This window comes from Paenibacillus sp. 79R4 (genome assembly GCF_013393165.1).
Taxonomy (GTDB): domain Bacteria; phylum Bacillota; class Bacilli; order Paenibacillales; family Paenibacillaceae; genus Fontibacillus.
On the sequence record NZ_QJOT01000003.1, the window covers coordinates 1 to 230,686 of the forward strand.

Annotated in this window: 191 protein-coding genes, 1 tRNA gene, 1 other RNA gene, 3 pseudogenes and 2 other annotated features (1 of these 198 cut by a window edge); of the genes and pseudogenes, 39 read left to right on the forward strand and 157 right to left on the reverse strand. The window is 48.1% G+C overall.

The genetic code is table 11. The features are described 5' to 3' along the window. Window positions 1-104: 104 nt before the first annotated feature. From ileS to DMN77_RS04300, 37 genes are all read right to left on the reverse strand, one after another. Entirely contained in the window at window positions 105-3,197 is a 3,093-nt protein-coding gene (ileS, locus tag DMN77_RS04120) for an isoleucine--tRNA ligase (protein WP_179013690.1), read from the reverse strand. Window positions 3,198-3,247: 50 nt separating this feature from the next. Beyond that, window positions 3,248-3,528, reverse strand: a binding site (T-box leader). 110 nt (window positions 3,529-3,638) lie between these two features. After that, window positions 3,639-4,169, reverse strand: a complete 531-nt coding sequence (locus DMN77_RS04125) for a DivIVA domain-containing protein (protein WP_179013692.1) — start codon at window positions 4,167-4,169, stop codon at window positions 3,639-3,641. Between the two features lie 131 nt (window positions 4,170-4,300). Then, window positions 4,301-5,083, reverse strand: a complete 783-nt coding sequence (locus DMN77_RS04130) for a YlmH family RNA-binding protein (protein WP_179013693.1) — start codon at window positions 5,081-5,083, stop codon at window positions 4,301-4,303. Window positions 5,084-5,091: 8 nt separating this feature from the next. Further along, the gene (locus tag DMN77_RS04135) at window positions 5,092-5,370 is read right to left on the reverse strand and encodes a YggT family protein (RefSeq protein ID WP_082790169.1); all 279 of its coding nucleotides are present in this window, start codon (window positions 5,368-5,370) and stop codon (window positions 5,092-5,094) included. A 7-nt stretch (window positions 5,371-5,377) separates the two neighbouring features. Continuing rightward, window positions 5,378-5,830 (reverse strand): cell division protein SepF, encoded by a 453-nt coding sequence (locus tag DMN77_RS04140; protein WP_068782034.1) that lies wholly within the window; start codon window positions 5,828-5,830, stop codon window positions 5,378-5,380. Next, window positions 5,830-6,522, reverse strand: a complete 693-nt coding sequence (locus DMN77_RS04145; RefSeq protein ID WP_068782035.1) for a YggS family pyridoxal phosphate-dependent enzyme — start codon at window positions 6,520-6,522, stop codon at window positions 5,830-5,832. Before DMN77_RS04145 ends, DMN77_RS04140 begins: the two co-directional genes overlap by 1 nt. A 7-nt stretch (window positions 6,523-6,529) precedes the next feature. Further along, the gene (gene pgeF / locus DMN77_RS04150) at window positions 6,530-7,381 is read right to left on the reverse strand and encodes a peptidoglycan editing factor PgeF (protein WP_068782036.1); all 852 of its coding nucleotides are present in this window, start codon (window positions 7,379-7,381) and stop codon (window positions 6,530-6,532) included. 278 nt (window positions 7,382-7,659) lie between these two features. After that, window positions 7,660-7,995, reverse strand: coding sequence for a YlmC/YmxH family sporulation protein (locus DMN77_RS04155; protein ID WP_068782037.1), 336 nt, complete (start codon window positions 7,993-7,995; stop codon window positions 7,660-7,662). Between the two features lie 137 nt (window positions 7,996-8,132). Continuing rightward, complete coding sequence (gene sigG, locus DMN77_RS04160; protein WP_068782038.1) at window positions 8,133-8,915, reverse strand: RNA polymerase sporulation sigma factor SigG; 783 nt, start codon at window positions 8,913-8,915, stop codon at window positions 8,133-8,135. Between the two features lie 107 nt (window positions 8,916-9,022). After that, complete coding sequence (gene sigE / locus DMN77_RS04165; RefSeq protein WP_068782039.1) at window positions 9,023-9,745, reverse strand: RNA polymerase sporulation sigma factor SigE; 723 nt, start codon at window positions 9,743-9,745, stop codon at window positions 9,023-9,025. 31 nt (window positions 9,746-9,776) lie between these two features. Next, window positions 9,777-10,763: a sigma-E processing peptidase SpoIIGA gene (spoIIGA, locus tag DMN77_RS04170; protein WP_179013957.1), complete on the reverse strand. Its 987-nt coding sequence runs from the start codon at window positions 10,761-10,763 to the stop codon at window positions 9,777-9,779. Window positions 10,764-11,322: 559 nt separating this feature from the next. After that, the gene (gene ftsZ / locus DMN77_RS04175; protein WP_068782041.1) at window positions 11,323-12,432 is read right to left on the reverse strand and encodes a cell division protein FtsZ; all 1,110 of its coding nucleotides are present in this window, start codon (window positions 12,430-12,432) and stop codon (window positions 11,323-11,325) included. Window positions 12,433-12,488: 56 nt separating this feature from the next. Further along, window positions 12,489-13,739 carry a cell division protein FtsA gene (ftsA, locus tag DMN77_RS04180; protein WP_068782042.1) on the reverse strand — a complete coding sequence of 417 codons (1,251 nt, stop codon included), beginning with the start codon at window positions 13,737-13,739 and terminating at the stop codon, window positions 12,489-12,491. Window positions 13,740-13,995: 256 nt separating this feature from the next. Beyond that, complete coding sequence (locus DMN77_RS04185; RefSeq protein ID WP_372775448.1) at window positions 13,996-14,763, reverse strand: cell division protein FtsQ/DivIB; 768 nt, start codon at window positions 14,761-14,763, stop codon at window positions 13,996-13,998. A gap of 173 nt (window positions 14,764-14,936) precedes the next feature. Continuing rightward, window positions 14,937-16,217, reverse strand: coding sequence for a UDP-N-acetylglucosamine 1-carboxyvinyltransferase (gene murA / locus DMN77_RS04190; protein WP_068782045.1), 1,281 nt, complete (start codon window positions 16,215-16,217; stop codon window positions 14,937-14,939). Window positions 16,218-16,233: 16 nt separating this feature from the next. Continuing rightward, on the reverse strand, window positions 16,234-17,139 hold the full coding sequence (gene murB / locus DMN77_RS04195; RefSeq protein ID WP_068782522.1) for a UDP-N-acetylmuramate dehydrogenase: 906 nt from the start codon (window positions 17,137-17,139) through the stop codon (window positions 16,234-16,236). A 339-nt stretch (window positions 17,140-17,478) separates the two neighbouring features. Beyond that, window positions 17,479-18,597, reverse strand: coding sequence for an undecaprenyldiphospho-muramoylpentapeptide beta-N-acetylglucosaminyltransferase (murG, locus tag DMN77_RS04200; protein WP_068782046.1), 1,119 nt, complete (start codon window positions 18,595-18,597; stop codon window positions 17,479-17,481). Between the two features lie 4 nt (window positions 18,598-18,601). Beyond that, window positions 18,602-19,699: a stage V sporulation protein E gene (gene spoVE / locus DMN77_RS04205; RefSeq protein WP_068782047.1), complete on the reverse strand. Its 1,098-nt coding sequence runs from the start codon at window positions 19,697-19,699 to the stop codon at window positions 18,602-18,604. A 49-nt stretch (window positions 19,700-19,748) separates the two neighbouring features. Then, entirely contained in the window at window positions 19,749-21,173 is a 1,425-nt protein-coding gene (gene murD, locus DMN77_RS04210; protein WP_179013695.1) for a UDP-N-acetylmuramoyl-L-alanine--D-glutamate ligase, read from the reverse strand. Between the two features lie 2 nt (window positions 21,174-21,175). Next, window positions 21,176-22,141: a phospho-N-acetylmuramoyl-pentapeptide-transferase gene (gene mraY / locus DMN77_RS04215; protein ID WP_068782049.1), complete on the reverse strand. Its 966-nt coding sequence runs from the start codon at window positions 22,139-22,141 to the stop codon at window positions 21,176-21,178. A 25-nt stretch (window positions 22,142-22,166) separates the two neighbouring features. Next, entirely contained in the window at window positions 22,167-23,561 is a 1,395-nt protein-coding gene (locus tag DMN77_RS04220; RefSeq protein ID WP_372775450.1) for a UDP-N-acetylmuramoyl-tripeptide--D-alanyl-D-alanine ligase, read from the reverse strand. Next, entirely contained in the window at window positions 23,561-25,051 is a 1,491-nt protein-coding gene (locus tag DMN77_RS04225; RefSeq protein ID WP_179013697.1) for a UDP-N-acetylmuramoyl-L-alanyl-D-glutamate--2,6-diaminopimelate ligase, read from the reverse strand. The genes DMN77_RS04220 and DMN77_RS04225 overlap by 1 nt, the downstream gene beginning before the upstream one ends. Window positions 25,052-25,184: 133 nt before the next feature. After that, window positions 25,185-27,146 (reverse strand): stage V sporulation protein D, encoded by a 1,962-nt coding sequence (locus DMN77_RS04230; RefSeq protein ID WP_068782051.1) that lies wholly within the window; start codon window positions 27,144-27,146, stop codon window positions 25,185-25,187. 82 nt (window positions 27,147-27,228) lie between these two features. Then, complete coding sequence (locus DMN77_RS04235; protein WP_068782052.1) at window positions 27,229-29,451, reverse strand: penicillin-binding transpeptidase domain-containing protein; 2,223 nt, start codon at window positions 29,449-29,451, stop codon at window positions 27,229-27,231. 24 nt (window positions 29,452-29,475) lie between these two features. Further along, complete coding sequence (locus DMN77_RS04240) at window positions 29,476-29,892, reverse strand: hypothetical protein (RefSeq protein WP_068782053.1); 417 nt, start codon at window positions 29,890-29,892, stop codon at window positions 29,476-29,478. Window position 29,893: 1 nt separating this feature from the next. Further along, window positions 29,894-30,874 carry a 16S rRNA (cytosine(1402)-N(4))-methyltransferase RsmH gene (gene rsmH / locus DMN77_RS04245; protein ID WP_068782054.1) on the reverse strand — a complete coding sequence of 327 codons (981 nt, stop codon included), beginning with the start codon at window positions 30,872-30,874 and terminating at the stop codon, window positions 29,894-29,896. A gap of 252 nt (window positions 30,875-31,126) precedes the next feature. Then, window positions 31,127-31,564 (reverse strand): division/cell wall cluster transcriptional repressor MraZ, encoded by a 438-nt coding sequence (gene mraZ, locus DMN77_RS04250; RefSeq protein WP_068782055.1) that lies wholly within the window; start codon window positions 31,562-31,564, stop codon window positions 31,127-31,129. 259 nt (window positions 31,565-31,823) lie between these two features. Beyond that, the gene (locus DMN77_RS04255) at window positions 31,824-33,089 is read right to left on the reverse strand and encodes an adenosylhomocysteinase (protein WP_179013699.1); all 1,266 of its coding nucleotides are present in this window, start codon (window positions 33,087-33,089) and stop codon (window positions 31,824-31,826) included. Between the two features lie 61 nt (window positions 33,090-33,150). Then, window positions 33,151-34,788 carry a bacillithiol biosynthesis cysteine-adding enzyme BshC gene (bshC, locus tag DMN77_RS04260; RefSeq protein WP_179013700.1) on the reverse strand — a complete coding sequence of 546 codons (1,638 nt, stop codon included), beginning with the start codon at window positions 34,786-34,788 and terminating at the stop codon, window positions 33,151-33,153. Between the two features lie 142 nt (window positions 34,789-34,930). Beyond that, complete coding sequence (locus DMN77_RS04265; protein ID WP_068782058.1) at window positions 34,931-35,878, reverse strand: ABC transporter ATP-binding protein; 948 nt, start codon at window positions 35,876-35,878, stop codon at window positions 34,931-34,933. Then, window positions 35,871-36,869: an ABC transporter ATP-binding protein gene (locus DMN77_RS04270; RefSeq protein WP_068782059.1), complete on the reverse strand. Its 999-nt coding sequence runs from the start codon at window positions 36,867-36,869 to the stop codon at window positions 35,871-35,873. Before DMN77_RS04270 ends, DMN77_RS04265 begins: the two co-directional genes overlap by 8 nt. Window positions 36,870-36,880: 11 nt before the next feature. Continuing rightward, the gene (locus DMN77_RS04275; protein ID WP_179013960.1) at window positions 36,881-37,807 is read right to left on the reverse strand and encodes an ABC transporter permease; all 927 of its coding nucleotides are present in this window, start codon (window positions 37,805-37,807) and stop codon (window positions 36,881-36,883) included. Between the two features lie 30 nt (window positions 37,808-37,837). Continuing rightward, on the reverse strand, window positions 37,838-38,770 hold the full coding sequence (locus tag DMN77_RS04280) for an ABC transporter permease (protein WP_068782061.1): 933 nt from the start codon (window positions 38,768-38,770) through the stop codon (window positions 37,838-37,840). Window positions 38,771-38,981: 211 nt separating this feature from the next. Continuing rightward, window positions 38,982-40,682, reverse strand: coding sequence for a peptide ABC transporter substrate-binding protein (locus tag DMN77_RS04285; RefSeq protein ID WP_179013702.1), 1,701 nt, complete (start codon window positions 40,680-40,682; stop codon window positions 38,982-38,984). 232 nt (window positions 40,683-40,914) lie between these two features. After that, complete coding sequence (locus tag DMN77_RS04290; protein WP_179013704.1) at window positions 40,915-41,298, reverse strand: DUF3397 domain-containing protein; 384 nt, start codon at window positions 41,296-41,298, stop codon at window positions 40,915-40,917. A gap of 55 nt (window positions 41,299-41,353) precedes the next feature. Further along, a complete protein-coding gene (locus DMN77_RS04295; RefSeq protein WP_068782064.1) occupies window positions 41,354-42,352 on the reverse strand; it encodes a ketopantoate reductase family protein in 999 nt (332 codons plus the stop codon). 136 nt (window positions 42,353-42,488) lie between these two features. Next, window positions 42,489-43,142: an RsfA family transcriptional regulator gene (locus DMN77_RS04300; protein ID WP_068782065.1), complete on the reverse strand. Its 654-nt coding sequence runs from the start codon at window positions 43,140-43,142 to the stop codon at window positions 42,489-42,491. A 344-nt stretch (window positions 43,143-43,486) separates the two neighbouring features. Here DMN77_RS04300 and DMN77_RS04305 point away from each other — a divergent pair, with 344 nt between their 5' ends. Together DMN77_RS04305 and DMN77_RS04310 are read left to right on the forward strand one after the other, a co-directional pair. Beyond that, on the forward strand, window positions 43,487-43,723 hold the full coding sequence (locus tag DMN77_RS04305; RefSeq protein WP_068782066.1) for a DUF2626 family protein: 237 nt from the start codon (window positions 43,487-43,489) through the stop codon (window positions 43,721-43,723). Window positions 43,724-43,950: 227 nt separating this feature from the next. Then, entirely contained in the window at window positions 43,951-45,057 is a 1,107-nt protein-coding gene (locus DMN77_RS04310; RefSeq protein ID WP_256872233.1) for a coiled-coil domain-containing protein, read from the forward strand. Between the two features lie 12 nt (window positions 45,058-45,069). On the opposite strand, the gene DMN77_RS04315 is transcribed toward DMN77_RS04310, so the two are convergent. Together DMN77_RS04315 and DMN77_RS04320 are read right to left on the reverse strand one after the other, a co-directional pair. Next, window positions 45,070-46,335 (reverse strand): extracellular solute-binding protein, encoded by a 1,266-nt coding sequence (locus DMN77_RS04315; RefSeq protein ID WP_179013705.1) that lies wholly within the window; start codon window positions 46,333-46,335, stop codon window positions 45,070-45,072. Window positions 46,336-46,520: 185 nt separating this feature from the next. Then, complete coding sequence (locus tag DMN77_RS04320) at window positions 46,521-47,852, reverse strand: PhoH family protein (RefSeq protein WP_068782525.1); 1,332 nt, start codon at window positions 47,850-47,852, stop codon at window positions 46,521-46,523. Between the two features lie 312 nt (window positions 47,853-48,164). On the opposite strand from DMN77_RS04320, the gene DMN77_RS04325 reads away from it, so the two are divergent. After that, the gene (locus DMN77_RS04325) at window positions 48,165-48,851 is read left to right on the forward strand and encodes a YhcN/YlaJ family sporulation lipoprotein (RefSeq protein ID WP_179013707.1); all 687 of its coding nucleotides are present in this window, start codon (window positions 48,165-48,167) and stop codon (window positions 48,849-48,851) included. A 42-nt stretch (window positions 48,852-48,893) separates the two neighbouring features. Here DMN77_RS04325 and DMN77_RS04330 read toward each other — a convergent pair whose 3' ends face one another. From DMN77_RS04330 to DMN77_RS04355, 6 genes are all read right to left on the reverse strand, one after another. Further along, window positions 48,894-49,346, reverse strand: a complete 453-nt coding sequence (locus tag DMN77_RS04330) for a pyridoxamine 5'-phosphate oxidase family protein (protein WP_179013708.1) — start codon at window positions 49,344-49,346, stop codon at window positions 48,894-48,896. 143 nt (window positions 49,347-49,489) lie between these two features. After that, complete coding sequence (locus DMN77_RS04335) at window positions 49,490-50,563, reverse strand: LCP family protein (protein WP_179013710.1); 1,074 nt, start codon at window positions 50,561-50,563, stop codon at window positions 49,490-49,492. A gap of 98 nt (window positions 50,564-50,661) precedes the next feature. Beyond that, a complete protein-coding gene (locus tag DMN77_RS04340; protein ID WP_068782070.1) occupies window positions 50,662-50,970 on the reverse strand; it encodes a YlaH-like family protein in 309 nt (102 codons plus the stop codon). 44 nt (window positions 50,971-51,014) lie between these two features. Next, window positions 51,015-52,856, reverse strand: a complete 1,842-nt coding sequence (gene typA / locus DMN77_RS04345; protein WP_068782071.1) for a translational GTPase TypA — start codon at window positions 52,854-52,856, stop codon at window positions 51,015-51,017. Window positions 52,857-53,065: 209 nt separating this feature from the next. Beyond that, window positions 53,066-53,560, reverse strand: coding sequence for a hypothetical protein (locus DMN77_RS04350; protein ID WP_068782072.1), 495 nt, complete (start codon window positions 53,558-53,560; stop codon window positions 53,066-53,068). Window positions 53,561-53,698: 138 nt separating this feature from the next. Continuing rightward, complete coding sequence (locus DMN77_RS04355) at window positions 53,699-54,358, reverse strand: TerC family protein (protein ID WP_179013711.1); 660 nt, start codon at window positions 54,356-54,358, stop codon at window positions 53,699-53,701. A 128-nt stretch (window positions 54,359-54,486) separates the two neighbouring features. On the opposite strand from DMN77_RS04355, the gene DMN77_RS04360 reads away from it, so the two are divergent. Continuing rightward, window positions 54,487-55,185 carry a TerC family protein gene (locus tag DMN77_RS04360; protein WP_179013713.1) on the forward strand — a complete coding sequence of 233 codons (699 nt, stop codon included), beginning with the start codon at window positions 54,487-54,489 and terminating at the stop codon, window positions 55,183-55,185. 153 nt (window positions 55,186-55,338) lie between these two features. Here DMN77_RS04360 and thiI read toward each other — a convergent pair whose 3' ends face one another. The 5 genes from thiI to DMN77_RS04385 all read right to left on the reverse strand — a co-directional run bounded on the left by thiI (window position 55,339) and on the right by DMN77_RS04385 (window position 59,586). Next, on the reverse strand, window positions 55,339-56,574 hold the full coding sequence (gene thiI / locus DMN77_RS04365) for a tRNA uracil 4-sulfurtransferase ThiI (protein ID WP_179013963.1): 1,236 nt from the start codon (window positions 56,572-56,574) through the stop codon (window positions 55,339-55,341). 5 nt (window positions 56,575-56,579) lie between these two features. Next, window positions 56,580-57,728: a cysteine desulfurase family protein gene (locus DMN77_RS04370; protein ID WP_179013715.1), complete on the reverse strand. Its 1,149-nt coding sequence runs from the start codon at window positions 57,726-57,728 to the stop codon at window positions 56,580-56,582. Window positions 57,729-57,952: 224 nt separating this feature from the next. Next, window positions 57,953-58,702: a lytic transglycosylase domain-containing protein gene (locus DMN77_RS04375; protein WP_179013717.1), complete on the reverse strand. Its 750-nt coding sequence runs from the start codon at window positions 58,700-58,702 to the stop codon at window positions 57,953-57,955. 164 nt (window positions 58,703-58,866) lie between these two features. Further along, a complete protein-coding gene (locus tag DMN77_RS04380; protein WP_068782077.1) occupies window positions 58,867-59,322 on the reverse strand; it encodes a hypothetical protein in 456 nt (151 codons plus the stop codon). A 36-nt stretch (window positions 59,323-59,358) separates the two neighbouring features. Continuing rightward, window positions 59,359-59,586 (reverse strand): DUF1540 domain-containing protein, encoded by a 228-nt coding sequence (locus tag DMN77_RS04385; RefSeq protein ID WP_082790170.1) that lies wholly within the window; start codon window positions 59,584-59,586, stop codon window positions 59,359-59,361. A 225-nt stretch (window positions 59,587-59,811) separates the two neighbouring features. Here DMN77_RS04385 and DMN77_RS04390 point away from each other — a divergent pair, with 225 nt between their 5' ends. Beyond that, on the forward strand, window positions 59,812-61,686 hold the full coding sequence (locus DMN77_RS04390) for a S8 family peptidase (protein ID WP_179013718.1): 1,875 nt from the start codon (window positions 59,812-59,814) through the stop codon (window positions 61,684-61,686). 190 nt (window positions 61,687-61,876) lie between these two features. Here the strand turns inward: DMN77_RS04390 and rnpB are convergent. The 31 genes from rnpB to DMN77_RS04545 form a co-directional block, all read right to left on the reverse strand. Continuing rightward, an RNA gene (rnpB, locus tag DMN77_RS04395) (RNase P RNA component class A) lies at window positions 61,877-62,279 on the reverse strand. Between the two features lie 160 nt (window positions 62,280-62,439). Beyond that, window positions 62,440-63,555: a Nif3-like dinuclear metal center hexameric protein gene (locus DMN77_RS04400; protein ID WP_179013720.1), complete on the reverse strand. Its 1,116-nt coding sequence runs from the start codon at window positions 63,553-63,555 to the stop codon at window positions 62,440-62,442. Next, window positions 63,531-64,289 carry a tRNA (adenine(22)-N(1))-methyltransferase gene (locus tag DMN77_RS04405; RefSeq protein ID WP_179013721.1) on the reverse strand — a complete coding sequence of 253 codons (759 nt, stop codon included), beginning with the start codon at window positions 64,287-64,289 and terminating at the stop codon, window positions 63,531-63,533. Before DMN77_RS04405 ends, DMN77_RS04400 begins: the two co-directional genes overlap by 25 nt. 281 nt (window positions 64,290-64,570) lie before the next feature. Then, window positions 64,571-65,698: an RNA polymerase sigma factor RpoD gene (rpoD, locus tag DMN77_RS04410; RefSeq protein WP_068782081.1), complete on the reverse strand. Its 1,128-nt coding sequence runs from the start codon at window positions 65,696-65,698 to the stop codon at window positions 64,571-64,573. A 43-nt stretch (window positions 65,699-65,741) separates the two neighbouring features. After that, on the reverse strand, window positions 65,742-67,562 hold the full coding sequence (gene dnaG / locus DMN77_RS04415) for a DNA primase (RefSeq protein WP_179013723.1): 1,821 nt from the start codon (window positions 67,560-67,562) through the stop codon (window positions 65,742-65,744). 343 nt (window positions 67,563-67,905) lie between these two features. After that, the gene (locus DMN77_RS04420; RefSeq protein ID WP_179013724.1) at window positions 67,906-68,358 is read right to left on the reverse strand and encodes a YaiI/YqxD family protein; all 453 of its coding nucleotides are present in this window, start codon (window positions 68,356-68,358) and stop codon (window positions 67,906-67,908) included. Window positions 68,359-68,381: 23 nt separating this feature from the next. Beyond that, on the reverse strand, window positions 68,382-70,460 hold the full coding sequence (gene glyS / locus DMN77_RS04425; protein WP_068782084.1) for a glycine--tRNA ligase subunit beta: 2,079 nt from the start codon (window positions 70,458-70,460) through the stop codon (window positions 68,382-68,384). Next, on the reverse strand, window positions 70,453-71,340 hold the full coding sequence (gene glyQ / locus DMN77_RS04430; RefSeq protein ID WP_068782085.1) for a glycine--tRNA ligase subunit alpha: 888 nt from the start codon (window positions 71,338-71,340) through the stop codon (window positions 70,453-70,455). The genes glyS and glyQ overlap by 8 nt, the downstream gene beginning before the upstream one ends. 235 nt (window positions 71,341-71,575) lie before the next feature. Then, a complete protein-coding gene (locus tag DMN77_RS04435) occupies window positions 71,576-71,719 on the reverse strand; it encodes a hypothetical protein (RefSeq protein WP_157259360.1) in 144 nt (47 codons plus the stop codon). 135 nt (window positions 71,720-71,854) lie between these two features. Continuing rightward, the gene (gene recO, locus DMN77_RS04440; RefSeq protein WP_068782086.1) at window positions 71,855-72,604 is read right to left on the reverse strand and encodes a DNA repair protein RecO; all 750 of its coding nucleotides are present in this window, start codon (window positions 72,602-72,604) and stop codon (window positions 71,855-71,857) included. Window positions 72,605-72,640: 36 nt separating this feature from the next. Then, entirely contained in the window at window positions 72,641-72,787 is a 147-nt protein-coding gene (locus tag DMN77_RS04445; RefSeq protein ID WP_082790171.1) for a YqzL family protein, read from the reverse strand. A 464-nt stretch (window positions 72,788-73,251) separates the two neighbouring features. Beyond that, window positions 73,252-74,154, reverse strand: coding sequence for a GTPase Era (gene era, locus DMN77_RS04450; RefSeq protein WP_068782087.1), 903 nt, complete (start codon window positions 74,152-74,154; stop codon window positions 73,252-73,254). Window positions 74,155-74,283: 129 nt separating this feature from the next. Further along, window positions 74,284-74,658, reverse strand: a complete 375-nt coding sequence (locus tag DMN77_RS04455; protein ID WP_068782088.1) for a diacylglycerol kinase family protein — start codon at window positions 74,656-74,658, stop codon at window positions 74,284-74,286. Next, entirely contained in the window at window positions 74,658-75,161 is a 504-nt protein-coding gene (gene ybeY, locus DMN77_RS04460) for an rRNA maturation RNase YbeY (protein ID WP_179013726.1), read from the reverse strand. Before ybeY ends, DMN77_RS04455 begins: the two co-directional genes overlap by 1 nt. Further along, window positions 75,151-77,427, reverse strand: coding sequence for an HD family phosphohydrolase (locus tag DMN77_RS04465; RefSeq protein WP_068782090.1), 2,277 nt, complete (start codon window positions 77,425-77,427; stop codon window positions 75,151-75,153). Before DMN77_RS04465 ends, ybeY begins: the two co-directional genes overlap by 11 nt. Before the next feature lie 18 nt (window positions 77,428-77,445). Continuing rightward, complete coding sequence (locus tag DMN77_RS04470) at window positions 77,446-78,417, reverse strand: PhoH family protein (RefSeq protein ID WP_068782091.1); 972 nt, start codon at window positions 78,415-78,417, stop codon at window positions 77,446-77,448. A gap of 19 nt (window positions 78,418-78,436) precedes the next feature. Beyond that, window positions 78,437-79,606: a sporulation protein YqfD gene (yqfD, locus tag DMN77_RS04475; protein WP_068782092.1), complete on the reverse strand. Its 1,170-nt coding sequence runs from the start codon at window positions 79,604-79,606 to the stop codon at window positions 78,437-78,439. A 3-nt stretch (window positions 79,607-79,609) separates the two neighbouring features. Beyond that, complete coding sequence (gene yqfC / locus DMN77_RS04480) at window positions 79,610-79,897, reverse strand: sporulation protein YqfC (protein ID WP_068782093.1); 288 nt, start codon at window positions 79,895-79,897, stop codon at window positions 79,610-79,612. A gap of 110 nt (window positions 79,898-80,007) precedes the next feature. Then, window positions 80,008-80,451 carry a GatB/YqeY domain-containing protein gene (locus DMN77_RS04485; protein WP_068782094.1) on the reverse strand — a complete coding sequence of 148 codons (444 nt, stop codon included), beginning with the start codon at window positions 80,449-80,451 and terminating at the stop codon, window positions 80,008-80,010. A gap of 15 nt (window positions 80,452-80,466) precedes the next feature. Next, on the reverse strand, window positions 80,467-80,640 hold the full coding sequence (gene rpsU / locus DMN77_RS04490; protein ID WP_005547957.1) for a 30S ribosomal protein S21: 174 nt from the start codon (window positions 80,638-80,640) through the stop codon (window positions 80,467-80,469). A 221-nt stretch (window positions 80,641-80,861) separates the two neighbouring features. Further along, the gene (locus tag DMN77_RS04495) at window positions 80,862-81,227 is read right to left on the reverse strand and encodes a histidine triad nucleotide-binding protein (RefSeq protein WP_068782095.1); all 366 of its coding nucleotides are present in this window, start codon (window positions 81,225-81,227) and stop codon (window positions 80,862-80,864) included. 559 nt (window positions 81,228-81,786) lie between these two features. Further along, window positions 81,787-82,935 (reverse strand): ABC transporter permease, encoded by a 1,149-nt coding sequence (locus DMN77_RS04500; RefSeq protein ID WP_068782096.1) that lies wholly within the window; start codon window positions 82,933-82,935, stop codon window positions 81,787-81,789. Between the two features lie 2 nt (window positions 82,936-82,937). After that, on the reverse strand, window positions 82,938-84,074 hold the full coding sequence (locus tag DMN77_RS04505; protein WP_068782097.1) for an ABC transporter permease: 1,137 nt from the start codon (window positions 84,072-84,074) through the stop codon (window positions 82,938-82,940). Between the two features lie 41 nt (window positions 84,075-84,115). Beyond that, the gene (locus DMN77_RS04510; RefSeq protein WP_068782098.1) at window positions 84,116-85,051 is read right to left on the reverse strand and encodes an ABC transporter ATP-binding protein; all 936 of its coding nucleotides are present in this window, start codon (window positions 85,049-85,051) and stop codon (window positions 84,116-84,118) included. A 1,673-nt stretch (window positions 85,052-86,724) separates the two neighbouring features. Beyond that, window positions 86,725-87,822 (reverse strand): sensor histidine kinase, encoded by a 1,098-nt coding sequence (locus tag DMN77_RS04515; RefSeq protein WP_179013727.1) that lies wholly within the window; start codon window positions 87,820-87,822, stop codon window positions 86,725-86,727. Between the two features lie 19 nt (window positions 87,823-87,841). Continuing rightward, window positions 87,842-88,486 (reverse strand): response regulator transcription factor, encoded by a 645-nt coding sequence (locus tag DMN77_RS04520; protein WP_179013729.1) that lies wholly within the window; start codon window positions 88,484-88,486, stop codon window positions 87,842-87,844. A gap of 56 nt (window positions 88,487-88,542) precedes the next feature. After that, a complete protein-coding gene (locus DMN77_RS04525; protein WP_179013730.1) occupies window positions 88,543-92,028 on the reverse strand; it encodes an AAA family ATPase in 3,486 nt (1,161 codons plus the stop codon). Then, window positions 92,025-93,209, reverse strand: a complete 1,185-nt coding sequence (locus DMN77_RS04530; RefSeq protein WP_068782103.1) for an exonuclease SbcCD subunit D — start codon at window positions 93,207-93,209, stop codon at window positions 92,025-92,027. Before DMN77_RS04530 ends, DMN77_RS04525 begins: the two co-directional genes overlap by 4 nt. A gap of 712 nt (window positions 93,210-93,921) precedes the next feature. Further along, a complete protein-coding gene (gene addA / locus DMN77_RS04535; protein ID WP_068782104.1) occupies window positions 93,922-98,118 on the reverse strand; it encodes a helicase-exonuclease AddAB subunit AddA in 4,197 nt (1,398 codons plus the stop codon). After that, the gene (gene addB, locus DMN77_RS04540; RefSeq protein ID WP_179013732.1) at window positions 98,115-101,645 is read right to left on the reverse strand and encodes a helicase-exonuclease AddAB subunit AddB; all 3,531 of its coding nucleotides are present in this window, start codon (window positions 101,643-101,645) and stop codon (window positions 98,115-98,117) included. Before addB ends, addA begins: the two co-directional genes overlap by 4 nt. A 445-nt stretch (window positions 101,646-102,090) precedes the next feature. Further along, window positions 102,091-103,140 carry a 2,3-butanediol dehydrogenase gene (locus DMN77_RS04545; RefSeq protein WP_068782106.1) on the reverse strand — a complete coding sequence of 350 codons (1,050 nt, stop codon included), beginning with the start codon at window positions 103,138-103,140 and terminating at the stop codon, window positions 102,091-102,093. A 233-nt stretch (window positions 103,141-103,373) separates the two neighbouring features. Here DMN77_RS04545 and DMN77_RS04550 point away from each other — a divergent pair, with 233 nt between their 5' ends. Continuing rightward, complete coding sequence (locus DMN77_RS04550) at window positions 103,374-104,414, forward strand: LacI family DNA-binding transcriptional regulator (protein WP_179013965.1); 1,041 nt, start codon at window positions 103,374-103,376, stop codon at window positions 104,412-104,414. A 419-nt stretch (window positions 104,415-104,833) separates the two neighbouring features. Here the strand turns inward: DMN77_RS04550 and DMN77_RS04555 are convergent, their stop codons facing one another. Further along, a complete protein-coding gene (locus DMN77_RS04555) occupies window positions 104,834-106,264 on the reverse strand; it encodes an aminotransferase-like domain-containing protein (protein ID WP_068782107.1) in 1,431 nt (476 codons plus the stop codon). Between the two features lie 140 nt (window positions 106,265-106,404). Between DMN77_RS04555 and DMN77_RS04560 the strand changes: the two genes are divergently transcribed. Next, window positions 106,405-107,307, forward strand: coding sequence for a DMT family transporter (locus DMN77_RS04560; protein WP_179013733.1), 903 nt, complete (start codon window positions 106,405-106,407; stop codon window positions 107,305-107,307). Between the two features lie 104 nt (window positions 107,308-107,411). Here the strand turns inward: DMN77_RS04560 and DMN77_RS04565 are convergent, their stop codons facing one another. After that, window positions 107,412-108,782, reverse strand: coding sequence for a class I SAM-dependent rRNA methyltransferase (locus DMN77_RS04565; protein WP_179013735.1), 1,371 nt, complete (start codon window positions 108,780-108,782; stop codon window positions 107,412-107,414). Window positions 108,783-109,206: 424 nt separating this feature from the next. On the opposite strand from DMN77_RS04565, the gene DMN77_RS04570 reads away from it, so the two are divergent. Beyond that, on the forward strand, window positions 109,207-110,184 hold the full coding sequence (locus DMN77_RS04570; RefSeq protein ID WP_068782110.1) for a Na/Pi cotransporter family protein: 978 nt from the start codon (window positions 109,207-109,209) through the stop codon (window positions 110,182-110,184). 10 nt (window positions 110,185-110,194) lie between these two features. Here the strand turns inward: DMN77_RS04570 and DMN77_RS04575 are convergent, their stop codons facing one another. From DMN77_RS04575 to DMN77_RS04605, 7 genes are all read right to left on the reverse strand, one after another. Then, window positions 110,195-110,629 (reverse strand): NUDIX hydrolase, encoded by a 435-nt coding sequence (locus DMN77_RS04575; RefSeq protein ID WP_068782111.1) that lies wholly within the window; start codon window positions 110,627-110,629, stop codon window positions 110,195-110,197. Window positions 110,630-110,768: 139 nt separating this feature from the next. Continuing rightward, window positions 110,769-112,109 (reverse strand): tRNA (N(6)-L-threonylcarbamoyladenosine(37)-C(2))-methylthiotransferase MtaB, encoded by a 1,341-nt coding sequence (gene mtaB / locus DMN77_RS04580; RefSeq protein WP_179013737.1) that lies wholly within the window; start codon window positions 112,107-112,109, stop codon window positions 110,769-110,771. Between the two features lie 2 nt (window positions 112,110-112,111). Next, window positions 112,112-112,876, reverse strand: a complete 765-nt coding sequence (locus DMN77_RS04585; RefSeq protein WP_179013738.1) for an RsmE family RNA methyltransferase — start codon at window positions 112,874-112,876, stop codon at window positions 112,112-112,114. Window positions 112,877-113,063: 187 nt separating this feature from the next. After that, entirely contained in the window at window positions 113,064-113,756 is a 693-nt protein-coding gene (locus DMN77_RS04590) for a site-2 protease family protein (protein WP_179013740.1), read from the reverse strand. Between the two features lie 4 nt (window positions 113,757-113,760). After that, window positions 113,761-114,729: a 50S ribosomal protein L11 methyltransferase gene (gene prmA, locus DMN77_RS04595; RefSeq protein ID WP_179013741.1), complete on the reverse strand. Its 969-nt coding sequence runs from the start codon at window positions 114,727-114,729 to the stop codon at window positions 113,761-113,763. A gap of 109 nt (window positions 114,730-114,838) precedes the next feature. Continuing rightward, entirely contained in the window at window positions 114,839-115,018 is a 180-nt protein-coding gene (locus tag DMN77_RS04600; RefSeq protein WP_256872235.1) for a YfhD family protein, read from the reverse strand. 68 nt (window positions 115,019-115,086) lie between these two features. After that, on the reverse strand, window positions 115,087-115,449 hold the full coding sequence (locus DMN77_RS04605; RefSeq protein WP_068782528.1) for a hypothetical protein: 363 nt from the start codon (window positions 115,447-115,449) through the stop codon (window positions 115,087-115,089). A 189-nt stretch (window positions 115,450-115,638) separates the two neighbouring features. Between DMN77_RS04605 and DMN77_RS04610 the strand changes: the two genes are divergently transcribed. Both DMN77_RS04610 and DMN77_RS04615 read left to right on the forward strand, forming a co-directional pair. Further along, window positions 115,639-116,094, forward strand: coding sequence for a hypothetical protein (locus DMN77_RS04610; protein ID WP_068782117.1), 456 nt, complete (start codon window positions 115,639-115,641; stop codon window positions 116,092-116,094). 4 nt (window positions 116,095-116,098) lie between these two features. Then, window positions 116,099-116,386, forward strand: a complete 288-nt coding sequence (locus DMN77_RS04615; RefSeq protein WP_068782118.1) for a YxcD family protein — start codon at window positions 116,099-116,101, stop codon at window positions 116,384-116,386. 364 nt (window positions 116,387-116,750) lie between these two features. Here the strand turns inward: DMN77_RS04615 and dnaJ are convergent, their stop codons facing one another. From dnaJ to DMN77_RS04655, 8 genes and pseudogenes are all read right to left on the reverse strand, one after another. After that, window positions 116,751-117,869 (reverse strand): molecular chaperone DnaJ, encoded by a 1,119-nt coding sequence (gene dnaJ / locus DMN77_RS04620; protein WP_068782119.1) that lies wholly within the window; start codon window positions 117,867-117,869, stop codon window positions 116,751-116,753. A 159-nt stretch (window positions 117,870-118,028) separates the two neighbouring features. Then, the gene (gene dnaK, locus DMN77_RS04625) at window positions 118,029-119,864 is read right to left on the reverse strand and encodes a molecular chaperone DnaK (protein ID WP_068782120.1); all 1,836 of its coding nucleotides are present in this window, start codon (window positions 119,862-119,864) and stop codon (window positions 118,029-118,031) included. A gap of 92 nt (window positions 119,865-119,956) precedes the next feature. Beyond that, window positions 119,957-120,559, reverse strand: coding sequence for a nucleotide exchange factor GrpE (gene grpE / locus DMN77_RS04630; protein ID WP_179013743.1), 603 nt, complete (start codon window positions 120,557-120,559; stop codon window positions 119,957-119,959). A gap of 33 nt (window positions 120,560-120,592) precedes the next feature. Next, entirely contained in the window at window positions 120,593-121,630 is a 1,038-nt protein-coding gene (hrcA, locus tag DMN77_RS04635) for a heat-inducible transcriptional repressor HrcA (RefSeq protein ID WP_179013744.1), read from the reverse strand. Between the two features lie 106 nt (window positions 121,631-121,736). Next, entirely contained in the window at window positions 121,737-122,204 is a 468-nt protein-coding gene (locus DMN77_RS04640; RefSeq protein ID WP_068782122.1) for an N-acetyltransferase, read from the reverse strand. A gap of 185 nt (window positions 122,205-122,389) precedes the next feature. Then, window positions 122,390-123,580, reverse strand: coding sequence for a radical SAM family heme chaperone HemW (gene hemW / locus DMN77_RS04645; RefSeq protein WP_068782530.1), 1,191 nt, complete (start codon window positions 123,578-123,580; stop codon window positions 122,390-122,392). A 208-nt stretch (window positions 123,581-123,788) separates the two neighbouring features. After that, window positions 123,789-125,606 carry a translation elongation factor 4 gene (gene lepA, locus DMN77_RS04650; protein ID WP_068782123.1) on the reverse strand — a complete coding sequence of 606 codons (1,818 nt, stop codon included), beginning with the start codon at window positions 125,604-125,606 and terminating at the stop codon, window positions 123,789-123,791. A gap of 108 nt (window positions 125,607-125,714) precedes the next feature. After that, window positions 125,715-125,919 (reverse strand): annotated as a pseudogene (locus DMN77_RS04655) (glycoside hydrolase family 130 protein); the annotation flags it as partial. A gap of 620 nt (window positions 125,920-126,539) precedes the next feature. Between DMN77_RS04655 and DMN77_RS04660 the strand changes: the two are divergent. Continuing rightward, window positions 126,540-127,766 (forward strand): AGE family epimerase/isomerase, encoded by a 1,227-nt coding sequence (locus DMN77_RS04660; RefSeq protein ID WP_179013746.1) that lies wholly within the window; start codon window positions 126,540-126,542, stop codon window positions 127,764-127,766. 41 nt (window positions 127,767-127,807) lie between these two features. Beyond that, entirely contained in the window at window positions 127,808-128,992 is a 1,185-nt protein-coding gene (locus DMN77_RS04665; RefSeq protein WP_179013748.1) for a glycoside hydrolase family 130 protein, read from the forward strand. A gap of 264 nt (window positions 128,993-129,256) precedes the next feature. On the opposite strand, the gene DMN77_RS04670 is transcribed toward DMN77_RS04665, so the two are convergent. Then, entirely contained in the window at window positions 129,257-130,006 is a 750-nt protein-coding gene (locus DMN77_RS04670) for an acyl-[acyl-carrier-protein] thioesterase (RefSeq protein WP_179013749.1), read from the reverse strand. A 182-nt stretch (window positions 130,007-130,188) separates the two neighbouring features. On the opposite strand from DMN77_RS04670, the gene DMN77_RS04675 reads away from it, so the two are divergent. Beyond that, window positions 130,189-131,388: an MFS transporter gene (locus tag DMN77_RS04675; protein WP_068782127.1), complete on the forward strand. Its 1,200-nt coding sequence runs from the start codon at window positions 130,189-130,191 to the stop codon at window positions 131,386-131,388. An 8-nt stretch (window positions 131,389-131,396) separates the two neighbouring features. Here the strand turns inward: DMN77_RS04675 and DMN77_RS04680 are convergent, their stop codons facing one another. The 4 genes from DMN77_RS04680 to gpr form a co-directional block, all read right to left on the reverse strand. Further along, complete coding sequence (locus tag DMN77_RS04680) at window positions 131,397-132,455, reverse strand: LacI family DNA-binding transcriptional regulator (protein WP_256872236.1); 1,059 nt, start codon at window positions 132,453-132,455, stop codon at window positions 131,397-131,399. 112 nt (window positions 132,456-132,567) lie between these two features. Then, window positions 132,568-133,038 (reverse strand): hypothetical protein, encoded by a 471-nt coding sequence (locus tag DMN77_RS04685; RefSeq protein ID WP_179013751.1) that lies wholly within the window; start codon window positions 133,036-133,038, stop codon window positions 132,568-132,570. Window positions 133,039-133,109: 71 nt separating this feature from the next. Then, a complete protein-coding gene (locus DMN77_RS04690; RefSeq protein WP_068782532.1) occupies window positions 133,110-134,441 on the reverse strand; it encodes a stage II sporulation protein P in 1,332 nt (443 codons plus the stop codon). 243 nt (window positions 134,442-134,684) lie between these two features. After that, window positions 134,685-135,701: a GPR endopeptidase gene (gene gpr / locus DMN77_RS04695; RefSeq protein WP_068782129.1), complete on the reverse strand. Its 1,017-nt coding sequence runs from the start codon at window positions 135,699-135,701 to the stop codon at window positions 134,685-134,687. 202 nt (window positions 135,702-135,903) lie between these two features. Between gpr and rpsT the strand changes: the two genes are divergently transcribed. Further along, window positions 135,904-136,176, forward strand: a complete 273-nt coding sequence (gene rpsT / locus DMN77_RS04700) for a 30S ribosomal protein S20 (RefSeq protein ID WP_068782130.1) — start codon at window positions 135,904-135,906, stop codon at window positions 136,174-136,176. Window positions 136,177-136,489: 313 nt separating this feature from the next. Here the strand turns inward: rpsT and holA are convergent, their stop codons facing one another. The 8 genes from holA to DMN77_RS04740 form a co-directional block, all read right to left on the reverse strand. Next, the gene (gene holA, locus DMN77_RS04705; protein ID WP_068782533.1) at window positions 136,490-137,509 is read right to left on the reverse strand and encodes a DNA polymerase III subunit delta; all 1,020 of its coding nucleotides are present in this window, start codon (window positions 137,507-137,509) and stop codon (window positions 136,490-136,492) included. 309 nt (window positions 137,510-137,818) lie between these two features. After that, window positions 137,819-139,072, reverse strand: coding sequence for a zf-HC2 domain-containing protein (locus DMN77_RS04710; RefSeq protein WP_179013752.1), 1,254 nt, complete (start codon window positions 139,070-139,072; stop codon window positions 137,819-137,821). Next, window positions 139,069-139,617, reverse strand: coding sequence for an RNA polymerase sigma factor (locus DMN77_RS04715; protein ID WP_068782132.1), 549 nt, complete (start codon window positions 139,615-139,617; stop codon window positions 139,069-139,071). Before DMN77_RS04715 ends, DMN77_RS04710 begins: the two co-directional genes overlap by 4 nt. Window positions 139,618-140,347: 730 nt before the next feature. Further along, complete coding sequence (locus DMN77_RS04720; RefSeq protein ID WP_179013753.1) at window positions 140,348-144,919, reverse strand: RCC1 domain-containing protein; 4,572 nt, start codon at window positions 144,917-144,919, stop codon at window positions 140,348-140,350. 17 nt (window positions 144,920-144,936) lie between these two features. After that, complete coding sequence (locus DMN77_RS04725) at window positions 144,937-145,578, reverse strand: hypothetical protein (RefSeq protein WP_179013754.1); 642 nt, start codon at window positions 145,576-145,578, stop codon at window positions 144,937-144,939. A gap of 364 nt (window positions 145,579-145,942) precedes the next feature. Then, window positions 145,943-146,326 carry a hypothetical protein gene (locus DMN77_RS04730; protein ID WP_179013755.1) on the reverse strand — a complete coding sequence of 128 codons (384 nt, stop codon included), beginning with the start codon at window positions 146,324-146,326 and terminating at the stop codon, window positions 145,943-145,945. Window positions 146,327-146,476: 150 nt separating this feature from the next. Continuing rightward, complete coding sequence (locus DMN77_RS04735) at window positions 146,477-146,995, reverse strand: deoxycytidylate deaminase (protein ID WP_068782133.1); 519 nt, start codon at window positions 146,993-146,995, stop codon at window positions 146,477-146,479. A 14-nt stretch (window positions 146,996-147,009) separates the two neighbouring features. Beyond that, entirely contained in the window at window positions 147,010-147,585 is a 576-nt protein-coding gene (locus tag DMN77_RS04740) for a ComEA family DNA-binding protein (RefSeq protein ID WP_256872237.1), read from the reverse strand. Window positions 147,586-147,693: 108 nt separating this feature from the next. Here DMN77_RS04740 and comER point away from each other — a divergent pair, with 108 nt between their 5' ends. Next, on the forward strand, window positions 147,694-148,530 hold the full coding sequence (gene comER, locus DMN77_RS04745; RefSeq protein ID WP_068782135.1) for a late competence protein ComER: 837 nt from the start codon (window positions 147,694-147,696) through the stop codon (window positions 148,528-148,530). 158 nt (window positions 148,531-148,688) lie between these two features. Here comER and leuS read toward each other — a convergent pair whose 3' ends face one another. Further along, window positions 148,689-151,127 (reverse strand): leucine--tRNA ligase, encoded by a 2,439-nt coding sequence (leuS, locus tag DMN77_RS04750; protein WP_179013756.1) that lies wholly within the window; start codon window positions 151,125-151,127, stop codon window positions 148,689-148,691. Window positions 151,128-151,194: 67 nt separating this feature from the next. Then, window positions 151,195-151,430 (reverse strand) — a binding site (T-box leader). A 208-nt stretch (window positions 151,431-151,638) separates the two neighbouring features. Here leuS and DMN77_RS04755 point away from each other — a divergent pair. Together DMN77_RS04755 and DMN77_RS04760 are read left to right on the forward strand one after the other, a co-directional pair. Beyond that, a tRNA-Pro gene (locus DMN77_RS04755) sits at window positions 151,639-151,712 on the forward strand. A gap of 203 nt (window positions 151,713-151,915) precedes the next feature. Then, entirely contained in the window at window positions 151,916-153,259 is a 1,344-nt protein-coding gene (locus DMN77_RS04760) for a transcriptional regulator (protein WP_179013757.1), read from the forward strand. A gap of 54 nt (window positions 153,260-153,313) precedes the next feature. Here the strand turns inward: DMN77_RS04760 and DMN77_RS04765 are convergent, their stop codons facing one another. After that, a complete protein-coding gene (locus tag DMN77_RS04765; protein WP_068782137.1) occupies window positions 153,314-153,898 on the reverse strand; it encodes a TetR/AcrR family transcriptional regulator in 585 nt (194 codons plus the stop codon). Window positions 153,899-154,155: 257 nt separating this feature from the next. Between DMN77_RS04765 and DMN77_RS04770 the strand changes: the two genes are divergently transcribed. From DMN77_RS04770 to DMN77_RS04780, 3 genes are all read left to right on the forward strand, one after another. Continuing rightward, on the forward strand, window positions 154,156-155,313 hold the full coding sequence (locus tag DMN77_RS04770) for an MFS transporter (protein ID WP_229521146.1): 1,158 nt from the start codon (window positions 154,156-154,158) through the stop codon (window positions 155,311-155,313). A gap of 864 nt (window positions 155,314-156,177) precedes the next feature. Beyond that, window positions 156,178-157,002, forward strand: coding sequence for an AraC family transcriptional regulator (locus DMN77_RS04775; RefSeq protein WP_068782138.1), 825 nt, complete (start codon window positions 156,178-156,180; stop codon window positions 157,000-157,002). Between the two features lie 27 nt (window positions 157,003-157,029). After that, entirely contained in the window at window positions 157,030-157,293 is a 264-nt protein-coding gene (locus tag DMN77_RS04780) for a hypothetical protein (protein ID WP_068782139.1), read from the forward strand. Window positions 157,294-157,374: 81 nt separating this feature from the next. Here DMN77_RS04780 and pgmB read toward each other — a convergent pair whose 3' ends face one another. From pgmB to DMN77_RS23760, 8 genes and pseudogenes are all read right to left on the reverse strand, one after another. Continuing rightward, a complete protein-coding gene (gene pgmB / locus DMN77_RS04785) occupies window positions 157,375-158,052 on the reverse strand; it encodes a beta-phosphoglucomutase (protein ID WP_068782140.1) in 678 nt (225 codons plus the stop codon). A 1-nt stretch (window position 158,053) separates the two neighbouring features. Beyond that, window positions 158,054-160,402, reverse strand: a complete 2,349-nt coding sequence (locus DMN77_RS04790; RefSeq protein ID WP_256872238.1) for a glycoside hydrolase family 65 protein — start codon at window positions 160,400-160,402, stop codon at window positions 158,054-158,056. Between the two features lie 141 nt (window positions 160,403-160,543). Beyond that, window positions 160,544-161,374 (reverse strand): carbohydrate ABC transporter permease, encoded by an 831-nt coding sequence (locus tag DMN77_RS04795; RefSeq protein WP_068782141.1) that lies wholly within the window; start codon window positions 161,372-161,374, stop codon window positions 160,544-160,546. Next, complete coding sequence (locus DMN77_RS04800; RefSeq protein ID WP_068782142.1) at window positions 161,374-162,249, reverse strand: carbohydrate ABC transporter permease; 876 nt, start codon at window positions 162,247-162,249, stop codon at window positions 161,374-161,376. Before DMN77_RS04800 ends, DMN77_RS04795 begins: the two co-directional genes overlap by 1 nt. A 15-nt stretch (window positions 162,250-162,264) precedes the next feature. Continuing rightward, complete coding sequence (locus tag DMN77_RS04805) at window positions 162,265-163,542, reverse strand: ABC transporter substrate-binding protein (RefSeq protein ID WP_068782143.1); 1,278 nt, start codon at window positions 163,540-163,542, stop codon at window positions 162,265-162,267. A gap of 93 nt (window positions 163,543-163,635) precedes the next feature. Next, window positions 163,636-165,186 (reverse strand): response regulator, encoded by a 1,551-nt coding sequence (locus DMN77_RS04810; protein WP_179013758.1) that lies wholly within the window; start codon window positions 165,184-165,186, stop codon window positions 163,636-163,638. Next, on the reverse strand, window positions 165,183-166,943 hold the full coding sequence (locus DMN77_RS04815) for a sensor histidine kinase (RefSeq protein WP_179013760.1): 1,761 nt from the start codon (window positions 166,941-166,943) through the stop codon (window positions 165,183-165,185). Before DMN77_RS04815 ends, DMN77_RS04810 begins: the two co-directional genes overlap by 4 nt. A gap of 255 nt (window positions 166,944-167,198) precedes the next feature. Further along, window positions 167,199-167,300, reverse strand: a pseudogene (locus DMN77_RS23760) (M20/M25/M40 family metallo-hydrolase); the annotation flags it as partial. 299 nt (window positions 167,301-167,599) lie between these two features. Here DMN77_RS23760 and DMN77_RS04820 point away from each other — a divergent pair. From DMN77_RS04820 to DMN77_RS04830, 3 genes are read left to right on the forward strand one after another with little or no spacing between them, the layout of a single operon-like run. Next, window positions 167,600-168,766 carry a Gfo/Idh/MocA family protein gene (locus DMN77_RS04820; protein WP_179013762.1) on the forward strand — a complete coding sequence of 389 codons (1,167 nt, stop codon included), beginning with the start codon at window positions 167,600-167,602 and terminating at the stop codon, window positions 168,764-168,766. A 53-nt stretch (window positions 168,767-168,819) separates the two neighbouring features. Beyond that, window positions 168,820-169,557, forward strand: a complete 738-nt coding sequence (locus DMN77_RS04825) for a ThuA domain-containing protein (protein ID WP_068782147.1) — start codon at window positions 168,820-168,822, stop codon at window positions 169,555-169,557. Window positions 169,558-169,571: 14 nt separating this feature from the next. Then, window positions 169,572-170,675: a Gfo/Idh/MocA family protein gene (locus DMN77_RS04830; RefSeq protein ID WP_179013763.1), complete on the forward strand. Its 1,104-nt coding sequence runs from the start codon at window positions 169,572-169,574 to the stop codon at window positions 170,673-170,675. Between the two features lie 87 nt (window positions 170,676-170,762). Here the strand turns inward: DMN77_RS04830 and DMN77_RS04835 are convergent, their stop codons facing one another. After that, complete coding sequence (locus DMN77_RS04835) at window positions 170,763-171,428, reverse strand: bifunctional 2-keto-4-hydroxyglutarate aldolase/2-keto-3-deoxy-6-phosphogluconate aldolase (protein ID WP_179013768.1); 666 nt, start codon at window positions 171,426-171,428, stop codon at window positions 170,763-170,765. Between the two features lie 405 nt (window positions 171,429-171,833). Between DMN77_RS04835 and DMN77_RS04840 the strand changes: the two genes are divergently transcribed. Beyond that, the gene (locus tag DMN77_RS04840) at window positions 171,834-172,736 is read left to right on the forward strand and encodes an ArsR/SmtB family transcription factor (protein ID WP_179013770.1); all 903 of its coding nucleotides are present in this window, start codon (window positions 171,834-171,836) and stop codon (window positions 172,734-172,736) included. Window positions 172,737-172,790: 54 nt separating this feature from the next. Here the strand turns inward: DMN77_RS04840 and DMN77_RS04845 are convergent, their stop codons facing one another. Further along, entirely contained in the window at window positions 172,791-173,054 is a 264-nt protein-coding gene (locus DMN77_RS04845) for a DUF6171 family protein (protein WP_068782151.1), read from the reverse strand. Between the two features lie 10 nt (window positions 173,055-173,064). Further along, window positions 173,065-174,576, reverse strand: coding sequence for an alpha-N-arabinofuranosidase (locus tag DMN77_RS04850; RefSeq protein ID WP_179013771.1), 1,512 nt, complete (start codon window positions 174,574-174,576; stop codon window positions 173,065-173,067). Between the two features lie 242 nt (window positions 174,577-174,818). Here DMN77_RS04850 and kduI point away from each other — a divergent pair, with 242 nt between their 5' ends. From kduI to kduD, 3 genes are read left to right on the forward strand one after another with little or no spacing between them, the layout of a single operon-like run. Beyond that, window positions 174,819-175,652: a 5-dehydro-4-deoxy-D-glucuronate isomerase gene (kduI, locus tag DMN77_RS04855; RefSeq protein WP_179013773.1), complete on the forward strand. Its 834-nt coding sequence runs from the start codon at window positions 174,819-174,821 to the stop codon at window positions 175,650-175,652. 34 nt (window positions 175,653-175,686) lie between these two features. Further along, complete coding sequence (locus DMN77_RS04860) at window positions 175,687-176,469, forward strand: DeoR/GlpR family DNA-binding transcription regulator (protein ID WP_068782154.1); 783 nt, start codon at window positions 175,687-175,689, stop codon at window positions 176,467-176,469. 15 nt (window positions 176,470-176,484) lie between these two features. After that, entirely contained in the window at window positions 176,485-177,237 is a 753-nt protein-coding gene (gene kduD / locus DMN77_RS04865) for a 2-dehydro-3-deoxy-D-gluconate 5-dehydrogenase KduD (RefSeq protein WP_068782155.1), read from the forward strand. Window positions 177,238-177,300: 63 nt separating this feature from the next. Here the strand turns inward: kduD and DMN77_RS04870 are convergent, their stop codons facing one another. The 11 genes from DMN77_RS04870 to DMN77_RS04920 all read right to left on the reverse strand — a co-directional run bounded on the left by DMN77_RS04870 (window position 177,301) and on the right by DMN77_RS04920 (window position 192,712). Further along, window positions 177,301-178,122, reverse strand: a complete 822-nt coding sequence (locus DMN77_RS04870; protein WP_068782156.1) for an alpha/beta hydrolase — start codon at window positions 178,120-178,122, stop codon at window positions 177,301-177,303. Between the two features lie 158 nt (window positions 178,123-178,280). Further along, window positions 178,281-181,172 carry a glycosyl hydrolase family 18 protein gene (locus DMN77_RS04875; RefSeq protein WP_372775390.1) on the reverse strand — a complete coding sequence of 964 codons (2,892 nt, stop codon included), beginning with the start codon at window positions 181,170-181,172 and terminating at the stop codon, window positions 178,281-178,283. A 587-nt stretch (window positions 181,173-181,759) separates the two neighbouring features. Next, a complete protein-coding gene (gene nadE, locus DMN77_RS04880) occupies window positions 181,760-182,581 on the reverse strand; it encodes an ammonia-dependent NAD(+) synthetase (RefSeq protein WP_068782157.1) in 822 nt (273 codons plus the stop codon). Window positions 182,582-182,599: 18 nt separating this feature from the next. Continuing rightward, window positions 182,600-183,214, reverse strand: a complete 615-nt coding sequence (gene nadD / locus DMN77_RS04885; protein ID WP_068782158.1) for a nicotinate (nicotinamide) nucleotide adenylyltransferase — start codon at window positions 183,212-183,214, stop codon at window positions 182,600-182,602. A 300-nt stretch (window positions 183,215-183,514) separates the two neighbouring features. Further along, window positions 183,515-185,014 (reverse strand): nicotinate phosphoribosyltransferase, encoded by a 1,500-nt coding sequence (locus DMN77_RS04890; RefSeq protein WP_179013775.1) that lies wholly within the window; start codon window positions 185,012-185,014, stop codon window positions 183,515-183,517. 16 nt (window positions 185,015-185,030) lie between these two features. After that, window positions 185,031-185,591 carry a cysteine hydrolase family protein gene (locus DMN77_RS04895; RefSeq protein WP_179013777.1) on the reverse strand — a complete coding sequence of 187 codons (561 nt, stop codon included), beginning with the start codon at window positions 185,589-185,591 and terminating at the stop codon, window positions 185,031-185,033. Window positions 185,592-185,623: 32 nt separating this feature from the next. Continuing rightward, on the reverse strand, window positions 185,624-186,406 hold the full coding sequence (locus DMN77_RS04900) for an NUDIX hydrolase (protein WP_068782538.1): 783 nt from the start codon (window positions 186,404-186,406) through the stop codon (window positions 185,624-185,626). Between the two features lie 296 nt (window positions 186,407-186,702). Further along, on the reverse strand, window positions 186,703-188,943 hold the full coding sequence (locus DMN77_RS04905) for a helix-turn-helix transcriptional regulator (RefSeq protein ID WP_179013778.1): 2,241 nt from the start codon (window positions 188,941-188,943) through the stop codon (window positions 186,703-186,705). Window positions 188,944-189,049: 106 nt separating this feature from the next. Beyond that, a complete protein-coding gene (locus DMN77_RS04910) occupies window positions 189,050-190,684 on the reverse strand; it encodes an extracellular solute-binding protein (RefSeq protein ID WP_179013780.1) in 1,635 nt (544 codons plus the stop codon). A gap of 175 nt (window positions 190,685-190,859) precedes the next feature. Beyond that, window positions 190,860-191,768: a carbohydrate ABC transporter permease gene (locus DMN77_RS04915; protein ID WP_179013781.1), complete on the reverse strand. Its 909-nt coding sequence runs from the start codon at window positions 191,766-191,768 to the stop codon at window positions 190,860-190,862. Between the two features lie 11 nt (window positions 191,769-191,779). Continuing rightward, window positions 191,780-192,712: an ABC transporter permease gene (locus DMN77_RS04920; protein ID WP_179013783.1), complete on the reverse strand. Its 933-nt coding sequence runs from the start codon at window positions 192,710-192,712 to the stop codon at window positions 191,780-191,782. A 299-nt stretch (window positions 192,713-193,011) separates the two neighbouring features. On the opposite strand from DMN77_RS04920, the gene DMN77_RS04925 reads away from it, so the two are divergent. From DMN77_RS04925 to DMN77_RS04950, 6 genes are all read left to right on the forward strand, one after another. Next, window positions 193,012-193,368: a hypothetical protein gene (locus tag DMN77_RS04925; protein WP_068782165.1), complete on the forward strand. Its 357-nt coding sequence runs from the start codon at window positions 193,012-193,014 to the stop codon at window positions 193,366-193,368. Between the two features lie 189 nt (window positions 193,369-193,557). Beyond that, window positions 193,558-194,640, forward strand: a complete 1,083-nt coding sequence (locus DMN77_RS04930; protein ID WP_068782166.1) for an ABC transporter substrate-binding protein — start codon at window positions 193,558-193,560, stop codon at window positions 194,638-194,640. Window positions 194,641-195,175: 535 nt separating this feature from the next. Next, window positions 195,176-195,997, forward strand: a complete 822-nt coding sequence (locus tag DMN77_RS04935) for an ABC transporter permease (protein WP_068782167.1) — start codon at window positions 195,176-195,178, stop codon at window positions 195,995-195,997. A 4-nt stretch (window positions 195,998-196,001) separates the two neighbouring features. Continuing rightward, a complete protein-coding gene (locus DMN77_RS04940; RefSeq protein ID WP_179013785.1) occupies window positions 196,002-196,790 on the forward strand; it encodes an ABC transporter permease in 789 nt (262 codons plus the stop codon). 16 nt (window positions 196,791-196,806) lie between these two features. Next, window positions 196,807-197,862 (forward strand): ABC transporter ATP-binding protein, encoded by a 1,056-nt coding sequence (locus DMN77_RS04945; protein WP_179013786.1) that lies wholly within the window; start codon window positions 196,807-196,809, stop codon window positions 197,860-197,862. A 17-nt stretch (window positions 197,863-197,879) separates the two neighbouring features. Continuing rightward, a complete protein-coding gene (locus DMN77_RS04950; protein ID WP_179013788.1) occupies window positions 197,880-199,610 on the forward strand; it encodes an adenine deaminase C-terminal domain-containing protein in 1,731 nt (576 codons plus the stop codon). A gap of 1,129 nt (window positions 199,611-200,739) precedes the next feature. Here DMN77_RS04950 and DMN77_RS04955 read toward each other — a convergent pair. After that, window positions 200,740-201,702, reverse strand: a complete 963-nt coding sequence (locus tag DMN77_RS04955; RefSeq protein ID WP_179013789.1) for a sugar kinase — start codon at window positions 201,700-201,702, stop codon at window positions 200,740-200,742. Window positions 201,703-202,023: 321 nt separating this feature from the next. Further along, window positions 202,024-203,730 (reverse strand): ribonuclease J, encoded by a 1,707-nt coding sequence (locus tag DMN77_RS04960; protein WP_068782172.1) that lies wholly within the window; start codon window positions 203,728-203,730, stop codon window positions 202,024-202,026. A 487-nt stretch (window positions 203,731-204,217) separates the two neighbouring features. Between DMN77_RS04960 and DMN77_RS04965 the strand changes: the two genes are divergently transcribed. Together DMN77_RS04965 and DMN77_RS04970 are read left to right on the forward strand one after the other, a co-directional pair. Further along, window positions 204,218-204,829, forward strand: coding sequence for a DL-endopeptidase inhibitor IseA family protein (locus tag DMN77_RS04965; protein WP_179013790.1), 612 nt, complete (start codon window positions 204,218-204,220; stop codon window positions 204,827-204,829). A gap of 380 nt (window positions 204,830-205,209) precedes the next feature. Continuing rightward, entirely contained in the window at window positions 205,210-208,008 is a 2,799-nt protein-coding gene (locus tag DMN77_RS04970; RefSeq protein ID WP_179013792.1) for a glycoside hydrolase family 3 C-terminal domain-containing protein, read from the forward strand. Window positions 208,009-208,127: 119 nt separating this feature from the next. Here DMN77_RS04970 and DMN77_RS04975 read toward each other — a convergent pair whose 3' ends face one another. The 15 genes from DMN77_RS04975 to spoVAC form a co-directional block, all read right to left on the reverse strand. Continuing rightward, entirely contained in the window at window positions 208,128-208,901 is a 774-nt protein-coding gene (locus DMN77_RS04975) for a class I SAM-dependent DNA methyltransferase (RefSeq protein ID WP_068782539.1), read from the reverse strand. Between the two features lie 67 nt (window positions 208,902-208,968). Continuing rightward, window positions 208,969-209,871 carry a CvfB family protein gene (locus tag DMN77_RS04980; protein ID WP_179013793.1) on the reverse strand — a complete coding sequence of 301 codons (903 nt, stop codon included), beginning with the start codon at window positions 209,869-209,871 and terminating at the stop codon, window positions 208,969-208,971. Then, a complete protein-coding gene (gene rsfS, locus DMN77_RS04985; protein WP_068782176.1) occupies window positions 209,868-210,215 on the reverse strand; it encodes a ribosome silencing factor in 348 nt (115 codons plus the stop codon). The genes DMN77_RS04980 and rsfS overlap by 4 nt, the downstream gene beginning before the upstream one ends. Window positions 210,216-210,250: 35 nt before the next feature. Next, complete coding sequence (gene yqeK, locus DMN77_RS04990) at window positions 210,251-210,832, reverse strand: bis(5'-nucleosyl)-tetraphosphatase (symmetrical) YqeK (protein ID WP_179013795.1); 582 nt, start codon at window positions 210,830-210,832, stop codon at window positions 210,251-210,253. Beyond that, complete coding sequence (locus DMN77_RS04995; protein WP_068782178.1) at window positions 210,813-211,409, reverse strand: nicotinate-nucleotide adenylyltransferase; 597 nt, start codon at window positions 211,407-211,409, stop codon at window positions 210,813-210,815. The genes yqeK and DMN77_RS04995 overlap by 20 nt, the downstream gene beginning before the upstream one ends. Before the next feature lie 20 nt (window positions 211,410-211,429). Next, window positions 211,430-211,720 carry a ribosome assembly RNA-binding protein YhbY gene (yhbY, locus tag DMN77_RS05000; protein ID WP_068782179.1) on the reverse strand — a complete coding sequence of 97 codons (291 nt, stop codon included), beginning with the start codon at window positions 211,718-211,720 and terminating at the stop codon, window positions 211,430-211,432. A 62-nt stretch (window positions 211,721-211,782) separates the two neighbouring features. After that, window positions 211,783-212,649, reverse strand: a complete 867-nt coding sequence (aroE, locus tag DMN77_RS05005; RefSeq protein ID WP_256872239.1) for a shikimate dehydrogenase — start codon at window positions 212,647-212,649, stop codon at window positions 211,783-211,785. Between the two features lie 69 nt (window positions 212,650-212,718). Further along, a complete protein-coding gene (gene yqeH / locus DMN77_RS05010; protein WP_179013796.1) occupies window positions 212,719-213,846 on the reverse strand; it encodes a ribosome biogenesis GTPase YqeH in 1,128 nt (375 codons plus the stop codon). Beyond that, on the reverse strand, window positions 213,843-214,370 hold the full coding sequence (locus DMN77_RS05015; RefSeq protein ID WP_179013798.1) for a YqeG family HAD IIIA-type phosphatase: 528 nt from the start codon (window positions 214,368-214,370) through the stop codon (window positions 213,843-213,845). The genes yqeH and DMN77_RS05015 overlap by 4 nt, the downstream gene beginning before the upstream one ends. A gap of 129 nt (window positions 214,371-214,499) precedes the next feature. After that, on the reverse strand, window positions 214,500-216,731 hold the full coding sequence (locus DMN77_RS05020; RefSeq protein ID WP_179013799.1) for a DUF4129 domain-containing transglutaminase family protein: 2,232 nt from the start codon (window positions 216,729-216,731) through the stop codon (window positions 214,500-214,502). Continuing rightward, window positions 216,728-217,861, reverse strand: coding sequence for a DUF58 domain-containing protein (locus DMN77_RS05025; RefSeq protein ID WP_256872240.1), 1,134 nt, complete (start codon window positions 217,859-217,861; stop codon window positions 216,728-216,730). The genes DMN77_RS05020 and DMN77_RS05025 overlap by 4 nt, the downstream gene beginning before the upstream one ends. 122 nt (window positions 217,862-217,983) lie before the next feature. Then, window positions 217,984-218,940 carry an AAA family ATPase gene (locus tag DMN77_RS05030; RefSeq protein WP_179013802.1) on the reverse strand — a complete coding sequence of 319 codons (957 nt, stop codon included), beginning with the start codon at window positions 218,938-218,940 and terminating at the stop codon, window positions 217,984-217,986. Window positions 218,941-219,498: 558 nt separating this feature from the next. Next, a complete protein-coding gene (spoVAE, locus tag DMN77_RS05035; RefSeq protein ID WP_068782184.1) occupies window positions 219,499-219,849 on the reverse strand; it encodes a stage V sporulation protein AE in 351 nt (116 codons plus the stop codon). Continuing rightward, the gene (gene spoVAD / locus DMN77_RS05040) at window positions 219,846-220,868 is read right to left on the reverse strand and encodes a stage V sporulation protein AD (protein WP_068782185.1); all 1,023 of its coding nucleotides are present in this window, start codon (window positions 220,866-220,868) and stop codon (window positions 219,846-219,848) included. Before spoVAD ends, spoVAE begins: the two co-directional genes overlap by 4 nt. Before the next feature lies 1 nt (window position 220,869). Then, a complete protein-coding gene (gene spoVAC / locus DMN77_RS05045; RefSeq protein WP_068782186.1) occupies window positions 220,870-221,370 on the reverse strand; it encodes a stage V sporulation protein AC in 501 nt (166 codons plus the stop codon). 491 nt (window positions 221,371-221,861) lie between these two features. On the opposite strand from spoVAC, the gene DMN77_RS05050 reads away from it, so the two are divergent. Both DMN77_RS05050 and chrA read left to right on the forward strand, forming a co-directional pair. Further along, a complete protein-coding gene (locus DMN77_RS05050) occupies window positions 221,862-222,935 on the forward strand; it encodes a M42 family metallopeptidase (protein WP_068782187.1) in 1,074 nt (357 codons plus the stop codon). A gap of 237 nt (window positions 222,936-223,172) precedes the next feature. Next, the gene (gene chrA / locus DMN77_RS05055) at window positions 223,173-224,405 is read left to right on the forward strand and encodes a chromate efflux transporter (RefSeq protein ID WP_179013804.1); all 1,233 of its coding nucleotides are present in this window, start codon (window positions 223,173-223,175) and stop codon (window positions 224,403-224,405) included. A gap of 334 nt (window positions 224,406-224,739) precedes the next feature. On the opposite strand, the gene DMN77_RS05060 is transcribed toward chrA, so the two are convergent. Then, a complete protein-coding gene (locus DMN77_RS05060; RefSeq protein WP_179013806.1) occupies window positions 224,740-225,066 on the reverse strand; it encodes a thioredoxin family protein in 327 nt (108 codons plus the stop codon). A gap of 131 nt (window positions 225,067-225,197) precedes the next feature. Here DMN77_RS05060 and DMN77_RS24195 point away from each other — a divergent pair. Continuing rightward, a pseudogene (locus DMN77_RS24195) lies at window positions 225,198-225,344 on the forward strand (DNA/RNA helicase domain-containing protein); the annotation flags it as partial. A 25-nt stretch (window positions 225,345-225,369) separates the two neighbouring features. Here the strand turns inward: DMN77_RS24195 and DMN77_RS23765 are convergent. Together DMN77_RS23765 and DMN77_RS05070 are read right to left on the reverse strand one after the other, a co-directional pair. Next, window positions 225,370-225,609, reverse strand: coding sequence for a nucleoside triphosphate pyrophosphohydrolase (locus tag DMN77_RS23765; protein ID WP_068782189.1), 240 nt, complete (start codon window positions 225,607-225,609; stop codon window positions 225,370-225,372). A 76-nt stretch (window positions 225,610-225,685) separates the two neighbouring features. Beyond that, window positions 225,686-226,309 (reverse strand): class I SAM-dependent methyltransferase, encoded by a 624-nt coding sequence (locus DMN77_RS05070; RefSeq protein WP_179013809.1) that lies wholly within the window; start codon window positions 226,307-226,309, stop codon window positions 225,686-225,688. 211 nt (window positions 226,310-226,520) lie between these two features. Here DMN77_RS05070 and DMN77_RS05075 point away from each other — a divergent pair, with 211 nt between their 5' ends. Continuing rightward, the gene (locus DMN77_RS05075) at window positions 226,521-227,375 is read left to right on the forward strand and encodes a lipoate--protein ligase family protein (RefSeq protein ID WP_229521083.1); all 855 of its coding nucleotides are present in this window, start codon (window positions 226,521-226,523) and stop codon (window positions 227,373-227,375) included. A gap of 376 nt (window positions 227,376-227,751) precedes the next feature. Here the strand turns inward: DMN77_RS05075 and DMN77_RS05080 are convergent, their stop codons facing one another. Together DMN77_RS05080 and DMN77_RS05085 are read right to left on the reverse strand one after the other, a co-directional pair. After that, window positions 227,752-228,960, reverse strand: a complete 1,209-nt coding sequence (locus DMN77_RS05080; protein WP_179013811.1) for an alpha amylase family protein — start codon at window positions 228,958-228,960, stop codon at window positions 227,752-227,754. Between the two features lie 64 nt (window positions 228,961-229,024). Next, window positions 229,025-230,686 carry the end of an S-layer homology domain-containing protein gene (locus DMN77_RS05085; protein ID WP_179013812.1) on the reverse strand. Its footprint extends 3,000 nt past the window's final position, so 1,662 of the gene's 4,662 nt are visible here — the last part of the coding sequence; its start codon lies off the right edge, out of view; its stop codon occupies window positions 229,025-229,027.

Below are 230,686 nucleotides of genomic sequence, written 5' to 3' on the forward strand. Positions count from 1 at the left end.
CTCCGCTCCTCTACCCCTAGCTTCATCCAACCTTCTCGGTGCTGAAAACCGGAATGTTTGAACCTTTATTGAACTAGGAAGTTCAAAATTCCGCCTTTGGAATTTTAGGATTCGATGTGAACTCCGATGGTCTTCGTACCCAGTTCAATCGTCTCCGACCCCGCCGGCTTGCCGAACGACACATCGGTGATCAATACATTCCCACGAAGCACATGTTCAAAAGCGACGATCGCTGCCTTCAGCTCATCATCCACATCCAGCGTCAAATGAACTCTCTTCTCAATCGGCAGGTCCAGCTTCTTCCGTGTATCCTGAACAGCACGTACAACCTCGCGTACCCATCCCTCTTGCTCAAGTTCTGCAGTAATGTCCGTGTTTAGCGCTACGGTCAACCCATAGCCTGATGCAGAAGCAAAACCTGATTTCGCTTGCTTCTCGACAAGCAATTCCTCGGAAGTAATATGAAGCTCCTCACCTTCAGGAGAAGTAATATTCATATAACCATCCGTAACGATCTGACGCGTCTGATCAGCAGCCAGATTCTTAAGATGATTCTGCAGGAAGCCGATGTTCTTGCCATATTTCTTGCCGGCAACGCGGAGATTCATCTTAAGTGTAAAGTCAACAAATCCGCTGTCGCTATGCTCAACTTCGATCTGCTTCACATTGATCTCATCTTTGATGATCTCTTCGTACTCGGCAAGCGCGAAATCACGATTTATAGAAACAATCAAGCTAGAAAGCGGTTGACGCGTCTTGATCCCCGTCTCATTGCGGACGTTACGTGCCAACTCGACGATCTGCCGCGCGGTCTCCATATCCTGCTCCAGCGCCTCATCGATCATCGCTTCGTCACAAGCTGGATAATCAGCAAGATGCACGCTCTCTCCACCGCCCAGATTTGTGAAGATGTCCTCAGCCAGCATCGGTGTGAATGGAGCCATCAGCTTGGACAAGGTCAACAGCACATGAGTCAAAGTCTGATAAGCCGACAATTTGTCTTCCCCGAGTCCGCTGCCCCAGAAGCGATCGCGCGAGCGGCGGATATACCAGTTGCTAAGCTCATCGATGAAGTTTTCAATCGCTTTTGACGTATTCACAAAATCGTTAACGGCAACCCCTTTGTCCACGAGACGAATCAAGCTGTTCAATCTGGACAGAACCCAGCGATCCAGCTTGTTGCTGGACGGACGGTAAAGATGCTCCTCCGGCTTGTATCCATCAATACCGGCATAAAGAGTCAGGAATGCATGGGTATTAACAAGCGTATCCACCACTTTGGACTTGGCTTCGGCTACAATCCCTTTGGAGAAGCGCTTATTATTCCATGGTGCGCTATCGGACAGCAGCGACCAGCGGAAAGCATCTGTCCCCAGCTCATTAATGATCTCCCAAGGATTAATCACATTCCCCTTCGATTTCGACATCTTCAAGCCATTTTCATCAAGGACAAGCCCTGTAGCGATGACTGATTTATACGGCGCTTTGCCGGTGAACAGGGTCGACACGGCCAACAGGCTGTAGAACCAGCCACGCGTCTGGTCAATGCCTTCACAGATCATATCCGCCGGGAATTGGCTGGCGAAAGTCTCCTCATTTTCAAACGGATAATGATGCTGGGCAAATGGCATGGAGCCGCTGTCGAACCAAACGTCAATAACTTCCGATGTCCGTTCCATAACGCCGCCTTGACAATGCGGGCAGCTTACCTTCACTTCATCCACATATGGCTTATGAAGCTCCAGGTTCTCGCTAACTTGCCCCACGGCATGAGCACGCAGTTCAGCAAGACTATGCGGAGCAAATTGACCGCCACAATCCGGGCAGACCCAAACATTCAGCGGCGTTCCCCAATAACGGTTGCGGCTGATATTCCAATCGACCAATTCCTCGAGGAATTTGCCGAAGCGCCCGTCACGGATATGCTCAGGATACCATTGCACCGTGTTGTTATTAGCGATCAGCTGATCTTTGACCGCGGTCGTCTCAATGAACCAGCTCTCCATCGCATAATAGAGCAATGGGGATTTACAGCGCCAGCAGAACGGGTAGCTGTGCTCATACTTCTCCTTGCTGTAGAGCAGCCCTTTCTCTGACAGGGTTTTGACGATATCCAGATCACAATCCTTAACGAAGCGTCCGGCGAAATCGCTCACGGTATCTGTGTAACGTCCCTGACCGTTCACTACACTAACGAAGCTAATACCGTTCTCACGGCAGGTCCGATAGTCATCCTCACCGTGAGCGGGAGCCATGTGGACGATACCTGTACCGCTAGTATCGGTAACATAAGAAGCACCGACGATGACATTGATTTTGTCAGCCTGAATATAAGAGAATGGCGGTGTATAGGTTTTTCCCACCAAATCGCTTCCCTTAAGGCTTGATACAATACTGTAGTCGCCTTTCATGACTTTCTCTACGAGGTTCTTGGCAACAATATATACTCCATCCTCCTGCTGCACCCGTACATATTCCATCTCGGGATTCACCGCCAGAGCAACATGTGCTGGCAAAGTCCATGGCGTTGTCGTCCAAGCGAGCACATAATCACCACTGTCATCCAGCTTGAATTTGGCTGTGGCGCTCAGATCCTTTACATCCTCATAGCCTTGGGCCACTTCATGGGAGCTCAGTGTCGTCTGACAGCAAGGGCAATAAGGGCTGACGCGATGTCCCCGGTAGAGCAAGCCTTTCTCGTGAATCGTGGCCAGGATATTCCACACGCTCTCGATATAGTTATTTTCCAGCGTAATGTATGGATGATCCAGATCGGTCCAATAAGCGATAGCTTCGGTAAATTCGCGCCATTGCTTCTCATAGCCGAACACGCTATCCTTACATTTCTTCACAAATTCCTCGACACCATAATTTTCGATCTCCTGCTTGCCGGAAATGCCAAGCTCCTTCTCCACGCCAAGCTCGACCGGCAGTCCGTGTGTATCCCAGCCCGCTTTACGAACGACGCGGTATCCCTTCATCGTCTGATATCTGCCGATAAAGTCCTTGATAACCCGTCCGAGCACATGACCAATATGCGGCAGTCCATTTGCGGTGGGAGGCCCCTCGAACAAAACATAGTTTGGGCGGTCAGCACGATTTTCGATACTTCGCTTGAACGTATCCTCCTTCGTCCACTTATTCAAGATGCGCAAATCGCGATTGCGCGCTCCTTCTTTGACATCTACTTTTTGCATCGTAATCTTTCTTCCCTTCTTCATGGAAAATAAAAAAAAGCCCCGCCCCAAAAAGGGACGAGACTCTATCTCGCGTTACCACCCTTGTTCCATAATGCCAACGTTCGCACGAATTCCTTCCTGCGCCCGGGCCTATGACACTCAGCTCCATACATGCATATGGGTTCGGTATAACGGCCGACCGCCGGCAAAGGCTTACTTTCTAAAATTCTACTTCAGCCCTGCTTCTCCGGGAGGATATTCCGCCTGCGTCCTGAACATTGGCTCTCAGCCTACGCCAACTCTCTGCAGATCAAATACGCAACGTACTTGTTCCCATCATCAAATGTCTGATTCAATTGGTGTGCAGCAGCTGCACAATATGATATTATATATAACTTATTGTCATTCGGATGTCAACCTGCCAGGCATACAGAATACGCAGATTCAACTGAACGACTCCTAGTAGATTTCCTTGGCTTCACGTTCACGCTCTCGCTCCCGTTCACCTTCATATGAACGTTCCAGCTCGCGAGTCTCTAACGTATCCCAACCATCCCCGCTTAACAGATCGAGTTGAGCTTCTACCAGAGTGCGGAATCTTGCCCGATAGATGGAGGCCTGCTTCTTCAGCTCTTCTACTTCCATTGCGATCCTGCGAGACTTCGCCAATGCTTCATTCACGATCCGGTCAGCGTTCTTCTCCGCTTCCTTCACGATAAGCTGCGATTCCTTCTTGGCATTATTCTTCACTTCATCGGCCGCTTCCTGAGCGACGATAATCGTCTTGCTCAGCGTCTCCTCGATGTTGGCAAAATGATTAAGCTTATCTTGCATCGAGAGCAGCTGGTTGTGAAGCTCTTTATTCTCTCTAATTACAATTTCATAATCTTTAATGACCTGATCCAGAAATTCATTAACTTCATCCTCATCATAACCGCGAATCCGTCTGGAAAACTCCTTGTTATGTATATCCAGCGGTGTTAATGGCATAACCGCACCTCCTATAGAATTCGATCCCTTCCTCTTCGGAAAGACGCTTGCTTTATATAATATACAATCGGACAAATCATTTTCTGGGTTTAGACAATTTCGACAACAATCCCCGATCTCCTGCTAGCGAGTCACACAAATTTGCCAATTTTCACACGAAGTCTGCCTTTTTTTGTCACTCCGTCTGCCTCCAATACTTTGAAACGGCCAAATCCTTGCAGCGCGACAATATCGCCGGCCTTTAAAGGAGCCGAAGGATCCTCCTCGGTCTTCCAGTTCACCCGGCAGCGGCCAGCCTTGATGGGCACCAGTATTTTACTGCGGCTCAAACGAAATACATCACTGACGATTCCATCGAGACGCAATGAAGCAACGGTCAGATCCATCTCCTGCAGTTCAGCATTCACGGGCTTTAGCGCTGACAGATCCATCACTTCAGTCATAACTCCAATCCGGTGCACCTGGCGCAAATGAAGATCAAGATAGTCGACGATCTCTTCCGTTACGACGACCTGACAGCCGTCTTCATGCACCTGGATATCCCCGATTTTATCCCGTTTAAGTCCCAGACCAAGGATAGCGCCCAGGTAATCACCATGCTGCAGGGTTATAAATTTCTGATCGCCTGAAGTGATGTTAAGCACCTTCATCTTCATTGGCTCATGCTCCAGCTCCCTATAATCCGGAGCTATGAAGGCGCGGCACCTCTCCGCGCCTTCATAGCCGCCATCTATCCGCACAGCGACATCCGGATGGCGATTGGCCAATGACTCCAATATAAAACATTGCCGCGGATCCAAAAAGTCAGTCAGCTTGACTTCATGGTATTCCCCGGCATTAACGACCCATTCGGAGGCGCGATCGACAAATTGGCGCTCCTCTGGCTTGAAATGCTCATAAACTTCGATCTTCATTGGCGCCACTACCCAACGAACACATAGTTGAGTACACTGGTTAGTCCTACGGCCGCCAGACGAAGCACAAACAAGGCAACAATCGGGGAAATATCAATCATCCCCATAATCGGGGGAATAAATCTGCGGAAAGGAGCCAGGAACGGCTCTACTAATTTCCCCAGCAATTCACCGATAAAGCTATCACGAGCATTAGGAAGCCAGGACATCAAAATGTACACAAAAATCATAGTGAAATAAATATTATACGCTATCCATACAACGTTATTGATTGCTACTGAAGACAAGCTGTCATCACCTCGTTATTCTGTTATAGTCTATTTCCTCAGATAGTATCTCAGTAATCGCTCCCTGAATTTCAACAGTATCTGGCGTACACAAGAAAATATTGCCGCCTATCTTTGAAATACTGCCGCTCAAGGCATAGATGGTACCACTGAGAAAATCGATGATCCGCATGGCCTGATCGTTACGGACGCGCTGCAAATTAACAACGACAGAGCGGTGAGACCGCAAATGATCGGCAATTTCCTGCGCTTCGTCATAAGATCTTGGTTCATACAGTACCATTTTCACATTTTTTTGCGAATGGATGCTAACCACGTTATTTCCTCTCTGATTCTTACGGGTTTCAAAGCTGGGGGTTTCATACTCAGGCTCTTCCAACTGAGAAATTCCTTCGCGTTCCACAATTTCTTCTTCTTCCTGGAGTCCTAAGAAATTCATAAATCGATTCATAACTCCCATTATTCTTCCTCCCCTTTCCCCACTAAAATAGTACCGAGGCGTACCCAGGTTGCTCCCTCTTCAATCGCTATTTCAAAATCACCTGACATTCCCATCGATAGTTCAGTCATCGGCTCACGTGTAACCTTCTTAGTATTAAGCTCATCGCGCAATTCACGAAGCCTGCGAAATACGGGCCGGGTCAGTTCCGGATCTTCCTCAACAGGAGCCATCGTCATAAGCCCGATGACCTTAATGTGAGGATATCTTTCCATTTCCTGCAGAAAAGCCTCGACCTCGCCAGGTTCAAGCCCTTGCTTAGTAGATTCTCCTGATACATTCACTTGTACAAAAGCGAGCACTTCTATGCCGCTTGCTGCCGCCCGCTTGTCCACTTCCTCTGCCAGCGAAATCCGGTCCAAAGAATGGATATATTTAAATTTGCCTACGACATCCTTAACCTTTCTGCTTTGCAGGTGGCCGATAAAATGCCATGTTCCCCGGCCTTGCAGGGCTTCCCATTTGGGGATCGCATTCTGCGGACGATTCTCTCCAATATGGAGAATCCCATGGTCAAGCACGGTTTGTGTCATCTCAACTGACACATATTTGGTTACGGCGACGATATTTACGTCGTTGCGGTTGTGTCCACTGCGGTCGCAGGCCGCTTTGATGCGTTCTTCTACATGCTGTATCCGATCTTGAAGTGACAAGAAAGGATCACCTCTCTTTCATGCCAATCCAACTCGCCATTCTCCCCGTTATCCCTTGATCCTTGCGATAAGAAAAGAATTTATCATGATGACAGCTCGTACACCATGATGTACATTCGATATGAGTCGGCAATATTCCTGCTTTTATCATAATGATTCGATTCAATTCTTTCAAGTTCAGCATGAACTTTCCTTCATTTTGTGATGTATGGGCCACATCTGTAATCAATCCGGACGCCCCGATCTCTCCAAGCGTCTCCCTGACCCTGGCCATTACCACGTCATCAACCTCGTAACAGCATTCCCCAATGCTGGGACCAATAGCCGCATGAATATCGTTCACAGCAGAGCCGAACTCACTCTTCATCGTGCCGATCACGGCTTCAGCAATACGCAATACCGTTCCCTTCCAGCCTGCATGGGCAAGCGCCACAGCCCGCTTGACGGGATCGATAAAATATAGCGGAACACAGTCTGCATAAAAAGACGTCAAAAGAATTCCTGGGACATTTGTAACGAGTCCGTCACAATCCTGCAAGGCACCTGCCAGGTCTCGATAGCCCTTCCCACGATCGTCTGCGCGCACCACAGCCACTCGATTCCCATGCACCTGCTGCCCACAGGTCCAAGACTCCGCTTCAAATCCAAGCGATTCGGCAAGTAAGCTCCGGTTCTGCAGGACCGCCTCCGGATCGTCATTAACGTGAAGGGCCAAATTAAGACTATCATAAGGGGCTTTACTTACCCCGCCGTGTCTTCCGCTAAAGCCCGCGCTCAAATCGGGCATCCTGAGCTGCCAGGAATGCAGCTCGTATCTCTCGGGTTGTTGTCCATTATCGTTGCTGATATATGGTTCCATCATTCATCCCCTCACTCATCTCATACCCATATTTAGAGGTTATTCAAAAAACCGCCTTTGATCTCGATGTAATGCCGATAGCTTATTCGACATCGAATCTTGAATTCAGCCGGGCCTTCCGGTACTCTCGTACAAACTACGTACGCTCCGTTCCTCTGCCCCTGGCTTTATCCAACCTTCTCGGTGCTGAAAACCGGCTTTTTGATACACGCACACTATTAGACTATTACAGTGTAACATAATTAGACACTCCCCGGCTCAAAACAAAGCCGCAGCGGTTAGCTGCGGCGCTCGGCTCTTCCGTCCCGTTCGATATAGACGGTTGTCTCATACTGCTGTTGAACTTTAGGCTCTCGCAATTCATCCATTTTCACCAATACGACATCCGCCCCGATCTTGACGATGTTCTTCCATGGAATAACAAGATCGGCGCCTCCTCCGAATATGCCCATGAACTTCGTGTTAACAGGGATTACGATCGCCTCAATGATCCCCTGGCGAAGATCAAGCTCCAGGTCACTAATATGACCCAGTCTCTTCCCGTCAATCACATTGATAACTTCCTTCGTCTGAAAGTCGGAGATCTTCATACTCGCCCTCACTACATTTTCCATACTGCCTGCGCCCCCTCGCCACAGCCTCTCGCTCCTATATCATATGAGCCGGACGTGCAGAAAAGCACTGCCCATAATGATGTACAAGCCGCAAAATAGAAAAGACCCCTTGTACAACAGGGGTCTTATTACATAAGTTAAGACTTTACATGCTTCTGCATTTGTAAGATGGCGGATTTCTCCAGTCTCGATACTTGGGCCTGTGAGATTCCGATCTCATCAGCTACCTCCATCTGTGTCTTGCCTTCAAAGAAGCGCATCGACAGAATCATCTTCTCGCGATTGCCTAGCCGCTGCATCGCTTCGCGCAGGGCGATCTCCTCAATCCATGATACATCCTTGTTCCGATCGTCGCTAATCTGGTCCATCACATAGATCGGGTCGCCCCCATCATGATAGATGGGCTCGAACAATGAGACGGGGTCCTGAATCGCATCAAGTGCAAACACAACATCTTCCTTAGGTAATCCGAGTGCTTCGGATATTTCAAATATCGTCGGTTCACGTGAATTCTGGTTCGTTAGGCTATCCCGCATCTGCAGCGCCTTGTAGGCGATGTCACGCAGGCTGCGCGATACACGGATCGGATTGTTGTCGCGCAGATAGCGGCGAATCTCACCGATAATCATCGGCACAGCATAGGTTGAGAATTTGACGTTCTGCGATAAATCAAAATTATCGATGGCTTTCATAAGTCCGATGCAGCCGACTTGAAACAGATCGTCTACATACTCCCCCCGATTGTTGAAACGCTGGATGACACTCAGCACGAGTCTGAGGTTGCCATTCACTAACTTTTCTCTGGCTGATCTTACGTGATCCTGCTGTAAAGAGTGGAACAATTCACGCATTTCCGCGTTGGTTAGAACGGGCAATTTTGCGGTATCCACACCGCAAATCTCGACTTTGTTACGGGTCATCGTGTCTTACCTCCCAAGGAGAAACATTAATGATAAGTATCTCCTTGGACTGTATTTTTATTCCTCCTCCGGAAGGAGAAGCTTAACCTCGGGATGCCCCCTTTGAGCTATACCATTTTGTTAAATTCCTTACGCAGCCGCTTAATAATGCGCTTCTCCAGCCTCGAAATATAGGACTGGGAGATGCCCAAAAGATCAGCAACATCCTTCTGCGTCTTCTCATCGCCATCTACCAGACCAAATCTCAGCTCCATAATCATCCTCTCCCGGTCGCTCAGTTTATCAAGCGCCTTATGAAGCAGCTTGCGGTCTACCTGCTCTTCGATGTTTCGATAGATCGTATCATTCTCCGTACCGAGCACATCCGACAAGAGCAGCTCGTTGCCGTCCCAGTCGATATTCAGCGGTTCATCGAAAGACACCTCCGTACGGATCTTGCTATTGCGGCGCAAATACATTAATATTTCATTCTCAATACAGCGAGAGGCATAGGTAGCTAGCTTTATCTTCTTCTCTGGATCAAACGTATTGACCGCTTTGATTAATCCAATCGCCCCGATCGAGACAAGATCTTCAATGTTAATACCTGTATTCTCAAACTTTCTGGCAATATAGACAACAAGCCGCAGGTTGCGTTCGATCAGCATCGATCTAATCGCCGAATCCCCTGAAGGGAGACGTTCCAATAAGTACTCCTCTTCCTCACGCGTCAATGGAGGTGGCAGAGCTTCGCTTCCACCGATGTAATAGATTTCTTCACTCTTGAGTCCTAGTATAAATAACATCCGATAGTACTGCAGCTGCAAGATCAACTTCCACTTTACACGCATGTTCCTGATCCTCCCATGTACCGTTCCTGTTTTAGCCGGCAGAATTCGTCCTCCTATCATCCGGCCCTGCCGCCTTAACCGGACTTTCACCGCTTTCCTTGCCTTCCGTTAGTGCCGGATGAATGATCGCCCGGTACACCCCGTCGGAAGATAGAACTCCTCCGTCCAGACCAATAAGAACCCGGGTCGTTATAACCTTGTTCCCCTCTGTAATCACACAGACTTCATCGGGCTTCAATGCGATCATAAACTGTGTCCCTTTGCCAACTGCACGATAAGGGATAAGACGCAATCGATCACGCCATAAGAACGCTTCATCATCACTCCAGGTGAGAATAAGGTTGTCCGCATTCTCCATACTCCATCTGCTGCCCGATGTGTCCGGCAAATATTGCTCCCAGAGCGAGGTCTCCATCACCATAACCGGCAGACGACTAAAGGGGTCATTAAGCTGGTTGCCGGTATCGATCAGCCCTGTGCAACGAATCGTTACATCATCAATTCTTACAGCGACTTCCGCTAGACAGGTATCGATCCGTTCCAATCTGCGGCGAGCGGACATCACTCCTCGGAACCACAGCAACACCGCGATGAAGGCGATAATCATGAATAACGTTCCTACCTTCAGCGAGAAGCTAAGTCCCCCTGAAGCGGAGTACCAAATCCCATTGAACACCTCACCATAGCTTTGCAGCAAATAGTGAATTCCCAATATTCCCCCGGCTGCTGCGAAATTGACCATGTAGAAGGCCCCCAAATTTCGCAAATAGGATTGCAAGCTTACGAAGCCGAAGGCAATCCATAACATAACGACCGAGAATAGAAACTTCACCAGGAAGGTATAGAGAAATGATAGTTCCGGCAAGAACATCATAACGACATAAGCAGCCCCAAATGCAGCCGAAGCCGCGAGCCGCCAGAACACGATTTTTTGTTTTCTCATCCAGGCAGTGACGAGAAGCAGACTCGCATCGATTAGCAGATTGAGCAAAAATATTAAATCGATGTATACAACCAGTCCCCTTCACCTGCCCATTCCCCATCTACTAAAGCAGTTCATCAAGTCAGCTCTTGCAGGCCCAAGCTCAATCCGGCTGAAGCGTTCCGGAAAACGCATAATTGAAAGAATAAGCTTCGATCTGAAGACCGCCCTTTATGAGCTCCCTATTTGAAGAGGTTGTTCATAAAAGTAGCTTTAGACACTATGAGATAAGTCAGAAAGTGCAGTGCAATAACGTACATTCAGAAGCTGTAATGAGCACCTCCAACACGTAGATGGTTAACAGTATATAGGCATCTATCTGTGAAGTCTGTCTAAAATTGAATGAAAGTTCGCACTAATTTTGTCGAGCCCATCGATCCGCTAGATTTTGCCGCGACACAGCAATAAAAGAGGCGGTTTTATATACGTTACCAAGTTTCGATAATTAAAGCTTCTCTTCTTAATTGAATATCGAAGCCTTTTGACTCTTACCTTGATCTTTTTAGTTCGACATCTATAGAATGAAAATAAAAAAAGACCCTATCCACTTTAAAAAGGGATAAGGTCTTTGGGGAAGACTTATTATTCAGGTTAGCTACTCCTTGCGGGAGCGATTGCGAAGGAATGTCGGAATATCCAATTGATCCGAGTTGTTCTGGTGTCCGAATGGACGAAGCGCATTGTTCGAACGGTTCTCCTGCACCTCAGAGACATTGCCGGCCGGATTCACGCGTCCCGGATTCGCAGCAGGTTTGCTCTCGAAGCCTGTTGCGATAACCGTTACTTTAATCTCTTCCTTCAAGCTTTCATCGATAATAGCACCAAAGATCATATTCACTTCTGGATCTGAAGCAGAGATAACGATCTCGGCCGCTTCATTAACCTCATACAGGGACAGGTTGGAACCGCCTGTAATATTCATAATAACGCCACGGGCGCCCTCGATTGAGGTTTCCAGCAGCGGGCTCATAATCGCCTTGCGCGCAGCTTCAGCCGCACGGTTCTCGCCTGTAGCCAGACCGATCCCCATCAGCGCTGATCCACGCTCCGTCATAATCGTCTTCACGTCAGCGAAGTCAAGGTTGATCAAGCCTGGTACAGCGATCAGGTCAGAGATGCCCTGTACCGCTTGACGCAATACATTATCAGCCTCGCGGAACGCTTCCAGCATTGGAGTCTTCTTGTCGACGATCTCGAGAAGGCGGTCGTTTGGAATAACGATCAGCGTGTCTACCTTCTCTTTTAAAGCTTCGATTCCCGTCTCAGCATGCGAGGAACGCTTGCGTCCTTCGAAGGTAAACGGACGAGTCACGACGCCAACGGTCAGTGCGCCGCACTCCTTGGCAATCTCAGCGATCACAGGAGCTGCACCAGTACCGGTACCTCCGCCCATCCCCGCTGTAACGAACACCATATCGGCGCCCTTCAAAGTATTAGCAATCAAATCACGGGATTCTTCCGCAGCCTTTTTGCCTACTTCCGGGTTGGCTCCAGCGCCAAGACCACGCGTCAGCTTATCCCCAATCTGCAATTTATGCTCGGATTTAGCCAAATGCAAGGCTTGGGCGTCCGTATTCACAGTAATGAATTCTACGCCCTGCACTCCATTCTCGATCATTCGGTTCACAGCGTTGCTGCCGCCGCCGCCTACACCGATGACTTTAATTTGAGCCAAGCTCTCCATTTCAAAATCAAATTCTAACATACTCTTCCATCTCCCCCTCATTGTGCATGGATGGCTCGTCCAATCCTCTGAACCAATTATATGAATTCACTAAATAGGTTTTTCAAACGTTCCATAATCCCTGTCTTCCGTGTTGCTTCCTGCGCGGATACAGGTTTAGTGCGGTTTGTAACTTTCTTAGGGCTTGCATTGCTGCGAATGCGAATATTCTTGATGACTTTATAGAGAATTCCGACACCACCCGTAAAGCCTGGATCCCGAACACCGATATAATCGGGTACAGCAATCCGCACAGAGGTCGACAATTCGTCCTGAGCAACCTTTAGCAAGCCTGGCATCGATGACGTGCCACCCGTAAGAATGTATCCTCCGGGCATATCGCTATATCCGAGTCGCCTTACTTCATCACGAATTAATTGAAAAATTTCTTGTACCCTAGGCTCGGCGATCGCGGCAAGATCCTCCTGTGTGAATTCCTTGTCCACATTGCTGCCGATCCTCGTTACTTTAAACGTGATGTCTGGCGCGGCATCTTCAATCGAGGCACAACCGTACTTCAGCTTAACCTTCTCCGCCTGATCCGTCAGTGTGCGGAGTCCGTAAGCAATATCATTTGTTATAAATTCTCCCCCAATCGGAAGCGTGGATGTCGCAACGATCGTGCCGCCTTCAAACACAGCGATCGTTGTGGACCCGGCACCGATGTCTACCAGCACAGAGCCCATCGTTTTCTCGTCTTTGGATAAAGCAAGTTGACCGGCCCCCAGGGACAGCAATACTAGATCGTGAATTTTCAGTCCCGCCTTCTCGACACAGCGAAGCAAATTATGTATCGCTGTCTTGCTACCGGTAATAATCGTAGCTTCTACCTCAAGGCGAACGCCAATCATTCCACGTGGATCTTTAATTTCTTCCAGACCGTCAACTACATATTGTTTGGCGACTACATCGATAATCTCCCGCTCCGGCGGCAGAGCAATCACTTCCGCTGCCTTAAGAACACGCTCAATATCTTCCTCACCGATTTCCCGGTCTTCATTTTGTACGGCTACTACTCCATGGCTCGTTTGGAGTCCGATATGGTTACCCGAAATGCCGACGTATACTTCTGATATTTGAATACCTACCATCCGTTCCGCGTGATCCACAGCACTGCGAATCGATTGTACGGTCTGGTCAATATCTACAATCGCACCTTTGCGAATACCTTCCGAGTCGGCAGATCCAACCCCAATAATATTAAAGGATCCATTATTAATTTCCCCTATAATAGCACGAACTTTGGATGTACCGATGTCCAAACTAACAATGATGTCATTGTTGCTCAAGCCCTTGGCACCTCCTATTTCCAAATAAATATAATAGCATGAAAAATATACTCTCTAAATAATTCAACGTCAGTTAACCTTTCCCTCTTTTTTCTACAAATTTTTTGTTCTCCAAGTTTTACAAGCAGGACGAATGCAAACCCGCCTATACAAATACTATACACGCGGCTTATCGCAATCGCCAATGATGCAAAAACATAAAGAAAAAAGAAGGAGAAAGGAAACTTGTCCATAAAATGTATTTTACCATTGATCGTCACTGATGAGTAGTATCATTTTCACTGCCGTCCTGGCTTGCATCCTGGCTGTAAGGTACATAGGAATCGGCCTCCAGCATTGTTAATGTCCCAGGGTCCTGAACTTCCAGAATCATATTCATATATTCAACCTTGGCCGGCAGCAGCGAGATCGCCGATATCACCTCAAAATGAGATCTGGTATAAATCTTGATCCGGTCAGGATAAGACAGTGTTGGCGAGGGCGTAATCTCGGAAATATCCGAAGTCAGCGAGTCCGGAATTTGCGCCAATGCCGTGCATAGCTTGCCTAGATTAGGATCATCGGACTTCCACCCCGTCAATATGGGCTTCTCCATCGGCATCGTCCCATTCTTCAGCTCGATAACAGTCCCATTCGCCAGGAAGCCCTTGAGCGAGCCATCCGAAATTAACTGATAGGCGGCCAGAGGGTACTCCTTGATCGTGATTGTTATAGTTCCGGGGAACGACTTCTTAACCGTGGCCGTCTCGATTGACGGAAGCTCGGCCAGCCTTGCTTCAATCTTGTCAGAGCTTGTCCCGAAGAAAGGCGCACCGAGCTCAAGGCCGCTGATACTCAGCATCTCTTTCTCAGTCGCAAATATATTGCCTTGAAACTTGATGTCCGAGATTTTACTTAATGAGGAGCGAAAAAAAAGGACGCTTAGGATGGCAATAAACAAAAAAATGAGAATCACCATAATTTTACGGCTGCTTTTCTTTTTCGGTCTCGGCTCTTTAAGAATAGGCACATTTACTTTTAATATCATATTTTCTTTCTCCGTAAAATACTATTCTTAGTATAAACATCATTGCGATACTACCATAAGCTAAGGTTTCCAAATGCAGACAACTTTCAATGACATGTTCAACAAGGCCCGTTTTCAGTACCAAAGCCTTATATCCCCTCCACAGGAGGGGAATCCAGGCACCAAATCTATTAAGCTAGGTCCAATTGTTTCAGCGCGGTATTTTCCCGGCGCATAACGCCCCCCAGCCGCCCAAACATCTGCTCAATGTGTTCGTATCCACGATCGATATGGTGAATCTGTTCCACCACCGTCTTGCCCTGTGCGGCAAGACCGGCAATGACCAATGCGGCACCTGCTCGCAGATCGGTCGCTTCCACTGTCGCTCCGTATAATCTGGGTACACCGCGTATGAATGCCGTATTCAGATCGACCGAAATATCGGCTCCCATCCGCACTAGTTCATCGACATGCCTGAGCCTGCCTTCGAAGACCGTCTCTTTCATCAGGCTAAGTCCATCCGCAAGAGACAGCAGCACCATCACCTGTGACTGAAGATCCGTCGGAAAGGAAGGATAGGGAGAAGTAGTGATCTTCTCAACCGCTTTGGGCCTTCCATTGCTGCTCACGGATATTATATCATTGTCTGCACCTATTTGAACACCAGAGCGGCGCAGCACATGAATTAGTGATGTTAAATGGGCAGGATTGCTGTGTGTCACCGTTATGCTTCCCCGCGTTGCCGCCGCCGCGATTAACGCGGTTCCTGCGACAATCCGGTCAGGGATAATCTCATACTCGCAAGGCTCGAGGGAAGCAACCCCCTGAATCGTTATCGTGTCTGTTCCGGCGCCGATAATGTTAGCCCCCATCATATTCAAGAAGCGCTGCAGATCCTGAATTTCAGGTTCTCGTGCAGCATTGGTAATGACGGATGTTCCTTCCGCAAGCGCTGCGGCCATCATAATATTCTCCGTCGCCCCGACGCTGGGGAAGTCCAGATGAATATCATTGCCAATCAACCTGGCGGCCCTGCACCATATTTGATGATCATTCTCTTCAATTTTTGCTCCGAGCGCCGCAAGCCCCCGTAAATGCAAATCTATCTTTCTTTCCCCAATCGCGCACCCTCCGGGCTGATAGATGCAAACCTCACCGAATCGAGCCAGCAAAGGACCCATGAGGAAAATAGACGATCTCATTTGCTTCATCAAGTCTTCCGGCACATGGCTGGAATTGGCGCCACTGGTGTCAAGGTTAACGGTATCACCTTGCTGAACTGCTACACATCCCAGTCGGCTCAGTATGCCGAGCATCACATCAATATCGAGCAGACGAGGGACATTGCGAAGCTGCACCTGACCCTCACACATCAGGCTGGCAGCCATTATAGGCAGTGCGGCATTTTTCGCTCCATGGATACGTATGGATCCCGACAAGGGCCTCCCGCCTTCGATCACCAATTTGTCCAATGTATCACCTCCGAGTTTACCGTTCGCCCACGAAGAATACCTCAGGCACCAATCGAACCCCATATTTCGAGGCGATGGTGTCTTTAATCTGCTCCATAAGCGAAAGAACGTCCCCTGCTGTTGCTTGCCCGGTATTGATGATGAAATTGGCATGCAGCCTGGATACTTCGGCCCCGCCTACACGCAGTCCCTTTAATCCCGCCGCCTCAATCAGCCTAGCGGAATAATCACCCGGCGGATTGCGGAATACACTGCCCGCGCACGGTTGCTGCAACGGCTGGGTCTTCCGGCGACGGTCTTTATACGCAGCCATCGCGGCCGCAATTTCTAGACGGTCACCTTCCTTAAGCTCAAGGCAGGCACGTATGACAATGCCAGGTTGCTCCTGCAGTTTAGAATGGCGGTAAGAGAACCTCATATCCTCCGCATTGCAGGTCACCAATTCACCTGTCTCCAGAACAATTTCAGCGGATTTGAAAATGCGTGACAAATCAGACCCGTGAGCGCCAGCGTTCATGTAGACAGCTCCTCCCACCGTGCCGGGAATGCCTCCTGCGAATTCCAGACCAGTCAAGCCCTGCTTGCCTGCCATAATGCTCAATCGGACGAAAGAAGCGCCGCCTCCGGCCCAGGCTTCATTGCCATTAAACCGGATCTCTTCGAATTCCTTCCCGAGCTTGATCACCGCGCCGCGGATGCCCTTATCAGAGACAAGCATATTGGAGCCCTTGCCGATCATCATCCAGGGAATCTGCTGCTGGTGCAGTGTGGTCATAAGACAGGCTAATTGTTCTGCATTTTCAGGAATGATCAGGGCATCTGCTGGGCCGCCAATCTTCCATGTCGTATATCTGGACATGGGTTCGTCCGGCAGGATCTCTCCGACATCAAGCTGCGATAATTCCATGAGCCATTGCTGCATCCTATAGTCCCCCTTTGATCCTGCACATGGGCCGACCTTATCGGCAACCCTTTCGTCCCAGGCGTATGAATTGCCATGGACACCAGACACTGCCTGCAGCCAAGCTGAACTTGCCAAGAACGCTCCCTCCTGTACGGTCGCATTAAGCGAGTGTTCAAAAAAGTCCGTTTTTCAGCAGCGAGAAGGCTATAGCAGGTGGACTTTTTGAACTTTCTTCTAACGATTGTCACGATGTATAGGGTATCTTATGCCTTTCTGCTCTAGAGTGTGACAATCGCCCAGTTCGCTGCTGACAGGCTCGTCTCGGATGGCTGTTACATTCCGTGCAAGGGTCCGTTTCTAGGCCTTTGCCCGTTTGCTTGACAACCTCTTCATCTCGGCCACAATCAATTGTGCCGAATCCGGCTTGCCAAGGCCGCGTGATGCGGCAGACATCGCCGTATGCAAGTTGGCATCCTTCATAATCCGCCTGATGCCTTCGAACAATCCTTGGCCGGTCAGCTCCGGCTCCAGGATCACTTCGGCCGCCCCAGCTTTCTCCAGGGATCTGGCGTTCTTCTCCTGATGGTTGTTCGTCACATTCGGCGAAGGAATCAGGATAGAAGGTAAGCCAAGCGAAGTAATCTCCGCCAGGAAGGAAGCTCCGGCCCGGTTAACGATCAGAGAGGTTGCTGCAAGCACCTCCGGCATATTGTGAATATAAGGGAGAATCAATAAATTACCAGGCAGACTGCCCAGCTTGCCCTTAATCGATTTCAGCGTTGGTTCGTAATAGTTGTTGCCTGTTACATAGACGAAGGTAATGTCGGGCAATTTATTCAATTCTGCGGCCATTTGCACCATCGCCTCATTGATGGCTCTCGCTCCTTGACTTCCGCCCACGAGCACCACAATTGGACGGTCCTTGGACACGCCCAATGATTCATACCCCTTATTCTTATTCGCTGATACGACCGTAGTCGCACGCGGATTTCCTGTATAGATGACATGCTTGCTTCCCGGGAACAAGGACACTGATTCCTCGAAGCTTACGGCTACGGTATCTACATACTTGCTCAAAAAGCGATTCGTCAATCCCGGAACTGCATTCTGCTCATGGATCATCGATGGAATGCCTAGCTTCGCGGCCGCATATACGACCGGACCGCATACATATCCACCTGTGCCGATCACAACATCCGGTTTGAACTCACGCAGCATCTGCTTGGATTGTTGAACGCCTTTTAGGAAGCGCATGACGGTTTTCACATTTTCAAAAGATAATTTACGGCGAAAGCCTGTGATCTCAATCGACTTAAAAGCGATATCCGCCTTCGGCACGATCGAACTCTCCAAACCTTTCTGTCCGCCGATGTATAGAAATTCAGAGTTAGGCTCCTCAAGAGCACATTGATTAGCAACGGCAAGTGCCGGGTAGATATGTCCTCCCGTACCACCGCCGGTTAATACGACGCGCATACCTTCACCTCGCAAAACGGGATAAATTAAGTAAAATGCCTAGGGCTGTAAGCATTAAGGTCAACGATGAGCCACCGTAACTTATCAGCGGCAAAGTGATGCCTGTAACCGGCATAAGGCCGATTACTACACCGATATTAATCACAACCTGCACTCCTACCATACCAACGATCCCGACCGCTAGCAAACTGCCAAACGTATCATCAATCGTCATCGCGACTCTCATGCCTCGCCAGATCAGAATCAGGAACAACATCAGAACGAGCAGTCCACCGATGAAGCCAAGTTCCTCCGCCAGGATTGAAAAAATAAAGTCCGTCTGTGGCTCCGGAACATAGCTGTATTTCTGTCTGCTCATCCCCAGCCCCAAGCCGGCCAGGCCGCCGGGACCAATCGCGTACAGGGACTGAATAATCTGATAGCCTGCTCCAAGAGGGTCGGACCATGGATCAAGGAATGCCGTAATTCGCGCCAATCGGTAAGGAGCGGCCAGAATAAGACCTACAAAACCCACAGCGCCTACGGCTGCCAGTCCGACCAGATGTTTGATTCTCGCGCCAGCCGTAAATACGATTAACATCGAGGCTCCCAGCATTACCGTGCCGGTGCCCAGATCCGGCTGCAGCATAATCATGCCAAAGGCCAAACCAATAATGCCGAGCGGAGGCAACAGGCCTCTCGCAAACTGAGTGATTCTATAATCCTCCTTACTGAGCCAATAGGACAGAAAGAGAATCATGCCCAGCTTCATAAACTCAGAGGGCTGAATACCAAACGAGCTGATGCCTAACCAGCTCCTTGCTCCGCCTCTGACTACGCCAATTCCCGGAATCAATACGATGACCAGCAGGGCGAAACAGATGATCAGCCCTATTTTGGCATACCTCTTCAACAAGCGATAATCAAAGTTCATCGTAAAGAACATGGCCACCAGGCCAAGAACAGCAAATAATGCCTGGCGCTTCACAAAATAAAAGGAATCGCCGTAATCATGAAAACCGAGCACAGAGCCCGCGCTATATACCATTACAATTCCGATCGTCAGCAAGGATAAAATACTGGCTAGTAGCCAGAAATCCGGCGCCTTTCGGCTCTTATTCATCGTGGCAGCCACCTTTTTAAGGAAAGTAGGGGCTTTTCCACCCCCCTACTTAAAGGGTATGCACCGCCTCTTTAAAAATGCGTCCACGCTCTTCATAGGAACTGAACATGTCCCAGCTTGCGCAAGCTGGCGATAATAAGACAATATCTCCAGGATCAGCAAGCTCTGCAGCCTCGGATATCGCCTTCCTCAGCGTGGAGGCGGCACTGTCAACATTATCGACAATGACGATATCGGTTAGACCTGCAAGCTGTGCGACCTTGGCGATTTTTTCCTTCGTCTGTCCAAGCGCGACCACCGCTTTTACGTTTTTCTCAAAGGATGACAGCAGTTCCATATAATCAGAACCGCGGTCAAGACCGCCAGCGATCAAGACGATCGGTTTATTCAGGGCGCCAAGCGCCATGATCGTCGCTTTGCCATTCGTCGCTTTAGAGTTATTGTAATAGGTTACGCCATGCTTCACTTCCACAAATTCAAGCCGATGCTCTACGCCTTTGAATGTGCGCAAAGGCTCAGCAAGCCGCTCGGATTCCGCTCCAGCGGCAATGGAAGCGGCGATCGCAGCCAGCGCATCCTCCACGTTGAAGCGGCCGGGCAAGCCGATCTCTTCCACGGTAATGATCGGACTGATATGGCCCTCCTTATCACGGTATACTACAGTCCGCTCCAATTCATCCTCGACTCCGGCAATATAAGACGGCGTAACGAATACCCCCTCCGTTCTTAATTCCTCCGTCATCGAGAACGGAATCAATCTTGCCTTCAAGTGAGGGACCAGCTCGCGGCAGACGGGGTCATCCCAATTTACGACAGCGATGTCATCCGCTGTCTGATTAGCGAACAGCTTCGTCTTGGAAGCGACATAATCCTCCATGGAGCCATGATAATCAAGATGCGTCTCGGCCACATTAAGCAGCACACCTACCTTGGGCTTAAAGTCCTCGGTGCCCTTTAGCTGGAAGCTGCTAAGCTCAGCTACCAGCCAATTCTCCGCCGCAGCCTGCTCGGCAGCTTCACAGAGCGGAGTGCCGATATTTCCCGCTACAATCGGATGCAGCCCAGCGGCATCCAGCATCTTGCCGATCCAGGTTGTCGTCGTCGTCTTCCCATTCGAACCGGTTATGCCGATGATCGGCGCTTGACTAAGATGATAGGCTACCTCTACCTCAGTTACCACATCGATACCAAGCTCCAGCGCCTGAATAACAGGCGGAGCGCTGTATGGAATGCCCGGGTTCTTCACCACAAGCTCCACGGATGGAGAGATCAGTCCTTCCGGATGTCCTCCGCATACAACAGAAATTCCCAAAGCCTCCAGTTCAGAAGCTTCGGGACTTTCTTCTCGCGTCTTCCTATCATTGACTGTAACTATGGCTCCATAATGATGGAGGGTCTTGGCAACCTGCACACCGCTTTTTGCTAAACCGAGGACGACAACTTGTCGTCCCCGATATTGTTCTGGATGTTTCATCTCTACAACCCCTTGTTCAAATAAAGTCCAACGACAGCTAGCACGAGGCCGACCGCCCAAAATGTCGTGACAACACGCCACTCCGACCAGCCTGACAGCTCGAAATGGTGATGGATCGGGCTCATTTTGAAAATTCTTTTACCGCGTGTCTTGAAAGAGATTACCTGCAAGACGACCGACAGCATCTCAATCACGAAGACGCCGCCGATGACTAAAAATAGCAATTCACTCTTCGTCACGATCGCGATTCCGGCAATCGCTCCGCCGATGCCAAGCGAGCCCGTATCGCCCATAAATACCTTGGCCGGGTGCGCGTTGAACACTAGAAATCCAATCACTGCCCCGATCATAGCCGCTGCGCAGACTGCTGCTACCATGGAGGTAGCCTGCATGGCGATAATCGCATATGCACCGAAAGCAATGCCGCTGACGCCGGACAGAAGGCCGTCGAGGCCATCCGTGAAGTTGACCGCGTTGCTGATCGCCAGCATCATCACAATAATAAATGGATAGTAGAACCATGGTCCCAAATCAAAGGCAAAGCCCGTTCCTGGGATGCCAATCGCTGTGCTATGTCCTTCCGATACAAGCAATGCAGTAATAATACCGGCGAATAGCAGTTGACCAAATAGCTTCTGCTTAGGTGTCAGTCCCAGGGATCGTTTGAATACAATTTTAATGTAATCATCCAGAAACCCTACCAGCCCAAAGCCGAGCGTAGCCACCAGCAAGACGTAGAAGTCCGTGTTCACTACAGAGAATTTTAAATAGGCAATCGTAAAAGCTAATATAATGACGACCCCGCCCATTGTAGGCGTGCCCGCTTTCTTCTGATGACTCTGCGGCCCTTCTACACGAATTTGCTGACCGAATTTCATCCGCCGCAATAAAGGTATTAATAGAGGGGCTGATATGACAGCCAAAATGAAAGATACTCCAATCGTTAATAAGATAAGTCCGTAATCCATGGGATCACCCTCCTCTCGCCGGTAATTATTGATGTAATTTGCTATGTTTGACCGCTTCGACGACTTCTTCCAGCTTCATTCCGCGTGAGGCCTTCACCAGTACCACATCTTTCGGATGCAGTACACTGATTAACTTATGAATAAGCTCGCTTTTATCATCGTATGCATAAATATTGTCCAGAGCGAGATGTTTCTTCGCCCCAACAGCAATTTCCTTGCCCAGGCGCCCAAAAGTAAACAACAAATCCGTATTTTCTGTTGTTAAATACTCGCCTACTTCTTGATGGAACTGCACTTCATCTTCTCCGAGCTCAAGCATATCCCCGAGTATGGCGATTTTATTCCGACATCCCTTCATCTTGTGCAGCACATTCACAGCCGCTCTCATAGAAGTAGGGCTCGCGTTATAGGCATCGTTCAGGATCGTTACCCCGTTTGCGCCTTTAACAATTTCAATCCGCATCCCAGTTAGCTCCGCGTGCTTAAGGCCTTCCTTCATATCGGCCTCCGCCACGCCATAATGCCTGGCAACCGCAAGTGCCGCGAGGCAATTTACAACATTATGCTCGCCAAGAAGCGGCAGCTCAAGCGGTGTCTCCCCGACATTTGGGGTGAACAGGGTACCCTGCTCCAGGAACATGATTCCGCTCGGATAAATATCATCATTTCCATTTACACCAAAAGTCAGTGTATGCAGCTGCTCCGGTTTTGGTGTATTCGGATCAGCCAGCACCTCCGTAATTAGCGGTTCATCGCCATTGTATACGAACAAGCCGCCCGTCTTCATTCCCGACAGAATCTCCAACTTGGCACGGGCAATCTCTAGACGGGAACCGAGCTGCTCCAAATGCGATTCACCGATATTGGTGACGATCGCCACCTCCGGTTCCGCGAGCTTTGAAAGAAACTCGATTTCATAACGACCGCTCATGCCCATCTCGAGCACAGCCACCTCGGTATCCTCCGGCATGGCCAGGATAGTAAGCGGCATTCCAATATGATTGTTATAATTGCCGCCCGTCTTATGCACCTTGTAAGTAGTAGCCAGCAGGGCATACAGCAGGTCCTTTGTCGTTGTCTTCCCGTTGCTGCCGGTAATTCCGACTACCTTAGCACCTACGGCTGCTAGATAGCTCTTAGCGAGGAGCTGCATCGCTTCAAGGGCGTCGTCGACCAGAACAGCCGGTCCTGGAGGGTTGCCCTTAGAGCGTTCCCACAGCGCGGCTCCTGCCCCGCTCGCCAGACTGTCTGCAACGAAGGCGTGCCCGTCGAATCTCTCGCCAGACAAGGGTACGAACAGGCATCCCTGCTGAATATGTCTGGAGTCAGTAATTACTCCATGAATGATTAGGTTGTTATCTTCGACATTAGCCACCTGTCCGCCGCACATGGCGGCAATGTCCGCTAATTTTCTTTTTATCACTTTACTAAACCCCTTATCGCTTCTTTGGCTACAAGACGATCATCAAAATCATGTACTTCCTTACCAATGATCTGATAGGTCTCATGTCCTTTCCCCGCAATCAATACTACATCGTCACGGCTTGCCATTTCAATAGCCTTTTGAATCGCGGCATGGCGGTCTACGCTGAGCTCGTAACGTTCTAGCGGAATATTGTCCTCGATAAGCCCTGCCTCAATATCTTTCAAGATCAATGCCGGGTCCTCCGTCCGCGGATTATCCGATGTGATAATAACGTGATCTCCATACTTCGCTGCGATCTTGCCCATGATCGGACGCTTCTTCCGATCGCGATCTCCACCGCAGCCGAACACGCATATCACCCGGCCCTTGGCAAATTCATTGACCGTGCGCAGTACGTTCTCCAGACCGTCCGGAGTATGAGCATAATCCACAATAACCGCAAAAGGCTGGCCCTCGTCTACAGCTTCAACCCGGCCTTCAACCCCCTTGATCGATTCCAGACTCTGTTTGATGCTCTCAAGCGGAATATCTTCCAATAGAGTTGTTGCGATAGCAGCCAGGGCATTATATACATTGAACTTGCCGACCATACGCAATGCGATGTCTGCACTGCCGCGGAAAGTCTCTACATGGAAGCTGGTTCCCCGCGCTGTCACGGAGATATTCGAGGCTCTGACATCTGCTCGATGGTCCACCCCATACGTAATCGTCTCTGCTGAAGTCAGCTTCGCAAAATAATCAGAAGCTGCATCATCCGCATTCAACACCGCATAACTCCGTTCAGCCGGATCTTGCGGATACTCGTTGCCAAGGCGGGAGAAGAACAAGCCCTTTGCTGCTTTGTAGGCCTCCATCGTCTCATGGTAATCAAGATGATCCTGAGTCAGGTTAGTGAACACCGCAGTGCGGAAATGCGTCCCTTTGACCCTGCCCTGTTCAAGCGCATGCGAGGATACCTCCATTACGCAATGAGACGCGCCTCCTTGCACCATTTCGTGCAGGTAGTGCTGCAAGTCCAGCGCTTCCGGAGTCGTCCGCGGCATAGGGACTGCCTTGCCATCAAAGCGGCGCTCGATCGTACCGATTAACCCCGGCTTGTTGCCTTGATCCAGCAAAATCTGCTCAACCAAATAGGTTGTTGTTGTTTTCCCGTTCGTTCCCGTAATACCGATGGCTTTCAAATGATTGCTGGGATAATTGAAAAATACATTGCCGAGTACCGCCATAGCGAGACGGCTGTCCTTCACTTTAAGCTGCGGCAGCGGAACCTCTTCCAGGAAGCGCTGTACGACCAGCGCACTGGCCCCCTGCTCAGCGGCTTGCTTCGCATATTGATGGCCGTCAACGGTATGTCCCGGCAGACAGAGAAACAAATCGCCGGGCTTCACTTGTCTGGAATCAAAGCAGATTCCCTGACAATTGGCGTTCTCATCTCCCGAAATTTCCGAAGCTATTAAATAAGATGCTAAATCTTTAAGCAGCATATAGGACCCCTCCGTCAAAATCTTACCGATATTTATAGTATCGCCAAAACAAATTCAATTCAGGATATTATTTCACTGAAATGATAAGTTGACGGTACATCTTTCTTTCACGTCCATATCTTCTTGCCTTTGGCTACTCATGCTCATGATCGTGCTCAAGCTCTTGTTCGGCCTCAGCCTCGCTTCCCATATAAATGCGGATTGTTGAGCCCTTATCCACTCTTGTACCCGCTTTGGGCGCCTGATTGATAACGATAGAACCCGCTCCTGATTTCACCAAATTGAAATTCATGTTCATATCTTCATAGATATCCTGCGCTGTGTAGCCGATCAGATCAGGAACCGTAACAACCGGCGTCTCGCCGTATTTATACTTCTTCGCAACCTGATCCTTGCGCGGCGGAATCTTCAAATAGTCAAGCGCATCGGCAAGGATATTGCGCACGATAGGCGCTGCTACCACGCCGCCGAACTGAATTCCCTGCGGATTGTCCACCGCTGTATATACGACGATTTGCGGATCATCCGCCGGGGCAAACCCGATAAATGACACGATATGCTCATTCGCGGAATAACGTCCGTTAACTACCTTCTGAGCTGTCCCCGTCTTCCCTCCAACGCGGTATCCATCGATGAATGCATTGCCGCCTGTGCCGTTCGCTACCACACTCTCAAGCGCGGCCCGCACCTTCTGTGAAGTTTCCTCAGAGATCACCTGACGGACAAGCTGCGGCTCTGTAACATCGACGATCTGTCCGGTATCCGGATTCGTCCATGATTTGGCCACGTAAGGCTTGAATAGCTTGCCTCCGTTAATCGCTGCCGACACGGCGGTGATCTGTTGGATCGGCGTCACCGACACCCCTTGGCCAAAGGACGTAGTTGCCAGCTCTACCGGACCGACTTGGGACAGTTTGAACAGAATGCCATTCTCTTCACCACTGAGATCGATTCCAGTCTTGCTGCCAAATCCAAAATCCTTAATATACTTAAATAAAGACTCCTTGCCAAGCCGCTGCCCCAGAGCAACAAACCCAGGGTTGCAGGAATTCTCGACAACCTGCAGGAAGGTCTGGCTCCCGTGTCCACCCTTCTTCCAGCAGCGCAATGTAGCTCCTCCGACCTTGGCAAAGCCAGGATCATAGAAATGATCATGCTGAAGATCCACCTTCTGTTCCTGCAAAGCCGCCGCCAGCGTAATGATCTTAAAGGTAGAACCCGGTTCATAAGTCATCCAGATTGGGAGATTCCGATTGTACACCTGAGGATCAACATCCTGATAGGTGGCCGGATCATATCCGGGTCTCGCTGCCATACCCAAAATCTCGCCTGTTTTCGGATTCATCGCAATCGTCAATGCGGAGTCAGCATTTAGCCTAGCCATCGCTTGATCAAGCTCGCGTTCTATAATACTCTGAATCGACTTATCAATAGTCAGCTGCAGATTCAGTCCATCCTTAGGCTCCACGTAGACCTCTGATGAGCCAGGCATTAACCGTCCACCGGCATCGGACAAATAAGATACACTGCCATTCATCCCGCTAAGTTCACTGTCATATTTACTCTCCAGCCCCGTCAAACCTTGATTGTATCCTCCGGTGAAGCCCAGTATATGCGCGGCAAGTCCTCCATAAGGATAATATCTTTTATTATCTTCGGCAACAACAATACCCGGCAGATCCAAATCACGAATTTCCTGTGCCTTTTCCATCGTAATTTTGCGACCCCCGGGCTGTAGCCTGACTATGGATTCTTTCTTAGTGATTACTTTAAGCACAGCTTCCTCGCTCATCCCGAGCAGCGGCGCCAAACTATGCGCTGTCGTCTCCGGTGATTTCACCTGCACAGGGATGGCCATAACCGTAGGAGTCGTAACATTATAAGCGAGCACATTCCCATTGCGATCACTAATCTCGCCTCGCTTCGCGGAATAAGGAATATTGCGCCGCCAGGAATCCTCTGCCTTCGCCGACAATTCCGCCCCCTTGCCCAATTGTACATAAGCTAGCCGGGCAACAAGAGCCATGAATAGCACACATAGCATAAACAGCAGCACGAACAGTCTTCTTCTTATCGTAAGCCTGGAGATTTTCATAGAAAGCGGCCCCCCTGTTTCATCCTGAGCATTAATTGGTTTCATATCATAAATATTCAGGACAAACAGGGGTTAGAACAAGCTATGGAGAAGAACCCGAGCTCTCATCGGGATTCTCCTCCCGAGCAGCTTCATCGTTCTGCTCATCTTGCCCCGATTCCTCACCTTCCTTGATCGGAGGCTCAAGTACAAGATCGATTCGCCTCTTGCCATTCTCCTTCGTCAGAGTTTGAGAGACAACATAACCTTCACCTTCTATATTCACTTCCACACCTATAGCAGAGAGCAGCTCCATTGCATCCCTCAGAGACTGGCCTTTCAGACTCGGGATGTTTACTTTATCCCCTTCCTCTGACAGTAAATACATATGTTGGCCTGTCTTTAATATGGCACCGGCTTTTGGAAATTGCGAGACAATCTTTGTGCCTTTGCCAAGCGTTGCATAGTTGATGCCCAGACCGGCAAGCTTATTCTTGGCCTCCTGAACGGACAAGCCTTTTAAATCCGGAGCCTTGATTCCGTTATTCGCATTATCCGACGTAGTCTTGGTGTCAAATTTCTTAGGCACGCCTAAATATTGCAATGTCTGATTCATAATCTTCTTAAAGATTGGCGCAGCCGCCGTTCCACCGCCCAGATCAGAATCCTGCGGCTCATCGATAACCACCAGCATCGCTATTTTCGGATCATCCACTGGCGCATATCCGATAAAGGATAAAACCTGCTTCTTGTAATCATATTTCCCGTTAATAACCTTCACTGCAGTGCCGGTCTTGCCTGCAACCCGATACCCGTCGATATAAGCATGACGCCCACTACCGATCTTCAAATCCGAGACGACCTGCTCCAAATATTCACCGGTTTTCTTCGCACTTTCCTGGGAAATAACTTGCTTAACAACCTCTGGCTGCGTGACCGTTGTCTCACCTGTCAGCGGATCCGTAATGGACTTGACGATATGCGGTGTCATCAGCTTTCCTCCGTTAGCAATGGCCGCCACTGCAGCCACCTGCTGTAAAGGAGTAACCAGCAATTTACCGTGACCATAAGTCATCGCCGCGTAGTCTGCCTGCTGCTCCGGTGATACGACGCCCTTCGCCTCTCCCGGAAGCTCGATTCCCGTAGCTTGTCCGAAGCCGAAATTATCAACATACTGCTTCATCAGATCAGGACCCAGCATTTCATAACCCAGCTTGACGAAGGCGACGTTACTGGAACGCTTAACCCCTTCCATGTATGAGATGCTGCCCCAGCCCGAACGTCTGACATCATGAATGGTCTGTCCAGGTACGCGGATGCTGCCTGACATATAATAACCGTTCGGATTGAACAGGCCCTCCTGTACCGTAGCCGCCAAAGTTACAATCTTAAAGGTCGAGCCAGGCTCATAGACCGATTTGATCGCATGATTATAAAAATTTTTCTGGTCTACATCTACCCAGTATTCATTGGGATCATAGCTTGGCAGATTCGCCATTCCCAGAATCTCCATCGTCTTCGGATCAGCGGCAATCACCGTCATACTGATCGGCCTCAGCTGGTTGAATGCCTCTGTCATCGCGTCCTCAATATAATACTGTATTGTATCATCAATTGTTAACCGAATATCTTTGCCATCTTTTGCCGGGGTGTAAACTTCGCTCGCTTTCGGGATCTCAATCCCACGGCCATCGCTCTTATATTCAATGGCTCCATCTTGCCCCGTCAGCTCTTCGTCAAAGGCAGCCTCAATCCCGGATACCGCCTTTTCTTCACGATTCGTATAACCAAGCACATGCGCTGCAAGACTATTTTTAGGATAATAGCGTTTGCTCTCTTTCAGCAGCAAGATACCTGAATCCGGAATTTTATGCTTTTCCTTCAATTCGTCCGAGAACTTCTCAACCTGATCCCGAAGCTCCTGATCAATCTTCCATCCTTCATTTCTTACTTCACGCTGCGAATAGAAGCCGCCATTCTCTCTCTTGGCATTTACAAGTTTTCTTAATTCACCCTCATCCTTGTTAAGCAGTTGATGTAACCCCTGTACGACCTCCTCCTGCAATTCGTATTTATTAATAATTTGCGGATTCACCGCGACAGTATAAGCTGGAGCATCAACAGCCAGCACATCGCCATTCCGGTCGGTAATTGTCCCCCGGGTGGCAGTGAGCACCTTCTTCTTAGACCATTGATTTTCGGCATAACTTTGCCAGAAATTATTTTCTACAACCTGTACCCAGAACACTCTGAGCATCAAGACAGCAAAAAAGAGGGTAATGATTCCCCCTATCAGCAGTGTACGAAGCTTTATTCTTTTGATCATAATAAAAACCTCTTAATACTCAATTTATCGAACAGTTGCAACATCCGTATCCTGATTCTCCGTTGTCGTCGAATTCGGTACTTGAACATGGACGCCTTCATTTACCGGCTCAACATACCCTAGCTTGGCTGCTTCTTCAGGAATTCGTTCCTCCAGCTTCTCCTTCTGGATCGACAGTTCCTTCACCTGAACATTAATATTTTGAATCTCTGTGTTTAGATTAAAAGCTTGCCGTTTAATATCATACAATTGCGAATTTTGCCATAGCAATCCACCCATGATGCCGACGCAGAAAAGAATCGTCACCATATACAGCAGCTTCTCACGAATGGGAAGCGGTGACCTGCGAGTTACTACCTTTGTTGTCTCACGGTAGCGCGGATTCTGTCCACGTGCCGTTGCCTTCTCTTTTACTGCTAGATTTCCACGTGTATACGCCATCTCACTTTCCCCCTGCTGTTTCTATGGATTGCAATTTCTCCGCCACGCGCAGCTTGGCTGAACGTGCTCTGGAATTAAGCGCCAACTCTTCCTCAGAGGGAACGATGGGCTTCCGGTTTATCAATTTCAACTGTCCTTGGCCCCCGCATACACACATTGGGAAATCCGGAGGACAAGTGCATTTCTCTACATAACTGACAAAAATCTGCTTGCAGATCCGGTCCTCCAAGGAGTGGAAGGTAATAACGGAAACCCTGCCTCCTGGAGCCAGGCAACGAACTGCCGCATGCAGCCCTTCTTCAAACGCTCCCAGCTCATCATTTACCGCGATACGCAGCGCCTGAAAGCTTCGCTTGGCCGGGTGGCCTCCGGTTCTTCGCGCTGCTGCCGGAATGCCTGCCTTGATGAGTTCGACCAGTTCACCCGTCGTCTCAATTGGAGAGGTTTTACGTTGGTCTACGATAACCTTGGCAATTCTGCGCGAGAATTTCTCTTCGCCGTATTGGAACAGAATCCGTGCAATCTCCTTCTCAGGCCAATCGTTGATGATATCGCGAGCCGTAAGTGCAGCGGACTGATCCATCCGCATATCCAGCGGCGCGTCAGCATTATAGCTGAACCCACGTTCGCCTTCATCAAACTGCGGGGAAGATACCCCCAGATCGAACAAAATACCGTCTACCTGTGGCAAACCATCCTGCCTTGGAACAAAATCAAGCTCCAGCAGCTTCTCTTGCAAATGACGAAAATTACTCTTCACCAAAGTAAGGCGATCCCGATAGGGAGCAAGCACCTCTTTGGCGTTTTCATGTGCCCAATCATCCTGATCGAAAGCGATCAATCTGCCGCCTTCACTGAGCTGTGACAAAATGACTGAGCTGTGACCTCCGCCACCCAGCGTACAATCTACATATATACCGCCTGGCTTAATGCTCAGCCCTTCTGTCGCTTCTGCCTTTAATACCGTGATGTGATGGAACAAGACTGCAGCCCTCCAGACTGTTTTTGAGGTCATTCAAAAGTCCACTTTTGATCACGAAGCAGCACTGAAAGTCTATTCGACATCGAATCTTGAATTCACCCGGGCTTTCCGATGCTCTCGTACCCAAACGTACGCTCCGCTTCTCAATCCCTAGCTTCATCCAACCTTCTTGGTGCTGAAAACTGGACTTTTCGAACATCTCATTTAGTAGATAAAATACTTTAAATTACTTAAAATACTTTTTGAATTTCCTTACAGGTCGAAATTGAAGTCGACCAGTTTCTCGGCGATTTCATTAAAAGATTCTTCCGACTGCTCAAAGTACTGTTCCCATGTCGAGCGGCTCCAAATCTCAACGCGATTCGACACCCCCAGCACCACGCACTCTTTCTCCAGCTTCGCATATTGCCTCAGGTTGCTTGGTATGTTTACCCTTCCCTGTTTATCCCATTCACATTCGGTAGCTCCAGAGAAGAAGAAGCGAGTAAACGCGCGAGCATCGGATTTCATTAGTGGTAAAGTCTTGAGCTTCTGCTCCAGCAGTTCCCATTCTGTTACGGGATACACAAAGAGACACTGATCAAGACCACGGGTAACAACAAAAGAGGTCCCCAGAAGATCGCGAAACTTAGCCGGAATGATAATACGGCCCTTCTCATCAATGCTATGTTGGAATTCCCCCATAAACATCGGCTTCGCTCACCCCTAACCTCTTTCCCCCACATTACACCACTTTACACCACAATGAAGGTTATATTCAACATATTAAGGAAAATTCCTGCTAAAAGCAAAAAAAATATTTGGAAATTCAATTGATGAAAACAGCCAAAAAAAGAACAAGCTTCAAGGTTATCCAACCTCGAAGCCTGCTTTCTAGGGGAAATTGGTATTATTTTCAGCATATTGCTTGGCAACATCTTATAAGGAGATATCCTTTAGTCGGCTTGGCTTAGTGCTCCTGCCAGCTATCCAGATAAGTACGCTGCTCATCTGTCAGAGTATCGATGTTAACGCCCAGACTCTCTAACTTGAAGCGGGCCACCTGCTCATCCAACTCATACGGCACATTAACGACCGTCTTGCCGATCCGCTCGTACTGCTCATTTACATACTTAAGCGATAGCGCCTGCAGAGCAAAGGTCATATCCATGATTTCCGCCGGATGTCCGTCTCCTGCAGCGAGGTTCACCAACCGCCCCTCCGCAAGGAGATAAAATTTCCGTCCGTCCTTCAAATGATATTCCTCAATGTTGCGACGCACAGTTCTGATCGAGATGGAACGCGCCGCTAGCTCCGGCTTGTTCACTTCCACATCAAAATGTCCCGCATTGGACAGGATTGCTCCATCCTTCATTACATCGTAGTGTTCGCCCCGGATCACGTCCCGGTTCCCCGTGACAGTTACGAAGAAGTCGCCTATCTTGGCCGCTTCTGTCATCGGCATCACCCGGAATCCGTCCATATGGGCTTCCACCGCTCTGATCGCATCTACTTCAGTGACGATCACATTCGCTCCAAGCCCCTTGGCACGCATCGCTACGCCCTTGCCGCACCAGCCATAACCAACGACGACAACCGTCTTGCCGGCTACGACCAGATTGGTCGTCCGGTTGATGCCATCCCATACGGATTGGCCTGTTCCGTAGCGATTATCGAACAAGTATTTGCAATAAGCGTCATTGACGGCGACCATCGGGAATTTTAACTGCCCTTCCTTATCCATCGCTTTCAAACGCAAAATACCTGTCGTTGTCTCCTCCGCACCACCGCGTATGTTCTCAAGCAGATCGGGGCGTTCCGAATGGAGGATGGTCACCAGGTCTCCACCGTCATCGATAATCAAGTCCGGCTTCGTCTCCAGCGCGCGAATCAACAATTGCTTATACTCCGCAGGCTCCGGATTATATTTGGCATACACCGTAATGCCATCCTCCACCAGGGCAGCACACACATCGTCCTGCGTAGAGAGCGGATTGCTGCCGGTAATCGTCACTTCTGCACCACCAGCCTGCACTACTTTAGCCAAATAAGCGGTTTTCGCCTCAAGATGAAGAGATATGGATACCTTCAGTCCCTTGAAAGGCTGCTCTGCTTCAAACTGCTTGCGAATCCGTGAAAGCACAGGCATATGAGCCTCTACCCAATCGATTTTCAAATGGCCTTCAGGAGCAAGCCGCAAATCTGCAATCATGCTATTTTCAACTGCTTTGTTCATCCCATTTCCTCCTTGGCTAGTATAGTCCCTCAAAACAAGCCATGCGGTATCCGGTCCAACACTATAAATAGATGATACGATGCTCCCCGGAAATATCATAAGGAATTTCCAACAGGTGATCGAGCCATTCATTTCCATAACGGTTCAGATAGTAGAAAATATTGTAGACCCGCTCCTGCGGCTTATGTTGTGGAAAGAGCGATAATTCGATTCGATCGAAATGCCGAAGCCCTGCTGAGTTAGCCTTGCCAAGCGCATCTTTGGCCCGGCCGCGCAAATATTCCATCTGCTCGACGATCTTCTCCCGATTGGCAGCCCCCAGCTTAAGCAAGCCTGCTTGAATTCCCCCGAGCTGTTCGATCAAGGGATCGTACAGTTCCGTAAAGGCAGCCTTGATCTGTTCAAAGCGTTCATCCAGATGCAAGGAATCCTGCTCAGCCAACCAATGCTCCTTTTTCTGTGCAAAGACTTTATGATCGCTCACATCAGCCCAGCTCAAATTGTATTTATCCATATGCTTATGAAGCGTTCCTTCTATGACTGTAAAAGACTCCCGGTTAAGCAGCAAAGGCATTTTTAACCCAAACGCCTTAAATGCCGATCCGGTTAAGGCCCAATAGGCGATTTCACCCGTTCCTAGCACCACCCCAAGTACCGGCAGCAGGCTATCCTGCATCAGCGGTCTGGTCAGCACATTGTTGCTGAACCGTTCAGGATGGCGACCAAGCTCTGACTTCAGCTCGTCCGCTGTGAAGTGCACTTTCCCTTTACGATCTCTAAATCTTCCATCATGCTTGAACAGCAAAAGACGTTCTCCTTCATGAATATAGAACAGGTTAGCTCCATCCGCGGCAACATCAGCTTGTGCCTGATAGCCAAGGGATTGACAGAGATCAGCTGCGGCACGATAAGCTGCTCCTAACCGGTCATTCTCGTCGATCATTCTCTCAAAGATCGGCGACTCAAGCTGTCTCAGAGCCGGATCAGCCGAATCAAGCAGCACCAATCCGTATTTGCCAAACCAGGTTCCCAGCAGCTTGGCAAAAGCATCGCTTAATGTAGGTGAGCCCTCCGACACTTGGCTAAGCAGTTCCAACAGCCCGGGTCTGAACTCGGTATCAGGCAGCAGCTGCTCCAACTCTGAGATCGCCTGCTCCCACTCTTCTCTGGCGATGGCATTCATGCTGACAGGCAAACGCTGCTCTGTCTCCCGTGCAACACGGATCCGTGCAACCGATAGATCCGCAGACAAGACATAGGTATGATTCACTTCATCCCAATCATGGTCCTCGCCTGCGATCCAGAACACCGGAACAACCGGATGATTCAATTGCTTCGCAGCATGCTGCGCTGCTTTGATAATCGTCGCTGCTTTATAGATGACAAGCAGCGGACCTGTGAACAGGCCGCTCTGCTGTCCACCAACGATTATGGCAGCATCCGGCTTCTCCAAAGTATCCAGAGAACGAGATACGGCCTCATGCGGATTATGTAGCAGATTATATTCACGCAATCTCTCAACGACTTGCCCGCGCGGAAGGCGCAAATGCTCTGATTCATGAAGCCATTCCAGCCTTTCCTTCCAGCTTGCTTCATTCATGGCATCATATTGATATAATTGCTGTACGCTCGAAAAATGATTCAGATAAGCCTCTGAGAGCGGTTTATTTAACGCCAGTGGCTCTTGCACAATATTCATCAGGTCATATCCCCCGTTCTACTCTTGATCCCTTAAAAATATATCATATGCTATCGATAAAGTGCATCCTTCAACCTAAAATAAAACTCCCACCTACGTCATATCAGGTGAGAGTTTCATTCCATTCATGATTGCTGTTCGATTAACCCTTGTTCGGCATGGAAACAAAATGGCCTTTCGAAACTTCCACAAGCTCGGAGTTCTCCAGATCATACATTCCACCACCGCCGGAGGCCCCATTAGCAGATTGAATCGGGCCATTATCGCCGTCTTCATGGATAATCCGCTTCTTATTCGCTTCAACCTCAGGGTCCGGAATCGGAATAGCCGATAAGAGCATCTTCGTATAAGGATGGATCGGATTGGCATACAATTCTTCACTTTCTGCCAACTCTACAATCCGGCCAAGATACATTACGGCAACCCGATCACTAATATGCTTAACCATAGATAAGTCATGGGCAATGAATAGATAAGTAAGTCCGAGACGATTCTGCAGATCTTCCAGCAGGTTAACGACCTGAGCCTGGATCGATACGTCAAGCGCTGAGATCGGCTCGTCACAAATAATAAACTTCGGATTTACCGCCAGTGCACGGGCGATCCCGATCCGCTGACGTTGACCACCGGAGAACTCATGCGGGTAACGGGTAGCATGGTCCGGGTTAAGCCCAACCATATCAAGCAATTCCTCAACCCGTTTCTTCCGCTCTTGACGCGATCCGGCCATGTTGTGAATATCGAGTGCTTCACCGATAATGTCCGTTACTGTAAAGCGCGGGTTCAACGATGCATACGGATCCTGGAAGATCATCTGCATATCGCGGCGCATCGCCTTCATTTTACCTGGGGAAAGTGTATTGATATCAACACCGTTGAATTTCACACTTCCTCCGGTTGGTTCATACAGACGCAAAATCGTACGTCCTGCTGTCGATTTACCACAGCCTGATTCACCAACGAGCCCGAGGGTTTCCCCCTCAGCAATAGAAAAGCTGATATCGTTAACGGCTTTGAGAACATTTCCTCCGCCGACATGGAAGTACTTCTTAAGCCCTTCTACTTCAATCAGGGTTTTGCCCTTACTCATTCGAATGCACCTCCTTGGCCATTGGATGCAGATCCCAGCACCGTGCATGGTGCGTATCGCTAAATATTGTTGATTCCGGATCGATACGCTCACAAATCTTCATGGCCTTATCGCAGCGCGCCGCGAAAGGACAACCGATCGGAGGCTTAATCAAATCCGGCGGCGTACCGATAATTGGAATCAGCGGCTCGCCTTTCTTCTGATCAAGACGCGGCATCGATCTAAGCAAGCCTTTGGTATAAGGATGCTGCGGGTTTTTGAAAATCTCCCATTTCGTTCCCGTCTCTACTACTTCACCAGCATACATTACAATAACACGATCGCACATTCCGGCAACGACACCAAGATCGTGCGTAATCAGAATGATCGATGTGCCAAGACGCTGCTGCATTTCCTTCATGACGTCCATAATCTGTGCCTGAATAGTAACGTCGAGCGCAGTGGTCGGTTCGTCGGCAATCAACAGGGACGGACGACAAGCCAGAGCGATGGCGATCATCGCACGTTGGCGCATACCGCCGGAAAATTCATGAGGATATTGATTAAAACGGGCTTCGGCATTTTTAATGCCGACCAGCTTAAGCATTTCTACCGCGCGCTTCTTCGCCTCACCCGCTGACATTTTCTGATGTTTAATGAGTACTTCAGTAATTTGCTTACCTATGCGAATCGTAGGATTTAAGGAGGTCATCGGGTCTTGGAATATCATGCCAATATCTTTACCACGAATAGCTTCCATTTGATGATTACTTTTCTTCAATATATCTTGTCCTTGGAACAAGATTTCACCTTGCTTAATAATTGACGGAGGGGACGGAATCAGGCGCATGATCGTTTGGGCCGTTACGCTCTTACCACTTCCGGATTCACCGACAATCGCAACCGTTTCCCCTTTACCCACTTCAAAGTTCATACCGCGAACAGCTTTTACTTCGCCGCCCTTAACCGAGAAGGAGACATGCAAATCTTTGACTTGTAAAATCGGCTCCATCATTCCACCTCCTAGTTTTTCAGATTTGGATCCAGCGCATCGCGAAGTCCATCGCCAAGAATGTTAAACGACAGCATGATCAAGCTGATCAGAACCGCCGGGAACAACATGCGCCAAGGATAATACAACCAACCGGTCAATGCGTCGTTAATCATCGAACCCAGCGATGCAACCGGCGCTTGAACGCCGAGGCCAAGGAAGCTCAAGAATGCTTCCGCAAAGATCGCATTCGGTACAGACAAAGTAACTGTAACGATGATTGGACCGAGTGCATTCGGCAACAAGTGACGGAACAACAAGCGTCCCGATCCCGCACCCATCGAACGCGATGCAAGCACAAATTCACGATTTTTAAGCTGCATAATCTCGCCACGAACAATCCAGGACATATTAATCCAGCCGGTAATCGTCAATGCGATAATAATCGTAACCAAACTTGGCTCCATAACAACCAGCAACAGAATCGTTACGAGCAAGTAGGGAATTGCGTATAAAATTTCAGAGAACTTGTTCATGATTGTGTCGACACGTCCGCCGAAGAAGCCCATAATTCCGCCATAAACAACCCCAATACAAAGGTCAATCAGAGCAGCAACTAAACCTACAGTCAACGAGATACGCGCTCCGTACCATGTACGCACGAACATATCCCGACCGAAGTCGTCCGTACCAAACCAGTGTTCTGCGTTCGGTTTCAAATTCGTATTTAACAGATCATTTGAATAATAGTTAAATTTAGACATCCATGGACCGATAATAGACATAATTGCGACGGCAATCAGAACAAACAATGCCGTCATAGCCAATTTATTTGAAAGCAGTCTGAGCCAAGCGTCCTTCAATGCGGAAATGCTCTCCCGCTGAATGACTTCGGCCTGCTTCTCATCCGTACCAATTCTTGCAAAGTCCTTTGCAGTCAGGTCTGCCGGTGCCGGCATCACTTTGATTTGTTGATTAGCATCCAAGGATTAGCCCTCCTTCCTAGCATTAAGCTTGATTCGCGGATCGATAAGTCCGTAAGCAATATCAGTAATCAACCGAGCAATCATCAATAATGCTCCATAGAAGATCGTGATCCCCATGATCATCGGATAGTCGCGAACTGTAATCGCTTGTACGAATTGTTTACCGATACCACCAATACCGAAGAGCTGCTCGATAACTACCGAACCAGTAACGATATTCGCGGTCATTGGCCCCATGTAGGTAACAACCGGCATAATCCCGTTGCGAACCACATGGCGGAACAAAATAGCAAACCAACTTAAGCCTTTAGCCTTAGCAGTCTTGATGTAGTCCGCATGCAGGACTTCTAGCATACTCGACCTCGTCAGACGGGCTATAAAGGCTATAGGCTGCGCTGAAAGTGCTGCTACAGGTAAGACATAATACATCGGCCCTTTGAATCCCATCGTAGGGAGCCAATGCAACTTGGAAGCAAACACATATTGCAACAATGAAGCAAGCACGAAGCTTGGAACTGCAATTCCGAGAACCGCTAGCACCATCGTCACATTATCTATAATTTTCCGGTGATAGAGGGCTGCCAGTAATCCGAGCAACACCCCGATAATGACGGATACAATGATCGCGACAAGCCCCAGTTTAAGTGAAGCGGAGAAAGTTTGTCCAATGATATCCGATACCTCTTGGTTAATCTTCTTCATTGAAATCCCCAAATCACCTTGAACGATATCTCCAAGATACTTAGTGTACTGCTGGAAAACGGGTTTGTCCAAACCATATTGTTCCATGAGACGCTGTCTGATCTCCTCTGGAACTTTCTTTTCCGACATGAAAGGATCACCCGGTATTGCTTTCATAAGAAAGAAGGTGGCGGAGATTAAGATGAACAGCGAAACCAATGTGTAGAATAGTTTGTTAGCAATGTAGCGCACCATACCCGTTAACACCTCCTCTTATAATTTTCGACAAAAAACGATATAAATCGATTTTAGGGCAAACCTTTTCATTTGTCTATTCGATAAATTTGCATATGACCACATAACTTGGAAGAAAGATGCAAAAAAAAGGGGATATATATGGAATACCACATATATATCCCAAACTTGCTATTTAATTATTCGTCATTTGTGTATTTTTACCGACAAATTATTCTTCAGTCAGGTATGCACGAGTGTAGTCTACCGCACCGCTGTAGTCAACAACTACGCCTTTAAGGTTTGGTTTCTCAAGCGCTACGTTAGTGTAGTAGTAGATCGGCATATAAGCCATGTCATCTTTAATGAAGATTTCTTCCGCTTTTGCGAAGTACTCATCACGCTTCTTCAAGTCAGATTCAGATCTAGCATCTTTCAACAGTTGGTCATACTCAGGATTGGAGTAGCCCAAGTCGTTGTTACCTGCGCCAGTCATCCACAAATCCATAAATGTCATCGGATCGTTAAAGTCAGCAGACCAGCCGCTGCGAGCGATTTGATAGTCAAGGTTTTGACGATTCTTCAGGAATACGCCCCACTCTTGGTTTTGAATCTTAACGTCTACGCCAAGATTTTTCTTCCACATGTCAGCAATTGCAGTAGCGACTTTCTTGTGTCCTTCACCGTTGTTGTGGATTAAAGTGATATCAGGCAGCTTAGTATAGCCTTCTTCCTTCATTCCTTCTTCCAGCAGCTTCTTAGCTTCATCAACGTTTTCTTGGAAGTACTCTTTATCGCTATGTTCAGTACGGAATTCACCTTCAGCGCCCAAAATACCTTCTGGTACAGCGCCATAAGCAGGAATTTGTCCGCCCATTGTAATCTTGTCTACAATCGCTTGGCGATCGATAGCCATCGAGAATGCTTTACGAATCTTAGCGTTCTGGAATGGTTCAGCTTTGGAGTTAAATTGATAGTAGTAGGTACCAGCGATACCTTTTACTTTATATTCATCAGGCAATTCTTTTTGTACGATTGGAATTTGGTCGGATGGGATTTCACCGTTAGGTGCGCCCGCACGATCAAGCTCGCCATTACGGTAGGATTCGAGTTCAGTAGCACCGCTCTCTACCAAAGACATAGAAATTTTGTTCAATTTAATGCTGTCTTTATCCCAATATTGATCGTTCTTTGTCACTTCAAGAGATTGACCGGTTGTCCAATTAGTCAACGTGTAAGGTCCGTTAACGATCATTTTGCTAGGATCAGTTGCCCATTTTGCATCATCCTTAACGGATTGATGAACTGGGTATAACGTATAGAATGAAGTCAAACCGAGGAAATATGGAGTTGGGTTAACCAATTCCACTTCAAGAGTATAGTCATCAGAAGCCTTTACACCAACTTCGTTGAAATCCTTAATAGTACCATTGTTGAACTCTTCAGCATTCTTGATATAGTACAATTGGTAAGCATAAGGTGCAGCTGGTTGTGTGTCAGGGCTTAGCACGCGTTCCCAAGCAAATACGAAATCTTTTGCTGTTACAGGATCGCCATTGCTCCATTTAGCATCTTTGCGAAGATGGAAAGTGTATTTCGTTCCGTCAACATCCCAAGATTCGGCAGCGCCCGGAACTTCTTTACCGTCAGCATCCAGACGTACAAGGCCTTCATACATCATTTTAAGCACTGTGTTCGCTTGACTGTCTTGGGCCTGTGCTGGGTCAAATGTTGGAGGTTCTGCGCTCAAGTTGATTCTCAATGTTTGATCCGCAGCCAACTTTACGTCACCTTCATTAACAGCATTGTTTGCTGCATTGTTGCCGCCGTTTGAAGCACCGTTCTTGCTCTCGTTCGATCCGCAAGCAGATAATAGCGTACCGACCGCAAGAACGAGTGTCAAAAGAAGCAATAAACTTTTACTCTTCTTCATCCTTGCTGTGTCCCCCTTAAGTATGTTTGTGGTATATGTTTTAAGATTATACAACCAGCGGTCAAAAAAATCCAATATAAATTTTCTGAAATAGAACACTAGTTAATAAAAATGAAACATTTAATTAACAAAATAGTCAGATATACAATATTGACATTTTGAGCTCATTACGCTAATTATTTGCGATTTTTTTTCAATATGTATTGCCCGTTCTCTTCTCACTTAGCTTGAACTAAATGGCAGAAATATATGTAAAAAAGCTAATGAGAAACAAAATAATGTAGACGATCCCTGCCCCGGCGAAAGTGAGGCGCCATACGGCGCGCAGCATCCTGCCCACATCGACTTTCCCCTTCAATCTGTTCTGGGCTCCGCCGATCAAACCCACGACAATCAAGAGAATAAGCAGTATTAAATAGAAGCCAAACTGGGAATGAAATACGTTATTAAACAGGATGGAGACAGACAAAATAAGGAAAAACGTTGTCACATCCATGGCCAGCAGCAATGAAGCTCTCTTTTCCTTTTTCAAGAAAATACTAATTAAATAGACCAGAAAAAATGGAATTATTGGCAATACCGTAAATATAAAAACCGGCGTTAATAGTACATCCAAGGCAGACCCTCCTTATAAACTGTAATTTTCAGACCTAAAACTAATTTTTATGTCCTTATTCGTCTGTGGCTTCGAGTCCCCTCACCAAACGCCATACCATTTCTTGTCCTGGAGCGGGTATATTGGCAGCCTGGGCCAACTTCACCAGCCGTCCATTTATAGAGTCAATTTCGGTCGGCGCTCCCTTAAGCACATCGCTTAACATCGATGAGGTATTCCCGGCTGTCGAGCGGCAGACAGATACAATCTGTTCATACATATTAGAAGGAATAGGGATTTGATGCGCTGCATAGATTCGCATTCCTTCCTCACATAACTGCCGAAGCATCACTTGGCGTGATTCCGTATTCAGCAGCTCTCCGTTTGGGATTCGCCAAATCGCAGTTAACGGATTAATCACCGCGTTTATAAGCAGTTTCCTATAAATTTCCCTATCGATGTCTTTCGACAAAAAGGCTTCAAATCCTGCCGATTCAAGCATTTTAAGCAAATCTTCTTCCTTGTTCTGCTCCTTCCTCTCATCTAATGAATCATCGTTATATCGAAGAAATTCGCCGGGTTGCGGGATACCAATCTGCGTAGCACCAGCGCCTGAACGAATAACGGAACGGGCGTCGCTGCGCTTTGCTCCTTCTGTCGTTACAGCTACATAGATATTCCTGTCCTGGAAGGCGCTTCGGAACATCTCGACATGACCAATCCCGTTCTGGAAGCAGACGATCCCCGTCTCCGGGCCGGCAAGCCGTCCAACGGCTTCAAGCAAGCTATGGTCGACACTGCGCTGCTTCGTCGTGATGAATATCCAATCAGGCTTTTCTCCTTCACTGATATCCCCTGAACCTCCGACTATATCATCTACCGGATGAGCCAAAATCATAGATGAAGCAATGCTCACAGGAACGGAATGCGGTTCCTCAACTTGAATTCCTTCTCCTGCCAACAATCGCGCCTGTTCCAACGTTCTCGTCCAGAAGCGAACCCGCACTCCCCGAGCGGCCAGCTTGCCACCAAATAACAGTCCAAGAGCCCCCGCTCCAATGATGTCTACGTTCATCCGAACAACCATCCTTCCTTAACCATCTACTATTTTATACCAGACCTGCCCCTATAAATACAAAGTACAATCCACTTCACCACAAGAAAATCCCGCCGCAATTGCGACGGGACCCTCGTTAATTCTATTGATTCTGCTATTCAATTCGCTCTAAATTGCCGTTAGCATCCATCTTGAATCTTGTCTTGCTCTCGTCTTCCTCTTCATTAAGAAAAGCAAGCCTTCTGGCCCGATCCATAATTTGAATCAAAGCTTTATAGTCATCATTTACGACGCGGTAATCACTCTGAACCTCGTTCACCTGCGAGAACAAGCGTTTATTCTCCTCGCGCAGATTATGCAGCTCCTCATCCTTCATACGCAATTCTTTTTCCAACATCTTCACGTGACGATTGCTGTCTTGAACCGTATTTTTCCACCCGCGCAAAAAGCGGATGACTGCATCAATCGAGATCGTCTCTTCGGTAACGCCGTCATTTTTGTAGATTCCCTCATCCAGCTCAACCGAGGTTAATGAGGCTACAGCCGGGCTTCCTGTCAGTGATCCCTGTTTCTTCATATAGTTTCTTTTTTGCCGTTGTGCTTTTGCAATTCCTATCGCTGCCTCATATCTTTTTCGTACACAACTGTTCCATCGGAAACCGCAAGCAGCCGCGGTTCTGCCGATCTTCTCCCCTACTTCTTCAAAGGCAGTCAGTTGGGTACTGCCCTCACGAATATGGCGCAAAGTCACTTCAGCCAGAATTAAATCATCTTCCGCACTCCACGCATCTTGTCTCACTGCTGTCATGCAATATAAACCTCCTAACGACATCCTAAATATACCGTCTCCAGCCTATACCCCGGCAGGCGAATGGGTGAAATAACTTCTTACTCCATTTCTATGCCTCTCATAGAGTTCATAGAATCTATTTGGTATTAAAATGTATTTCCATTTTCAACCTTGTCCATACATATCTTTGCAAAATACAAGCTATCCCCAGTGCGCTCCATGGTTACAACAATAATAAAAATCACATTTTATTAGGAATCTCATTCTTTTTAGTGACTTTCCGTTTACACTTGATAAGGTTACGGGTATAATAAATTGTAGAATTTGGATGAAGCGTATACATAGGAAAGGGGGATTCACGCTTGGCACGCATGTTCCGCGTCCTCGGCTTTTTCACACTCTCCATCGGACTTATGGCTTTTGCCGGGAACCTCATTGAAATGGCTTTGTTATTTTTTATGCAGACCGCATTCTTCATGCTGTTTGGCTATTTGAAATTCACAGAGAAAACTTATATCTTGTTGTTCTGGGGATATATGATTGTGGCTTTCACAGGATTCAGCTATTGGACGGTTTTCCAAATGGGGCTGCCGTTATAGTCTCCGACTTGCTTCTTCATTACAACAAAGAAGACGATTCGATAAACTCGGATCGTCTTCTTTGTTGTTCATATATTATAATCTATGCCGGTTCATTTCCTGATTTGCTTCATAATCATAAGCCGACTTTTTGAACAACCTCATATATTTGCGGTGCTTGTATCATATACATCCTAGGTATAGGGGTGCTGCCCTCATAACATGATTCAGCGAAGGAGGGGGATGCATTGAAGCTGAAGAATCGCTTGCACAGAGCCATTGCTGCGCTATGTATCTCAATCACTCTTGCAACCATTCCTCTGCTGCAGGGCGCTGCTTATGCCGCTCCCATCTCGGAGGAAGACCAGAAGATTATGGAACAAAGCCTGTCCATCGTGGAGATCGATCGGGATATTAGTAAAGTTACGCTGCAGCAGCAAGACGCCGAACGAGAGGCTGCCGAGTTGACGAAGCAGATCGCCGATAAAAGCAGCCAAATCGAAAGCAGCCGCGAACGTGCCGGTAAAGTAATCGCCGCCTACTATATGGGAGAGCGAGAAACTCTGCTCACCGCGCTGTTATCCGTTAACAGCTTAAGCGATTTTTTTACAATATGGGATTACTACCAGCTCATTTCAGAACGGAACCAGGATATCCTTCATACATATCAGCAAGAATACATCGCTCTTAGAGAAGCAAGGGAAAGTCTGGATCAAACTAGCCGGGAATTGGAGAGTATAAAGCAGCGGTTGCTGCGACAACGGCAACGATTGGTCGCACTTCAGCAAAGTGTGGAAAGTTCCATAAGCTCCAGCGCTGATCCCGAAAAGCTGCGACAAATGATTCAGGAATTAACAAGCTATTGGCAGAATGTCGGACTGCATGAAGTAAGGCGTTATTTCAAGGCCCTGTCACAGGCGATGGCTAATTTTTCAGACTATTTGAAAGATTACGGAGACAGCCTCACTTCAATTAAAGGAGGTTATATACTTGCTATTCGAGAGAAAGAACTCAATCAATTTCTTAGAAATAAAAATAAGCTGCTAGGCGATATGACGTTCCGGTTCACGGAGCAGCGCATGATCGTACAAGGCAGCAAAGAGGGACTTGAATTATCGGTGGAAGGACATTATACGATAGAAAATCATCCGCAAAACGCCCTGGTTTTTCATATTGATAAGCTTGTATTTAATGGGTTTGAGCTGCCGGACACTACAAGAAGCGAGTTGGAAGATGAATTCGATCTTGGCTTTTATCCGCAGCAGCTCGTTCCCTTTATTGAAGCGACAGATGTCTCGATCAGCGAAAACGAACTTATGATTACACTCAAACTATCGTTAAAATCACGCAATTAATGCGGTTCGGTCCTAGGGATTCAGCGCATCCAATTGCTTCACATACTGTTTGGCAGAGATTTCACTATGGAGGAAAGACCATGAGTCCTTCTGCAGTTGCTGCATCAGCTCGGGAAGCTTGGCCGTTGCCGGCTGGGAGATTCCCTGTCCCTTCACGAAGGAAGCCGTTATCCAATCCGGTAATCCAGATCTCACCGCCTGATAGTATAAGGTTTTGAGCGCAGGCAAATGACCTGTTTTCTCATGCCATTGACGCTGCTGGATTTGCGAGGTCATTGCGGAAATCCATAGCCCTGCTGCATCCCGATTCGCAGACCGGGCTGTTACCACGAAACTTCTGCCAGCGATCCACATTTTATTGCCTGATTCCGTAGGCTCTGGAAAAAAGAGCTTTTTCCCTCGATAAGGATACTTCCTCGCTTCCGTAGAAGGAATAAGCATAATCAATGCACCTTGGCGATTACTGCCAATCCATTGATCATTGCTCTCATCATCACTGATATTTATCATATAAGGCTGGAGCTGCTCCAAGAGTGGAACCGCTTCGGTCAAGCCCTTCTTATTAAAAAACGTCTCGGCCGATTCCTGCTTGCCTTGACCTTTGGCGCCCAGTTGCCATAACAATGACATGACCGCATAAGGATCATTATAATCCAGCCCCAGCAAATAAGCCGGAGAATTAAATTCATTCCAGGCTTCAATCAGCGCTTGCCATTCCTCCGCTGTCGAAGGGAAGGGATGGCCGATTTCTTTTAACCGTTCAGCATCATATACCCAGACATAAGGATCGGCATCAAGCGGCACGCCCCAGACGTAGCCGTTCCACTCATCCTGCGCCAAGGAAGCGCTTAACACTTCGCCAGTCAAAGAGCCGGAATAATAGCTTTCCGTCGGGAGCAGAAACCCGCCTGCCGCATATCGGCGAACCCAGACATTGTCCAACAAGACGACGTCGGGAGATACACCAAGCTCGAACTGCTGCTGCAAGGAACCATAATTCTCTTCTACTGGTACATTGACCAGTTCAACTTCAGTGGAATGCTCCTTCTTAAATGCATCGTTCATCGCCTTTAGTTCATTGAATTCTGACTCCGGCAGACGTACTGCCACTTTAATCCGACCGTTGTCTTTAACCTTCTCCTGACTTGGAGGTATTACCGGCTCTGTTGTTCTGTCTTGATCCTTGGGACCTACCATCGTAGACTTCTCGGTCGGTGACAAGTTAATCAAGGCGAGCAGCAGGAGTGCAAAAAGTACCCAATGGTTTCTTCGCTTCATACCCGTTCTTCCCCTCCAACGTTTCAACCATCAAAACATAGGAATCCAATTTAATCAATCAACTAATCTCTATTGTATCAAACTCTCTAGTACCTTGTCCCTAAATTCTCATAATAAAAAACACCGGAGTTATCCGGTGTAAATTAATGGTTATTTAATCTGTTTTCTTTAAGAATAACCGGCTCCTACAATAGATCCGCCGCCAACTGGGCCAGCTTGGAACGCTCCCCTTTCTCCAGCATGATATGCCCGCTTAGAGCTTGCTCTCTAAAATGTTCAACCAGATAGGTGAGACCGTTGCTGGCCGAATCCAGATAAGGATGATCGATCTGTTCCGGATCGCCGACGAGGATAATCTTGCTGCCTTCGCCAACTCTTGAGACGATCGTCTTCACTTCATGCTGCGACAGATTCTGTGCTTCGTCAATAATAATAAACTGCCCGGGAATAGAGCGTCCGCGGATATACGTAAGCGCCTCAACCTGGATACTTCCGAGTCCCATCAGAATCTTATCGATATCTCCGGATTTCTTTGTATTGAACAGATATTCCAAGTTATCATAAATCGGCTGCATCCAGGGCCGGAGCTTCTCTTCCTTCTCCCCAGGCAAATAGCCGATATCTTTTCCCATCGGAACAACGGGACGAGCGATCAGCAGCTTCTTGTACTTGTGCTCATCTTCCACCTTCAATAACCCAGCTGCCAGCGCTAGCAATGTCTTTCCCGTTCCCGCCTTGCCTGTAATGGTGACCAGTGGAATATCATCATTCAGCAGCAATTCGAGAGCCATTCTCTGCTGTGCGTTACGTGCGCTGATTCCCCATACAGGATCATTGCTGAGATACAAAGGCTCAAGTCGGCTGGCATCCTCATTCACTTTGAGAAGCGCTGACTTTCCCCTTCCCATCTCATCCTTCATGATAATAAATTCATGCGGATATAGAGAATAGGATAATCCCAGCGATTTTACAGGCAATGAACGGAAGGTATAAAACTCATCGATGACGGAGGGGTGGACCTGTATGGACAAATAACCCGGGTACATTTCACTTGGATCCACGGTTCGGCCGGTAAGATAGTCCTCTGCAATCAAGCCGAGAACGTCGGCCTTAATTCTCACCAGCACATCCTTACTGACGATAATGACCGGGCTTGGCTCCGGCTTCTCCGCTTCTTCCAGATGATAGTTGAGAGCGACCGCCAAAATGCGGTTATCGTTGCTGATCTCACCAAACATCTCTTGTACTTTGGCAAAGCTGCGGTGATTCATCTCCACTTTAATGACGCCGCCATGTTCTAACACGACCCCATCATGTAAATGTCCCTGCTCCCGCAGGCCATCGAGCAGCCTGGATACTCCGCGTGCATTTCGTCCGATCTCATCCGCATTGCGTTTCTTCGAATCGATTTCCTCCAGCACGACCGCCGGAATCACAACTACATGCTCTTCAAAGGCAAAGATAGCGTTCGGATCATGCAGCAAAACATTCGTATCCAATACAAAGATCTTTTTCACGGATATCCCCTCCACCGCAGTCTTTACAGCTTCAAATTCGTATTGTGGTTCAAAAAGTCCACTTTGATCACGATGTATATCATAAAGCATCTCGGCATCGAATCTTGAATTCACCCGGGTCCTCCGGTGCTCACGTACCAACTACGTACGCTCCGCTCCTCATGCCCTAGCTTCATCCAACCTTCTCGGTGCTGAAAGTGAACTTTTTGAACTCTTATTTGATACATATTTTTTATTGTCCGGGAAATGTTATAGATACCAAGCTGGAATCCTATCTGGCAAGAGATCATTTCCGAAAGGACGGATCAAATCATGCGAATTTGGCTGTGTTTATTATTAACGGCCTCACTGCTAACTAGCTGCCAAACAGCATCTAAAAAGGCATCACCCTCTCAACAGACTCCAGCGGAAAAGACCACCCGGACGCAAAATGTTAAGGGACAGGGTCCCAAGGGTCTAAGCAATAAAACAGGTAATAACACAGGCAATACAACGGGCAAGTCAGCGCAGAAGCAAAACACAAACGCCACAGCAACTGGCAAGAATGATCAAAAAAGTCGACAAGCCCATTTGGAATCGCTAGCCAAAAAGGTTCCCGGTGTCAAAGGCGCCCACTGTGTCATCATGGGTAAGACAGCTGTCGTTGGTATCGATGTTGACGGAAATCTCGAACGCGCCCGCGTCGGCGGAATCAAGTACACGGTTGCCGAAGCTTTGCGTAAAGATCCACAGGGTACCGGAGCCATCGTCACGGCCGATATGGACCTCAGCCATCGCATCTCTGAAATTGGCAAGAAGGTTTCAGCAGGTCATCCCATCTCCGGCTTTGCGACAGAAATGGCCGATATTATCGGACGAATAGTTCCGCAAATGTCAAGCGATACCCATCCGCGTACCAAGAGTGTTCCATCCAAGCAAGGCCATCATCAACCCGCAAAACAAGAAAAAAGCAAGGTAAAGTCGAAAAATCACACTTCCGGTACCTCTGGCAGTAAATAGTAGGTCGTCCCAGATGAAAAAAAGCCCGGCGAATTAAATTCGCTAGGCTTTTTTCATTGCAGCAAATACTTGATTGTCCAATTTCTCCATAGCACGCTGATCGTACACCTTGCTGTAGGTCGGTGTTGACGCAAGCTGAGCGCCATAGAACAAAGCGTTCCGTACCGCGTCGATCTTCATGTCGAAACAGCACATTTTGAAAGGAACCCCCTCAAGAGGGTCCTGCGCTACATCGGCAACACCATTAATCGCATAAATGGTCTCCGTGCCAAACACAGTTACTGTAATCCTTGGGTGAGTCTTCACATTGTTGACAAGCCTTGATCTGTGGTCCACCGCAAAACGGAGGGTGGAGGGATTCAATGCATAAATCCAGGAGATCGCACTTGAAGTCGGCCCTCCCGTCTCCACATCCACTGTACTGAGCAGAACGAACATTTCGGACTGGAATGCATTGAATAATGGCTCGGATAATTGTGTAACGAGTTCGGACATTAACGCCAGCCCCCCCTGATCATACTTAAAGTACGTTTCAACAAGTCCGGTTTTCAGCACCGAGAAGGAAGCCGGGGACTAAGAAGACTAATCCCCACTATCTATTTGTATTATACCATGACACAAAACTTGCCTTCAATCGATCACTTGCCCGACTGATTCTCCTGCCCCTCAGATTGCGGCTTCGTTCCGGCAAGCTCGTCCTTTAAGGCCTGCTTCGCCTTATTCAACTCACTGTCATTAATGTAGACATAAGGGCTCTTCCATTCGCCCGTCACGGGCATAAATGTTACATTCTCCTTGGAAATGCTCCAGTAAGCGGCAATGATGTTTTTAATCTGCTCTGCTTCCAGGTCCGTCGTCATATTATCGCCTATTGATTCAATCGCTTTCCCTGCACCGATGACGCCATTTAAAGACTTGGTTTGATCAATCAGAGCATGAAGCACTTCATTTTGCCGCTGATTGCGCTCAAAATCATTCGAAGGTTTCGTCTTCGGTTTGCAGTTCGATTTCCGATAACGAACGTAATCCAGCGCCTTGTCACCGTTCAGATGCTGGGCCCCCTGCTGCAGATTGATATTGGTGCCATCCGCATTGTCCACATAGCACATATTGGCATCGACATTTACATCAACACCGCCCAAAGCATCAACGACATCACGAAAGCCCTGAAAATTAAGCACAGTTGTATAATCCAACGGAAGATCCATATACTTGCTAAGCATCGTCTTCATTTCTTCCTTGGCCGATATGCCTGACTTCTTCTCCGCAACCAGAAATTTGGGGTAGAACGAATTAAGCTTGTTCGTCCTGTAACCCTTCATTTGGAACCTAGTATCACGAGGTAATGACACAATGGTAGCCGATTTTGTCTTCGGATTCATGGCAATCACCATTATAACATCGCTGAGATGAGTTCCGGTCTCTGGACGATAATCCGTACCCAACAACAGCATGGCAATGGGTTTGACTTTGGCGGAATTCTCCGCAGCCACTTTGCCTGAAGTCCCTGTCTTGTTGATCGTATCATTAAGAGTGAGCATCAAATAACCTGCATACCCACCCGCTCCAAGCACCGCGACAATAAGAATCGTCAATATTACCTTATTAAAGGTTTTGCCACCAGATTTCTTTTTGGGCTTCTTTGATCCTTTGGCGGAAGAACGCTTGGAACGATCATCCCGAGGTGGCAGACCTTTGTTGTAAGAACTCATAGAATCAAAACCTTTTCATCTGGATTATGTTGTCACATAGAGTATACGAATGAGAAGGCAATAAAGTTTCCACGTAAATTTCACACAACTAACGTATACTACTCGCTCTGCTCACCAGCCGCAGGTATCGATTTCTGTTTTTTATTGCGTCTTCCTTCAACAAAATAACGAATTCGCACCATCAGCATCAGTACGACAGCGACGAGCAGACATTGAATAATCGGCAGCTTGTCGATCTGAAAAATGAGCAGGAGGAACGAGCCGATTGCCATTAAAAGATATAAAATGATCTCCTTCAGAAGCGGCAGCTTCTGCTGGCTACGAAACACCTTGTTGTATACAAAGATGATAAGCACATAAATCAAAATATACGAAATGACCGGGTTTTGCGCGAACCAAGCCTGCAAGGCCAGCCCCTCCTTCGCTTCACATCAAAATGAATATATTCCCATTATAGATTAGCTTCGGACATTTTGCGATGTTTTTCAGCTCTTTCACGTTCGCCTTTGTTCAGAATCTTCTTGCGAAGACGAATCGATTTCGGCGTAACTTCACAATATTCATCATCATTCAAATATTCCAGCGCTTGCTCCAGTGAGAATAAACGAGGTGTTTTCATTTTTACAGTCTCGTCCTTCGTCGCCGAGCGGACGTTCGTTAATTGCTTCTCTCTGCAAATGTTGACAACGATATCGTTATCACGGTTATGCTCCCCGACGATCATACCTTCGTAGATTTCAGCTCCCGGCTCAACAAACAGGATGCCACGGTCCTCAATCCCCAGGATACCGTACATTGTCGATACACCATTCTCGCTGGATACAAGCACTCCTTCATGACGTCCGCCAACTTGACCGCCAACGAATGGGCCATAGCTGTCATAGGCATGGTTCATCACGCCATAACCGCGGGTCAAAGTCATGAAATTCGTGGTATACCCAATCAGGCCGCGGGCCGGGATCAAGAATTCCAGACGAACTTGACCGTTGCCGCTATTGATCATGTTCACCATTTCAGCTTTACGGGAGCCCAGGCTTTCCATAACCGCACCCATGCTCTCCTCAGGAACATCAATCATAAGACGTTCGATCGGCTCCATTTTGACGCCGTCGATGACCTTAACGATGACCTCTGGCTTCGATACTTGCAGTTCATAGCCTTCTCTGCGCATATTTTCGATCAGAATGCCAAGGTGCAGTTCACCGCGTCCGGAGACGATAAAAGCATCAGGGCTATCCGTTTCGTCCACACGAAGCGATACATCAGTCTCTAATTCCTTGAACAGACGCTCGCGAAGCTTGCGGGAAGTAACCCACTTGCCTTCACGTCCGGCGAATGGACTATTGTTAACCAGGAAAGTCATTTGCAGTGTAGGTTCATCAATTTTGAGCACTGGCAGTGCCTCAGGCTGGTTCGGATCTGCAATCGTCTCGCCGATATTGATGTCTTTGATACCGGCAATCGCAACGATATCCCCTGCTCCAGCTTCATCGATTTCCACACGGCGCAAGCCTTGGAAGCCGAACAATTTCTCGATCCGTGCTATCTTCTTGCTGCCATCGCGCATCATTACCGCTACGGATTGGCCTTGGCGAATAATCCCGCGGTTTACACGGCCGATCGCAATGCGTCCGAGATATTCATTATAGTCCATCAGTGTTACAAGATATTGCAAAGGTTCGTCCACTTTTTCGGTTGGGGCTGGGATATGATCAATGATCGTCTCATAAAGAGCAAGCATGTTATCATCTTGGTGCTTAGGGTCCAAACTGGATGTGCCGTTAAGAGCAGATGCATATACAACGGGGAATTCCAGCTGCTCATCAGTTGCCTCAAGCTCGATGAACAGGTCCAATACCTCATCGATGACTTCGGCCGGACGGGCTGCCGGGCGGTCGATTTTATTTACTACAACAATTGGAGTCAGATTATGCTCAAGCGCTTTGCGAAGCACAAATTTCGTTTGCGGCATACATCCTTCATAAGCGTCAACGACAAGCAGAACACCATCAACCATCTTCATGATCCGTTCTACTTCTCCGCCGAAGTCAGCATGCCCTGGGGTGTCCACGATATTGATCAAATAATCCTTATACGTAATGGCTGTATTCTTGGCCAAAATCGTAATCCCGCGTTCCCGTTCAATATCATTGGAGTCCATCGCGCGTTCCTGTACTGACTCATGTTCTCTAAAAATACCGGACTGCTGCAGCAGTTTATCTACAAGCGTCGTCTTACCGTGGTCTACGTGAGCAATAATCGCAATGTTGCGAATGTTATTTCTTTCATGCATAGTTTTTCTCCATATCCTTTCGTTTCTGTATCTGATTAAATTGTCCATTCAGATCATAATGTGTGACTCATCATGACAGGCAGACAACCAATTCCTGGAACCAAGCTGAAAACAGAACCACAAAACAAGCGTCGGGCAAATAAGACCGACGCTTGACCATCCCTTATATTATACGCAAAAGGCTCAAAAAATCAAGAACTATCCTTACTTTACCACCCGCGACGGTTTTTTCCGCGCATAAGGATCAGGACGATACCTGCGATGATCAGTATGATCGCCAACAGATAGACAATGGACCAGGTAAACAGCGTCCAGCCCAGCAGAACTACCGACAAGATACCAACGATCAGAGCTGCAGCCAATACCCCTTGCTGTCGCTGAGGTGAGATATACCCATATTCGAACAATCCGACAGCAATACCAAGCAGGAAAGCCGGCCAGGTATGCTTCAACGTCTGCCAGCCGCCAAAGTTGCCGATGAAGAAAATGATGCTGTATACTACCAAAATCCCGCCAGGTACAAGCAGCTCTACAGGACCTTTCCTCCAAAAATACCACATATGCAGCAGGATGCCCGGTATCAGGAGAAGTAGAGGCCAGAGCGCCTTGCCCAGAAAACTAAATACACCCAGCTTTCCTAGCAGGATGACGATTCCGGCGGATAGAATCAGAATACCAGTCGTCAGCTTGTTGTTATCGGACATTAGATCACACACCTTCCAGATGACAATGAGGGACATGCCGCAGCAAAGTACGACACCTCTTTATCTCAAGTTTATATGAATTCGGCATAAAAAACCACTCTTCACAATTTCAAGAGTGGCTCCAGCCCGTCTTCTATATTATTGGCGGTGTGCTTTTAATTTGAATAACAAGCCGGACATTATGACCAGCCCTGCCAGCAATATCGGCAATATGCCCGTGAGGCCGGGTATAAGAGCCTTGAGAAGTGTTCCGAACTTCGGATCATGAATGAGCATTCCGCCGGCAGTATATCCTAAGATGCCAGCTCCCAAATAAATTAGGACCGGCAATTTATGAAGCAGCACTGAGATGGCACTGCTGCCCCAGACGACAATGGGAATGCTAATCGCGATACCGATGACTAATATAGCCAAATCCCCATTGGCCAGTGCCGCGATCGCAAGCACATTATCCAGGCTCATTACAAAATCTGCGATCAGAATCGTCTGAATCGCTTTCCAGATAGTAGCAGAATTGCCCGAACGGTCGGATTCCTCATGCGGCATTAGTAATTTAAAGGCAATTCCAATAAGCAAAATCGCACCGATGGCCTGGATAAATGGGATTTTCAATAATACTACAGCGACCCACGTCATAATACAGCGCAGCAACACTGCACCCAAGGCCCCCCACCAAATGGCCTGTTTTCGTTGTTTTTTGGGCAAATCTCTGCTGGCCATCGCTATGACAACTGCATTGTCGCCGCTGAGGACAAGATTAATAATTAATATTTCTGACAATAAAATGATCTGTTCCACGGCTCACCCCTCCCTTACAACTTGTATGAGAAAAAGAGCCAAGCTATGCCTGTTTCAAAAATCCGCTTTACAAATGAATCCTTTCAATGAATTAATACGTATATACATCTTTAGAGGAAGTGACCATTGTGGAATGGATAAGCGCATCATTTTTTCTCTCGCTAATCAACATCGTATTCATCGATTTAATTCTTGCCGGTGATAATGCGATTGTCATTGGCATGGCAGCCAGAAGGCTGCCTCATAACGTGCAGAAAAAGGCCATCATCTATGGAACCGGCGGTGCCTTGGTCCTGCGTATTATCGCGACGCTGCTTGTCGTATGGCTGCTGAGAATCCCTTGGCTGCTGGCTATCGGAGGGGGTTTGCTGCTCTTTATCGCCTATAAGGTACTGACGGATGACGGCTCTCATGACTCCATTGAAGCCAAGGACTCATTGTGGGCGGCGGTACGCACCATTATTATTGCCGACGCAGCTATGGGCCTGGATAATGTGATCGCCGTGGCAGGCGCAGCCGGTCAGCATATGATCCTCGTCGTCATCGGACTGCTGATTAGCGTTCCGATCGTGGTCTGGGGAAGCACGCTCTTTATCAAGCTCTTAGACCGTTTTCCCTGGATCGTATATTTAGGAGCCGGCGTGCTCGCCTATACAGCTGCCAAAATGATTACAGAGGAGCCTCATTTTCTTCCCTTCTTCGAGGACAAGCCCATCTTACGTTACCTGCTGATTGCCATCGCAATTATCGTTATCCTGTATGGAGGATATCGTAAGAAATCTGCAGCATCCAAGAACAGAAGGCAAACCCCGAGAGAACAAATGTAATCCAACAAGAAACGGAATCCTGATCCGCAGATTAGCGGCTGGATTCCGTTTTTTATTCGTCTTTAGATGGTTATCAATTAATAAATTAATGAGCGTTCAAATTGACCCCGATCAGGTTCTCTTATCAATAGCAGGCTTCTTGAACTTCCCCTCTTAGAACCACTGCTCTTGGACAACTTCCGGCTCGTCCTTTTGATTCTTTCGAATAATGACATGAGGCTTAACGATGACTGACTCCGTATTCTCTACAGCCGCTTCGATCATCTGATCAAGCTCGGTTAACCCCTTCTCGATATGCTCAACAATCCGCAGATTCGGATTTGTTGCCGGTGATTTGGGAACGAATAGAGTACAGCAATCCTCATAAGGCAAAATCGATATATCATAAGTACCAATCTTCTTCGCCATGGAAATAATATCTTCTTTGTCCATCATAACAAGCGGTCGCAGCAGGGGAAGGTCTGTCACCTTGCCGATGACATTCATGCTGGCCAGCGTCTGGCTTGCCACTTGGCCGAGGCTGTCGCCCGTAACCAAGGCCAGTGCCCCGTTCTTCTCCGCAAGCTTCGTAGCAATGCGCAGCATAGATCTTCTCATCAGCGTGATAATCAGGTTGTCCTGCCCAGTCTTGGCCAAGGAGGTCTGAATATCTGTGAACGGAACGAGATGGACCTTGATTCTTCCGGAAAAGCCGGACAGCACCTGCGCTAATTCAATGACCTTCTCCTCCGCCTTCTTGCTCGTGTAAGGATAGCTGTGGAAATGTACACATTCGATTTCCAGGCCACGGCGCATAGCCGAGTAACCGGCTACCGGGCTATCGATTCCGCCGGAGAGCAGCATCATTGCCTTCCCGTTCGTTCCGAGCGGGAAGCCGCCAGCTGCGGGAATCACTTCACAGAACAGGTAAGTTACGCGCTCACGAACTTCCACTCTCAATTCCAGATCCGGGTTATGAACATCTACCTTCAAATGTGGACACGCGCTGAGTACAGGACCGCCCACCAAATGATTCAGTTCTTGTGAAGAATGTGGGAAACCCTTAAAGACGCGGCGTCCATGCACCTTAAAAGTGTTATACTTGTCCGCCGGAATTGATTTTATAAAATCGACGGCAATCCTCACAATATCTTCCAGCTTGGAAGGCGATACCTTTACCGGGCTGATCGAGGTCAGACCAAAAATATTTTTTAATGAGGATATTACCGGATCAGCAGCTTGGCCATTTAATCTGACATAGATCCTTCCATATTCATGAATCGCTTCCGTTCCCGGAAAGGCGCGAAGTAATGCTTTTACATGAGACAGAGCCGCCTTCTCAAATCTTGAGCGGTTCTTCCCCTTGACCGTAATCTCCCCGAACCGGAGCAATAGCATTTCATAATCCAAATTCATTAGCCTCTCCCCTTCAAATCTTCCTGACGTGTTACCGCGCTTTGCAGGGCAACCAGAAATTGTTCTATATCCTGTTCCGTATGTTCCGCACCTAGACTTACACGAATGCCTGAGGACGCCTCTTCAATACTTTTGCCCATAGCTAAAAGGATACGGCTTGGCTCCGTCTTCTTCGAAGAGCAGGCCGAACGTGTCGATACAAGAAATCCATCTTCCTCCAGCATGTGCAGCATAGCCTCTGCCTTCATCCCGGGACAAGAGAAATGAATGATATGCGGTGCCCCATCAGACGGTGAATTTAGCACCAATTTCGGGATGGCCGCAATTCCATCGATCAGAATCTTTCTAAGATGCCGCAAACGTTCCGGAACCTGAGCTTGTTCCTCTTTGGCTAATCTCAGCGCTTTGGCCATCCCCACGATATAAGGGATATTCTCTGTGCCGGCCCTTCTTCCGCCCTCCTGGCTCCCCCCGGCAAGCAAAGGCTGGAGCTTAATTCCTTCGCGGACATAGAGCAGGCCGATTCCTTTGGGGCCTCTAAATTTATGCGCTGACAAACTGTACATATCAATGCCTGAAGCTTGAAGCGACAAAGGCAGTCTCCCAAATCCTTGTACGCCATCCACATGGAATAAGACACGCGGATGCTGCTCTTTCAGCTGCTTGCCGATTTCCTCCACCGGATTAATGCTTCCCGTCTCGTTATTGACATGCATTATTGAGACGAGCACCGTATCATCCTGAACAGCGGTGCACACCTGCTCCGCTGTTACAGTCCCTTCATGGCCGACCGGCAGATAGGTTACATCCCAACCAAGGCCTTCAAGCTGCTTGCAGCATTCATATACAGAGGGATGCTCAATGGCTGTTGTTATAAGATGCTTGCCCCGATTCATAAATTGCAGGGCGGCACCCTTTATGGCCGCATTATTGCTCTCTGAAGCACCCGACGTAATGATAATTTCCGACGGCTTCACCTGAAGCGCTCCAGCACAAACCTCACGGGCCTTTTTAAGCAATTGTTCGCTCTGCTCCCCTAAAATATGCAATGACGAGGGATTCCCATAATGCAGGTTTATGACCTCAGCAATCGTACGAGCAACCTCGGGATGCGGCGGAGTCGTAGCCGCGTAATCCATATATTTCATGATTTCACCCAGTTTCTTTAGAGGTAGTTCAAAAATCCTTATAAACATAAACTTGTAACGGTAGCCACATCTATTTGATCATAATACAACCCGAAAAAAAGACCAAAAGAAAAAACGCAAATTTCCGGGAGTGGCCGGTGCGTTTTTTCCCTCGTTATCTTAATATATCAGCCCTGCAATCAGGCGTCTAATTCATAAAATTCAAGCATCCACATCCTGGAAGTTTAAACTTCATATTTGCTGCGAGCGTTCATTACTTTAAACACATAATTCTGCGTCTCGCGCGGCAATAAATGAAGCTTGTCCATCAGTTCCTGATCATTGCTTATGCCGGCTCTCTGCACGCGGCCTGGACCCGCATTATAAGCAGCAAGCGCAGTGCTCTCATTACCGCCAAAACGCCGGATCAGATTCGCCAGATAACGTGTTCCGCCATCGATATTTTGAGCGGGATCGAATGAATCCGTAACCCCCAGTCCACGCGCGGTTCCATCCATTAATTGCATCAAGCCCTTCGCTCCGGCAGAGGATACCACCTTCGGATTGAAGGAGGACTCCGCCTCGATTACAGCCTGTATCAAGCTTGGAGCTACGCCATAGCGCTGAGCGGCATCTGCAATTAATTGCTGAATATCCGCAGCGATCTCGCGTTTGGAAGAAGAGATAGGTTGACCGGAAGACATCGGAATATTCGCAGTAATAGAACCGATATTATAGCTATCCGGGCTGTCAGAGACTTGCCCATTGATACGGTTCAGATAATTGTTCAGTTGGGCTTCGATATTTGAAATTTGATCTTCATAGTCATCTGTCGTAATGCTGCCATCAGCCATCATCATTTCCTGCAGCAAAATATCAAACAAAGAACCATCCATATCACTGGAAGCATCTGCTGCCTTGTTCCCTTGCAGATCAATACTGTTCTTCATTTGGAGCGAAATGAGCTGTTCCATTGTTCGTGGATCAATTTGCATGTCGGCTAGCTCCTCCTACTTGTACAAAAGATATATGTATATATTTTACACGTGATTGGCAATCATGACCACCTCTTTTTCATAATTCAGTCTTTGCCAAGCGGTCGCTTGCCCAAAAATAGCAAAGGCTGACATCATTAGGATGCCAGCCTTGAGACCAAAAATCAGCGAGTAAATGGGATCAGGAAGAAATAACTAAGTGTAGCTACTATGCCAAGGCCGATCGCCCAGCCTCCCGAGGTCTTAGCTCCTTGACTGTAAGCATAGAACCCTAATACTGCAGCGAGCGGGCCAAGTACAATGCTCCAGAGGAACAGCGAGGCAATGCCAAGACCAACCCCAACATAACCTACAGTACGGCCAATGCTATTATCGGCAACATCCGTATCTGCTCGTTCTGCCTCGGCACCTTCCGAACGATTATCGCGGTGTTCTGTCGTATCCCAATTTGTCGGGCCCACCGAGGCCGTTGGAGATATTTCAGAAGCATATTCTTCCTTGTCTGAATGGTTGTTGTTATGAGTTACTGAATGTTCTGAATGGTCTCTACGCGGAAAATCAAGACGTTTTCTTTCCCCATAATAATTATGCTGGTTGTCATCATTAAATTGATCATTCATTCTACAGCACCTCCTAGGGATATAAGATGGTTAAACTTAAGTTGACTTGGGTTCAAAGGTATGACAGCAAGTTGCAGATGATGTTGTGGCTGTCGTCTGATTCTCGGAATCGAAGGATTCGCCAGCGAATTCCGCATGGTACTGACGAGTCGCATTTTGGTCGATATCGATCATAATGCTGTCCGCCTGACAAATATTTTTCTCTCCCCAATGAACACAATTGGCTACACTGCATTTTACGATGGGTTTACTTCCGCTTGTCATTGATTAATCACCTCGGAATCAGTGTTCCCTCTGTACCGCTCGTTATGCCTTCAAAATAGCTGACAAAACAAGACAAAACATGGGGACGATACCAGACTATTGCTGACGCTTTCGATCCCGGTCTTGGAATAAAAAAACAGGCTCCATAGCAACCTATTCATATCCCAATCAGCCATATAAGTTGAATAAATCATTCAACTTCTACAACGTTAAGGAGGCAATGACATGAAATGGTTCAGATGGGCACTAGTCGGCATTGCGGGGATCGCCGCCGCTACCGTGATCGGCCTGTATCCCTTCAATGAGAAGGCCCCACAACAAGCTGCAGAACAAACGAAGCCGGTGCCTGGACCGAAGGAGGAGCAGCGCTTGAAGCAAATGATGCTGCACCGGGATATGACTGCAACGGAGCGACTGATCAGAATGGATACCAAAGGGCATCTCCGTGCGCTATCCGAGGCTTCGCGCAAAATTCATACCGACAAGCTGAAATCCCGTGTAACCGAACTGCAAAAGGGACATCAACAGTTTAAATCCATCCTTTGGTATGACAGTGCAAACGGCAAGACAAAGGAAATCCGCGCCGCGCATTATAAGGCGAATCCCGAGGAACAAAAACAGATAGCAAGCTACATCAGCTTTGCCAAGAAATCGCTGCAGAAAGGCAAATCCTACGAGTCTCCGGCTTTTCCTCAGAAGGATCCGAAGTTCTATATTACGGCAGAGCCGGCAAAACAGGGCGGCAACGGAGTGATCGCTGTCATGGATTTAGGTATCCTTGGAAAAGTAAAAGAGCATCAGCATAAAAATCTCCGTCTGATTCCTTATCCGAAGGAGGGCAAATACAAGGTCGAATCCGTTGAGACCGACACCTTGCGGGACATTACCGTTAAAACCGGGCATGATAACGAAAAGGCGAGCCACTATTATGAAAATGAGATCGTCGTTACGTTTAAACATGGACTAAGCACCGAGGACCGTAAGAAAATTATGAATGATCTACACTGTAAGCCGCCTCAAAAAATAGTAAACACGTACATTTTCCGCTCCGATAAGCTGACGATGAATGAACTGAAAGACTATTTCCTTAAAAATTGGCAGCCTGATTATGTGGAACCCCATTATCTCTACATGACCAACGAGACGAGTCTGGACGATACACCGCTAATTCCTAATGACATGTTATTCTCGGAATATCAATGGAATTTACCGATTATCGATACGACACGCGGCTGGAAGCTCAGCAAAGGAACCAATGATGTTATCGTTGGTGTTGTAGATACGGGGGTTGATTTGCAGCATCCCGATTTAAAGGGACGGCTGCTGAAAGGTTATAATGTTGACGCTCCCGATGAAGATCCGATAGACGATGTCGGACATGGCACGCATGTCGCCGGCATCATCGCCGCCAATACCAACAACAGCGAAGGCATTGCCGGTATGATGTGGAGCGGCAAAATACTTCCGGTAAAAGCGTTGGACAAGTCCGGTGCAGGTACGACCTATTCTGTTGCGCAGGGAATTATCTGGGCTACTGATAACGGTGCTAAAGTGATCAATATGAGTCTGGGCAATTACGCGGATGCGAAATTTCTGCATGAAGCGGTTAAATACGCTTTTGATCATGATGTGGTTCTTGTTGCAGCAACAGGTAATGATAATACTGAACGTCCCGGATATCCGGCGGCTTACCCGGAAGTTCTGTCTGTATCAGCGACCGATTACAATTTGAAGAAGGCCTCCTTCTCCAATTACGGTGACTATGTAGATGTGATGGCTCCCGGCGAGAGTATCGCCAGCACCTATCCTGACAACCAGTATGCGGCCTTATCCGGCACTTCGATGGCATGCCCGCATGTAACGGCACTGGCTGCGTTGATCCGCTCTATTAATCCAGAGCTGAAGAATACAGAAGTGATGGATATCATCCGCAAAAATGTAATCGATCTGGGTACCGCAGGCCACGACAAATACTACGGTTACGGGCAAATTGATGTCTACGCTGCGCTTGAAGCCGCAGGAGGTGGCGATGCCTCACTGCAATTCTGGCCGCAAGCCATTGAGCGCAAAATGGACAGAGCGATCGAAAGATTGAAATAAGCGTAATGAAAAGGCAATCAGCGAGGCTATTTTAGCCTCGCTGATTGCCTTTTTCAAACTTTCAACAAAAACTTAAAAAAAGTATGGGTTGTCCCGAAGGAATTCCTTTTTTCTTGTGTATGTATTTGAGGCGCATGACCGCAGGTTTAACAACTTGCGGTAAGCCTCTAAGTGATGATGTTGCGACAGTGATGAAAGTTTGCCGTAAGCCGGGTTCTGTACTCGTAGCGGTAAGAACGGGAACTACCCTCCCGCTGTAAGTGACAATCATCTATCTAGACCGCACATTACTATGCGGTTCCAGCGACCAACCCGGACGCGCCTCGGGCAAAGGCTGCTTCCAAGGAAGCTGCGTCCCATTAGGTCTTGCTCCAGATGGGGTTTACCAGGAACGAAGTCACCAGCGCTCCTCGGGGTCTCTTACACCTCGGTTCCATCCTTGCCTGTGCCGCTATAATAGCGGCCATCGGCGGTCCATTTCTGTGGCACTATCCTTCAGCTCGCGCTGACTGGACGTTATCCAGCATCCTGCCCTATGGAGCCCGGACTTTCCTCTCGCGGCCGAAGCCGCCAGCGATTGTCTGTCAAACTTTCGAAATGCAACAATAGTTAGTATACAGCTTATATCACGTTAACTCAAGGTCCAATTAGAGGTAGTTCCAAAAATGCGATATGGCTCGATCAGGAAGTGATCCCGGCTTGGAACTTGAATTCACCGGGGCGCTCGGGTGTCAGATACAAACACCTGTATTGTTACATGAAAACAAATGGTTCGGTGTTTATTTGCGAAGCATGAACCTTCGTCTCATATTTGTGCTCTGTCAGTTTATTAGTCAGCCATTCCGCTACTTTCACTTTCATAATCTTCTCCGCATTATGTCCTGGATCAACGATCGTAATTCCAGCCATAAAAGCGTCCTGAGCCGTATGGTAATCAACGTCTCCCGTCACGAGCACATCCGCTCCCTGGAACAACGCATGCTTCCAGTACCTGCCCCCGGAACCGCCAAGCACAGCAGCTTTTTTAATAGACCGATTCATATCGCCTACAACCCTGACAGCTGGAACGTCCAGCTTCACTTTGACACGTTCTACGAACTCCTTCAAGGTGACCGGCTCTGCGAGCTTGCCAACACGCCCTAAACCTAAGGTACGGCCCTTCAGATCCATCGGATACAAGTCATAAGCTACCTCTTCATACGGATGCTTTTTCAGCATAGCCTGTATGACCTGGTTGCGAATACTCGCCGGAACAATCGTCTCGATCCGAATCTCCTCGACCTTCTCCAGCTTGCCTTGCGAACCGATGTATGGGTCTGTCCCTGCCCCAGGCTTAAACGTTCCGTAACCCTCCATATTAAAGCTGCAATGACTGTAATTCCCGATGGCCCCGGCTCCGGCGTCAAGCATAGCATCAAGCACACGCTGATGGTGATCCTTCGGCACGAATACAACCAGCTTGTACAGGTTGTCTGTGTGGATATCTTCTAACGAAGCGCTGGGCTCAAATCCAAGGGCTTCTGCCATCCAATCATTCATACCACCTTCTGTAATATCCAGATTTGTATGTGCGATATAGACAGCGATATCGTTCTTGATCAGCTTCTCATAGACCTTACCCATAGGCGTATCCACCTGGATCGACGGGAGCGGTCTGAAAATAATCGCATGATGCGCAACGATGAGATTAACGCCGAGTGAAATAGCCTCGTCCACAACCTCCTCATTGACATCCAGCGCAACGAGAATACCTGTAATCTCTTTGCTTAAACTGCCAAGCTGCAGCCCAATCTTATCTCCTTCCATAGCAACATGCTTAGGTGCAAGCTGCTCCATGTACTGAATTACGGTCTGTCCTTTTGCCAGCATGCCAATACCTCCTTAAGCTGTTCTATCTCCTGCCTGAGTTCGCTTTCCCGTTCACGCGAAGCCTCCTGATCAGATAGGGCGACCTGACGGCAAATGTTCTCCAGCTTCGCGATTTCTCCTTGCCATTTCTTCAATAATGTTGATGAAGGATTCAGTATGAATCGAGGTCCAATTTTCAATAACCATGGCTTGGAAACGACAATTCCGCCATCCATAACCTTATTTTGGTACAACCGCTCGTTCAATGCATCAGCGCCAGGATCAGCGATAGCCGTCAGCACTTCATAAATCTTCCCGTCTTCCTCCAGGATTTGCTCCTTCTCCAAATACCAGCCGTTCTCAACCAGCCATTGGCGAACAAATTCCTCCCCAACATTCGGTTGAAGCACAAGCCGCTTCACACCCTCAAGCTTATCCCTTCCACCTGAAAGTATAGATACGATTAAGGCTCCGCCCATTCCGGCAATCGTAATCGTATCGACCTCTCCGGGGCTGATGACGGCCAAACCGTCGCCTTTGCGGACAGAGATACGACGATGTTCCCCGGCCTCGGCAACCTGTCTCTGAGCGGCCTCCAAGGGGCCATCATTCACTTCCCCAGCAACGGCATAGGAGGCTTTGCCATTCTTCACTGCATAGACTGGCAGCAGCGCATGATCCGATCCAATATCGGCCATTCTGCATCCAAGCAAAAGCTCCTCTGCAATGACCTGTAATCTTGCTGATAGTTTCATTAAGAAAATTACACCACCCGTTTTATTTACTGCCATAACCTGATTTACAAACTAAGTATTCAGAAAAATCCCCACAAGAAGAAAACAATTACAAGCTTTACAGCAATTTGCATTAGCTTGGAAAAAAAGTTAAAATAAAGACCAATAGCAGTGAACAACAAGAAGGCCATTCATCGAACTTAGGAATTACAATACTTCCTTGGTGTATTACATGCACTCGCGGCTAAGGTCAGAATGAAAAAATAGACCTCGCTGCCTGGCTGCAGAAGGTCTATTCAACGCTATTCCAGGAAATCCTTGAGCCGTTTGCTGCGGCTTGGATGACGAAGCTTGCGGAGCGCCTTCGCTTCAATCTGGCGAATTCTCTCCCTTGTTACACCGAATACCTTGCCTACTTCCTCCAAGGTCCTGGTTCGGCCATCGTCGAGTCCAAAACGCAGGCGAAGCACATTCTCTTCCCTCTCGGTAAGAGTGTCAAGGACATCCTCCAGCTGTTCTTTGAGAAGCTCATAAGCTGCGGCGTCCGCTGGCGCCAACGCCTCCTGATCTTCGATGAAATCGCCCAGATGGGAATCATCTTCCTCACCGATCGGCGTTTCCAGAGATACAGGCTCCTGTGCAATCTTCATGATCTCGCGGACCTTCTCCACGCTCAGATCCATCTCTGCGGCAATTTCCTCCGGAGCAGGCTCACGGCCGAGCTCCTGCAATAGCTGACGGGATACTCTGATCAGCTTATTAATCGTCTCCACCATATGAACGGGAATCCGAATCGTTCTTGCTTGGTCGGCAATCGCACGGGTAATCGCCTGACGAATCCACCAGGTTGCATAAGTGCTGAATTTGAAGCCCTTCTTGTGGTCGAACTTCTCGACGGCCTTGATCAGACCCATGTTCCCTTCCTGAATCAGATCCAGGAACAACATGCCGCGCCCTACATAACGCTTGGCAATGCTGACAACCAGACGCAGATTCGCCTCAGCCAGACGGCGCTTTGCTTCCTCATCGCCATTTTCGATTCGCTTCGCAAGCTCCATCTCATCTTCAGCAGTTAACAGCGGAACGCGTCCGATCTCCTTCAAATACATTCGCACCGGATCATTGATCTTAATGCCCGGCGGAAGCGATAGATCATCATCGTAATTGAAATCGTCATTATTCTCGCGATCCTCGTCGTCACTGCGACTCGTCAGCTCTGCATCACTGTCCCCGTTTACATCTATCCCAAGATCTCCAAGATGCTCAAAAAATTCATCCATCTGCTCAGGGTCCTGATCGAAGGGAGACAACTTCTCCATAATTTCTTTGTAGGTCAGAGAAGATTTCTTCTTCCCTTGTTCAATCAAGCGCTCTTTCACTTGATCTAACGTCAAATCCGTTTCTAGTTCAGTATGTTGATCATTCGCCATATTGGGCTCCCTCCTCCCTAGAAACATCCAAAGTCCAAACCTCTTACTGTCTCTCTAGGGCAATAATCTCACTTGCAATTTGTGCCGCGCGTATAAAGTCACCGGCTCGTTCCGAAGAGACCATCTCTTCTTTTTTGCGCTTAATTTGTTCCAGAAGCGGAAACCGCCGGATCTCCCGGATGCAATCGTCCAATTCCAGAAAGCTCCATTCTCTCGGAATATCCATCATAGCGATCGCAACTACGGTCTTCTCCAGACGATCATCCTCAAGCGAGGATACAAACCGGCTCGCATCCGGCTCTTTTCCTTGCGCATAATAGGCGTATAGATAAGCAGCAATCGCCGCATGATCATCGATGTTAAAATCATCTCCAAGATGTTTGCTCACATATTGAGCAACCTCTTCATCCTGGAGCATATAGAACAGCAATCTTCGCTCTGCGACCTGATAAGCAGGCAGCAGCGTCGGCATTGACGCCTGCCCCGTTTTATGCCTACCATTATTCCACCTTTTGGCCTTATTATCCCCTGCGGGAGCCTTTTTTTGCATAGCCTGGCGCAATTCATTGCATTCCTGCTTCAGACTGTCAAATGACACCTGCAGATCCGCTGATAAATCCTGCAAATAGATTTCGCGTTCCGTAGGTGATGGCAAAGGGGCTATAATTTCCAGAGCATCTTTGATATAGGCAATCTTTCCGTCTTCCTCTAGCAGTATATGGTTTTTTTTCAGATATATAAGCTTAAATTTGACGGATGTAACAGCTCCATCCAACACTTGCGATTTGAAACGCTCGGCTCCGTATTTCTGAATGAACTCATCCGGATCGAGCCCATCGCTTAACAGGGCTATTTTTGTATTGAAGCCGACTCCTTCCAGAATCGATATGCTCTTCAGAGCCGCGGCTTGTCCGGCATTATCACCGTCATAACAGACGATCACCTCATCCGCCAGACTTCTCATTATGTTCGCATGACTCTCCGTTAGCGACGTTCCCATTGTGGCAACGCCATTATGAACCCCTGAATCCCAGGCGCTGATTACATCGCCATATCCTTCGAACAGGACAAATTGCCTTGTTTTGCGAATATCGGTCTTGGCCTGATGCAGGTTATATAACGTCCGGCTCTTGCTGAACAATCTACTCTCCGGTGAATTCAAGTACTTCGGCTGTCCGTCGCCAAGAATTCTGCCGGCAAAAGCAATCACCTTCCCAGTCCGATTATGCAGCGGAAAGATGACCCGGTCACGGAAGCGATCCACAAAACCTGTTCCATCCTGCTTGGAAGAGATCAATCCGCCTTTCTCCATGGCTTTCAGATCGAAAGAGCGCTTGTCCAAAAACTGGACGAGTGTATCCCAACGCGCAGGTGCATAACCGATTTGGAAAGTATCGATCGCCTTGTCATTAATGCCTCTAGACCTCAGATATTCCAAGGCCGGTTTGCCATGCTCTGTATTCTTCAATAAATAATGATACAGCTTGGAGGTCCATTCATGAGCCTGCAGCAACTGCTCAAGTTCCATATCTCGGGGCGATCCACCCTGGCCTCCCATTCCGTCTTCAAACGGAATATGGGCCTCTTCCGCCATTACTCTTACGGCCTCAGGGAAAGTTAATCCTTCGATTTCCATCCTGAATTTGATGGCATTTCCGCCTTTACCACAGCCATAACAATGGAAGATCTGCCGTTCGGGTGTAACCGTAAAAGAGGGCGTCTTCTCTGAATGGAATGGACATAGCCCTTTCATATACTTACCCTGTTTCGTCAGATGAACGTGTTTGCCAACCGTGTCGACGATATCATGTTGCCGCAAGACTGCCTCGATGACTTCCTCCGGAATTCCTCTTCCGGTACTCATCTAAACCACCTTCATCTTTCAAGAGGTAATTCAAAAAGTTTGCTTTGATCGCAAATAACGCAGGTAAACCCTTCGACATCGAATCTCGAACTCAGCCGGGGCAAACGAATGCTTAAGAAGTCATGTTTCCTAACGCAAACACCTCAGGGCTCACGTAAAACAAAGACTTCCCGGGTCGTTTCTTATCGAAAACGCGCAGCTCCGCGCCTCACACCCTGGCTTCCTGCAACCTTCTTGATGCTGAGAGTCAAACTTTTTGAACACGCACCTAAGTTAGAATATTTCACAGCCGAACTTAGGCCGTTAAAATGACTTCTAACCCGTAAATATAAATTCGCTAAAATTAGTTATTCTCCTGCAAATCTTGCAAAAGTTTTGACAACATATATTGAAAGTGAGCGCGGTCCACGTCGGTAAAAGGCTTGGGCCCCTTGGCATAGCGCCCTCCGCGCCGCGCTTTGGCATGATAATGCCTGCGTTCAAGCAAATAATCAATATTCCCCGGGTGATATAATTCGCCCCGGGGAGACAATGTTCTACAATGTTTAGCTAACGTCAACGCAGCGAGACCATAATCCTGGGTCACTACGATATCATCCTTGACGATATGATTGGCAATATACATATCTGCACTCTGCGAGCTTCGGTCGACATGGATAATTTGCACTCCCTGCTCAGCCTGAAGCTCGTGATCATAAGAAGAAACCATAAGCACCTGCGCACCAAAATCGTGAGCTGTCTCAATAATTTCCCGTTTTACCGGGCAGGAATCCGCATCCACGACAATTCGAGCCATTTGCCGGACTTCCTCCATTTCCGCTATGCCCAGACCAGCTTGCCAAAGTCGGCAAACACCTTAAGATCCTCATCGATAGCCGCCAGCAAGGCCAGACGGTTCGTACGGATCTCTTCATCGTCCGCCATAACCATAACTTTATCGAAGAAATTTGTAATGGATGCTTGCAATCCGCCAAGCAGATTTAAAGCTTCCGCTTCGTGTCTTTCCGCTAGCTTGCTGCGATAGTCTTCCGTCATCGACCGCCATGCATCATAGAGCTGTTGCTCGGCAGGATCGCTGAGCAAGTCGAAGCGAACCTTCATCGCCGAGGCTTTGGCTGCCAGATTGCTTACACGTCCGAAAGATTCAACCGTTGTTTTGAAGTCCCCCTGATTCGTCACCGCATCCATCAGGGCATTGCCGCGCTGAACAACGGAGACGACATCATCATATCCTGCTGCGATGACCGCTTCAACCACATCATAACGCAAGCTGTCGGACAGCGTTCTTTTCACACGAAGACCGAAGAATTCCAGCAAGTCGCGCATAATTTCTTCCTCAGTACGCTTCAGCCCGTGGAAATTCGCATGAGTCTCCAAGGAAATTTTGAAAATATCGTTCAGGCTAACCGACAATTTATGCTCCAAAATAATCTGTACAATACCTGCCGCTTGACGGCGTAATCCGTATGGATCCTGTGATCCGGTTGGAATAATGCCGATCGAGAAGCAGCCGGTAATCGTATCTATTTTATCCGCAATACTAACAATTGAACCAATCTCCGAAGCAGGAACCTCGTCTCCGGCAAAACGCGGTTGATAATGTTCAAATACGGCTTTGGCTACCGCTTCCGGCTCCCCGGCTTTGCGGGCATAATCCTCACCCATAACACCTTGCAGTTCCGGGAATTCACCTACCATTTGCGTAACCAGGTCGAATTTGCAAATCTCGGCTGTACGGCTGATCATCTCAGCTACCCCGGATTCTACGCCAAGCAGGTGCGAGAGCTTCTCGGCATTCCGGCGAATGCGGCGTACTTTATCTCCTACCGTTCCCAACTCTTCATGGAAGACGATGCTTTCCAGCTTGGACAAGGCATCCTTAATCTGCAGCTTTTGATCCTCTTCATAGAAGAACTTCGCATCAGACAGGCGTGCGCGCAGCACCTTTTCATTCCCGCGGGAGATGGTGTCAAGATGCTCAGCGTTCCCGTTGCGCACCGTTACGAAATATGGAAGCAAATCTCCTTCGTTGTTCAATACCGGGAAATAACGTTGATGCTCGCGCATGGAAGTGATAAGCACTTCCTTGGGAATGTTCAAGAAAGATTCCTCGAACCTCCCGTAAAGAGCGGTTGGTGTTTCAACCAGAAACAAAACTTCCTCCAGCAAGTCATCCTTAACGGCGATATTCCAGCCTTTTTCAGAAGCCAGTGCCGCAATTTGCTCTTCAATAAGCTTCTGGCGCTCATTTACATCAACAATCACATGCTCGGCACGCAAGGCTTCAACATAATTGGCTGGTTCTGAAATAACGGTATCTTGACCAAGGAAACGATGTCCCCTTGTTACGTTCCCGGATTTAACACCGGCGATTTCCAGCTCGATAATTTGCGATCCGAACAGGGCAACGATCCAACGAATCGGGCGTACAAATTTAAAGTCATGATTGCCCCAGCGCATATTTTTCGGAAAATTCATCGCATGCATAATGCCCAGCAGTCCTTCCGATACGATGGAAGCTGTCTCCACACCGGTGCGGCTCTTGCTGACATAGACATACTCTGTTCCGCCCAGATCTTTGAAAGTAAACTGATCCGGTGCCGCTCCTTGACTGCGGGCAAATCCAAGCGCGGCTTTACTCCACTCTCCATTTTCGTCCAAAGCAATTTTACGGGATGGCCCTTTGACCTCTTCATGAACATCTTCCTGCTTCTCGGCCACATCCTTGACAAGCACAGCCAGACGGCGCGGTGATGCATAGCTTAGGACGGCACCATGTGTAATTACTGAATCATCCAGCCATTTGCCCAATCGTTCCGCCAACTGCTCCATCGCCCCACGGATAAAACGGGCAGGCATTTCCTCTAAACCGATCTCAAACAATAAATCTTTAGACATGTGCAGCGCCCCCTTTCTCAAGCATTGGGAATCCCAATTTCTCGCGTTCCTCCAAATAAGTTGCCGCAACTTGACGGGCTAGATTACGAATCCGGGTGATGTAACCGGTCCGCTCCGTTACGCTGATTGCCCCTCTGGCATCAAGCAAGTTGAACGCATGCGAGCATTTCAGCACATAATCATATGCCGGGAATACAAGATGCTGATCCATCGCTTTGTTTGCTTCCTGCTCATACATGTTGAACAAGGTGAATAGCATTTTTACGTCCGAGATTTCAAACGTATATTTCGAATGTTCAAATTCGGCCTGGTGGAATACATCTCCATAGCTCGTTCCATCCACCCACTCCAGATCGAACACATTTTCTTTATCCTGGATATATGAAGCAAGCCGCTCCATACCATAAGTAATCTCCACTGCTACAGGATTAGCTTCAATTCCGCCAACCTGTTGGAAATAAGTAAATTGTGTAATTTCCATGCCGTCCAGCCAAACTTCCCAACCAAGCCCCCAAGCGCCAAGGCCCGGATGCTCCCAGTTATCCTCTACAAAGCGAATATCATGCTCCAGCGGATTGATTCCAAGACGCTTCAGGCTTTCCAAATAAATTTCCTGAATATTGTCAGGGGAGGGCTTGATGATGACTTGGAACTGGTGATGCTGATACAGACGGTTCGGATTCTCGCCATATCGTCCGTCCGCCGGACGACGGGATGGCTCTACATAAGCGACTCTCCATGGCTCTGGTCCAATTGAGCGAAGGAAGGTCATCGGATTAAGCGTCCCCGCTCCCTTCTCCACATCATACGGCTGCACGACAATGCAATCTTGCTCCGACCAGAACTGCTGCAGGGTCAGAATCATTTGTTGGAAATTCATGAACCACAACTCCTTTGTTTGTTAAATGCGAAAATATCGGCTGAACAGAACATTATGCCCGGTTGCAAGCTTTGCAGCTTATCCCGATGATCTATTATTCAGCTTCACTCCCGGCGTCCGGAAGAGTACGCAAAAAAGCTCTCTTCCTCCACGCCTGTAACCAGACGTAGGGACGAGAGCTATAGCTTTCCCGCGGTTCCACCCTACTTGATTTGCCAACTTTTTTGAATATTTATCAAAAAGAAAGTTTAGCAAATCCGCTTTTCACGAACAATTCTTCATGCTCCCGGGCTGCCATTTCATGGACTAATCCGACCGGGCTTACACCTTCCCCGGCTCGCTTCATGCAGATGTAGACTCCATTACTTGTCCCGCTCAACACATGAATCTCCATATAGAGATTGCTCAAAAAAGTCACTTTTGATCCTGCGCTTCGATGCTGACCAACCGACCTTTTTAAACTCGTACTAACTGGAGAAATTCTAATAAATTATAAATAATTACAGATAGAATGTCAAATATTATACTTGTTCAGTTGATCCAGCACCTGCAGCGATTTTAGCTTGAGCCCCAGTTGAATATCAATAAAAGAACGCATCAATTCCTTGAGTTCTTGCCTGGTGTTATCCTTTACACTAATGCTGCCCAGCCTTCTCATATCCATTCTTTCAAACAAAGTCAGCAATTTATAAGTCCCCGCTGTAATTTCCCGCGCCGCTGGATCGTGATGACGGCATCTTCGACATAGTTTGCCTCCAAGCCGCGGACTCATGAAGGTGGATTCATCCTCAGCCCCACAATTGACACAAGCGCTGAAGGAAGGTCCGTATCCCGCGGCCTGAAGAACCTTAATTTCATATAGATGGAGAACGATCTGCGGATCTTTTCCAGTCGACAACGCATCCAGACAGGCCTTCAGTTGTGTGAACCAGAAACGCCCGATTTCTTCATCCTGCAGCGTACGGTCCAGCAATTCACAAGCATAGGAAGCATAGGCCGCCAGGAACAGATCCTCACGCAAAGAAAAGTGAGATTCAATAATCTCACCTTGATTCAGCGTTCCCAAGCCGCCATTTTGACGGAAGAACACATATTCTCCATAAGTAAAAGGCTGCACCATGGCGGCCAAGCGGCTCTTCATCTTCTTAGCTCCGCGCGCAATAACGCCGATTTTTCCATTATTTTCGGTGCAGAGTGTGACGATTTTATTCCCTTCGCCATAATCCATACTGCGGATGACGATTCCTTCTACTCTATACAACATACCTGTTCCCCCAACCGCTCCGGCTCCATAACAGCGTTATTCAGCCGCCGCTTCTTCCTCCTCGAGGCTCAGTTCCTCAATGGTACTGGCTTCCTCACCTATACTTCCACCAGACTCTTTATACAATAAATAAGCATCGACATCTCCCGTCATTGCAAAATACTTCCACGAAAAATCTCGCATTCGTATTCATCCTCTCTTCGGAAACGACGTCTGTATCTACAAAGAATAGGATGTGCTAGATGACATGATCTATGCGTTGCAATTCCTCCCAGCTTAGAGGAAGTTCAAGCAACCCGATTTTGATTACGATGTAATACTGTTGAACTACTCGACATCGAATCTTGAATTCAGCCGGGGCTTCCGGTGCTCACGTACACACTGCGTACGCTTCGCTCCTCTTCCCCTAAGCTTCATCCAACCTTCTCGGTACTGAAAACCGGGCTGCTTGAACATTTATTTATACGGAAGTTCAAGCAACCTGATTTTGATTACGATGTAATACTGTTGAACTACTCGATATCGAATCTTGAATTCAGCCGGGTCTTTCGGTGCTCACGTACACACTACGTACGCTCCGCTCCTCTTCCCCTTCACCCGAGTGCCTATTTTACAATGTTTGACTTACGCCAACCGCAAACTCCCACTTAAGCATCTTTATGGAAGCCGAGATCTTTAAGAACCCGATCCTGGTTTCGCCAGTCTTTCTTCACTTTGACCCAGAGCTCAAGGAAAATCTTCGAGCCAAGCAGGCGTTCAATATCCATTCTTGCCCGTTTGCCAACTTCCTTCAGCATTGAGCCTTGTTTACCGATAATGATCCCTTTCTGTGAATCACGCTCAACAAATATCACAGCCCCTACATAAACAACCCCGTTATCTTGCACACGCATATCTTCAATCGTCACTGCAATGGAATGCGGAACTTCTTCCCGGGTCATATGCAAAATTTTCTCGCGAATCAGTTCAGCACATACAAACTGCTCCGGATGGTCCGTAATTTGATCTTCAGGATAATATTGCGGTCCTTCTGGCAGGTATTTGCCGAGCTGTTCAAGCAGCGTATTCACGTTATTGCCCAGCATCGCCGAAACAGGCACGATTTCAGCAAAGTTGTGCAGCTTGCTATATTCCTCAATCAACGGAAGCAGAACCTCCGGCTCTACACGATCAATCTTGTTCAGCACCAGAATAACGGGTGTTGACAAGCCCTTAAGCTTCTCGATAATAAAGCGATCTCCCCCGCCTAGACCTTCTGCCGCATCGACCAGGAACAGGACGGCCTCCACTTCGCCAAGCGTATTTAACGCTGTTGTATTCATGAAATCTCCAAGCTTCGATTGACGCTTATGAATGCCTGGTGTATCAAGAAATACAATTTGCATTTCATCGGTCGTATAGACTCCGTGAATTTTATTCCGCGTCGTCTGCGGTTTATCGGACATAATCGCGATTTTTTGGCCAATCACCTGGTTCATCAGTGTGGATTTACCGACGTTAGGACGGCCGACAATAGCTACAAACCCCGATTTGAATTTAGATTTAGTCATATATGCAACCCTTTCATTATCCTTTAATCCTGAATTCGCTCCAAAACCTTCAGGAGGTTATTCAACATTCCATCAATTCATAAGTTGCCTCATTCCCCATGCTGCCATGCAGCCCATCAACGGGGAGGCTCAACTCATTCCTAGCCAGCTCATTACAGGCTGATAGAATAATAGTACCGCAACCAGCACAGAGATTATCGCTGCAACCAGCACCGCTGCGGCTGCCGCATCCTTGGCAATCTTGGCCAGCTTGTGCCAGTCCGGGCTGATCAGATCAACCGTCTTCTCAATCGCCGTATTCAGCAGCTCCGTACAGATCACTAGCGCAATCATAACAAGCAATAGAGCGATATCCCTTAACGTGAGTTGAAAAAACAACGCAGCCAGCACCACTAAGATGCCGGCCAGTACGTGAATGCGCAAATTTCGTTCTGTTCGTAAAGAATGGATGATCCCCTCAAATGCACAGCCGAATACATCGCTCCATTTACGCTTTGATCTCATTAGCGGAGCAGTCCTACTTGCGAAAGTGCTGCCTCTTGTTTGCCCATCATTTCCGCTTCGCTAGCTTCATCCTGATGGTCATAGCCAAGCAGATGCAAGAAGCCGTGCACAAACAAGAAGCCAATTTCCCGATGAAGAGAATGACCGTAGTCTTCGCTCTGCTGCTGAGCACGTTCTACAGAGATAATGATGTCGCCAAGCACGTCTGTCATTACCTCTAGCTGCTCCGCTTCTTCATCATCCACTTCATAGACGATCTCCAGCTCATCATCAAGGGATTCCTGCATCGCAAAGGACAATACATCCGTTGGCCGATCTATCCCGCGATAGGTCCGGTTCAGTTCATGAATATTCTCGTCATCGACAAAGGTCAGGGCAACCTCGCCTTCCGTTACCCCTTCGGCTTCGCCTGCTTTTTGCAGCAATTTATCCAATAAAGAAATCAAATCGTCGCTAATGGCCAGCTTGTCCTGCTCGTTGCTCCATTCTAACTTAAGCCCCATTTCCTTCCTGCCCCCTGTTGTTCTCTTCTTCCGCCGCTTTTGTCTTCTTCATCTGCTCCGGATATTCGATCCGGGAATGGAAGATCCCCATCACCGTTTCCTTCAGCGTCTTGGCAATGACATCAAGCTCACGCATCGTCAAATCGCATTCATTGAACTGGTGATCGTCCAGACGGCTCTTAATAATCTTCTCAATCATCGTCTCTACCTGTTCCACCGTAGGCTTGCGCAGCGAACGAACAGCCGCTTCAACACTATCCGCAATTCCTACTACGGCCGCTTCTTTGGATTGAGCCTTAGGACCATGATAACGGAAGTCCTCCTCCGTGAATTCAGGCTTAACACCTTGCTCTTCAGCCAAAGTCAGCGCCTTATGATAGAAATAATGCAGGCAGGTCGTTCCATGATGCTGCTCAGCAATATCACGAATCGGCTTAGGCAGCTTGTATTCCTTCAACATCTCGACCCCATCTGTCGTATGAGCAATAATGATCGACTTGCTCAGTTTCGGATCGATGAAGTCATGTGGATTCTCCATATTGTTCTGATTCTCAATAAAATAGCTTGGGCGTTTCGTCTTGCCGATATCGTGATAATAAGAACCCACGCGGCATAAAAGCCCGTTCGCGCCGATCGCCTCGGCTGCCGCTTCCGATAGATTGCCAACCATGACGCTATGATGGTAGGTTCCCGGCGTCTCAATCAGCAGCTTGCGCAGTAAAGGATGGTTCGGGTTAGACAACTCTACCAGCTTAAGCGCAGACAATATGCCAAAGGTAACCTCGAAGAAAGGCATCAGGCCGATGACAAGAATCGTTGTCAGCAGGCCTCCGGCAACAGCAAAGCCAATCGTATACAGCGTGCTGGATTCGGTCCAGCTGTTATTGTCTAACAGGATCAATGTGAAAGCCGAGAATGACCCGAATAGACAGATCATTATGCCCGCCTTCAGCAGCGTCGATCGCTGGCTGGCTCGATGTATCGCAAAGATCGCCGCAAAGGAAATTACGATCGTAAAGAAACCAAAGTTGAAGTCGAAAATTTGCCCTTTATGCACATTCAAAATTACGCTGGCCAGGGCACTGAACAAAATAGTGCAAATATAGGCAAGCTGTAAATCAAGCAACAATGTAATCAGCATAGCTCCGACAGCAACCGGAGCAAGAAAACCTACGTAAATCCGCTGTTCATTTTGCAAAATAGCAGCTAAATGCATCGAGATGATCGTAATCACAATGATCATGAGCAGCATAACAAACTGCGAATTATTATATTTGAAGCGGCTGGCCCCTTCCGATTGACGGATATACATAATCAGCCCCAGTGCAAGCACAGAAGAGAGCATGACGAGAGCGAATTGCGGCCAATAGTTAACCTCATTTTTAAGCAAGCCGTTCTTCTCAAGCAAATTGTACATTTCTTCTGTGATCTTCTGCCCCTTGGCTACGAGTACATCCCCCTGCTTGATAAAGACCGTTGGGGTATTCTCCCGTGCCTCTACCTTGGCAGCCTTGGTCGCTTCCTCATCATAGAACTTGTTAGGGGTAATCACAAGACGAGCCAGCTCCTGCACAACTTCGCGAGATACCCGTTTGCTCAAGGAGCTCGTGCTGACCATCTCCGCTACCTTCGCCCTGGCTGTCTGCGCATCAACGATCTGGTCGGTCATCAGCCGTGAGACGATCTCTGCGGCTACCGGCTTCATCTCATTAACATCTTCGAGCGTCAAACGCGGTATTTTAATAAAGGTCTCTTCTGAAATTTGATATTGCTGCTCATTAATCCGCTCCGTAGCCTCTTGGAACAGCGTGGCCGTATAGTCGCTCGAATTACGATTATTCTTAATGAAGTTCTGTATGTAATCCTTAACCCGCTGTGGCAGTTCATCATGGTAAATCTGCTTCTTATCTTCAGTCGAAACCTGATCATCCTGATTCAAACGGGCGATTCGGTCCAGAATTTGCCCGATAAGAATCTCGTTGCGCATGGGAAGAATCGTATAGACTTGTCCGACCTTCTCGGCCGCTTCCTCCTGAGCCTTCAGCGTCGCTTTGGTGTCCGGAATTTCCATCGGAGCTAGAATCTCTTTATCACTGGGCAAGCCAACCGCAATATCGTAGGTTTCTGGCAATAGCTTGGACGCCATGCTCACATACAGGATTACAATCAAGAGAACATACAAAATATAGCGCACAGTAGCGCTATATTTCCATCCTGCAGCCTTCGATTGGAACTTGCTCTTTTTTTGCATTTCATTTGAGGTCATAGAGACAGCCCTCCTATACTAGGCCTGATTTTCAGCGGCACGATCATAAGCAACAATAATCTTCTGAACCAGCGAGTGGCGCACCACATCCGACTCCACAAAATCAACAAATCCGATCTCATCAATATTATTCAGAATGGTTCTCGCCTCAATCAGCCCGGATTTCTTGCCTCGCGGAAGATCAATCTGAGTCACATCGCCCGTAATGACCATCTTTGAGCCAAAACCAAGCCGAGTCAGAAACATCTTCATCTGTTCTGGTGTCGTATTTTGGGCCTCGTCCAATATAATAAAAGAATCATCCAGCGTACGACCACGCATATAGGCAAGAGGAGCGATCTCAATCAGTCCCCGTTCCAACGCTTTTGCTGTCTGATCCGGCCCCATGACGTCGTATAACGCATCATACAGCGGACGCAAATAAGGGTCTACCTTCTCCTGTAAATCCCCTGGCAGGAAGCCCAGATTCTCCCCAGCTTCGACCGCAGGACGAGTCAGGATAATACGCTTAACCGAGCCTTCCTTCAGCGCCGAGATGGCCAGTACAACGGCAAGATAGGTTTTGCCTGTTCCCGCCGGGCCGATACCGAATACAATATCGTTCTTCTTGATCGTTGTGACATAATGCTTCTGTCCGATCGTCTTGACGCGTATTGGCTTCCCACGGAAGGTTACAGCGATCTCTCCCTTATATAAATCAAGCAATTGATCAGCCCGGAAATCCTGCGCCAGATCAATCGCATAGAGCACATCTCTTTCGGTCAATATATATCCATTGCGGATAAGTTCAAGCAATACCTCGAATAGCTGTTCAAGCCGTTCAACATCGCCGTTTTGACCGCGGACAGATATTTCCGATTCTCTTAGAACAATGTTTGCTGTAAATCTTTTCTCGATCAACTTCAGGAATGCATCTTGAGGGCCGAATAGTGACAAACCTTCAGACGCATTTTGAAGCGCTATTTTGACACTGACAAGTTGTTCTGACAAATTAGCCTCATTCTCCTTGCTATTGTACGATGGGTAGTTCTTTTGCTATATCCTGATCTACTTCAAAATGCACTTTCATATAAACTTTACCATTCTCAGTCTTCTCATGCAAAATTTTTTGCGATAAAACTACACTTTTTGTCCCGTACTTGCTCATAATATCGCGTTTTGCCGCCTCTATTCCATCATTTTTGGCCTTTTCCTCAGAAATCGCCAATTCAATAAAAGTCGTCTCCATAATCTCCTCGCTCATCCAGCCGATGGGCAGCTTGAAGCTTCTCCAGGTCAGCGGGTCTATTCTCGTCATCGTGTTGGATTTCTCAAAATCGACCTTCCCATATCCGGTAAGCTGAATCGCTGTTTTGCCAAAATATAAATATCCGCGTTCTTTTTTCTCTCCGGTATAAACCTTCTGCTTGCGCAGCAACGGTACTTCGATATTGTATTCATGCCAGACAATACCTCTGACCTCTCCCTTGGCGACAATTCTCTTGCCCCCCTGTTCACCGGAGATAAGAACTTGCCCTTTACGAACGCGGTCATTTTTTCTTACTTCCGGATTGCCCCTCTCCGCATAAATGCGTGTGACAACCGCATCCGACGTGCTGACAAAACTGCGCGGGTTCATCAACTCCTGCTCTTTCGGCTTTGACGCCTCCACGATCTGGATCCTGATCTTTGTTCCTGTGCGCGAGACGCCAACCCAGGATACCCCCGGCAGCTTGCGGGCCAGATCCTTGGAGAGCTCGTCCTGTCTGGGCAGCCGATAAATCCATTGGAAAGGATATACTCCCTCGCTACGAGCAGCAAGCAGGACATCCTCCTTTGGAATTTTGCCATTGCCCTCCACTTCAATATCCCATACCAGAGAAGATAATGCTAGTACAACGCCGATAAAAAGAGCAAATCCGAAGACGAACCATTTGCGTTTCCATAATCTGACCATCATAAAAGGAATGCCTGAGCGCCGCTTCACTCTAAGACGACAGCCTGTCCGCTTCAGAAGCGGACGCAGCTTGAAGAAGTCCGCCAGCTGGATGTTCATCTCCATTGTCCCATCCGGGAGCGGCTTCAGATCCCACACCTGCATCTCTTTCTTCGTTAGCTCATTGACGAGAAGTTCAATCGATTTACCGCGGACGACAATCGTGACTACGCCGCGCAGCTTGGCAAAGACGGGTGATTTCACAGCTTACTCCTCCGTTCCGCGATATTTAATCCCTTCGATTTTCCCTTCGATGACGATTTCCTGTGGCAATATTTCCTTTATGACAAGTCCACTCCCCTCGACCTCAAGAGAACCGTGGCTTAACTCCAATTGAAGCTGTTCCGGAGAGAAGAACACTACCCCGCGATGATTCTCTATGTACAACTGCTTACCTCCGATCAAGGTGAGCCTTGGCAAATTAAAAACAAGATCTCCTGGCAAGTCGAGCGCTTCGACCGTCCATTTGCGAAATTTGCGGACAAACCGGCTCATATGAGGCAATCCTCCTTCCCCTACTGTACAAAATATGCGGGGAGGTGGTGATTTATGAAAACACAAGAAAAAACACCTTCTACGATGTAGAAGGTGTTTACCTCTATTAGCTATTGCAGAGACTGTTGCACTGCCTGATTAACAAGCTTACCGTCAGCCCGGCCTTTGACCTTGGGCATCAGCGCGCTCATCACTTTCCCCATATCAGCTTTTGAAGAAGCACCGGTTTCCTGGATGGTCTGCTGTACAATGACTTTAATTTCTTCTTCAGTTAACTGCTTGGGAAGGTATACGGCAATGATCTCAACTTCCGCTCTGGCACTCGCGGCAAGATCTTCGCGACCTGCTTTTTCAAATTCTTGGAGGGCATCTTTGCGCTGTTTGATCTCACGACTTAGGATATCAAGCACTTCATTATCGTCCAAAGTTCTTTTCAAATCTATCTCAAGATTTTTAATCGTAGAACGTACCATTCGTATGGTGGAGAGTTTGAACTTGTCTTGACTCTTCATCGCTTGCTTCATATCTTCGTTCAATCGCTCGCTAAGATTCATGGTAGCTAATTCCTCCTAAAACTTTCTCTTACGAGCAGCCTCGGACTTTTTCTTGCGCTTTACGCTTGGCTTTTCATAATGCTTGCGTTTCTTCACCTCAGCCAATACGCCATCTTTAGCAATGGAACGTTTAAAGCGACGAAGTGCAGCATCAATTGTCTCGTTTTTGCGAACTTTAGTTTCAGACACCAGTTTTCCCTCCCTCCGACCAGACCGTCCAAGAGCATAACAACACGGTTCATCAAGCTACATTATAGGGGAAAAATAAAGAAGGTGTCAACCTGACACCCTGTTTTCCTATTCATTATTTATTACTTTTTTACCTATGCACACCGATCAGCATGAGGCAAAAACGGCGGTATACCTTAGTTTTTCCACAATTTCAGGCAATTAGACATTCACAAAATTCGTCAATTTGCATGTGAATCCGAAGTTTGTGCAAGCGCCCCCAGCTTCGCTCCGCCTAGCAGGTGATAGTGAATATGATATACAGCCTGTCCGCTATCAGGACCGCAGTTATTGATCAATCTGTAGCCAGTCTCTGCAACACCAAGCTCCTTGGCCATCTGCTGTGCAATGCGATGCAATTCACCAATCATGGCATAATCTTCTGAGCCGACATCGTTCATCGTAGCGATATGCTTCTTCGGAATGATCAGTACATGGACCGGCGCTGCAGGCTGGATATCATGAAATACGAGAAATGTATCGTCTTCATACACTTTTTTCGAAGGGATCTTCCCCTCTACAATGCTACAAAACAAACAATTTTCCATTTTACATTATCCTCCTTCAAAGTAGTGTTCAAGCATGTTCCCTCTAACTTCCTTATAATAGGGCAGTTTAAAAAGACCGCTTGCGATTACGAAGTGAATTAAAGAAGCCACTCGGTAACGAATCCTAAATTCAGCCGGGTCCAGGTAAATAACACGAAGTCACGTTTCCCGGAAACATCTCCGGTGCTCCCGTACCCATTCAAGCAAAGGCTTCCGGGATCGTTTTATCCAAATAACGTGCTGCTCCTCTCCTCACCCTAGTTACGTCCAACTGAAGCGTTTGGTAGAAACGCACATCGGTTATCATACGCTTAAGTCCTGAAAACCGATCTTTCTGAACACATACCTTAATGATACCGAAAAAAGGCAAAAAAAAGAAGCACCCTGTTTCCTCTCAAATAAGGAAACGAATCTACGGACGTATTGGAATCAAAAATGAGCATTTCTGCCACCAATACGTCCGCCGGGGTGCATCTATAAGATGTCGGCTAACTGTAGTATAACAGCCACTTGAAGCTGTATCTGTGATATACGTCACGTTTTATTTTGTAATCAAAAATTATACGAAGTTCCTAATGTCATTCATCCGTTTGAACTTATACGAAGCGAGCAGGAAAAAGACAACGATGAATCCGCCCAGTACTAGCAGATTGAACCCTATGCTCGTGAAGCTGCCGCCTTCTTGCAGCTGGCTGATCGTTTGCAATACCCAGTGCTGAGGGAGAAAATCAGCGATACGCCGTAAGAATGCCGGCATAATATCAATCGGGAAGAAGCATCCGGCAAGCAGGCAGCTCGGTGTTACAATCAGATTCTGCAGAGCCCCGGACATTCCGCTGCTCTTGGAGAAGGCAACGATGGACAACGAGATGCCCACTGAGATAAGAGCGAATAAGGCAAGCAGCCCTACCAGTTGATACAGCGGTATACCCGTTTCGAACTTGAACACATACCTGATGCACATCACGGTGAATCCAATCTGGATCAGCATGACTATAAAATTGACGATGATATTGGAAATGACATAGGTTCTGGGAGTGATCGGCGAAGACATTATCCGGAAATAGGTACGATCCTCTCGTCCTTTCAAAATCAGCTCAGATAGATTAATAGCCGACATCATCATGAACATGATCAAGAATCCAATCGATTGCGAGGACATCGCAACGGTTGCTGATTTATCGTTCAACGTATTTGCAGTTAAATGGAAGCCCTGGCTCTGATAGTCTTCATAGAGTTGTTGGTATCGGCTTGGATCACCGCCAGAAATTTGCCCGACCGCTGCAAAATTATCAATATAAATATACAGCATCGCTTTCATGTAAGCCGTCACCTGAGCACCCTTCAACGATTGAATTGTGATATGTGCAGGTTCTCCGGCCAATACACTATCTGAATAACCCTTCTGCAGAATCAGACCGCTATCGAGCTTGCCAGCAGCAAGCTGCTTTTGCATTTCGGCCTCCGTCACATTTTTGACTTCAACTTGATCGAGACCCTGTAGAAAAGAGATGGTATTCGCAGCTATCTCTGCCCCATCCTCATTAACTACACCGACATGCAGGCCTCCCTGCCCGTTCCCCGAATAGATTAACAGAGAGAACAGAATGCCAGCCAAGGGCAAACCGAGATACAGAATCAGATTGCTGCGTTTGCGGAAAGTCGTACGCAGCAACGTAATAACGAGCCAGCTAATATCTTTTAGCATAATTATAGTCCCTCCCTACGCCGCATCATGAGCGCCGCAATCGCCAGCATTACAGCCGCGAGTCCGATATTAAGCGCAAACACCGGCCACATCTCCCAAATCTCATTCCTATAGACGATGCCTGTCAGCGCATTATTCGTCCAGCGAACCGGGGATAATCGAATAATGAATGACATAATCTTGGTCATCTCAATCCCTGCTTCATCGAACGGAAAATAGGCCCCTCCGAAGACAGCTCCAAGCTGTGTTACCAACAGAAGTATGGCGCGACTGGCTGTATCCTTAAAGGTATAGCTAACAGCCAGCCCTAGGCTGACAGCCATTATAACCTCAGATAACAACAGGAGGATGACAGCAGGCAAATGATCGCCCCAATAGGCCCCGAAGGCCAATTTGCTAAAGAAGATAATAATCAGAACGCAAAGCATATTCACAACGAGATTGCCAAGGACTTTGCCGATGAAAATTTCTCCTTTATTAATCGGGGCTGCCACGAGCCGAAATGCGGTTCCTTCTCTGACCTCCGCAGCAATCAGCTGACCGGCTGACATCGCCCCCCACAGGGCAACCATCGCGGTCATGGCCATAGCATAATAATCCAGTGCGCCAGGCTTGCGGTCAGGAACCAGCGAAGTCTCCTGGATGTAATCCTGCGCTGCGGAACTGGAACTGACGACACCTATTTTGTCAGGCTCCAGCTTGGCAATCGTACTGACCACCTTGTATTTCTCTGTGAACGCAGTCAGCGTGCCCTGCAAAATTTGATGCTCCAATGTAATGAAGCTGTTGCTGTATAGTTCAATGCCGTCCTTTGTCAGTTCCACATAGTCGGCATAACGGCCCTCCCTTACCTCCTCCTGACCATTCATGCCCGCCTTCAGGTCCTCGAACAGAATCCCTGATTTGGCTGTCTCTGCGGAGAAGGCTGCGAAGCTGCGTGTTAGAGCCTCATTCTCTCCCATGTCCTTAACTAGGACGTGGATTTTATCGATCGATGCTGAGCCGCCCTCAAAAGCATTGCTGAGCGCAAATCCCAAAACCATCATCAGCACAATTGGAAATGCCAGCATAAATATAAGCGTCCAGCGGTCGCGCATATCCTGCAAAAATTCTTTATACGCAATGCGTAAAATGTTCATTGATTTCCCTTCCCCCGTTCGTTAGCTCGCCTTCATGCTTCTTAGTCCCGGAGTGTCCGTCCGGTCAGCGTCAGAAACACCGTCTCCAGATTGGGTTCCTGCTCCTCCACCGAGCGGATATCCGCATCATGATCGATCAATTCCTTCAGAATCAGACCGAGATTATCCACTTCCAGATCGCAGAAGACCCGTACTGTCTGTTCCATCAATTCGACACTTCTTACCCCTGGAATTCTGCGCAGCGTATCAGTGAGGTTGGCGCTGCATTTCTTGAGCTCGATCCGAATCTCTTTAACATCCGTTATGGTCGCTACCAGCTGCTCCTTTGTTCCCTCTGCAATGACCTTACCGTGATCGATAATAGCAACCCGGGTGCAGATCTCTTCGACTTCCTCCATATAATGGCTGGTGTAAATGATTGTACAGCCCATCTCATTCAGCTTGCGTACCGAATTTAAAATATAATTTCGGGAGTGCGGGTCGATTCCGACCGTCGGCTCATCCATAATGATCAGCTTGGGGCGATGTGCGATTGCACAGGCGATATTGAGACGCCGTTTCATCCCGCCGGAGAAGTTCTTCGGATAGCTTTTAATCTTGTCTTCCAGCCCGACGAACTTAAGGGCTTCAAGCGTCCGCTCCTTGAGCTCTGCTCCACGCAATCCGTATAAGCCGGCAAAGAAGCTGACATTCTCATAGGCGGTCATATCCTTGTAAATCGCTAGATCCTGGGGCACGATGCCCAGATTCATCTTGGCGTAGCGGCCATGCTTCATAATGTCCCGCTCCAAAATCCGGATCTCTCCGCTGCTCGGACGCAGCAGGGAAGCCACCAGATTAATCGTTGTACTCTTGCCCGCCCCGTTTGCTCCGAGGAATCCGAATATCTCGCCTTCCCGAACCGCCAGCGACATATTATCAACAGCTATGAACTCACCGAATTTCTTGGTCAATTCGCGAATTTCCAGTACATTCATCCCAGACACTCTCCATTTCGATTCATCATTTCTCATCCGCTTAATGATCCTATTGTAGAAAAAAAGGATGCCCTTATGTCAGTGCATAAGTTCATCCTTTGCATATTAGAAATTTCATGTTTTTAGAGATTGTCCAAAAAGTACGCTTTGGATAAAAAAACCGATCTATCCCCCTCATAAAGGAACAAAAGCGATCCGAAGGCAGTTTTCTTACGATATAGAATCTCATCAGCTACGCTGACAACGAATCATTCTATATCCAAGCACGAAGCGAAGGGAATCAAGCAGTACTCGGCATCGAATCTTGAATTCAGCCGGTCGTAGGCGAACTTACAAGTCGCGGTTTCTGCGGGAACAGGCGGTCAGATAGCCCACGTACTCCATACAAGCCAATGCTTCATAGTAATGTTTCCCGCGGGAACATCTTCGGTGCTCATCCTACCTATTGCGGGCGGATGCTTTCGAGGTCGTTTTCTAAGTAAACGTGTTGCTCCACTCCTCAATCCCCAGCTTCATTTGGATATGTACACTTTGGTGCTGAAAGTCAGACTTTTGAACTTATGTTTTCAGGTAACCGGGGATGGGGTGAATATTTTCATGCACACACTCTAACGAAACTACAGATCGTTATTTCCCCATAAAGAGCCACAAACTAAATCTAACGAAACACCATATCGTTATTCGAGAGAAATTCACCCTTTTTGCCGGAAATTCGCCTAAATAACGATACCCTGTTTCGTTACAATTTTGATCTGCCCTTTTCGGTCCATATAACGATATCCAGTTTCGTTAGAGTTGGAGAGGTAGCACTAGCACTCTGCCACTTTACTATTGGTTCGCGTTGGTTTGTGCCTATCACTTCACTGCTGGCGGAACCGCTATGCGAGAAAATTCACCCTAGTTCTCCACGGTATGCAAAATGAAAGTCTCACTCTTTGGATTCATATTTTCAGTGAGCCTCCCGGGGATGGGGTGAATATTTTCATGCACACACTCTAACGAAACTACAGATCGCTATTTCCCCATAAAAAGCGACGAAATAAATCTAACGAAACACCATATCGTTATTCGAGAGAAAATCACTCTTTTTGCCGGAAATTCGCCTAAATAACGATACCCTGTTTCGTTACAATTTCGATCCGCCCTTTGCGATCCATATAACGATATCCAGTTTCGTTAAAGTTGGAGAGGTAGCACTAGCACTCTGCCACTTTGCCATTGGTTCCCGTTGGTTAGTGCCTATCCCTTCACTACTGGCGAAAACCGCTATATGAGAAAATTAGCCCTAGTTCTCCCCGGTATGCAAAATGAAAGTCTCACTCTTTGGATTCATATTTTCAGTGAGCCTCCCGGGGATGGGGTGAATATTTTCATGCACACACTCTAACGAAACTACAGATCGCTATTTCCCCATAAAAAGCGACGAAATAAATCTAACGAAACACCATATCGTTATTCGAGAGAAATTCACTCTTTTTGCCGGAAATTCGCCTAAATAACGATACCCTGTTTCGTTACAATTTCGATCCGCCCTTTTCGGTCCATATAACGATATCCAGTTTCGTTAGAGTTGGAGAGGTAGCACTAGCACTCTGCCACTTTACTATTGGTTCGCGTTGGTTTGTGCCTATCCCTTCGCTGCTGGCGAAAACCGCTATATGAGAAAATTCGCCCTAGTTCTCCCCCGTAAGCGGAATAAGCGTTGTGACGCTGAAGCCCTTGGTTCCATCAGCAATGATTGTACCGCCTACCGAGGCCGTCCGTTCTTCCATGCCAATCAATCCGAGGCCCTTCACAATTTTCTCTTTACCGCGCCCATTGTCGTTCACAACAACTTTGGTCATCTTTCCCAATACGCGAACTTCAACATGAACCGTTGTTGCACCGGCATATTTGGCTGTATTCGTCAATGCTTCTGTCACATTCTCCTGAATGATCTTCCAGTGAAGAGATGTAATCAGCTCAAGATGGCCCCCATGTACAACCGAAGTTGCCAGGCCGGAATGACTGCCGAACGCCTCCACTAACGTCTTCAGCCGCTGGATTCCCAGTTGCTGTAGCGCTGGTTTCATGTTTTTCAGCGTATGTCGGATCTGTTCGATCGCCTCTTTGGAGATGCCGATAGCATTCTGCAGCAAAGTCTCAGCGGACTCAGGGTCAGTCTGCAAAATACGTTTGGCCGCCTCCATTTGAATAAGCGCCCCTGTCATCGAGTGGCCCACTCCGTCATGGATTTCTTGGGACAAACGGTTGCGCTCCTCCAGCTTATAGGTATACTCCGATACGCGAATGAACTCTTCATTCTCATGCAGCTTTCTTCGAAGCTGGTCTTGCGAATGCCGCATCTGATCGAGCTGTTCCTCCTGCTTCCTGGCCTTGTTACGCGCTTCACTGATCAGCAGGTAGTTCATCATACTCAGTACAGCTAAAAGACCATACAGCATAAGCAGAGAGCCGCTGATAAGCCATAGCGGTACGAACAGCAAAAGATAATACCATTTCTGCCGCTGATCATCATACGACGCCAATTCAAAGACACTAAATGGGTATAGCAGCAAAAAATAAGGATTAATATAAAACGCGCAAACTAGTGTATAAGCCATTCCAATCCCGATCACAGCCTGTGTAGCATAACGGTTGCGAATAATCTGAGCTGATAGATCGATCGCAATATAGACCAGAAAATAGAATACCAGCCATCTCGAAGGCTGATCATTCATAAAATACGCCCCAGAAACAACGAATAATAAGACAACCAGCTTATTACCCATATTCCATAGCTCCATCTCTCTAACGTATCCTTCCCGTTAAATAATAGATAGCGATTTGGGTGCGGTGCTCAAGCCCGGTTTTATTCAATAGCGAAGTAATATAATTGGCGACCGTTCCTTCCGAAATGAACAGCTCTTTGGAAATCTCTTTATTGGACAATCCTCTGGCGATGCTGGACATGACCTCTAGTTCACGCTCGGTGAAAAGACTGACATCAATCGGCGGTTCAACCACGACGGGCGTATGATCGCCAAGATTCAGCTTCAGTTTGTCAAGAATGACATTTTGCAAAACGTTGTGACCATGATGGATGCTCTTAATCGCATCACGAATCCGCTCGGGATCGTTGTTTTTCAATAAATAGCCCTTAGCGCCAAAACGAATAGCATCCGTAATATACTCATCGTCGTCAAAGGTAGTCAGAATAAGCGGCTTCGTCTTTGTCGTCTCCGTAAGCAGACGCGTCGCCTCGACGCCATTCATATTCGGCATACGCACATCAAGCAGCGCCACATCCACTTCGTTGGCCTGGCAGAATTGCAACGCCTCGCGGCCGTCCTCTACCGTGGCTAATACTTCGAATTCCTCGAAAGAATTGAGGATTATGCGCATGCCCTCTCTAATAAATGAATTATCATCCGCGATTAATACTTTAATTTTCATACACCGACCCCTTCCAAGCTGCCCTTCTCCTTCACTTGCTCCGTCATATTCTGTGACTACATTCTCTCCACGACAACCTTAGAACCTTCACCGCCGCTCTCCGCCTGTATAACCACAAGCTTGCGCACCAATCGCGCCCGCAGCTCGGCCACATGTGTAATGATTCCGACCGATAGGTGATCATGATGGAGATGCTCCAGCGAAGTGATTACCGTATCCAGTAATTCAGGGTCGAGTGTGCCAAATCCTTCATCCAGGAAAAAGAATTGCAGCGGATATTTGCCGCGAAGCTGAATTTGTGCAGACAACGCCAACGCTAACGCCAACGAGGTCAGGAAGGTCTCACCACCGGACAGCGTCCCTACCGGCCGCTTCACCCCACCATTTGCATCGTCGCAAATGACAAAACCTCCGCCCGAATCTGTCTCCAGAGAATAACGCTGCTTCGTTAGCGAGCGGAGACGCTGGGAGGCTGCATGGCTAACATTCATCAACTGTTCTTCAGCCACATATTCAACGAAGGTGTTGCCGCGAAGCGTTGTTTGCAGTTTGGCCATTAATCCAGCCTGATGCTCAAGCTCCACTCGTCTCCCCTCAAGCTCCTTCCAGCGCACATGCCGCGAAGCCAAATCCTCCAGATCGCGCTCCGAACGCGCCTGACCTTGCAAAGCCGCCTCATCCTGCTGCTTGGCCAGGGACAACGCAAGCTGACAGGTCTCCCATTCTGCCTGATCAACCATCCGTCCATTCATCCTGACGTCCAGTTCCTTCAGGCGGATCTCGTGTTCAAGCTGCTCATCTCTGTGTAACTTAATCCGCTGCGCGCTCGCTTCCGACTGTTCCGCGCTCATTAACGCTTCCGCCGCTTCCTGCTCTGTGGCAAATGGCGATGCAGCCAATTGCTCCGAGCCGCGTGCCGCCCAATATTGCTCCTGCTCCCGGGCAGATACCGCGGCCTGATTCGCTGAAGCAGCAAGCGTCCCTGCTTCATTGCTATGCGCAGAAGTCTCCAATTGCAGCTTGCGTGTATGCTCAGCGGTTTGGCGCAGGGACTCCAGGGAAGTCTCCACTTCAAGCAGCAGTTGGTCTACTTGCTCTGAGCCAATCCAGGTATTCAGCCGCTCCTGCTTCTCTTGCAGCAAAGCCTTTTTCCCTTGCTCCTGCGTCTCTGCCTGCAGCAGCTGTTTGTCAAGCTCCACGCTCTCCTGCACTAAACCGGCAATGCGAGCTGTTCTCTCTTCAATATAAGGAACGCTAACAGCAAGCCTCTCTCTGACATCTGCGAGCTGGCGGTCTTTCGCCTGGATTTGCTCCTGCAGTTGTCCTACGGAATCGAGCGACAATTGTGGATAAGCTTGCTGCCATGCCTCCAGCGTTGTAGTTAATTCCTCAAGGAGCGCTGCGCTCCTTGAACTGGATTGCTCCAGCAATCCGATAGCGGCAGCCGACTCCGATTGCGCGGAACTATGCTGCGGCAGCAGTGCTGTCAGGTCAGCCTTTGCCTTCCGGACATCTCGCTGCAGCTGCTGTAGAAGGCTGCGCAATTGCCCTTGCTTTGCCCCTATTTCAACGATCGACTGCTGAAGCACGTTAAGTGATGCCAAAGCATCGGATTGCTCCAGCTTTTTCCCGGGCTCTCCCTCTTCACTCCGTGCGGATGGCATAGAGGCAGCGGTCTCCTGACGAGCCGTACCTGTCGCTTCGATTATTTCCAGCTCTTCCGCAGCCTGGTTCTTCGCTCCACTGCTGTCTACTCCGAGCTGTTCAATCAGGCTATTCCCCGTGTCCAAATCACGTGACAGCTCATATTGCAGTTCCTGTACTCGTCCCAGCAGCTCGCCAATCTGCGTCAATTCCGCTGCTTCATCTGCGAACGCTTCCTCTGTTAGAACCATACCGGGATGATGCTCCGAGCCGCATACAGGGCACGGTGCTCCTTCTTGCAGCTGCTCCGCCAAACGCAGGGACCAAATATGCAGCTCACGTTCTTTCAGCGATGCCTTCAGCTCCGCCTCAAATTGAGTCAAAAGCTGCCGACAAGAGGCTGCTTCCACGCTAAGCTGCTGTAAATGATCGATCTGCTCTGAAGCCTCTTTCGCCAGATCGTGACACCCGATCTCAATCAACTGCTTTGCCTGCACCAGTTCCTGCAGGCGAAGGGCGGCTTGCTCTGCTCTAACGCGGTACGCTGCTTCTTCCTGAGCTGCGGCAGCTTGCTGCTGCTGCAATCCGGCGATTTCCTGCGCACTGTGATATGCAGCCTGTATGCGCTCCCGCTCATCAGGCGCCACTTCGTAGCCCGCGCGCTGTTGCTCTAACTCGCGCTGGCGCTGCTGCCCTTTGGCCAGAAGCTGCTCCTCCTTCGCCTGCTCCGTCGCCAACTGTTCCCGCTTACGAGCCGCTGCTTCGCGTGATGCCTGCAGCTGCTTCAGCTCGGCAAGCAGCACATCGCACTCCGCTTGCAGGCGCTTGGCCTGCTCCAGCTCGCCCCGCCGCAGCAGCAGCCCCGGCTCCTTGGCGGCAAGCGCCAGCCTTGCCGCCTCCGCCGCTTCCGCTGCTTGGCCGGCTGCCGCGGCTGCCACGGCTGCCGCTTGCTTGGCGCTGGCAGCGCTCTGTTCGCGCACGGCCGTGGCCTGCTGCGCTTCCTTCAGGGCGGCCAGCGTCGGCCTGCGCGACTCCGCCGCCGCACCCCGGGCCAGATCGGCTTCCAGCTTCGCGATGTCCGCCTCCTGTGCGCGCAGCTCAGCCAGCTTCGCCGCCCGCAGACCGCGCTCCTCGCTAAGCTCGCGTAGCTTTGCGAGCTCATCCGCCTGGCGCTGCGCAGCTGCAGGCTCCTCCCGCCGCAGCTTGGCGAGCTCTGCCGCTTCCTTCAAGGCGGCCTCCGCCTGCTTCAGCGCCTCTTCCGAGGCATTGCCCAGGCCCTGCTGCTCCGCCTCCAGCTCCTTTAAGGTCTGGTCGGTCTCCTTGACCTTGCGGCTGAGCTTCTGTACAAGCAGGTCTCCATACTGCTCCAGATGGAACAGACGCTGCAGCATCTGGCGGCGGTCAGCCCCTTTCAAAGACAGAAACTCGGCGAATTTCCCTTGGGGGAGTACAACCGCGCGTGTAAAATCATCCATTTTTAAACCGATTTTCTCTTCTACAACCCGGGTAACATCCGCCAATTTATCGGCGATTACCCGGTCTCCAACATCACTGATCTCCACAAAGCGGCTAAGCGTATTGCTGATCGACAGCTCGTTTTGCCGTTTGAAGCGCCGCCCTACCCGGTACCGCTCTACTCCTTGTTCGGATGCCAGCTCGAAAGTGAACGGGACAAACAGGCTGTCCTCAGCCTGATTCATAATTCCTTGCGTCCCGCCCGAAGCTCGTCCAACCTTGCCGTACATCGCCAATGTAATGGCAACCAGAAGGGTTGATTTGCCACTCCCGGTCGGGCCAAAAATCCCGAACAAGCCCGTATCGCACAGTTCGGTAAAATCAATCTCCTGCATCTCGCGGTAGCTCTGCAGCCCCGCCAATTTTAGGGCAATCGGCTTCATGCTTGCTCCACCTCCTCGCTATCCTGTTGCTCATCCTCGGCGATGAGCGACAGGAACAGATCGACCAGCTCCGCCTCCGGCTCAGCCCCGCCGCTCTGCCGCTGGTAGAAGCGGCGGAACAGCTCATCCACCGGCATCCCCGCGCGCGAGAAGGTCTGCTCTTCCGTGTCGCGACCCGGATATACCGGACGGATATGTATGATCCCTTCACGCGCTTTGCGAAGCGCCTGGATATCACCCAGCGACATCGCTTCCGTCAAGTTGATCTCAAGATCGATGAACGCATTGGCATCCCTGCCTTCTTCCAGCCAGCGCCGTACTTCGTCCAGTCCGCCGCGGCAGGCCCATCGCACGAGAGGTCGCCCGCTCGTCAAATACAATTCTTGTATTATCGGCTCCTCGCCCGGAGCAATATCCAGCAGCATTACCGATTTGGCTTGCCCCGCTTCCGAGAAGCTGTATGCCAGCGGCGAGCCACTGTAGCGCATCAAACTGCCCGCTTTGACCGCCTGTGGTCGATGCAGATGTCCAAGCGCCGTATACTGCGCTCCAACATCAAGGGCAGAAGGGTCCACCGTATAAGCGCCTCCGACCTGAATCGGTCTCTCGGAATCACTCTCCAGACCACCCAGAACATAAATATGGCTCATCGCCAAATTGACGGTATCCGGACGATAAGCCCCGGCAAGCTGCCTCATTAATTTGCCAACCTTCGCGCTATATGCGAGGCGCAGCTCTGCCTCATCGCTCTCACCGGCCAACAGCTCGGACAGACGCGACTCTGAGGGATATGGCAGGGCCGCGATTGCAGCGATCTCCCCCGTGCGCGGCACCTGTATTTTGACCGCTTCGACGGCCGGCAAACCTACCAAATGGATGCCGCGCCGAGATACTAAAGGCGAGACAGAGGCGACCCGCTCCGGTTGGTCATGGTTGCCGGCGATCACAACGAGCTGCCTTCCATTCTCAGCAAGCCGGGCAGCCGCATCATAGAACAGGGATTCCGCCGCTGCCGGCGGGTTAACACTATCATAGACATCCCCCGCCATCAGTATGACATCGACCTGCTCCGCCTCCGAGATCGCCACCAGCTCGTCCAGGAACTGCTCCTGCTCCGGCAAACGGCTTCTGCCCTCAAGCGTACGTCCCAAGTGCCAATCCCCCGTATGCAAAATACGCACTTATCCATCTCCCCTTCCAACTCTATTACTCTATGAAACTAACAATATTAACGAAATTAGCAGAACTAACGAAACTGGAACACGCTATTTCCACAAAAACAAGACCATTTCACATTTAACGAAACTACGTATCGTTATCTAGACGAAATCCTTGCTTTCTTCCCACTTTTCGAGTCAATAGCGATACCAGGTTTCGTTAGAGTTTTTAGAAGCTTCTATTGACCCAAATAGCGATATCCTGTTTCGCTAGAGTTTGTTTAAGCAACTATTGACCCAAATGACGATACCCTGTTTCGCTAGAGTTTGTTCAAGACCCTACTGACCCTAATAGCGATACCAGGTTTCGTTAGAGTTTGTTTTTTAAGCACCTACTGACCCTGATAGCGATACTCTGTTTCGTTAAAGTTTGTTCAAGCAACTATTGACCCACATAACAATACACCGTCTCGTAAAAGCTTGTTGGAGTCTCTACTAACCCACATAACGATCCCCTGTTTTGTTAAACCTCTGCCTTTGCGCTAAACAACCCCTATGTCCCTCTAAATCTCGAATTAAACAGCGAGATTTACGAATCGGTGTTTCCTGGCGTCCAAACACAATTCCGATTCAAAATGATAGGGGGGCTAGGTAATGGCTGCAGCAATGCCAACCTAAACAGCCTAACCCACTGTAGTCCATTCCCCAAGCTATGCCATTAAAGCCATCAAGGCTATCAAAGCTGAATCACGTCGCCGCTATCGAGGAAATAGAGCCATTTCTCTTCCACCGGGACACCCGTAATATCTTCAATTGCCCTGGCGTACAGGTCCAATTGGAAACGGTAGGACTCCGCCAATGCCTTTACTCCGCCGCGATGCTCCAGCACTTTGTCGCTCTTGTAATCCAGCAAATATTGCTTGCCGTCCGCGTAAAATAAACAGTCAACAACCCCTTGAATCAGAACTGTCTCGCCGTCCAGTCCAGCAAGCGCATATAGCCTATCGGGATCGGACGTTTTATCAGCCTCAGCCGCGCTATCCGCTGAATTTACACTACCGTCAATCAAGCTAGTAGAAGCTATATCCACTATATTTCCGCTAGTTTCGGATAGCGTTGCTGACCCGGCAAACAGCTCAGCTAAAGGTGCCAGAGTTGGATACGCCTCGGCAGCTGACAATCCGTAGCTAAACGGCAGCTCGCGCTTGATCCAGTCCGCACGGTCCAGCAATTTCCCAATCGGGCTATTCCAGAATTCAGCAATGCGAGCTGTATCGATCTCCGCTGCCTGTTCCACCGTCATGATCTTCTTCTCAATTAGTGACTGTAGAAGCTCAGCAACAACTGCCTCGCCCCTTCCTTTGTCAAAGGGCAGGTGCTGCATGACCGTATGATACGCTGTTCCGCGTTCCGTTGCCGTCAATTTGGCCTGCTCCATGAAGCGAGGTCTACGCAGATGCAATTTAAATTCTACCTGCTCCGCACTTTGGGACATTTCCTGCTTCATCTCAGCTGTGGCAAACAAGCTGACCGCACTTTCTTCTTCGGTACGGTGCAATGATTTCATCTCAGTCACCGATGTCTTGGCAGAGATTCTTGTAGCCGCAGTGTGCGGGTATACCCAATTCAACCGGGACTTGATCAGAGTATCAAGCTCATCTCGTCCAAATTCCGCTGCTGCATGTTCACCTTCATCAGCCGGTAGACTATTCAACCCAAATTCCTCGAGAGCTCCCCCCATTCCGGCTGCCGCAGCTTCAATCCGAGCAGCCGGTACGGCTACCTCCTGTGCACTTACCAGTTCAATTGCCCAAGCCGATCTGCTGTCAACAAGAGCTGTGCTCATCAGCTCCGGCAGTCCTCCAAACCTGCGCAGCTCAGCAGCCGCAGCATGACGAATTAACGCCGGTCCAATCCAGTCAAGATAGCAACGGCCTCGTACAAGCACATAATCCGGCAACCGCTCATCCTGTACCTCAAGCACTCCGCCCCAATTCTGGGCGGACTTGACCAAATCCTTGACTGATGAGACAAGAATCAGCTTCTCTTTCGGCCGTGTCAGGGCTACATAGAGCACACGCATCTCTTCTGCCAGCAGTTCCATCTGTGCCCGTCTGCGGATTGCCAAATTGGGCAGTGTTGGATAACTGACTCTGAGCTCACTATCAATATATTTCGGGCCGAAGCCCATCTCTTTATGAATCAGAAAAGGGGCGTTCAAATCCTGGCGATTGAACATTCTGGAGAGTCCGGCCACGAATACAACCGGGAACTCTAATCCTTTACTCTTATGAATCGTCATGATGCTGACCGCATCCTCTTGCCCCTCAGCCGAAGCGGCAGCACCCAAGTCTCCTCCATTATCCTTAAGCCGCTGAATATAGCGAAGGAAGCGGAACAAACCTCGGGATGATGTCGCCGATTCATACTGAGTAGCACGATCATACAGCGCCCGCAAATTAGACTGCCTTTGCGACCCTCCCGGCAAGCCACCTACCCAATCCAAATAACCGGTATCGCGGAAAATCCCCCAGATTAAATCGCTAAGTTCGCCTTCACGGGCACGGTTTCGCCACCCGCTAAGCTGACTTAAAAAACGCTGCAACCTCACACCCAGTGTCAATGAGCTTCCATCTGCAGTCGAACAGGTCTCATTAGCGCGGTCAACCCCAGCTGCACTCACTTCACCCGCTACAATTGCATTCTCTCCCGGGCGAAGATTTGCTGCTGTACCCTCATCCTCCGCCATTACCCATCTGCTTTTCGAATCGTGAGCGGCCAGTTCCGTTTCTCCGGAATGACCTGCTTCGCTCTGAGCAGCGCTCAGAACAGCTTCATAGAAATGGCCGCGCTCGGCTGCAAGGCGTATCTCAGCCAATTCTTCTTCCGAGAAGCCATATAACGGCGAGCGGAGTACAGCAGCCAGCGGTATATCCTGAAGCGGATTGTCGATCACCTGAAGCAACGACAGCATCGTATCGACTTCAGAAGCCTGGAAGTACCCCTGGCTCAACTCTGCCGCGGCCGGTATGCCCTCACGCCGCAGCTCTTCGATCATGACCGGCGCCCAAGACAGTGTCGATCTGAGCAAAATCGTCATATCCCGGTAGGCAACCGGACGCATGGCACGCAACTGCTTATCGTAGATTTGCAGGGGAGGGCGGCCGCCTTCGCCAAGCAGCTTGCGGATTCGTTCTGCAATCGCCCGCGCCTCCAGCTGCACAGCCTCAAGCTCGATGGCTTCCTCCGTCTCACTGCTACCCTCTACGCCATCAGCGCTATCCGCTTCAGTCATAGAAGCCAAGCTATCCTTGCTGCGATCAATCAAGAGCAGCTCAGGACGATATTCATCTCCGTTTTGTTCGCTGTCAGGGAAACCCTCGCCATAAACAAGCTCGGCCCGTTCGTCGTATTCGATCTCCATCGCGCTTTCGTTCATCATCTGTCTGAACAGCATGTTAACCGCATGAACAACTTCCCGGCGGCTGCGGAAGTTCCGGGCCAGGTCGATTCTCAATCCTTGCTCACCGATCTCGTCCCCGTAGCTGCGGTACTTCTGCAGGAATAACCCGGGTTCCGCTAGCCGGAACCGATAGATGCTCTGCTTCACATCGCCGACCATAAAGCGATTGCCGGGAGCAGTCCGGGCGATCAGGGAGATAATATCCTCCTGAACGGTATTCGTATCCTGATATTCATCAAGCAGCACTTCATCATATTGGGCCTGATATTCAAGAGCCGCCGCAGATGGTTGTAAATTTCCCGGAGTTGAGTCCGGATGCCGCAGAATCTGCAGGCAATAATGCTCCAAGTCTGCAAAATCAAGCCAGCCCCTGGCCGTCTTGTCCGTACGATAGCGAGCACCAAACTCGGCAATTAACTCGGCAAGCTCCCTCATTAGAGGCGCAGCTTGATGCAATTCGTCCAGATAAGCCTCTGGGGTTCGTCCAAATAACTGAGTCTGCAGTTCACTGACCAGCTTCTTCGCTTCCTCGCGCAGCGTTTTGGCCCGCTCCTGCAGCAAAGGGTCTGTCTGGTCCTTCTTGCACGGCTTCAGCTTGCCAAAGCTTACGGATTGAAAAATATCATACAGCCCGGCCCACGGGCTTTCCTGAACCGCAGTCAATAAGCTGCCGATCACTTGGATATCATCCGCAAATGTAACCGCATAGGGTTGTGGCCCTCCCGGAGCCTCGGCAATCGTACGAGCCTGCCTTAGCAAATCTGCAGCCCCAATTAACGCGAGCTCCGTATCGCGAACAATGCTCTGGACCCACAAGCTGTTCTCGAGCGCAGCCGCATCCGGAGCAGCAAAAGCATCAGCGGCTTCGAGCAGCCAATGTTCCGGCCAAGAATGACTCTGTGCGAAGTCATAAAGCTTCAATACCAAGGAGAAAACAGCATCATCACTCCGCTCCCCGCCAAACCAGTCGACCAGGCTTAAAAAGCGGTTCCCGTCCGCCGCCGAAGCATACTTGTCCTCAAACAGCTGCTCCAGAACCTCTTGTCTGAGCAGGGCTGTCTCGCTCTCAGCGGCAATTCGAAAGCCCGGATCCAGCGGAATCAGAGTGTAGTAACGCTGAATCACTTCCATACAGAAGGAGTGCAGCGTCGTAATTGAAGCGCGACCAAGCATCGCCAACTGGCGTGTAAGATGTTCATTGCCCGGATCCTGCACCAACTCCTTCTCCAACGCTTCGCGAATCCGCCCTCTCATCTCCGACGCAGCTGCCTTGGTAAATGTAGCAACGAGCAGACGGTCAACATCAAGCGGATGCTCCCGCGAAGACAGCTTGCGGATGATTCTCTCAACCAGCACCGCTGTCTTGCCTGATCCAGCTGCCGCTGCAACGAGAATATCCCCGCCAGTCAGCGTAATTGCACGCCATTGATCATCGCTCCAGAAGCTTCCTTGCGGTTTCGGCATATTCATTCTTGCTCATCCTTTCTGCCCAGCTCATCAAACAGTTCCCAGATCTCATTCTTGCCCGGCTTGCTCAACACTTGATAACCATTATCCTCATGACTGCCTTCAAATCGGCATACCGATCGGTAAGGGCAGTAAGTACATGCCGTCTCGGCGCCTAGCCGATAAGGGGCGATATCTACATTACCATCGGTAATACGCGTACCGATATCCGAAATAATGCCGCGTACAGAACCGAGCAAAGACTGCCACTGTTCCAGCGTAGCTACCGCTGCACTGCTATAAAACCCACCATCTGCTTTAACTGCAACGGGCAGAATATCTGAATATCCTTTTTCCAGTTGATCGTCCATCTTGGAGATCACTTCCCGATCAGCCAGCAGCAAGCCCTTCAGCTTAAACCGCTTCAGCATCTCCAATTGGGCCTGCTCGGGGCTCATACCGTTACTGCTCTGCAGCAGCGGATTGTGAACATGGAAATAGAGCGTGCCCGCAGGCAATGCCGGACGGCCCAGCCAAGCCTCGGCAGAAGATAAGAGCACATCCAAATACGTAAGCATCTGTAGCGATAAGCCGTAATACACTTCATGCAGTCGCAGATCCGTCTGACTTGATTTATAGTCAATCACGCGCAGCAGCAAGCCTTGATCGCTCTCCGCCATATCTACGCGGTCAATTCTGCCCACGATCTCCATAACACAGCCGTTAGGCAACTGAAAAGTCAGCGGCGGTAATGTACGTCCCGGACCAAAGTCCAACTCCAGTCCGATCGGCTCAAAGCTGCCGCGTCGCGATTGCTCCCCCAGAATAATAGAAGCGCGGCCGACGATATTCTTCAGCTTGCGAGTAATATAGCCATAACGATGTGAGCTGAGCAGAATTTCTCCCTGCAGCTTGGGAGCCAGCTTGTCTACTGCGGACTCCGCCTCCTGCAGGCATTCCTCTGTCGTCAGACTTCCCCAGCTCCGATTCTGATCTTTAAAATTGAAGGCCATCATGCTAAGTGCGGCGTGAAACAACTGACCGATGTCCGGTGCCTGTAGTCGGTAAACCTGCCTTTCCTTCAATTTCAAGCCGTAAGCAGCAAAATGTGAGAACGGACAGGCCGAAAACTTCTCCATTCTGGACACGCTTGTCCGCAGTTTTTTGCCGTACAGTTTATGACTGGTTGCAGGGGTAAGTCTGTTAGCAAGGTTGCGATAATTCAAGGAGCCAAGCAGAAACTCCGTTGTATCCTGCCACTCTTCCTGGGTTCGATACCATTCGAGTACCCGCCACCATACCGGAGACACTGTCAAGCCCGACCTCCAACTCCGCAGTTGCGCGATCAGATTGGTTAAGGTTGGAAGAGGCCGGTGTATATGCTCAAGCTGGCTGTCCAGCGATTCGCTTACATCCGTCCCTCGGTTGAGATACCCCTCCTGCAAAGCCGGAAAGATCCGTTTCATCTGGCGTATAACCTCGGATGGAAGCAGCGGCTTGCCCTCCTCATCCGCGATAGGATAACTTAGCCATAAAGAATGGCTGGCAGCAGTGATAGCTCCATAGATTAGAAACCTCTCATCAAGCAGCCTACGCGTCATTCCAGGAGCCAGTTCAAGTCCAATTTCACTTAGCCGTAGACGTTCTTGGTCGCTAAGCACCCCTTCCTCCTGCAAGTTTGAAGGCATGATTCCTTCATTAATGCCAAGCAGGAAAGCGTGTCTAACATGGCTCGTCTGAGTCCGATCCGTGCTCCCAACCAATACCTGATCCAGAGCAGGCGGAACCAGGCCCAGCTTCAGATCCTTGAGCCCTGTCTCCAAAATGCCGGAGAACATCTCCAGCTCCAGTTCCTCATCGCCCATCATCTCTACGATCTGGTCAAGCAGTCCAAGAACAGCATCCCAAAGCTGACGATGCTCCAACGCAAGCTGCGGTTGACCTTGTACAAGCGCGGTATGCGCCATCGTATCGAGCCGCTGCGGCGCTTCGATCTGCTCAAGCAGATGATAGACAGCTGCGCACATCTCACGTACATTTGCCGAATGTTTGAGCCGTCTTTCAAAAGCAGACAACGGTGTACTAATCAGACTCCTGCACTGTTCCAGACGACGAAGCTGTCTATGATCTGACATTCCCTCGCCATTTGGATCCTGAGTCAGTTCCAGCGATAGGCTAGGGGCATTCTTCCACGGTCGTCCATCATACCAGCGATAGCCCTGAATGCCACTGGCAAGCGCATAGTTCTCCAGTACATCCATATCCTCGCGTGTGAGACTTCCGTCCAGGGGGAGCAGAAACTCGCTTTTGACGCAGCGGAACACATCTTCATAGCGCCAGAATCGCAGCACCACATCCAGCGCACCACGAATAAACTCCATTAACGGATGATAGAGAATGCTTGCTTTTTTATCCATAAAAAAAGGTATTCCGTAATCTGCGAACACAGGACGAATCACATGCTCATAATCCTGCAAATTCCGCACAAAAATAGCCATATCACGCCACCGGGCATCCTCTTCCCGGGCCAGCCTGACCATCTCGCGCGCCGCTCCCTCTACCTCGGCTAATCTATTTGCGGCTCCGTGCATATGGAGCGATTTAGACATATCATTGGGCGCAGCATCCCCTTGCCACGGTATACGACGTTCATACGCATACTCCAGATGGGAGAGCGTCTCGCTCCCTTTAAATCTAGGAAAAGGTCTGGCATCCAGCAGCACAGTATCCTTAACTTCAATACCTGCTGTTAATGCCATATCGCGCAGCTTCATATATGTAACCGCCGTCGGATAGAACAAATTAAGCTCATGCGGCGGAAATCCGTCATCATAAGCACGATCGAGGGTCAAGGCTACCGTCACACTGGCGGCCGTCTTCATTAACGCCATAAGCGCTAAATATTCCTGCGGGGTGAAGGTCTGGAAACCGTCGATCCAAATATTTGCATCGCGCAGATAGGTCGATGCCCCAGCTCCTTCTGCAAGCTTGAACACATGGTCCTCAGCATCAATATAAAATCGAGCCAACTCTGTATCGAATTCCCGAAAAATCATGCTAAGATCGCTCATCTTGTCTTTTAACAAAGATGAGGTTTTGGAGGAGCTTTCCAACAGATCGATATGTTCCTCCAGGCACGAAAAGTCAGCATTATGCTTCTTCAACTCGGTATATAAATCATTCATACGCTCGATTAGCCCAAGTTGATCGGCTGACTTTCCGAACAACTTCAATTCGTCCTGATGGCGTCTGACTATTTTGTAGAGCAGCATTTTCTTGCCTTCCTCACTGATCGGCACAAGCGCGGAGCCGCCCGTCTCTTGCATTACCCGTAAGGCAAGACGGCGAAAGCCCAGTACCTGGGACCGCACCGTCCCAGGTATACCAGGTGTAGTTAGAATAGCTTGTTCAATCTGGAAGGTCCCCTGTTCGGGAGCTAGCAAAATCAGCGGCGAGCCCGTCGGATTGGAGCGCATTTCTGCGGTGACTGTATCCAGGATCATGCTGCTCTTGCCGCTGCCCGAGCGGCCGATAATGAATTGAAGCGACATATGGTTTCCTCCTAACGCAACTTGGAGTCTATTTTAACGTGTAATAGCCAATTTATTCGTATGATTCAGTATATCATATCAAAAGAAAATAAGAATGTACGTTCCTAGATATAGGCAATTGAAGTTTATGGACAATATCTCCCTTGTCCTCACTCCATCTCACAGAAAAGCCTGTAAATATGCAGGAATTCCGCTAATCCGGCAACCTGCAATAGTCCATCTCTGTAATAATACAATTTTTTCCTCCGTATAGCTCGATTCCCTGGCATATGGTGAATAATTCTGCATATTTGCAGGAATCTCCTTAGTTCATGCGGCTTAAGATAAAAAATCTGCATTACAGATTTCGATCCAAACGAACCCACAAAAAAACGATGGTCCCCGGTTCAGGTCCGGGAAACCATCGTCAAAACTACTCTATATTATGAAATGATTCTTTCATTTCTTATTCTGCCTTTACAAGAATCTTCACTTGATTTTTCTCTTTCAGAAGTGCTTCAAAACCTTCTTCAATCACATCATCCAGCTTAATCCGCTTGGTTACAAGCTTATCGGCCGAGAAGTAGCCTTGACCCATCAAGCTGATTACAGCTGGGAACACGTTGCGATAGCCGATGATACCTTTGATGCTGCGTTCCTTCATAACTACATGGTTAGGATGAAGTGCCGCTTCTTTCTCGAAGATGCTGACGATCATCAATTCGCCGCCAATTCTTGTCGAGTTCAGCGCTTGAGTGAATACTGGAGGAACCCCTGTAACTTCGAATGCAACGTCCACACCGCCATCGGTGCGTTTGTGAAGCTCTTCAACTACATCATATTCTTTAGGATCGATGACGATCGCACCAAGCTCCGTTGCTTTTTGCTTACGTTCGGGAGAAAGCTCGACAGCATAGATCTCCGATGCGCCGGAAGCTTTCAGAGCTTCGATAACGAGCAAACCGATTGGGCCAGCGCCAAACACAACCGCTTTGTCACCGACTTTAAGTTTGCTCTGACGGACAGCATGAAGCGCTACAGCAGAAGGTTCTACTAAAGCGCCTTGCTCATAGGAAATATTGTCGGGAATTTTATGAACCATCGCTTCGTCTGCAGCTACATATTCAGAGAAACCGCCTCCGCCACCTGCAAGACCCAGGAAGCCCATGGTCGAACACAGGTTGTAGTAACCGGCTTTACAAGCTTCGCAATGACCACATGCATAAATGGGCTCAACCGTAACACGATCGCCAGCTTTAAACTTCGTTACTCCTTCACCGACTTCAACAACTTGTCCGGAAAATTCATGCCCCATTACGACAGGAGCTTTCTCTCCGGTGATTGGATGTGGTGTACCTTCTGGAATAAAGATTGGCCCTGCTGTATATTCATGTAGGTCGCTGCCGCAAATACCACACCATTCGACCTTAATTTTCACTTTCCCCGGTTTAGCAGCCGGTTCTTCAATATTCTCTAAGCGCAGGTCTCTTTGACCATGCCATCTTAGTGCTTTCATCTATTCCATCCCCTTAGATGTATTAAAAATAAAATAAAATTCAGCATAATATCCGGAAATTTATATGTCTTTTTCGGAAACGTTTCCTTAACAAACTCTAGCACTTTGCTAACGTCGTGTCAACGGACATGTTATTTTTATCTATGATAATACTCACATTATTTAGGGTATGTTATAATGATTTTGTGGATAATAGGTTAACATTTGTGGAAATGATTTCGAAAATGGCAAGGATGGGATCCTATTTGGAGAAAAATAAAGTTACGATTGAGATCGTGGCCGCAAAAGCTGGAGTCGGAATCGCGACTGTCTCTAGGGCTATTAATAATATGGGCGGAATTAGTCCAAAGACGAAGGCCAAGGTGCTGGCAGCCGTAGAGGAACTAGGCTTTGTGCCGAATTCAAATGCGCAGAATTTGAAGCTTCGCCAAACGAAGCAGATTGCGCTGGCAGTGCCTGATATTCGCAACGCTTTTATTCCGGAGATTGCCTACTCGGTAGAACAAGCCGCCAAATATTTCGATTACCGTGTCGTACAAATTAATACATTAGGCAATGTGAGATCAGAGCTGGAGGTATTGCGTGATATTAAGAAGCTCCACGTGGATGGGCTTATTATTTTGCCGCTGGCCTACCCCAAGACACTCAAGGACCTCATTAACAAGTCCAAATTGCCCATTTCCATTATCAATTACGGCAAAAAGTTAGATTCGGATACAAAAGCGGATATCGTCAGCCTCTCCACCCAGGAAGGCAAGCTGGCTATGGAGCATCTGATCAGCATTGGACGAACAAGAATTGGTTACGCGGGTGCGCGGAAGGAGATTATCGAGGAGCGATTTTTCGCGTATGAGGATGCGCTTGATCATGTGGACCCCTCGCTCGTCTATTTCGGTGAGGATTTCTCGCTTCAGACTGGAGCCAGGGCGGCCGATCATTTCGTGAATTTGGCCCATATGCCGGATGCGATCTATGCCGGTAACGACATGGTCGCGATCGGGCTGCTGAACCGTTTCAAAGAGCTCGGTATTCGAGTGCCTGAAGATATCGCTATCGTCGGGATCGATAACAATATTTTATGCACGATAACGACACCCAAGCTAAGCTCCGTCTCCATTATGGGCTCGGAAGTGGCCAAGGTGGCGACCGAGCTGCTGCTTCAGCGTATCCAGGAGCAAAAAATCGGGCTGTATGAGCGGGTTCAGTTTGAACCGCGCCTCTTCGTCAGGGAGTCCAGTTTGGCCCCGACTCGCACTACCCAGTATATTGAATAGCTACAGTTGTCATAAAATTAAGGGGCTGCCGCTAAGTTGAATTTTCGACTTAAGGAAGCCCTTATTTGCGTGCTCAGCAATATGGGAATTCTCATGGTTTCGACCTTTTGACTTTGGAATTTTGCCCTGATCATTCGGACATTCTTGTCCGTTAGCGTCGATCCCCCTGTACTCTACCCTTGTAACGGACATAAATGTCCGTTACAAGCGAGAATGCCGCTGGGGACCGCATTTGGCTTCTAATGGTCAAAAATGAACGTCAGGGAAGCGAGTTGTTTTCTCCTTGCTCTAAAAGTTCATTTTTGACCGTTTGATAAAGGCGGATAAGGGCGAAGACTTCGCGAGCTCAAGTGGCTATGGCAGCCAAAAATAGGAAATATCCCAACCCAGTAGAGATGACTCCTTTTACTGCATGATGACTATTGTACTCCCGCAAACAGTTCGCTATAAAGGCTAATAAACCTCCTCAGTCCTTCACGTAACTGTTGTTCATTCAAGTAGGAATAACTCATGCGGATCCGTGTGTTCATCTCCCTCAGCGGATCACAAATCGAACCCGGCACAAAGGTAATCGATTGCTCCCGGGAGCTTTGAAGCAATCTATCCATGAGGGTTGATTCCGGTAGCTGGATCCATAAGTTAAAACCACCAGCCGGACTGTTCCACTGCCAACCGGTAGCCGACAGCTCCTCCTCCATGATTTCCTTGCGTATCGCAAGCGCGATCCGCAGCTTTTCCAGATGCTGTTGCATTCGTTCCGAGAAGAAGTAATGCAGGAAGATCTTCTGATTTAGCAGCGGCGTGCCACTGTCGGACAAGGATTTGGCCTTAAGCAGATAATTCATGATTCCCGGTCGGCAGGCAACCATAGCTATGCTCAGGCCCGGAGCGATATACTTACTGAAGCTGCGGATATAGATCACATATCCGGCAGTGTCATAAGTGAATAACGGGGCAGGCGGAGCTTTTGCAAAATAAATATCCGGATTCGGATCATCCTCAATTAACAGGCATTGATACTCCGCCGCCAGGTCAACCAGACTCTTTCGCTGCTCCGCAGGTACAGTGTATCCCGTCGGATTTTGAAAGGTTGGATTCATGTAAAACAGACGCGGTTTGTATTTTTGCATGAGCTGCTCCACCTGCTCCAGACAGTACCCGTGAGGGGTAATCTCAATTGGAATAAGCTCAGCTCCCTGCCTCCGGAATACGTCGATCGCCGGGCTGTAGGTTGGACGTTCCAGCAGCACAACATCCCGCGGCCGCACGAGTACTCTGGCGAGCAGATCAATGGCTTCCTGCGAACCGGAACTGATCAGAATCTCCTGACTTCCTAAATCACAACGATAACGCTCCGTAAAATAACGGCTTAACGCCTCACGCAGCTCCAAATCTCCTTGAGTGGTCGAGTAGGTTCCCAGCACCTTCGGATACAGATCGAACACTCTTTTTACATAGGCAGAAAGGTAGCGATTAGGCAGAAGATTTGGATCCAACAACGCTTTCGAGAACTGATAGGAGGCCTGCACCTGGTGGATCTCGGAAAGGTAACTATCATGAACATAAGCTGAAATGATCGGGTCCTGCTGCGCGCCGGGCGGCAGCTCATTGCCGGGCTGGACATAATATCCGGATTTATCCTTCACATACACCATATTATTCTGTTTTAACAATTGATAAGCCTTGAAGACAGTCAGGCGATGTACTGCAAATTCCGTTGCCAATGCCCGAACGGAGGGAAGCTTCTCATTCGCCTTCCACTCCCCGCGTTTGATCCGCTCCAATAGAAAGTCATATATTTGCTCAAACAGTTTATCCGAGTTTGCATTCGGAGTAATATGTTTGCCCATAAGCGGTCCTCCTTCCTCCCCTACTCTTATTACACATGGTCATTATTATGATACCTGTTAGCGGTCAGATCTGTTCTATCCAATGTCATCTGTTCTATTACCTTCATCTTATTATAAAACAATACTAAGGAGGAATAGACATGGTATTAATAAACTACTTGCTAATGTGTCTTATTTTTGGAACGACCTTTCTGGCCATTAAACTGGGAATTGATGCTGGAGCGCCGCCCTTTTTCTCGGCAGGCCTTCGCTTTCTGGCCGCGGGCGGCATTCTGCTCTCATACATGGTAGCTAGACGAAAGGCAAGCTTCTCCCTTCTGCTGCGCAAAGAGATGTTACTAACCGGGGCAGCTTTAACCTTCGGCGTATTTGCCACCCTATACTGGGCCGAGCAGTATTTGAGCTCAGGGATTGCGGCGATTTTGTCGGCCACCGCTCCCTTAATGATTTTGCTGCTGCAGGCCTTTCTTACCCGGCAACGTTTGTCCTTAAGTTCGGTCATAGGCTGTCTCCTGGGGACGGTCGGCATTGTACTGCTGCTCCTGCCAGGCATTACAGTAAGCTTCAGCAAGCTATGGGTGCTTGGATGTGCAGCTGTCCTCCTAGGCCAGGTATTCTATTCAGCCGGCACCGTCTATTCACGCCGTGTTGTGCAGCAATTTCGCGATGAATCTCCCATCGCGCTGAACGCAGCCCAAATGATATACGGGGGTTCATTATTGCTTATTTTGTCTCTATTCACGGAGAAGGTAGATTTCACGGTAATGTTTACCCCGCATGCGGTTTTACCGCTTTTATACTTAATCGTCTTTGGTTCAATGACCGGACATACTATCTTCTATTGGTTAATTGCCAAGACGAATCCCGTATTCCCGTCGACCTGGCTGTATATTTCGCCGCTTATCGCTTTATGTGTTGGCGCTATTCTATATGGCGAACCGATATCGCTTGTATCCGGATTAGGCGGCTTCACGATTATCGTCGGGATTATTGTGATTAATCTGGATAACTTGAAAGTCAGAGCCGTGCAAATGCGCAGATAGCCAAAAAATCCGGGAGACTCTGCTACACGAGTCTTCCGGATTTTCATATAGTACTGACACTCCCCTTCCCGGACAGAGCAATACTGCTTATCCTGAAGGAGGGCTTAAAAGGTTTTGCTGCGGACTTCGAAAATCGCAAATTTGAGATAATGCCCTTCATCAACGCCAAGGATTTGCGGATGGTCTTTGCCCGCAGCGCGCCACTCGACGAGCCGCAATATTTTGCCGGCATCAGCAGCTGCATCCTGGATCGTCTGGAGAAATAAATCCGGACGCATATGGTAAGAACAGCTGGCCGTAACCAGATAGCCACCCTCATTTACCAGCTTCAGCCCTTGCAGATTAATCTCCTTATACCCACGGCAAGCGCCTTTCACTGCCGATCTCGTCTTGGCAAATGCCGGAGGATCGAGAATAACGACATCCCAGGTCCTTCCGCCTCCTGCCGTCATTGGCACGGAAGTGTCTACCTTGCCTTCCTTCAAGGCGCGGCGGGTTCGCTCATCCATCCCTTTGGCCTGACTGCGCAGGTAATCAAAGGCATCAGCAACAACAAATTCAACACGATCCGTAAATCCGTTCAGTTCGACATTCACTCTTGCGCTCTCAATCGCGTGCTCGGAAATATCGAGACAGGTTACTTTTTTGGCACCGTATTTGCATGCATGAAGCGTAAAGCTTCCGGTATGAGAGAAGCACTCCAGTACAGTAGCTCCATCCCAATACGGGAAGGTTACTACTTTGCCTTTGGAGTTAACCGGCAGAAGCTTAGGCTCTTCTCCAAGCTCGGCAATCTCCTTCAGCTCAATCCCGTTCCGTCTTCCCCATCCGGTCATTATCGGCTTAATCGAAGCCCGATTCTCACGCTGATCGAAGAAATATCCCGTCTTCTGCCCTTGCTCGATATCCACCTTAATCTTTAGGCCATTCTCGAGGATCGTTACATAACGAGGCGCATCTCCATATAACGGACCCTTCACCTGCTCAAGGCCTTCCATCTCCCGTACGGATACATCGCTTCGTTCGTATATAGCAGTCGGCCCCAGCACCTTGACCAGCGCCTCAACAATCGCCTCCCGGCAATGATCCATGCCAAGCGTCAACAGCTGCACGACAAGCACATCCGCGAAGCGATCTACGATCAGACCCGGCAGGAAGTCCGCTTCACCATAGACAAGTCGGTAAGAATCTCCATCTACAAATCTCTGTCTATGGTTCAAGCATTCGCTGAATCGCGCGGCGAAGAAATCGACATCCATCCTCTCCAGCGGCAGGTAGGATACAGCACGCACCGTAATTTGTGAAGCTGGATTGTAGTAGCCGGAAGCGAGGAACTTGCGTCGGTGGTCATAAATTTGCACCAGACTGCCCGGCTGTGGCTCCCCCTCCACAAGCTCGATTTCATTTTTATACACCCAAGGATGTCCTTGCTCCAAGCGCTTTTTACGGCTTTTGTGTAATATAACGGATGCCATCTGCGTCCACTCCTTCATTGATTTCAAATCATTATGTCTGGCTCTCTAGCCAATAATCAGACCTTTACAGTTATCCCCTCAGGGGCATGGATGTCCCAGCGTCGGCATATAAGTAACTTGTACACCTGTTGTTCGCTTATCAACACCGAAGCGTATGCTTCGATATGCGTTTTTTGCAAAAACGCTTCAGTTGGATAAAGCCAGGGACTGAGGAGCACAGCTATACGTTTTCGCAGAAAACGACCTCAGAAGCATTTGCTTGTTGTGGGTACGTGAGCACCTGAAATGTTTCCGGAGGAAGCATGACTTCGTAAGCAATTGCTTAGGTCCCGGCTGAATCCAAATTTCGATGCCGAGTCTACTCCCAGGTATACCTCGTGCTCAAAAGCGGACTTTTTGAACTACCTCTAAAGGGGGAAGCCGGATGGTACATGATCTAATACTCCCAGTCACTCTAGGACTCGCCCTCTTCCTGTTCGGAATGAAGCTGATGGAAGCGGCGCTCCATGCCTGGGCCGGTCCAAGGCTGATCAAGCTGCTGCATACATCAACGAAGACGCCATGGGCCGGACTCTTGTCGAGCACCTTCATTACCGCAGTTCTCCAAAGCAGCACAGCCATGACCGTAATGACGATCGGGCTGGTTAACGCGGGGCTGCTGTCTTATGCCCGAACGCTCGGCATCATCCTTGGTGGTAATATCGGCACATGCCTAACCACCGAGCTGATCGCGCTTGATATTTCCAGCTACGGGCTTCCGCTTCTGACGCTATCTCTGCTGCTATGGGCAGCTGCGGTGATGGGCGAGGAATACAGCCCGGGCGGGTACGCCAGCCGCAGGCTTCATTTTCTGCGTCCGCTGCAATATGGTTCACTGGCGCTGGCAGGCTTCAGCCTGATTATGATCGCGATACGCTGGATGCAATCGATTGGCCCACAGCTTGAGGCTTACGGAATTATCGACCGTCTGCTGGACCATGCCGGGGACAGCCTGATATGGGGCGCGCTCGCAGGGGCTGCGGTAACCGCTCTGATCCATAGCAGCGCGGCAGCGATTGCCATGACAATGGGTCTTGTCTCCAGCGGTGCACTGCCTGTTCCATTAGGGATTGCCATGGTGATTGGCTCCAATGTAGGCACCTGTGTTACCGCTTTGATCGCTTCTATCGGCGGCACCAAGTCGGGTAAATTCGTGGCCTTGTCCCATGTCATCCTTAACTTGGCTGGAGCATTATTATTTCTGCCCTTCGTATCTCTGCTGCAGACAGCAGTCTCCTGGGTAACCAACGATGCCGCCGTACAAATCGCCCATTCTCAGACCTTGTTCAATGTAATCAGTTCATTGCTTGCCCTGCCATTTTGTTACTTACCGCTATGGAGCAGGCTTGACTCTAAGGCATAGAGTGGCTGGATTATACCCCTGATACACCAAGCAGCTTTAATGCCTTTTCCAATATAAAATCGTTGTTATCGTAGCCCAATTTCCGCTGCTTCTCCCAAGCATCCAGCGGATCATACCAAGCGACACTGCGAATTTCCTCAAGCTGAGGCCGAAGATCGCCGCCCTTGCTCTCGACCAGGTAATAATGAACCTCTTTGTCCACGGGTCCCCAGGTGGGGTGGGAATAAGTATACGCGATAATGTCGATTAACTGATCGATCCGGCCAATGATGCCGGTCTCTTCGCGAATTTCACGGAGTGCTGTCTGTTCCACGGTCTCGCCTCTTTCCCGTTTGCCCTTGGCGAACGATAGCTTGCCATAGCGATCGGTAATAAGCTGAATTTGCAAATGTCCGCCGCTCGTTCTATATACGACACCCCCAGCGGATATCTGTTTATATGACATCACTGAACCTCCTTTACTCCAACTCCACAGAAGAATATTTTACGGTATGAACCCTCTCTAAATTAACAACAAGGATTTCTTCCCTGCCCAAACAGGGAGAAATCCTTGTGTTCATGTAATATAAGTAGAACAGGCACAGCTAAGCCAGAGCTTGAATCGAATCGTCGAGGACACGTACCAGCACGCCTTCGCTTGTGTTGGCGTCCGCTTTGGTTAACTTAACCCGGCATAGCTTACCGATCATATCCTGCGAACCCGGGAAGCGGATTTGCAAATAATTATCGGCGAACCCTGTTAAATGCCCATCTGCAGCCAAAGCCTCCAAATCCCGTTCAGGGATGACATCAAGAACTTGACCTGTAAAATTCTCAGCATAGGCTAGCTGCATGGTCTCCGACAACTCGATCAGTTCCTGTACCCGGGCGTGCTTAATCTCTTCATCAACTTGATCTTCCATCTTTGCAGCCGGTGTACCTGTCCGGGTAGAATACGGGAATACGTGCATTTCCGAGAAGCCGATACGCTTCAACGTCTCGTAACCGTCGCGGAACATTTCCTCTGTCTCACCAGGGAAACCTACAATTACATCTGTAGTAATCGCTACGTCCGGCATAAACTCGCGGATCCGTTTAATCTTTTGTTCGAATTCCGCCACTGTATATTTGCGGCGCATCCGCTTCAATACGTCGTCGTTGCCGGCCTGGATCGGAATATGGAAATGCCGGCACATCTTCTCGGAACCCTCCAGTACCTCCAGCATCCGCTCATCGATCTGACTCGCTTCGATCGAACTAATCCGAATTCGGCCAAGCCCTTCGATCTTATCCAGATCCCACAGCAAATCAGGCAGTTTGTAGTCCTCCAGATCATCACCATATCCGCCGGTATGAATCCCGGTTAATACGATCTCATTATATCCGGCTGCGACCAGCTGACGCGCTTGATTAACAACGCTTTGCGGATCACGGCTGCGGGATAAGCCACGAGCCCAAGGAATAATGCAGAAGGTGCAGAAATTGTTGCAGCCCTCCTGGATCTTCAGAAAAGCACGGGTATGGTCGGCGAAGCTCGGAACATCCAGCTCCTCAAATTCACGAGTCTTCATAATATTGCGCACTGCATTAATCGGCTCCCGCTGTGCTCTGATCTGATTCACATAAGGAATAATCTTCTCGCGGTCCTGATTGCCGATCACAAGATCGACGCCGGGAATATCCATAATCTCTGCAGGAGAAGTTTGGGCATAACATCCGGTGACCGCGATAATCGCGTTCGGATTGCGCCGTACGGCACGCCGAATAATCTGTCTGCTCTTCTTGTCGCCCGTATTGGTGACAGTACAAGTATTGATCAGATACACGTCCGCCGTCTGTTCAAAGTCGACTTGCTCATAGCCCTCATTTTTGAACATTTGCCAGATCGCTTCTGTATCATAAAAGTTCACTTTACAACCCAAGGTATAAAATGCAACGGATGGCATTCTCAAGCTCCTCCCATTTCTCCAGATTCATACATGATGCATGTCAGGGCGGCCATTGCCGCCGTCTCCGTCCGCAGTATACGACGTCCAAGGCCGATAGATGCTGCTCCTGCTTCAACAGCCGCCGTCACCTCAGCCTCCGAGTAGCCGCCTTCCGCCCCGACTACAACTGCTATTCTATAAGTGTTACCTGTCTCAAGCCCCGCGACAAAAGGCCGCAGTGCACCGCGCAGCCCCTGACCATCCTCTTGCTCGTAACACAAGCACACCAGGTCAAAATCTGCGAGAGCAGCGAGTAATTCCTTCCAGGATACAGATGCCATAACGGCAGGAATTGTACTGCGATGGGCCTGTTCTGCGGCCTCCTTCGCGATTTTGCGCCAGCGCTGAATGCGCTTTTCTTCTTTTTTCATATCATATTGGACCACCGTGCGCTCCGAAATAAATGGCAGAAAAGCCGCCGCACCAATCTCGGTGCATTTCTGAATCACGGTTTCCATCTTGTCGCCTTTCGGCAAACTCTGAGCAATCGTGACTTGAAGCCATGGCTCCCCAGCAGGCTCTAGCTGGCTAACGATCTCAGCTTCGACCTCGCCTGGTTCAATCGAGATAATCTTAACTAACGCTTCCCGGGATACCCCATCGCTAACGATGAATTCGTCTCCGGGCTTGGAACGCATTACCTTCCCGATATGCCGGGCATCGTCGCCAGTGATAACAACCTGCTGCTCGCCGAACTGCTCAGACTCAATGAAATAACGCTGCATTCCTTATCATTCCTCAGCTTAATATGCGTGGTTCATAAACCCCTTCAAATTACCATTGTCCATCATACAACTTTTAATACAGGCTTTCCAGTCTATAATGAAGCCCTCCAGCACACTGTAAGCTCGATATCGAACCTGCTTCATGTTTGGCATCTCAATCCAAATTGAACCTTTTGGTCCATTTCTATTACCGATAGAAGAGCATATTGAAGAAAGATATAATATTCCCCGACCACGAATACGCCAAATTATAGAGTGGTGCGATCGTGTAACGCTGCATGAAGGGAACAACAAGTATAACTAAAAAGATAATAATAGACCAGCTCTCAAACTGCTGCAGCTTGCCAAGCATCCGGCGTGGCACTATATCCTCCAGGATACGATAGCCATCCAGCGGAGGCAGTGGAATCAGATTGAACAAGAACAGGAAGAAGTTCATATAGATGAACATTCCGAAAAAAGTATGAAGAGCGATCGAAATTTTGCTGTTTCCGTCCATTAACAGATGAGGGATAACCCCAAATCGAAGCAGCACCACGTAAATAAAAGCGCCGAGAATCCCGAGCATCAAATTGCTAAGCGGGCCAGCGATTGAGACGACAACCCCCATCGTACGCGGCTTGCTGAAGTTGTCCCGATTGACGGGAACCGGTCTTGCCCAGCCGAATCCGGCGATCAGGAGCAATATAATCCCCAACAGGTCGAAATGCACCGCAGGGTTCAAGGTGACTCTACCCAGCAATTTTGCCGTAGGATCACCGAATTTATTAGCGAAATAAGCATGTGAAAATTCATGTACCGTAAACGCAATTAATAAAGTGATAAGAAAAAAAGGAAGCTGGTCTAGCGGGACACGTAAAACCTGATTCAGAAAATCCATAAATCTACCTCTTTCTCGCGACAATTGCGACCCAGTCTTCTTCCCGCGCCGTTTTCTCAATGTCGAATCCAGCCGTTACGAGCGCCTCCTGTACAATTTGCTCTTTATTCTTGTAAATTCCTGATGCAATATAATAGCCGCCTGGCTGCAGGGCTTCGTATACATCTTCAATGAAGAGCAGTATAATCTCGGCCAAAATATTCGCAACCACAACACGAACCGGCAGCTTAACGTCCAGCTTGAACTGCTCGCCCTGCTTCAGAACTGAGAGCAGATCACTCTCGACAACTTGAATGCGTTCCTCAAGCTGATTCAGCTTTGTATTCTCCATCGCGCTTGTTACTGCAATCGGATCAAGGTCCAAGGCCAGCACTCGGGAAGCCCCTAACTGACAAGCCCCAATCGCTAAAATACCAGAGCCTGTTCCCACATCAATCACCTCGTCCCCTTCCTGGATTACTCCTTCCAAGGTACGCAAGCATAGTGAAGTGGTTGGATGTGTGCCTGTTCCAAAGGCCATTCCTGGATCAAGTTCAATAATCTTCTCATCTGAGGATTGTGGTATATACTCTTCCCAGGTCGGTTTAATCGTCAGCTTATCCGACACGCGCAGCGGCTTGAAATACTGCTTCCAGTTGTTCGCCCAATCATCCTCATGTACATCTCTGACTGTAATTTCGGCCTTGCCCGGATCAATCTTAAAAGCACGAAGCTCTTCCGTACGTTCCTTCACTTGCTTTATAACCTCATCCATGTCAGAGCCCTGTGCAAAGTAACCGCTCAGCTTCGCTTCACCTTCAGGAATATCATTAGGCGGAATCTCGAACCATTGCCCAAGCGATGTATCTCTAGGCTTGCTGTTGTCAACATGCTCCTCAATCGTCACCCCGCCGGCCCCGGCCTCATGCAGAAAGTTAGAGACCATTTCCACAGCTTCCTCAGTAGTATGTATAGTAAGTTCTTTCCAGATCATCGTATGATTTCCTCCTTAGCATTCATGCATAAGATTTATTGTACTATAGAATGTGGCAAGTTGACAAAAAAGCCGCTTACGCGGCTTTTCGGATAGTATTCTATGGACGTTATGGATTCAATTTCTTGCGATGCTGCATCCGTGCATCCGCTCGTTCACTCCGCTCCAACGCTTCCCAATCTTCCTGATCGGCCTGCTCTTCGGAGAATTCCACATCTTCATAATGACCTTCCGCTCCTGCAGAAGCAGGACTCTTCCTATGATTATGACCCGATTGCGAGTGATTCAAATCCAATCCCTCCTTCTCGTGAATTCTCATATGGCTTTTTATCATACTTGGTCAGCCTTCCTCTTGCGTTAGATCAAGCCTCCGGCTTCCTCAACAATACGAAGGGCCTGGTGATGTATGCTCTCATCCACAACGGCCGTAAGCAGAATATCATGGCCTGTAGGACCTCCCTGCCCGCCATGGCTCATCCCGCTATTGGAGGGATCAGCGGCGTATAGCACCCCACTGGAGTGGGCTAGATCAGAGCCATGTGTCATCGCCGGCATCCCCGTGCGGTCTGCCAAGGATTGAAACAGACCCGAGTTCTGTTCAGAGTAGCGGCTGAACCGATCGACCGATACTTCAAGCGCCCTTAAAGCATTCAATTTTCGGGCAACGCCCTCCGCTTCTTCCGGACTCTTGAAATAGGCCAAAATATTTTTCTCACCCATACCAATACCTGCCTCTCCTTCCGGCTGATCCGGCAAATCAGGAACCCTGCAAATCAATGCAGTTTCCTTGAAGTTTTATCATGTATTTCGCGAATCTTTTTTATGCAAATATTAATTAAAATTTGAAACCCATGTCCCATTCTCACGTATTACTTAAATATCTAGTTTACAGGAGGGTATCTACTAAACATGTTGAAGAAAATGATGATGATCGTGATGGCGTTTACGCTGCTAATTGCCTTCACAAGTCCTGACTCGGCCGATGCAAGACGTGGTGGCGGTTTCAAATCGGGACCAAGAACTTATTCGCCAACACCCAAAAAGGCAACAACCAATAATTATAAGAAGTCAGACACGACGACCAATAATAAAATGTCGGGCACTACAAACGGAATGAACAGCAACCGCGGATTTTTTAGCGGCGGCAGCTTTATGAAAGGACTGATGGTAGGCGGCCTGGCCGGAATGCTGTTTGGCGGCGTATTCGGCAACATGGGCTTCCTTGGCAACATGCTGGGTATGGCGGTTAACCTTCTGGCCATCTACTTCATCATTATGATTGTAGTCTCCTTATTCCAGCGTTTCAGGAAGAAGCCTCAACACCCGGGCGGACCCGATGATTATGATCGTGGAGGAAGGTACTAATTACATGGTTCTCAGCATGGATGAAATTATCAATGCCGTTTGCCTCCATACCGCCGAAAGAACCGGCGTTCGTCCCACCGACGTTCAAGTCGAACTCAGCTGGGATGAGGAGTACGGATACAGCGGAGAGATTTGGGTGAACGGCCGCAGCCGGTATATCGTCGAGTTGAATATTATCGAAGCGATCATGCAATATGTATATCGTGAATATGGAATTCGCGCTTTCCGCGATGACATTAAGCTGGACCTGGAAGAAGAGATTACAGCGATAATCCAGGAAGCTACGTATTGAGACCAAATCCCAAAAGCACTAAGACAATCTTAGTGCTTTTTTATATCCGGAAATTTGATTAACAAAAAATATTTATAGTTAATTTACCGCTTAAAGAGAATTCTCCTTCAAAAAGTTATTATTGATATGAGAGTAGCCACAAAAAGGAGATGGACTATGGACGCTAATACTCGTGTCGTTTCGGAAGAGGAACCCTTCGCTAGAGTCTCGGAAAGATGGGCTGACCCCAACGATAAGAACGATTTCCTATATCCATCCCCTCTTATCTGAAGATGTACTTGTCTGTCCCTAAGAAAAAGGACTCTCCTACAGCCATTTGAAAATGGTCTGCAAGAAAGCCCCCTTGTACTTTTATATGAAAGGATCAGTCTCCACGAAATGCCTTCTTCATGCGATCAAAAAAGGACTGCTCATTCTCATGCGTCTGCTCTCCGCTAAGCGATGCGAATTGACGCAGCAACTCCTTCTGTTCGTCGTTCAGCTTGCTTGGAGTAATGACCACGACTTTGACATGCTGATCGCCCTGGCCGACTCCACGCAATCTAGGAACACCTTTGCCTTTTAGACGGAAGAAAGTCCCTGTCTGCGTGCCGGCAGGTATTTTCAGCTTCACTTTCTCGCTCAAGGTCGGAATCTCAATCTCATCGCCGAGGGCGGCCTGAGCAAAAGTAAGCGGTACTTCGCAATAAATGTCGTCGCCTTCACGCTCGAAGAAATCATGCGATTTCACATGAATGATAATGTACAAATCGCCGGCAGGGCCTCCGCGAAGCCCGCCTTCCCCTTCACCGGTCATGCGCATTTGTGAACCGTCATCCACACCCGCAGGTATACGGATATGAATCTTGCGCTGCTTCTTCACTTGCCCATTGCCGCCACAGGTTGGGCATTTCTCCTTAATGATCTTGCCCTTGCCGCCGCAGTTGCTGCATGCACGGCGATTGACCATGCGGCCAAACGGCGTGTTTTGTACCACTTCCTGCTGGCCGCTGCCATGGCAGACGGAGCAGGTCTCTGGCTTGGTTCCCGGCTTAGCCCCGGAGCCAAAGCAAGTGTCGCAGCTCTCCGTTCTTGGAATGCGTATATCCATCTCCTTGCCGAAGACGGCTTCCTTGAACTCGATCGTCAGATTGTATTGCAGATCATTTCCTCGCTGCGGCGCATTCGGATCACGGCGGCCTCCGCCGCCAAAGAACATATCAAAGATATCGCCAAAGCCACCGAAATCGCCGCCTTGGAAGCCTCCGCCCATCCCCTGGTTCGGATCAACATGTCCATATTGATCATAACGCGCCCGTTTGCCGCTATCACTCAGAACATCGTAGGCTTCCTTGACCTCTTTAAATTTATCCTCCGCATCGCTCGCCTTGTTTACGTCCGGATGATATTGGCGTGCCAGCTTGCGATATGCTTTCTTGATCTCATCCTCATTGGCGCTCTTGGACACACCAAGCACTTCATAATAATCTCGCTTCTCAGCCATCCTTCCACCCCCGTTATCGCTTGATTGGCGTGCCGAAAGTTCATCTTCCCTTAATCCGGCAAAAGGAAAGTCAAAGCGCGTCAAATGCCCGACACTTTGACCTTCCCATTCACCAAAGCCTATTTCATATCAAAATCGACCTATGAGCAGGCATGATTCTTATTGCTTATCGTCGTCCACAACTTCATAGTCTGCATCCACGACATTATCCTTCTTCGCACCACCAGCTTGCCCTGCATCAGCATCGGCACCTGCTTGCGCCTGTGCTTGCTCGTACAGCTTCACGGACAGCTGTTGAACGATTTCTGTCAATTTCTCAGTAGCCGCTTTGATTGTATCTACATCGTCGCTTTCAACAGCTTTCTTCAGCTCTTCTTTGGCTGCTTCCGCTTTTTCTTTCTCGCCGGCATCGACCTTATCGCCAAGCTCTTTAATGGTCTTGTCAACGCTGTAGATCAATTGGTCAGCCGCATTTTTCGCTTCAACGAGCTCTTTGCGCTTCTTATCTTCTTCCGCATGCAGCTCGGCATCTTTCATCATACGATCGATTTCTTCATCATTCAAGCCGCTGGAGGAAGTGATCGTAATCTTCTGGCTCTTGCCAGTGCCTTTATCCGTTGCGGATACATTAACGATGCCATTGGCATCGATGTCGAAGCTAACTTCGATTTGCGGCACACCGCGTGGAGCAAGCGGAATATCGCCCAGCATAAAGCGTCCCAGCGTCTTGTTGCCAGCGGCCATTTCACGTTCCCCTTGCAGAACGTGAATTTCTACGCTCGGCTGGTTATCCGCATAAGTTGAGAATACCTGCGATTTACTGGTTGGAATCGTTGTATTACGCTCGATCATCTTCGTAAATACGCCACCAGCTGTCTCAATACCGAGGGACAGCGGAGTAACGTCGAGAAGTACTACGTCCTTCACGTCACCGGTCAATACACCAGCTTGAACCGCAGCGCCAAGGGCAACTACTTCATCCGGGTTAACGCCTTTATGAGGCTCTTTGCCGGTTACTTTCTTAATCGCTTCCTGTACTGCAGGAATACGAGTCGATCCACCAACAAGAACTACCTTGTCGAGATCCGCAGGAGTCAAGCCTGCATCGCTCAGCGCACGGCGAGTTGGGCCCATCGTACGTTCAACAAGCTCTTCCGTCAATTCTTCGAACTTAGCACGAGTCAGATTCAACTCCAAGTGTTGAGGCACGCCATCAACAACAGTGATGAACGGCAAGGAGATAGTCGTTGTAAGTACGCCGGACAATTCCTTCTTCGCTTTCTCCGCAGCGTCCTTCAAACGTTGTACTGCCGCTTTGTCCTTGCTCAGGTCGATGCCTTGATCCTTCTTGAATTCAGCAACCAGATAATCGATGATCGCTTGGTCAAAGTCATCGCCGCCCAGATTATTGTCACCACTCGTCGCTTTAACTTCGAAGAAGCCGTCGCCAAGCTCAAGGATGGATACGTCGAACGTACCGCCGCCAAGGTCATAGACGAGGATCGTATGATCTTCCGCTTTTTCCATACCGTAAGCAAGCGCAGCTGCAGTAGGCTCGTTGACGATCCGAAGCACTTCGAGACCCGCAATTTTACCGGCATCTTTAGTCGCTTGACGCTGGCTATCGTTAAAATATGCAGGAACCGTAATAACCGCTTGGGTTACCGGCTGTCCCAGATAAGCCTCCGCATCGGATTTCAGCTTCTGCAAAATGATGGCCGAGATTTCTTGTGGGGTGTAGTCTTTACCATCAATGCTTACTTTATGGTTTGAACCCATATGTCTTTTAATAGAATTGATCGTACGGTCGGGATTTGTGATGGCTTGACGTTTTGCAGTCTCGCCGACGATCCGCTCGCCATCTTTCTTGAAACCTACTACGGAAGGGGTTGTACGCGCACCTTCAGGGTTAGGAATAACAACGGCTTCGCCGCCTTCCATAACTGCTACGCAGGAGTTTGTTGTACCAAGGTCAATACCAATAACTTTACTCATGGGGATATCCTCCTTAAATAGTTCATATCGTAAAAACAGCTTTGCAAATTTAGCAGCTCAATCTTAGCCGCCAGAATGGGTACCCATAGCGATTAACCGCTAACCTTAACCATGGCTGGGCGCAGCACTTTATCCTTGAGCAGATATCCACTCTGAACTTCCTCAACGACGATGCCAGCTTCGTATTCATCCGAATCCACCTGCATGATGGCTTGATGGTATTCTGGATTAAACACTTCGCCGACAGTCTCCATTTTCTTCAACCCTTCGGACTGAAGTACGTTCTCAAATTGGCGGATAATCATCTCAACGCCTTTGGAATATGCGACAACTGCTTCATTGTCACTTACTGTTCCCAAAGCTCTCTCGAAGTTATCGATAACAGGAAGAAGCTCGGAGATCAGCTTGGCTGAAGCATATTTAGCCAGCTCTTCCTTCTCCTTCAGCGTACGGCGGCGGAAATTATCATAATCAGCCTGAACGCGCAAGATCCGCTGCTGCTGCTCTTCCAGTTCAGCCCGAAGGTTATCAAGCTCTACGTTTGCTTCCTCATTCGCAGCGTCGGTTGGCACCGCTTCGGCTTCCGGTGCTGTCTGACCCTCCACCTCATGACTTTGATCTTGATTCACATCCACGCCATGATTCAATTCTTCCTCTTGATTCGTTGCATCTTGAACAGGCTGTTGTTCCTTCAAGATGTCACCTCCTTGACTTACATTCGCTAATAGTTACTTGTCATGCTTTTTGGTAAAAAACTGGGTCAAATTCTTGGACAATATATCCAAAATCGGTATCACCCGAGCATAATCCATCCGGGTAGGTCCCAATATACCAATCGTTCCAACAGATTCACCTTCGATCGCATAGGTTGCAGTAATCAAACTGCAATTAGCAAAGGCATCATGATTAATCTCGGAACCAATGCGCACTTGAATGCCGGTACCTATAGAAGCAGAAGCCAGCATCTTCATTAATGTAGGTGTCTGCTCGAACAGATCAAGGATGTCTTTGATTTTGTCAACATCCCGGAACTCCGGTTGTGTCAGCATGTTCGTAGCTCCGCTAAGGAATAGACGTTGGCCATCCTGCCCGTTGTCGAAGGCTTCATCAAGCACCTTCGTCAGCTCTTCAAAATGCGTCACATAGCGCTGCATTTCCTGGCCAAGCTCATTATACAGAGCAGACTTCAACTTATAGATCGGAACTCCCGTCAATTTGTAATTCAGCAAATTGACGACCTTCTCCATCTCCGAGACTGAGACGCCGGACGGAATCTTCACCGTCTTGTTCTCTACCTGTCCCGTGCTCGTCACAATAATCGCTACCGCCGTATCATCGGACAATGGGAGCAGTTGAAAATGACGCAAAGACGTATGAAAAACTTCCGGCCCAAGCAGGATGGAAGTGTAATTCGTCATATGGGAAAGAATCGTTCCGGCATGCTGGACAACCTGTTCAAGTGCATTTAGCTTTTCCGCAAAGAACATTTTCATTGTAGCGAGTTCTTCAGGAGCAAGCAAATCTAATGGGGACAAGTGGTCCACATAATACCGATAACCCTTATGGGACGGAATACGTCCGGCCGAGGTATGCGGCTGTTCAAGAAACCCCAGCTCCTCAAGATCTGCCATCTCGTTACGGATCGTAGCGGGACTGTACCCGACATCGCCACGTTTGGAGATGCTTCGGGACCCCACTGGTTCCGCAGAGCGAATATAGTCGTCTACTATAGCATTCAAAATCATTCTCTGGCGTTCCGTCAACATGGAAATCCCTCCTAGATCCAAGATTTTGATCAGGCCGTTAGCACTCGATCGAGTCGAGTGCTAAACCCTATTACAAAAATACCAAACCAACCTGACGATTGTCAAGTCAGTCCAGTATCTTGAGTACTGCTATTTCATCGCAAGCATGCTGCTTGGAACAGTTCACGCAATCCGTCCATACTTTCTCCGGGAAGATCTCTTTCTCTACAACATCGAAGCCATTTTTCAAAAAGAAGGAAACCTCATAAGTCAGCGCCATAACCTTCGGTATCCCTTGCGCTCTCGCTTCTTCCACCAATTGCTTAACAAGCATGGAGCCAAGCCCCTGCCCTTTATAGCCTTCGGCGATGCCGAGCGAACGGATCTCCACCAGCTCGTCGCCCAATTTGCAAAGTGATCCGCAACCTACGACAGCTCCATCCACCTCTGTTACCACAAAGTCATTAATCAGCCGTTCCAGCACTTTACGGGAGCGCGGCAGCATAATTCCTTTCCGTGCATAATCATCAATCAGTAAGTATAATTGCTCTACATCCTCAAGTGTTGCTCTTCTGCTTACCGCAACGGCTGGCATAGCTTCTCCCCCTCAAATCCCAACTTCCAATATTTAATACGAATAAATATACATGATGACGTATAAAACTGCAAGAGGGAAAATTCGTTCTATTCTGTGGGCTCTGAGCAATAGCCCATATATAATGAAAGAACAAAGGAAATCGCCAAAATGACGAGATCTTTGTTCTTCATTTGAGCTAATATTTATTTAGGCTCTGTGAGAGTGTCGATAAACTCGGCAAATACCTCATTGCCGAATAAAATCCCTTTTTCACTAAGCCGGTACCCCCCCTCATCCTCATGGCGCTCAAGCAATCCGGATTCGACCATCTTGCGTAAATGACTGCCGAACATATCCTCAAGCTTGACTACAAATTGGGCCTCAAAATCGGCATTACGAATCCCATCCAGCATACGCAGACCAACCATCATGAAGTCCTCCATCGCTTCCTCGCGAGGAACCGTAAACTGATCCAGACGTGGGAGCCGCGTATTCGCCGCTTCTACGTAGGGGTTAACTCCTTTGATGTTAATATGACGCTGGTGGCCTACATATCCGTGCGCTCCAGCCCCAAAGCCATAGTAATCCTCATTTCGCCAATATGTGATGTTATGGCGGCTCTCATAGCCCGGCTTGGCAAAATTGCTGATCTCATACTGCTTATATCCCGCTTCCTTCATCCGCTCCATCAGCAGTAAATACATCTTCAGTTCAGCCTCTTCATCCGGAAGCGGAAGTTGATTCTTCTGATACAGCGTATGGAACAGGGTATTCTCTTCTACCTTCAGGCTGTAGATCGAGTAATGCGGCAGCCCAAGCGCGAGCGCCTTTTGTACACTGTATTCAAGCATCTCCACGGTCTGATTCGGCAGGCCAAACATCAGATCGATCGAGAGATTATGCAGTCCTGCCTTATGGGCATTCTCCAGGCTGCGGTACACATCATCAGTATTGTGAATACGGCCGATTCCGGACAATAGCTCATTCTGGAACGCCTGAACCCCGAAGCTGACCCGATTCACACCGCCCTCACGCATGACCTTTAGCTTCTCCAAATCGGTCGTCCCTGGATTGGCTTCCATCGAGAACTCGATATCCGGTGCAAAGTTTGGAAAATGCTTGCGCACAGAAGCGAGGAAGAACTCCATCTCCTGCGGGTTCAATACGGTAGGCGTGCCTCCACCCACGAAAATGCTGCGAATTTCCTCCGGAGGTGTATGGCTGACGGTAAGCTCCATCTCATGGTCCAATGCCCGCAAATAGTCCATCACCGGTTGGTCCTTCAGCACATACGAATTGAAATCGCAATAGAAGCATTTATTTGTGCAGAAGGGAATATGAATATAAACCGCCTTGGGAGCGGATGATTTCACTTCAATGTCCTGTTCAGGCATTCCTTGTCCTTCATTATTTATTCTATGGTTCACGGCAATGCCTCCTAAATAGTATATGGTTCGAAAAGTCCGCTTTTAATAAGAAATCTGATCCAAGCCATTCAAGGCTGATCGACTGTGATTCAAAGGCAGCTCTCTCTTTATGCTCGCTTATAAGTCAAAAGGAAAGCCCGAAGGCTTCCCCCTATTGAAGTTGAAGATATCTCTTCTATTTATCATCAATCTTGAGTACAGCCATAAACGCTTCCTGCGGTACTTCAACACTGCCGACCTGCTTCATCCGCTTCTTGCCTTCCTTCTGCTTCTCGAGCAGCTTCCGCTTCCGCGAGATGTCACCGCCGTAACACTTGGCAAGCACGTTCTTGCGCATGGCCTTAACAGTCTCCCGGGCGATAATCTTTGTTCCTACTGAAGCCTGGATCGGCACCTCGAACATCTGGCGCGGGATCAGCTCGCGCAGCTTCTCGCAGATGATCCGGCCGCGATGATACGCCTTCTCGCGGTGAACGATAAAGGACAGAGCATCGACCTGCTCGCCGTTAAGCAGAATATCCATCTTCACCAGATTGGATTTGCGGTAGCCGGAAATTTCGTAATCGAAGGAGGCGTAGCCTTTCGTGCTCGATTTCAACTGATCAAAGAAATCATAGACGATCTCCGAGAGCGGAATTTGGTACGTAATCGTCACACGGGTCGTATCAAGATACTCCATGTTGACGAATTCACCGCGCTTGGTTTGGCAGAGCTCCATCACGGTACCGACAAAATCATTAGGTACAATGATCGCCGCTTTGACGTAAGGCTCTTCCACATATTCAATCTTGCCGATCTCCGGATAATTAGACGGGTTGTCAATCGTAATCATCTCGCCATTAGTCAGCGTGATATGATAGATAACGCTTGGTGCCGTCGTAATCAGCGGAATATTGAACTCACGTTCGATCCGTTCCTGGATAACATCCATATGAAGCAAACCGAGGAATCCGCAACGGAAGCCGAAGCCGAGGGCACTGGAAGTCTCCGGCTCGAAGCTAAGCGATGCATCGTTCAGCTGCAGCTTCTCCAAGGCCTCACGAAGATCGTTATAATCCGAGGATTCGATCGGATAGAGACCGCAGAACACCATCGGATTAATCTTGCGATAGCCTGGCAGCGGCTCTAAAGTCGGATTCTTGGCATCTGTTACCGTATCACCGACCCGAGTATCTCCGACATGCTTGATCCCGGCGACGATAAATCCAACATCGCCAACGTTTAATTCATCAACAATGGTCATCCGCGGCTTGAAGGCACCCACTTCGATAACCTCAAACACCTTTTCGGTAGCCATCATTTTAATTTTGGAACCCGCCTTGATTTGACCGTCCACAACACGCACATAGACGATAACGCCCTTGTACGGGTCATAATGCGAGTCAAAAATCAGCGCCTTCAGCGGCTGATCCGGCTCGCCAGTTGGTGCCGGCACCTTCTGTACGACCTGCTCCAGAATCTCCTTGATCCCGATGCCTGCTTTTGCAGAAGCATGAACCGCCTCACTGGCATCGAGCCCGATTACCTCTTCAATCTCTTCTTTCACACGTTCCGGATCCGCACTTGGCAGGTCAATCTTGTTGATAACCGGAAGTATCTCCAGATCGTTATCAAGCGCTAAGTACACGTTAGCAAGCGTCTGCGCTTCAATTCCCTGCGCCGCATCTACGACGAGCAGAGCGCCTTCACAAGCCGCGAGGCTGCGCGATACTTCATACGTAAAGTCCACATGTCCCGGGGTGTCAATCAGGTTAAGAATGTATTCCTCACCATCATCGGCCTTATAGGACAGCCGAACTGCTTGCAGCTTAATCGTGATGCCGCGTTCCCGTTCCAGATCCATATTATCGAGCACCTGCTCCTGCATTTCGCGGGAGGTGAGCGCGCCGGTATATTCGAGAATCCGGTCAGCTAATGTCGATTTCCCATGGTCTATATGTGCAATGATACTGAAATTACGAATTTTTTGTTGTCGAAGCTTAATATCTGTCATCCTTACCCCCACCACAAAATCCTTTGAGTACAATCAATTCATTATATCAGTTGCAAGGACGGACAGCAATTAGACAATTGTAAAAGCTGCATTTACATAAATAACCGGCTATAACCTGCCGATTTCAGCATCATCCGCGATATCTTCATGGGTAGCAATCACGTAGTCGGCAATTTCCTGGATCGTTGTATACGCCACAGCGACATAAGTATCAGCCGCACCACTAGTATATGGCAATCCTCCCCGTTGCGGCGTCCTGCAGCGTTGCGCACGGGAAGACAACATTAGGAACAAACCCCCGCTCTAGCGTCCAACTCTAACGAAACTGGGTATCGCTATTTGGGCCAAAACGCTTACTAAATATTTGTAACGAAACTGAGGAGCGTTATTTGGACATTTTCGGAGCTAAACACCCGATTTTCTCCCAAATAACGATCTGTAGTTTCGTTAGATTTTTTAAGTCACTTTTTTTGAGGCAATAACGTTCGTCAGTTTCGTTAGAGTTACCCAGCCGCCGGGATGACGACGATGTTTTGTATCCGGCATGATGCCCAATTACACATGTGTCGATCCTCCCAACTTCTATGTCGATCCTCCCAACTTTATGAGTTCACCAAATAATTCTGGTCCGTATACTTTAATAACCTCCCCCGAGGCAATCACATTCCCCGGTTCCTAGAAATGCAGCACAGCGATTCGACAACCAACAGATACTAACAAATATTTGAAGGAGCGAGCAAGAATTATTGTTGAAATAAGCGGGGAGTCGTTTTATATTAGCTATGAGGTGTTTAGTTTGTTATATTGTTATATAACAAATGATAACAAACACTGTTTTCAGAGTGCTTTTTATGCAACAAAACGATTCTGTTTTATTAACCTTTGCCGAAAACGTCCTTGAGATTAAGATTCCCACAAAGGAGGTGTTATGAAATGATCAGCTTCGAGCAGTGGAGCAAGGAATTGCAGCAGGAATTGCAAGCCAACATCCTGAACTTCTGGACCGAGCACAGCATCGATCACGTCAATGGAGGCTTCTACGGCGCTATTGAACAGCCTATGAAGCTAATCCCTGAAGCTGACAAAGGGCTTGTCTTGAACACGCGCATCCTATGGACTTTCGCTGCAGCCTACCGTGCCCTGCAGGTCCCCCATTACCTCGAGATAGCCGATAGAGCTTATCAATATTTGAGTGAATATTTTCTTGACCCCGATTATGGCGGGTTCTTCTGGATGGTCGATTATCAGGGCCGCCCCAGTAACGATAAGAAGCAGATCTATGGGCAAGCTTTTGCCATATACGCCCTGTCCGAATACTATTTGGCAACGAAACATCAAACCGCTCTGGACTTATCTATCACCACCTATCAGCTCTTGGAGAAGCACAGTTATGACAGCGTATACAAAGGTTATGTCGAAGCTCTGGCCCGTGATTGGAAAGCGACGGATAACCTGAGTCTTAGCCGCAAAGATTTGAATGAGAAAAAATCGATGAATACCCATCTTCACATCCTGGAGGCCTACACCAATCTGTATAGAATATGGCCATCGCCCGAGCTTACCGTAAGCTTGACCGAGCTGATCCAGGTCACAATGCAGCATATTATCGATTTGCAGCAAACGCGCTTCAATCTTTTCTTCGATGAGAGCTGGAACGTTAAGGGTGATCATATCTCTTACGGCCACGATATCGAAGGGAGCTGGCTGCTTGTCGAGGCGGCGGAAGTGCTAGGCAATGATGAATTGTTAAAAGAGGTCCAGCGGACCGCTGTCGCCATGGCTGCTGCCGTGCTGGAAACAGGTGTGGACGCTGACGGAGGAATCTGGAACGAAGCAGGTCCAAACGGATTGATTGACGCTAACAAAGATTGGTGGCCGCAGGCTGAAGCGATGGTTGGATTTTTCAACGCCTATCAATTAAGCGGAGAGCAGAGCTTCGAGCAAGCGGCGCTGCGTTCCTGGCAGTTCATTCAGAAAAACCTTATTGATCACACCTATGGCGAATGGTATTGGGGAGTTAGCCCAGATGGATGTCCTTTCCCCCATGGACCTAAGGTCAGCGCGTGGAAATGCCCTTACCATAACAGCAGAGCATGTCTGGAAATGTTAAAGCGACTGAAAGATCAAGCATTAAATGAACGCTGCACACCCATTTCATAAGTTTAAATTGGTTCCATCACATAAGCCCTGGAGGGAATACTATGAGTCTATTCGAAGACCGGAAGCAAGCCATTACAGAACGTTATGAACATCTGATTACCCGCCCTAATGAGAAAATCCCTTACGGAAATGGAGTCTATGATCGCTATAAATATCCGGTACTAACAGCAGAGCACGCACCACTTATCTGGAAATATGATTTCAATCCGGCCACCAATCCATTTTTCGCTGAGAGACTTGGGATTAACGCCGTTCTTAACCCTGGTGCTATCTATCTGAAGGATAAGTATTACCTCGTAGCACGCGTGGAAGGCTATGATCGCAAATCTTTCTTTGCTGTTGCCGAGAGTGATAACGGCATCGACAACTTCCGATTTTGGAATCATCCGGTTGTCATGCCGGAGACCGAAGATCCCGATACGAACGTCTATGATATGCGTCTAGTCCAGCATGAGGATGGCTGGATTTATGGCCTATTCTGTACCGAGCGCAAAGATCCTGACGCTCCCGCCGGAGACCTCTCCAGTGCGGTTGCGCAATGCGGAATCGCCCGTACCAGGGATCTGATCACCTGGGAGCGGCTGGATGATCTGAAATCCAAATCTCCACAACAGAGAAATGTTGTATTGCATCCGGAATTCATCGATGGAAAATACGCCTTTTATACCCGGCCACAGGACGGCTTCATCAGCGCCGGATCTGGCGGGGGCATCGGTTGGGGGTTGTCCGAATCTATCGAGCATGCCAGCATCGACGAGGAATTCATCATTGATGAGCGCTGCTACCATACGATTAAAGAGGTCAAGAACGGCCAAGGCCCTGCCCCGATCAAGACAGACAAAGGCTGGTTGCATATCGCGCACGGCGTCCGCGGCACCGCAGCCGGCCTAAGATATGTTCTCTATGCGTTCCTTACAGATCTGCAAGCGCCTTACAAAGTTACGCATCGCCCGGGTGGGCACTTTATCGCCCCGCAAGGCGAGGAGCGGGTTGGCGACGTCTCCAACGTCGTATTCTGCAACGGCGTCATCGCCCGGGAGAGTGGAGAAGTGTTCATTTACTACGCCTCCTCCGATACACGAATTCATGTAGCAACAACGACAATAGACCAACTCTTCGATTACTGCATGAACACTCCTGAGGATCCGTTTCGCTCTTACGCTTGTGTACAGCAAAGAGTGAATTTAGTCGACCGGAATCTGGAATATACGAGAGTACACTCTTAGAGGCTGTTAAAGGGTCCGCTTTTATAGGAAAACCGTTCGAAGTCATTCAATAGATGAGCGACCGTGCCCAAAAGCAGGCTTTCTTGCAACATAGAATTTCATCGGAACTACTCTGACAACGAATAAATTCGAAGGGAATCAGGGAGCAAATTCGCAACGAGCTTGGATGCTGAAAGCCAGCCTTTTTGAGCGCCCACTTGTAATAAAAACAAGAAGAAGTGCCTGGGTTAGAGTCTCCCGGGCACTTCTTCTGTATATGAGGAGCTAACGAGCGGCAGGAGCTTTAAACTCCAACTCCGCTTCAAATAATATTCGATCATCCGTCGTCCTGCTGCTGATCCAGCAACGCTGTTCGTTATCCTCTCCGGTTAATATCGTGATCGTCTCGCCCAGCATCGCTTCCTGATGATAAGTAATCCGGAAGTGAGTCATGTCTCTAGCAAATTGTTCTGCCGACAATGCATCCATACCCAGGCTCGCAAATTGTGCATTATTGACATGTCCGTTCATATCAATGCTGCTCTGCCGGACTGTATAGTCATATGCCGGACGCAAGTCTATGCCTTCCGGGATCTGTACCTTCTGAGGCGCATCCCCTACCGAATCCTCATGGTCAGCCGGTATTTCCCGAGGCAAAGCGGAAGGCCGCAAAATCCGCCGCTTCTCAAGATCAACCAATATCCATATCGACCTCGCTTGGCCCATCCTCTCGCCCTGCTTACCATAAATCCGGAAATCACGCAGCCATTGGACCCCTTTGTGTCCCTTATGCCAAGATTCCAGCGTTATTTTGTCGCCGTAACAAGGCATATTCGCAGGCAGCTCGACATCAATTGTTGTGAGCATCCATGCCATTCCCTGCTGCATCATTTCCTCGGTCGGCAGCCCAAGTCGGGCTACTTCCTCATCAGCAATCCGTTGTAACCAGCTCAGCAAAGTTGAGACCCTGCAACGCTTCATACTGTCGCAATGATCCGATAAAATATCGTGAGACTCTCTCTTATGTTGTGCCAATGCCACTCGCTCCTTCACTCCTTCGGTCATACAATTGTTATGTAGAAAGTGATCGGTTCTAATGATTAATCGTGCCAATTGCAGTATCATAGAAGCTAACTGAACAAATCTATGCGAATTCTCAATGGAATAATACCACCATTGGTCACTCTATTGAGCAATCGTCAACAGGAGTGATAACCGTGGAAACTTGGAAGAAAAACTTATGGGTATTATGGGTCGGTTCTTTTATTGTATCATCCAGCTTCTCAATGGTCATTCCGTTCTTGCCGCTCTTTCTGATTGATCTTGGAGTGAGCAAACATATCGAGCTATGGTCAGGTGTGCTGTTCAGCAGCGCTTTTCTGGCCGGAGCCATCTCCTCCCCATTCTGGGGAGCCGTTGGCGACAAATATGGCCGCAAGCCAATGATTATCCGGGCCGGCTTCGTCCTGTGCGTCATCTATCTACTTACCGCCTTCGTTACGAACGAGTACCAATTGCTTGGCCTGCGGATCCTGCAAGGCCTTTTATCGGGATTTATCCCCGGGTCTATTGCCCTCGTAGGAACGAATACGCCTGAGAAAAAAGTAGGCTACGCCCTTTCGATGATGTCTACCGCGACCGCAACCGGCAATATTATGGGACCGATGCTTGGCGGCATTCTCTCCAAAATCTTCGATAACCGCATCGCCTTTGGCAGTGCCGGTGTCCTCTGCTTCCTCGCTACGATTCTGATTATTTTCATGGTCAGGGAAGATTCATTCGTTCCAAGCAAAGACTCCGGATCGATTGTACATACTTTTAAGCTGGCGGCCGATAATCGTCCCCTGATCCTCGTTCTGATCCTGACAATGCTTACGCAATTCTCAGTGATGACAATTGAGCCTGTATTGTCCTTGTATATCGTCGATCTGGGGCATAACGCCAAGGATGCCTCACTCGTCTCAGGGATTGTCTTCTCGCTGGTCGGTATAGCCAGTATTCTCTTCGCACCACGCTGGGGGAAATATGCCGACAAAGTCGGATTTCACAAAATATTGCTGATCGGCCTGTTTGCTGGCGGAATCGGCACGCTCCTGCAGCTTCCGTTCCATAATATCTACTGGTTCTCTTCGATTCGCTTCCTGTACGGCTGCTTCTTCTGCGCTGTATTCCCTGCGCTGAACGGTCTGGTCGTCCGCACGACTAAACCGGACTTCCGCGGACGCGCCTTCAGTCTGAATCAGACGGCCAACCAGATAGGCGGAATGCTCGGGCCGCTTGTTGGCGGAGCAATCAGCGGCGTCTGGAGCATTCATTCCGTATTTTGGATCACAGGCGTTCTGCTGATCGGCACGATGGGACTTGGTTATTGGTCACAGCGGTTCGGCAAACATGGGCAGCCTTCATCTCCCAATTAATTGCCGACTTAATTGCTTACAGCTCCCGTCGATTCACGGAGAACCAGCTCCGTCGACATCAATATTTTCTCGATAGCCAAATCCGGCTGTTCGATCCGTTCCATCAGCTTCTTTACCGCGCGGCGCCCGATGGCCTCTTTGGGAACATTTACAGTGGTCATCGGAACTTCGCTTCGGGCGGCATCATCAATATTGTCAAAGCCGGCTACCGAGACTTGTTCGGGAACAGATACACCCAGGTCCTGCAGAATGTAGACCACTCTCAGCGCAATCGAATCATTGGCACAGACAAGCGCCGTCGGCAGAGTATTCTCTTGTTGCTTGGTCTGCAATAGAGCAGTTAATTCATCAGCGTATGCTTCTGTCTCCACCCCTTGGAGCCACAGCAGCGGATCATCCCCCTGCTGAACCTCCAGACCACTCCGTTCCAGCGCGTCACGAAAGCCTAACCAGCGGTCACGGAAGCTGCGCGAGAAGGATAGATTGCCGAGAAAGCAGAGCTTCTTATGACCCAATCCAATCAGATGATTGCAGAGCCTGGAGAGGCTGTCCATATTGTTGGCAAACACCGTATCGGTGGGAATCAGCGCATCCTCATGATCCACTAATACGGTAGGGATGCCAAGACGGTGTACCTCCAGCAGAAGCGATGAATCAATCTGCCCCACGCCAACCATCCCGAGAATTCCTCCCGGGTTCAGAACATGAATGATGTTGTCTACACGGGACTCGGATATAATGACCATTCCCAGCCCGCGACGTTCCAGCTCCGCAGATATCCCCTCCATAATTCTGCCCCAATAGAGCGACTCCCTCGTCTGAAAACGAATGTTAGGCATCAGCACGATGACAGACTGCTTACCGCTTGCCTCAGAGTAAAGATGCAAGTCTACCTGATTTTTGATATAAGCATTCTTCTGTGCAAAATAACCAAGCTGCGAGGCCGCTTCAATGACCCGGCTTTTCGTGGTTTCGTTTACCCCGCCTTTGCCGGACAATGCCTTGGAGACAACAAATTTGGACACGCCCAAATGATCGGCAATCTGCTGCATCGTAATCTTCTTCAACTTTATAATACCCCCGCAATAAAATAACAGTTTTGTGTTCAATAAAAATAATGCAAGTTCTACCTATAAAAATTAGTATAACAAAGCTGTGTGCGGGGATAAACAGCCGTTATTATCCTTCCGGGTTGAACCAAGAGGCGACCCAGTGAATTCCCTTCTTGGAGATTTGCTGCAGCAGGTTAGCCGTTTTGTCGGCGATCTGGTCTACCCCTGGAGCTTCTGCAGGTGGCATTAGAAGCTCCGACGGAGTTTTCGACACCTCTGCCCCCGGAGCTGTCTGGTATCCGGGCTGGCCCGGCTGAGGAGTTACAACATAATAACCGTCAGGTACAACACCAGTACCTGTATTCCCGGCATAACCCCCGTTCCCGTTAGTTGTGCTTCCGTTCACCCACACGGGTTGGGCTCCCGTCCTACTATAATAGTAACCGTTCTGCCAAAATCCGTTGGAGGTAGCGTTAGCCTCGGCGTATTGCGGATTATAAGTGCCCGCTGTACCTCCATCTCCCATTTGCATGCCCAGAGTTACTCCGGCTGCCAGCAATATTAGATAAAACACCGTTCTCCTCATCTTTTTGGCCATTTCGACTAACGCTCCTTCCCGGACTCGGTCTGTCATTATTTTAGAAAATCAACTTAAGTGTTGAAGCAAGATTATTTTTTCGTATCAGTATTGCTCTTATTCGTATTTTTATTGACGCTCGCTACAGTCTTATCCGTATTCTTCCCGGCCTTAGCCATCGTCCCTGCCTTCTCGGTATCCTGACTCTCCCAATAGATATCTGCGATAATTCCGGCCAGTACTTTGACGGTGTTATTAAGCTCTTCCTCGGAATTATCGATACCGCCGATCTCGATTAAAATATTGTTGGGCGATAAGGACTGGTTATATTCTCCGTTGCCTTGCGCTGAGGTCTTGCCCCAGATTCCACGCGATATTCCCGGGTAGGTTTTCTCCATCCGATCATGGATTGAGCTGGCGAATTCCTCATTCTGGCGCCAATTTTCGTTGGAATGACCGATGATGAAATAGACCTGCGCATAGTTCACCCCGTCAATCGTTGCCGTCGTCTTATCATGACGCTTCGAGTCACGATGGATATCGAAATAGTACTGCAGCTTGCCGTTCTCCGCCATCGCCTGTTTAACCGTCTCTCTTGAATATTTATATGAATAATTGTAATTGTAATTACTCACTGTTGCTTGATAGTTAACAAAAGAGTGCAGTGCGGCTACGCCCTTCTTCTCCAGCGCACTGGCCAGCATCTTGCCGACAAGCCCAACGTTCTTATCCTCCTTTGAAGAACTGGGATTGTCCACATTTGAACCCAACAGCGGATTGTATGATTCCTGTGGATGAGAGTGATAGATCATCACGATATTCTTGTTGCCCGGTTTGATAGGCGATTCATCATCCTTGGGATCCTGTCCCCCGGACTTATCCGGCGGTTGGACGTTGTCTCCCCCCTGCTGCGAATCTGGTGCGGGCTGATCCCCGTCTCCGTTCCCTTCCTGATGATCCGGCGCGCTGCCATCGGCACCGGAACCGGGCCGGTAATCCTCCGGAGCCGAGGCCGTATTATTGCCTGAGCCGCTGCGCAGAAGTATCGGGTTGTCTGCTCCAAGTCCGGGTACTTCCCGGGCGATCAGACTCTTCGGATCAGCCGGATTAACATCGGTCAATAATTGAAATACAAAATTCGTCATTTTCTTACCGTCAAAGACGAGCGACTGCTTCTCATTCACCGAATGCGGCAGCTCCATGCCTACCATATCGATAAAAAAACGGCTCGACAGCGAAGCGGCAAGCCCCTTCATCGAAGATACCGGTGAATTGTTCAGGCTCTTCTCGGCAATTCCCAGGGTGCCCAATAAGACAAAAAATACGGCTGCCATCACCGACATTAACAAGAAGGTTCGTCCCATCGCCAGCATATGCATCATGCTTCGTTTGATTTTGCCTATATTCCATGCTCTAAATTTCATGCTTCCTCCGTCCTCCCTAGCCAGTTGTTCTATCGGAATCATTCCTTGTACTCCAAATCTATGAATCTATTCGAATGAATAGAACCTAGAATTCTAACAACAAAGAAGAAGTCCGCTAGATTCGTTGAACTACGGGCTTAGGAGAAAGAAGGCCCAACATTCCAAAGGGGAACGGTGCCCCTTTGGAATGTTGGACCCTGCCGGCGGCGAAGCTATTTGCAATTCTCCATCGCTTATCGCCGTCTAGTGCGTATAACTTGCCACATTGTCAGGCGTTACCGCCTCATGTAAAGACAGGTTAAGTCCGCTTGCGATTACATTGGCAATGTCTTCAATGAATTCATCGATTTCCTTGGGTGTAACGATCAGGTCATGTCCCAGCGGCTCGAGCACCTCTTTGACAAGTCCCAGCCGTTCACCTTCACTCAGGTCATGGAGCAGACCCATAATCTGCTTTGTCTCCGACCCCTGGCCATCACTGCTCTCATCGTTGAAATGCGTCTTCATCAGATCAAGCACATTGTTCACGATTGTAGAGGCGTAGCACACCGTCGGAACGCCGATCGCTATACAAGGAATGCCGAGGATTTCTTGGGTTAACCCGCGGCGTTTGTTGCCGATGCCCGAGCCTGGGTGAATGCCGATATCCGCGATCTGAATCGTCGTATTGACTCTTTCCAGCGAGCGGGAGGCCAGCGCGTCAATAGCAATGATCAGATCCGGCTTCGTCCGCTCCACGATCCCCTGCACCACCTCGCTTGACTCGATACCGGTGATCCCGAGCACGCCAGGAGCAATAGCGCTAACCTCTCTGTAGCCGGGAGCAACCTGGTCCCGAGCCAGTTCAAAGAAATGACGGGTAACAAGCACATTCTCCACCACAAGTGGTCCAAGTGCATCCGGGGTCACATTCCAGTTGCCAAGTCCAACGATCAGCACCTTTGCCCCGTTATTAATGCCTATTTTATTAAGAAATCCACTAAACTCCTGAGCAAAAGCTGCCGACACCTTCTCCTGCAAATCAGTATCCTGACTACGCAGGCCCGGCACTTCTAAAGTAATATAATGACCCATCATTCGGCCAAGCTGCTGTGAAGCGTTCTCGTCAGTGACATCCAGCCGGGTAATCTTGATTCCGTCATGCTCGTCCACCTGCTCCTGTACGCCGGGCAGCGGACCGCCATGCACCGTCTCGGCCATTTCCTTCGATTCAACCGCTAAATCGGTTCTTACCGCATAATCACGCAAATCCAGATTCATCTGATTCAGACCTCCATTTCCTCTTTTGCCTATACCTGTTATTGTGCAGGAAAGGAATTCCGATTATGCAAGCAAAGTTCATCAAGTTCACTTTTGTTCATTCACTTTTGATGAATTCGTTGCAATTTGGCGGGACGCGTGATAAAATATTTTAAGTTGTGAATCATCTGGCTTGATATATGTTTTACAGGAGGTGAATGCAATGCCAAACATTAAATCCGCAATCAAACGTGTTAAAACTAACGACAAACGTCGCCAACTTAACGCTTCGCAAAAATCTGCACTGCGTACTGTAGTTAAAACTGCTGATACTGCATTGACAGCTAACGATGTGGAAGCAGCTAAAGCCGCTTTCGCCGCTGCTACCAAGAAATTGGACAAAGCCGTTACTAAAGGTCTGATCCATAAGAATGCAGCAGCTCGCAAGAAATCCCGCTTGGCTAAAAAATTGAACGCCCTTACGGCTCAAGCGTAATCGGCGACATTTTAATAAACTGAAGCCTGAAGAGACCTGAACGAATTCGTTCAGGTCTTTTTGGATTTATTACTAACGAAACCAGGTATCCTTATTGACACCAAATAGAGCAACTCAAAATTGTAACGAAACAGGGGATCGCTATATATCCGAATTAAGGTTACGACCTTAGTTTCAGCACAAATAACGATACGGTGTTTCGTTAAACCTGAATTGCCCTTGTTTTTGAGCCAATAACGTTCTGGGGTTTCGTTAAGATAAAATAAACAAATGAGCGACCCACAAACTTGATGAATCACATGAGGCCGCGCCTCTACGCCCCAAGTTTCAGCAGGAACATTTCCAATCCAAGCACTTTATCAACCCGCCCGCTCTTCATGCGGTAATCCAGCTCAGCCAGCTCTGACAATATGCCCCGCAACGCCGCAGCTTCGAATTTACGCGCCTGTTCACCGGCAATCTTCACCGCATAGGGATGCAGACTAAGCTGAGAAGCGATCTGCTGCTGGGAGTAGCTCTGCCTGGCCAAATCCTTAACCTGCAGCATAATGCGGAACTGGCGGGCGATTAGGGCAGCGATTTTAATAGGCTCTTCACGCTGCTTAAGAAGCTCATAGAATATATCGAGCGCCTTCTCCAATTTCAAATTCGCGATATTCTCGACCATAACGAATACATTTTGCTCCGTGCTCCTCGCTACCAGCTGCTCCACTGTGGACGGCTCGATTTTGCCTCCCGAGCCCGTATATAGACAGAGCTTGTCCACCTCGACCGACAGGGCTGACAACTGTACCCCTGCTGAAGCGATAAGCGCCTCCGCCGCATCCGTTCCAATCCGGCAGCCTCGGCCCTCCACCTCGCGAACTACCCACTGCACAAGCTCAGCTCCGCTAAGCGGCAGGAAGGACAGAACGACTCCCTCGCTTTTCATCGTCTTAACGATCTTCTTGCGCTCATCCAGCTTCTCGCTGTTAGCCATAAACACAATGACACTATATTCAGCAGGATTAGCGCAATAGGTCAATAACGTCTCCAGCTTATGCTCGATTTTGCTATTGTCCCTGCCTGCTGTAAATACAGCGGAATCTTTGGCAATGATCAACTTGCGCTCAGCCAGAAAGGGCGGCGTCTCTGCTTCTTCAATGACCACCTCCACCGGGGTCTCCGCCAGATCAAAATGAGCGAGCGCGAAATCGCGTTGGTCCGGGTCCACAATTTGCTCCTGCAATAAGGCGATAAATTGCTGCATCTGATATTTCTCTGTTCCATAACACAAATATAAAGGGGAGACCTTCCCTTGTTTGATCTCTTTGATCGCGGCCTTCACATCCACCATTTTTCCCTCCTTGTCTATTTAAGAGGTATTTGAAAAGTCCATCTTTTTAAACACTCATTGTATTATCATATCTCGAAAAACACGGTTCGTCCAAGCCGCATTTTTCAGATCAACATAGGGTGGTTCGCATTTAACGCAACAAAGGGACCCCGCTATATTAGCATAAGGTCCCTTTGTCCCAGAACATCTATATAAACGCGGGCTGAAAAGCTCTAGAAACTTTTCCGCCGGCGGTCATACGACGATCAGGGTCCGTCTTTTCTCTCTAATCTATATAACCTATTCCATATCTCATAAAAAGGTGACTCATTTATTTGTATTTTTTTGAGTTTGGTCCTTATTTCCAGGTGAGCCGGCATCGCTTCCAGCATCCGCCTGCAACGTATAAGTGGAAGTCACGCCATCCTTCTCGATCTCATACTGATACGATTTGCTGTCCTCGGACCAGGAGCCTCGCACCCATACACCATCAAAGGGCTGATCTGTAATCAATGTGCGGCCGTTCATACTATCTATGTTGTTCTGATACAAATAGAGATGGCTATCGTTAACCTCGACCGTAAAGCCTCCGTCCGGCGAAGTCCAAATATCCGCAGCCAGTATGCCCATGATATTTTTACCAATTGTAAAGGGATGGTTCTCAGTGGAATCCGCGGCATCTCCGGTTCCCTCCGTTGTTTGGTTATGAATGTCAAAACTGAGATTGTCCTTGGCAGCTTTATCGCTGGCAGCTCCCCAGTCTGTTGCATTTCCCGAAGCGGTTGAGCTAGGCGTAGCTTTCTCCTGCTTGCCGTGCTGTCCACTCGAAGCCTTATCGCTGGCAGACGCATCGGTCTTATTGGGGGCCGTCGTGTCCGCTGAATCCCGCTTGCTTATTGGAGCCTGAGCATCGTTCTTGTCCCCGACAGGAGCCCCCCCCATCCGTGCAGCATTAGGGTTCTCATCTCCTGCATGGCCATCTTGCTGATCTGTCGATCTCAAAACGCTGTCACCGGCCTTACCAGCCGGATCCCCGCTGTCCTCCGGTGCTAAGTAGCTCTGTACACCACCTTCATCAGCAGCAGAGCTATCTGTACGATCTGACTGGGCTGCCTGATCATTACTGGACATAGATTGCACCGACATTTCCGCATCGGACACCGTATGCGGCTGGTAATTGTAAATGAATATGCCAAGGACCAACGCGGCAGTTACGCCAAGTGCCCCGGCGCGAAAAGCGCGGCTCCGCCACGGACTCTGCCTGCGGCTGCGGCTTGCCGCCGCTTCTGCAGACCTGGCAACCAGCGGCTCCATCCCGGGAAGCACCTCTGAAGCGCTGCCCTCCTCCCGGCGGGCCCTGTCGATCTCATCCAGCTGAGGAAGGATCGAATCAACCAGACTGATCTTCGGCATAACCTTGGGAAGCTGTTCTAACCTGGAATTCAGTCTTTTCAATATATCAAATTCTTCGGCACAATCTCGACACATGCGGATATGCTCGAATAATCGGGCGCTTTCTTCATCGTTCAAATCATGGTCTAAATAACGATGCATCCATTCCACCGCCTCCGAACATTTCATCCTGACACACCACCTTTCTGATAATCTTGGAGTAAATGCTGAAGCTGTTGTCTCGCCCTGAATAAATAGGATTTCACCGTATTCAGCGGTAAATTCAAACAGTCAGCAATTTCATTGTACGAGAAGTCCTGCAAATATCTCAGAACAACAACAGAACGGTGATGTTCCGGAAGCTGATCGATTGCTTCGCGAATGTCCTCTGCTATGTAGCCGGACATCACTTCCCTCTCGACACTCTCTTTCCCTTGAAAAACAAGCTCATGCTCTTCAATAGAAACCGTAGGTTTGTTCCTTCGGAACTTATCAATACATATATTGGTTACTATGCGCTGAACCCATGTCTTGAATTGCGCCTTCTCCTCATAGGAATCTATCTTCGTATAGATCCTGATTAGCGCCTCCTGGGCTGCATCCAGCGCGTCCTGTTCATTATTCAAAATATAATAGGCCGTCCGGTACACATGTGTTTCTATCTCACGCAATAGGGTGATTAGAGCGTCGCGATCGCCCTGCTGAGCGGCTCTGATGAGTCCCTGCTCTACCACTAAGGCTCCCCCTTCCTTGCAACATTACAGACGATATCGGCCAGCGATATGTTGCAACATTGTTATTCTATTTTTTAGACAAATCTTGTTAGGCTCTAAAAATTTGAAACATGCACTTTTAAGTAGTTTATTTTTACATATATGTTCTCAATCTCACCTAAGAATACCAAAAAAAAGAGAACGCGTCATCCAGCGGACACAGTGTAAAAATAAAAAAAGAGGTCGCTAGTGACCTCAACAAAATCCAGTCGTACTATGAGACGTGGGAAGGAGTGAATAGTTTCTATGAACACTGCCTATTCTGGCTGAATCTCCCTCAAATTTAAACTTATTATGAGCCTCCTTTGTACTAATAACGATAGGCTCTCTACAGCTGTCCTTCAGGATTTTCACCTTAGAAATAGCTCATACTAGGCACACGTTAAGATAAGTCGCTCTTTCTTGAGCGACTTATCGAAAATTGTAACCTAATATCATTTTGACAGTAAGCCTCTCTTCAGTTACTTTAAAAAGAGGCTTACCTTCTTTTTTGATTTACATCTTCTAACAAATCACTTCTCTTGAGGCGAGCAATTTGGGTACTATTCCATCGTCAAGTCTAGCTGTAAGTTCAAAATAATCTTCGTTAAATACAACCCGCATATCAGTGGGAACTTCTTCAACTTAATTATCATCACTACATATAACTTTTCTGAACAATCATTAGCTCGCTTTATTTCTTCTACTGTCATTAAAGGTAATGCTTAATGTTGGCATGAGTAATTATATATGTTTGAAATTTATCAGAATCCATTTTAAATCTACCCAATAACGCATCAACAATTATTTCTTCGTCGGATATATTGTCTCGCATAATATCTTGATCTGGATTTGGAAAAATATTAGCATCATCTACACCTGCATCATTTGTTTCTTTTGATTGTTCTCTAACTGGTTCCCCAACTTCTGATTGCTCCTCATCAAGTAGGACGTTAATCTCCACTAATCCAACTAAATCAGTCCCAACCAGGCGAAAAGTAAGAATATGATTTCCATTAATTAATAGTGTTAATGGAATAGTGGCCAGTCCTTTATCGAACTCAATGTCAACTATAGTTCCACCTAGCTTTGAAAGGTAGATATTCCCTATTTCCCCTGGGCTATCTTCACTTAAAACTTGATAACCTGTTAACTCAAGTTTTCTTAAACCAGAGAAATTCGTGTCAACAGAATTGTCAAGTCCATAAACAGTAAATGTTATTGTTGTTTCTTCCCCAACACTAATAGCCTTTTTACTTGCTTCTGCAGTCATTTGATGCTGCATACTTCTTAAAGAGGATACCTCAGAATATCTCACCCAGCCAACACTCGACCACTCTGACCACAGATGCTCATCATTGACTCTCACTCGAACCTGGAACGTTTGTCCACTTGGTAATGGCTCTGTCACTGTCCATGCGTTCACATTAGCGCTCAACGGTTGCTTCACTTCACCGGAATCCACTACCACTGTTCCATCTGCATTTAATACCTGTACCTGGTACAATGCAAAGTTGGTTAATGCTGCATCCTCCTGCGTCCAGCGAATTACCGGATTGCTTACATTACTCTCTTCCGGTACTTCTTGGCTACCCAATGGATACGTCAGTTTCACCTTCGGCGCGCTATTAACCTGTACCAACGCTGGTGTCGTATGCGCAACAGTTGTCCCGTCTCCTAGTTGACCAAAGTTATTGACACTTCCCCATGCATATACACTTTCATCGGCTTTTGACGCCACTACATAACTCTTACCCACTGCAATTGCATTAATTTCTTTTAATCCTACAACTTGTGTTGGTGTTCCACTTGTCCAGTTCCATACGCTGCCATCCTCGGCAATCGCATAGTTGCTATCCCCTCCTGCTATACTCTTGATTCTGTTTAATCCACTGACTGGCCTTATGTCGGATGTACTTCCTCCCCACACCAACACGCTACCATCTTTCTTCAGTGCTAAGCCATAGTTAAAGCCATTATTCACCGCTATACTTGTGATGTCCATCAAGCCGGTTATTAACTTCGCTTGAGTAATGTAGCCTGGGTAATCCGAACTCACTCCTGGGATAATATTATTAATGGTTCGTCCCCAGCCATATACAGTTCCGTCCACTCTAAGCGCATAAACGTACCCGTCTCCGGCTGCTAATTCACTTACCCCGCTCACATTATTAGTTTTCACAGGCATATTTCGAGCAGTACTACTTCCATCCCCTATCTGCCCTTTGTCATTAATGCCCCATGACCACACTGTTCCATCATTCTTCAACGCATAACTTGTGTTACCGTTCGCAGCAATCCCTATGATTCCACTTAGGTTCTTCACCTGAACTGGTACCGAATTGATCATCCCGGTAACACCATTGCCCAACTGACCATAGTAATTGTACCCCCAAGCCCATACTGTTCCATCACTCTTTAGGGCTAAACTATGGTACATACCCGCAGCAACAGAAAGTACATCTGTCAGTTCCGGTACTTCCACTGCTGTCGTCTTCGAGGTCGTTGTTCCATCTCCCAATTGGCCATAGTAGTTGTACCCCCAAGCCCATACTTTACCATCTGGTTTCACCTGCAACGTATGATTACTTCCAGTTCCCACTAAACTCTTAGGCGTTCGAACAACAAATATACCGTCCAAGGATGAGTTAGTGGCTTCATCTCTTGCTACTATAGTAAATTTATACGATCTATTCGATACCAAGTTATTGAATGTAAACTCTGTTTCAGTCGTACTCCCCACAAATACTGAATCCAGGAAAATATCATATCCTGTTACTTCTACATTGTCTGTTGAAGGTAACCAAGATATTTTAATCTGGTTATAATTATACAATAAAATCTTAAATCCTCCGGGGGTTGACGGCCGTGTCTTATCAACCTTAGCCTCTCCCGAGACTTCTTCACTCAAATTGAATACATTATCTACTGCTCTTGCATAGACATTGTGCAATCCTTCATAATCAATAATTATAGGAGCTATATAATCCTTCCACTCACCGTTCACTCCAATTTTAAATTGATATTTTTGAAACCCACTATCTATATCTATACTTCCAGATAACGTTACTTTCACAAATTGATTTGTCCATTTTAAAGGCTCAATTGTCATTGAGGGTTTTGTTGGTAAGGTAGTATCTACTTTTACTGTCTCTAATAATACTTCTGAATCATTTCTATTCTTATCTCTTACAAAAGATTTGAAGTTGTAGATACCGGTATTAGGTAATGGAATCGGTTTTGTATATTCTTGAAAATCGGATTTGTTAAGATCGTAATATGTTTTATATACTCCAGACTGATTGTCCTGCCCTATTAAATTATAATAAACACCAACTCCATACCATTCATTAACTCCCTTAACACCATCAATACGTGAGGATATAGTCGGGATAATCTTATCCAGAGTACTGTCCTTATCTAATTCAACAGATGGAGGAAGTATTCTATCAATGGTTCCATCTCCATTACTATCAACTTTCAGCTCTATTATTCCATCTTTGCTAATTTCCGAGGTGAAAATTGAATTAGGAGTTACCTCAACTCCGTCGAATCGCAACGTCTTTTCTTCAATGTCGTTTTCATCAGTCCAAATCAGGGAGTATATCATTTCTCCGTATCCAGTTCCCTGGAGTTTAACAGTATAATTTGCATCCTCTAATAAAACAAACTTATTCTCGCCGTCCGTATAATACTCTCCGTAAGGAATGTTATTCTCATATGAATCATTATTTAAAGCACCAGCATGATTACCTTGTGAATCATAAACGTGAACGTCAACAGGACATTCAACTTTTAATCTTAATGACTTGATTTTTTTTGAAGTTTTTCGAATATTAGGTGCAAGTTGTTCAGGCTTATTTTTTAAAATATTTCCGATTTGTTGTTGAACGCTTTCATTTCCTGGAAGCTTGGTGTGTTCCTCTTTTATATAATATACTTTATCAGGGTTTATCTTAGCTGCTATGTTTGCGCTAATTAAAGGTACAGTGCCATCTCCCTGTATGCTACTGATTTCAGATACCGCATTATTTCTATATAATGGTACAATTACCTCACCAGGGGTAGCAATTTGATCGCCAATTATAAAATAAGAGTCAACTAACTTAAGTGATGAGAGAATATTTAATTCTTTATGAAAATTACCTGCGCGAGTAAGCATAGTACCATTAGCCCAGTTGCGTTTCTTTTTAAAAAAATCCATAGTATCACTATAACTGGTTAACTCAGTTCTTTTATAATTACTCGACTTCTTCCAAGATGATGTATTATTCAATTCTTCTATCGTTAAATATCTCGTTTGGTTATAAGTAAAGTAATTCTCTGAAGGGAGTAACTGATATGCAGATATAATATTAGGAATAATACTTAGAATCGCATCGTTAATCACCACATTTTGGAAACGCTTTGCTGCATTACCTGTTTCAAACATATATACAGATTTAGGTGATCCTAAATAAGGAGTGCCGATTGTAATTAATTTATCTATGCTACTTGCGTTGCCTTCTTTGATATATTCCGTAGCAACTAATCCCCCCATACTATGAGCGACTATATAAACTTCACTGTACGGAGATGCCGAATGCTCCTTATCTATAACTTGTTTTAATTTCTTTGCGTTCTCAGATATATCCAGTCTCCAGTCATATCCAAAATTCACGACATGATAATTTTGTTTTTCAAGGTATGTACTTATACTTTTGTAGAAGTCATCAACAGGATCTCCTGGAACAACAATATTTTTACTAACACCCGTACCAGTCATTTCTAACTTTCTAATATTTTCGGTAACATGAATGTTCGTTTCTGGAATCCACGCTTTTACATTATCGACATATAAGTCAGTCCCCATTATTCCAGGAATAAATATTACTCTATCTTTATAAACGGTTACAGATGTCTGCCCACCATATTGTGGTGCATCAATTGGTTTAACAATAAATGTGTATGTTCCTTCGTCCATTGGGCTATATTCAAACACATTACTTAAATCATTTGAAGAATCATATAAATCACTAATCCACGTACCTTTTAAGTATACGGTAATTTTAACCGTATGTGGCTCATCATCAAATCTATAGTGAATCTTAATTTTATTGCCAACTTTCACAACTGGCTCTTCAACCCATACACTTGTACTTCTAATGCCAATGTTAGCTGGAGCATTGTCCATATCTTGAACTGGAAAACCTAATATATCAGTACTTGTTTGTGCATTTACCAGGCTACTGAACGCTGAGAGTTGAATCACAAAACATAATAATATAACCAAAATTTTCTTCAATACTATTCACCTTTACTCTATTTATATTTTATTTCTTTACATTTACTAAAAGGTGCACAATCAATAAACGTTTTTTGATTATCGAAAATAAGGCTAATAAATAATTTATTTTCATAATCATAAAAAATTAACTGGAATTTAGAGTTTAATTTGGGTATTAAGTCCAATATCATCTCAATTTCATTTTTATTAATAGTACTTTGATTGGTTTTGATAAGAACAATCGAAAATACATTACCTTCTTTCTTTGTCGTTTCTTCACTAAGAGCAAAATTAATATTATAAGGTAATTTATTCTTATGAATCTCCTCCTCAATGTTTTGAAATAATTCATTTTGTCGTTCAGTTGATATTACATTTAATTTTTCTCCAATTTCACCAGATAAATTAATTATTGCTGGAGTGAAAATTAGAGAAATAGAAAAAACAACAATGCTTGCTATAAAAAAGAAAAGTAATTTATTCTTCACAAACCACTTTTGAATGAAATAAAATATGGCCATAATAGTAACTAAGTATGTAAAATTTTTAAAAAAAGAGAAAAAGCCATTGTCGAATCTATTCATAAAAATTACTAGAAAGAAGTCAGAACCTAGTACTCCTAAAAATAGAGTCAAAAATAATAATAAAACATTAATTAAAAAAAATTTATTTCTCAATGAAGTCCTCCTTAAAGTAATTTACCACTAAGATTTTAGATTATTATTTTCTTGCATTAATACACTTTCTTTACTTCTACTAAAAATCCATTTAGAATCGCCAATAATTAATCTACTTATTATCATATGAATATTTGAATATAAGCCTCCTCTGTAAAGTTTTATAATGTCTTTTTTATCCGCTAAAGACAAGATAAGTATAGCGCTTACAGTTGGTCGAATACTGTCGAATTTTAGAGGAAGAGAGAATTATTTTTCTGAGTTGTTTTTTAGCGAAGCATGCTCAGAAATAATGGTATTGGAAAATGACGCAACCACTGCGTTGCTTGTAAAGAAAATCGATCGTGGACACAAGCGAGTCTCTTTATTCCAACACTTGCGGATACTCTACGCTCTGTAAGGCCGCTGTAAAGGCTACGCGATTACCGTCAACTTCTACGGCCGAGACGATCATTCCGCTTGCCCTAACCATAGCGGCACCCGGAGTTATATTACCTGCAGCAAGCGCAGTGCTAATCCTGCTTACATTTCTTCCATCGTTGATTTGCCAATATATAGCTCCCAGCGAAAAAGCAAGCCATAACAAAAACATCTGTCTTGGCCGATATCTGAGCACGATCCCCGGCAAAGGGAGCAGCAGGGTCAGCCCGCCCCAAATTAGCCATAATGAGGTTCCATGCCATAAGACAGCACACCCGCTTCCGGCAATCCAGCAGCAGATAACCATTGCCAACGGTCTGCTTTTCACGATTTTCTAACCTCCCCTTGTTCAAATTGTCGTAAGAACCCGGAACAACATTATAAGACGACAAAGAACCCCACCTGCCTAAGCAGATGAGGTTCTTCCTTCATCATGTCATCTATTTAACTTTGATCTTTAATACCAAGGTACCAAGTATCAGTTCTCTACCGCAGTTATCGTCTCCTGTGGCGGCTGGTAGGTGTCCAGTCTACGGAACCGGATGCCCACCTGCTCCAGCATGGCCCTGACTTTGTCGGTATCCTTGGGATACGGGCGGTGGAAGACGATCTCTATAATCCCGCTGTTTGCGAGCATATTCGCACAGGTCCAGCACGGTTCATCTGTTACGTACACACTTGAGCCTTCGCGATCAATTCGGTCGGTGAACAGCAGAAGATTCTGTTCCGCATGGATCGTGCGAATGCAGCGCTGTTTTTTGACCATGGTCTCTTTACCGTCCTGAACAACTAATTCGTATTCCTCGGAGATCATGCAGCCTGCTTCCGAACAATCCGGAACACCGGAGGGTGCTCCGTTATACGCTGTTCCGAGCAGCTTCTTGCCTTGCACGAGCACAGCCCCAACATGGCGCCGATCACAGCGGGAACGGGTCGACACCATATAGGCGATATCCATGAAATACGTATCCCAATCTTTACGTTGATCATGATTCATTGTTCGCTAATCTCCTATCTCAGCCCTACAAAGGGCCTCATTTTTTCAAGCATTTTTGCGCCGATTCCTTTGACCTTTGTTAAATCCTCTATCGATTGGAAGTGGCCATTCTCATTGCGAAATTGAATGATCGCCTGCGCCTTCTTCTCACCGATGCCCGGAATCTCTTGAAGCTCTGTCACTCCGGCTGTATTGATATTAATCAAGACGCTCTGGCCTTGGGCTCCAGCAGGTGGTGTGCCTTCGCTCTTAACCTGTGCATCCGCTGTGCCCGTACCTACAGCATTTGGCTCAGCGTTCCCCTTGTTATGATCCGGCCCAGCTGTATTCATATCAAGCGAAACCTGATCCGCCTGGCCTTGAGCCTGTGCCTTTGCGGTTTGCGGTGCCGATGCATCCAGAGCCGACCTATCTGAGGAGATATCATTCATATCAGCCGCTTGATCCTCCAGAGTCATCGCTACCTCCCGGTTCACTGGGACCCACCCTTCGATCCCTGAGGCCTGACTGCCTCCCAGGACAAGAAGCATCAATACCGCCCCCGCAAGCGCGGAGCAAATCGAGGTGATGACATACCCTTTATTCATCATATAACACTCCAATCTCAAAAGAATCTGTGCCGTATAGGTCATGAAGATCCAATCAAGATGCATACATATATAAAAACACTGCATATTTGCACGAAAGGAGGAAACGGGATGAAAGTGGCTTTCATCGGAACAGGATCTATGGGCAGCCTGCTAATCGACGCATTTCTACGCTCCGGTGCATTGCATCAAAGCTTCATCTGCATCAGCAATCGTTCCCCGCATAAGGCGGAACGGATTGCAGGACGCCATCCCGGAATACGCATCGTAGACAGCAATGTCGAAGCCGCGCGTGAGAGCCAAATTATATTCCTATGTGTGAAGCCGCTGGATTTCCCGGGCGTCCTATCGGAGATTAAGGATGTGCTGACGGATAAACAAATTATCGTATCCATTACGAGCCCTGTTCAGCTTGAAATGCTGGAGCAGGCCGTTCCATCGCGTATAGCAAAAATCATTCCCAGCATTACACATTCGGTGCAAAGCGGAGCGTCGCTCTGCATATATGGTTCGCGCATCCAGCCGGAGGATCGTCTCTTGCTGGAGCAACTCATGTCATCGATCAGCACTCCATTAATCATCAAGGAGGAACAAACCCGGATCGCCTCTGATATTTCAAGCTGCGGCCCTGCCTTTATCGCGTTCATCCTGCAGCGTTGGGCCGAAACTGCGGCCGAGATGACGGGAATTGACAGAGGCGATGCCTTGTATCTGGGGTCGCAAATGCTGCTCGGCACCGGCAAGCTGCTTACGGAAGGCGGACTGTCGCCGGAAGAGCTCCAGCGGCGCGTCTCCGTACCGGGCGGAATCACCGCCAAAGGCATTGATATTTTAGATTCAGGGCTGCAGGACGTGTTCTCCAGGCTCATCGACGCCACGCATCAGAAGTATAATGAAGATCTCGACAAATTAGACAAATTGTTCAGTGAAATCCAAAACGAACGGTGATTCTATGAACTACTACATATTACTCCAAAAATGAGGTTTAAAAAGTTCGACTTCCTTATCAAAGGCAGATTCTTGACCGAACTCTAAAATCGTATAAAAAGAGGGAAGACCGCCGGGTTCGGCCGGCCTTCCCAGTCCTTGTCTGTCTGCAATATGGATTATCCGACTACGATATTGACAAGCTTGCCCGGAACCGCAATGACTTTACGGACCGTCTTGCCTTCAACAGCCTGCTTCACGTTAGGCAGGTTCATGCTGTGTTCTTGCATGGCCGCTTGGTCAAGATCCTTGGAAATCTTCGTGCGTTCCACGATCTTCCCGTTCACCTGTACCACAATCTCTACCTCTGCATCCACAGTCCAAGCTTCATCATAAGTTGGCCAGGATACATAGCTGATGCCTCCCGTATTTCCAAGACGCTCCCACAATTCTTCTGCAATATGCGGTGCAAGCGGAGACAGCATTTGTACAAAGTGCTCGGCTGCTTCCTTCGGCACACTGTCCACTTTGTAGGCTTCGTTGACGAAGATCATCAACTGGCTGATCGCCGTATTGAACCGCAGAGCCTCAAGATCCTCCGTTACCTTCTTCACTGTCTTATGCCAGGTACGTTTGAATTCGTCGCTGCCTTCGCCGCCGATCTTCGCGTTCAGGCTACCATCCTCAGCAACGAACAAACGCCAAATCCGGGACAAGAAGCGGTGAGCCCCTTCAACCCCATTCTCGCTCCAAGGCTTGGTCGCCTCAAGCGGCCCCATGAACATTTCATACATACGGAGTGTATCCGCGCCATAATTGTTCACGATATCGTCCGGGTTAATCACGTTGCCGCGGGATTTACTCATCTTCTCATTATTTGTGCCGAGAATCATCCCTTGGTTAACCAGCTTGTGGAACGGTTCCTTCGTCGATACTACGCCAAGATCATACAGCACTTTATGCCAGAAGCGCGCATAGAGCAGATGCAATACCGCATGTTCCGCACCGCCGATATACAGATCGACTGGAAGCCACTCCTGTTGCTTCTCCGGGGAGCATAGCTCTTTGTCATTATGCGGATCAATATAACGCAGGTAGTACCAGCAGCTTCCCGCCCATTGCGGCATCGTATTTGTCTCGCGGCGAGCTTTAAGTCCTGTCTCGGGATCTACCGTATTCACCCATTCTGTAACGTTCGCCAGCGGGGATTCCCCTGTACCGGATGGTTTAATATGCTCAACTTCCGGAAGGACAAGCGGCAGCTGATCCTCAGGAACCGGCTTCATCGTTCCGTCTTCAAGGTGAAGGATCGGAATCGGCTCGCCCCAATAACGCTGACGGCTGAACAACCAGTCGCGCAGGCGGTAAGTGACTTTCCCCTGGCCTTTGCCGTTCTCTTCAAGCCAGGCAATCATCTTCTTAATTGCTGCTTCTTTATCCATACCATCCAGGAACCCGGAATTGACATGCGGGCCGTCCCCGGTATAAGCTTCCTTGGACAGGTCGCCACCGGACAGCACTTCGATGATAGGAAGATCGAATTGCTTCGCAAATTCATAGTCGCGTTCATCATGACCCGGAACAGCCATAATAGCCCCGGTACCGTAACCGGCAAGTACATAATCGGCAATCCAGATCGGCAGCTTCGCGCCGTTAGCCGGGTTGATCGCATATGCGCCGGTAAATACGCCGGTCTTCTCTTTAGCCAAATCAGTACGCTCCAGATCGCTCTTATGAGCGGCTTTTTCCTGATAGCTCTCTACGGCGCCACGCTGCGCATCCGTCGTGATCCTGGCTACCAGTTCATGTTCAGGAGCAAGCACGGCGTAGGTAGAACCGAACAATGTATCCGGGCGAGTCGTAAATACGACCAGTTTCCCCTCGTGACCCTCGATATCAAATACGACTTCCGCACCTTCGGATTTGCCGATCCAATTGCGCTGCATATCCTTAATACTCTCGGACCAATCAAGTTCCTCGAGATCTTCCAATAACCGTTCCGCGTACTCGGTGATTTTCAGCACCCATTGACGCATCGGCTTACGGATTACCGGATGGCCGCCGCGCTCGCTCTTGCCGTCGATAACTTCTTCATTGGCGAGCACAGTACCGAGTGCCGGACACCAGTTCACTGGAATTTCCGCCACATAAGCGAGTCCTTTCTTGTAGAGCTGAATGAAAATCCATTGTGTCCATTTATAGTAGTCCGGATCCGTTGTGCTGATCTCACGGTCCCAATCATAGGAGAAACCGAGCGATTTGATCTGGCGCCGGAAATTGTTCACATTCTTGATCGTAATGTCGCGAGGATGCTCACCTGTATCCAGCGCATGCTGCTCCGCCGGTAGTCCGAAAGCGTCCCAGCCCATTGGATGAAGCACATTATAGCCGCGCATCCGCTTGTAGCGTGATACGATATCCGTCGCCGTGTAGCCTTCAGGATGGCCTACATGAAGCCCCGCCCCCGAAGGATAAGGGAACATATCCAATGCATAAAATTTTGGTTTGCCCGCGTCTTCGCGAGTCTTGAAAGTTTGATTCTCTTCCCAGAATACTTGCCATTTCGGCTCAATGGTCTGGGCTTGATACACGTCATGAGGTACGTTCTTGTCCGCCATGATTCTCGAGTCCTCCTCTAAAACATCTCCTGAAATGTAAAAAAACCTCTTCATCCATAGCGTTATCGCTAGGGACGAGAGGAAATTTCCCGTGGTACCACCCTAGTTAGCGTTGGACATGCTTTGTCCTTCGCTCCCTTATGTACCCAATAACGCGGGTAGGACGATGATGTTACAGGGACTATGCCCTTTTGCATCATGACTCCGAGGCGAGTTCATTTGTTGCTCCAACCGGCTTTCACCAGCCGCCGGCTCTCTGAATGGCGCAGTAACCAAACTAATAATCCTCATCTAAGTCGCAAATATCCAATGAATCACCCTATATTATATAGAAAGATTCTTTTTAGCGCAACATGCCTGACAATATTTCAAGATGAAGGGGCCCAGGGAATGATGTGACATTCATATAATATTCAAGAGCATGTCACTTTACACGTTTTTTGAACAGGCGTATAATTTCAATTGTTCCCACTAGTTCATTGAAGTGAACAACCGGAACGGTTCATCTTACCGAGACGTGGCTCAGCTTGGTAGAGCGCTTGCTTCGGGAGCAAGAGGTCGCAGGTTCAAATCCTGTCGTCTCGATTTTATTTATATGGATATTACTTACCGCTTTTAATGACAGCAACCTGACGAATGGTTAATTCTGAAGGGAGTTGTCTTTTTTATTATATTTATCGTCATTACCGAGGATCTAATATGCACCAAATGCCGCATTTCTAAATTGACCACCATTTAAATAATGGATACTATTGAAATATTAGAGATGGATGGTAGGGGTGTCTAATATGAGCCGTACAACCACGATTAGTGCAATACTGAATGATTTTATGATTCAAGAAGGATTGAATTTACGGAAATTTGCTGAGCAGGTTGGTATAAATATCGGCTCTCTTAGCTACATTCTCAATGAAAATAGAACTTTGAAAATGGAACAGCTAGACCGCATCACAGCGGTTATGGGACTACCTGAAGGTTACTTCTATAATCAGTACTACGATGAAGTTATAGCTGGGTCTCCTCCTAACTGGCGCAAAATCAAGCCCTTCTTATACGGTTGTGTAGAGGTTGGCAACTTGGACCTTCTTCTTAAAACAGTTCAGCAATTGCTAGACAACCTGATCTATTCCCCACACCTGTTTGAAGTAGCAGAAGATCTCAACAAGAATAACAAGAAAGAAGCAGCCATTATTTTGTATGAAAATGTAGCACAAAGTGAGAGACATCAGCATTCCGAACGGCTGGCCCTTTGTCAGTATCGTTTATTTATGTGTGAACTCGAAAACAACCAGGAAAAGAATTACCAAGCGGCCCTTCAGTTTGAATTATTTGTAGACCGTCTGGGCGAGTATGATCAGCTTGAAGCGTTGAAGGATTTAGCAAATACATACCGGGCATTAAGCCGTTGGAATAAGCTGGAGGAAATTGCAGAGAGACTTAAGCAAATAGCTCAATTTCTGTATCAAAAAGGGCCCAAATATGATAGCGATTATAAATGGCATCGTCCACTCTTTACTTACATAGCTTATGCCAACTTACTGCTGGGCGATGTGTATGAACACAAAAGAGACTATGAAAAAACGCTGCAATATATACAATTGTATAACGACTTGGATTGGGTAAAGGAACAGGATGAGGAAACTGTAAAATGGAAAGAAAAATTTCAGGACTGGGCCAAAATGAATACCATGGTAACGAAGTTAGCCGCGGGTGATGCAAGCGTGCTTGCAGATTACTTAGCTTACATGGAATCCAATCATGATGAAGTATTGTTGTCCCTTTTAAACATTATCGAATTCGCTAATCGCTACCACTTTAACATCGATGATATTCTCCAGCGCTTTGATATTCCTTCCTTGATTATTAAGCATAAGTCTCTCAACAAAGTGTATACCCGACAGATTATTGGGGGGCATATAGCTCGCTTTAACAATGAATTATCCTCTTATTATTTAAATAAGGGCGGATACAGAGATGGATTAAACTACTTATTAAACACCCTGAACAAGTCCGTATTTATTAGTGAGAAGCATTGTATATTTAGACTGCTCGGTCAATATCATTTCTCTTACAACGACCAGCACTCCGGCATGAAAATAATCTCAACCAACGCGCAGGAGACCAGTTCATAGAACTGGTCTTTTGATTGTCAGCAAACCGTCTTCCAGCTACGCTATCATCGCTAATTAATCAGCTAGCTGCAGAAGGATCCCCGACACCACGTTATCTGCAAAAGAGCGCTCCGGACGAGACTTCAACATTACTGTCAATCCAATTAAAGAGACTACCAATGTCTGTGCCAGAGCCTTGGCATTAGGCCGGGGGTTAAGTTCCCCTGATTGAATTCCCCGTTCTATAGCCTCCTGAAAAATGACCGTCAGGTACATCTGATGCTCCCTCGTAAGAATTTCAAACTTTTCATCATGGGGCGCAAGCTCCACCATCGTATTGAGACAAAAGCATCCCCGGTTGATTTTCTCCGCATAGGCCTGTCCAACCACTCCTTCAAGAAAGATGCGGAATGCTTCTCGGATAGATGGGTGATTATGAAACTGCGCTCTAATCATAGAGGCATGCATTTGTGTATATTTGCGCAGCGCAGCTTCAAACAGTCCCTTCTTATCGCCAAATGCCGCATATAGGCTAGGTCGCTGAATCCCCATTCTGGATGTCAAATCGCTTAAAGAGGTAGCTTCAAACCCCTTCTCCCAAAAAATCTGCATCGCTGCATCCAACGCTTGTTCCTCATCAAACTCACGAAGCCTGGCCAATTCTATTCCCCCAAACATTTTATATCGATCAGTATATATTAATGTTATACAACAGGCTTCTTAATGTCAAATACATCTTGACACACCCTTATACTTAAATATATATTTACAAAGAAACATTTTGTACTTATTGGTATAAAATATTACTACGAGGTGTGAACATGCAAAATTTTAACCCGGATTCACCTGTTATTCATAATAAGCCCGATAACCTAGCCGTAACACAAAATACAGCCGCTAAAGCTGCTGCTCCCTTGATGACGCGTCGTATAGCCATCCTATTCGCCATCGCCTGCGGACTGGCCGTATCAAATGTTTATTATGCTCAGCCGCTGCTCGACTCCCTGGCGTATGAGTTTGGAATCTCTCATTCTTCCCTCGGCATCGTAATCACGGTGACTCAAATTTGTTATGCACTTGGGCTGTTTCTGCTGGTTCCGCTCGGCGACTTATTGAATCAGCGCCGACTGATCGTCGTCATGATGCTCCTCTCTGTTGCCGCTCTGGCCATTATTGGAACCGCTCCTGCCGTGCCGGTTCTGTTCCTTGGCCTAGCAATTATGGGTCTGCTCGCAGTTGTAACCCAGGTGCTTGTGTCATTCGCTTCAACCCTTGCAGCCCCGTCCGAACGAGGGAGTGTCGTCGGCTTTGTAACCAGCGGAGTAGTTATTGGAATTCTATTGGCAAGAACCGTTGCAGGTGTCCTGACTGATCTTGCTGGCTGGCGTTCGGTCTATCTTACCTCTGCAGCCTTAATGCTCATGATAGTTAGTGTTATCTATTGGGTAATGCCACAACCTGGCAGATTGGAAAAGAATTCGCTCTCCTATTTGCAACTGCTCCATTCGGTGCTGCAATTATTTGTAGAAGAGCATATCCTGCGGATTCGAGCCATTTTAGCAATGCTGATCTTTACAGCATTTAGCACATTATGGACTTCGCTGGTATTGCCGCTTAGTTCACCCCCGCATTCTCTGTCACATACCGCTATAGGCGCTTTCGGCCTGGCTGGCGTAACAGGAGCATTGGCAGCTGCTCGAGCAGGGAGGCTTGCCGATCACGGGTGGGGACAGAGAACAACCGGCGTTGCTCTGTTCCTGCTAACGGTATCGTGGCTGCCTATCAATGAGTTGAAGCATTCGCTTGTGTTCTTGGTTCTTGGCGTTATTCTGCTTGATGCAGCCGTACAGGCTGTACATGTCACGAACCAGAGCTTGATCTTCAACGTCCGCCCCGAAGCAAGAAGCCGTCTGACCGCAGCCTACATGATTTTCTATTCCATCGGAAGCGCCACCGGGTCGATTGCTTCAACCAAGCTTTATGCCTATGGGGGCTGGAATGCGGTTTGCTTGTTTGGCGCTGCCGTAAGTGGAATAGCTCTTATCTTCTGGGCAATAACTCGCCGTTTGTCATAAAAAGAACATAGAAGCTGGGCCTTGGGGCCTTGCTTCTATGTTCACGGACCGGACGGCTGTGAAGTTAAAAACCTCAAGCCAATAAACTTTTAGTTTTACTCTTTTCAACAAACATCCCCTCCTTTAATATCGGAAACTAGTTCAGTCGCTCATTACTCGACTTCACGCTCATTATTCTACTCGCACTCAGTTAGCCGTTGACGATCTCTCCGCCTGTTAATGAGGCCGCGACTGCTATCCAGCATCCAGCCTACTTCGGCCCAAATTAGCTCTAGCGTAAGCTCAACCTCGGACATATGTATTTCTAACGAAACTACATCACGTTATTACCTCAAAAATCGTGATGATTCTAGTCTAACGAAACAACATATCGTTATTTAGACCGGATCGAGGGTTTATTCTATATATTTGGCTCAATAACGATACTCTGTTTCGTTAGAATTTTATATCGCCTATTTTTACCCAAATAGCGATGCCCTGTTTCGTTAGAAATTGGTTCCGAGCAACATTAAGCCCTCTTGATAGTGCTTCTTCTGACAGAAGCCATCAAGAGGGCTTTTGAATTCCTAGCGCTTACTTTGCTCCACGCTCATTACTCCGCTCACACTCATCCTGCTCCGAAGACTGTACTTCCTTTGCAAGGGTAAACTCATGCTTTCTACAAGCAGAAGAATGGACAACATAGAGAGAAGCAGCCTCATCATCAATCAGCAATGATTTTTATCTGATTTTCATAACATCTGAATGTCTACATGCTGAAAACATAAGATACACCTCAGCCTATTAGACAAAAATTGCCTAACTCGGTATGATGAACTAAAGTCAGGAAATACAAAATTTTACGCATGGATCATGGAGATATATATGAAATCGGTCTATCAAAATTGGAATATGGATGCCGAGCTTCCGCTTGAAATCTATAGGATTAACAATCTATCCTTTTATCCGCACTTCCATAATGAGCTGGAATTCGTCTACGTGGAGCGAGGCGATATTATCGTCGGGGTAAATGAAGAGAAACGACGGCTGCAGGCGGGGGATATGGTCATTTGCTGCAGTAATGATATTCACTATTATGAGAGCAAGGATCTGGAGTCTGAAGCGTTCATGCTGATCTTTAAGCCGGAGCTGATTGGTGCGGCCAAAACCTGGCCTGTTGATTTTCGCTTCGAATCGCCGTATATCGATTCCACTCAGCCGGAATTTTCACGAATTGGCGATTTACTGCGTCAAATGCTGCAAGAGAAGGAGAACGCCCGGACTGGCTACCCGATGTACATCAAAAGCTGTCTGCTGGAATTGTTCGGAACCTTGTGCAGGTATCTGCCCACCGTTCCCTTTGACCGAAGCTCCAGCCAGCGGTTTGAGAATAAACGGGCCAAAATCCATAAGATTATTTCTTTTATCGAGGCGAATTATGCGATGGACTTATCCGTTGAGATGATGTCGGAGCGGTTTGAGATGAATCCATCCCACTTCTGCCGTTCCTTTAAAAAAGCGATCGGTATGAATTTCAAAACTTATCTCAATACGATCCGGGTGCTTATGGCGGAGCATCAGCTTGTGAACACGGATTCCAGCATCACGGATATTGCTCTGGAGTGCGGATTTGGCAGCATTCGTACTTTTAATCGAGTGTACAAAGAACTCAAGGGATGCGCTCCGTCGGATACACGCAGCTCTCAATAGAAAAGTGTTGATAAGGAGGCAATCTTCATGGCTGCCATGGATAAGCTCAGCGCCACAAGGCGGTCTCGTCTTAAAAAGTCCATTCGCAAATGGATCATTTCCATTCTCGTATTTTGGGGAATATTTAAAATGTTGCTCTACCTGTTAACCGATGTTATTTTTCAATTTATATCCCTCCCGAGGCCTCATGACTTTTATATCCAATTGGCTGCCTCTGGGATCATTATTCTGTTGTCCCTCATCTTCACCAGTCTGCTCGTCAATGAGCGCAATAGTTACGAAGAGCTATAAATATGTGTAAATGCAAACAGGGCTGCTCCCGATCATCTTCCGATGATGACTGAAGGACAGCCCTGATTTTGTTGTTGAAGCCTATAATGATGAGCTTTGCTTCAACGCCTGCAACAACGAAGCTAAACTCAATTTAACAGTGCTATTGTATACGATATCCGCGCCTGAAGCTCCCAGCAGCTCCGGATCGCCGATACCAACTGCATACATCCCCGCCGCTTTAATCGCCTCGATTCCGGCTTGGGCATCCTCGATTCCGATACAGCATCGCGGATCGGCACCTGCCAATTCTGCTCCCTTCAGAAAGATGTCGGGGGCGGGCTTGCCCGAAATCCCGTCAGGGTCCGCAATCGCATAGAAGCGGTCCGCCAGCCCAAGCGACTCCAATATTTGCGGTGCATTCTTGCTTGCCGACGTCAATACGGAGGGAACATGATGCTCTGTCAACTGATCGAGCAATTCACCAATCCCTGGGTAGACATGGTCCGGAGCAAGCCCGGCAAGCAGTGACACATAATGCTTGTTTTTGTCTGCGGCCAGCTGCTCACGATGCTTCAGCGAATACTGGTGATCCTTACGCCCATGAACCAATATCCGCTCCAGGGATTCCATTCGGCTAATTCCCTTGAGCTGTTCGTTAAAATCACGGTCGATTTCGATTCCGATTTGCTCCGCCATCTGCTTCCAGGCCAAATAGTGATATTCTGCGGTATCGGTAATGACGCCATCCAGATCAAATAATACGGCTTGCAGTTTCATGTTAGTCATCTCCTCTCGCTTCGGTCAGGCTAACCACCAGCACATCGTCGAAACGGTATTCCTTCCCGTAAACATTCAGCTTGACTGGAACCTGATCCGTTGCCTTGACGATAAGCCGATCCGCCGTGACCTCCAATTCCAGGCGCTGTCCTTGCCAATTGATCATAAACTCCAGCTGGCTCCAATGCTCCGGCAGCTGCGGATTTATCCTTAATTCGCCATGCAGCATCCGCATGCCCGCGAAGCCCATCACAATCACCTGCCAAATACCACCGATGGAGGCTGTATGCATTCCCAAATCAGATGACTTCATCTCGGGTCCCAGATCAATTTCACAGGCCTGCCTGAACAATCGGTAAGCGAGGGAACGATCGGCGAGATCATTGGCTAGTATCGCGTGCGTTGACAGGCTCAAGGAAGAGTCATGGATCGTTTTCGGCTCATAGTAATTGTAATTGGCAATCTTCACATCATTGCTGAACCTGTCCTCTAACCAGTAGAAGAGGATCATCAAATCTGCCTGCTTGGACACCTGAATATCACTCAATTGCTCCAGACTGTAATCCTCAAAGATCGTATTCACATGCGTCTGATTTTTGTATTTCGTCAAGTCGATGATCCGCTTCGTCAAGTAAGTATCATCCTGTGGAATAACAAGACCCTCTCCTGGCTGGGGAAGATAGATTTTATTGATGCATTTCATCCAGGCTTCCATCGCATGCTCCAAATTCAGCAGCTCACTCAAACGATGGAATACGTCAGAATCGCTCTCCTTCAGATTACTGTAGTACTCCATAGCAAGCTGTATATTGAAATGGGCAAAATAGTTTGTGAACGCGTTGTTATCCACATGCTCTTTATACTCATCAGGGCCGATTACATCATGAATACAGTACTGCCCCTTTGCTTCATCCCATTCCAGACGGCTGACCCAGAATCGGGCCGTGTCAAAAATAATCTCATAGCCATAATCCTCCATGAAGGCCCGATCGCCTGTAACCATGTAGTATTGCCATACCGCAAAGGCTACATCGGCAGTAATATGCTGCTCGATAAAGCCGGTCCAGATCTTTGTCTGCTTGCCAGTAACGATATCCACGCGGCCCCATTCCTGGGCCATCTCGCCATCGCTGGGCCATGCGGCTTCCCACGGGTACATGGCCCCTTCGTAGCCGTTGCTTCTCGCTTTTTTCCTTGCGCCTTCAATTCCTAAATAACGATAGATCAGCAGCGATCTCGCCACCTCGGGATTGGAATAAATAAAGAACGGAAGGATGAACATTTCCGTATCCCAGAAGGAATGGCCTTGATAGCCCTCGCCGCTCAGTCCCTTAGCCGCAATTCCCATCCGTTCGTCATGGGCCGGAGTCATCACCGTTAAATGATAAAGGGCGAAGCGGGCGGCCAATATATCGAACTCATCCTCCGATTGGATATTCAGCTGATACTGCCTCCACACCTTCTGCTCCCATGCGCAAGCATGCCGGGCGAACAATTCCTCATACCCTTCAGCCGCGCACTGCTTCAAGGTATTTAGAGCGCAGCCGCGCATCTCCTGCGGCCCCATTCCGTCAAACTGTTTATCCCGGGAGGTATGCACCGTTGTCAGCTTCTCAAGCGAGAATTTTTGCCCCTTCATCAGGGTTCCTTGATAACTGAGCATAATCAATCGGCGGTCCATCCGCATAAACGGCTGATCCAGCTCGGCATCGGCAAGAGTAACATGATGTACGGTGTGGAACATAAAATTAATATTGGATTCTACCGTTCTCGTCACCATCTCCACATACTTTTTATCGTAAATCCGCTTCTCGCCTTCAAAGAAATGCTGTGCCCCGCTATTGGATACCTGAGCGTTCACACCGCTCTCAACACTCACATTCACATCATCGCTCAGCGCCTCCAGTTCCATCTTCATAGCGATGACATGCAGGTTATCCAACGATACAAACCTTCTGAATTTCAATGCCACCTGCTTGCCGGAAGAAGTTGTCCAAATAAACGACCTTCTTAATTCGGCGGTCTTCAGATTCAGGGCCCTCACATAATCCTCCGTCCGTACAGACGCATCCAGCCTTTCCCCATCTATAAAAATATTCAATCTAGTCACGTCAGCAGCATTCGGGAGCTCCGACACTTCCTGCGCATCCGATTTATTAAAGGTTCCGGCTACGAACAGATTTCTGACTTCACCTACATACGGCTCCTCCGCAGCGCTGCGCAGACCTATATAACCGTTGCCCAGAGACATGACTGCCTCGGCCTTCCCAAGCAAGCTGCTGGAGAAGGATGACTCGGCAACGATCCAGTTCTTCTCCTTCCCCGTCCCCAGATCATATTTCATTCCCATGATCATTTCCTCCTGTCCGATGCTTTTCCCGCACCTCAAGTCATTCATTTCGTTTCCATTCCAACCATATAAAATGCCCGTTCCCCACCGAGAAGAGGGAGGACGGGCATCAAACTTTTCTAACTTGCTGTAAGCCGCTGCTTAGCCTTTGACCGCACCCGCCGTAATTCCATCGATAATGTTGCGCTGCATCATGATGAAGAATATAATGACCGGGATCGACGCCATGGTTAAAGCAGCCATCGCCAAATGCCATTCATTCATGTATTGCCCGAAATAAACCGATGAAGCAAGCGGAATCGTCTGATTCTTCTTGGAGCTAAGCGTAATCAACGGAAGCAGGAAATCATTCCAGATCCATAGAGAATGCAGGATCGCAATCGTTGTGGTGATCGGCTTCAGCAAGGGAAGGACGATGCGGAAGAACGCTCCGGCAACTCCATTGCCGTCAATCAGAGCGGCTTCCTCAAGCTCACGGGGAATCGCTTTGATAAATCCGTTATACAGGAACACCGCCAAGGGGATTCCGAAACCCCAATACATGATAATGACCCCGCCAATCGAATCCATCATATACATCTCACTAGCAACTTTCACCAGAGGGATCATCAATGTCTGGAACGGAATGACCAGCGATGATAGGATGAGCATGAATAGTACCGTACTCACCCAACCGGGGCGGCGTACAAATTGATAGGCCGCAGGTGCGCTGATCAACAGGATGCCGACTACGGAAATGACCGTAATAATTAGCGAGTTCATGAATACCCCGCCAAAATTCAATTGCGTCCATACCGTCTTGAAATTATCAAAATGAAGTGTGCTGGGAAGCGATGCAACCGATGAAACAACCTCATTATAGGATTTGAATGAATTCACAAACGTTACATACAACGGAAAAAATACAAAGATAGCAATCACAAATAATATGGCGAATATAACCCAATTCCATCTATTTTCGCGCTTTTTCATTACATCTCAACCTCCCTGCGCTTCAGCACAAGTGACTGGACAATAGTGACCGTAGCGAGAATGAGGAAGAATATAACGGACTTGGAGGAGGCATATGTGAACATATTTCTTCCAAAGCCCTCCGTGTAAATATGGTAGGCTAAGGATTGGGTTGTGCCAAAGGGACCTCCGCCCGTTAAGGAGTAATTCAGGTCAAAGCCTTTAAACCCGTTGGCAATAGCCAGGAAAAGATTGATCGTAATCGCCGGTCTGATCAGGGGAAATACGACATTTCGCATTCTGCTCCAGTACCCGGCCCCGTCGATCTCCGATGCCTCTACCAAATCCTTAGGAACGCCCTGCAGCGCGGATAGATAGATGATCATAAAATAACCGACAGACTGCCACACAGCGACCATAACGATAGACCAGAAGGCGTAATCGGGCAAGCTCAACCAGTTTTTTTGAAAAATAGCCCAGCCGGTTGCCGCCCCGATTTGACTAAATTGATTCGTAATAATAAATTTCCAGATGAAGCCTACAATGACAGAGCCCATAACATAAGGCAGAAAATAAACCGTCCGCAACAGGTTCCTGAATTTGATCGCCCGGTTCAGTCCAAGGGCCAGCAATAATCCGAATACATTCAGCAAAATTGTGGTTGCGACCACATATTTGGCCGTGAATGTAAAGGACCTCCAGAACGAAGCATCGTGGAACAAATTCTGATAGTTCCTCCATCCGATCCAACTGATGTTGCTGCTAATTCCATCCCACTCCTGAAAGCTGAAGATAATAGCTCTCAAGAAGGGAATTAGAATTATTAATGTGAAGAACAGGATAGCCGGTGCGACAAAAGCCGCATATATCCACCATCCGCGAGATTTAATCGTCATATTAATCATTCCTATTTATTTTGCTTTTTGATCCCAAATGTTCTGCAATTCTTGGATAGTCTGATCTTTATCATATTGGGCTCCGACATAGGCTTGCAGAGGTACCGCAAAGTCTTCCGCAATTCCGGACGGCCACAATTGGAACGACCAAATCAGCGTCTTTTCATCCTTCAAGTACTTGTCCAGATCTTCTGCCAGTGGACCAAGGTCAGGCGTCGTTTCCAAATCCGTAAAAGCAGGAATCATCTTATAAGAGTCAACGATATACTTCTGACCATTTTCATGCAGCCAGGTCAAGAACTTCTTACTCTCTTCAATCACCTTGGAATCCTTGTTAATCGAATAATAAGTCGACACACCTACCGGCATTTTCGTATCTTCAGGATTATCGTTCAGAGGAATCGCGAACATCCCGATATTCATATTAGGATTGATTTTCGTGATCGAGTCGATGGCCCATACGCCTTGCTGCATCATAGCCGTCTTTCCGGAGGCGAAATCGGAAACCTGATTATCATAGTTAAGGCCGATTGTATCCGTGCCTTTACCGTAGTCAATCGTCATGTCCAAGACATCAAAGAACCCGTTCAAGTTTTGCAAATCAGCGATCTTTGCTTCGCCTTTGTACATCTTTGCGATCATGCCTTCCGAGTCCGGCTCATAAGCAAACGGAAGATTGAATAAATGCTGCCCAAGCACCCAGAATGAGTTGTAGCCTTCAGAATAGGAAGAAATGCCCGCGGCCTTCAATTTCTCATTGGCTTCCTTCAGCTCCGTTAATGTTGCAGGCAGCTTATCGATACCCGCTTGAGCAAACATATCCTTATTGTAAATAAATCCGTAGCCCTCAACAGCAAGCGGGAAACCATACTTCTTGCCGTCAACAGTCATCCCTGGCGCTGAGGATGGGATCACTTTATCCATCCATGGCTCTTCGGACAAGTCAACGAGTCTTTCCGACCAATCCTGAATGTCTGTGTAAGCTCTCGTCATGAAAATATCCGGTCCATCGCCAGCCGCAAAACGGGTTTTCAACAGGGTATCATAATTGCCGGTAACCTGAGCTTCAATCGTGACATTTGGATTTTCAGCCATGTAATCGGCAGCCATCGCCTTGATTTTATCGGTGATCTCTGTCTTGAAATCCATAATCTTAATCGTTACTTTGCCATTCGAACTTCCCGAATCCGCACTGGAGCCCTCGCTGTTCTTCGGGCTGCTTCCGCCAGCGCAGCCGCTGATTATGGACAAAGCCACGACGCTGGTGAGAAGCATTAGCATAACCTTGCGCATTTTCTTAACCCCCTAAGTTGTTGTTTGCTACACTTCTATTCTAAGAATTCCGTTGATGTCGAAACATAGACTATCTTTACTCAAAATAGTACTTTATGAACCTTGTATCCTCTTGCGATATTTTAATGGGGGCAAGCCGTGTTGCTTACGGAACACCTTGCTAAAATAGCTCTCATCCTGGTAGCCGATCATCTCGGAGATTTTGACCACCGGCAGATCGGTATATTCCAGTAGAGACTTTGCCTTCTCCATGCGCAGCTCCATCTGATAACTAATGATGGTCATGTTGTATTTCTCCTTAAATCTTCTGGCAATGTATTGGGGACTAAAATGGAACCTCTCCGCCAGTTCATTCAGGGAGAAATTCTCATGAAAATGCTGTTCGATATAGTCATGGATCAACTGTATGCTCCTGCCCTCGTAACCACTGTTCCCACATTCCTCGATCAGCCGCCACCATTGTTGAATCCATCTGCTCTCCCACTCCTTAATGCAGCTAATCCATGGAGATAAGGACACGCCTTCCAGATCCTTGTTCATCTGCAGAATGGCCCGTTCAAGTATATAATTAGCTTCTTTGGTATAACGCTGAAGCTCTGCCAGACTAAGATGCCCATACTGCCCAAGCTCTGCTGTAAATCCGCGGATTATCTCTTCAACCCGCAGCTTGTCACCATTCTCCAACGCAATATTAAGCTGCAGCTCCCTGTCGGATAACGATGGTTTGTCAAGGTCTGACTGCTGCCCGGCTATGACAGAAGATTGGATCAACTCCGCGCGTGCACTCGAATATTGCTGCTGTATCTCTAGTAAATTCGAAACATATTGACTCACTCCGGTAAATGTCTCCAATCCAATCGTCGAACGCCATGCTGCTGTCATTTTGTTAATATAGAAATTTAAGGAATTCCTCATCCCGCTGCCTGAAGCCTCCGCTGTAACCAAAACCCACAATTCTTCCTCAAAACAAAAAAGAAGATGGCTCCCAAAATCTGCTAGCATCTCTTGCGCCATATTTTTTATAGCGAAAGAGAACAGGCTGTTATCCCCGTCATAACGCTGCTTCATCAGACGAGAGCCGTTCTTCATCAGAATGAACGAAATTCTTACGTTATCCGGTGATAGTCCAAGGTTCCGGCAATAGTTCTCCACTTCAGCTATAGATGTATCATCGCCCTTTAGCAATTGAGACATTTTCTGTTCCATAACGACATTGTCAGCCTGTTGAACCAGGAAACCCGTATCCCGGCTAGTCCGCTGGCTGCTCACACGCTGCTCGCATAAATCAACGGCCTGTGACAGCGCTTGCTCAAGATCCCGTTTTTTAAAAGGCTTCAATATATAATCCACACCCTTGGCGCGAATCGTAGCCTGAGTATAAATAAAATCATCATATCCGCTAACGACAATAACCTGAATGTCCGGAAAACCGCGACGGATGAGATCCAGCAATTGAATTCCGTTCAGCTCCGGCATGCTCATATCGCAAAAGACGATCTCCGGCTTATATTCACGGATGAGCTCCAAGGCCTGACTGCCATTCTCAGCTTGGAGCCTCTCGTCAATGCCATACTCATCCCAATCCACCGCCAGCTCAATTCCTTCTCTAACATGTTCTTCATCATCAACAATTAATACTCTCATTTCGGGTCCTTCCTCTCTTCGCCCTGGTCCAATCCAATGTTCAAGGCTATCATCGTTGCTTCATACGGTACGCTCGTCACTTCCCACGAAAAATCAGATCCGTAGCGCAGGCGCAAACGCTGCAGTACGTTAATTAATCCGATTCCGTTTTGACCGTATTGCAATTTATTCTCTAAATAATCGCTGTGAATCTCAGCGATTTTCTCAGTTGGTATTCCCTTCCCATTGTCGATTACACGAATCAGCAAGGCTTTATCTTCCGCTTCTCCCTGTGGACTCAATTCAATTTCAAGCTGGATGCTTCCGTATCCGCGACCCTGCTCAATCCCGTGAACAATGCTATTCTCAATCAGCGGCTGAAGCAGCATCTTCGGTACTTCGATAGTAGCCGCTTCCGGGGGACAAACCATGTCGAAGCTCAATTTATTCTTGAACCGCCCCAATTGAATGGACATATAATCTTCGATATGACGAATTTCCATGCTTAACATGACAACGTCGCTGCGAAAATCCATACTGTAGCGCAAAATTGACCCTAATTCGGCGATCTTGTCGCTGACTTCATAAGCTTTCATTTTTAAAGCAACCGTACCTATATACTGCATTGTATTGTACAGAAAGTGGGGGTTAATCTGCGCTTGCAGCATCTTCAATTGGGCTGTAGACAATTCCAGCCTGTAACGGTATTCCCGGTTCATAAATTCATCGAGATTCTGAACCATGGTATAAAAGCGGTTCTCCAAAATACCAAGTTCATCCGTCCTCTGGCTTTCCCTTTTAATGTCAAAGTGGCCCTGCTCAACCCGAACCATGCTGCGGAGCAGTCTTTTGATCGGAAATATGATGAAATAAGATAGAATAACAGCAAGAACAACGACAAGGACAATCGCGATCAGCAGGATGACAACGGACTGGCTCATCGTCTTGTAAGCGGACTCATTTATGACTGAGTCGGATACATATTTCACTAAAGTGAAAGGCAGGTTATCATTCGCATTTTTCGAATAAATGAAAACCCCCTTCTTCCCATTCATTTCCCCTTCGAAGGAACCCTTGCCGTTCATCATCTTGCTTTGAAGATGCTGCACTCCGCTTGTTTGCTCCAGCGAGCTGTATAGAAACTGATCTTGTTGATTAATCAACAGGAAATAGGCACTGTCCTGCAGAAGCTGAGTATGAATCAATTTGTCAATTTCACTCAGGCCTACATAAATGTTAATCGTCCCCAGAACCTCAGAGCCCGGGTAATCCACCAGATTTTTCTGGATCAGCAGTACTTTTTTGCCGCCCAGATCCTTTACACTATAAACCGTAGCTTCACCTTTGATCTCATCGTAGTTGCCAAGCATTTGTTTTATATCGTTGTTGTTTACATCCGAGGAGGTAAAGGTAAGATTTTTAGTTTTGCTGATATATTGAACTCCATGAAACTCAGAACGACTAATATACATCGTGTTCACTTTGTTGTATATGTAGAGCTTCTGGAGCGGAGAGGTTTCCTTAGAGCGAAAATAGCTCATTAACTGCGGATCTACATAAAAAGAGCTTGTCAGCATATTCAAATCGTCAAAGTAAATTTTCAAATTATTGGATATAATCTCCATTGCATTTTGCTTCAAGTCGATTACTTGCTGCTTCATAGAGCTTGAAATTGTACGGAATGCGAATAAACTCGCCAGTAAAAACGGCAGGATCGCAACGCATAGCATAATAATCAGTATTTTTCTAAATAAACTCCCTTTGAGCCACTTCATCATACTCCCCCTATATCTCAGAATGTTATTACAAAAGAATCCCCCTTGCCCAGGCTTTGATTCCGCTTTCAAAGAAACGGACGGGTCAGATGAGGGATTATAGGTTATCAATGAAAGCGGTTGATAATATTTTATCTACTTGAAGGAAATTTATCAATGGATTATTAGTATTACTCCCCTGGGTTAGTCTTACGCAAACAGGGCCACCCCGATCATCTTCCGATGAATTAAGGGCGACCCTGATTTTTTGTTTCATCCTTATTCCAGTCCGTAATATCCGCACACGACTTCCCCCACTGCTTTGGCAGCGACGATTAAAGCCTCTTCATCAATATCGAATTTCGGATGGTGGTTGAAATAGAAATCGGTTCAGTCGTATACAGCAGTGCCTCTACACTATATCGCCATTGGCCAGACCTCCTGTCATTTTTTATCCCCATTATAAGGCCTGACTTTGCAATACAGCGTGATCAAAGATGCACAACAGGCAAAGCAATCCTACTAAGCACGGTTCCAAACAGATTATCCGATCTGCGAAAACTATTTTATGAAAACGCATTTTTTGACTATATTTCTGCATAAACTGGCGAGTGTGAATTGGGCCTTTTTTCTATAATGTTCATAAGCAGCACCAATTTATTGATTCATGGAGGGATGATATGAACCAGCTTCGTGTCGGGATGATCGGCTACAAATTTATGGGCAAGGCCCATAGCAATGCTTATCGTGCTCTTCCTATGTTCTTTCCACAGGCGCTCAAACCGGAGATGGCTGTACTATGCGGCAGAAATGAACAAGCGGTCGCAGAAGCAGCTTCCAGATTAGGATGGTCGGAGATTGTAACCGACTGGAGGCAGCTTGTCGCCCGGGATGACATCGACTTAATTGATATTAACGCGCCAAGCAATGCTCATAAAGAGATTGCCTTAGCCGCTGCGAAGGCTGGCAAGCATATTTTTTGCGAGAAACCGTTAGCGCTTACATTAGCTGACTCCCGGGACATGCTTCAAGCCGCAGAAGAGGCTGGCGTCGCCCATATGATCGGCTTCAATTACCGCTTTTCCCCTGCGGTGCAGCTCGCCAAGAAGCTGGTGGAGAGCGGCAGGCTGGGCAAAATTTATCATTTCCGCGCCTGGTTCCTGCAGGATTGGGTTATGGACCCTGAATTCCCGCTGGTATGGAGGCTGCAGAAGGATATCGCCGGTTCCGGTTCACTCGGGGATCTGGGTGCGCATCTGATCGACTTGTCTCATTATCTTATCGGGGATATCGATGAGGTCATCGGCATGAGCGAGACATTTATTAAAGAACGTCCGCTGGCCGAAGAGATGACCGGACTTAGTGCTACAGGCAGTACCAATCCAAATGCGCCTAGAGGTCAGGTTACTGTTGATGATGCCACCCTCTTTATGGCCAAATTTGCGGATGGTGCTATAGGCAGCTTTGAGGCGACGCGGTTCGCCGCAGGCCATCGCTCTACGAATTCTTTTGAGATCAACGGCAGTCTCGGCAGCGTCAAATTCGATTTTGAGCGAATGAACGAGCTGGAGGTATATTTCAACTCGGATGATGAGGATGTGCAGGGATTCCGGCGTGTTCTCGCCACCGATCCGGCCCATGCTTACGCTGAAGCCTGGTGGCCTCCCGGCCATACGATCGGCTTCGAGCATACATTCATCCATGAAGTATTGGAGCTTACAGATGCAATACGCGAAGGCAGACAACCTGTGCCCAATTTCCTGGACGGGGTAAAATGCCAGGCCGTACTCGAAGCCGTCGAACGTTCGATCGAACAGCGTCGTTGGGTTGAGATCGCTGAAATGTAAGAAAAACAGCAAAGAGCGACTTTTAAATAACCTCTATTAAGGAGATCGATCATATGAAAAAGGCATTAATAGTTTGGGGCGGTTGGGACGGACATGAACCAGAGCAGGTAGCGACCATTTTCAAAAACGCTTTGCTGGAGCATCAATTCGAGGTGGAGGTTGCCGACACGTTGGATGCATATGCAGATGCCGAGAAATTGCTTGGTCTGGATCTGATCGTTCCCGTGTGGACGATGGGAGAGATTTCTCAGGAACTCGTTAACAATGTATCGGCAGCGGTCCAGGCCGGAACCGGATTGGCCGGATGCCATGGCGGCATGTGCGACTCTTTCCGCAACAATGTGGATTGGCAATTTATGACCGGCGGCCAATGGGTAGCCCATCCCGGCAATGATGGCGTGGAGTATAAGGTAGAGATCAAATCCTCCTCCAGCCCGCTTGTCGAAGGCATCTCTGATTTTATGGTAAGTACGGAGCAATATTATTTGCATGTGGATCCCGCCGTTGAAGTATTGGCTACGACTCGTTTCCCTATCATTGACGGTCCGCATCGCCTGAACAAAGCGGTGGATATGCCTGTTGTGTGGACGAAGCGCTGGGGTCTGGGAAGAGTATATTACAACTCTCTTGGCCACCATGCCGACATCGTCGATCTCCCTCCAGTGAAGGAGTTGATGATCCGGGGACTGCTCTGGGCGGCCGAGGGCAAGGAGCTGGCGCTAAGCGATGGAGCAGCTTTGGGCGGCAAAGCATACACAGGCATGGGTGACAATCAGTACAACAACGCATAAGAGGGGAAATGAACATGAATAGCGTGAAGGTTGGCATTATTGGATGCGGTAAAATTAGCGACATATATATGGAGAATTGCGCCAAGTTCGGAGTTCTTGAACTGAGCGCCTGCGCTGACCTTGATGTGGAACGGGCCAAGGCGCAAGCTGCTAAATATAATATTCCCCGCGCATGCTCTACCGAGGAACTGCTTAGCGATCCGGACATTGCGATTATTATTAATCTGACTATTCCGGCGGCTCATGCGGAGATCTGCTTAAAGGCGCTGGAAGCCGGCAAACATGTGTATGTAGAGAAGCCACTTGCGGTTACACGCCAGGAAGGGCAGCGTATTCTACAAGCTGCGGCACAGAGAGGGCTGCTCGTAGGCAGCGCACCGGAGACCTTCCTGGGAGCGGGTATCCAGACAGCGCTGAAGCTGATCGAAGACGGGGCGATTGGCCGTCCGGTGTCAGCGACAGCCTTTATGATGAGCCGGGGGCATGAACACTGGCATCCCGATCCCGAATTCTACTACGCCCATGGCGGAGGGCCGATGTTTGACATGGGGCCTTATTATTTGACAGCGCTGATTCAATTGCTGGGCCCTATCTCAAGGATCGCGGGAATTACCGGAATGGCGCTGCAGGAGCGGACAATCTCAAGCGAGAAGAAGCACGGCAAGAAGATTCCTGTGGAAATACCCACTCATGTTGCCGGAACGCTTGAATTTGATAGCGGAGCGATTGCCTCGCTGATCATGAGCTTCGATATTTTCGGCGGAAGCAGCTTGCCTACGCTTGAGATTCATGGAACGGACGGAACGATGCTCGTTCCCGACCCGAATACCTTCGGCGGTCCGGTCAAGTATCGCAAGCTTGGAGAGAACGAATGGACCGAGGTCCCGCTGCTGGCCGGGTATAACGAGAATACTCGCGGGATCGGCGTCGCCGATATGGCCTATGCCCTGCAATCCGGACGCCCGCACCGGGCCAATGGAGAGATGGCTTATCATGTGCTTGAAGCGATGTGGGGCTTCCACGATTCCTCGGACTCCGGGCAATATTATCTAATGCAGAGTACCTGCAGCCGCCCGGCTCCGTTACCGCTGGAGCTTCAGCCTTATACGCTGGATTAGCGCGATATACATGATCCGAAAAAGAGCGAGACTTCCGATCCTGAATGGATCGGAGCTCGCTCTTTCTTATGGGCTAATGACTTCAATTTAGATGCCTTTCGCCTGGCGATAAGCATCCACGTAAGCTGCCGCCTTCTTGCGGATCAACGAGAAATCCTTGTTCTTCACCGCTTCGTTCGTCAGATCGGAGCCGATGCCTACGGCAACGGCACCCGCTTTAATCCACTCGCTCAGATTATCCAGCGATACTCCGCCGGTTGGCATAATGTTTGCTTGTGGCAATGGCCCCTTGATGGCTTTGATCACCGATGGCTCGTACAGGTTGCCTGGGAACAGCTTTACGATATCGGCTCCTAGCTCAAGCGCCTCGTTAATTTCCTTAATCGTCATTGTTCCCGGCATGACTGGAACGCGATATCTGTTGCACAAGGTAACCGTCTCAGGGCTGAGGAACGGAGACACCACGAATTCTGCACCGCTAAGAATTGCAGCACGAGCGGTCTCAGCATCCAGGACCGTCCCTACCCCAATAATCGCATAAGCGGCCTCATCCGTTGAATCAGATTTATATTTGCGGGACAATTCCTCAATCGCTTTCAAAGCAAATGGAACTGTCATCGTAATCTCAATGACTTTAATTCCGCCGGCAATCGCTTCCTCGGCCATGGCGACAACTTCCTCGGCCATCTCAGCGCGAAGCACTGCAACGACACCTTCTTGCGCAATCTTTTGGATCAGCTGGATTTTCTTCATAATCGTTTCTCCTCACCCTCATGTATCTTCTGGATTTTGATAGTTGCCTAAAGGATAAAACATCTCTCTCAAAAAACAGACCTTCCGATAATGAATTTTCCTTCTCGGCCGTTTCTTTTGGACCTAAATGGTTCATTTCCGTTCATAAATCCACAATACTCCATTTTGCGCTGTATATCCACAGTTTATTTCTGGCTTTCGAGACTGCTAAGCATGATTAACTCAATCAGAGCAGCCTATACGCTTTAACAAAACACGTCTCGTTCATGGAAAAATCCCGGCTTCATAACCCTATTTTTAATAGAAATAACGCTGCCTAAACTCATCCCACATTGAAAAACGGGAAAATACCAAATATAATCATTAATAATTAACATATTTATTAATTATATTAGGAGGCTCGCCATGAAACTGGATCTTACCGAACGATCATTGCCTGTCTATGAAGCGCTGTCCAGCTCTGTTCGTCTGAGGATCATGACGCTGCTGGCCGAGAAGCCGATGAATATCAAAGAGCTGGCAGAAGCTCTGAATTTAAGCAGCGCGATAATGACGATGCATGTTCGCAAGCTGGAGAATGCTAACCTCATCAGCAGTCATATGGCCCCCGGGCGGAGCGGTCTGCAGAAGATATGCACCTTGTCCGCTGACGGCATCGAGATTATTTTCCCCAATAAAATGCAGAATGAACGTAAAAGCTACCGCACGGAAATTCCGGTGGGCCATTATTCCGATTTTCAGATCGAGCCGACCTGCGGCCTGGCTACGACCGAGCATATGATCGGCGGCTTCGATGACCCCCGATTCTTCTGGGATCACGAACGGATGAATGCCGGCATCCTCTGGTTCGGGAAAGGCTATGTAGAGTATAAAATTCCTAACTTCCTGCTGGCAAGCCAAAATCCGGAGGAACTAGTTATTTCGATGGAAATCGCTTCCGAAGCTCCGGAGACGAACAATGACTGGCCATCGGATATTACCTTCACCTTGAACGGGGTCAAGCTCGGCTTCTGGACAAGCCCCGGCGATTTCGGCGATCAGCGCGGAAAATACACACCAAAATGGTGGGCGAACCATATCAACCAGTATGGCCTGCTCAAGCAGCTGCGCATTACGGGAGAAGGCACTTATGTAGATCGTCTGAAGATTTCGGAGATTACGATAAATGACGTCAACATCCGCGGAAAGCAATGGACCTTCAGGCTTTCTGTAGAAGAAGATGCCCGTCATATTGGCGGCCTCACGCTGTTTGGCAAAGGCTTCGGCAACTATAACGAGCATCTTATATCAGAACTTTATTATACTTGAATCCCTGCCACCTGGCCTAAACAAAGACATAGCGCTACTTGGGTTATATACCGTTCACCACAACGCGCCGCCCGGCAGCGGACAACTCTTTCGCTTCAGCTTGGCGGCAACAGGAATGATGCAACCGCAAACGGTACAGTTTACCCCATCCAGCAGCTTGGCACAGCCATTGCAAATTCGCAGCCGCTCAGCATATACCTCATCATCTACACAATGATCAGAAGTGAACATGGGAGAGGCCAACAGGCGCCGGATGCTCTCCTCCGTCACCTTGTACTCCTCCTGACAGCCTTTGCATCCGTTATTTTGCGTGCTCATCCTGTACCTTTTATGCCTTTGCCGCTTGCTGCTTGATCTCCAGCACCGCGACTGACATAGGCGGCAATTGAACGCTCAGCTTGCTGCCCTCCAGAACAAAGGCATTAAAAGGCTGTGGAACAACCTGATCCGGCTGTTCAAACGTATTGTGAGCATCGATCTCAGTAGCGGCTAATATTGTACCGGATACAACGAGCTCCCCGATCCTCTCATCCAGACCGCGCAAATCGATAGTCAGGTCATGGTTATCCGCATGATTCAGATTACAAAGGCTAATATGAATAATCCCTTCCTGGTCTACGGAAGCCGAAGTCGATACGGCAGGAATATCGCGGCCATTATGACGATAAGCTTCACTCTCGCAAGTGAATTCGACTCTCTCAGCATCCTGATGCACTTTGAACATATCAAATACATGATAGGTTGGCGTCAAGAGCATTCGCTCGCCTTCCGTTAAAATCAACGCTTGCAGCACATTGACCATTTGCGCGATATTCGCCATTCTTACCCGATTATTATGCCGATGAAAAATGTTGAGGGTAACACCGGCAACCAGTGCATCGCGGATGGAATTCTGCTGATACAGATACCCCGGCATCGATCCTGGCTCCCTATTGTACCAGGTTCCCCATTCATCAACGATCAGTCCGATACGCTGATCTGGATCATATTGATCCATAATCGCACTATGCCGGGTAATCAGCTCATCCATATGCAGAGCTTGCCCCAGCGTTGTGAACCACTCGTCTGTATTGAAGCCGGTGGCGTCCCCTTTATTTTCCCAGTCCGGACCCAGAATCGTGTAATAATGCAGTGTGATTGAATCCATAAATGAAGATGCCTCGCGCATGAGAACTTCCATCCAGCGATAATCGTTCCCATTGGGACCACAGGCAATCCGCTGAAGCTTATTATCGCCGTAATTGCGGACATAGGTCTGATACTGGCGATATAGATCCGCATAATATTCCGGGCGCATATTACCGCCACAGCCCCAATTCTCGTTGCCAACACCCCAATATTTTACGGTCCACGGCTCCGTCCGTCCGTTCGCTGCACGCATGGACGACATTGGAGACTCTCCGCCAAACGTAAGGTACTCTACCCATTCGGACATTTCCCGCACGGTCCCGCTGCCTACATTTCCATTTATGTAAGCGTCACAGCCAAGCAGCTCACACAACATCATAAACTCGTGAGTCCCGAAATGGTTGTTTTCAACAGCGCCTCCCCATAGCTTGTTAATCATTCGTTTGCGTGTCTCTCGCGGGCCAATCCCATCCTCCCAATGATAATCATCTGCAAAACAACCACCTGGCCACCGCAACACCGGGATATTGATGCGCTGCAGCGCTTTCAATACATCGTTTCTAATCCCCTTGGTATTCGGAATTGGTGAATCCTCGCCCACCCAGATGCCTTCATAGATCCCTCTGCCCAAATGCTCGGAGAAATGTCCGTAAATCTCTTTGTGGATAAGTCCTTTTCGCATATCTGCATTTAACACAGCACTAGAAGCCATTGTCTCCCGCCTTTCACTTTAATTAATAAAAACATTAATTAATAAATATATTTATTAACATTATAATAAAGCTCTTACAAGTCCGTCAATGCGCTCCATGCTTCTTACGACTCAAATCCCAACATTTTTTACGGATAACGATATTAAACTTATAAATAAACCAAAATGAACTTGATAAATGAACATAAATGGAGTAAATTGAACATTAAAGAACTTATTATTTTGTAAAGGGGACTATTCACATGGAAAGACGTTATGCTTCTCATCCAAATGAGGTTAAGCAATTCGATACGGAGCGCCTGCGCGAGGAATTTCATATTCCAACTTTATTTACAGCTGACAAACTGGAACTCGTATTGACCCATGAAGACCGTATGATCATTGGCGGAGCACATCCGGTTAAGGAAGCGGTTAAATTGGAGACCGATCTGAAGGAACTTGGTGTATCCTTCTTCCTGGAGCGCCGCGAGCTTGGTATTATCAATATTGGCGGAGCAGGAAGCGTCACTGTAGACGGAACCGTATACGAATTGGATAATAAAGAATGCTTGTTCGTAGGCATGGGCAGCAAAGAAGTTATTTTCAACAGCAAGGATGCTGCAAAACCGGCTAAGTTCTATTTGAACTCCGCTCCGGCCCATAAAGAATTCCCTACAGCCAAAGCTACGCTTGAAGATGCGGAATCCGCTGAACTGGGTTCGATCACCAATTCTAACGAGCGCAGAATCTATCGTTTCATTCATGAGAACGGAATTCAAAGCTCGCAGCTGGTTATGGGTTTGACCCTGCTCAAACCGGGCAATATGTGGAATACGATGCCAGCTCACGTCCATCCTCGCCGGATGGAAGCTTATGTGTACTTCGACCTGCCTGAAGATGCTGTAGTCGTTCACATGATGGGTGAGCCTACCGAAACAAGACATATCATTATGAGAAATGAAGAAGCCGTTATTTCCCCTAGCTGGTCCGTGCATAGTGGTGTGGGCACAAGCAACTACGGCTTCATCTGGAGCATGGCTGGAGATAACAAAATCTACTCCGATATGGACCCAGTAGATATGAAAGAGTTAAAATAAAGGTTCAAATGTACGAAAAGAAATGAGGCCCGCTATGAACCCGATCCGACGCTACGAGAAGATCATGGAAGTATTGTTGATGAATAAAGAGGTTACGGTAGCAGAGCTGAGCGAGCGGCTGCAGGTAACAGGGAAGACGATTCGTGAGGATCTGTCTAAATTGGAGGAACAGGGACTGATTCGCCGCATCCATGGGGGAGCGATTCTCGCCCAGGACGATCAATTCGGTATTTTGCCCTCCAAAGAGCCGATTGCCAAAAATGCAGACGCCAAGGTTGAGATCGCCTATGAAGCGCTTCGCCATATCGCCAGAAATGATATTATCGCCCTTGACGGTGGCAGCACAACGCTCGAAATTGCCCGCCGGCTGGATAATCAGCCGCTTACGGTAGTGACCAACGACGTCTATATCATCAGCGAGCTTGCAACCAAGGATCAGATCCTTCTTGTTGTTCCCGGGGGATATCGGGTACGCAATATGCTTGCCGGTTCGGAAGCAAATGCCTACGTGCGGCAGCTCAATATTCAGAAAGCATTCATATCGACGACAGGCGTTCATCCAGAACATGGTCTATCCATATATACCGGTGATTTGATTGATTTCAAGCGCGCATTAATCGATACAGCCCGTGAGACGTTTGCCGTTATCGATCATCATAAATTCGGACAATCCGCTCTGCGGACCTTTGCATCTCTCGACGAGATCAGCGCCATCATAACCGACCGCGGACTTACAGCCGAGATTGCTAAACCCTACAAGGATATGGGCATCCGAATTTTGACCAGCGGCTACGAGCACGGCCATTCCAATCCATAAAGGAGCGTTATACTCATGAACTTATTTGATCTATCTGGCAAGACAGCTCTCGTAACCGGCGCAGCTGGTGGGCTGGGCCAAGGCATCGCCCTAGGACTCGCAGAAGCAGGAGCAGACATTGTCTGCGCTTCCTACAGCTCCAGTGAAGAGACTGTTAAGGCCGCTCAGGCATTGGGCCGGAAAGCCTCCGATATTACGGTTGATTTAAGCGATCATTCTATTTTGCAACAAACTTTCGACAAGGCTCTTGAACTGACCGGACATGTAGATATTCTTGTGAACAATGCCGGGATTATTCGTCGTACTCCAGCCAAGGATCACAGTCAAAAAGACTGGTTTGACGTTATTGATATTAACCTCAACACGGTGTTCCTTCTGTCACAAATCGTTGGCAGACACATGATTGAGAGAGGCAGCGGAAAAATGATCAATATTTGCTCGATGCTCTCCTACCAGGGTGGAATTAATGTACCAGGCTATACTGCGTCCAAGCATGGCGTTGCCGGTCTGACGAAGGCATTTGCCAATGAGTGGGCAGCAAGCGGTCTGCAAATCAACGGTATTGCTCCCGGCTATATGGCTACCAACAATACTGCGCCAATTCTTGCAGACGAAGAGAGAACGGCCTCGATCACCGAGAGAATTCCTGCAGGACGTTGGGGTACTCCTGACGACGTGAAGGGTCCTGCCGTATTCCTGGCTTCCTCGGCTTCCGATTACCTGAACGGTCATGTTCTGTGTGTTGATGGCGGATGGATGGCAAGATAATCTCCTGCTAGATCAAAGAGCTGCCTGCAGTTCCTTTAGGAACTGTGGCAGCTCTTTTTTATTTTATAAGAAAAGACGGCTTAACCATTGGATGCACAGATCCATCCAGGTCGCCACATGAGGATCGATCTGCCCTTCATCTGTGGCCGTCAGCTTGGTAGCCAGCGATAATCCGTGCGGTCCTTCCGGATAGATATGCAATTCGAACGGAATGCCATGTCTGCGCATCGCTTGGGCGAACAGCAGGCTGTTCTCCACCGGAACCGCCGTGTCCTCGAATGTATGCCAGATGAACGCTGGTGGCGTCTTCTCACTCACCTGCTCCTCCAAAGACATCTCAGTAAGCAGCGCTTCCTCCGGGTCCTCGCCTAACAAATTATCAAAAGAACCCCGATGCGCATGCTCCCCGCCTGAAATCACCGGATAGCTCAGAATTAATGCGTTTGGCCGATAAATGTCCGTGCCCTGCCCCTGTTCATCCTGAAGCAGCGGGTTATCCCAGTGGACTCCCAGGCTTGCTGCCAGGTGGCCGCCAGCGGAAAACCCGCAGACCGCAATCTTATCGGCAATAATATTCCATGCTTCCGCATTCTCCCGAAGGATACGGATTGCCTTGGACACGTCCAATAATGGCTGCGGATGCTTCCTTGGGGCTACGCTATAATACAAGACAAAGGCATGGAACCCGGCTGCATTGAACTCCAGTGCGATCGGTTCCGCTTCACGCTCGGATGTAAATCCATAACCACCGCCGGGACAGATCAGAACCGCCCCTCTTTTTTGCTCGCCTTTTAAAATGTAAGTTTCCAGCTTGGGGGTAAAACCGTCCTCCAGTTGGCCAGCATATGTACCCTGATCCCATATTTCAACGATTTTCTCGATCATCTTGTCCTCTCCTCTTATGCCGTATATCCCTCATTATACTGCAAATGGTTGCTTAAGGAGAATGAAAAAAGGCCCTAAAAAGGGCCTAGTTTTACGACATTGTATTTTCATGCTCTCCAAGATGAGAGGCGGAACGTTACCGCCCCCTCCTGCTCGATTTATTGAAGACTCCACAAAGCAGGCACATTCGCAGGCTCCCAACCAGCAAGCGACGTATGCGGCTGTAGGCATTTATACACTTTTCCGTTATAGGTCACCAAATCATCTTTGACGTATGCCTTATTGGCCACCCATGCATCCACGGTTGGTGTAGAGGCTTCGGTTGTAACTGTCACTGCATTGCTAGCAGCCGAGACGTTGCCCGCCGCGTCTTTTGCTATGACAGTAAAGGTATAACCCGTATTAGGAGATAGATTAGTAATAACCGCCGTAAGCGTCGTGCCGTCCACGGAAGCCGCCAGCGTGGAATCGTTATAAACATCGTAGCCGGTCACACCCACGTTATCTGTGGAAGCTTCCCAAGCCAGCGTTACGCTTGATTGTGTTTTTGCCGTGGAGGTCAGATTTGCAGGGGCTGTAGGTGCAACTGTATCCGGTGCCGTTGGTGTAGTAGTCACAACGTTGCTGGCCGCCGACACATTGCCTGCCGCGTCTTTCGCCTTCACGTAGAAGGATACGGCACTGCCTGCCGGAAGACCTGTCGCGGTAAACGTGGTTGTCGTAGAACTGCCGATCAAATTCGAACCTTGATAGATGTCATATCCTGTTACACCGATATTATCGGTAGACGCGGTCCAGGTTAAGGTAGCGGAGGTTGATGTTTGTGCAGTGATAGCGAGATTTGCAGGTGCGCTTGGAGGTTGTGTATCCGCAGGTGGAGCAGATTGAAGCTGCCATAATGTTGGAGCGGCTGACGGCTCCCAACCTGGGATAGAAGTGTGCGCATAAGTACATTTGTAGAGGTTCCCGTTATAAGTAACATAAGCCCCGACTGCATACGCAGTATTAGGCTGCCATGCAGGGAAAACCGGGTCGGTAGGCGTCGTCACAGCGATAGAATCACTAGGGGCGGATAGGTTGCCGGACAGATCTCTGGCAATAACATAGAAGTTGTAAGTGGTACCTGGCGAGAGCCCGGTAATGGTCTCCGTTGTGCCTTCCGTTGATTTAACTAGCGTGCCATTCTGGTAAATATCGTAGCCGGCGATATCATCGTTATCGGTTGAAGCCCTCCAATTTAGCTTGACCGTCGTTTTGGTCTTGGCAGTGGCGACCAGATGGGTCGGAGTGGTTGGCGGTTGATTATCGAGGATTGGTGGTAAAGTGGTGACCGAAAGGGCGTTGCTGGCCGCAGAGGAGTTGCCCGCCGCATCTCTTGCTTTAACCGTAAAGATATACGTTGTGCTGCCTGTTAGGCCTTTAATGAGGGCGGTTGTTGTTGCTCCGTCAACCGAGAGAGCAAGCGCACCATTTTTATAAATATCATAAGCCATAACGCCTACATTATCGGTCGAAGGGCTCCAGCTTAATGCAACCTTCTTGTCGCCGTGACCTGCATCAGTCAAATTTGCAGGCGCCGTTGGCGGAACGGTATCCACAGGCGGCGTGGCTTGACTCAGGTCAGCAGCAACCTTATCTAACAGCTTAGGCCCTGTGCAGTTGAATTTTGGACTTGTGCGGCAATCGGAGCTGAATTCCCAGAACATCGCGCCGGCAAGATTGTTGTTCTTGATGTATTCCGTCTTATAACCGATGGATTCCGTATCATCATAAGAAATAAAGATCTTTGTCGTTGGATTGTAGAGATAAGGAACCTTGGCAATGCTGTTAAAATATCGTGTATACCCGTTTTTATTTACATAGTTCGCAGCGAGATCCCCGTAATCAAACACCCCTGTATTTCCGGAGTTGGTATCATCCCAAGTTCCGTTGGGAGCCCATTTGAACACTGAACCGTTATCTTCCGCGCAGGTCTGGTATTGACCGTCGTTATTCGGCCCAGGAGGGCAGTTCTTCCAGCTGCGGGCCATGAACTCTAACCCGACAACAAGCTTATTCATAGGCACCCCCGCATTTTTATAAGCCTGGATTGCCCCGTCCACGAAGAAACCGTTGCTGTAGTAGGGATCGCTAGGATCCCCATAAAGACCCGTATTATGACTGGTCGTAGCTTCAAAAGATCCGCCGTGGAAGTCATAAGTCATGATATTGATCCAATCGACGATTTGAGCGATTTTGCCCAGTTCGGTGTTGTCGACGAATTTCTGACTCGCACCGGAAGCGATGGTAAGGATATAATGTTGGCCATCCTCAGCTCCTGCTGCATCCAGCTGGTTGCGGATTTCTTGCAGCAGCAGGGTGTAGTTCTGTTTATCCTCCGGTCGGTAGCTATTGCCTTTGATCGCTTCTACATTCGGATATTCCCAGTCGAGGTCAACCCCATCAAACCCATACGCTCGAAGCGCATCGACAGCCGATTTAGCGAAGTTCTTTCGAGTTTGATCAGATGCCGCGGTATCGGAGAAGCGGTTGGACCATGTCCATCCCCCGACCGACAGAATCGTCTTCAACTGCGGATTTTGGGCCTTCAGGTTCCGCAAGGCTCCAAAGTTGCCGCAGGCCGCATCGGCCCAGCAACCGGTGGTTGGCCCGCCAGGTGTAGGGCGCAAGGCATCGGCATCAGGATCACCAAGCACGATACTGCCATTAGGGACGTTACCGGATTGAAGTGGAATACCGGAGACGGTACAAGACCATGTATTTTTGTTCGGGTTGTCTATAGCGGTAGAGCCATTGCCGTGCTTTCCATCCCAACAAATATCAGCAAACGCATAGTTAATGTGTGTGATTTTGGAGACATCGATATCCGTAACATTATAGCTGCGGCCATAAACGCCCCAAGATGGGAAATATCCGACGATTTTATAGTTTCCGTTTGGAGTGGCTGCGCTTGCATTTTGTGCACCAGCGCCGGATACGAATGACGTAATGATCAGCAACAGGCAGACGAATGCCATTCCGACCCTTTTTAATATCTTGCTGTAAATCATGAATTCTCCTCCTTTTTTTGAACAACAGGTACCCCTATCTGCGCTAAATTACTTGGACATTAAGCAGGCTTGCTCTTGTTAGCGATACTGCGATGCGAATCACAAATCAAGGCCTCACCCCCTTTCAAGTGGGAAGCAATAAATCAGTAGGGTTGGTATATGGAGAACACAATATCGTGGGGAAAACATAGCAAAAAACACTTAGGTGGAAACACAGCAAAACTAAAGTGTACACCTTCAGGCATGGGACATGGGCATGGGTATCGGTATGGGTTTAATTTGAGTGAACATCAAATGGGTGTTAATGAGGTGATATAGCATTCACTTCGCAGAATGAAGCCAGGGGAGAATACGAAACACACGCTGAGGTAGCGGTAAGGTTACGATTTGGTACGAAAGTATTTATATGGCAAGGAAAATAAAATATGACTTAAATTGGAGGGATGTAGAAGGATATCATGGTACGGTCATGAAAGGAGCCTATGACTATTAAATTTATAAACGGCAGTTCTTCGCTTCCAAGCGTCTGTGGTGTTCGTTACTCGTCACAAAAAAAGTGGAGGGCCATGCATGGCCCTCCACTTATATTATGATTTCCACCATTCGTCATAAGGGGCCACAGGCAACTGACGTTTATGCTCGCTGCGCAAATAGCGTTCCTCGATACTGGCCTTGGTCTTGGTGTCTACTGCTGCGCCAGTTAAATAATCATCCAGCGCTTGATAGGTAATGCCGAGCTCTGCTTCATCGGATTGCTGCGGCTTATCATCAAGCAGGTCGGCCGTAGGAACCTTCAAATACAGACGCTCTGTTGCATTTAATTCCTTAAGCAGCTCACGCCCCTGCGCCTTCGTTAGACCGGCCAATGGCACGAGATCTGCACCACCGTCGCCAAACTTCGTAAAGAAGCCGGTCACAGCCTCGGCGGCATGATCCGTACCGATGACAAGACAGCCCGTCTCCCCGCCGATTGCGTATTGGACCATCATCCGCATGCGCGCCTTGGCATTGCCTTTGTTAAAATCAGACATCGGATGTCCGATCGATTGCTTGACCTGCTCGGAAAAAGCGAGTACCGGTTCCTCGATGTTGACGGCCAGGGATTGATCCGGTCGGATAAAAGTCAGCGCCTCGGCGGCATCCTCCTCATCCTGCTGTGTACCGTAAGGCAAACGGACCGCATAGAATGTCGCTTCATAACCTTCTGCCCGCAGCTCCTCGACCGCAAGCTGGGCCAAGCGGCCAGCAAGTGTCGAATCCTGCCCCCCGCTGATTCCAAGGACGAAGCCTTTGGCTCTCGTCTTGCGGCAGTACGCCTTCAGGAAATCCACCCGCTGTCTGATCTCCTCCTTGGCTTGAATGACCGGCTTCACATGCAGCGCTTTAATGACTTGTTGTTGAATGCTCATATTGCTGATGGCCCCTCTCTACTTATATAATTTGTGATCTTTAATATAGGAATAACATCTGTCGGGCATTAGATAGCGCGGTTCTCCGCCTAATCTGAACTCATCGCGGATATAGCTGGAGCTAATCTCCATTGCCAGCCCTTTATCGATAAGGTGGAACGTTTGTCCGTCATCGCTATTGCGCAGAATAGGCGACCTGCTGATTGCCGAGAGCATATTAATCCCATCCCTGGCCATTACGATGAACTTGTTCTCACGGATAAGCTCCTCGGATTTTTTCCATTTCCCCTCACCGATATCCAGCAGCAGATCGGCTCCCATTATAAAATAAATCTCATCCTCCGGGTATTGCGCCTTAAAATGCTTAAGCGTTAAATACGTCGCAATCTCCCAGCCTGGCTGCTTCATTTCATAATTATCGGCAACAAATCTATCATTCCCCTGGATCGCCATCACAATCATGTTCCAGCGATGCTCATCGCTGACATGCATCGTCTTGTCTGGACGCTTGCTTGAACAGGGCAGAAAAATAACCCGATCCAGCTTGCAACGGTGCATCACCGTACTTGCCGTCCACAAATGCACGTTCGTGATCGGATCAAAGGATGATCCGTAGATTCCTATTTTGGCCAACGCCGATTCCTCCCCTTGTCTCTCCCTTACTGGAGGTTATATAAAAGTCCTCCTTTGATCTCGAAGCAGCACGGCACGGGTAGCTTATTTAATATTGAATCTTGAAATCCTACCGGAACCAGACAGGGGGTTTATGAAGTCATGGTTTCTACGGATACCTCTTAAGGGCTCAAGTACAAACTACGTATGATCCCACTTCTTTTGTTCCCGGCTTCATTCAACTATAGAGTTTTGTAAAATCGCTTATCAAAAGTATAAACCTCAGCGCCAAAAATCCGACTTTTTTAACATAATATTCACTTAAGCTTGGACTCTTTGGTTTACCTGCTCTTGAATCTTGGCGATCAAGCGCATTTTGTTATCCCAGCATGCCTGGCTTAGATCTACGGGATACTCGGCCGGATTAAGCATCCGTTTGTATTCATCCCATAGCAGCTCCAGGTTCTGAGCCGCAAACTGCTGAATCTCGGTTAGCGCCGGCAGCTGATAGACCAATTTGCCCGCCTCGAAGATCGTATGATGCAGCTCGCGTGCTTCGAAATTAGTAACGAACTTGGCAACATGGGTATGCACCGGATGAAACATTTTCAGCGGATCCTCCTGCTGCGGATTCTCATGCATTAGCGCGATATAATCGCCTTCCGATTTCTGATTGGCTTTATTGATGATACGGAACACTTTCTTGCGCCCGGGCGTCGTTACTTTCTCCGGATTCGCACTGATCTTGATCGTATCCTGCATTTGGCCATGCTCGTCCTCGATCGCGATCAATTTATATACCGCACCCAAGGCCGGTTGATCATAAGCTGTAATCAGCTTGGTTCCCACTCCCCACACATCGATCTTCGCCCCCTGCGCCTTCAGGTTCATGATCGTATGCTCATCGAGATCATTGGTCGCATAGATTTTGGCCTGCTTGAAACCTGCTGCGTCAAGCATCTTGCGCGCTTCCTTCGACAGATAAGCCAGGTCCCCGCTGTCGAGACGAATACCAAGAAAGTTAATCTTCGGGCCAAGTTCCTTGGCCACCTGGATCGCCGTAGGTACCCCTGATCTTAGCGTATCATAGGTATCCACCAGGAACACGCAATCCTTATGGGCTTCCGCATATTTGCGAAAAGCGGTATATTCATCGCGATAGGCTTGAACCATCGCATGGGCGTGGGTGCCTACCGTTGGAATGCCAAACAGCTTGCCGGCTCTGACATTCGAGGTTGCTTCAAAGCCGGCGATATAGGCGGCCCTTGCTCCCCAGATTGCAGCATCCAGCTCCTGTGCGCGACGGGTGCCAAACTCCATGCTGGTCTCATGGCCGATCACCTGCTTGATCCGCGAGGCCTTCGTTGCAATCAAGGTCTGGAAATTAACCATATTGAGCAGAGCAGTCTCAATGAGTTGAGCCTCGGCCAGCGGCGCCTCGATCTGCATCATCGGCTCATTGGCAAAGACGAGTTCACCTTCCTGCATCGAGCGCACGGTTCCCGTAAATCGAAGCTGTTCCAAGTAAGCGAGAAATTCCTCGCTATAGCCGTCCTCCCGTAAAAAATCGAGATCGCTCTTCGTGAAGCGGAATTGCTCCAGATACCGGATCACCCGCTCCAGCCCGGCAAAGACAGCATAACCGTTCTCGAAGGGGATTTTGCGGAAATAGACCTCAAATACAGCCTTGCGGTTATGAATTTGATCCTGCCAATACGCCTGAGTCATATTGATCTGATATTTATCGGTATGCAGGGCATAGCTGTCATCCGCATAAGCATAAGCGTCCAGCCGCCCCTCTTTATCCAGACTGTTCTTCATGACTGATTCCTCCTCTTTACTGAATCTCCGCTCCAAGCGAGGCTTTAAAATGACGCAGCGCCCAGACATGGCCTTCCTGATCAAAGCTGGCTACAGCCGCTTCATGGATCACAATATGAAATCCTCTATTATAAGCATCAACTGCGGTATGCAATACGCAAATATCCGTGCATACCCCGACCAGATGAAGCTCAGTGATTGCCCTGGCGCGAAGCTGCAGTTCTAGATCCGTTCCTGCAAACGCGCTGTATCTCGTCTTATCCATCCAATATACATTTTCGGACGCCTTGTTCAGCTGATAGACCTTCTCCAAGGCGCCATACAACTCGCGTCCCTTCGTTCCTTCCAGATTGTGCGGAGGGAAGAGCCTGGTCTCGGGATGCAGCTGATCCCCTTGTCTGTGAAGATCAATGGCGAACACAACATAATCATTATTGCCAATAAACTGTTTGGTAATGTCGACCATCGCCTGCTCAATCGCCTGTCCGGGCTTGCCGCACGTCAGCGCTCCATCATCGGCCACAAAGTCATTCGTGTAATCAATATTGATTAATGCTCTCTTCTTCACTTCTGTCATCCTGAATCCCTCCCTGATTTTAGCGTCCCCATTTACTTTCTAACATGGTAAAGCGAATGATTCACATCGGTCGTGGTCTCTGTGAATCGATACAATTGCGTTGGCTTCTTAGAGGTCCGGGTTGTCTTCCTGCCGGGAACCTCTTCAATGAATGGCAGTGATTTTATTTTACGAGCAAAAGAGGCGTCCAGCGCAATCGCTGAATCATCAGTGACGGTAAGCAGCACCGCCTGAAGCTCGGAATAAGTGAATTCCTCGGGCAGAAACTCCTTAGCGGCAGTCGTCTCCAGCAGCTTGCGGCGAATCACATCAATTGCATCACGGATGATCCGTTCGTGATCAAAAGCCAGCTCCAGCTTCAGGACATCCTCAACCGGAAATAGCTCAACTTCACTGGCGTCATCTCCACTCTGGCGATGCTTCAGAAGATGCTCCGGCACGATGGCATAATGCGCATTGGAGATAATCCATCCCCGTGGATCACGTCCCGGAGTATCGTACACGCCATAATGCTCCAGATGGATGCTGTCAACTCCGGTCTCCTCCTTCAATTCTCTGGCAGCAGACTGGAACGCCGTCTCGTCCGGGTTCACGAAGCCGCCGGGCAGCGCCCATTTGCCGGCTTCTATATTCGGACGCCCTTCACTATCCGTCATGCTCCGCTTGATAAGCATAATATACAGCTTCATAACCGGGGGTTTAAAAGGCTCAGGCTGGCCTGAGAGAATGGTAAACACCGCGATATCAGACGTATATCCATCCGGTGTCCTATATTTCTTGACGTCATAGTGCTGCAGCGCCTGTTCATTGGATATCACACTGTGAACCTCCTTTATTTTAACACTTAACAAATTGTTAATTGTAATTATACTGACCTCTTGCAGCATTGTCAACCATATTTATGCAATTTAGGCCCTTACGCACATGAAGCGGGAAAAACCGCCAGGGAAGTTGCCCTGACGGTTTTTAAGTTCGAAGAAAATAAATGCTACTTTGCGGCCATTCGGGTGATTTGCCTTTAATCAGAGCTCACCTTGAACAGGGCTTACTTTGAACAAGGCTACGTTGATCCGAGCTTGCTGGGGACATCGCTTCTCTCCTCTGTTTCCTTTCACATCGCGATATCCACATATTCATCGGGCTTGATGCCTTCATACCGGACAAAGGCCCGTTTGAAGGAATAGACATTTTCATAGCCCACGCGACGGGCAATAACATCGATGCCGCATTTTCTCTCCCGCAGCAGCTCTTTGGCCATTTCCATGCGGAGCCGGCATAAATAATCATAAAAATTAATTCCGGTAACCTCCTTGAAGATTTTCGATACTTTGGAGACCGACATCTGAAAGATTTCAGCAAGCTGCTTCAACGAAACGTCGGAACTTGTGTAATTCTCGTTGACATACTGCAGCAGCTGGCTGCCAACCTCGATCGTCGGCATCGAGTTCGAATAGCGATTGCGTTCGCAGATCAGGGTGACGACTTCATATACATAGCTCCACAGCTCCGCGACATCCGATCCTTCCGCTTTATTGGCAAACTGCTTCACGTAGATGCCGGTATCCAGATTCAATTCATGCAGCACCCGCAGCATCGTCTCCATCAGTAAAGAGACCAACCGCATTGTACTCGCTTCGGACAGGCAGCGCTTCCCATTCTCCGCACTGATCTCATGCAGGATTTGCATGGTTGTATCCAGATTCCCGATCTTCAGATTATTGATCAGCTGTACTTCCCAATCTGTCGGGTAATAGTATTCCACGATCGTCTGAGCCGTTTCTTCCTGAATATCGGGAAGATGGTCGCGTGAGAACATAATATACTGCAGGCTTTCGTTAGCCGTGTAATACGATTTGCTAATGCCAACCAGTCCCTTCTCTACCGTCCCGGGCAAGACATACGGATGAAAACCGCAAGCCTGTTCGATCTCTTCAGTGATGCTGGCGGCGATTCGCTCCATCCTTCCCTCCTGACCAAAAAGGGCCTCCGAGGACAAAATCAGCGCCTTATCGGCATGGGTCACTTCAAACAGCTCATAATCCAGCCCATGACGCTCCATTACTTTCTCGACAATTACGAGCGTCATCAATTCAATTTTGCGGATCTGGCCGAAATCTGAGACATCGCGGATCGCATGGAAGCTAATTAGTACCGTACAGTAATACATCTCATCGGTATAACCGATACCGATTTTTTTCAGTCCATTCATTTGCTGATCATCCGTAAAATATCCTTTGAGCAGACGCTGGAACAAATTCGACTTGGCAGCTTTTTCATAGTCCTGCATCGATCGCTGAAGCTTCTCATTTTCATGCAGCAGCCGATCAAAGGATTTTTCAATGTAATTATATTCGGAACCGGAGATGGGACTGCTCCTGACATCGTCATAACGAATCGCAGCCGAAAGCTTGCTCAGCAAGGCCCCTAACGGATGGTAACTGATTTTGGCCAACAGGAACGCGGTTAAAGCGCCAAGCGCGATGGATATCATAATAGCCAGCAGCGAACTGAACAGATTGTTGATACCGATCACACTGCTATCCAGATAAGACATTTTGTACTTCAGATCGCTCTCAAGCGAGGATACCACAAGCTGATAGCTGCCCTGGCTCCCCTGCTCCTCCCCGGCAAGCCCGGCCTGGGTCTGCCTGTAAATCGACTGCCCCTGCGTCGTTATCAAAATATCGGTGGACTCAATACTGCCAAACCGATGCATATAATCCGAGAAGTAAGCGCTGTCAATAAATAAAACAAGAACGCCACGCGGTTGGTTCACCACCTCCAGGCTTTGAAAGACCGGAATGACGCGTTTGCTGTTCCCCCACAGCTTCATCGTTTCCGGCGGCAGCATTTTGAAATACTGTTGTTCGAGTGCGGTGCTCTCGATTCGCTGCCGCACCTCATTATCGAATACAGCCACGCTGGAGAAAAAATCGTCCTCCGCATAGGTCCCCCAAGCAGAAAAAATCTGTTTCTTTTCCGGAAAAACAATCATTCCGAAGGAGAGAATATTCAGGGAGTTGATGGAGTTCTCGAAGTTCCTACGAATTTCCAGCATCTTTAGAAAATCAAATTCATTTTCATATACGTCTGTATTCTGCATCATTTTCCGGACCCAAGATTCTTCACCCATCAACTTGCCTAAATTTTTGAGCTCCTGCAGTTTATCATCAACGACGACCGCAATCCGATTAGCATCGGAAACATGCTTGTCATGCAGCCGCTGCCTCTCCTCCCTGATGTTCCGCTGCACATTCAAGCTGCTGAATACAATGATCGGAATAATCAGGATCACGGTATAGGATAAAAAGATTTTTCGAAACGTAACGCTTCCGAAGTTTCCTAGTCGCAAAGGCCATCCCCTCCTCCGGTTATGAATCCATCATGAAGCAGAAGGAGGAAAACGACGATCTCCCCTGCTAACGGAGAGAACGTCTGTTTTCCCGATTGTACAATCGTTATTCGATGCTGTTGTATCTATCAAGCAGCTGCTGGTCGATCTCGATCAACTGATCCAACCCTAGCTTTTTCAACTCGGAAATATACTCATCCCAGTTATCTAGAGATTTCTGGCCCAAAGCCAGCTTGGTAGCAAGCTCTTCCGAATAGGTTCTAAGATTCGTTAAAATTTTTGTCTTCGTCTCAAGCTGCTGATCATCGGGAATCGCCAGGTAGTTGGCGTTCATGTTGACGAAATATGGCTTGTAATTAAGCATATTCAACTCATGGTCGGCTTTATCCTTCGATACGCCGGACAGCTCGAACTCCAGATTGGCGAATTGAACGCGAGGGAATACGGTATCCCCGAATAGCGGGCGCCCGGTGACCTGTCCTGATTTGGCCAGTTCTTCATCCGAACCGTTGTTGATATATACTTTTGCTCCATTGTCATCCCTTTTGTAGGTCTGGCCTTCGATACCCCAGTACAGCAGGTCCGCATAAGGCTCAGAGTAGATCATATCGAAAAATCGGATCGCCGCCTCCACATCTTTGCAGTCTTTGGTAATCGCATATTTTTGCCATACCAGAAACGGAGGCTCCAATTGCGCAGCCGGGGCTATATGCTCAACGGCTTGAAGCGGCATCAACGGAAGGAAATCACCGCCGCCATTGATCGTGGGCTCCAGATAAGTTTCCAGATTGTAATCGCTGATGGAAGCCACCTGATTTTCGGTCATCTTCTGCTGCTTCTGCTCTCCCGTAGCCCCGATCAGGCTTGTATCGAGCACCCCTTCCTTAACAAGCTGCTGCAGATAGAGGAAATAGTCCTTGATACCTTCCTGATACCACGGGGAGACTACCTTTTTATTCTCTACGTCCACCGCCGTAATGTCGGTGCCAAGTCCGAACCATTGGGCGATTGCGCCCTCAAATTTGCTCGTATCGTAGACCAGAACCTCGTCCGGCTTGCCGTTGCCATTGGCGTCCTTGTCTCTGATCGCCTTTAACGTGTCCAAATACTCCTTGGCATTGGCTGGGGCCGGAAGATTCAGCTTATCCAGCCAGTCTTTGCGGATCAGCATGCTCAAGGCCACGGGCGCCGGCTCCTTCTCCTGATACGTTTTTTTGTGCAAATCACTGAACCAGTACATTTTGCCGTCAGGCGATGTCGTCGTTTTTTTGGCATAAGGGAATTCCTGATCGTACATCTTCTTAATATTTCCATTGCTATATTTCTCGATTAGCGGATTCAAATCAAGCAGCACACCCTGCTTGGCCAGGTTCAGAACCGTCGTATTATCCAGCTGCGAAATATTCACAATGTCGGGGAGAGAGGAACCTGAGGCCATTCTAGTCTGAATAACTACTTTATATTGCTCATTGGGAACCAACTCATATTCCAGCTCCAGTCCAGCTTCCTGTATCATTTTATCGACTTCCGTCCACACCGGGTATTTATCTCTATCCTCGAACTTAATGTACTTATTGGAGCCGGTGGGCCCAAGCAATTTCAGTTTGCTGACATTTTTCTCCGCCGTCGAAGAGCTGCCTCCCTCCTCCTTCTTCACCTCTCCGCCGCCGCAGGCTGTGATGGTCCCGAACACAACAACCGCTGCCATCAATGCCATCAATGATCTTCTCCAACGCTTCATCTTTTACATTCCCCCTAGAAATGTTTGATAACACAAGTATTCTATTGCGATCGGATCTGCATGGAGGTTCAATTTTACCAATAAAGAAATCGCTTACATCTTAATGTAGCAACCCTGTTCATGTCTACAGATCCGAGAACAAACCTTTTTGTTGTTCCCGAAAAGCGGTTTAGGGCTATTCTTTCAAGGAACCGAGAAGCGCTCCCTTGATGAAATATTTTTGGAAAAACGGATAGGTAAAAATCACGGGCAACGTTGTGAATACGATGATCGCATACTTTAATTGGATATTGGACAGCATCGTAGCCACTGCATTCTTGGCATCATCCAGCGATAGCATCTTCAGATCGACGGATTGCTGAACAACAACCCGGTACAGATACATTTGCAGCGGATGAAGCTTCTCATTCGGCAAATACACCAGTGCATCAAACCAGCTGTTCCAGATGCCGACAATGGAATAGATAGCAATTACCGCCAGGATCGGCTTGGAAATCGGCAAAATAATCTTGAACAGCAGCTGCAAATGGGAAGCGCCGTCGATAAAGGCGGATTCCTTCAGCCCATCCGGAATTGTCGTAAAGAAGGTCCGAACCAGAATAATATTCCAGATGCTGACCATCCCCGGAATAATGACTGCAAACATCGTATTGTATAATCCGAGCTTATTTATGAGCAGGTAAGAGGGGATAAGCCCGCCCCCGAAATACATGGGAATCAGCAGATACGCAACTACCCATTTTCTCCCCTTCAGATTTCGCATCGTTAACGGGTAAGCTCCCAGCACGGCCATTAGACAGTTCAATAAGGTCCCGGCGCTGACATAAATCAGTGTGTTGGAGTAAGCCCACCACATTTTCATATCTTTTACGATCAGCTCATACGAGCCGAGGTTGAAGCCTTTCGGATACCAAAAAACATTCATGGCAGCTACTTCTTGCGGCGCGCTGATGGACATGATGATAACAAAGTAAAATGGATACAGGGTGATCAAACAGATAATGAATGCGATCGCATATAAAATAATGTCAACGACGATGGAGCCTTCTCTGATTTTATTTGGATTTCGATGAGCCGAGACCATCTTACTCCTCCTTACCACAAGGCATAGTCTGAATATTTGCGGCTTAATGAGTTAGCAATATATAACAGCGTAAAATTAATTAATGATATGAATAACCCAACTGCCGTCCCCATGCTGAAATTGCCGCCAAGCAGGCCGTCTCGGTACAAATAGGTGCCTATAACATCCGCCGTTTCATACACCATCGGATTGTAGATCAACAAAATAAATTCGCTGTTCGCCGAAAGCAGACTGCCAATCGCGAAAATAAGCAAAATAAAGATGGTCGGACGAATCGAGGGCAGCGAAATATGAAGCATCTGCTTGAATCGGTTAGCTCCATCCATTTTTGCTGCTTCATACAAATTCGGGTCTACGGAGGACATGGCCGCCAAATACAAAATACTGCTCCAGCCAAACGACTTCCAGATGCTCGTAATCGTATAAATCGCCGGGAAATAGGCAGGTTCGGTGTTTAAAGCGATTGGCGTCCCGCCAAACATCTGGATAATGACATTGATTATCCCGTCCACGTTGATAAAGGATAATACCATCCCCGCTACGACTACATTGGAAATAAAATGCGGCAGATAACTAGCCGTCTGCACAAACTTTTTAAAGACGCCATGCTTCAGTTCATTTAGCAATAAAGAGAATACAATAGGTACCCAAAAACCAAACACAAGATAATAAAAGCTGAGCAAGAAGGTATTGCGCATTAATCTTCCGAAGTAAGGTCCGTTAAAAAAATTGATGAAATGCTTGAGTCCTACCCAGTTCACATCTGTAAACGATAAGAAAGGTTTTCCCGGGTAATAATCCTGAAATGCGATCACTATGCCATACATCGGAATATAGCTAAAAATAAAAAGATGGACTAGAACGGGAAGCATTATCAGGTAAAGCTGAGCATTGTCACGAAGGTGAAATGATCGGCGTTTTCCTTGTTGACTGATTGCTTTCATGGTCTTCCCCTTTCCCTTGCGATTGCGGTCATTTTTGGGCCCGTTCCGCATTTTCAATATAGCCGCGCCCTGATTTGAAAGGCAAGTAACATATTTTTCTCGGATTCGCAATTTTTTCGCAGCAAAACCTCTAAGGCTGAAAAGTTCGTAAATTAACCCTATTTTATACATCCAAAATTAAATTTGTGATACTTATTCCCCAAAACCCGAACAATAACTTGCAAATCCATCTCTTTTTATGTATTATAATTCTTGCATGAACTCCTTATCACCAGTTCATTAAAAGTATGAGGTGACCAATGGTTCATAACGATTCCAATGAATTCAAACAGAAGTTGAGCCAGGTATATAATGAGGTGTCCAAGGAATTGTTTGGCTTCGGTACTTCATTATTGAAGACAAGCGTACATCCCGAAGGAATCGTATTATATGCCAGACATCGTCGTTCCCCCCGCTCTGCGGCTCTGGAGGGCGAGATTCCGGCTTTGAAATATGAAGTCGACTTCTATATGTCGATGATTTACAAGAAGAAGCTGAAATCCCGGCTTGAAGAGGAGCTTGGGCTTCAGATTGAAGTGCTGCTTCGGGATTATGATCCTGCCACGCAGTGGGCTGTCACGAACATTCTCTTACAAGAGGTTGTTCCCAAAAAATAATTAACCTAGCGGCGCTTTCCTTTTGATTGCATCTTAAGGACTGTCCGCACCAGTACCACAAGCAGATGCGGTTATTCTTTGTTTACAATGAATAAGTGCTCTAGTTAGAGATTTTCTTCTACCTAGAGCGCTTTTCTTTTTTTCAAAATGAAATAGAAATTGATGTACAAAAACTTTTCATAGGAGTGAATGAGTGTGAAAAAAACATGGGTTAAAGGTCTTTTGGCTTGCAGCCTTGCTGCAATTGTATTGGCCGGATGCGGAAGCAGCAGCGGTGATGGAAACAGCGCCAACGGCAATACGACAGGTGGCAAACCGCAGAAGCTGGTCATCTCGACCTGGGGCTTCGCTGAGGACTTCTACAATAAAGAGGTCTACGAACCGTTCGAAAAGGCCCATAATGTCAAAATCGTGCTTGAAACAGGCAACAATGCGGACCGCCTAAGCAAAATCATGCAAGGCAGCTCCGATGTCGATGTGATCTATCTGTCCGATTATTACGCGCAGCAGGGCATCGAGGCCGGCGCCTTCGAGACAATCGACCGCAGCCATTTCAAAAACCTGGAGCATATTTATGAGATCGCTCAAGCCCCTAACGGCGAGGAATATGGTCCTGCCTATACCATTGGCCAGCTGGGAATTGCTTATGACCCTCAAGCAGCCGGAACAACGATCGAATCCTGGGGCGACCTGTGGAAGCCGGAGCTGAAAGGCAAGCTGACGATGCCAAGCATCACCTCGACCAGCGGTCCGATGATGGTAGATGCCGCATCGAAAATCTCGGGAAGCGCAGAGTTTAACGAAGATCAAGCTTTTGAACAATTGGCCGCGCTGAACCCAAGCGTCGTGAAATATTACAGTAAAACCTCTGAATTCGTAAACATGTTCACCCAAGGGGAAGCCGCAGCCGGGCCGATCATGCAAATGTATCTGAGCGATCTGCAAAAGGCGGTTCCCGGGATCGAGTTCGTAACGCCAAAAGAAGGCGCCTATGCCATCATCAATACGCTTAACGTAGTTAAGGGAAGCAAAAACAAAGAGCTGGCTGAACAATTTATCGATTGGCAGCTTAGCCAAGAAGTCCAAGAAAAAGCCGCAAAAGCCAAAGTAGATTCCCCTGCAAACAAGGACGTGAAACTGACGGAGGAAGAAGCCGCTGGCGTCACTTATGGAGCGGATGTCGTCGAAAAGCTGCAAAAGCTGGACATGGCATTTGTTAACAGCCATCTAAAAGCTTGGACAGATCGCTTCAACCGCGAAGTCACCCGTTAATCCCTTACACCAATCTGTTAATTGCTGCTGCAATATTCCGGCATCTTAGGCAGCCTTGTATGCATTCCACGAAGCAGGGGCTGCCCTAGTCCCTGCTTTTATTCATTAAACGGGACTTAGAATGGATCGGATCAGGGGCATCATCGATTCCCTTGAAAGGTGGACAACTGCCTTCTGCATGAGCCTAACGCAAATGTTGGCCAGAGGGTCGATTGGGAGAAGAGAAATTTGTTCACCGATTTATCTTTGTTCTGCACAGCACGAATTAGTGAGGCAACGGATTCTTTGATGTTTGCCATTTATTAAAGGGATATGTTCAAAAAGCACGGTTTTCAACACCCAAGCTTATGCTTACCAAACCAGCTTTTCTTCGGAACGCTTCAGTGGGATGAACCGGGGTCTCCGGAAGCGGAACGTTATCGCAAGAAAACGTACCTTTGCATCGCACCTCTCTCATTTGAGAATTGCTGCGATCAGGTTTTCTTATCATAAGCGGACTTTTTGAACTACCTCTAAAAACAGGAGATTGCCATTCATGAAAAAGCGATACTTGTACCTGCTTCTTGCACCGGGTTTTCTGTTCCTGACATTGTTCATGATTATTCCGCTAATCCTTACGGTCGGCTCGACTGTATTCAAGGATGGCGGTTTCTCAATCGGGATTTACACACAATTTTTCAAAGACGCGTATTTCCTGGATATTCTGGGTACGACCCTGCTTGTCAGCGTCGTGACAACCTTGCTGTGCATTTTGATCGGTTTTCCGGTCGCCTATTATTTATCCAAGCAGCCGGCGCGCAGAAAAGGCATTATGCTCGCGCTGGCCATCTTTCCATTACTTACGAGCTCGGTCGTGCGCTCTTTCAGCTGGATGATCATACTTGGCAAAAATGGACTAATTAACAATCTGCTGACGTCCATAGGACTCGTTAAAGAGCCGATCAGCATTTTATACACGCCTACAGCGATGATTATCGGACTTGTCCATCTGTTCCTGCCTTTGATTCTGATTACGCTGGTTGGCGTGATGGAGTCGATCGATCATGATTTGGTCCAAGCCGCTCAAAGCTTGGGAGCTTCCAAGCTGACCGCTTTCCGCAAGATCATCTTCCCGCTCAGCATTCCGGGATTGATCGTCGGCAGTATCCTGGTTTTTGTCGGCAGTCTGACGGCCTATACAACACCAGCCCTCCTGGGCGGCAAGAAACGCGTTGTAGCTACATTCCTGTACCAGAATGCCATTACACTGAACGATTGGCAGGCAGCCTCGGCTATCGCCACCATCATGATGATAATTACCTTTATCGTCATTGGGCTGATGAATAAAGCAGCGGCCAAATTCAAACCGAAGGAGTAGAGCTATGAAGAACAAAAATCCTGGGCTTGCCCTGTTCACTTTTATCGTATATATATTTCTGCTCGGGCCGCTTGTGATTATCGCGGTGACCTCCTTTGAGCCTGGAACCGTATTGAAATTCCCGCCAACCGGTTTTTCGCTGCGCTGGTACAAAAATATTTTTGAAGTCGATATGTTTATGAGCACCTTCAAAACTTCTATTTTTGTCTCGCTGCTCGGCAATCTGATCGCTATTTTGTTGGGAATCCCTGCGGCTTACGCACTGAATCGCGCATCCTTCAAGGGCAAGGAGACGCTGAATGCGTTGTTTCTGTCTCCCCTATTGATCCCAGGGATCGTGCTAGGTTTTACTTTGCTGAAGTACGTCGTGATCACCTTCCATATTCCGGTTTATGCAGCGCTATTGATCGGACACACCGTCATTATGCTGCCGTTTATTATCCGCGTTATCGGTTCAAGCCTGGCCGGATTCGATTTCGCGGTTGAAGAAGCGGCGCTCAGCCTTGGCTCCAGCCGCCTGTCCACCTTCTTCAAAGTCGTGCTGCCCAACATCAAATCGGGCATTATCGCCTCGGTGCTGCTGGCCTTCCTGGAGTCGTTCAACAACGTGGACATTTCATTATTTATGACCGGTCCTGGCGTTAGTACGCTGCCGATTCAAATGCTGACTTACGTGGAGAATTATTTTGATCCGACCATCGCGGCGATCTCGGTGCTGCTGATGCTGGTCACCGCAGGATTTATGTTTTTGATCGAAAGACTGCTCGGACTCACCTACTTCACTAAACAATGAATGGAGGCATACATTGATGGATTTATTGCAACTGGATAACGTATCGGTCGCCTATGATCAGCAATATATTTTGAAGGACTTCAACCTTTCCATCGAGAAAGGCCACCTTATCTCCCTGCTGGGTCCCAGCGGTTGTGGAAAGACAACTACACTTCGGCTAATTGCCGGTTTCCTTGAAGCTACGGACGGCAAGTTCTCCTTTGGCGGTCAAGACTATACCCGCGTTCCGATTAATAAACGCAACTTCGGCTTTGTGTTCCAGAGCTACGCCTTGTTCCCGCATATGTCCGTCTTCGATAACATCGCCTTTGGCTTGCGGCAGCGCAAGGTCAAAGAGGATGAGATCAAGCGGCGGGTCATGAACATGCTGGATGCCGTCAGTCTGGGCGGATTTGAGAAACGCTTTCCTCAGGCGCTCTCCGGCGGGCAAAGACAGCGCGTTGCGATTGCACGCGCACTTGTTATCGAACCCGATCTGCTGCTGTTCGATGAGCCGCTGTCCAATCTAGACGCCAACCTTAGGGTCAATATGCGCGTAGAGATCCGCCGAATTCAGCAGGAGCTGGGGATTACGACCGTCTATGTATCGCATGATCAGGAAGAATGCTTCTCGATCTCTGACCGGGTCGCGGTCATGAACAAAGGCATCATCGAACAGCTCGACAAGCCTTCGGTCATCTTCCAATATCCGAAATCGGAGTTCGTTGCCCGTTTTATCGGCTTCAACAACTTCATCGATTTCCAGGAGCGCGAGGATGAAGGCTCTTTCTTCAGCCTGCGCAGCGGGGATGATCATTTTCATGCCGCCAAGGTACCGGGAATGCCTGTGTCTATGAAGGGAGCGATCCGTCCGGACGATATTATCGCCGGAACGCTTGAAGAAATCCAGGCCGGCGATAATGTGTTGACAGGCAAGGTCAAGGTAAGCACTTATCTGGGCCGCAGTTATCAATATGTCGTGGTTACACCACTCGGCGAATTTACCGTGAACAAGGAGATGCAGCAGCCCTATTTGAGCGGGCAAGAAATCCGTCTGTTGTTTCCATCGGAGAAACTCGTACTTGTCGAATAACAATAGGGGGAACAGACATGCAAGCAGATTTGCTATTATTACAACCTCATGTGTATAACAGTTATTTTAAGCAATGGATTCAGCAAAATGTCGCGATTAAGGATGGAAGATTTCTATATGTTGGCCCGCGCGGCGAAGATACGTTCCAGGCGAAGAAAGTGGTGGATGCCCGCGGTTTGTACATGCTTCCCGGCTTTGTGGATATCCACCTGCATATTGAGAGCACGATGGTGACCCCGGAGTCATTCTCACAGGGCTTGCTGCGCAACGGCGTAACGACCATCGTGCCGGAGCCGCATGAAATGGCTAATGTGTTTGGCCTTGAAGGGGTGCTGGAGATGATTAATGCGAGCCGGAGCTGTACCGCAGATATGTTCTATGCCATTCCAAGCTCCGTGCCAGCTACTCCTCTGGAGACGGCCGGCGGTTCGATCGAGATCGAAGATATGGATGCCTTGCTGGCCACCGGTGATGTGATCTGCCTGGGCGAAATCATGAACTACGTAGATGTCATCCGTGATCCGGAATGCAAGACCAATCAGATTCTTAAGCATATGCGGGAGCGTTATCCGGATCTGGTCATCGAAGGCCATGTACCAAAGCTGCTGGATCTGGATTTGGCCCAGGTCATCTATGCCGGGGTTGATTCCGATCATACGCATCAAACGGTCGAAGGACTGGAAGCCCGGATCGGCGCGGGCATGTTCATTGAGATTCAGGAGAAATCGATGACCCCCGAGGTTGTGGACTACCTCATTCAGCATGATGTATCCGAACATTTCTGCTTCGTTACCGATGATGTGATGGCCGATTCGTTCCGGGAGCGCGGTCATTTGAATCAGATCGTACGCAAGGCGATCCGGATGGGTATGGCACCGGAGAAAGCGATCTATGCGGCCACCCTCTCCCCTTCCCGCCGGATGAAGCTGCATGATCGGGGAGCGATCGCACCGGGCAAAATCGCGGACTTCCAGCTTGTATCCGATCTGGGTGAGCTAACGCTCCAGTCCGTTTACAAGAAAGGCTCGGAAGCTTATTCCGCCTCGGGGCCGGTTACCTCCATACAGGCACAGACAGCCTCAGCAGCGTACCGTTTCCCGGATCACTTCTACCAAAGTGTCAAGCTCCCTGAGCTTCACGAGGCCGACTTCGCGGCTGCAGTTGATGTGGAGGACGGCACCTATCGCTGCCGGGTGATGACCGTTGCCGACGGCTCAACATTTACCAAGGAGACTTTGGTCGATTTGGTAGCTGAAGGAGGTCTGCTTCAATGGGAAAATAGCGGCTGCGGCATGATCGCTACCTTCGAGCGCCACGGCAAGCATGGCGGCAAAGCATTTGGACTTATAACGGGCGATACGATTAAAAAGGGAGCCATCGCGACGACCTACTCGCATGACAATCACAATCTGCTTGTGGTCGGCCATAACGTACGGGATATGCTGCTGGCTGCAAATACCGCGATCAAGCAACAAGGTGGCTTCTGCGTCGCGCTGGACGGAGAGATTAAGGCCAATATGCATTTGCCTGTCGGCGGCATTCTAACGGAAGATCCGCTGGATACCGCCGCTGAGGCGGTGAAGCAGCTGCGCGAAGCGATGCAAGCGCTTGGCTATGATCATTACAACCCGATCATGTCCATCGCCACCCACTCTCTGCCCGTCAGCCCATACCTGAAAATCACAGACTATGGCCTGATTGATGTAAACAGCGGCAAAGTTGTGCCTTTGATGGTGGAGAAGATCTGAGGCCAGATGCCTCTTGCTAACTTCTACCACTAGATTCCGGTCACTAACGTCTGGCTATTTAGCATCTGGCTCAGCTCATCTACCCTCTGGCCATCTAACGAAACGTGGTATCGCTATTTCGACTAAAAAGGGCCTCCCTAAATTCTAACGAAACTGGGGAGCGTTATTTCAGTAAAATTGCTACTCACACCCCCATTTTTACCCGAATAGCGATATGGTGTTTCGTTAGAATTTTTCCGCCGCGATTTTGGAGCTAATAACGATATGGTGTTTCGTTAGAGTTTGCTAGAAACCAGTGGCAGGTTGTGCCTTTGATGGTGGAAAAGGATCTAAGTTCCGATTACCTCTGGCCTCTGTCTACCTGCCCTCTGGTCTCTGGTCGTTAACATCTCGCTATTTAGCATCTAACCATCTGGCCTCAGACCTCCGCTACCCTCTGGCCATCTAACTCTATCCGTCTAACCTTGGATTTGGCTCAGCTCATCTACCCTCTGGCCATCTAACGAAACGTGGTATCGCTATTTCGACCAAAAAGGGCCTCCCTAAATTCTAACGAAACTGGGGAGCGTTATTTCAGTAAAAGTGCTGCTCAAAACCCCATTTTTGCTCGAATAGCGATATGGTGTTTCGTTAGAATTTTTCCGCCGCGATTTTGGAGCTAATAACGATATGGTGTTTCGTTAGAGTTTGCCAAACTTGTGCGCAAGAGCTTGTTCGACAAAAAAGGAGCTATTCCCAAGTAGTATTTACTATTGGGAAGCTCCTTTCGGCTTTTTGCCACATGTGACGGGCGCTGCAACCACTTGCAAGTGAAAAACAACCATTTTCATATTTTAACGGTTATCAGCAACTCAAAAGACGCGATTTCGATTTTACCAATTAATTTGCTGCCAGTTCTGTTACAATGTTCCCCAATGTTCCTTCTAAGCAGCTACCATTCCGTTATAGATCATAATGGCTAAATTCCCCTTAGCAATTACACCATTCCCACTATAAATCAAGTTAGTCCAAATTCCTCTTCTATGCGACTGGTATGTTCGTTACAGTCCGGTTTTATCTGCTCTTACCTGTGACGATCGTGGTAGATGTGGCGATCTATGATAAGCTTATGGACTCCACTCTATAACGATTAACGCTCAACATGCGCCTTTCCGGCAAGCAGCCGATCAATTTCCGCCGCACTCGGCAAGCCTTCCCAATCCCCGATCGCTTGTATCACCCGGGATCCGATCAGATTTCCGAGACGAACCGCCTCCTCGAGACTGTAATCCTTCAAGAGACCGGCCAAAAATCCGGCGCAAAAGCCGTCGCCCGCTCCCACCGTATCGATCACATGCTCCACCTTATAATACGGAACCGCAGACAGCTTGCCATTCTCGAGAATGTAAGTCTCATCATCGCCGCCTTTAATAATGCTTACCGCAGACAATTCACCAAGCCTGGCAATGATCTCATCCATCGAATCTGTCTCATAGAGCAGCTTCAATTCATCTAGCCCTGGCAGGAAGTAATCCGCTTTCATCGCTAGCGGTAAAAGCACCTTTCTAGCCTCTTCCACACTCCACAGCTTCAAGCGTAGATTCGGATCGAAGCTTACCTTAACTCCGTGACGTCTTGCCATATCCATCGCTGCTGCAGCCGTTTCGGCACAGGACGAACTTAACGCAGGAGTGATCCCGGTAATATGCAAAATTTTTGCCCCGGCGATATATTCCTCATCCAAATGCTCAGGGGTCATCATACTGGCCGCTGACAGCTTGCGGTAATAGTACACAGAGCTTCTTCCGGCTACATTTTCGCGAACCATAAGCCCTGTCGGAGCTTCCTGCGTGAACGAGGCATGCGATACGTCAACGCCTTCTCCGCGAACCATTTTATAAATGCGATGTCCAAATGGGTCATCACCAAGACGCCCGCACCAGCCCACAGAATGTCCAAGCCGAGACAATCCGATCGCTACATTCGTCTCGGCTCCGCCAAATGACGGCGTCAGATCAGAAGTATATTCAAGACCTTTGCCTCCTTCAGCGATCAATAGCGCCATGCTCTCTCCGAAGGTGATCACTTCCGGATGTGAATTGGGGTAATGCATTTCGTCTTCACCATCTCTTTCAATCTGTCTTCATATTGCGCTGCTATTCATAGACTTATTACTTATGTTCTATTATCTCATTCCTGGACAGATTAGACTATGCATATATTAACTTTTTCGAGAAAAAATGAACCCAAACACACCTAAAGCGCCAAAAGGGAACTAAAATGCACTCTCCCCTGGCGCTTTATTCGCTTAAAAAGGTGATTCAAAAAGACGTTTTTGATAAGAAAACCAATCAAGGTAATTCAAAGATGAGCGACCGCGCTCCATCAAGTAGATTTTCCTGCAATATAGAATCTCATCAATTCGAACACTCGCTTAAACCTCCAGAATCGAAGGCATAATATGCGGGGTCCGGCCAACCTCTCTGATAAAGAATCTGCGCAACACCCGATTGGTTGTCTTGACCCAAGCATTGCTGTCATATGGACCTTGTTCGCCCAGCTTCTTCAAGCTTCGCCGCAGTGCCATCTCCGCCCGTCTGAGTAAAGGTCTGGCGTCCTGCATGTATACAAAGCCTCTCGTTACAATATCTGGCCCGGCGAGAATCTGGCGTGTGGCCACATCCACCGTCATAACGACGATGACAATCCCCTCCTGGGCAAGCTCTTCTCTCTCTTCTACCAATTCTTCTTCAAAAGTTCGAATCTCGCCATTGCTGACGATGACCTCTCCCGCAGGTATGCTGCGACCGCGCTTGGCGCGATTGCGGTATACCGATAACGTGTCTCCGAGATTCATCAGGAACACTTGCTCCTCGTTCATCCCCGTTTGCATTGCTAATTTTTTATGTGCTAACAGCATCCGGTATTCCCCATGAATCGGAATAAAATATTTCGGCTGAATAAATCTCAGCATCAGCTTCAAATCTTCTCGACATCCGTGACCGGAAGCATGGATACCGAATATCGAGCCGTAAATGACATTGGCACCAGCCCGCATCAGCAAATCGATACAGCGATTGATATTCGGGCCATTGCCCGGAATTGGCGATGATGAGAACACAACCGAATCTCCCGGATAAATGGAAACGGAACGATGCGCACCCGAAGCGATCCGGCTCAGTGCCGCGTTCGGTTCACCTTGGCTGCCCGTACAAATAATCAGGATTCGATTGTCTTCATATTTATCAATTTGTTTAATATCGATTAACATTCCGTCGGGGATACGGATATATCCCAAATCCTGACCGATCGCAAATACGCGCTCCATGCTTCGTCCAAGAACGGCGATTTTGCGGTTGCTCATGATGGCAGCATCGACAACCTGCTGTAGACGGTTCACATTAGAGGCAAACATAGCAAACAGAATTCGGCCATGGCAATTATGGAAGGTTTCAAGAATAGCGTTGCCTACACGATGCTCTGAAGGGGTGAAGCCATCCTTCTCACTGTTCGTGCTATCCGCTAGCAGGGCGAGCACACCCTCACTGCCAACACTAGCCATCTTGGCGATATTAGCCGGATGGTCCTCCGGCGTAAAATCGAATTTGAAGTCGCCCGTATGGACGACTGCTCCATATGGAGTATCAACGACAATCCCGAATGCATCCGGGATACTGTGTGTAGTGCGGAAGAAATGAACGGCGAGATGCTTGTAGGCAAATCTGTCATTCTCCTGAAAAACATGCAATTCCGTCTGTTCGAGCATCCGATATTCTTCAAGCTTCGCCCGAACCAGCCCGATTGTTAGCGGTCCACCGTACACAGGAACCTTCAACTGACGGAGCACAAAAGGCAGGGCCCCAATATGGTCTTCATGTCCGTGCGTCAAAAATAAACCTTTGATTTTATGCTGATTCTTAACTAGATAACTGACATCTGGAATAATATAATCGATTCCCGACAGCTTGGAATCGGGAAATTTCAGCCCAGCGTCGATAATAATGATCTCATTTCTAAATTCAATACCGTACATGTTCTTTCCAATTTCCCCGAGTCCGCCAAGCGAATAAATGCGTACAGGCGGTTGGGAAGGCTTGGAACGCCGGTAATTTTTCACCGGTTTTGGGACAACTTCATTCATTATGTGATTAATCCTCTCTAGAAAAATGCAGACGGGGCTAATCTAATTATACTGAAATATAGACGTAATAAAAAGGCATTTCTACAATAGTGTATAGGAAACGAGTTAAACCCACATGAGATAAGAGATTAGGCCATTTTTGAATTAGTTTGCTCTACAACATAAAATAGCACTCTACAAGTCATTTTCCGGTAAAATACGGTTACTACATAGACCTCATAGGGACATTCCCATTCCCTAAGCGGTCTGTTCACTCTGCAAATAGAAAATGAGCTTTGTTTTTGTCTTCTCTCATTTAACTATACAAGTTAATGGATGTCCTGGTAATTATTATTTGCCCTATTATCAGTTTCAAGTGAAAACGTAAGTTAAACAATGTAATCCTTAGGAGCTTTAGTGTAAGTATTGGGCATACGAGGATAAATCTACTTCAGTAGTGTAACCTTTATCTATTCTATTTCGTTTAAATGGGGGAGGCGAAAACAGTATGAAATTAAGTCAGAGGATTAGCTTCACAGTAACAATAGGGGTCTTAGCAATAGGTGTATTGTCATCTACAGTTGGCGCAACTGCGGCCCAAACAATGGATAAGCAAATACCTGCTCAAACGGTGGAGAAAGTGGTTGTTACCGATCCGACAGTCATTACTAAGCTGAACAGCACTAGTGTTGCACCATTAGTTAATGAAGCTAAGGAACGGTATTACCATATAATGTGTGGTGGGGATGAAACCGACAAAGGTTTCGAATTAAACGGTCAGCAATATCGTTATTTATTTGATGATATCGGAACTCGTGCGAAGTTGATGGACTACTTAAAGAACGTATATACCGAAACAGCTGCCGCTTACTTGGTAGACAAATATCTCATTACTCACAATGGACGTTTAGCTATAGCTCAGCTTCATGTAGCTAAAGGCAATATTCTCGAATTTGATAAGGCTACCGCCAAAATGCTGAGCATGACAGAAACGAAACGTGTATACAAATTGTGTGTTCCTCATCCGGATCATACACTGCAGTCAGAATATATCACTGTGAAATTTAAGAAGATCGGTGACTACTGGAGAGTAGATACTGCTCCGCATGTTATTTTTTAATATACATCATTGTCCAGAAAATAATTTAAAATGACCACCCTGCCGGCATAAAGCTGGCAGGGTATCGGTGCTTCCAGATTTGCTTGCAGCATATTACTTTCGCTTTAAAATTTCAATCCGTTTCCTCGCTAGGTCATATGCAACTTACGCTGTTTCCCTTCTATCATTTCCCCCCATATTTGCGAAAGCACAGGTTAAGCATCCTGGTGCTCTTTTCCTCTGTCACAAAATTGACTTATTTCGAGAAGATTCCATCGCATGTGGCCTCAGATTGCAAAATAACAACTGAACAGACACTAAACAGATATCAAAGATCGTGTAAATGGGATATTATTAAATCATAGATATATAATTTATATATTTGGGGAGGAACAGAAGGAATGAGCACAAGTAAGATTGGTATTCCTCTAGAAGGATTTGCCGAATATAGCAGAATGGCTGCCGTAGAAGGGGGAGTACTGCTTAAGAATGAGGACAGGATGCTTCCGATTAAGGAAACAGAAGTGGTGTCCGTATTCGGCAGATGCCAGATTAATTATTACCGGAGCGGCACGGGATCAGGCGGCGCCGTGAATGTGGAATATGTCATTCATGTATTGGATGGGCTGCGCAGCAATCCAAAAGTAACGATTAATGAGCATCTGGCAGAAGAGTATCAGAACTGGATCGCTGAGAACCCGTTCGACAACGGCGGGGGCGGCTGGGCTGCCGAACCATGGTGCCAGAAGGAAATGCCGTTATCCGATGAACTGGTGGCAGAAGCGAAACGCGCTTCCGACAAAGCGATCTTCATTATCGGGCGCACCGCAGGCGAGGATAAGGACAATGCCGATGCAGCAGGCAGCTATCGCCTGACAGCTGAAGAGCAGGATGCGCTGAAGATGGTCTGCAAATATTTTGACCAAGTAGCTGTTGTATTAAATGTATCCAACATTATCGATTTAAGCTGGATTGAGGACCAGGAATACGAGGACCATATCAAATCCGTCATCTACGTATGGCAGGGCGGAATGATCGGGGGACATGCCGTTGCTGATCTGCTCTCCGGAGACGTATCTCCAAGTGGCAAATTGACCGATACCATCGCTTATAGCATCGATGATTATCCCTCCACTCAAAATTTTGGCAACGAGATCAAGAACCTGTACCAGGAAGATATCTATGTCGGTTACCGGTATTTCGAGACTTTCTGTCCTGAAAAAGTACAGTTTGAATTTGGCTATGGCCTCTCCTATACCGAGTTTGACCTGCAAGTAACAGGAGCCAGACAGGTTGGTTCAGGTCTGGATACAGAGCTGCAATTGGACGTTGCTGTAAAGAACATCGGCGATACATATGCCGGCAAAGAAGTTGTTCAGGTATACTACGAGGCACCACAAGGCGTGCTTGGCAAGCCTGTCAAAGCCTTGGGCGCTTTTGCCAAGACCAGCACTCTGCAGCCTGGTGAGACAGAAACGCTTACCATCGCTGTTCCCGTACGTTCCATGGCCTCTTATGATGATGGTGGTGCAACCGGACACAAATCTTGCTATGTGCTTGAAGCAGGCGCTTATGAGGTGTATGTCGGCAACAGCGTAAGGAATGTGGAAAAAGTACGTATCCATGACCAAGCTGCATTCATTGCTGAAGAGCTTATCGTCGTTGAGCAACTTGAGGAAGCAATGGCTCCTGTAGAGAGCTACACTCGTATTAAGCCTGGAAATCCAAAAAATAACGGCGTTTATGAAATCGATTTCGAAAAGGTTCCAAGGCGCTCAGTATCGATGAAAGACAGAATTGAAGCGCGCTTGCCGCAAACCTATCCACAGACCGGAAATCAAGGCATCCTCCTAAAGGACGTACAAACCGGCAGAGCCAGCCTTGAACAATTTGTAGCCCAGTTGACGAATGAGGAGCTGGCTACAATCGTCAGAGGCGAAGGAATGAGCAGCCCGAAAGTCACTTCCGGAACAGCTGCCGCGTTCGGCGGGGTCGGTGATAGTCTTCTTGATTATGGTATTCCTGTAGCCTGCGCGGCTGACGGTCCTTCCGGCATCCGCATGGATAGCGGCTTGAAGGCAACCCAGCTGCCGATCGGAACATTGCTCGCTTCCAGCTGGAATACTTCGTTGGTTGAATCCCTGTATGTGATGGAAGGGCAAGAACTGCTGCAAAATGAGATCGATACCTTGCTGGGACCTGGCATCAATATTCACCGCAATCCGATGAACGGCCGGAATTTCGAATATTTCTCGGAAGATCCATACTTAACCGGATGCTTCGGGGCCGCTGTAACTCGCGGTATCAAGAAAGGCGGTTCCAGTGCGACCGTGAAGCACTTCGCATGCAACAATCAAGAGAAGGCTCGTTCCAAGGTCGATTCCATCGTCTCTGAAAGAGCGTTGAGAGAGATCTATCTGAAAGGCTTCGAAATGACCGTAAAATTAGGAGAAGCCACTTCCATCATGACTTCGTACAATCCGATCAATGGACACTGGGCGGCTTCCAACTACGATCTGAACACAACCATTCTCAGAAATGAATGGGGTTATGAGGGCATTGTCATGACAGACTGGTGGGCGATCATGAATGATGTGGCAGACGGCGGAGAACCAAGCTGGAAATATACTTCGTTTATGGTACGAGCTCAGAATGATTTGTATATGGTCGTGAATAACAATGGGGCAGAGATCAACTCCAGAGAAGATAACTCGCTTGAAGCGCTGAAGAATGGAACCTTGACGGTTGGGGAGCTGCAACGATGCGCTATCAATATTTGCAAATTTATTATCAATGCCCCTGTATCTGCAAGGGAGCCTAAGCCGGCTGAAGAAATCATTCTATTCCAAGCCTTCACGAACGCTCCTGAGACTCAATCTGGCCAAACCGTCCAAGAACTGTCAAAAGAGACGAATGTCCACATTGATGCCAAGGATCAACCGGTTTATTTCAAGGTCGCTGAACCGGGAGTATACGGAGTCGTCGTTAATATGTGCTATAAAGCTACCAATTTGTCGCAATCCGCATGTAATCTCGTCCTTAACGGTGAGATTCTGACGACCGTACAAACGAACGGTACCGACGGCAACTGGATTACCCAGAAGCTGTCCAGATTTGAGCTGGAAAAAGGCTTCTATGAACTAAAAATAGATTTTGTGAAGCCTGGCATGGAAATTGGCTGGATTGAGCTTATTCATTAATCCCCCGGCTCTTGTCCAGTCTGGCAAAACGCTAGCTGAATCATTACAAAAAGACGCTGCCCGCTGTTGATTGATAACAGCATAAGGCAGCGTCTTTTGTTGACGCATTCCATCAGGTATTACTTCACGGCCACATAGAACAGTCTAGCTGCCCCCTCGGCCGATTCTCCCCAATTGAAGTCGCCATAGCAGTGAATCTCACGAAAGCCGCATTGCAGCAGCTCACGCTCCACCCAGGCCGGATCATAGGCCCGTTGGATATGGTACTCTTCAAAGCGGCGGTATAGATTCCCACCCTGCTCCGCTTCGCGTGCAAAAATCGTCAAGTGATGCTCAATCTCGCATCTCTCATCATCGAACTCACAAGTCCATATATAAGAAACCGAAGGCTCATCTAATATGAAGGGCTGCTCTTCATCATACTGCCGCAGTGTATTCGGATGATGAACATCGAACAGGAACGTCCCGCCCGGCTTCAATCCTTCATAGGTTCTGCGGAAAGTCTCGACGACCTCTTCTTCTTCCAGCAAATAATTTATGCAGTCGCAGAAGGAGATCACAGAATCAACCGGCTCCGGCAGTTCCCATTCCGTCATATTCTGCTGCACCCAATTCACTCTGCCATCTTGAAAGAGCCGAGCGCCTTGCGAGGTGATCTCCAAGCGCTGTCTAGCGACAGACAGCATGTCCGAAGACAGATCAATACCCGTCACCGTCAGGCCCGAATTCACCAGCGGAATCGTCATGCTCCCCGTCCCGCAGCCCAGATCGACGACGGTCTCAGGCTTGCCGTAATGCTCCCAGGCCGTATGCGCGAATGAGAGCCAATCAGAGTAGGGCATATCTGCCATCAATTCATCGTATACGTAAGCAAATTTTTGGTATGAAGCCAAATTCCCCATCTTTCCCACCTGACTCTCCTAGAGGTTGTTCAGAAAGTTCGCTTTTGAACACGTACTCTTATTCTTGATCGGCTTGTTCCTGCTCCGCAGACTTCAGATAGGTCCAGCTCTCTTTCTGGATTACCTTGCCTTCCTTCATCAGCTTCCCAATCGCCCGCTTGAATGCCGCTTTGCTGATGCCGAATTTCTGCTTAATCAAATCGGGCGGCGTCGAATCGGAATAAGGCATGCCCCCGGTCGATCGACTCTCCAAATAGGCTAGTATTTTATCAGCATCTTCATTGCGGCCGATCTCTTTGCGTGCTGACATGGACAGATTGACCCTTCCATCCTCGCGTACATGCGTTACGCGGACCTGAACTCGTTCTCCAAGGCGGAGCAACCGCGCTCTCTCCGAGGAATGAATCATTCCGATCGCTCCAAACCCGAGTACTCCGCCGTCCACGATGACGAAGGTACCCATTTGCAGCGGTTTATAGACGATGGCCTCCAGCCATTGATTGTTCCAGCTTGTCGGAGCATGGAATGCATGCGGCGCAAGTTCCTGTTCTCCAGCAAGCTTCGCCTTCAGTCTGCCCTGCTTGTCATGCTCCATAATGACGTAGACCTTATCCCCAACTTGCGGATGAAGCTCACGCAGTTCCGGCAGCTCACGGATTGGCAACAACAGCTGGCGCCCCAGCCCCATCTCAAGGAAGCAGCCCAGCCGCGGGTGAACATCGGCCACTTCCAGAAGGGCCAGCTCGCCAAGCGTCAGCATGGGGCGCTTCATTGTCGCCGCTAGCCGATCCTCTGTATCGTAGAACAGAAATACGTCGACAGTATCTCCTTGCTTCACCGAATGCGTGAGCTCCGAATAATGGAGCAGCACATCCCGGTCTCCACTCTTAAGAAAATAACCAAAAGGAGAAACTTCCCGATCAACTGGAAGCGATACGACCGTACCTGCAATCAAACTCATACGTTCTCCACTACCTTGGCATCAGACCAAAGACGTTCGATATTGTAATATTCCCGCTCATCACGATGGAAGACATGAACAACCACATCGCCGAGATCCATGAGTACCCAGCGCGCCGAATCGATTCCTTCAATCCCCCGAATATTGGCTCCGAGATCCTGGGCGCGTTTGCGCACCTCGGTCGCGATTGCCTGTACCTGGGTATCCGAGTTACCGTGGCAAATAATAAAATAGTCGGCGATCAGGGATACCTCTTTTAAATCCAATACAACGATATTCATTGCTTTCTTATCTTCCACTGCCTTATAGGCTGCGTTCATCAATTCCATAGGTGATACTGCCATTCAATCTACCTCCTGCAATTATTTATTCCCATCTTCTACTTATCATCATAACCAAGCCTTCTAACTAAATCATTACGAGCCAGTACCGTCAGCGGAAAAATAATCTTCTGCTTCTCGATCAAGAACGTAATTGTCGAATCAAATCCGGCCACTAACGCCTTGTCCAGATTGTGCTCAGCCAGCTCGCGCATGTCGTCAACCCCCGGAAAATTGCGTCCGGGCTCAATATAATCCGCAAGACAGACAATCTTGTCCAGCAACGTCATGCCAACTCTTCCCGATGTATGGTAACGGATCGCATCCAGTACCTCCGGATCTTCTATCCCGTACTCATGCTCTGCCACAAAAGCCGCTACCTCGGCATGCAATAGCTGCTTATCATATTCCATCAGTTCCGGATTCAGTCCATGCTCACGCATCACCGCTTCCTGCCGCTCTACCGGCCAGTACTTGGCCAAGTCGTGCAGTAATGCAGCTAAATCAGCTTTGACCGGATCAGCTCCATAGCGCTCCGCCAAGCTTACGGAGGACGCCATTACACCTTCCACATGCGTCCAGCGTCTTGCTGGCATTTGTGCGGATACAATGTCCAATAACTCATTTCGAGTGTATCGCATACAAACCGCTCCTTATGATATATTCATATACCTCTTCCGTCACCATGTAACGAATCGAGTGCCCCGCGGCGCTCCGTTTGCGGATCAAGCTTGACGATATATCCACTAGCGGCATATCCGCGAGCAATACCGTATCCTGAATGAAAGAGGGCATAAGGTCAAGCTCTAGGAAGCTGCCCGGCCTTTGCAGTCCGATAAAATGCAGCATCGAAGCCAGTTCCTCAATCCCCTCCCATTTTGGTAAATAGTTCACCATATCTGCACCGATAATGAAGTAAAAATCCAGTTCAGGATGCAGCTGCTTTAGCTCTCTGATCGTATCTATCGTGTAGGATACGCCACCGCGCTTAAGCTCGATATCCAGCGTCTTGAAATCGGCATGATTGCGGATCGCCGCCGCCACCATTTCAAGACGTTCCTCACCGCTAACCCCGGATTTGCTCTTATGCGGGGGAATATGGGAAGGCATGAACCAAACCTCGTCCAGGGCATACTGCTCTCGGGCGGCTTCAGCCGCTAATAAATGTCCGAGGTGAATCGGGTCAAATGCTCCTCCCATGATACCAACTTTTCTCATCTGGTCTTCCTCCTGCAGCTCTAAGGCAGCTCGATCTGCTTATACTCGGTCGATTCCTTATACAAAATAATCGTTCGTCCAATCAATTGTACAAGTTCTGCCCCTGCGCCGGCTGCCAACTCCTCTGCAATCTCTCGCGGATCGTCCAGATTGTTGTTCAGAACGGATACTTTGATCAGCTCGCGGCGCTCCAGCGCCTCCGAGATATGGCGGATCAGCTGATCATTCGTTCCTCCTTTGCCGACTTGAAAAATAGGTTGAAGGCTATGAGCCAATCCCCGTAAATAACGTTTTTGCTTTCCACTTAACATCTAGAATCAAAACCCCTTATAGTTATTAAATAGTATTGAAAATCTAATCATTACTCTATCTATTAGCCCAGACTTGCCAGTACAGCCGACTTCATCGCCTCGATGGGAGCGGGCCTTCCTGTCCAATATTCAAAGGCATATGCGCCTTGATATACAAACATACCAAATCCATTGTGAATGGTACAGCCCCTCTGCTCTGCCTGCCGCAGCAGCTCTGTCTGCAGCGGATTATAGATCAGATCGCTTACAACGATTCCCTCCGGAATCCTCTCTGGATCAAGCGGGATATCATTGATCTTCGGGTACATCCCAACGGAGGTTGTATTAATTAAAATGTCGACGCCCGAGATATAAGCACCGATCTGCTCCAGCCCGCAGCCCGTGATATTGCCGAGGTGGGCCCATTCCACTGCAAGCTGCAAAGCCGACTCCTTTGTCCGATTAGCGACAATCACCTGCGCTGGCCGCTCCAGCAACAAGGCATAAATAATCCCCCGGGCTGCTCCGCCTGCACCGATGACCAGCACCTTCCGTCCGGACAGATCGGGGACAGCTTCTTCCTTCAGTGAACGAATATAGCCGATCCCGTCTGTATTATAGCCCTTCAGCCGGCCTTCGTCGTTGACAATCGTATTAACCGCGCCGATATAACGCGCCCCTTCATCAATCTCATCGAGATCATCCATAACCTCTACTTTGTGCGGGACAGTCACATTCACGCCTCGAAAGCCGAGCGCGCGAATCCCCTGAATGGCATGGCGCAGATCCCCCCGCTTCACATGAAACGGCAAATAGGAGCCGTGCAGGCCAGTTGCCTGCAAAGCCGCCATATGCATCGCTGGAGATTTGGAATGGAGTATCGGGTCGCCCATTACGCCCAGTAACAGCGGCAACCCGTTATTTTCCCGCATCAGATTCGTCTCCTCCATGATGCCCCTCCCCAATCAATTTAACCAAACCTGCGAAATCGAACTTTGGATGCGTACCTTATCAACAACCTAGATCAGCGATGGACGCAGCATGACCTTGATCCCTTTTGGCACATGCACTGCGATGACTGCACCCATGTCGTTATTCACCTTGACCCAGCCCAGACCGGAGATGAAGACATCCACCTTCTGACCCTTGGCAATTTTGAACTCATGCCTCGTCCATTCCGGCAGATTCTCCAGATTGTCGCGGCTTGGTGGGGCCAGCAATTCGCCGGCATGATCTGCGAACAACTCATCCGCCCGCTCCAACTTCGTCCGGTGCAGCTTGATCCGCGAGCTGCTGAAGCAGGTGAACGACTGGCGTTCCCCCTGAATGAAATCGAAGCGGCCGAAGCCGCTGAAGAAGATCGACTGGCCTTCATTCAATTGATATACAGCCGGTTTAAGCGGCTTGTCCGGCATAATAGTACCAAGATCCTGAGCACTTACCAGCTCGCTGTATCTTGAAGGGTACACAATCCCCGGTGTATCAATAATCGCTCCACCATCATCAAGCGGAATATGCACCATGTCGAGCGTTGTTCCAGGATAGCGGGATACTGTCAATTCCTGATCCAAGTCGCTGTATTCACGGATCAGGCGATTGATTAGCGTAGATTTGCCTACATTGGTCGCCCCGACCACATAAACGTCCCGATTGCCTCGATGCCGCACTACAGCATCAAGCAGACGGTCAAAGCCGCTGTTCTGCTTGGCGCTGCAAAGGATAACATCCTCTATTTTCAGCCCCATATCCTTGGCTTCCTTCTGTACCCAGTTGCGAATCTTGTTCCAATTCGAGACCTTCGGCAGCAGGTCGGTCTTGTTCACGGCTAGCAATACCGGATTGTTGCCAATGAACCGCTGCAGACCGGAAATAACGCTCCCTTGGAAATCAAATAAATCAACGATATGAACCACAAGCGCCTTCTTCTCGGCAATTTGACCGAGCAGTCTTAAGAATTCGCTCTGCTCTACCGTAACGGATGATGCTTCATTATAGTTCTTAATCCGAAAACAGCGCTGGCATATGATTGGTTCTCTCTCCAGCGCTTGCGTCGGAATATATCCCGGTTTGGACGGATCTTCACCTTGCAGCTGCACTCCGCAGCCACTGCAATGAAGAGCGTCTTCTCTTACCTGGGCTTCTGTCATTTTCTCTTGTCCTCCTCAAGCCATAATCCCGTCTTGCCTAGACGTCGTCTGACGATACGCTCCAGCCTACGGTTAATCCGAGTACCGAGACCTTCATCGGCTATAGAAATCGGCAGCACCAGCACAGTATATAAACCCTGCCGGTTCCCTCCGAATACATCCGTCATGAGTTGGTCTCCGACCACGATCGTCTGTTCCGGAGCCAGTCCCATGATTTGCATCGCTCTGTGGAACGGCGTTCCGAACGGTTTTCTCGCCTTATGCACGAATTCAATATTTAAAGGGGATGCGAATACGGATACCCTGTCAAAATTGTTGTTTGACACAATCACCAGCTTCAACCCGGCCTGCTTCACCTTCTCAAACCATTGGGTCAACTCTGGGGTTGCCGAAGGCACCTTGGCTCCTACGAGGGTATTATCCAAATCGGTAATAATCCCGCGGTACCCATCGGCATATAGCTTATCCAAATCAATGTCAAACACACTGTCTACCCGTAAAGCAGGCAAAAACTTCTCAAACAATTCGTTCACCTCGGTTTCATACGACACACTATACCATAATCTTTCCCCGACTTCCTTATATTTTAAAAAAGAAAATGTCCCCGGCGCAAGCGTCCAGGGACAAGTCTGATGCAAACATGTGACGGTTGTTTATTTTTTGCCATGATTGATGCAGGACAGCTTGTGACACAGCCGTTGGACACTGAGCCAATCCGCATTTGTCGCTGTCATCGGACTGTACATAGCACTTTCATATTTCTGTAACAAATGATCAAGAGTCCCCGAGAGCTCTGGCTGCTGCTCCCTGATCCGTTCGAACATTTCGCGAACCGTCTCATGCTCATGACGTTCGAACCCTTGCCGCTGCAGCTTCTTTACGGTACGCAAAGTTCCGTATGCAATCTTATCCGCATAGGTCAACGATCTGCCGAGGCGCAGGCGAACGAAGCCATAATAGATACGCTCCCGTAACTGATACAGAAGCCAGATGACCGCAAGCAATATAATACTCCCTGAAACATAACGTATCGCCGTGGTGTTGGCTGATAACCAGGAGGTCTCGTTCTCAACAGCGCTGTCCTGAACAATCTCCTCTGAATCCGGTTCATCCGCTGCAACTTCCTCCGGCGACTCATCCGCATATAACAACGGAGCCGTAAAGCCCGGCGTAGCTTCAAACGGAATCCAGCCGTATTCACCGAAGTACAATTCAGCCCAGGAATGGGAATCAGAATTGTTCACCTGGTACGCTGTTGATGTCGCTAGAGCCGGTCTCCCCCTCATATCCTCGGGATCCGGCTGGCTCCCCGGGCCATACCCTTTCACCCAGCGAGCCGGAATTCCTTGCGAACGCGCCATCATGACCATCGCGGTCGAAAAATAGTCGCAGTAGCCTTCTTTTACTTCAAATAAGAAGCTGTCCACGAAATCCTTGCTCCGACGCAGTGAAATATCAGGTTTGTTCGTGTACTCATAGTTAGCCCGCAAATATTCCTGGAGAAGCTCCATTTGCTTGTACGGAGTATCCCCATCCGCTATAATCTCTTCCGCCAAATCCTTAACCCGCTCAGGCAATGAAGAGGGAACCTGCAAGTACGCTTCGTCGATGGGAACCTTATATAGATGCTTATAGCTGGCTCCACGCAGTTCAGTCAATGGAATGACAGGAATTTCTGATGTCACCTTATATTTAACCGGATAATCCGGCTGTGAGCCCCGGAAGCCTCCGCCCCAGCGCAGCTCCCCCTCCTGTGCGGCCCAGCTTAGCTTGGGATTTCCGCCACGATCCTCGTCCAGTAAAGATACCTTAGTAATGAAGTAACCCCCAAACAGAACCGGATAAGCTTCGTCCGACTCCATCGTAATGGTCTGCTCCACTTCCCTCATTTCAATATTTCCAGCCTGCTCATGAGTCAGGCCCGCAGGGGTAGTCATTCCGCGAAAGACCTCATAGTCCCGCTTTTCCTTATCAAAGTCAGCCCAGCCTTTTCCGGTATAGATATGTCTCGTCTCACCGCGCCAATAAGTACGCAGCGGCGAGTCTACCGACATCACCGGACTGTAATTGAATTCGAAGCCTCCGCCAAGCTCGGTATCATCTCGACTGTAACCGGAGAGAACTTCCTGTGCGTCGGAGTCTTTGTTCGTGATCGCATTTGATATAGCAGACTGTACTTCGCCGCCGCTCCCCTGTCCTCCGCTTCTCCCCTTCCAAGCTGTATAAGGATCGGTAAGTATAGGAGACACGGGAGGCACACTCGTGCCGATCAATAATACCCCTGCGAAAATAAGCAGAATATTGGAGACAATCTTGAACGGATACTTCCGAAGTCTAAGCCAGCCATAAGGATAAGCTATTTGATAATCGCGCAGATGAAGACAGACGAGCCAGCCGAGTCCGGCAAATACCGTCCAGGCTACATTTTGCCATAATTGATAAGGAGTAAAAGAATCCAGAATGGCAAAAGCGACCAGATCCGCTGCCAGAAACAGCAAAATATATTTTCGCGTAAGAAGTAGTCTTGATATAAGCTCCATGGCTAACCAGGTGATTAAGGCGAACCAAATATATGGGATAAATTCCATAAGCATTTGCAAAATCTGATCGGGAAACAATCGTCCGTACGGCATGTAAATCCCATACCTGATCAATATTATCCGACAAATAATCACAATAGAGAGCAGCTTGCCGATATTTCGCACCAGGGAAGCTACAGGCAGAATAGCAATCGCCGCCACAATGATCAGTGTCCAAGTTACAATATCGGTCGTCTCTTGGAGCCAGATTGGCTCTGTAAAGCTAACCCACTGCATCCCTAGCAGGATAATCCATAACATTTTAAAGAGACGATACCAATAAACCGGTTCATCGGAGCGCTTCAACCGCGGCCACCCCCTAACAATACAGGCAGCTCGGTTAGAGACGATAACTGAATGCCAGCGATTTCCTGACGGTTATATAGAGATCCGGGACGCATACGTGAATCCACATTCCCGGTGCTGTTGATATGAATATGAAATGGAGCCATTTGGCTTCTTTTGGCCCAGCGCAGCATATCGAACAGAAGCTGATCTGCCAGTGGAGTAACTATAATAAAGAACGCCCCTGCATTAAACAGTTCCTTGCGCTGTTCAAGCTGAGCCTGATAATTACCGCTGCCTTCCGGACTAATATCTACTAATTGATGCAGCATTTGCTGGCGCTCAAGCGGACTCTCCGTCGGGGCACTGCCCCAAACCTCTCGGCCAAGAATACACAATCCCATGTTGATTCTCTCTCGGCCTCCAAATTCCAGTAAAGAAGCAACCGTTGATACGGCCAGTTCAAACGCCTCCCGAGCAACATAACTGCCAGCATGAGCATCCAGTATAATCATCGTCTTCGGAATTGATTCACGCTCGAATTCCTTCGATTTCCAGGAGCCTGTCTTCGCCGTGGCATTCCAGTGGATTCTCGAAATTCGATCCCCGTAAATATAGTCCCTTACCCCGTTTATTTGCGTCGTCTCACGGCGCGATTGCAGGATCGTAGTCTCAGGTCCGGAATAGCGGGAGTTGCGGCTGAATAATTGCCAGCGCGGGATGAAGATCGTCCGCGGGAGTACATAGAACTCTCCTTCTGCCCGGAACGCTCCTTCATGCTCCAACAAACCGAAAATATCCTTAGAACGGAACTCCGTCGCCCGAAAGCTGTATTTTCCCCGTTCCAGCGGTGGGGTCTGATAGATAAGCTCCAAATGGCTTCCTAGGCGCGGGACCATGCTATCCTCATACTTCCAGGAATCTCCGTTATGCCGCTGCAACTGCTCATTTACTATTAAATAAGGAAGCATAATAAGAGTAGGCAACTGCAGCCTTAGCTTCACCTCAACCTGGCTTCCGGCTTGGATGGCCTGCTTCCCCGTTAATTCGCCGTTCAGCGATAAGCTACGCTGTCCTCTGACCCGCTTTACGCCCGCCAGACTGCAGATGACCCAATACAACGCCAGCACATTGATCATTGTAAACAGCATGAACGATGTCTTTCCACCCTGAAACAATACGTATAACAAACAAATGAACCATAATGAAGCCGCTTTCCAAAAATTCCCGGAAGTCAGACCTGATTTTACTGCACTCATTATGCCCCGCATCGTTATCTCCCCACAGCTACAGGCACTTGGATCTGCCGCAGGATCTGGAACAGCACCTGATTGCCGTTCATGTTGCCGAGTCTGGATTCCGGGCGCAATAAAATTCGATGTCCCAGGACATAGGGAGCTAAAATTTTGATGTCATCCGGCAGGACAAAATCGCGGCCTTGCAGGAATGCAAATGCCTTCACCGCTGTGAGGAAAGCAATCGAGGCCCGAGGCGAGGCACCGAGCAGAACGTCTGCATGCTCTCTTGAGCGCCGTACGATCTCTAGCAGATAGTCGGTCACGATCTCACTTGCATGTACGTCACGGATTTGCCGCTGCATTTGCCCGATCTCTTCCATCGTCGTCACCGGTCTCAATTGATCTACAGGCTGGCCTTGCTGATGGGAATACAGCATATTCTTCTCTGTCTCTGCATCAGGATAACCGATCTGAATCTTCATCATGAAGCGATCGAGCTGGGCCTCGGGAAGATGATAAGTCCCTTCGAAATCGATCGGATTCTGGGTAGCGCAAAGCATAAATGGATGCGGGAGATCATAGGTTACGCCGTCTGCGGTCACGCTGCGCTCCTCCATCACTTCCAGCAATGCCGATTGTGTCTTCGTGGTTGCCCGGTTGATCTCATCAACCAGCAGTATGTTGGTCATAACCGGCCCTGGCCGGAACACAAAGCGCTCCTCATGAGGATGGAACACGGAGACGCCCGTTATGTCACTAGGCAAAATATCAGGATTACACTGTATTCTGCGATATTCTCCATTGATTGATTTGCTCAGAGCCTTAATCAGCTGGGTCTTGCCAGTTCCGGGAACATCCTCTATCAAAACATGCCCGCCGGCTAGTAGCGTTGTTAATAGAAGCTCAATCTCGAATGACTTGCCTAATATACAATTCTGCAGATTATCACGAATGGCAGAAAGTGCCGTAGTAATTGGTTCATTTACAGGCATAAGCTTGTCCCCTTCCAATCATCGTTTACTATATCTCCCTATTTTACATGATATCGCTAGACTAAGTATACTCAAGTTCATAGAGGTCATCCAAAAAATCCGCTTTCGCTCAAAAAAACCAATTGGGGCCAATTCAAGAATAAGCGACCGCAATTCAAAGGCAGGTTTTCTTGCGATTTAAAATTCCGTCAACTCCGTTGATAACTTATTTATTTTAAGCCCAACATAAAGCAGCACTGTAAATTTATTAAACAGCGGTTCTGAATTTCACTTGGGCCTAAGTAAATGCTTGCTGATGCAAGTTTCCAGCGTACTCACTACAAGCAATGCTTGCTGATGCCAGGTTCCTGCGGAAACATCTCAGATGCCCGCGTACTGATCACAAGCTAATATGCTTGCGAGGTCTGTTCTACGAAAACGTGTAGTTCCACTCCTCCTCAGTCTTTGGCTTTATCCCATCTTCACAGTGCTAATAACCGTACTTTTTGAACGCGCATAAAAAAAGAGCGTACCTCTCGCCGAATGGCTTAGAGTCGCTCTTTTATGTTCCCGCTTATCTTATCCTTTTGGTCGGACGACAAGTGCAGCCAGGAAGGAGAAAATGATCGCTGCCGAGATACCGGCGCTGGTGACCTCGAAAATCCCGGTAATGACGCCAATCCAGCCATCCCGCTGCAGCTCGGAGAGTGCGCCGTGAACCAGCGAGTTGCCAAAGCTTGTGATTGGCACCGATGCTCCCGCCCCGGCGAATTTTACAAGCGGATCATATAGTCCGAATGCATCCATCACCGCCCCGATAACAACAAGGGTACTCATCGTATGTGCGGGAGTAAGCTTGAACACGTCGAACATGATTTGCCCGAGTACACAGAACAGTCCCCCAACGATAAAAGCCCATAGAAAAATCATGCTGAACCTGCCTCTCTTTCCAGAGCCACCGCATGAGCGATACACGGGATGCTCTCTCCCTGCTGATAGGATAGCGGGGATAACAGCGCACCCGTCGCAACGACCAACACACGATTCAGCTCTCTTTGTTTCATTTTTTTCATAATATGTCCATAAGTAACGACCGCAGAGCACCCGCAGCCACTGCCTCCAGCCATGACAAAATTCTGTCTCTCCCGATCGAAGATCATCAGCCCGCAATCATTGAATTCGGTCTTATCCATGGATAGTCCGTCCTTGCTTAGAACATCCTTAACAATAGCATGTCCTACCGAGGCCAGATCGCCGGTTACGATTAAGTCGTAGTCCTCCGGCCCCCGTCCTGTATCGCGGAAATGCGTAACGATCGTATCGGCTGCTGCCGGGGCCATGGCGGCTCCCATATTAAAAGGGTCCTTGATCCCCATATCCTGAATGCGTCCAATCGTCGCATGTGTGATGCGAGGCCCGGTCCCTGATGAGGAGACTACGGCGCAGCCGGAGCCTGTAATCGTATATTGAGCTGTTGCCGGTTTTTGTGATCCGTATTCCGTTGGATAGCGGAACTGCTTCTCCACGGTGCAGTTATGGCTGGCCGTCCCGGCCATCGCATATTTGGCACCCCCGGCATCTACAATCATGGCCGCGATGGCAAGGCTCTCCATCGAGGTTGAGCAGGCCCCAAATACGCCGAGGTAAGGGGCGGCAATATCTCGGGCAGCGAAGGTTGCGCTAATAATCTGATTCATCAGATCGCCGCCAATAAAGAACTGGAGCTGCTCTTTGGTGATGCCTGCATTCATAAGCGCCAGCGAAGAGGCGTGTTGGAGCAGCTTGCGCTCCGCTTTCTCCCAGGTCTTCTCATCAATCTCCAGGTTGTCGTAGATAAAGTCAAAACTTGAAGAGAGCGGCCCGTCTCCCTCTTCTGGGCCAACCACGGTCGCCGCCCCAATAATCGTCGGTTTGCTGCGGAACTCCCAGGTTTGTGCACCGGTCAGCATTTTAATGCGCCCCCCCTAGGCCAAAGATCACATGTACAACTCCCACGATAAAAGCGGCTACCACACCAAATACAATGACGGAGCCAGCCAATTTGAACATATTGGCCCCTACGCCAAGCACTAGACCCTCCGCCTTTGATTCAATCGCCGAGGAACACATCGAGTTGGCAAATCCGGTAACCGGAACGGCTGAACCGGCGCCTGCCCACTGTGCGATCTTATCGTATACACCAAGCGATGTCAGGATAACGGATATAATGATCAATACAGCAACGGTCGGGCTGCTCGCTTCCTTCGAGGACATTCCGGCAAAGGTCATGAAGAGCTGCTGGATGCACTGGCCGATGAAGCAGATGAAACCGCCCACCAGGAAGGCCTTTAAGCAATTTTTGAAGATATTCGACTTCGGCTTATGGGAATCAGCAATCTGCTTATAGTCCTCTTCAGTCAACGAGATGGAGTTCAACCTGAACCGGGCGCCTGATTTTGTCTTTGTTGGCACTATTGTCCCTCCTTCTTGTGATTTGATTCCTCTCCTAACACTGCATATTCATTATTTGCCACTTGGCGGCTTGTTATGTTTGGTAAATCATCCATATCCGGCTGAACAGCAAAAAACAGTGTCCCCCAGTTTCCTGAGAAACACTGTTTGTCTGATAAATGTGCAAAAATTAAAGACCGACCTTCCGCCCCTACAAATACTGCAAAATAATGATGAGCAGAATAAACAGCAGGAATATTACGATCCAGTCCTTGGAGTAACGCTCCATCTTCGTTAGCCTCCCAATCATTTCCTTAACTTATCCGCAGTATATGCTACAGGCGCATGCAATGTGCGATATTCGCCCACTCTTGGGCTTATCCCTTTACAAATAGACAATAATAGCAAGATGGTACATACTTAAAGAGGTTGTTTAACAAGTCCGCGCGATGGATCATGAAGCAAATTAGAAAGCGGACCGTATTTAAATCATCTGCAAGGAGAGATGCGAAATGAATACTAAAACGTTGGAATTATTCAAGCAGCTAACCGAATTCCCTGCGGCGCCGGGCTTCGAACGTGAACTGCGTGCCTTTGTCAAAGAGAAAATGTCGGCCTATACCTCAGAATTTCTGCAGGATCGACTGGGTAGTATATTTGGGGTGCTTCGCGGAGACGATAACGGCCCTAAAGTAATGGTAGCCGGGCATTTGGATGAGGTTGGCTTCATGACCACAGGAATTAGCGATCACGGGATGGTCTCCTTTCAACCGCTTGGCGGCTGGTGGAGCCAGGCTGTACTGGCACAGCGCCTGCAGATTATTACTCCGCAAGGCCGGATTATCGGTGTTGTCGGTTCAACGCCAACCCATCTGCTAAGTGAAGCGGATCGCAGCAAGCCGGTGGACCTGAAGACGATGTATCTGGATATCGGTGCAGACAGCCGGGAGCAGGCAGAAGCGGCAGGGGTGCGCCCAGGTCAGCAAATCGTACCGATCTGCGAATTTACACCAATGGTAAATCCTAAGAAAATTATGGCCAAAGCCTGGGATAACCGTTACGGTGTAGGTTTGGCGCTCGAGTTAATGGAGGCTCTACATAAGGAGAAATTGCCAAACACCTTGTACTGCGGTACTACAGTTCAGGAGGAACTGGGTCTGCGCGGAGCACGGACTTCCGCCAATATGATCCAGCCGGACATTTTCTTCGGCCTAGATGCCAGTGCGGCCAACGATACGACGGGAGACAAGAAAGCGTTCGGTCAGCTTGGCGGAGGTGCCCTGCTGCGAATTTACGATCCAACGATGCTTACCCATCGGGGTATGGTCGAATATATTCAGGACACGGCAGATACGAATAAGATCAAATATCAATATTTCGTCTCTCCAGGCGGAACGGATGCCGGCCAAGTCCACCTGAGCGGCAGCGGCGTACCTTCAACGGTTATCGGTATTTGCTCCCGCTACATCCATACCTCGTCATCCATCATCCACACGGATGATTACGATGCCGCCAAAGAATTGTTGACCAAACTCGTCAAAGGGCTGGACCGTACGACGCTGAACACGATTTTGGAGAATAGCTAATCGAACGATTTTATTAACCCTTAATGGCAAGAGAGAATTCCCTTATTCAGTGAAAAACTGGATGAGGGAATTTTTAGTTAGGGATCAGTTAGAAGCAAGAAGAAGCAATCTTTACAAAAAAAATCGATTTAGTTAACACTCGTTGTATAAAGTCAATATGAAGTTCTCTAAAGTAATGAGAGCGGGGAATTCTTGATGTCCATATGAGTTTAATTGAAGGGGATTGATTTATATAACATGGCGGAACTGAAGGAGAACCCATTGCATGCTAATAAATTGCATGTTAAGCAAGCGGGGACGATGCTTGAAATTCTCAGTGTCTCGACAAAGCTTGGATTAACATCCTTTGGCGGGCCTATCGCCCATTTGGGATATTTTCGCGAGGAATATGTAATCCGGAGAAAATGGCTGGATGAAAAAAGCTATGCCGATCTGGTTGCCCTATGCCAGTTCCTGCCGGGACCTGCCAGCAGCCAAGTCGGGATTTCCATCGGTATGATGCGGGGCGGTTTGCTTGGAGGGATTGCTTCTTGGCTTGGTTTTACTTTGCCTTCAGCAATTGCGTTAGCGATCTTCGCGTATGCTTTGAAAAATTACGAGGTTGATAGCGCCGGCTGGCTGCACGGATTCATGATCGCTGCTGTAGCCATTGTCGCCCAAGCCGTCTGGGGAATGGCGCGAAGCCTTGCTCCCGATCGTACTCGGGGGACAATCGCCATACTCGTTGCTATTATCACCTTATTATGGCCTGCCGCCTATACCCAGCTTATACTTATTGCTGGTGCCGGGCTGGTCGGGCGCTTCTTTCTGACAAAGCCCGTAAGTATTAAAGTTCCTCATGCTTATATAGAAGCTTCTAAAAACCGCCGGTCAGCGCTCATCGCCTGGATCTTATTTTTCGGACTATTGATCGGATTGCTCTTGTTGCGAACAGTCGTTCATTCTCGCTGGCTGGCGTTGTTCGATACTTTTTATCGCGCAGGCTCCCTAGTCTTTGGTGGAGGTCATGTCGTCCTTCCTATCCTGCAAGCGGAATTGGTTCCATCAGGCTGGCTAACAGACGCCCAGTTTCTTGCAGGTTACGGAGCAGCTCAAGCTGTACCTGGCCCCTTATTTACCTTTTCGGCTTATTTGGGTAGCGTGATGAACGGATGGGCTGGTGCCGTGGCCGCTTTAATCGCGATGTTCCTGCCTTCATTTCTATTGGTGATTGGTACTTTGCCTTACTGGGATACAATCCGCCGCCGCTCTAATGTCCAATTCGTCTTTCAAGGAATGAACGCTGCCGTGGTCGGCATCCTGCTTGCCGCCCTGTATGATCCGGTATGGATCAAAGCAATTCATACTCCTTACGACTTCTGTCTAGCACTTGCTACCTTCGGCATGCTTATGCTTTGGAAGCTCCCACCGTGGATGGTTGTGTTGTTCTCAGCGGTTGGTGGAGCGTTGTTAGTGTCTTTAGTATCGTAGAGGAGGGTTCTGTGGAGGTAAGATAGAGAGAGAAATACCCGCTTAGATTTATGCCTAGGTGGGTATTTCTATTAGATTCTATCGGTATCACAAAAAAGCAGCCCAGGATTATCGTCTGGATTGCTTTTTTCATAACCTTTTTATTAAGCTGCTGACAGAAACAGAAGTTTCAATAAGAATCTTTTGAGATAGAGAATAAAAGGAAGCCAAATGAGAATGAACCTTTTTTTAAAAGCATTTGTTCCTGATCAGATATTAAATTCTTAATCAGAACTGACGCGATGTAATAGGACAGCGAGAATAAGCTTCTTATAACGAACCGTATCAATTCCCTCTATTTTTTCGATTCCAATGTCTCTAGATACTCGGAAATCTGGCTTGGCGTTTTGGCGTATTTGCTATGAAGATGAGCTATCTTCTCCCCATTTTTATACACCAGAAGACTTGGGATTCCGCGTACTTCATTTTTGCTCGTAATCTCTTCAAGCTGTTCCACATCCAAAGCATAAAAATCTTTGTCCTGATGTTTAGCCATAATATCTGGCATGAACTTATCCAGCGTCTTGCAGTCTGGACACCAGGTAGCATCGTATTTAATAATAGTCAATTGATTGCGATTAATCAGTTCCTCATACCGTTTCTCTGTTTGAATGCGTTCCATAATAAGACTCCCCCTGCCTTGTTTTCCGTAATCACGTTGCACTTAATATGTTATTTTAACCATTTACACAATAGTATGCAAAAGGAATCGATCCTTCCACCCCCATAGCACGTGTTCACACCTCACAAGGGTTGGAATTTGATTATGTTGGTGTCATCATCGGTAATGATTTAAAATATCCTCAATCGATGCGTATTTATGCTGACTTTGAAAAGTATAAGGACAAACAAGGGAAAAAGGGACTGAAAAATGATAATGAACAACTAACAAAGCTAATTAAAAATATATACAAAGTGTTAATCTCTAGAGGAATGAAAGGGTGTTTCCTCTATTGCCGAAACCCGGAGCTGCGGAACTATATAATTGGGCAGAAGCCTCCTGATCCGTTTTCGCTGATATGTATTCCAGATGCTCTTCCTGCAGTTTTCTTCGCAGTTCTATAATATATGTCTCTATGTCCAACGTCTTGATGGTATACTGCTTCCCCTGTGCTCCGATAATGTCCGGGATTAGATCCCGGACAAGCTTGTTATAAACTGGCATGGTGTCGTTATACCCCTCTCTGATCATAGAAGTATTGCTAGGTTTCCTCATATGTCTAGATTCTACGGCGACTAACCTAATAGTTCCTGAGCAACATCGCTTGAAAATGGGGATTTCCTTCACCCATATCTCGTGTATGAAAGTCTTCAATTTGCAAATGACACTTGATGATTTGTTGAATCTCCTCGTCTGGATACATGGCAAAATATCTCTTAGGCTCATAAACATCCTGCATCCAAATACCGTCAGTGGAAATCCCTCCATAGAGCCCTAAGTAGAATAAGGCGTTTGGCTTCAAAATGCGCTTAATTTCCGTAAGAACGACAGGAAGCTGAGCTTTTGGAACATGTAGCAAACAGTTCATGGCATAAATCGCATCAAAGGATCGATCTGCAAAATCCAGATGGTAGAAATCCATTACCTTAGCATATAATCCCTTTTGTGTGCACAAACGGACCATTTCTTCTGACAAATCCACAGCTGTAATATCAAATCCATGCTCTTTAAAATATAAGCTATCCCGTCCGGGACCCGCTCCAATTTCTAGAATACTTTGTACCTCATTCGATCGGAATGCATTTAACACTTTAACTCTTTCCTCAGCCTTCCAATCTTCCAATTGTGCTGAATCCCGGAGATTGGCATGATTGTCATATGCCTCCCGAAGAGACAATTTGATGCTTAAATTATCTTCACTCATTAATATGGAACCTCCCCACATATAAGCCGCGATTTCCGGATCATCTTCTTTACTTTAGATCTATCCTAGCACATTTCTTTAACGGCTACCCTTATTTATGTCATCGCTAGAGGACTTACGACGAGTCTCTCGTTTTCCGTAACGAACTCATGCGTGTTAAGATACGAATAGATTGGATTTCTGTTTTATGCTTTATAAGGGGGATGTAGAATTGGCGGAATGTAAGACTTCATTTCATTCGGATGGACTAGACGATATCCTAGTGCTAGATCGCACGCAACACCTAGAGGAGCCTGACATTCTGTATCCTTTTGCATTAGACGAGCTGTTGTGCAGACATACAGGCAAGGGAGGTCCCGCTGTATGTCATCTATGGCGCCATCCGAGAGGCTTCGTGATGGGATTGCGTGACAGCAGACTGCCTCATGCAACAAAGGCGCAGAAATGGCTGGAATCGCTTGGCTACTCGACGGCTGTCCGCAGCACGGGCGGAGCTGCCGTACCACTCGATTTGGGTGTTGTGAATATTTCCTTAATCCTTCCGAAGGAAGGTCTTGGTGACAAATTCTTCCGCTCGGATTATGAGCGTATGTATCAGCTAATCAAACTTGCCCTGCAGAATACGAGCTACACAATCGACAAGGGTGAAATCGATGGCGCATACTGCCCTGGCGATTATGATCTCAGCATAGGCGGCATCAAATTTTGTGGCATTGCGCAGCGTCGTCAAGCCCATGCCTTTGTCGTACAGGCATTCGTCATATGCGAAGGTTCGGGCAAGGAGAGCGCAGGGCTCGTCCGCTCGTTCTATGAGCGTGCAGCGTTAGGCGTGCTGAAAGGGGATCATCCTGTCGTTACCGAAGATAAGATGGGCAGTCTGGAAGAACTAGCTTCGCTTGGAAGCGATGCGGCGCAGGTATTCATAGAATCTACTAAACAAGTGATCCGGGGATGCCAATCTGAACTTTGTCTCGAGCAGGCTGCCTCAGGATTATGGGTTCCAGAACCGGAACAGGTGCATGCCTTCATCCATACACTGCGTGAACGTTACGGGATCAAAGCGTGAAAGTGAATAGGTGAGAATGGTCCCCCTCTCCTATTCCTTTATACTGTATAAGATCAAACCGATGTCCATAATAAATTTTGAAAAACAAATTCAACTCCCCAAGAAACATCACTCGGTTTCTGCTGCTGCAGTGCGACATTCTAGTAAAGGATTACCAACGACGCGAAGTTAACCAATACAGTTCCCTACTTTAACTTCCATATGTTATCGGTATAAATGGAAATCCTGACAGACCTATGCCAGGAAACAGTTGTTCTCTAAAAAAAAGATCAATCATGGTGGTATCTAACCATAATCGACCTGTACGAAAAATCGTTTCTATTCTAATCGCTTCTTGAGTGCATCTTCTGACATGGTATTAAAATCAGTAAATGAATCAAGACTTCACTGACAACACAGAATCCAACTGCCCCCACCAGCTATAGTCTTCCAAATGGCTTACATCGAACAACATGACACCATGCGTGCGTTGTTGGCACATCTGAACCGCTTTTTCAAATTGATCAATGTTTCCTTCGTAATCCTTCAAATATAAGCTCGCGATGACTGGAATCTGTCCGTTAATTGCCTCTAGGCTCATTTGGATCGCGCCTTCTACGCTGTACCATTCCGCAGGCCTGCCATTCTGGACGGCTTCTTCAATTCGTACTTCGGGATAATAACAACCGGTCATAATGAAATCCAATTCATCGGCATACGCGGAAATATGATATTCTTCAGATGCCCATGGCAAGTTCGAACGATAGGTTTCACTGGCCCAATTGACACCCTCGTTGTAATATAGCGGATACCATGATCCAACATAAATGCTGAAGGACAGACTTGGATTTGTGAATTTAACAACTTGCTTAGCCGATTGCACGAAATGTTTAATGTTCAGCGCACGCCATTCCGTCCATTTCGCGAACCAGCGCCCATGCTCGATTTGTTTCGTACCTTCTTGTAAGGTAAAAATGTCTTGTGGCCATTGTGCTACCGGCTGACCAATATATTGCTCGAATGCTCTCCTGCTTGATTCGCTAAAATCACCATAGACATTCGGATAGCGACAGCGGTCAAGCACTATACCACTAATTTTATAGTTTGATGCGATCTCCTTCAGAATCCCAAGCTCGTGCTGTTGAACTTCTTCATGAATCGGGTTCACAAAGATCGTATCATCATCCGCATTTTCAGCGGCTACCGGTTCCGAAGAAAGACTCGGCTGATACAGCATGACCTGCCAATCCTTCTTGTCATAAGCAATACCATCTCTTGAACGGGTCGTCCCTTCTGCGAATACATCTACGTTAGCAATGACTTGAAGCCCGACAACACTCGCTTCCTCGATCATTTCCGCAAGAAAATCTCTTCCTTCCCATACTTGATAACTTCCGTCTGACCAACGGCTTACATGATATGCATAAGAACTTGGGAATGTCGTATGTCCATAGGGGATTTTGGCATCCACCACCAAGTGGGTTACTCCAGCTTGCTTCGCACTGTTCACAAGGCGCTGCCTCTCCGCACGATCCGCTAGTCGAACCCCATTCGCGATAAAATCAACCCACAACACATTTGCTCCCTTTTCCATGGATATATTCATATTGGGTCACCTCAACTATATAAATTCGGGGTGCCAAATTGATATCTGGCACCCCGTGAATTCATTAGGAATTGATAAAGCCTAAATATTGCAGCATACGCTTCACAGCCACAGCTGCTTGTGCACGTGATGTATGAATATTCGGTTCAAACGCCGTACTTGTTACCCCTTTCAAAATACCTGCATCAAGTGTCTCCGCGACTGCTGCTTGCGCCCAAACACTGATCGTTTCCTCATCATGATAGACGGTCAAATCAAGTGGAGTGGGAGCCTGCACGGATTTGCCGGCAAAAGATAGCGCTCTGCTAATCATGACTGCCATCTGCTCTCTCGTAATGGAATCATGAGGCTTGAAGGAACCATCCTCATTGCCTTTTGCGATACCCGCATTTACCGCAGCACCTACGGCGCCAGCGAACCAATCGGAGTTAGACACATCATGAAACTGCGTGATGCTGGTGTCCGAATTCAAACCTAACGAACGAACCAGTAGGCTTACGAATTCAGCACGTGTAACCTTTTGATCTGGAGCAAATTGATCCACGCTCAATCCTTCGATGATACGCTTGGATGCAAGTAACTCAATATCAGATTTTGCCCAATGATTCTTCAAATCCTTGAATGTTCTGGAAGATTGAATCACAGCGTATTTACTGTTACCATTCCGTTTCATCATCACGACCGTCTGACCGCCTTGTGCTGTAAATATGGAAGGTACGAAGGAGAACCTGCCTGTATTCGGATCGATATAAATCGCTGTTGCCGTATCCGACGATATAGATTGAGCTAGAATGATACTACGCTTCAAATACTCATTTCCAAAATTCGAGAAGATCTTCATTTTCCCATTCGTCTCGACTCGAACAGAGAAATCAATCACCCGATCATCTACGAGTGTGGCGTTTTCCCGTTCAGCTTGACTTCGTATTTGTTCCAAATCTTTACCTTTCACTTGTTCGATCGTGACATAAAGAACCGCATCCTTGGCATCCGCCCCAAGCTCTTTGATGTACGCGGACAAATTAGTTAATGATACCGGCAATTCATAGACGGCGTGATTTCCCTGGATTACGATGGTTGCGTTAGGTACGTTCGTCAACGCATCGATAAGCGATTGTACCGGAATACCGACTTGTTGAATATCATCCTCACCCAGCAATTCAATCGTGACAGTACCGGGCGACTCTTTACTCTCCTTCAACCTTTGGAAGGCTTTATTCAATTCATCCGCACTCACTATAGCAGTCAGCATCGTTTGTCCGTTTGGTTTCTTTTCCGACTTAAGCGATAGCGCACTGCTGTCGAGCCTCACATTTGTCGAAGGTTCCACTTTATCTTGAGGAGGTGTTGTGGTTGTGATATTACCACCGCCACTGTTACCGCCTCCATTGCCACTGCTATTCCCTGGATCTCCCATAGAGGCACGGTTTATCGACAGATTATAATTTATCGTCAAACCGTCTTCAGACATTACCTGCAGGGTCACTGAATTCAATCCAACTTTGAGCTGCACAGGAATCGCCGAGTCACTCGCATAGTTCTTACCGTCAACAAAAATCTTTGCTGTCGGGTTGCTCGCACTCGCCGTAATGTTCAATGTAGTAACCGTATTATCTACATCAACCTGATAGGCATAAATTGACGGATTGAAGGCAGGGTTCAGCTTCCCCTTGCTTACTGTCAGTGTGCTCAATTGCGCTTTCGATGCGGCTTTGGAGAAATAAAT

Coding starts and splice junctions, on each gene's coding strand:
- DMN77_RS04560 (WP_179013733.1), top strand. CDS start 106,405: ATGGTATTAATAAACTACTTGCTAATGTGTCTTATTTTTGGAACGACC.
- era (WP_068782087.1), bottom strand. CDS start 74,154: ATGACTAAATCTAAATTCAAATCGGGGTTTGTAGCTATTGTCGGCCGT.
- DMN77_RS04445 (WP_082790171.1), bottom strand. CDS start 72,787: ATGCGAGATTTTTCGTGGAAGTATTTTGCAATGACGGGAGATGTCGAT.
- DMN77_RS04660 (WP_179013746.1), top strand. CDS start 126,540: ATGATCAGCTTCGAGCAGTGGAGCAAGGAATTGCAGCAGGAATTGCAA.
- kduI (WP_179013773.1), top strand. CDS start 174,819: ATGGAAAGACGTTATGCTTCTCATCCAAATGAGGTTAAGCAATTCGAT.
- spoVE (WP_068782047.1), bottom strand. CDS start 19,699: ATGAATAAGAGCCGAAAGGCGCCGGATTTCTGGCTACTAGCCAGTATT.
- DMN77_RS04870 (WP_068782156.1), bottom strand. CDS start 178,122: ATGATCGAGAAAATCGTTGAAATATGGGATCAGGGTACATATGCTGGC.
- DMN77_RS05025 (WP_256872240.1), bottom strand. CDS start 217,861: ATGCTGTTTACAATGATCAATGTGCTGGCGTTGTATTGGGTCATCTGC.
- DMN77_RS04910 (WP_179013780.1), bottom strand. CDS start 190,684: ATGAAGCGTTGGAGAAGATCATTGATGGCATTGATGGCAGCGGTTGTT.
- gpr (WP_068782129.1), bottom strand. CDS start 135,701: ATGAATCTGGATTTGCGTGATTATGCGGTAAGAACCGATTTAGCGGTT.
- prmA (WP_179013741.1), bottom strand. CDS start 114,729: ATGATCTGGAAAGAACTTACTATACATACTACTGAGGAAGCTGTGGAA.
- DMN77_RS04555 (WP_068782107.1), bottom strand. CDS start 106,264: ATGGGCAAACATATTACTCCGAATGCAAACTCGGATAAACTGTTTGAG.
- DMN77_RS04485 (WP_068782094.1), bottom strand. CDS start 80,451: ATGAATCTTAGCGAGCGATTGAACGAAGATATGAAGCAAGCGATGAAG.
- DMN77_RS05050 (WP_068782187.1), top strand. CDS start 221,862: ATGAATACTAAAACGTTGGAATTATTCAAGCAGCTAACCGAATTCCCT.
- DMN77_RS04295 (WP_068782064.1), bottom strand. CDS start 42,352: ATGAACGTAGACATCATTGGAGCGGGGGCTCTTGGACTGTTATTTGGT.
- DMN77_RS04995 (WP_068782178.1), bottom strand. CDS start 211,409: ATGAGAAAAGTTGGTATCATGGGAGGAGCATTTGACCCGATTCACCTC.
- DMN77_RS04820 (WP_179013762.1), top strand. CDS start 167,600: ATGAACCAGCTTCGTGTCGGGATGATCGGCTACAAATTTATGGGCAAG.
- ileS (WP_179013690.1), bottom strand. CDS start 3,197: ATGCAAAAAGTAGATGTCAAAGAAGGAGCGCGCAATCGCGATTTGCGC.
- DMN77_RS04510 (WP_068782098.1), bottom strand. CDS start 85,051: ATGAATGTACTGGAAATTCGCGAATTGACCAAGAAATTCGGTGAGTTC.
- DMN77_RS04615 (WP_068782118.1), top strand. CDS start 116,099: ATGGTTCTCAGCATGGATGAAATTATCAATGCCGTTTGCCTCCATACC.
- DMN77_RS04875 (WP_372775390.1), bottom strand. CDS start 181,172: ATGATTTACAGCAAGATATTAAAAAGGGTCGGAATGGCATTCGTCTGC.
- DMN77_RS04570 (WP_068782110.1), top strand. CDS start 109,207: ATGGTACATGATCTAATACTCCCAGTCACTCTAGGACTCGCCCTCTTC.
- DMN77_RS04860 (WP_068782154.1), top strand. CDS start 175,687: ATGAACCCGATCCGACGCTACGAGAAGATCATGGAAGTATTGTTGATG.
- DMN77_RS05030 (WP_179013802.1), bottom strand. CDS start 218,940: ATGCCTGTAAATGAACCAATTACTACGGCACTTTCTGCCATTCGTGAT.
- addA (WP_068782104.1), bottom strand. CDS start 98,118: ATGAATATGCCGAAACCGCAAGGAAGCTTCTGGAGCGATGATCAATGG.
- DMN77_RS04500 (WP_068782096.1), bottom strand. CDS start 82,935: ATGCTAAAAGATATTAGCTGGCTCGTTATTACGTTGCTGCGTACGACT.
- DMN77_RS04255 (WP_179013699.1), bottom strand. CDS start 33,089: ATGAACAAAGCAGTTGAAAATAGCATGATTGCAGATTTGCGGCTTGCT.
- DMN77_RS04455 (WP_068782088.1), bottom strand. CDS start 74,658: ATGAGATCAAAGCGTAAATGGAGCGATGTATTCGGCTGTGCATTTGAG.
- DMN77_RS04825 (WP_068782147.1), top strand. CDS start 168,820: ATGAAAAAGGCATTAATAGTTTGGGGCGGTTGGGACGGACATGAACCA.
- comER (WP_068782135.1), top strand. CDS start 147,694: ATGAAAGTGGCTTTCATCGGAACAGGATCTATGGGCAGCCTGCTAATC.
- DMN77_RS04335 (WP_179013710.1), bottom strand. CDS start 50,563: ATGAGTTCTTACAACAAAGGTCTGCCACCTCGGGATGATCGTTCCAAG.
- DMN77_RS04575 (WP_068782111.1), bottom strand. CDS start 110,629: ATGTCATATAAACAGATATCCGCTGGGGGTGTCGTATATAGAACGAGC.
- sigG (WP_068782038.1), bottom strand. CDS start 8,915: ATGACCCGTAACAAAGTCGAGATTTGCGGTGTGGATACCGCAAAATTG.
- yqeH (WP_179013796.1), bottom strand. CDS start 213,846: ATGACAGAAGCCCAGGTAAGAGAAGACGCTCTTCATTGCAGTGGCTGC.
- DMN77_RS04850 (WP_179013771.1), bottom strand. CDS start 174,576: ATGGCTTCTAGTGCTGTGTTAAATGCAGATATGCGAAAAGGACTTATC.
- yqeK (WP_179013795.1), bottom strand. CDS start 210,832: ATGCGATACACTCGAAATGAGTTATTGGACATTGTATCCGCACAAATG.
- DMN77_RS04760 (WP_179013757.1), top strand. CDS start 151,916: ATGAGCCGTACAACCACGATTAGTGCAATACTGAATGATTTTATGATT.
- spoVAE (WP_068782184.1), bottom strand. CDS start 219,849: ATGATTTTTCTATGGGCTTTTATCGTTGGGGGACTGTTCTGTGTACTC.
- DMN77_RS04315 (WP_179013705.1), bottom strand. CDS start 46,335: ATGAAGCGAAGAAACCATTGGGTACTTTTTGCACTCCTGCTGCTCGCC.
- DMN77_RS04775 (WP_068782138.1), top strand. CDS start 156,178: ATGAAATCGGTCTATCAAAATTGGAATATGGATGCCGAGCTTCCGCTT.
- DMN77_RS04385 (WP_082790170.1), bottom strand. CDS start 59,586: ATGACAAGCGGAAGTAAACCCATCGTAAAATGCAGTGTAGCCAATTGT.
- lepA (WP_068782123.1), bottom strand. CDS start 125,606: ATGACAGATATTAAGCTTCGACAACAAAAAATTCGTAATTTCAGTATC.
- DMN77_RS04140 (WP_068782034.1), bottom strand. CDS start 5,830: ATGGGAGTTATGAATCGATTTATGAATTTCTTAGGACTCCAGGAAGAA.
- DMN77_RS04585 (WP_179013738.1), bottom strand. CDS start 112,876: ATGCAGCGTTATTTCATTGAGTCTGAGCAGTTCGGCGAGCAGCAGGTT.
- dnaG (WP_179013723.1), bottom strand. CDS start 67,562: ATGAGTACCGGAAGAGGAATTCCGGAGGAAGTCATCGAGGCAGTCTTG.
- recO (WP_068782086.1), bottom strand. CDS start 72,604: ATGTTGTATAGAGTAGAAGGAATCGTCATCCGCAGTATGGATTATGGC.
- DMN77_RS04665 (WP_179013748.1), top strand. CDS start 127,808: ATGAGTCTATTCGAAGACCGGAAGCAAGCCATTACAGAACGTTATGAA.
- DMN77_RS04225 (WP_179013697.1), bottom strand. CDS start 25,051: ATGCTGCTTAAAGATTTAGCATCTTATTTAATAGCTTCGGAAATTTCG.
- mtaB (WP_179013737.1), bottom strand. CDS start 112,109: ATGCCATCCGTTGCATTTTATACCTTGGGTTGTAAAGTGAACTTTTAT.
- DMN77_RS04130 (WP_179013693.1), bottom strand. CDS start 5,083: ATGAAGATCGAAGTTTATGAGCATTTCAAGCCAGAGGAGCGCCAATTT.
- hemW (WP_068782530.1), bottom strand. CDS start 123,580: ATGCCTGAACAGGACATTGAAGTGAAATCATCCGCTCCCAAGGCGGTT.
- DMN77_RS04835 (WP_179013768.1), bottom strand. CDS start 171,428: ATGAAGAAAATCCAGCTGATCCAAAAGATTGCGCAAGAAGGTGTCGTT.
- DMN77_RS04640 (WP_068782122.1), bottom strand. CDS start 122,204: ATGCCAGCCGTTGCGGTAAGCAGAAGAGCAACACTTGAGGATGTAGAG.
- DMN77_RS04890 (WP_179013775.1), bottom strand. CDS start 185,014: ATGAAGAACAGTCTGGATAAAGAGGGGCGGCTGGACGCTTATGCTTAT.
- DMN77_RS04565 (WP_179013735.1), bottom strand. CDS start 108,782: ATGGCATCCGTTATATTACACAAAAGCCGTAAAAAGCGCTTGGAGCAA.
- DMN77_RS04795 (WP_068782141.1), bottom strand. CDS start 161,374: ATGAAAAAGCGCGAAAATAGATGGAATTGGGTTATATTCGCCATATTA.
- dnaK (WP_068782120.1), bottom strand. CDS start 119,864: ATGAGTAAAGTTATTGGTATTGACCTTGGTACAACAAACTCCTGCGTA.
- DMN77_RS04935 (WP_068782167.1), top strand. CDS start 195,176: ATGAAAAAGCGATACTTGTACCTGCTTCTTGCACCGGGTTTTCTGTTC.
- murG (WP_068782046.1), bottom strand. CDS start 18,597: ATGCGCGTCGTATTAACCGGCGGTGGTACGGGAGGACATATCTACCCG.
- DMN77_RS04520 (WP_179013729.1), bottom strand. CDS start 88,486: ATGAAAATTAAAGTATTAATCGCGGATGATAATTCATTTATTAGAGAG.
- DMN77_RS04690 (WP_068782532.1), bottom strand. CDS start 134,441: ATGAAATTTAGAGCATGGAATATAGGCAAAATCAAACGAAGCATGATG.
- chrA (WP_179013804.1), top strand. CDS start 223,173: ATGGCGGAACTGAAGGAGAACCCATTGCATGCTAATAAATTGCATGTT.
- leuS (WP_179013756.1), bottom strand. CDS start 151,127: ATGGCGGACAAGAACGTACCTCATGACGTGTATCAAGCCCAGACCATT.
- murD (WP_179013695.1), bottom strand. CDS start 21,173: ATGAAACATCCAGAACAATATCGGGGACGACAAGTTGTCGTCCTCGGT.
- aroE (WP_256872239.1), bottom strand. CDS start 212,649: ATGGAGGAGACGAATCTGATGCGGGAAAATAACGGGTTGCCGCTGTTA.
- DMN77_RS04735 (WP_068782133.1), bottom strand. CDS start 146,995: ATGAATCATGATCAACGTAAAGATTGGGATACGTATTTCATGGATATC.
- DMN77_RS04550 (WP_179013965.1), top strand. CDS start 103,374: ATGGGATCCTATTTGGAGAAAAATAAAGTTACGATTGAGATCGTGGCC.
- DMN77_RS04605 (WP_068782528.1), bottom strand. CDS start 115,449: ATGGGTGAGAAAAATATTTTGGCCTATTTCAAGAGTCCGGAAGAAGCG.
- DMN77_RS04845 (WP_068782151.1), bottom strand. CDS start 173,054: ATGAGCACGCAAAATAACGGATGCAAAGGCTGTCAGGAGGAGTACAAG.
- rpoD (WP_068782081.1), bottom strand. CDS start 65,698: ATGGCGAATGATCAACATACTGAACTAGAAACGGATTTGACGTTAGAT.
- DMN77_RS04235 (WP_068782052.1), bottom strand. CDS start 29,451: ATGATCAAAAGAATAAAGCTTCGTACACTGCTGATAGGGGGAATCATT.
- DMN77_RS04800 (WP_068782142.1), bottom strand. CDS start 162,249: ATGACGATTAAATCTCGCGGATGGTGGATATATGCGGCTTTTGTCGCA.
- bshC (WP_179013700.1), bottom strand. CDS start 34,788: ATGAATATTGTGCAAGAGCCACTGGCGTTAAATAAACCGCTCTCAGAG.
- hrcA (WP_179013744.1), bottom strand. CDS start 121,630: ATGTTGACGGAACGCCAGAGAATGATTTTGAATGCTATAGTAGACGAC.
- DMN77_RS04265 (WP_068782058.1), bottom strand. CDS start 35,878: ATGAGTAAGGGCAAAACCCTGATTGAAGTAGAAGGGCTTAAGAAGTAC.
- DMN77_RS04125 (WP_179013692.1), bottom strand. CDS start 4,169: ATGCCATTAACACCGCTGGATATACATAACAAGGAGTTTTCCAGACGG.
- DMN77_RS23765 (WP_068782189.1), bottom strand. CDS start 225,609: ATGCCAGTTTATAACAAGCTTGTCCGGGATCTAATCCCGGACATTATC.
- DMN77_RS04710 (WP_179013752.1), bottom strand. CDS start 139,072: ATGAAATGTTCGGAGGCGGTGGAATGGATGCATCGTTATTTAGACCAT.
- rpsT (WP_068782130.1), top strand. CDS start 135,904: ATGCCAAACATTAAATCCGCAATCAAACGTGTTAAAACTAACGACAAA.
- DMN77_RS04915 (WP_179013781.1), bottom strand. CDS start 191,768: ATGGTCTCGGCTCATCGAAATCCAAATAAAATCAGAGAAGGCTCCATC.
- DMN77_RS05060 (WP_179013806.1), bottom strand. CDS start 225,066: ATGGAACGCATTCAAACAGAGAAACGGTATGAGGAACTGATTAATCGC.
- DMN77_RS04390 (WP_179013718.1), top strand. CDS start 59,812: ATGAAATGGTTCAGATGGGCACTAGTCGGCATTGCGGGGATCGCCGCC.
- DMN77_RS04960 (WP_068782172.1), bottom strand. CDS start 203,730: ATGAATGAAGTTGTCCCAAAACCGGTGAAAAATTACCGGCGTTCCAAG.
- DMN77_RS05080 (WP_179013811.1), bottom strand. CDS start 228,960: ATGAATATATCCATGGAAAAGGGAGCAAATGTGTTGTGGGTTGATTTT.
- DMN77_RS05070 (WP_179013809.1), bottom strand. CDS start 226,309: ATGAGTGAAGATAATTTAAGCATCAAATTGTCTCTTCGGGAGGCATAT.
- DMN77_RS04830 (WP_179013763.1), top strand. CDS start 169,572: ATGAATAGCGTGAAGGTTGGCATTATTGGATGCGGTAAAATTAGCGAC.
- DMN77_RS04965 (WP_179013790.1), top strand. CDS start 204,218: ATGAAATTAAGTCAGAGGATTAGCTTCACAGTAACAATAGGGGTCTTA.
- DMN77_RS04350 (WP_068782072.1), bottom strand. CDS start 53,560: ATGTCCGATAACAACAAGCTGACGACTGGTATTCTGATTCTATCCGCC.
- DMN77_RS04980 (WP_179013793.1), bottom strand. CDS start 209,871: ATGAGTTTGATTGCAGGTACGGTCGTATCGCTTCCAGTTGATCGGGAA.
- yhbY (WP_068782179.1), bottom strand. CDS start 211,720: ATGTTAAGTGGAAAGCAAAAACGTTATTTACGGGGATTGGCTCATAGC.
- DMN77_RS04955 (WP_179013789.1), bottom strand. CDS start 201,702: ATGCATTACCCCAATTCACATCCGGAAGTGATCACCTTCGGAGAGAGC.
- DMN77_RS04945 (WP_179013786.1), top strand. CDS start 196,807: ATGGATTTATTGCAACTGGATAACGTATCGGTCGCCTATGATCAGCAA.
- yqfC (WP_068782093.1), bottom strand. CDS start 79,897: ATGAGCCGGTTTGTCCGCAAATTTCGCAAATGGACGGTCGAAGCGCTC.
- DMN77_RS04400 (WP_179013720.1), bottom strand. CDS start 63,555: ATGCTGGCAAAAGGACAGACCGTAATTCAGTACATGGAGCAGCTTGCA.
- DMN77_RS04790 (WP_256872238.1), bottom strand. CDS start 160,402: ATGGGAATGAAATATGATCTGGGGACGGGGAAGGAGAAGAACTGGATC.
- glyQ (WP_068782085.1), bottom strand. CDS start 71,340: ATGAATTTCCAACAAATGATTCTGACCCTGCAGCAGTTCTGGTCGGAG.
- DMN77_RS04280 (WP_068782061.1), bottom strand. CDS start 38,770: ATGGTGCGCTACATTGCTAACAAACTATTCTACACATTGGTTTCGCTG.
- DMN77_RS04375 (WP_179013717.1), bottom strand. CDS start 58,702: ATGCAAATTGATCCACGAACAATGGAACAGCTCATTTCGCTCCAAATG.
- DMN77_RS04330 (WP_179013708.1), bottom strand. CDS start 49,346: ATGTCCGAACTCGTTACACAATTATCCGAGCCATTATTCAATGCATTC.
- mraY (WP_068782049.1), bottom strand. CDS start 22,141: ATGGATTACGGACTTATCTTATTAACGATTGGAGTATCTTTCATTTTG.
- DMN77_RS04780 (WP_068782139.1), top strand. CDS start 157,030: ATGGCTGCCATGGATAAGCTCAGCGCCACAAGGCGGTCTCGTCTTAAA.
- DMN77_RS04940 (WP_179013785.1), top strand. CDS start 196,002: ATGAAGAACAAAAATCCTGGGCTTGCCCTGTTCACTTTTATCGTATAT.
- DMN77_RS04895 (WP_179013777.1), bottom strand. CDS start 185,591: ATGACAGAAGTGAAGAAGAGAGCATTAATCAATATTGATTACACGAAT.
- DMN77_RS04515 (WP_179013727.1), bottom strand. CDS start 87,822: ATGGGTAATAAGCTGGTTGTCTTATTATTCGTTGTTTCTGGGGCGTAT.
- DMN77_RS04610 (WP_068782117.1), top strand. CDS start 115,639: ATGTTGAAGAAAATGATGATGATCGTGATGGCGTTTACGCTGCTAATT.
- DMN77_RS04815 (WP_179013760.1), bottom strand. CDS start 166,943: ATGATGAAGTGGCTCAAAGGGAGTTTATTTAGAAAAATACTGATTATT.
- DMN77_RS04770 (WP_229521146.1), top strand. CDS start 154,156: ATGACGCGTCGTATAGCCATCCTATTCGCCATCGCCTGCGGACTGGCC.
- ftsZ (WP_068782041.1), bottom strand. CDS start 12,432: ATGTTAGAATTTGATTTTGAAATGGAGAGCTTGGCTCAAATTAAAGTC.
- DMN77_RS04405 (WP_179013721.1), bottom strand. CDS start 64,289: ATGAAACTATCAGCAAGATTACAGGTCATTGCAGAGGAGCTTTTGCTT.
- DMN77_RS04505 (WP_068782097.1), bottom strand. CDS start 84,074: ATGAACATTTTACGCATTGCGTATAAAGAATTTTTGCAGGATATGCGC.
- kduD (WP_068782155.1), top strand. CDS start 176,485: ATGAACTTATTTGATCTATCTGGCAAGACAGCTCTCGTAACCGGCGCA.
- ybeY (WP_179013726.1), bottom strand. CDS start 75,161: ATGGGGCTTAAGTTAGAATGGAGCAACGAGCAGGACAAGCTGGCCATT.
- DMN77_RS04930 (WP_068782166.1), top strand. CDS start 193,558: ATGAGTGTGAAAAAAACATGGGTTAAAGGTCTTTTGGCTTGCAGCCTT.
- DMN77_RS04325 (WP_179013707.1), top strand. CDS start 48,165: ATGCGAATTTGGCTGTGTTTATTATTAACGGCCTCACTGCTAACTAGC.
- dnaJ (WP_068782119.1), bottom strand. CDS start 117,869: ATGGCTGAGAAGCGAGATTATTATGAAGTGCTTGGTGTGTCCAAGAGC.
- DMN77_RS04925 (WP_068782165.1), top strand. CDS start 193,012: ATGGTTCATAACGATTCCAATGAATTCAAACAGAAGTTGAGCCAGGTA.
- DMN77_RS04810 (WP_179013758.1), bottom strand. CDS start 165,186: ATGAGAGTATTAATTGTTGATGATGAAGAACATGTTAGAGAAGGAATT.
- DMN77_RS04285 (WP_179013702.1), bottom strand. CDS start 40,682: ATGAAGAAGAGTAAAAGTTTATTGCTTCTTTTGACACTCGTTCTTGCG.
- murB (WP_068782522.1), bottom strand. CDS start 17,139: ATGCAGCAATGGCTCATGGAATTATCGCAGCTTGATGTCGGAGAGATC.
- addB (WP_179013732.1), bottom strand. CDS start 101,645: ATGTCGCTTCAATTCATTATCGGCCGCTCGGGCAGCGGCAAGAGCAGC.
- sigE (WP_068782039.1), bottom strand. CDS start 9,745: ATGCGTGTAAAGTGGAAGTTGATCTTGCAGCTGCAGTACTATCGGATG.
- DMN77_RS04740 (WP_256872237.1), bottom strand. CDS start 147,585: ATGATGAATAAAGGGTATGTCATCACCTCGATTTGCTCCGCGCTTGCG.
- mraZ (WP_068782055.1), bottom strand. CDS start 31,564: ATGTTTATGGGGGAATTCCAACATAGCATTGATGAGAAGGGCCGTATT.
- DMN77_RS04275 (WP_179013960.1), bottom strand. CDS start 37,807: ATGCCGGCACCGGCAGACCTGACTGCAAAGGACTTTGCAAGAATTGGT.
- DMN77_RS04270 (WP_068782059.1), bottom strand. CDS start 36,869: ATGGAGCCGATTTTACAAGTCAAAGATTTGCATGTCTCCTTCTCGGTT.
- DMN77_RS04685 (WP_179013751.1), bottom strand. CDS start 133,038: ATGGCCAAAAAGATGAGGAGAACGGTGTTTTATCTAATATTGCTGGCA.
- DMN77_RS04590 (WP_179013740.1), bottom strand. CDS start 113,756: ATGGATTTTCTGAATCAGGTTTTACGTGTCCCGCTAGACCAGCTTCCT.
- pgmB (WP_068782140.1), bottom strand. CDS start 158,052: ATGAAACTGCAAGCCGTATTATTTGATCTGGATGGCGTCATTACCGAT.
- DMN77_RS04805 (WP_068782143.1), bottom strand. CDS start 163,542: ATGCGCAAGGTTATGCTAATGCTTCTCACCAGCGTCGTGGCTTTGTCC.
- DMN77_RS04950 (WP_179013788.1), top strand. CDS start 197,880: ATGCAAGCAGATTTGCTATTATTACAACCTCATGTGTATAACAGTTAT.
- rsfS (WP_068782176.1), bottom strand. CDS start 210,215: ATGGCAGTATCACCTATGGAATTGATGAACGCAGCCTATAAGGCAGTG.
- DMN77_RS04465 (WP_068782090.1), bottom strand. CDS start 77,427: ATGACCTCAAATGAAATGCAAAAAAAGAGCAAGTTCCAATCGAAGGCT.
- nadE (WP_068782157.1), bottom strand. CDS start 182,581: ATGAGCATTCAACAACAAGTCATTAAAGCGCTGCATGTGAAGCCGGTC.
- DMN77_RS04970 (WP_179013792.1), top strand. CDS start 205,210: ATGAGCACAAGTAAGATTGGTATTCCTCTAGAAGGATTTGCCGAATAT.
- DMN77_RS04155 (WP_068782037.1), bottom strand. CDS start 7,995: ATGGAAAATGTAGTGAGGGCGAGTATGAAGATCTCCGACTTTCAGACG.
- DMN77_RS04370 (WP_179013715.1), bottom strand. CDS start 57,728: ATGAAATATATGGATTACGCGGCTACGACTCCGCCGCATCCCGAGGTT.
- DMN77_RS04380 (WP_068782077.1), bottom strand. CDS start 59,322: ATGAATGATCAATTTAATGATGACAACCAGCATAATTATTATGGGGAA.
- typA (WP_068782071.1), bottom strand. CDS start 52,856: ATGCATGAAAGAAATAACATTCGCAACATTGCGATTATTGCTCACGTA.
- DMN77_RS04920 (WP_179013783.1), bottom strand. CDS start 192,712: ATGAAAGCAATCAGTCAACAAGGAAAACGCCGATCATTTCACCTTCGT.
- DMN77_RS04240 (WP_068782053.1), bottom strand. CDS start 29,892: ATGGCGTATACACGTGGAAATCTAGCAGTAAAAGAGAAGGCAACGGCA.
- spoVAD (WP_068782185.1), bottom strand. CDS start 220,868: ATGCTGACCGGTGCACAAACCTGGGAGTTCCGCAGCAAACCGACGATT.
- DMN77_RS04840 (WP_179013770.1), top strand. CDS start 171,834: ATGAAACTGGATCTTACCGAACGATCATTGCCTGTCTATGAAGCGCTG.
- DMN77_RS04230 (WP_068782051.1), bottom strand. CDS start 27,146: ATGAAAATCTCCAGGCTTACGATAAGAAGAAGACTGTTCGTGCTGCTG.
- DMN77_RS04545 (WP_068782106.1), bottom strand. CDS start 103,140: ATGAAAGCACTAAGATGGCATGGTCAAAGAGACCTGCGCTTAGAGAAT.
- DMN77_RS04525 (WP_179013730.1), bottom strand. CDS start 92,028: ATGAAGCCGATTGCCCTAAAATTGGCGGGGCTGCAGAGCTACCGCGAG.
- DMN77_RS04495 (WP_068782095.1), bottom strand. CDS start 81,227: ATGGAAAATTGTTTGTTTTGTAGCATTGTAGAGGGGAAGATCCCTTCG.
- DMN77_RS04300 (WP_068782065.1), bottom strand. CDS start 43,142: ATGACAGCAGTGAGACAAGATGCGTGGAGTGCGGAAGATGATTTAATT.
- DMN77_RS04420 (WP_179013724.1), bottom strand. CDS start 68,358: ATGGCTCGAATTGTCGTGGATGCGGATTCCTGCCCGGTAAAACGGGAA.
- glyS (WP_068782084.1), bottom strand. CDS start 70,460: ATGTCTAAAGATTTATTGTTTGAGATCGGTTTAGAGGAAATGCCTGCC.
- pgeF (WP_068782036.1), bottom strand. CDS start 7,381: ATGGAACCATATATCAGCAACGATAATGGACAACAACCCGAGAGATAC.